The organism is Streptomyces sp. NPDC037410 (assembly GCF_055602235.1).
The window spans coordinates 1-201,847 of sequence record NZ_JBVJWR010000004.1; the positions used below are offsets into that span (position 1 = coordinate 1).

Annotated in this window: 183 protein-coding genes and 3 tRNA genes; 96 read left to right on the top strand and 90 right to left on the bottom strand. The window is 71.0% G+C overall.

Annotated features, from left to right (window positions below):
* The coding region (locus tag ACZ7HT_RS07550) for an FAD-dependent oxidoreductase (RefSeq protein ID WP_471162142.1) at positions 1-164 on the bottom strand (164 nt) is incomplete at its 3' end.
* A 135-nt stretch (positions 165-299) separates the two neighbouring features.
* On the opposite strand from ACZ7HT_RS07550, the gene ACZ7HT_RS07555 reads away from it, so the two are divergent.
* Together ACZ7HT_RS07555 and ACZ7HT_RS07560 are read left to right on the top strand one after the other, a co-directional pair.
* Positions 300-980, top strand: a complete 681-nt coding sequence (locus ACZ7HT_RS07555; RefSeq protein WP_471161147.1) for a FadR/GntR family transcriptional regulator — start codon at positions 300-302, stop codon at positions 978-980.
* Between the two features lie 149 nt (positions 981-1,129).
* Positions 1,130-2,368, top strand: coding sequence for a CynX/NimT family MFS transporter (locus ACZ7HT_RS07560; protein WP_471162144.1), 1,239 nt, complete (start codon positions 1,130-1,132; stop codon positions 2,366-2,368).
* A 14-nt stretch (positions 2,369-2,382) separates the two neighbouring features.
* On the opposite strand, the gene ACZ7HT_RS07565 is transcribed toward ACZ7HT_RS07560, so the two are convergent.
* Genes ACZ7HT_RS07565 through ACZ7HT_RS07580 form a run of 4 tightly spaced genes read right to left on the bottom strand, consistent with a single transcriptional unit; the run spans position 2,383 to position 5,870 of the window.
* Positions 2,383-3,102, bottom strand: a complete 720-nt coding sequence (locus ACZ7HT_RS07565) for an ABC transporter permease (protein WP_471161150.1) — start codon at positions 3,100-3,102, stop codon at positions 2,383-2,385.
* A gap of 16 nt (positions 3,103-3,118) precedes the next feature.
* Positions 3,119-4,030 carry an ABC transporter ATP-binding protein gene (locus ACZ7HT_RS07570; RefSeq protein ID WP_471161153.1) on the bottom strand — a complete coding sequence of 304 codons (912 nt, stop codon included), beginning with the start codon at positions 4,028-4,030 and terminating at the stop codon, positions 3,119-3,121.
* Complete coding sequence (locus ACZ7HT_RS07575) at positions 4,027-4,917, bottom strand: ABC transporter permease (RefSeq protein ID WP_471161156.1); 891 nt, start codon at positions 4,915-4,917, stop codon at positions 4,027-4,029. Before ACZ7HT_RS07575 ends, ACZ7HT_RS07570 begins: the two co-directional genes overlap by 4 nt.
* Entirely contained in the window at positions 4,914-5,870 is a 957-nt protein-coding gene (locus tag ACZ7HT_RS07580) for an ABC transporter ATP-binding protein (RefSeq protein WP_471162146.1), read from the bottom strand. The genes ACZ7HT_RS07575 and ACZ7HT_RS07580 overlap by 4 nt, the downstream gene beginning before the upstream one ends.
* Positions 5,871-6,132: 262 nt before the next feature.
* Here ACZ7HT_RS07580 and ACZ7HT_RS07585 point away from each other — a divergent pair, with 262 nt between their 5' ends.
* From ACZ7HT_RS07585 to ACZ7HT_RS07610, 6 genes are all read left to right on the top strand, one after another.
* Positions 6,133-6,978: a M24 family metallopeptidase gene (locus tag ACZ7HT_RS07585; RefSeq protein ID WP_471161159.1), complete on the top strand. Its 846-nt coding sequence runs from the start codon at positions 6,133-6,135 to the stop codon at positions 6,976-6,978.
* Positions 6,978-8,771: an SDR family oxidoreductase gene (locus ACZ7HT_RS07590; RefSeq protein WP_471161162.1), complete on the top strand. Its 1,794-nt coding sequence runs from the start codon at positions 6,978-6,980 to the stop codon at positions 8,769-8,771. The genes ACZ7HT_RS07585 and ACZ7HT_RS07590 overlap by 1 nt, the downstream gene beginning before the upstream one ends.
* 270 nt (positions 8,772-9,041) lie before the next feature.
* The gene (locus ACZ7HT_RS07595; protein WP_471161164.1) at positions 9,042-10,028 is read left to right on the top strand and encodes a MerR family transcriptional regulator; all 987 of its coding nucleotides are present in this window, start codon (positions 9,042-9,044) and stop codon (positions 10,026-10,028) included.
* A gap of 100 nt (positions 10,029-10,128) precedes the next feature.
* On the top strand, positions 10,129-10,671 hold the full coding sequence (locus tag ACZ7HT_RS07600; RefSeq protein ID WP_471161167.1) for an RNA 2'-phosphotransferase: 543 nt from the start codon (positions 10,129-10,131) through the stop codon (positions 10,669-10,671).
* A gap of 40 nt (positions 10,672-10,711) precedes the next feature.
* The gene (locus tag ACZ7HT_RS07605) at positions 10,712-11,164 is read left to right on the top strand and encodes a hypothetical protein (protein WP_471161169.1); all 453 of its coding nucleotides are present in this window, start codon (positions 10,712-10,714) and stop codon (positions 11,162-11,164) included.
* Positions 11,165-11,183: 19 nt separating this feature from the next.
* A complete protein-coding gene (locus ACZ7HT_RS07610; protein ID WP_471161172.1) occupies positions 11,184-12,086 on the top strand; it encodes an LLM class flavin-dependent oxidoreductase in 903 nt (300 codons plus the stop codon).
* 30 nt (positions 12,087-12,116) lie between these two features.
* Here the strand turns inward: ACZ7HT_RS07610 and ACZ7HT_RS07615 are convergent, their stop codons facing one another.
* Complete coding sequence (locus ACZ7HT_RS07615; RefSeq protein WP_471161174.1) at positions 12,117-12,695, bottom strand: DUF6083 domain-containing protein; 579 nt, start codon at positions 12,693-12,695, stop codon at positions 12,117-12,119.
* Between the two features lie 302 nt (positions 12,696-12,997).
* Here ACZ7HT_RS07615 and ACZ7HT_RS07620 point away from each other — a divergent pair, with 302 nt between their 5' ends.
* A complete protein-coding gene (locus ACZ7HT_RS07620) occupies positions 12,998-13,876 on the top strand; it encodes a Cof-type HAD-IIB family hydrolase (protein ID WP_471161178.1) in 879 nt (292 codons plus the stop codon).
* A 3-nt stretch (positions 13,877-13,879) separates the two neighbouring features.
* On the opposite strand, the gene ACZ7HT_RS07625 is transcribed toward ACZ7HT_RS07620, so the two are convergent.
* The 4 genes from ACZ7HT_RS07625 to ACZ7HT_RS07640 are packed head-to-tail and all read right to left on the bottom strand — an operon-like array spanning position 13,880 to position 21,763.
* A complete protein-coding gene (locus ACZ7HT_RS07625; protein ID WP_471161181.1) occupies positions 13,880-15,592 on the bottom strand; it encodes a GAF domain-containing sensor histidine kinase in 1,713 nt (570 codons plus the stop codon).
* A 37-nt stretch (positions 15,593-15,629) separates the two neighbouring features.
* On the bottom strand, positions 15,630-19,205 hold the full coding sequence (gene cydD / locus ACZ7HT_RS07630; protein WP_471161184.1) for a thiol reductant ABC exporter subunit CydD: 3,576 nt from the start codon (positions 19,203-19,205) through the stop codon (positions 15,630-15,632).
* Between the two features lie 29 nt (positions 19,206-19,234).
* On the bottom strand, positions 19,235-20,236 hold the full coding sequence (gene cydB / locus ACZ7HT_RS07635) for a cytochrome d ubiquinol oxidase subunit II (RefSeq protein ID WP_471161187.1): 1,002 nt from the start codon (positions 20,234-20,236) through the stop codon (positions 19,235-19,237).
* An 18-nt stretch (positions 20,237-20,254) separates the two neighbouring features.
* Positions 20,255-21,763 (bottom strand): cytochrome ubiquinol oxidase subunit I, encoded by a 1,509-nt coding sequence (locus ACZ7HT_RS07640; protein ID WP_471161189.1) that lies wholly within the window; start codon positions 21,761-21,763, stop codon positions 20,255-20,257.
* Positions 21,764-21,964: 201 nt separating this feature from the next.
* Between ACZ7HT_RS07640 and ACZ7HT_RS07645 the strand changes: the two genes are divergently transcribed.
* Entirely contained in the window at positions 21,965-22,345 is a 381-nt protein-coding gene (locus tag ACZ7HT_RS07645; protein ID WP_471161191.1) for a cyclophilin-like fold protein, read from the top strand.
* On the opposite strand, the gene hisC is transcribed toward ACZ7HT_RS07645, so the two are convergent.
* Entirely contained in the window at positions 22,346-23,443 is a 1,098-nt protein-coding gene (hisC, locus tag ACZ7HT_RS07650) for a histidinol-phosphate transaminase (RefSeq protein WP_471161194.1), read from the bottom strand.
* Positions 23,444-23,835: 392 nt separating this feature from the next.
* Between hisC and ACZ7HT_RS07655 the strand changes: the two genes are divergently transcribed.
* The 3 genes from ACZ7HT_RS07655 to ACZ7HT_RS07665 all read left to right on the top strand — a co-directional run bounded on the left by ACZ7HT_RS07655 (position 23,836) and on the right by ACZ7HT_RS07665 (position 27,730).
* Positions 23,836-24,942, top strand: a complete 1,107-nt coding sequence (locus ACZ7HT_RS07655; RefSeq protein WP_041130217.1) for a LacI family DNA-binding transcriptional regulator — start codon at positions 23,836-23,838, stop codon at positions 24,940-24,942.
* Positions 24,943-25,876: 934 nt separating this feature from the next.
* The gene (locus tag ACZ7HT_RS07660) at positions 25,877-26,941 is read left to right on the top strand and encodes a metallophosphoesterase (protein ID WP_471162148.1); all 1,065 of its coding nucleotides are present in this window, start codon (positions 25,877-25,879) and stop codon (positions 26,939-26,941) included.
* A gap of 162 nt (positions 26,942-27,103) precedes the next feature.
* Entirely contained in the window at positions 27,104-27,730 is a 627-nt protein-coding gene (locus tag ACZ7HT_RS07665) for a hypothetical protein (protein ID WP_471161198.1), read from the top strand.
* A 117-nt stretch (positions 27,731-27,847) separates the two neighbouring features.
* On the opposite strand, the gene thiC is transcribed toward ACZ7HT_RS07665, so the two are convergent.
* The gene (thiC, locus tag ACZ7HT_RS07670) at positions 27,848-29,644 is read right to left on the bottom strand and encodes a phosphomethylpyrimidine synthase ThiC (RefSeq protein ID WP_471161201.1); all 1,797 of its coding nucleotides are present in this window, start codon (positions 29,642-29,644) and stop codon (positions 27,848-27,850) included.
* Between the two features lie 200 nt (positions 29,645-29,844).
* Here thiC and ACZ7HT_RS07675 point away from each other — a divergent pair, with 200 nt between their 5' ends.
* Positions 29,845-31,230, top strand: coding sequence for a YibE/F family protein (locus ACZ7HT_RS07675; RefSeq protein ID WP_471161204.1), 1,386 nt, complete (start codon positions 29,845-29,847; stop codon positions 31,228-31,230).
* A gap of 85 nt (positions 31,231-31,315) precedes the next feature.
* Here the strand turns inward: ACZ7HT_RS07675 and ACZ7HT_RS07680 are convergent, their stop codons facing one another.
* The 4 genes from ACZ7HT_RS07680 to ACZ7HT_RS07695 all read right to left on the bottom strand — a co-directional run bounded on the left by ACZ7HT_RS07680 (position 31,316) and on the right by ACZ7HT_RS07695 (position 33,759).
* Positions 31,316-31,756: an SsgA family sporulation/cell division regulator gene (locus ACZ7HT_RS07680; RefSeq protein WP_116159950.1), complete on the bottom strand. Its 441-nt coding sequence runs from the start codon at positions 31,754-31,756 to the stop codon at positions 31,316-31,318.
* Positions 31,757-31,894: 138 nt separating this feature from the next.
* On the bottom strand, positions 31,895-32,659 hold the full coding sequence (locus tag ACZ7HT_RS07685) for an IclR family transcriptional regulator (RefSeq protein ID WP_471161208.1): 765 nt from the start codon (positions 32,657-32,659) through the stop codon (positions 31,895-31,897).
* Positions 32,660-32,911: 252 nt separating this feature from the next.
* On the bottom strand, positions 32,912-33,130 hold the full coding sequence (locus ACZ7HT_RS07690; protein WP_471161211.1) for a DUF5326 family protein: 219 nt from the start codon (positions 33,128-33,130) through the stop codon (positions 32,912-32,914).
* A 311-nt stretch (positions 33,131-33,441) separates the two neighbouring features.
* Complete coding sequence (locus tag ACZ7HT_RS07695) at positions 33,442-33,759, bottom strand: cupin domain-containing protein (RefSeq protein ID WP_030685701.1); 318 nt, start codon at positions 33,757-33,759, stop codon at positions 33,442-33,444.
* Between the two features lie 51 nt (positions 33,760-33,810).
* Here ACZ7HT_RS07695 and ACZ7HT_RS07700 point away from each other — a divergent pair, with 51 nt between their 5' ends.
* The 5 genes from ACZ7HT_RS07700 to ACZ7HT_RS07720 all read left to right on the top strand — a co-directional run bounded on the left by ACZ7HT_RS07700 (position 33,811) and on the right by ACZ7HT_RS07720 (position 37,454).
* A complete protein-coding gene (locus tag ACZ7HT_RS07700; RefSeq protein ID WP_359511526.1) occupies positions 33,811-34,188 on the top strand; it encodes a phage holin family protein in 378 nt (125 codons plus the stop codon).
* 9 nt (positions 34,189-34,197) lie between these two features.
* Positions 34,198-34,689 carry a low molecular weight protein-tyrosine-phosphatase gene (locus ACZ7HT_RS07705; RefSeq protein ID WP_471161216.1) on the top strand — a complete coding sequence of 164 codons (492 nt, stop codon included), beginning with the start codon at positions 34,198-34,200 and terminating at the stop codon, positions 34,687-34,689.
* The gene (locus tag ACZ7HT_RS07710) at positions 34,686-35,825 is read left to right on the top strand and encodes a cystathionine gamma-lyase (protein ID WP_471161219.1); all 1,140 of its coding nucleotides are present in this window, start codon (positions 34,686-34,688) and stop codon (positions 35,823-35,825) included. The genes ACZ7HT_RS07705 and ACZ7HT_RS07710 overlap by 4 nt, the downstream gene beginning before the upstream one ends.
* Before the next feature lie 217 nt (positions 35,826-36,042).
* Positions 36,043-36,939 carry a LysR family transcriptional regulator gene (locus ACZ7HT_RS07715; RefSeq protein WP_471161222.1) on the top strand — a complete coding sequence of 299 codons (897 nt, stop codon included), beginning with the start codon at positions 36,043-36,045 and terminating at the stop codon, positions 36,937-36,939.
* A gap of 35 nt (positions 36,940-36,974) precedes the next feature.
* Complete coding sequence (locus ACZ7HT_RS07720; RefSeq protein WP_116159956.1) at positions 36,975-37,454, top strand: NUDIX domain-containing protein; 480 nt, start codon at positions 36,975-36,977, stop codon at positions 37,452-37,454.
* Between the two features lie 46 nt (positions 37,455-37,500).
* Here ACZ7HT_RS07720 and ACZ7HT_RS07725 read toward each other — a convergent pair whose 3' ends face one another.
* Both ACZ7HT_RS07725 and ACZ7HT_RS07730 read right to left on the bottom strand, forming a co-directional pair.
* Positions 37,501-38,691: a globin domain-containing protein gene (locus ACZ7HT_RS07725; protein WP_471161226.1), complete on the bottom strand. Its 1,191-nt coding sequence runs from the start codon at positions 38,689-38,691 to the stop codon at positions 37,501-37,503.
* Positions 38,692-38,796: 105 nt separating this feature from the next.
* On the bottom strand, positions 38,797-39,459 hold the full coding sequence (locus ACZ7HT_RS07730) for an HAD family hydrolase (RefSeq protein WP_471161229.1): 663 nt from the start codon (positions 39,457-39,459) through the stop codon (positions 38,797-38,799).
* A gap of 47 nt (positions 39,460-39,506) precedes the next feature.
* Between ACZ7HT_RS07730 and ACZ7HT_RS07735 the strand changes: the two genes are divergently transcribed.
* The 3 genes from ACZ7HT_RS07735 (at position 39,507) to ACZ7HT_RS07745 (ending at position 41,423) form a co-directional block, all read left to right on the top strand.
* Positions 39,507-40,370 carry a GNAT family N-acetyltransferase gene (locus ACZ7HT_RS07735; protein ID WP_471161232.1) on the top strand — a complete coding sequence of 288 codons (864 nt, stop codon included), beginning with the start codon at positions 39,507-39,509 and terminating at the stop codon, positions 40,368-40,370.
* Positions 40,371-40,457: 87 nt separating this feature from the next.
* Positions 40,458-40,916, top strand: coding sequence for a MarR family winged helix-turn-helix transcriptional regulator (locus ACZ7HT_RS07740; RefSeq protein WP_471161235.1), 459 nt, complete (start codon positions 40,458-40,460; stop codon positions 40,914-40,916).
* Positions 40,917-40,970: 54 nt separating this feature from the next.
* Complete coding sequence (locus ACZ7HT_RS07745; RefSeq protein WP_471161238.1) at positions 40,971-41,423, top strand: GNAT family N-acetyltransferase; 453 nt, start codon at positions 40,971-40,973, stop codon at positions 41,421-41,423.
* Positions 41,424-41,486: 63 nt separating this feature from the next.
* Here the strand turns inward: ACZ7HT_RS07745 and ACZ7HT_RS07750 are convergent, their stop codons facing one another.
* From ACZ7HT_RS07750 to dnaB, 4 genes are all read right to left on the bottom strand, one after another.
* A complete protein-coding gene (locus tag ACZ7HT_RS07750) occupies positions 41,487-42,869 on the bottom strand; it encodes a serine hydrolase domain-containing protein (protein ID WP_471161241.1) in 1,383 nt (460 codons plus the stop codon).
* Positions 42,870-42,925: 56 nt separating this feature from the next.
* Positions 42,926-43,762 (bottom strand): alpha/beta fold hydrolase, encoded by an 837-nt coding sequence (locus ACZ7HT_RS07755; RefSeq protein WP_471161244.1) that lies wholly within the window; start codon positions 43,760-43,762, stop codon positions 42,926-42,928.
* A complete protein-coding gene (locus tag ACZ7HT_RS07760) occupies positions 43,759-44,352 on the bottom strand; it encodes a TetR/AcrR family transcriptional regulator (protein WP_471161248.1) in 594 nt (197 codons plus the stop codon). Before ACZ7HT_RS07760 ends, ACZ7HT_RS07755 begins: the two co-directional genes overlap by 4 nt.
* A gap of 62 nt (positions 44,353-44,414) precedes the next feature.
* A complete protein-coding gene (gene dnaB / locus ACZ7HT_RS07765; RefSeq protein ID WP_116159964.1) occupies positions 44,415-45,896 on the bottom strand; it encodes a replicative DNA helicase in 1,482 nt (493 codons plus the stop codon).
* A 424-nt stretch (positions 45,897-46,320) separates the two neighbouring features.
* On the opposite strand from dnaB, the gene ACZ7HT_RS07770 reads away from it, so the two are divergent.
* Complete coding sequence (locus tag ACZ7HT_RS07770) at positions 46,321-47,670, top strand: MATE family efflux transporter (protein ID WP_471161251.1); 1,350 nt, start codon at positions 46,321-46,323, stop codon at positions 47,668-47,670.
* A 119-nt stretch (positions 47,671-47,789) separates the two neighbouring features.
* Here ACZ7HT_RS07770 and rplI read toward each other — a convergent pair whose 3' ends face one another.
* The 4 genes from rplI to rpsF form a co-directional block, all read right to left on the bottom strand.
* Positions 47,790-48,236, bottom strand: coding sequence for a 50S ribosomal protein L9 (gene rplI, locus ACZ7HT_RS07775; RefSeq protein ID WP_053640001.1), 447 nt, complete (start codon positions 48,234-48,236; stop codon positions 47,790-47,792).
* Positions 48,237-48,254: 18 nt separating this feature from the next.
* Positions 48,255-48,491: a 30S ribosomal protein S18 gene (gene rpsR, locus ACZ7HT_RS07780; RefSeq protein ID WP_005315025.1), complete on the bottom strand. Its 237-nt coding sequence runs from the start codon at positions 48,489-48,491 to the stop codon at positions 48,255-48,257.
* Between the two features lie 58 nt (positions 48,492-48,549).
* Positions 48,550-49,143 carry a single-stranded DNA-binding protein gene (locus ACZ7HT_RS07785; RefSeq protein ID WP_471161255.1) on the bottom strand — a complete coding sequence of 198 codons (594 nt, stop codon included), beginning with the start codon at positions 49,141-49,143 and terminating at the stop codon, positions 48,550-48,552.
* A 74-nt stretch (positions 49,144-49,217) separates the two neighbouring features.
* Positions 49,218-49,508, bottom strand: a complete 291-nt coding sequence (rpsF, locus tag ACZ7HT_RS07790) for a 30S ribosomal protein S6 (RefSeq protein WP_007383258.1) — start codon at positions 49,506-49,508, stop codon at positions 49,218-49,220.
* 283 nt (positions 49,509-49,791) lie between these two features.
* On the opposite strand from rpsF, the gene ACZ7HT_RS07795 reads away from it, so the two are divergent.
* From ACZ7HT_RS07795 to ACZ7HT_RS07805, 3 genes are all read left to right on the top strand, one after another.
* Positions 49,792-50,106: a hypothetical protein gene (locus ACZ7HT_RS07795; RefSeq protein WP_116159967.1), complete on the top strand. Its 315-nt coding sequence runs from the start codon at positions 49,792-49,794 to the stop codon at positions 50,104-50,106.
* A gap of 164 nt (positions 50,107-50,270) precedes the next feature.
* On the top strand, positions 50,271-51,389 hold the full coding sequence (locus tag ACZ7HT_RS07800; RefSeq protein ID WP_351176427.1) for a lipid II:glycine glycyltransferase FemX: 1,119 nt from the start codon (positions 50,271-50,273) through the stop codon (positions 51,387-51,389).
* Positions 51,390-51,462: 73 nt separating this feature from the next.
* Positions 51,463-52,494, top strand: a complete 1,032-nt coding sequence (locus tag ACZ7HT_RS07805; protein WP_471161260.1) for an alanine racemase — start codon at positions 51,463-51,465, stop codon at positions 52,492-52,494.
* A gap of 68 nt (positions 52,495-52,562) precedes the next feature.
* Here ACZ7HT_RS07805 and ACZ7HT_RS07810 read toward each other — a convergent pair whose 3' ends face one another.
* Positions 52,563-54,068 (bottom strand): glycosyltransferase family 87 protein, encoded by a 1,506-nt coding sequence (locus ACZ7HT_RS07810; RefSeq protein ID WP_471161263.1) that lies wholly within the window; start codon positions 54,066-54,068, stop codon positions 52,563-52,565.
* A gap of 125 nt (positions 54,069-54,193) precedes the next feature.
* Positions 54,194-56,941: a transglycosylase domain-containing protein gene (locus tag ACZ7HT_RS07815; protein WP_471161266.1), complete on the bottom strand. Its 2,748-nt coding sequence runs from the start codon at positions 56,939-56,941 to the stop codon at positions 54,194-54,196.
* A 371-nt stretch (positions 56,942-57,312) separates the two neighbouring features.
* Between ACZ7HT_RS07815 and ACZ7HT_RS07820 the strand changes: the two genes are divergently transcribed.
* The 3 genes from ACZ7HT_RS07820 to ACZ7HT_RS07830 all read left to right on the top strand — a co-directional run bounded on the left by ACZ7HT_RS07820 (position 57,313) and on the right by ACZ7HT_RS07830 (position 60,459).
* Positions 57,313-57,993, top strand: coding sequence for a PadR family transcriptional regulator (locus tag ACZ7HT_RS07820; protein WP_116159971.1), 681 nt, complete (start codon positions 57,313-57,315; stop codon positions 57,991-57,993).
* A 48-nt stretch (positions 57,994-58,041) separates the two neighbouring features.
* Positions 58,042-59,124 (top strand): inositol-3-phosphate synthase, encoded by a 1,083-nt coding sequence (locus tag ACZ7HT_RS07825; protein ID WP_471161270.1) that lies wholly within the window; start codon positions 58,042-58,044, stop codon positions 59,122-59,124.
* A gap of 75 nt (positions 59,125-59,199) precedes the next feature.
* A complete protein-coding gene (locus ACZ7HT_RS07830; RefSeq protein WP_471161273.1) occupies positions 59,200-60,459 on the top strand; it encodes an MFS transporter in 1,260 nt (419 codons plus the stop codon).
* An 87-nt stretch (positions 60,460-60,546) separates the two neighbouring features.
* Here ACZ7HT_RS07830 and ACZ7HT_RS07835 read toward each other — a convergent pair whose 3' ends face one another.
* Positions 60,547-61,989, bottom strand: coding sequence for a CCA tRNA nucleotidyltransferase (locus tag ACZ7HT_RS07835; protein WP_471161276.1), 1,443 nt, complete (start codon positions 61,987-61,989; stop codon positions 60,547-60,549).
* 198 nt (positions 61,990-62,187) lie between these two features.
* On the opposite strand from ACZ7HT_RS07835, the gene ACZ7HT_RS07840 reads away from it, so the two are divergent.
* The 7 genes from ACZ7HT_RS07840 (at position 62,188) to trxA (ending at position 71,851) form a co-directional block, all read left to right on the top strand.
* Positions 62,188-64,551, top strand: coding sequence for a DUF6049 family protein (locus ACZ7HT_RS07840; protein WP_471161279.1), 2,364 nt, complete (start codon positions 62,188-62,190; stop codon positions 64,549-64,551).
* A 43-nt stretch (positions 64,552-64,594) separates the two neighbouring features.
* Positions 64,595-66,892 (top strand): murein biosynthesis integral membrane protein MurJ, encoded by a 2,298-nt coding sequence (gene murJ, locus ACZ7HT_RS07845; protein ID WP_471161282.1) that lies wholly within the window; start codon positions 64,595-64,597, stop codon positions 66,890-66,892.
* A gap of 118 nt (positions 66,893-67,010) precedes the next feature.
* Positions 67,011-68,702: a protein kinase family protein gene (locus ACZ7HT_RS07850; RefSeq protein ID WP_471161284.1), complete on the top strand. Its 1,692-nt coding sequence runs from the start codon at positions 67,011-67,013 to the stop codon at positions 68,700-68,702.
* A 25-nt stretch (positions 68,703-68,727) separates the two neighbouring features.
* Entirely contained in the window at positions 68,728-69,429 is a 702-nt protein-coding gene (sigM, locus tag ACZ7HT_RS07855; RefSeq protein ID WP_471161286.1) for an RNA polymerase sigma factor SigM, read from the top strand.
* A complete protein-coding gene (locus tag ACZ7HT_RS07860) occupies positions 69,426-70,364 on the top strand; it encodes an anti-sigma factor (protein ID WP_471161289.1) in 939 nt (312 codons plus the stop codon). Before sigM ends, ACZ7HT_RS07860 begins: the two co-directional genes overlap by 4 nt.
* Positions 70,365-70,499: 135 nt before the next feature.
* Positions 70,500-71,465: a thioredoxin-disulfide reductase gene (trxB, locus tag ACZ7HT_RS07865; protein WP_471161292.1), complete on the top strand. Its 966-nt coding sequence runs from the start codon at positions 70,500-70,502 to the stop codon at positions 71,463-71,465.
* 44 nt (positions 71,466-71,509) lie between these two features.
* On the top strand, positions 71,510-71,851 hold the full coding sequence (gene trxA / locus ACZ7HT_RS07870; protein WP_471161295.1) for a thioredoxin: 342 nt from the start codon (positions 71,510-71,512) through the stop codon (positions 71,849-71,851).
* A 71-nt stretch (positions 71,852-71,922) separates the two neighbouring features.
* On the opposite strand, the gene ACZ7HT_RS07875 is transcribed toward trxA, so the two are convergent.
* The 9 genes from ACZ7HT_RS07875 to rpmH form a co-directional block, all read right to left on the bottom strand.
* Positions 71,923-72,540, bottom strand: coding sequence for a GNAT family N-acetyltransferase (locus ACZ7HT_RS07875; protein WP_471161298.1), 618 nt, complete (start codon positions 72,538-72,540; stop codon positions 71,923-71,925).
* A gap of 155 nt (positions 72,541-72,695) precedes the next feature.
* Entirely contained in the window at positions 72,696-73,724 is a 1,029-nt protein-coding gene (locus ACZ7HT_RS07880) for a ParB/RepB/Spo0J family partition protein (protein ID WP_471161300.1), read from the bottom strand.
* Positions 73,721-74,797, bottom strand: coding sequence for a ParA family protein (locus tag ACZ7HT_RS07885; protein WP_471161303.1), 1,077 nt, complete (start codon positions 74,795-74,797; stop codon positions 73,721-73,723). The genes ACZ7HT_RS07880 and ACZ7HT_RS07885 overlap by 4 nt, the downstream gene beginning before the upstream one ends.
* Positions 74,798-75,033: 236 nt before the next feature.
* Positions 75,034-75,750, bottom strand: a complete 717-nt coding sequence (gene rsmG, locus ACZ7HT_RS07890; protein WP_471161305.1) for a 16S rRNA (guanine(527)-N(7))-methyltransferase RsmG — start codon at positions 75,748-75,750, stop codon at positions 75,034-75,036.
* A gap of 118 nt (positions 75,751-75,868) precedes the next feature.
* Positions 75,869-76,381 carry a Jag family protein gene (locus ACZ7HT_RS07895; protein ID WP_471161308.1) on the bottom strand — a complete coding sequence of 171 codons (513 nt, stop codon included), beginning with the start codon at positions 76,379-76,381 and terminating at the stop codon, positions 75,869-75,871.
* A gap of 29 nt (positions 76,382-76,410) precedes the next feature.
* Complete coding sequence (gene yidC / locus ACZ7HT_RS07900; protein ID WP_471161311.1) at positions 76,411-77,724, bottom strand: membrane protein insertase YidC; 1,314 nt, start codon at positions 77,722-77,724, stop codon at positions 76,411-76,413.
* A 3-nt stretch (positions 77,725-77,727) separates the two neighbouring features.
* Entirely contained in the window at positions 77,728-78,054 is a 327-nt protein-coding gene (gene yidD / locus ACZ7HT_RS07905) for a membrane protein insertion efficiency factor YidD (RefSeq protein WP_471161313.1), read from the bottom strand.
* Complete coding sequence (gene rnpA / locus ACZ7HT_RS07910) at positions 78,051-78,422, bottom strand: ribonuclease P protein component (protein ID WP_116159988.1); 372 nt, start codon at positions 78,420-78,422, stop codon at positions 78,051-78,053. Before rnpA ends, yidD begins: the two co-directional genes overlap by 4 nt.
* A 21-nt stretch (positions 78,423-78,443) precedes the next feature.
* Positions 78,444-78,581 carry a 50S ribosomal protein L34 gene (rpmH, locus tag ACZ7HT_RS07915; protein WP_060891143.1) on the bottom strand — a complete coding sequence of 46 codons (138 nt, stop codon included), beginning with the start codon at positions 78,579-78,581 and terminating at the stop codon, positions 78,444-78,446.
* A gap of 397 nt (positions 78,582-78,978) precedes the next feature.
* On the opposite strand from rpmH, the gene dnaA reads away from it, so the two are divergent.
* The 11 genes from dnaA to ACZ7HT_RS07970 all read left to right on the top strand — a co-directional run bounded on the left by dnaA (position 78,979) and on the right by ACZ7HT_RS07970 (position 93,250).
* Positions 78,979-80,760 carry a chromosomal replication initiator protein DnaA gene (gene dnaA / locus ACZ7HT_RS07920; protein ID WP_471161316.1) on the top strand — a complete coding sequence of 594 codons (1,782 nt, stop codon included), beginning with the start codon at positions 78,979-78,981 and terminating at the stop codon, positions 80,758-80,760.
* Positions 80,761-81,578: 818 nt separating this feature from the next.
* Positions 81,579-82,709 (top strand): DNA polymerase III subunit beta, encoded by a 1,131-nt coding sequence (gene dnaN, locus ACZ7HT_RS07925; protein WP_189804961.1) that lies wholly within the window; start codon positions 81,579-81,581, stop codon positions 82,707-82,709.
* Between the two features lie 212 nt (positions 82,710-82,921).
* Positions 82,922-83,800 carry a phosphogluconate dehydrogenase (NAD(+)-dependent, decarboxylating) gene (gene gnd / locus ACZ7HT_RS07930; protein WP_471161320.1) on the top strand — a complete coding sequence of 293 codons (879 nt, stop codon included), beginning with the start codon at positions 82,922-82,924 and terminating at the stop codon, positions 83,798-83,800.
* Positions 83,801-83,859: 59 nt separating this feature from the next.
* Positions 83,860-84,981: a DNA replication/repair protein RecF gene (gene recF, locus ACZ7HT_RS07935; protein ID WP_471161322.1), complete on the top strand. Its 1,122-nt coding sequence runs from the start codon at positions 83,860-83,862 to the stop codon at positions 84,979-84,981.
* On the top strand, positions 84,978-85,532 hold the full coding sequence (locus ACZ7HT_RS07940; RefSeq protein ID WP_382656110.1) for a DciA family protein: 555 nt from the start codon (positions 84,978-84,980) through the stop codon (positions 85,530-85,532). Before recF ends, ACZ7HT_RS07940 begins: the two co-directional genes overlap by 4 nt.
* A 391-nt stretch (positions 85,533-85,923) precedes the next feature.
* Complete coding sequence (gene gyrB / locus ACZ7HT_RS07945; protein ID WP_471161326.1) at positions 85,924-87,951, top strand: DNA topoisomerase (ATP-hydrolyzing) subunit B; 2,028 nt, start codon at positions 85,924-85,926, stop codon at positions 87,949-87,951.
* Positions 87,952-87,992: 41 nt separating this feature from the next.
* Positions 87,993-90,602 (top strand): DNA gyrase subunit A, encoded by a 2,610-nt coding sequence (gyrA, locus tag ACZ7HT_RS07950; protein WP_471161329.1) that lies wholly within the window; start codon positions 87,993-87,995, stop codon positions 90,600-90,602.
* 106 nt (positions 90,603-90,708) lie between these two features.
* Positions 90,709-91,284, top strand: coding sequence for a DUF3566 domain-containing protein (locus ACZ7HT_RS07955; RefSeq protein ID WP_471161332.1), 576 nt, complete (start codon positions 90,709-90,711; stop codon positions 91,282-91,284).
* Positions 91,285-91,385: 101 nt separating this feature from the next.
* A tRNA-Ile gene (locus ACZ7HT_RS07960) sits at positions 91,386-91,459 on the top strand.
* 159 nt (positions 91,460-91,618) lie between these two features.
* On the top strand, positions 91,619-91,753 hold the full coding sequence (locus ACZ7HT_RS07965) for a DLW-39 family protein (protein WP_003958712.1): 135 nt from the start codon (positions 91,619-91,621) through the stop codon (positions 91,751-91,753).
* A 138-nt stretch (positions 91,754-91,891) separates the two neighbouring features.
* A complete protein-coding gene (locus ACZ7HT_RS07970) occupies positions 91,892-93,250 on the top strand; it encodes a hypothetical protein (RefSeq protein ID WP_471161334.1) in 1,359 nt (452 codons plus the stop codon).
* 4 nt (positions 93,251-93,254) lie between these two features.
* Here the strand turns inward: ACZ7HT_RS07970 and ACZ7HT_RS07975 are convergent, their stop codons facing one another.
* Together ACZ7HT_RS07975 and ACZ7HT_RS07980 are read right to left on the bottom strand one after the other, a co-directional pair.
* The gene (locus ACZ7HT_RS07975) at positions 93,255-94,544 is read right to left on the bottom strand and encodes a serine/threonine-protein kinase (RefSeq protein ID WP_471161337.1); all 1,290 of its coding nucleotides are present in this window, start codon (positions 94,542-94,544) and stop codon (positions 93,255-93,257) included.
* Between the two features lie 64 nt (positions 94,545-94,608).
* Positions 94,609-95,157 carry a helix-turn-helix domain-containing protein gene (locus ACZ7HT_RS07980; RefSeq protein WP_471161340.1) on the bottom strand — a complete coding sequence of 183 codons (549 nt, stop codon included), beginning with the start codon at positions 95,155-95,157 and terminating at the stop codon, positions 94,609-94,611.
* A gap of 130 nt (positions 95,158-95,287) precedes the next feature.
* On the opposite strand from ACZ7HT_RS07980, the gene ACZ7HT_RS07985 reads away from it, so the two are divergent.
* A tRNA-Ala gene (locus ACZ7HT_RS07985) sits at positions 95,288-95,360 on the top strand.
* A gap of 276 nt (positions 95,361-95,636) precedes the next feature.
* The gene (locus ACZ7HT_RS07990; RefSeq protein ID WP_471161343.1) at positions 95,637-96,011 is read left to right on the top strand and encodes a DUF6344 domain-containing protein; all 375 of its coding nucleotides are present in this window, start codon (positions 95,637-95,639) and stop codon (positions 96,009-96,011) included.
* Positions 96,012-96,265: 254 nt separating this feature from the next.
* Here ACZ7HT_RS07990 and ACZ7HT_RS07995 read toward each other — a convergent pair whose 3' ends face one another.
* Positions 96,266-96,955: a DUF5324 family protein gene (locus ACZ7HT_RS07995; RefSeq protein ID WP_471161345.1), complete on the bottom strand. Its 690-nt coding sequence runs from the start codon at positions 96,953-96,955 to the stop codon at positions 96,266-96,268.
* 174 nt (positions 96,956-97,129) lie between these two features.
* Between ACZ7HT_RS07995 and ACZ7HT_RS08000 the strand changes: the two genes are divergently transcribed.
* Together ACZ7HT_RS08000 and ACZ7HT_RS08005 are read left to right on the top strand one after the other, a co-directional pair.
* On the top strand, positions 97,130-97,657 hold the full coding sequence (locus ACZ7HT_RS08000; protein WP_471161347.1) for a peptidylprolyl isomerase: 528 nt from the start codon (positions 97,130-97,132) through the stop codon (positions 97,655-97,657).
* Positions 97,658-97,678: 21 nt separating this feature from the next.
* Positions 97,679-98,542, top strand: coding sequence for a rhomboid family intramembrane serine protease (locus tag ACZ7HT_RS08005; protein ID WP_471161349.1), 864 nt, complete (start codon positions 97,679-97,681; stop codon positions 98,540-98,542).
* 328 nt (positions 98,543-98,870) lie between these two features.
* On the opposite strand, the gene crgA is transcribed toward ACZ7HT_RS08005, so the two are convergent.
* Complete coding sequence (crgA, locus tag ACZ7HT_RS08010) at positions 98,871-99,125, bottom strand: cell division protein CrgA (protein ID WP_056565215.1); 255 nt, start codon at positions 99,123-99,125, stop codon at positions 98,871-98,873.
* 140 nt (positions 99,126-99,265) lie between these two features.
* Here crgA and ACZ7HT_RS08015 point away from each other — a divergent pair, with 140 nt between their 5' ends.
* The 6 genes from ACZ7HT_RS08015 (at position 99,266) to ACZ7HT_RS08040 (ending at position 103,507) form a co-directional block, all read left to right on the top strand.
* On the top strand, positions 99,266-100,033 hold the full coding sequence (locus ACZ7HT_RS08015; RefSeq protein ID WP_471161352.1) for a DUF881 domain-containing protein: 768 nt from the start codon (positions 99,266-99,268) through the stop codon (positions 100,031-100,033).
* 15 nt (positions 100,034-100,048) lie between these two features.
* On the top strand, positions 100,049-100,720 hold the full coding sequence (locus ACZ7HT_RS08020; RefSeq protein WP_471161354.1) for a class E sortase: 672 nt from the start codon (positions 100,049-100,051) through the stop codon (positions 100,718-100,720).
* 64 nt (positions 100,721-100,784) lie between these two features.
* Positions 100,785-100,946, top strand: a complete 162-nt coding sequence (locus ACZ7HT_RS08025) for a hypothetical protein (protein WP_030206689.1) — start codon at positions 100,785-100,787, stop codon at positions 100,944-100,946.
* A complete protein-coding gene (locus ACZ7HT_RS08030) occupies positions 100,943-101,581 on the top strand; it encodes an aminodeoxychorismate/anthranilate synthase component II (protein WP_116160005.1) in 639 nt (212 codons plus the stop codon). The genes ACZ7HT_RS08025 and ACZ7HT_RS08030 overlap by 4 nt, the downstream gene beginning before the upstream one ends.
* Positions 101,578-102,780 (top strand): sortase domain-containing protein, encoded by a 1,203-nt coding sequence (locus ACZ7HT_RS08035; protein WP_471161358.1) that lies wholly within the window; start codon positions 101,578-101,580, stop codon positions 102,778-102,780. Before ACZ7HT_RS08030 ends, ACZ7HT_RS08035 begins: the two co-directional genes overlap by 4 nt.
* A 37-nt stretch (positions 102,781-102,817) precedes the next feature.
* Positions 102,818-103,507: a class E sortase gene (locus ACZ7HT_RS08040; RefSeq protein ID WP_471161361.1), complete on the top strand. Its 690-nt coding sequence runs from the start codon at positions 102,818-102,820 to the stop codon at positions 103,505-103,507.
* Between the two features lie 137 nt (positions 103,508-103,644).
* Here ACZ7HT_RS08040 and ACZ7HT_RS08045 read toward each other — a convergent pair whose 3' ends face one another.
* The 8 genes from ACZ7HT_RS08045 to ACZ7HT_RS08080 form a co-directional block, all read right to left on the bottom strand.
* A complete protein-coding gene (locus tag ACZ7HT_RS08045; RefSeq protein WP_471161364.1) occupies positions 103,645-104,697 on the bottom strand; it encodes a restriction endonuclease in 1,053 nt (350 codons plus the stop codon).
* A gap of 367 nt (positions 104,698-105,064) precedes the next feature.
* Positions 105,065-105,454, bottom strand: coding sequence for a hypothetical protein (locus ACZ7HT_RS08050; RefSeq protein ID WP_471161366.1), 390 nt, complete (start codon positions 105,452-105,454; stop codon positions 105,065-105,067).
* Positions 105,455-105,726: 272 nt separating this feature from the next.
* Complete coding sequence (gene pknB / locus ACZ7HT_RS08055; RefSeq protein WP_471161369.1) at positions 105,727-107,745, bottom strand: Stk1 family PASTA domain-containing Ser/Thr kinase; 2,019 nt, start codon at positions 107,743-107,745, stop codon at positions 105,727-105,729.
* Positions 107,746-107,901: 156 nt separating this feature from the next.
* Complete coding sequence (locus ACZ7HT_RS08060; RefSeq protein WP_471161371.1) at positions 107,902-109,368, bottom strand: peptidoglycan D,D-transpeptidase FtsI family protein; 1,467 nt, start codon at positions 109,366-109,368, stop codon at positions 107,902-107,904.
* The gene (locus ACZ7HT_RS08065) at positions 109,365-110,807 is read right to left on the bottom strand and encodes an FtsW/RodA/SpoVE family cell cycle protein (protein ID WP_471161374.1); all 1,443 of its coding nucleotides are present in this window, start codon (positions 110,805-110,807) and stop codon (positions 109,365-109,367) included. The genes ACZ7HT_RS08060 and ACZ7HT_RS08065 overlap by 4 nt, the downstream gene beginning before the upstream one ends.
* Before the next feature lie 26 nt (positions 110,808-110,833).
* A complete protein-coding gene (locus ACZ7HT_RS08070) occupies positions 110,834-112,324 on the bottom strand; it encodes a Stp1/IreP family PP2C-type Ser/Thr phosphatase (RefSeq protein WP_471161377.1) in 1,491 nt (496 codons plus the stop codon).
* A 171-nt stretch (positions 112,325-112,495) separates the two neighbouring features.
* A complete protein-coding gene (locus ACZ7HT_RS08075) occupies positions 112,496-113,014 on the bottom strand; it encodes an FHA domain-containing protein FhaB/FipA (RefSeq protein ID WP_376583487.1) in 519 nt (172 codons plus the stop codon).
* 10 nt (positions 113,015-113,024) lie between these two features.
* A complete protein-coding gene (locus tag ACZ7HT_RS08080) occupies positions 113,025-113,891 on the bottom strand; it encodes an FhaA domain-containing protein (protein ID WP_471161379.1) in 867 nt (288 codons plus the stop codon).
* Positions 113,892-114,322: 431 nt separating this feature from the next.
* On the opposite strand from ACZ7HT_RS08080, the gene ACZ7HT_RS08085 reads away from it, so the two are divergent.
* Positions 114,323-114,409 (top strand) — tRNA-Leu (locus ACZ7HT_RS08085).
* A 640-nt stretch (positions 114,410-115,049) separates the two neighbouring features.
* On the opposite strand, the gene ACZ7HT_RS08090 is transcribed toward ACZ7HT_RS08085, so the two are convergent.
* Together ACZ7HT_RS08090 and ACZ7HT_RS08095 are read right to left on the bottom strand one after the other, a co-directional pair.
* Positions 115,050-116,129 (bottom strand): hypothetical protein, encoded by a 1,080-nt coding sequence (locus ACZ7HT_RS08090; protein ID WP_471161382.1) that lies wholly within the window; start codon positions 116,127-116,129, stop codon positions 115,050-115,052.
* Positions 116,123-116,521, bottom strand: coding sequence for a hypothetical protein (locus tag ACZ7HT_RS08095; protein WP_471161385.1), 399 nt, complete (start codon positions 116,519-116,521; stop codon positions 116,123-116,125). Before ACZ7HT_RS08095 ends, ACZ7HT_RS08090 begins: the two co-directional genes overlap by 7 nt.
* On the opposite strand from ACZ7HT_RS08095, the gene ACZ7HT_RS08100 reads away from it, so the two are divergent.
* The 3 genes from ACZ7HT_RS08100 to ACZ7HT_RS08110 all read left to right on the top strand — a co-directional run bounded on the left by ACZ7HT_RS08100 (position 116,520) and on the right by ACZ7HT_RS08110 (position 119,290).
* Complete coding sequence (locus ACZ7HT_RS08100; protein ID WP_471161388.1) at positions 116,520-116,711, top strand: hypothetical protein; 192 nt, start codon at positions 116,520-116,522, stop codon at positions 116,709-116,711. The genes ACZ7HT_RS08095 and ACZ7HT_RS08100 overlap by 2 nt on opposite strands.
* Positions 116,712-116,815: 104 nt before the next feature.
* Positions 116,816-118,594: a sensor histidine kinase gene (locus ACZ7HT_RS08105; RefSeq protein ID WP_471162151.1), complete on the top strand. Its 1,779-nt coding sequence runs from the start codon at positions 116,816-116,818 to the stop codon at positions 118,592-118,594.
* Between the two features lie 36 nt (positions 118,595-118,630).
* Positions 118,631-119,290, top strand: a complete 660-nt coding sequence (locus ACZ7HT_RS08110; protein WP_471161391.1) for a response regulator transcription factor — start codon at positions 118,631-118,633, stop codon at positions 119,288-119,290.
* Positions 119,291-119,513: 223 nt separating this feature from the next.
* Here the strand turns inward: ACZ7HT_RS08110 and ACZ7HT_RS08115 are convergent, their stop codons facing one another.
* Positions 119,514-119,981: a MarR family winged helix-turn-helix transcriptional regulator gene (locus ACZ7HT_RS08115; RefSeq protein WP_471161394.1), complete on the bottom strand. Its 468-nt coding sequence runs from the start codon at positions 119,979-119,981 to the stop codon at positions 119,514-119,516.
* A gap of 103 nt (positions 119,982-120,084) precedes the next feature.
* On the opposite strand from ACZ7HT_RS08115, the gene ACZ7HT_RS08120 reads away from it, so the two are divergent.
* The 4 genes from ACZ7HT_RS08120 (at position 120,085) to ACZ7HT_RS08135 (ending at position 124,328) form a co-directional block, all read left to right on the top strand.
* Complete coding sequence (locus ACZ7HT_RS08120) at positions 120,085-121,143, top strand: ABC-2 transporter permease (protein ID WP_471161397.1); 1,059 nt, start codon at positions 120,085-120,087, stop codon at positions 121,141-121,143.
* 142 nt (positions 121,144-121,285) lie between these two features.
* Positions 121,286-122,746, top strand: a complete 1,461-nt coding sequence (locus tag ACZ7HT_RS08125; RefSeq protein ID WP_471161400.1) for a DUF2252 domain-containing protein — start codon at positions 121,286-121,288, stop codon at positions 122,744-122,746.
* A gap of 367 nt (positions 122,747-123,113) precedes the next feature.
* Complete coding sequence (locus ACZ7HT_RS08130; protein WP_471162154.1) at positions 123,114-123,929, top strand: hypothetical protein; 816 nt, start codon at positions 123,114-123,116, stop codon at positions 123,927-123,929.
* 54 nt (positions 123,930-123,983) lie between these two features.
* On the top strand, positions 123,984-124,328 hold the full coding sequence (locus ACZ7HT_RS08135; protein ID WP_471161403.1) for a rhodanese-like domain-containing protein: 345 nt from the start codon (positions 123,984-123,986) through the stop codon (positions 124,326-124,328).
* A gap of 14 nt (positions 124,329-124,342) precedes the next feature.
* On the opposite strand, the gene ACZ7HT_RS08140 is transcribed toward ACZ7HT_RS08135, so the two are convergent.
* From ACZ7HT_RS08140 to paaA, 6 genes are all read right to left on the bottom strand, one after another.
* Positions 124,343-125,476, bottom strand: coding sequence for an acyl-CoA dehydrogenase family protein (locus ACZ7HT_RS08140; protein ID WP_471161406.1), 1,134 nt, complete (start codon positions 125,474-125,476; stop codon positions 124,343-124,345).
* A gap of 110 nt (positions 125,477-125,586) precedes the next feature.
* Complete coding sequence (locus ACZ7HT_RS08145; RefSeq protein ID WP_471161408.1) at positions 125,587-126,675, bottom strand: 2Fe-2S iron-sulfur cluster-binding protein; 1,089 nt, start codon at positions 126,673-126,675, stop codon at positions 125,587-125,589.
* Positions 126,676-127,173: a 1,2-phenylacetyl-CoA epoxidase subunit PaaD gene (paaD, locus tag ACZ7HT_RS08150; protein ID WP_471161410.1), complete on the bottom strand. Its 498-nt coding sequence runs from the start codon at positions 127,171-127,173 to the stop codon at positions 126,676-126,678. It lies immediately after the preceding gene.
* Positions 127,167-127,895 carry a 1,2-phenylacetyl-CoA epoxidase subunit PaaC gene (paaC, locus tag ACZ7HT_RS08155; RefSeq protein ID WP_471161413.1) on the bottom strand — a complete coding sequence of 243 codons (729 nt, stop codon included), beginning with the start codon at positions 127,893-127,895 and terminating at the stop codon, positions 127,167-127,169. Before paaC ends, paaD begins: the two co-directional genes overlap by 7 nt.
* Positions 127,892-128,179 carry a 1,2-phenylacetyl-CoA epoxidase subunit PaaB gene (gene paaB, locus ACZ7HT_RS08160; RefSeq protein ID WP_116160023.1) on the bottom strand — a complete coding sequence of 96 codons (288 nt, stop codon included), beginning with the start codon at positions 128,177-128,179 and terminating at the stop codon, positions 127,892-127,894. Before paaB ends, paaC begins: the two co-directional genes overlap by 4 nt.
* The gene (paaA, locus tag ACZ7HT_RS08165) at positions 128,176-129,192 is read right to left on the bottom strand and encodes a 1,2-phenylacetyl-CoA epoxidase subunit PaaA (RefSeq protein ID WP_369145269.1); all 1,017 of its coding nucleotides are present in this window, start codon (positions 129,190-129,192) and stop codon (positions 128,176-128,178) included. The genes paaB and paaA overlap by 4 nt, the downstream gene beginning before the upstream one ends.
* Before the next feature lie 112 nt (positions 129,193-129,304).
* Here paaA and ACZ7HT_RS08170 point away from each other — a divergent pair, with 112 nt between their 5' ends.
* From ACZ7HT_RS08170 to ACZ7HT_RS08180, 3 genes are read left to right on the top strand one after another with little or no spacing between them, the layout of a single operon-like run.
* On the top strand, positions 129,305-130,192 hold the full coding sequence (locus ACZ7HT_RS08170; protein WP_471161417.1) for a DUF5819 family protein: 888 nt from the start codon (positions 129,305-129,307) through the stop codon (positions 130,190-130,192).
* On the top strand, positions 130,189-131,493 hold the full coding sequence (locus tag ACZ7HT_RS08175) for an HTTM domain-containing protein (RefSeq protein WP_471161420.1): 1,305 nt from the start codon (positions 130,189-130,191) through the stop codon (positions 131,491-131,493). The genes ACZ7HT_RS08170 and ACZ7HT_RS08175 overlap by 4 nt, the downstream gene beginning before the upstream one ends.
* Entirely contained in the window at positions 131,490-132,152 is a 663-nt protein-coding gene (locus ACZ7HT_RS08180; RefSeq protein ID WP_471161422.1) for a TrmH family RNA methyltransferase, read from the top strand. Before ACZ7HT_RS08175 ends, ACZ7HT_RS08180 begins: the two co-directional genes overlap by 4 nt.
* 42 nt (positions 132,153-132,194) lie before the next feature.
* Here ACZ7HT_RS08180 and paaN read toward each other — a convergent pair whose 3' ends face one another.
* Positions 132,195-133,892 (bottom strand): phenylacetic acid degradation protein PaaN, encoded by a 1,698-nt coding sequence (paaN, locus tag ACZ7HT_RS08185; RefSeq protein ID WP_471161425.1) that lies wholly within the window; start codon positions 133,890-133,892, stop codon positions 132,195-132,197.
* A 124-nt stretch (positions 133,893-134,016) separates the two neighbouring features.
* Here paaN and ACZ7HT_RS08190 point away from each other — a divergent pair, with 124 nt between their 5' ends.
* Both ACZ7HT_RS08190 and ACZ7HT_RS08195 read left to right on the top strand, forming a co-directional pair.
* Complete coding sequence (locus ACZ7HT_RS08190; RefSeq protein WP_471161428.1) at positions 134,017-135,600, top strand: 3-hydroxyacyl-CoA dehydrogenase; 1,584 nt, start codon at positions 134,017-134,019, stop codon at positions 135,598-135,600.
* On the top strand, positions 135,600-136,193 hold the full coding sequence (locus ACZ7HT_RS08195) for a TetR/AcrR family transcriptional regulator (protein WP_471161431.1): 594 nt from the start codon (positions 135,600-135,602) through the stop codon (positions 136,191-136,193). Before ACZ7HT_RS08190 ends, ACZ7HT_RS08195 begins: the two co-directional genes overlap by 1 nt.
* 96 nt (positions 136,194-136,289) lie before the next feature.
* Here ACZ7HT_RS08195 and ACZ7HT_RS08200 read toward each other — a convergent pair whose 3' ends face one another.
* A complete protein-coding gene (locus tag ACZ7HT_RS08200; RefSeq protein ID WP_471161434.1) occupies positions 136,290-136,829 on the bottom strand; it encodes an Lrp/AsnC family transcriptional regulator in 540 nt (179 codons plus the stop codon).
* A gap of 177 nt (positions 136,830-137,006) precedes the next feature.
* Here ACZ7HT_RS08200 and pdhA (ACZ7HT_RS08205) point away from each other — a divergent pair, with 177 nt between their 5' ends.
* The 7 genes from pdhA (ACZ7HT_RS08205) to ACZ7HT_RS08235 all read left to right on the top strand — a co-directional run bounded on the left by pdhA (ACZ7HT_RS08205) (position 137,007) and on the right by ACZ7HT_RS08235 (position 145,211).
* Entirely contained in the window at positions 137,007-138,167 is a 1,161-nt protein-coding gene (pdhA, locus tag ACZ7HT_RS08205) for a pyruvate dehydrogenase (acetyl-transferring) E1 component subunit alpha (RefSeq protein ID WP_471162157.1), read from the top strand.
* The gene (locus ACZ7HT_RS08210) at positions 138,167-139,213 is read left to right on the top strand and encodes an alpha-ketoacid dehydrogenase subunit beta (RefSeq protein ID WP_471161437.1); all 1,047 of its coding nucleotides are present in this window, start codon (positions 138,167-138,169) and stop codon (positions 139,211-139,213) included. Before pdhA (ACZ7HT_RS08205) ends, ACZ7HT_RS08210 begins: the two co-directional genes overlap by 1 nt.
* Complete coding sequence (locus ACZ7HT_RS08215) at positions 139,213-140,616, top strand: dihydrolipoamide acetyltransferase family protein (RefSeq protein WP_471161440.1); 1,404 nt, start codon at positions 139,213-139,215, stop codon at positions 140,614-140,616. Before ACZ7HT_RS08210 ends, ACZ7HT_RS08215 begins: the two co-directional genes overlap by 1 nt.
* A gap of 262 nt (positions 140,617-140,878) precedes the next feature.
* Positions 140,879-141,766, top strand: a complete 888-nt coding sequence (locus ACZ7HT_RS08220; protein ID WP_471161443.1) for an NTP transferase domain-containing protein — start codon at positions 140,879-140,881, stop codon at positions 141,764-141,766.
* Positions 141,767-141,777: 11 nt separating this feature from the next.
* The gene (locus ACZ7HT_RS08225) at positions 141,778-143,064 is read left to right on the top strand and encodes a molybdopterin molybdotransferase MoeA (protein WP_471161446.1); all 1,287 of its coding nucleotides are present in this window, start codon (positions 141,778-141,780) and stop codon (positions 143,062-143,064) included.
* Positions 143,061-144,146 (top strand): potassium channel family protein, encoded by a 1,086-nt coding sequence (locus ACZ7HT_RS08230; protein ID WP_471161449.1) that lies wholly within the window; start codon positions 143,061-143,063, stop codon positions 144,144-144,146. The genes ACZ7HT_RS08225 and ACZ7HT_RS08230 overlap by 4 nt, the downstream gene beginning before the upstream one ends.
* A 78-nt stretch (positions 144,147-144,224) precedes the next feature.
* Positions 144,225-145,211 (top strand): NAD(P)H-quinone oxidoreductase, encoded by a 987-nt coding sequence (locus ACZ7HT_RS08235; protein WP_471161451.1) that lies wholly within the window; start codon positions 144,225-144,227, stop codon positions 145,209-145,211.
* 193 nt (positions 145,212-145,404) lie between these two features.
* Here ACZ7HT_RS08235 and ACZ7HT_RS08240 read toward each other — a convergent pair whose 3' ends face one another.
* The 6 genes from ACZ7HT_RS08240 to ACZ7HT_RS08265 form a co-directional block, all read right to left on the bottom strand.
* Entirely contained in the window at positions 145,405-145,950 is a 546-nt protein-coding gene (locus ACZ7HT_RS08240) for a bacterial proteasome activator family protein (protein ID WP_471161454.1), read from the bottom strand.
* 97 nt (positions 145,951-146,047) lie between these two features.
* A complete protein-coding gene (locus tag ACZ7HT_RS08245; protein ID WP_471161456.1) occupies positions 146,048-148,912 on the bottom strand; it encodes an FtsX-like permease family protein in 2,865 nt (954 codons plus the stop codon).
* Positions 148,909-149,643 carry an ABC transporter ATP-binding protein gene (locus ACZ7HT_RS08250; protein WP_471161459.1) on the bottom strand — a complete coding sequence of 245 codons (735 nt, stop codon included), beginning with the start codon at positions 149,641-149,643 and terminating at the stop codon, positions 148,909-148,911. Before ACZ7HT_RS08250 ends, ACZ7HT_RS08245 begins: the two co-directional genes overlap by 4 nt.
* Positions 149,644-149,782: 139 nt before the next feature.
* Positions 149,783-150,484: a PadR family transcriptional regulator gene (locus ACZ7HT_RS08255; protein WP_471161461.1), complete on the bottom strand. Its 702-nt coding sequence runs from the start codon at positions 150,482-150,484 to the stop codon at positions 149,783-149,785.
* A gap of 85 nt (positions 150,485-150,569) precedes the next feature.
* A complete protein-coding gene (locus tag ACZ7HT_RS08260) occupies positions 150,570-151,568 on the bottom strand; it encodes a hypothetical protein (RefSeq protein WP_471161463.1) in 999 nt (332 codons plus the stop codon).
* Positions 151,569-151,693: 125 nt separating this feature from the next.
* Complete coding sequence (locus ACZ7HT_RS08265; protein ID WP_471161464.1) at positions 151,694-153,349, bottom strand: protein kinase domain-containing protein; 1,656 nt, start codon at positions 153,347-153,349, stop codon at positions 151,694-151,696.
* Positions 153,350-153,624: 275 nt separating this feature from the next.
* On the opposite strand from ACZ7HT_RS08265, the gene ACZ7HT_RS08270 reads away from it, so the two are divergent.
* Complete coding sequence (locus ACZ7HT_RS08270; protein WP_471161467.1) at positions 153,625-155,241, top strand: protein kinase domain-containing protein; 1,617 nt, start codon at positions 153,625-153,627, stop codon at positions 155,239-155,241.
* 20 nt (positions 155,242-155,261) lie between these two features.
* Here the strand turns inward: ACZ7HT_RS08270 and ACZ7HT_RS08275 are convergent, their stop codons facing one another.
* The 3 genes from ACZ7HT_RS08275 to ACZ7HT_RS08285 all read right to left on the bottom strand — a co-directional run bounded on the left by ACZ7HT_RS08275 (position 155,262) and on the right by ACZ7HT_RS08285 (position 157,485).
* Positions 155,262-156,278, bottom strand: a complete 1,017-nt coding sequence (locus tag ACZ7HT_RS08275; protein WP_471161470.1) for a phosphotransferase — start codon at positions 156,276-156,278, stop codon at positions 155,262-155,264.
* Positions 156,279-156,293: 15 nt separating this feature from the next.
* Complete coding sequence (locus tag ACZ7HT_RS08280; protein ID WP_471161473.1) at positions 156,294-156,731, bottom strand: pyridoxamine 5'-phosphate oxidase family protein; 438 nt, start codon at positions 156,729-156,731, stop codon at positions 156,294-156,296.
* 94 nt (positions 156,732-156,825) lie between these two features.
* Entirely contained in the window at positions 156,826-157,485 is a 660-nt protein-coding gene (locus ACZ7HT_RS08285) for a response regulator (RefSeq protein ID WP_471161476.1), read from the bottom strand.
* 339 nt (positions 157,486-157,824) lie between these two features.
* Here ACZ7HT_RS08285 and pdhA (ACZ7HT_RS08290) point away from each other — a divergent pair, with 339 nt between their 5' ends.
* The 6 genes from pdhA (ACZ7HT_RS08290) (at position 157,825) to ACZ7HT_RS08315 (ending at position 164,073) form a co-directional block, all read left to right on the top strand.
* A complete protein-coding gene (gene pdhA, locus ACZ7HT_RS08290; RefSeq protein WP_471161478.1) occupies positions 157,825-159,009 on the top strand; it encodes a pyruvate dehydrogenase (acetyl-transferring) E1 component subunit alpha in 1,185 nt (394 codons plus the stop codon).
* Positions 159,010-159,011: 2 nt separating this feature from the next.
* A complete protein-coding gene (locus ACZ7HT_RS08295) occupies positions 159,012-159,992 on the top strand; it encodes an alpha-ketoacid dehydrogenase subunit beta (protein ID WP_471161481.1) in 981 nt (326 codons plus the stop codon).
* A 10-nt stretch (positions 159,993-160,002) separates the two neighbouring features.
* A complete protein-coding gene (locus tag ACZ7HT_RS08300) occupies positions 160,003-161,412 on the top strand; it encodes a dihydrolipoamide acetyltransferase family protein (protein ID WP_471161484.1) in 1,410 nt (469 codons plus the stop codon).
* A gap of 100 nt (positions 161,413-161,512) precedes the next feature.
* A complete protein-coding gene (locus ACZ7HT_RS08305; RefSeq protein ID WP_471161487.1) occupies positions 161,513-162,037 on the top strand; it encodes a hypothetical protein in 525 nt (174 codons plus the stop codon).
* Between the two features lie 69 nt (positions 162,038-162,106).
* Positions 162,107-162,781, top strand: a complete 675-nt coding sequence (locus ACZ7HT_RS08310; protein ID WP_471161490.1) for a GntR family transcriptional regulator — start codon at positions 162,107-162,109, stop codon at positions 162,779-162,781.
* A complete protein-coding gene (locus tag ACZ7HT_RS08315; RefSeq protein ID WP_471161493.1) occupies positions 162,778-164,073 on the top strand; it encodes an MFS transporter in 1,296 nt (431 codons plus the stop codon). The genes ACZ7HT_RS08310 and ACZ7HT_RS08315 overlap by 4 nt, the downstream gene beginning before the upstream one ends.
* 55 nt (positions 164,074-164,128) lie before the next feature.
* Here the strand turns inward: ACZ7HT_RS08315 and ACZ7HT_RS08320 are convergent, their stop codons facing one another.
* On the bottom strand, positions 164,129-164,956 hold the full coding sequence (locus ACZ7HT_RS08320; RefSeq protein WP_471161496.1) for a maleylpyruvate isomerase family mycothiol-dependent enzyme: 828 nt from the start codon (positions 164,954-164,956) through the stop codon (positions 164,129-164,131).
* Positions 164,957-165,111: 155 nt separating this feature from the next.
* On the opposite strand from ACZ7HT_RS08320, the gene ACZ7HT_RS08325 reads away from it, so the two are divergent.
* Both ACZ7HT_RS08325 and ACZ7HT_RS08330 read left to right on the top strand, forming a co-directional pair.
* Positions 165,112-165,909, top strand: coding sequence for a carbon-nitrogen family hydrolase (locus ACZ7HT_RS08325; RefSeq protein ID WP_471161499.1), 798 nt, complete (start codon positions 165,112-165,114; stop codon positions 165,907-165,909).
* On the top strand, positions 165,909-167,159 hold the full coding sequence (locus ACZ7HT_RS08330) for an SMI1/KNR4 family protein (RefSeq protein WP_471161502.1): 1,251 nt from the start codon (positions 165,909-165,911) through the stop codon (positions 167,157-167,159). Before ACZ7HT_RS08325 ends, ACZ7HT_RS08330 begins: the two co-directional genes overlap by 1 nt.
* On the opposite strand, the gene ACZ7HT_RS08335 is transcribed toward ACZ7HT_RS08330, so the two are convergent.
* From ACZ7HT_RS08335 to ACZ7HT_RS08360, 6 genes are all read right to left on the bottom strand, one after another.
* Positions 167,146-167,361 carry a hypothetical protein gene (locus tag ACZ7HT_RS08335; RefSeq protein WP_471161504.1) on the bottom strand — a complete coding sequence of 72 codons (216 nt, stop codon included), beginning with the start codon at positions 167,359-167,361 and terminating at the stop codon, positions 167,146-167,148. The two genes, ACZ7HT_RS08330 and ACZ7HT_RS08335, sit on opposite strands and share 14 nt — an antisense overlap.
* Before the next feature lie 7 nt (positions 167,362-167,368).
* Positions 167,369-167,977 carry a hypothetical protein gene (locus ACZ7HT_RS08340; protein ID WP_471161507.1) on the bottom strand — a complete coding sequence of 203 codons (609 nt, stop codon included), beginning with the start codon at positions 167,975-167,977 and terminating at the stop codon, positions 167,369-167,371.
* Positions 167,978-168,044: 67 nt separating this feature from the next.
* Entirely contained in the window at positions 168,045-168,377 is a 333-nt protein-coding gene (locus tag ACZ7HT_RS08345; RefSeq protein WP_471161510.1) for a hypothetical protein, read from the bottom strand.
* 340 nt (positions 168,378-168,717) lie between these two features.
* On the bottom strand, positions 168,718-169,203 hold the full coding sequence (locus tag ACZ7HT_RS08350) for an LURP-one-related/scramblase family protein (protein WP_471161513.1): 486 nt from the start codon (positions 169,201-169,203) through the stop codon (positions 168,718-168,720).
* A gap of 30 nt (positions 169,204-169,233) precedes the next feature.
* On the bottom strand, positions 169,234-169,983 hold the full coding sequence (locus ACZ7HT_RS08355) for a bestrophin-like domain (protein WP_471161516.1): 750 nt from the start codon (positions 169,981-169,983) through the stop codon (positions 169,234-169,236).
* 2 nt (positions 169,984-169,985) lie between these two features.
* Positions 169,986-171,320, bottom strand: coding sequence for a hypothetical protein (locus tag ACZ7HT_RS08360; protein WP_471161519.1), 1,335 nt, complete (start codon positions 171,318-171,320; stop codon positions 169,986-169,988).
* A 220-nt stretch (positions 171,321-171,540) separates the two neighbouring features.
* Between ACZ7HT_RS08360 and ACZ7HT_RS08365 the strand changes: the two genes are divergently transcribed.
* On the top strand, positions 171,541-173,091 hold the full coding sequence (locus ACZ7HT_RS08365; protein WP_471161521.1) for a recombinase family protein: 1,551 nt from the start codon (positions 171,541-171,543) through the stop codon (positions 173,089-173,091).
* A gap of 53 nt (positions 173,092-173,144) precedes the next feature.
* Entirely contained in the window at positions 173,145-174,947 is a 1,803-nt protein-coding gene (locus ACZ7HT_RS08370; RefSeq protein WP_471161524.1) for an NHL domain-containing thioredoxin family protein, read from the top strand.
* A gap of 36 nt (positions 174,948-174,983) precedes the next feature.
* Here ACZ7HT_RS08370 and ACZ7HT_RS08375 read toward each other — a convergent pair whose 3' ends face one another.
* From ACZ7HT_RS08375 to ACZ7HT_RS08400, 6 genes are all read right to left on the bottom strand, one after another.
* Positions 174,984-175,307, bottom strand: coding sequence for a hypothetical protein (locus ACZ7HT_RS08375; RefSeq protein ID WP_471161526.1), 324 nt, complete (start codon positions 175,305-175,307; stop codon positions 174,984-174,986).
* A 54-nt stretch (positions 175,308-175,361) separates the two neighbouring features.
* Positions 175,362-176,669 carry a M18 family aminopeptidase gene (locus ACZ7HT_RS08380; protein ID WP_471161528.1) on the bottom strand — a complete coding sequence of 436 codons (1,308 nt, stop codon included), beginning with the start codon at positions 176,667-176,669 and terminating at the stop codon, positions 175,362-175,364.
* 229 nt (positions 176,670-176,898) lie between these two features.
* The gene (locus tag ACZ7HT_RS08385) at positions 176,899-178,728 is read right to left on the bottom strand and encodes an acyl-CoA dehydrogenase (protein WP_471161531.1); all 1,830 of its coding nucleotides are present in this window, start codon (positions 178,726-178,728) and stop codon (positions 176,899-176,901) included.
* 173 nt (positions 178,729-178,901) lie between these two features.
* Positions 178,902-179,474, bottom strand: coding sequence for a hypothetical protein (locus tag ACZ7HT_RS08390; protein ID WP_471161534.1), 573 nt, complete (start codon positions 179,472-179,474; stop codon positions 178,902-178,904).
* Positions 179,471-181,387, bottom strand: a complete 1,917-nt coding sequence (locus ACZ7HT_RS08395) for an alpha/beta hydrolase (RefSeq protein WP_471161536.1) — start codon at positions 181,385-181,387, stop codon at positions 179,471-179,473. Before ACZ7HT_RS08395 ends, ACZ7HT_RS08390 begins: the two co-directional genes overlap by 4 nt.
* A gap of 6 nt (positions 181,388-181,393) precedes the next feature.
* Positions 181,394-181,831: a hypothetical protein gene (locus tag ACZ7HT_RS08400; RefSeq protein ID WP_471161538.1), complete on the bottom strand. Its 438-nt coding sequence runs from the start codon at positions 181,829-181,831 to the stop codon at positions 181,394-181,396.
* A gap of 127 nt (positions 181,832-181,958) precedes the next feature.
* Here ACZ7HT_RS08400 and ACZ7HT_RS08405 point away from each other — a divergent pair, with 127 nt between their 5' ends.
* From ACZ7HT_RS08405 to ACZ7HT_RS08415, 3 genes are all read left to right on the top strand, one after another.
* Positions 181,959-182,501, top strand: coding sequence for an SseB family protein (locus ACZ7HT_RS08405; RefSeq protein ID WP_471161540.1), 543 nt, complete (start codon positions 181,959-181,961; stop codon positions 182,499-182,501).
* A 126-nt stretch (positions 182,502-182,627) separates the two neighbouring features.
* Complete coding sequence (locus ACZ7HT_RS08410; protein WP_471161543.1) at positions 182,628-183,590, top strand: pirin family protein; 963 nt, start codon at positions 182,628-182,630, stop codon at positions 183,588-183,590.
* 289 nt (positions 183,591-183,879) lie between these two features.
* On the top strand, positions 183,880-184,920 hold the full coding sequence (locus tag ACZ7HT_RS08415; protein ID WP_471161547.1) for an AI-2E family transporter: 1,041 nt from the start codon (positions 183,880-183,882) through the stop codon (positions 184,918-184,920).
* Positions 184,921-185,002: 82 nt separating this feature from the next.
* On the opposite strand, the gene ACZ7HT_RS08420 is transcribed toward ACZ7HT_RS08415, so the two are convergent.
* Both ACZ7HT_RS08420 and ACZ7HT_RS08425 read right to left on the bottom strand, forming a co-directional pair.
* Positions 185,003-185,818: an MBL fold metallo-hydrolase gene (locus ACZ7HT_RS08420; protein WP_471161550.1), complete on the bottom strand. Its 816-nt coding sequence runs from the start codon at positions 185,816-185,818 to the stop codon at positions 185,003-185,005.
* 119 nt (positions 185,819-185,937) lie between these two features.
* Entirely contained in the window at positions 185,938-188,061 is a 2,124-nt protein-coding gene (locus tag ACZ7HT_RS08425; protein ID WP_471161552.1) for a SpoIIE family protein phosphatase, read from the bottom strand.
* Positions 188,062-188,230: 169 nt separating this feature from the next.
* Here ACZ7HT_RS08425 and aspS point away from each other — a divergent pair, with 169 nt between their 5' ends.
* The gene (aspS, locus tag ACZ7HT_RS08430) at positions 188,231-190,051 is read left to right on the top strand and encodes an aspartate--tRNA ligase (RefSeq protein ID WP_471161554.1); all 1,821 of its coding nucleotides are present in this window, start codon (positions 188,231-188,233) and stop codon (positions 190,049-190,051) included.
* Positions 190,052-190,119: 68 nt separating this feature from the next.
* Here the strand turns inward: aspS and ACZ7HT_RS08435 are convergent, their stop codons facing one another.
* Genes ACZ7HT_RS08435 through ACZ7HT_RS08450 form a run of 4 tightly spaced genes read right to left on the bottom strand, consistent with a single transcriptional unit; the run spans position 190,120 to position 196,447 of the window.
* Positions 190,120-190,614 carry a barstar family protein gene (locus ACZ7HT_RS08435; RefSeq protein WP_471161556.1) on the bottom strand — a complete coding sequence of 165 codons (495 nt, stop codon included), beginning with the start codon at positions 190,612-190,614 and terminating at the stop codon, positions 190,120-190,122.
* Positions 190,602-195,239 (bottom strand): putative T7SS-secreted protein, encoded by a 4,638-nt coding sequence (locus ACZ7HT_RS08440; protein ID WP_471161558.1) that lies wholly within the window; start codon positions 195,237-195,239, stop codon positions 190,602-190,604. The genes ACZ7HT_RS08435 and ACZ7HT_RS08440 overlap by 13 nt, the downstream gene beginning before the upstream one ends.
* Positions 195,239-195,886: a hypothetical protein gene (locus ACZ7HT_RS08445; protein WP_471161560.1), complete on the bottom strand. Its 648-nt coding sequence runs from the start codon at positions 195,884-195,886 to the stop codon at positions 195,239-195,241. The genes ACZ7HT_RS08440 and ACZ7HT_RS08445 overlap by 1 nt, the downstream gene beginning before the upstream one ends.
* A 30-nt stretch (positions 195,887-195,916) precedes the next feature.
* Complete coding sequence (locus ACZ7HT_RS08450) at positions 195,917-196,447, bottom strand: SseB family protein (RefSeq protein WP_471161562.1); 531 nt, start codon at positions 196,445-196,447, stop codon at positions 195,917-195,919.
* Between the two features lie 268 nt (positions 196,448-196,715).
* Here ACZ7HT_RS08450 and ACZ7HT_RS08455 point away from each other — a divergent pair, with 268 nt between their 5' ends.
* The gene (locus tag ACZ7HT_RS08455) at positions 196,716-197,549 is read left to right on the top strand and encodes an SCO4651 family lipoprotein (RefSeq protein WP_471161564.1); all 834 of its coding nucleotides are present in this window, start codon (positions 196,716-196,718) and stop codon (positions 197,547-197,549) included.
* 391 nt (positions 197,550-197,940) lie between these two features.
* Positions 197,941-198,294 carry a DoxX family protein gene (locus ACZ7HT_RS08460; RefSeq protein WP_471161566.1) on the top strand — a complete coding sequence of 118 codons (354 nt, stop codon included), beginning with the start codon at positions 197,941-197,943 and terminating at the stop codon, positions 198,292-198,294.
* 90 nt (positions 198,295-198,384) lie between these two features.
* Here the strand turns inward: ACZ7HT_RS08460 and metG are convergent, their stop codons facing one another.
* The gene (gene metG, locus ACZ7HT_RS08465) at positions 198,385-199,992 is read right to left on the bottom strand and encodes a methionine--tRNA ligase (protein WP_471161568.1); all 1,608 of its coding nucleotides are present in this window, start codon (positions 199,990-199,992) and stop codon (positions 198,385-198,387) included.
* A 75-nt stretch (positions 199,993-200,067) separates the two neighbouring features.
* Between metG and ACZ7HT_RS08470 the strand changes: the two genes are divergently transcribed.
* Entirely contained in the window at positions 200,068-200,724 is a 657-nt protein-coding gene (locus ACZ7HT_RS08470; RefSeq protein ID WP_471161570.1) for a response regulator transcription factor, read from the top strand.
* On the top strand, positions 200,721-201,847 hold a 1,127-nt coding region (locus ACZ7HT_RS08475), incomplete at its 3' end, for a sensor histidine kinase (protein ID WP_471161572.1). The genes ACZ7HT_RS08470 and ACZ7HT_RS08475, both read left to right, overlap by 4 nt.

The window sequence follows — 201,847 nt, forward strand, 5'->3', positions numbered from 1 at the left end:
CGCAGCAGCGCCTTGGTGGGGATGCAGCCGACGTTCAGGCAGACACCGCCCCAGTACTTCTCCTCGACGACCGCGACCCGCTTGCCCAGCTGGGCGGCGCGGATGGCGGCGACGTAGCCGCCGGGGCCAGCTCCGAGTACGACGACGTCGAAGCGGTCTGACATGACTGACTCCCGAGGGTGGTGAGGGTGTTCGGCACACGTACGAGCCCACAGTAGTCCGGTCGCTGCGGCCCGGCGGGGGAGGCGAGGGAGGTCACTTGTAGGATGACTGGGCAACCGGGCGAATAGGGGATTTCGATGGCACTCAAGGCGGCGGGGCGGACCTCGCTGGTGGACTCCGTGGTGGAACAGCTGCGCACGCAGCTCACCGACGGGGAGTGGGCCGTCGGCGACCGCATCCCGACCGAGCACGAGCTCGCCCAGCAGCTCGGCGTCGGCCGCAACACCGTCCGCGAGGCCGTCCGGGTCCTCGTCCACGCGGGCCTCCTGGAGTCCCGGCAGGGCAACGGCACCTTCGTCAGGTCGACCGCCGACCCGGCCGCCGTGCTCCGCGGGGTCCGGCACGCGGGCGCGGCCGACGTCCTCGAACTGCGGATCGCCCTGGAGGCCGAGGCCGCCCGGCTCGCGGCCGCCCGGCGCGACGCCCACGACCTGCGGCGGCTGCGGGACGCCCTGACCACCCTGCGGGAGGAGGGCGACCGGGACGCGGACGCGGACCTCGCCTTCCACCTCGCGCTCGTCGGCGCGACGCACAACGCGGCCTTCGTCGAGGTGTACCGCTTCTTCTCCGCGCAGGTTCACGAGGTCCTCGTCGAGGCCCTCGGCGACCGGGAGATGCCCCCGGTCGACATCGACGCCCACGAGGCCCTGGCCGCCGCCGTCGAGGCCGGCGACCAGGACGCCGCGGAACACGAGGCCCGCGCACTGCTGCGGGCCCCGATGGAAGCGGTCACGTCCCTGACGGAGGAGAAGAAGTGAGCACGGGGACACGACCGGGTGCCGGATCCGGAGCGGGTACGGGTACTGATTTCAGCGCGGGTACGGGTAGGGGTTCAGGCGCGGGTACGCCCCCGGACGTTGGTACGGGTGCAGGCCCGGGCCTTGGTACGGGTACGGGCCCGGCGGCGCTGGGCTCGGGCACGGTCCGGGTCCGGCGGGCGGCCGAGGGGGCACGCACGCGCCGCGCCCTGTTCGCGCGTCCCGTCGTGCTCCTCGTCGGCATCGTGCTGGCCTCGCTCAACATGCGGGTCGCGCTGGCGAGCGTGGCGCCGCTCGTCGGCGAGATATCCGCCGCCTTCGGGCTCTCGTCGACCGCGAGCTCGCTCGTGACCTCGGTGCCGGTGCTCTTCCTCGGTCTCGGCGCCCTGGTCGCGCCCTGGCTCGGGCGCAGGTTCGGTGCCGAGCGCGTGCTGTTCGCGGCGCTGCTGCTGCTCGGCGTCGGCACCCTCGCGCGCGTCCTGCCGTCCGTGTACGCGCTGTACGGCGGCGGGATCCTGGTCGGCACCGCGATCGCCCTGCTCAACGTGCTGATGCCGGGTCTGATCAAGCGCGACTTCCCGGACCGGGCCGCCGCGATGACCTCGGTCTACACGGGCGCGATGATCGCCGGCGCCACGGTCGCCGCGGCCTCCGCGGTGCCGCTGGAGAAAGCCCTGGGCGGCGGCTGGGAGGCCTCCTTGGGCTTCTGGTCTCTGCTCGCCGCGGTCGCGGCCCTCGCCTGGCTCCCGCAGGTGCTGATCGCCCGTAACCGCCCGGGACACGGCGTACGGGCCGTCCCGGCCGGCGGCGCCCGCCCGGTGAGCGTCTGGCGCTCGGCGCTCGCCTGGCAGGTCACCCTCTTCATGGGGCTGCAATCGCTGTGGTCGTACGTGCTGATCGCCTGGATGCCGACGATCTTCACCGACCACGGGATGAGCCGCTCTGCGGCCGGTGTGGTCTTCGCCTTCAACAACCTGATCCAGGTCGCCGGCGCCTTCGTCGTGCCGCTGCTGGCCGGCCGGATGCGTAGCCAGCGCCCGCTGATCGTGCTGGTCACGACGCTGGTCGCGGCCGGTTACGCCGGGCTGATGGTGGCGCCCGTGGAGGGTGCCTGGCTCTGGTCGGCGGTCCTCGGTGTCGGTCAGGGCGGCGCCGTCGGCCTCGCCCTGACCCTGATCGTGCTGCGCTCCGGGGACGCGGTGACCGCGGCCGGGCTGTCCGGGATGGCCCAGACGGTCGGCTATCTGATGGCCGCCGCCGGGCCGCTCGCGGCCGGCGCCCTCCACCAGGCCACCGGCTCCTGGACCCTGCCGATCGCGCTGGTCCTCGCCGTCTGCGCGGCGGCCGCGGGCGTCGGACTGCTCGCCGCCCGGGACCGCACGGTCTGACGCCCGCGGGGCTTCTACTCCTCGCCGGCCAGCTTCAGCGTGCGCAGCTTGCGGCCGGCGAACCAGGTGGCGCCGAGGGTGACGGCGACGAGCAGCACCGTCGCCGTCGGCAGGGCCACATCGGACTTCACCAGGCCGTCGCCGGTGACGTTCTCGGCGAGCGCGAGCGCCCACTGCTGGACGCTGAGGGTGCGGGCGCCGGAGATCAGGGAGCCGAAGAGCGCCTCCCACACCAGGGCGTAGACGAGGCCGATGACCACGGCGTGCCGGCTGACCGTGCCGAGGAGCAGGAAGAGCGCGCTGTAGGCGATGGAGGCGACGAGCGCGGCGACCGTGTAGGCGACGGCGACCTGCTGCCCGTTCCCGTTCAGGATGAAGCCGGCGATCAGCGTCGGCACGGCCGAGAAGACCATGGTGACGGCTATGGCCACGATCAGCTTGGTGGTGATGATCGTCGACCGCTTCACCGGCTTGGAGAGCAGGTAGACGATGGAGCCGTCGTCGATCTCCGGGCCGATCGCACCGGTGCCGGCGATGACGCCGATCAGCGGGACCATCGTGGCGAGCGCGAAGCCGCCGAGGAGGTCGGACGCGACCTGGTCGTCCGCGCCGTTGAGCATGCGGACGGCCGCTGCGATGACCAGGAGCAGGGCGGGCAGGAGGAAGAGGATCGCCGCCCGGCGGCGGCCGAGGAGGGCCCGGTAGGTGAGCCGGGCGACCGTGGGGTCGTACATCGGGGTCGTGCTCCTTTCAGGCCGCGACGAGATACGAGAAGACGGATTCGAGGGACTCGTCGGAGGGCGAGACCGTGAGCAGCCGGATGCCGCGCTCCCGCGCGACCTTCGGCAGCAGCTCGGTGAACCGTCCGAAGTCGACGGCCTGGATCCGCAGTCCGCCGTCCACCGCGTCGACCTCGATGCCGGCCGTGGACGGGTCGGCGATCAGGGCGGCGGCGAGCGCCCGGTCGTCGCTGGAGCGGACGAGGTAGCGGTGCGGCCGGTCGGTCATCAGCCGGCGGATCTTGCGGAAGTCGCCGGAGGCGGCGTGCCGTCCGGCCACGATGACCTCGATGTGGGAGGCGAGCTGCTCGACCTCCTCCAGGATGTGCGAGGAGAACAGGACCGTGCGGCCGTCCGCGCCCATCCGCCGCAGCAGGTCCATCAGCTGCATGCGCTGGCGCGGGTCCATGCCGTTGAACGGCTCGTCGAGCAGCAGCACGGACGGCTCGTGGACGAGGGCCGAGGCCATCTTCACGCGCTGCCGCATGCCCTTGCTGTACGTGGCGATCTTCCGGTCCTGCGCGTACTCCATCTCGACGGTCGCCAGGGCCCGCTGGGCCTCCGCCGCGCCGAGGCCCTGGAGTTCGGCGTTGGCCACGACGAACTCGCGGCCGGTGAGGAAGTCGTACATCGCCTCCCGCTCGGGGACGACGCCGATGGAGCGGTAGACCGACTCGTTGCGCCAGACCGGCTGGCCGTCGAGGGTCACGCTGCCGGTGGACGGGTCGAGGAAGCCGCCCATCATGTTGATGAGGGTGGACTTCCCGGCGCCGTTGGGGCCGAGGAGGCCGGTGACGCCGGGGCCGATCGACATCGTGATGTCGTTGACCGCCACCACGTTTCCGAACCAGCGCGAGACGTGGTCGATGTGCAGGGTGCTCACAGTCCGACCTTTCGGTAGCGGCGCATCAGGATGCCGTAGCAGGCGGCTACGAGGCCGAGGACGACCAGCAGGTAGACCGTGCCGGTGCCTGTGCTGACCTGCATCTCGCCGGGGAAGGAGGCCGGAGCGCCGAGGAACGCGTTCTGCAGGCCGATGACGAGGGTGAGGGGGGAGAAGAGGCCGAGCCAGACGATGGAGCCGGTGTTCTCGGTGGCGTAGGAGATGCCCTGGAGGGTGGAGACCGCGCCGTACGAGATGGTGAGGACGGCGATCACGGCGGCGACGCCGAAGCCGCGGCGCGGGGTGAGCGCGGCCATGACCAGGCCGACGCCGGCGAACAGCACCGACAGGACGGCGACGGAGACGAGGCCCTGCCCGAACAGCTTGGCCTGCTCGGCGAAGTCCATCTTGGCCAGCATCGAGCCGATCCACATGATGACCAGCGGGGTGGCGGTGAGGACGAAGACCGCCGAGGCCATCGCCCCGTACTTGGCGAGCACGTAGTCGACCCGCTCGATGGGGCGCGAGAAGTACAGCGGGACCGTGCGGAACCTCAGGTCGCGGGAGACCGACTGGGGCGCCTGGGAGGCCAGGAAGACGGCGATGACGAGCTGGAGGTAGACCGCGTACTGGGTGTACTCCATGAAGAGCTTGTCCGCTTTGGTGTACACCGAGATCGCGACGATGATCAGCGCGGGCGCGCACATCACCGCGAAGAGCAGCATCGGCAGCACCTTCGACTTGGCGCTGCGGCCGAGGCCGTACGCCCCGCGCAGGGACTGCGAGAAGAGCGCGCGGCGCGCGTACGCCCGGCCGAGGCGCGGGCCGTCGTAGGACCGGTAGCCGATGTTGTGGATCTGGGTCGTTTCGGGGGCCTGGGAGCTCATCGAGCCGGCACCTCCTCCTGGTCCGTCGCCTTGAAGACCTCGGCGATGTGGTGGCGGCGCTGCTCCATGCGGACGAGCCCGAGACCGAGGCCGGCGACGGTGTCCCGCACGAGGTCGTACGTCTCCTCGCCGGGGGCCTCCAGGAGCAGGATGTGGCCGGCGCCCGGCAGGCCGTCCTCCACGCCCGCGTGGATCGTGACACCGGCGTCGGCGAGGGCCGCACGGAGCGCCGTCGTGCCGTCGGGGTGGGTGTCGGAGTCGGTGACCTCGACCGCGAGCGTCGTGGTGGTCCGGGTGAAGTCGCTGGTGGAGCTGGAGCGCAGCAGCTTTCCGCCGTCGATGACGACGACGTGGTCGCAGGTGCGCTCCAGCTCGCCCAGGAGGTGCGAGGTGACGAGGACGGAGATGCCGAAGTCGGTCCAGACCCGGCGGATCAGTCCGAGCATCTCGTCCCGGCCGACCGGGTCGAGGCCGTTGGTCGGCTCGTCGAGGAGGACCAGCTTCGGGTCGTGGACCAGCGCCTGGGCCAGCTTCACCCGCTGCTTCATGCCCGTCGAGTAGCCGCCTATCGGGCGGTAGCGCTCCTCGTACAGGCCGACGTGGCGCAGGGTGTCGGCGGTCCGCTCCCGGGCGGCGGTCGCGGGCAGCCCGGACATCCGCGCCATGTGGACGACGAACTCGGTGGCCGAGACGTCCGGCGGGAGGCAGTCGTGCTCGGGCATGTACCCCACGCGCTCGCGGATCTCCGGGCCGTGGGTCCGGACGTCGAGGCCCAGGACCTGGGCGCTTCCCTCCGTGGCGGGGGAGAGCCCGAGCAGGATCTTGATCATCGTGGACTTGCCGGCTCCGTTGGCACCCACCAGTCCGGTCACACCGGGCCCGATGTCCAGGGAGAGCCGGTCGAGAGCGGTCACCCGGGGGAACCGCTTGCTGAGGCTTTCGGTGGCGATCACAGTCACGCTTCGACGGTAGTGGCCTGCGCCACAGGAGTCGTCAGACCAACGGCTCGATCCTTCTCCCACTTCAGGAGTACAAGCCCATAAGGGCGTCACGACGAAAGTCTTTTTTCCCGGGCCGTCGGTCGGTCTTTCCCCGGACTTTTCCACAGGCCGCGGTCCGACCCCTTGACTCAGCCTCCGGGCATTGTCACATTCATCGGTGTCAAGTTACGGACGCGTAGCGCAGCCGGGCGCTCACACACGGACGGCGGGTGGCATGACCTCAGCAGTGACAGGCGAACTCTCCGCGGAGCTGCGGGGGTTCAGGGAAGTACAGCGGCTCTCCTACGAGTGCGCGGAAGCCGTCGCGGCCCAGCTCAAGCCGGGCGTGACCGAGCGCGAGGCCGCCCGGATGCAGCGGGAGTGGCTCTACGAGCGGGGTGTGAGGGACTGGTTCCACCGGCCCTTCGCCTGGTTCGGGGACCGCACGGCCTTCGTGGACTTCAAGGTCCCGCTGCAGTTCTTCCCCACGAACCGGCGCCTGGAGGCGGGGATGCCGTTCATCCTCGACATGGCCCCGGTCCACAAGGGCTACACGGCCGACATCGGCTACAGCGGCTGCCTGGGCCTCAACCCGCTGCACGACAAGCTGCTCGCCGACCTGGAGGCCCACCGCGAGCTGATCCTGCGCGAGGTGCGCGAGCGCCGGACGCTGCGCGAGATATACGAGGACGTGGACCGGCTCATGGTCCGCCAGGGGTACGCGAACAGGCACCGGGCCTATCCCTTCGGCGTCATCGCCCACAAGATCGACCGGGTGAGGGAGCGCCGCTGGGCGCCGACGCTCTTCGGCTTCGGCACCCAGTCGCTCAAGGGCCTCGCGAGTGACGCCGTGCACGGCCACCGGGACGGCTGGTCGCCGCTCTGGTCGCCGTACAAGTTCTCCGACCACCCGCCCATGCCAGGGCTCTGGGCGGTCGAACCGCACCTCGGATTCCGGGGGACGGGCGCCAAGTTCGAGGAGATCCTGGTCGTCACCGACTCCCGGGACCCCGAGCAGAGCGCTTTCTGGCTGGACGACGATCTGCCGCACGTGCGGCGCTGGAACGAGGGAGCGGTCTGATGGCGGGGCTGAACGGAGCGCGGGAGCGCTGGGTCCGGACGGGCGGGATCGAGCTGTGCGTCGCCGAGCTCGGCGACGCGGACCGGCCGACCGTGCTGCTCGTGCACGGGTACCCGGACTCCAAGGAGGTGTGGTCGGAGGTCGCCGGCCGGCTGGCCGAGGAGTTCCACGTGGTGCTCTACGACGTCCGGGGCCACGGCCGGTCGACGGCGCCGGCCCCGCTGCGCGGCGGCTTCACCCTGGAGAAGCTGACGGACGACTTCCTCGCGGTCGCCGACGCCGTCAGCCCGGACCGTCCGGTCCACCTCGTCGGCCACGACTGGGGCTCGGTGCAGTCCTGGGAGTTCGCGACCGTGCGGCGCACCGAGGGCAGGATCGCCTCCTTCACCTCGATGTCGGGGCCCTCGCTCGACCACTTCGGGCACTGGATCAAGCAGCGGATGACCCGGCCGACCCCGCGCCGGGTCGGCCAGCTCCTCGGCCAGGGCGCCAAGTCCTGGTACGTGTACATGCTGCACACGCCCGTGCTGCCGGAGCTCGCCTGGCGCGGGCCCCTCGGCAAGCGCTGGCCGAAGGTCCTGGAGCGGATGGAGAAGGTCCCCGCCGGGGAGTACCCGACGGCCTCCCTGCCGGACGACGCGGCGCACGGCGCCTGGCTCTACCGGGACAACGTCCGGGCCCGGCTCGGCAGGCCGCGACCCGACGCGTACGCGCACGCGCCCGTGCAGCTGATCACTCCGACGGGGGACGCCTTCCTCTCCGAGCGGCTCTACGACGACCTGGGCAGCTGGGTGCCGGACCTGACCCGGCGCACCCTGCCCGCCAAGCACTGGGTGCCGCGCACCCGTCCCGACCAGCTGTCCGCCTGGATCGCCGACTTCGTCCGGGCCAACGAGGACGCGGCGGTCAAGGCGCCGAAGCCCGTCGCGGAGGCCGCGGCGAAGGGCGGTGTGAAGCCGGAGTACGCGGAGCGGTTCGGCGGGCAGCTCGTCCTGGTCACCGGGGCGGCCAGCGGCATCGGGCGGGCCACCGCCTTCGCGTTCGCGGAGGCCGGCGCCCGGGTGGTGGCCGTGGACCGGGACACCGAGGGGGCGGCCCGCACGGCCGAGATGGCGCGCCTGATCGGCGCCCCCGAGGCCTGGGGGGAGACGGTCGACGTCGCCGACGAGCAGGCGATGGAGAAGCTGGCGGCGAAGGTGGCGGCCGAGTACGGCGTCGTCGACGTGCTGGTCAACAACGCGGGCATCGGGCTCACCGGCTCCTTCTTCGAGACCTCCGCGGAGGAGTGGAAGCGGGTCCTGGAAGTCAACCTGTGGGGCGTCATCCACGGCTGCCGCTTCTTCGGCGCGCAGATGACCGCGCGCGGCCAGGGCGGCCACATCGTCAACACGGCCTCGGCGGCGGCCTTCCAGCCCTCCCGGGCGCTGCCCGCGTACAGCACGTCGAAGGCGGCGGTGCTGATGCTCAGCGAGTGCCTGCGCGCCGAGCTGGCCGACCAGGGCATCGGGGTGTCCGCGATATGCCCCGGCATCGTCAACACCAACATCACGGCGACCGCGCGGTTCGCCGGGGTCACGGACGCGGCGGAGGAGAAGCGGCGGCAGCAGAAGGCCTCCCGGCTGTACGGCCTGCGGAACTACCCGCCGGAGAAGGTCGCGGACGCGATCCTGGGGGCGGTCCTGCACGACCGGGCCGTCGTCCCGGTGACCCCCGAGGCCCGGGGCGCCCGCTTCCTGTCCCGGCTCAGCCCGGGAGCCCTGCGGGCCCTGGCCCGCTGGCAGCCCCCGGCGTAACGGACGGGGCCGGTCCCGGCCCGGGACGGGCGGTCGTGCCGCCGTGACCCGGCTGGACTCGGACCGGTGGTCGTGGCCGCCATGACCCGGCCAGACCCGGACCGGTGGTCGTGGCCGCCATGACCCGGCCGGACCCGGACCGGTGGTCGCGCCGCTGTGACCCGACCGGACCTGGACCGGTGGTCGTGCCGCCGTGACCGGCAGGGTCGGGCCTGGACCGGCGGTCGTACGATCCCTCCCAGGAGGGGCCTCGCGGTGGCGGGGTGGAGCATGCGGTCGGTGGGAGCGGGTTTGTCCGAGCAGTCAGCACGGCCGGAGTACCGGATCGAGGATCTCGCCCATCACAGCGGGGCCACGGTCCGGACGATCCGCGCCTACCAGGACCGCGGCCTGCTGCCCCGTCCGGAGCGGCGGGGCAGGTCGAACGTGTACGGGGACGCGCACCTCGCGCGGCTCCGGCAGATCGCCGACCTCCTCGACCGCGGCTACACCCTGGCCTCGATCAAGGAACTCCTGGAGGCCTGGGACACCGGCCGGGGGCTCGGCGGGGTGCTCGGCCTGGTCGCGGAGGTCCACGGGCCGTGGACGGACGAGGAGTCGGACCGGATCTCCCGCGCGGACCTCGACTCCCGCTTCGGGGGCACGCCGGACGAGGAGGCCATCCGGGAGGCCGTCGAGCTCGGCGTCCTTGAGCGGCTGCCGGTCCGGGAGGGCCCGGAGGGCCCGGAGGGCCGGGAGGGCGAGGAGTTCCTCGTACCGAGTCCGCAAGAGCTGGCGGTGGCGGCCGAGTTGTACGCGGCGGGCGTCCCGCTGGCCGCGATCACCGGGCACCTGAGGGAACTTCGCGATCAGGTCGAGCACATCGCGTCCCGTTTCCTGGAGTTCACCACCGAGCATGTCTTCGCGCGGTATCTGGAGCACCGGCCGCCGACGGACGCGGACGCGGCCGAGGCGGCGACGATGGTGCGGCGGCTCAGGCCGCTCGCCCAGCAGACCGTGGACGCCGAACTGGCGCGGGCGATGCGCCTGTTGGCCACCCGCCACCTCCAGTTCCATCTGTCGCCGGAGCCGCCGCAGGCGAGGGACGACCAGCCGCGCCCGGTGTCGCTCCCGGCCGGGACGATACGGGCTGTTCAGAGCCTCGTCGGCGCGGAGGGCATCGAGGCCTTCATCGCGGCGGCCACGGAACGAGAGGTCAACAAAAGGACATTGGACGCACTTGCCGCAAGGCGGAGTAAATCCGATGAAGTTGAGTAAATGCCTTGACCTGACAGCCCCGTTGTCCACAGAATCGCCAACTTACTTGTGGATAACTCCACTTGCTTGTGGATCAAACCTGAACGGGGAAGAAATCGAGATGGATGAACGACGCACCGTGAAGGTGTCGAAGTACCTCTCCAAGCATCTGCGCCACCAGCCCGAGCACATCGGGCTCGTCCTCGACGCACACGGCTGGACCGAGATCGACGACCTGCTCCGGGCCGCCGCCGAGCACGGCTTCCGGATCACCCGCGCCGAGCTCGACCACGTCGTCGCGGCCAACGACAAGAAGCGCTTCGCGATCGAGGGCACCCGCATCCGTGCGAGCCAGGGCCACACCGTCACGGTCGACCTGGACCTGCCGGCCGCCGAACCGCCCGCGTACCTCTACCACGGCACGGTCGCGAACCGGCTCCCCGCGATCCGGACGGAGGGGCTGCGGCCCATGGCCCGCCACCACGTCCACCTCTCCCCCGACCGGGAGACGGCGACCCGGGTCGGCGCGCGCCGGGGACGGCCCGTCGTGCTGAGCGTCGACGCCGGAGCCATGCGGCGGGCCGGGCACGTCTTCCACGTCAGCGCCAACGGGGTCTGGCTGACCGACGCCGTCCCGCCGGAGTTCCTCCGCTTCCCCTCCTGAACCGGACGACCCCCACGGGCCGTGCGGCATGATCGCTCCCATGGCTCACCCGCACCTGCCCACCACCGAAGCAGCCGTCACCGCGATCCGCGAGATCGCCCGGGAGTTCCACCTGGAGATGACGGTCGACGACTCCATCGGCGCGGACCAGACGTCCCGGCGCACCTCCTCCGGCGCGTTCGTCGTCCTCGACCCGGACGGATCGCTGCCGCACGAGGCCTACGTCGAGCTGGGCGGCTCCCCCTCCGTCACCGTCCAGGTCTTCCCCGAGGACGACGCCAGGATCACCGTGGACGGGATCGAATTCGCGGACGTCCCCCGCGACGCGGTCCCCGCCTTCCTGCGCTCCGTCCACGGCGGGCTCGCCCATGTGAACGGCCGGTTCTTCCCGCCCGGCTGGTGGCTGATCGTCCCGCTGCCCGGCGACGAGACGTACAAGGAGCTGGTCACGGGAGTCACGCTCACCCCCTGGATGAGCGCCCGAGTCCGCTGACCGCCGTAGGCTCGGATCCATGACCCTGCGCCTGAGCACCGTGATCCTGCCCGTCGACCGCTGGCACGAGGGAGGTCGCCAGAAGTGGCGGCGCGCCGAGGAACTCGGGTTCCACGCCGCGTACACCTACGACCACCTCTCGTGGCGGAGCTTCCGCGACGGCCCGTGGTTCGGCGCGCTGCCCACGCTCACCGCGGCGGCGACGGCCACCGAGCGGCTCCGGCTCGGCACCCTCGTGACCTCGCCGAACTTCCGGCACCCGGTGACGCTCGCCAAGGAGCTGATCACGCTGGACGACGTCTCCGGCGGGCGGATCACGCTCGGCATCGGCGCCGGCGGCAACGGCTTCGACGCCACCGCGCTCGGGCAGGAGGCGTGGACGCCGAAGGAGCGGGCCGACCGGTTCGGCGAGTTCGTGACGCTGCTCGACCGGCTCCTCACCGAGGACGCGGTGACGGAGCGCGGCACGTTCTACTCGGCCGACGAGGCGCGGAACATCCCGGGCTGCGTCCAGCGCCCTCGGCTGCCGTTCGCGGTGGCGGCGACCGGGCCGCGCGGGCTGAGGCTGGCCGCGCGGTACGGGCAGGCGTGGGTGACGACCGGCGACCCGAAGCTGTACGAGGAGGGCACGCCCGAGCAGTCGGTGGCGGCCCTGCGCGGCCAGGTCGAGAAGCTCGCCAAGGCGTGCGCCGAGGCCGGGCGGGACGACGCCGAGCTGGACAAGATCCTGCTGACCGGCTTCACCCCGGACCGGGGCCGGCCGCTGGAGTCCGTCGACGCCTTCGTCGACTTCGCCGGGCGCCACCGGGAGCTCGGCTTCACCGAGATCGTGATCCACTGGCCGATCGCGGACTCCGACTTCGCCGCCGACCAGACCGTATTCGAGACCATCGCCACGGAGGCGCTCGCCCAGCTGGGCTGAGCGCGTCGACCCGCCCCGCGCAGGGGCGGGTCAGGCCGTGCGCCGGGCGTGGCTCCGCCACAGGGCGAGCATGACCGGAGAGTCGGCCGGTGCCGGGCGGGCCGGGCAGACGTCGAAGTGACTGACCCGGCATCCGTCGGACGGCATGGCCGATCCCAGGTTGACCGCGGTGCCGTCGCCCGCGACGCGCCAGCGTCTGCCCGGCGGGACGAGCCGGGCCGTCAGTTCCCCGGGCTCGATCATGACCCAGCGGCCGCGCACCGTGCGGTGCCACTCGGCGAGTGCCCCGCACCGGTCACAGGCCGCGAGCGACGCGGCCCGCGCTTCCGGCACCCCACTCCCGACGCCGTCCCGTACAGCGCTCCCGGGCCCGTCCCCGTCCCGTACGACGCTCCCCGAACGCGTCCGCTGGGCCACGACGCGGGCCCCCTGGGCCATGGCGTCGGTCAGGCCCGCCAGGACGTCGCCCACCAGCACCGGCTCGCGCGTGGGGTGCGCGGCTCCGGCCCGCTCGCACCGCGCGCAGAGGGCCATGCCGAGGCTCGCGACCCACGTCCCGCACGGGACACCGCAGGAGTCGCACTCCGCGCGTCGCCGGCCCGCGACCATGCCCGCCCTCCCCGGATACGCCGTCAGCTCCCGGGAATCTTCCCCGCCACGCCGGAAACGAACGGGGATTTACGGCCACGTCCTGACGCACCGGCGTGCGCCGCTCGGCCCGGGCGCTTCGGGCGACGGCGGTGGCCCGGCCGAAGTCCCTCTCGCGCGCCGATCTCGCGCACTACCCGCTCACCCACGTCGACGACCGCCGCGCCCACCGGGCCGTCACTGAACCCACCGCCCCGGCAGCCCGCGCACTCATCTGTGCAGCTCCTCGCACGCCCGTGCGCCCGGTGGGGAAGAATGGTGCGGTGACCTCTCCCCCTTCCCCTCGCCCTTCCGCCCCGGTGGCCCGGCTGATCGCCACCGACCTCGACGGCACCCTGCTGCGCGACGACAAGTCCGTGTCCCCGCGCACGGTCGCCGCACTCGCGGCGGCCGAGCAGGCCGGGATCGAGGTCTTCTTCGTCACCGGCCGCCCGGCCCGCTGGATGGACGTCGTCAGCGACCACGTCCACGGGCACGGGCTCGCGATCTGCGCCAACGGCGCCGCCGTCGTCGACCTCCACGCGGGAGGCACCTTCCTGGAGGTCCGTCCGCTGGAGCGGCCGGTCGCGCTCGACGTCGTCCGCGCGCTGCGCGCCGCCGCGCCGGGGACGTCCTTCGCCGTGGAGCTGACCACCGGCATCCACTACGAGCCGCTGTACCCGCCGTTCTTCCTCGACCCCGGCGCCACCGTCGCCACCGCCGAGAAGCTCCTCTTCGAGGAGACGCCCGGCTCGGCGGCCCCGGTGCTCAAGCTGCTCGCCCAGCACCCCGAGCTCGACCCCGACGTGTTCCTCGCGCTCGCGCGGGAGGCCGCGGGCGGCCTGGCCGCGTTCACCCGCTCCAGCCCGACCGCCCTCATCGAGATCAGCGCGCTCGGCGTCTCCAAGGCCTCCACCCTGGCCCTGTGCTGTGCCGAGCGCGGCATCGCGGCCGAGGAGGTCGTCGCCTTCGGCGACATGCCGAACGACATCGAGATGCTGAGCTGGGCCGGCCGCTCGTACGCGATGGGCAACGCCCACGCGGACGTCGTCACCGCCGCCTCGGGCCGGACGGTGAGCAACAACGAGGACGGCGTGGCCGTCGTCATCGAACAGCTCGTCGCCGAAGCGCTGGCCGCGACAGGGGCACAGGCACAGGCCTGACGGTCAGAGCGGCGCCTCCCACACCACCGTCGTTCCGCCGCCGTCCTCGCCGAGACCCGGGTCGCACCAGCTCGCGCCGCCCAGCGACTCGGCCCGGCGGGCCAGGTTGCGCAGGCCGCTGCGCCGCCCGCCCTCCGGGATGCCGATGCCGTCGTCGGCGACCGAGAGGCGCACCCCGGCGGAGCCGTCGGGCAGGGTGACCCCGGCGTCGACGACGACCTCGATGCGGCTCGCGTCCGCGTGCCGGAACGCGTTGGAGAGCGCTTCGCGCAGGGCGGCGATGAGGTTCTTGCCGGTGAGTTCCCCGACCGTCGAGTCGATCGCGCCGAGGAAGCGGTGCGCGGGCTTGAAGCCGAGCGGCACGGCCGCCATGTTGATCTCCCGCAGGACGCGGGTGCGCAGCCCCGACGGGGCCTCGGCGGGGCCCTGCTGGAGCGCGAAGATCGCCGTACGGATCTCCTGGATGGTCACGTCCAGCTCGTCCACGGCCTTGCCGACGCCCTCGCGCACGGCGGGAACGATCGACTTCCGCTGGGCGCTCTCCAGCATCATGCCGGTGGCGAAGAGCCGCTGGATGACCAGGTCGTGCAGGTCGCGGGCGATCCGGTCGCGGTCCTCGAAGACGGCGAGGCGCTCCCGGTCGCGCTGTGCGTCGGCCATCATCAGCGCGAGCGCGGCCTGCGAGGCGAACTGGGTGGCGAGCGTCCGCTCCGCCTCCGTGAACTGCCGGGCGCCGCGCGCCCGGGGCGTGGCGAGCGCGCCGAGGACCCGCCCGCCGGACTGCAGCGGAAGGATCATGCTCGGCCCGTACGAGGACGTCAGCCGGCTCAGCATGCGCGGGTCGGTCGAGGCGTCGGCCACGAAGACGGGTTCGCCGTCCAGGAGTTCCTTCACGACGGCGCTCTCGGGCGGGATCACCATGCCCAGCGACTTCACGGGCCGGGGCGAGGAGACGGCGACGATCTCCAGGCCGCCCTCCTCGGCGGGCAGCAGCACGATCCCCGCGTCGGCGTCCGCGAGCCGGCGGGCCTGCTCGGCGACGACCGTGAGCGCGTCGTCCGCGTCGCCGCCGGAGAGCAGCGCGGTGGTGACGGCGACCGAGCCGTCGATCCACCGTTCGCGCTGCCGGGCCGCCTCGTACAGGCGGGCGTTGCCGATCGCGATGCCGGCCTCGGTGGCGAGGACCCGGACCATGTGCACGTCGTAGTCGTTGAACTCGCCGCCGCCGTGCTTCTCCGCGAGGTAGAGGTTGCCGAAGATCTCGCCCTGGACCCGGATGGGGACGCCGAGGAAGCTCCGCATCGGCGGGTGTCCCGGCGGGAAGCCCGCCGAGCGGGGATCGGTGGACAGATCGGCGAGGCGGATGGTCTGCGGGTCGCGGATCAGCGCGCCGAGCAGTCCCGCGTGCCCGTCGGGTCGGTGGCCGATGCGGCGGGCCAGGTCCTCGCCGACGCCGAAGGTGACGAAGTCGGAAAGACCCTCGCCCTCCTCGTCGACGACGCCGATCGCCGCGTACCGGGCGTCGGCGAGTTCGGCGGCGGTCTCGCAGATCCGGTCGAGCGTGGAGTGGAGTTCGAGCCCGGTGCCGACCGAGCGCATGGCCTCCAGGAGCTGCGGCACGCGGGCGGTGAGCTCCGTGGACAGCCCCTGGAGGCTGCGGGTGGCCTGGGTGGCGGCTTCCAGGGGGTCCGATGGGTCGGACGCGGAGGCGGTCATGGGCTTGAGCCTAGTAAGTCCTATTTGGCGAGAAAAGTCAGCCGCTCGCCACCGCCGCCGTGAGCAGTCCGGTCTCCCGCTCCTGCTCCAGCATCCGGCGCAGCGGGCCGTCCGCCTCCGCGAGCTCGGCGTACGGGCCGCGCTGCACGGTCCGGCCCCCGTCGAGGACCACCACCTCGTCGACGGCGTCGAGTCCGTGCAGCCGGTGGGTGATGAGGACGGTGGTGCGGCCCTCGGTGGCCCGGAGCAGATCGTCGGTGAGCGCGTCGGCGGTGGCCAGGTCCAGGTGCTCGGCGGGTTCGTCGAGGACGAGGACCGGGAAGTCGGCGAGGAGGGCCCGGGCGAGCGCGAGCCGTTGCCGCTGGCCCCCGGAGAGCCGGGAGCCGTGCTCGCCGACGAGCGTGTCGAGTCCGGCGGGCAGTCCGTCGACCCAGTCGAGCAGCCGGGCCCGGCGCAGCGCCTCGCGCAGCTCCTCGTCGTCGGCACCGACCTTGGCGAGCCGCAGGTTCTCGCGGACGGAGCTGTCGAAGAGATGGGCGTCCTGGGCGCAGAGCCCGACGAGCCGCCGCACCGCGTCGCCGTCGAGCTCCCGGGCGGGCACGCCGCCGAGCCGGTACGTGCCGTGCTCCGCGTCCAGGAACCGCAGCAGCACCTGGGCGAGCGTGGTCTTGCCGGATCCCGACGCGCCGACGACGGCGACCCGGCGCCCGGCCTCCAGGGTGAGCCCGAACCCGTCGAGCGCGAGCCGCTCCTGCCCGGCGTGCCGGGCCGAGAGCCCGGCCAGCTCCAGCGGGAACGGGCTCGCCGGGGGAGCGGCGGGCGTCCGCGGTTCCTGTACGGGGACGGGGGCGTCGAGCACCTCGAAGACCCGCTCGGCGCTGCGCCGGACCCGCTGCCGGTACTGGACGGCGAGCGGAAGCCCGGTGACGGCCTCGAAGGCGGCGAGCGGCGTCAGGACGATCACGGCGAGGGCCACGCCGTCGAGCCGCCCGTCCCGTACGGCCTGGACGCCGACGAGCGCGGCGGCCGCGACCGTCAGGCCGCAGACGAGGGCCGAGAGTCCGGCGCCGAGCGCGGTGGCGGCGGCCTGCCGGGAGGCGATGGAGGTCAGGGCGCGGTCGGCGTCCCTGGCCCGCTCGATCCGGCCCCGGAGCGCACCGGCGACGGTCAGTTCGGCGCAGCCGCGCAGCAGATCGGCCACGGCGGTGGCGAGCGTGCCGCGCGCGGGGGCGAGCCGCCGCTCGGCCCGGCGGGCGAGGGCCCCGCCGGCGGCCGGCACGGCGACGCCCGCGACCAGCAGGCCGACGGCGAGGACGGCCCCGGCCTCGGGCAGCATCCAGGCGGTGAACCCGACGGAACCGACCCCCACGAGCAGCGCGGCGCCCACCGGGAGCAGCCAGCGCAGCCAGTAGTCCTGGAGCGCGTCGACGTCCTGCACGAGCCGCGCGAGGAGGTCACCGCGCCGGGTGCGGCCAAGGCCGGCCGGGGCGATCCGCTCAAGCCGCCGGTAGACGGAGACGCGCAGGTCGGCGAGCATCCGCAGGACGGCATCGTGCGAGACGAGCCGCTCGGCGTACCGGAAGGCGGCCCGCCCGATCCCGAAGGCGCGCGTGGCGGTGACGGCCATCATCAGATAGAGCACGGGCGGCTGCTCCGAAGCCCGGGAAATGAGCCACCCGGACACAGCCATGAGCCCCACAGCAGACCCGAGCGCCAGACTCCCGAGCAGCAGCGCGAGCGCAACCCGCCCCTTGAGAGCCCCGGCCATGCTCCGGACACGCCCGAGCACCGTCGCCCGGGTGGTGGGCAGGCGTTCCGCCAGGGGCGATGGGAGTCCCCCCTGCTCGATCGAAGCCGAGAGCTCGGGTGAGGGTGGGCACACGCCCGCACCCGCGTCGGACCCGGCGCCCCCAGGACCCCGGACGGTCACCCCCGGGGCCTCCGCACCGACAGGCCCCGCACCGACCCCGGCCCCACCCACCGTCACCACCCGGTCCGCGACGGCGAGCAGCGCCGGCCGATGCACGACCAGCAGCACCGTCCGCCCGGCGGCGAGCCGCCGCACCGCCTCCACGACCCCCGCCTCGGTGACACCGTCCAACGCCGCCGTCGGCTCGTCGAGCAGCAACAACGGCCGGTCCGCCAGAAGCGCCCGGGCCAGCGCGAGCCGCTGCCGCTGCCCCGCCGAAAGCCCCGCACCGTCCTCGCCGAGGACCGTGTCCAGCCCCCGCGGCAGCCCCGCGACGAACCCGTCCGCCCCCGCGTCCCGCAGGGCGTCCCGCACGGCCTCGTCGGAGGCGTCCGGCCGGGCGAGCCGTACGTTCTCGGCGACCGTCCCCGCGAAGAGGTACGGCCGCTGCGGCACCCAGGCGATCCGGGACCGCCACTCCTCCAGGTCCAGCGACCCGAGGTCGACGCCCCCGACCCGTACCGAACCGCCCTCCTCTGGAACGGCGAACCCGAGCACCACATCGAGCAGCGTCGACTTCCCGGCCCCGCTCGGACCGACCAGGGCCACCGTCTCGCCGGGCTCTACCGTCAGCGACATCGCGTCCAACGAGGGCTCCGACCGCCCCGCATGGCGCACGGTCACCCGGTCGAGCTCCAGCCGCACCGAGTCCGGCACGGACCCCGTACCGGCACCCCGCACCGGGGCTTCGAGCACCTCGAAGATCTCCTCCGCCGCCGCGAGCCCCTCCGCCGCCGCGTGGTACTGCGCCCCCACCTGCCGCAGCGGAAGGTACGCCTCGGGCGCCAGGATCAGGATGACGAGCCCCGTGTAGAGATCGAGCTCACCGTGGACGAGCCGCATGCCGATGGTCACGGCGACGAGCGCGACCGACAGGGTCGCGAGCAGCTCCAGGGCGAAGGAGGAGATGAAGGCGATCCTCAGCGTGCGCATCGTCGCGGCGCGGTACTCCGAGGTGATCGCCCGGATCGACTCGGCCTGGGCCTTCGCCCGGCCGAAGATCTTGAGGGTGGGAAGGCCGGACACCACGTCCAGGAAGTGCCCGGAGAGCCGCGAGAGCAGCTTCCACTGCCGGTCCGTCCGGGCCTGGGTGTACCAGCCGATGAGGATCATGAAGACCGGGATGAGCGGCAGCGTGACCACGATGATCGCCGCCGAGACCCAGTCCTCGGTGACGATCCGGGCAAGGACCGCCACCGGCACGACCACCGCGAGACCCAGCTGCGGCAGATAGCGGGCGAAGTAGTCGTCGAGGGCGTCCACGCCCCGGGTGGCGAGGGCGATCAGCGAACCGGCCTTCTGGCCGCTCAGCCACCCCGGCCCGAGCGCGGCCGCGCGGCCGAGGAGCCGGCCGCGCAGCTCGGACTTGACCGCCGCGCTCGCCCGGTGGGCGGCGCGCTCGGTCAGCCAGGAGACGAGCCCCCGCGCCACCGCCACTCCGGCGAGCAGCAGCAGAGCGGTGGTCAGACCGGAAACCGACTGGGCCTTCTGGAAGGCCCCCACCACGATCTCGGCGATGAGCATCGCCTGGGCGATGACCAGCGCCGCCCCGACGAGGCCGAGCACGACCACCGCGATGAGGAAGAGACGGGTGGCCCTGGCGTATCGGAGCAGACGCGGGTCGATCGGTTTCACGTGAAACATGCCCCTCTAGTGAGCGGTGAGCGTCGGCCCTAGTGGGCGTCGGCGATGTGCTGCGTACCGATGCGCTTGCGGAACACCCAGTAGGTCCAGCTCTGGTAGAGCAGCACCAGCGGGGTCGCGATGCCCGCGCACCAGGTCATGATCTTGAGCGTGTACGGGGTCGACGACGCGTTCGTCACGGTGAGGCTCCACTCGGGGTTGAGCGAAGACGGCATGACGTCCGGGAAGAGCGCCAGGAAGAGCATCGCCACGGCGGCGGCGACGGTCAGTCCCGACAGCGCGAACGACCAGCCCTCGCGCCCCACCCTGATGGCGGCGATGGCACCGACCAGCGCCATCACGGCGACCAGCATCGCCGCGAGGCTCCAGCTGTCGCCCGCGTGGACCTGGGTCCAGATCAGGAAGCCCAGCGCGAGCACCGCCGTGATCAGGCCCAGCTTGAACGCGAGCGCCCGCGCCCGCGTCCGGATGTCCCCCACCGTCTTGAGCGAGGCGAACACCGCGCCGTGGAAGGTGAAGAGGGTCAGCGTGACCAGGCCGCCGAGGAGCGCGTACGGGTTGAGCAGGTCCCAGACGTTGCCGACGTACTCCATGTCGCCGTCGATCTTCACGCCCCGGACGATGTTGCCGAAGGCCACGCCCCAGAGGAACGCGGGGATCAGCGAGGTCCAGAAGATCGCCTGCTCCCAGTTGCGCTGCCAGCTCTCCTCGGGCCGCTTGGCCCGGTACTCGAAGGCGACGCCCCGGACGATCAGGCAGACCAGGATGATCAGCAGCGGCAGGTAGAAGCCGGAGAACAGCGTCGCGTACCACTCGGGGAACGCGGCGAAGGTCGCGCCGCCAGCGGTGAGCAGCCACACCTCGTTGCCGTCCCAGACGGGTCCGATGGTGTTGATGAGGACCCGCTTCTCGGCCCGGTCGCGGGCGAGCAGCCTGGTCAGGATGCCGACCCCGAAGTCGAAGCCTTCGAGGAAGAAGTAGCCGGTCCAGAGGACGGCGATGATGACGAACCAGACGTCGTGGAGTTCCATGCCTCGTTCTCCTGAGCCTCAGTACGAGAAGGCCATGGGCCGGTCGGGGTCACGGGAGTCCCCGCCGATCTTGGTGGGCGGGTTGAGGTCGTCCTCGGTGAGCTCCGGCGGGCCCGCCTTGACGTACTTGACGAGGAGCTTGACCTCGATGACGGCGAGAATCGCGTAGAGCGCGGTGAAGACGATCATCGAGGTGAGGACCTCGCCCTGGGAGGTTCCGGGGGAGACCGCGTCACGGGTGCGCAGCACGCCGTAGACGACCCAGGGCTGACGGCCCATCTCGGTGAAGATCCAGCCCCAGGAGTTGGCGATCAGCGGGAACGCCATCGTCCAGAGGGCGATGATCCAGTACCACTTGCCCAGGCGGGGGTTGAGCGCCTTCCGCCTGAACAGGACCAGGTTCGGCACTTCGTCCTCACCGGTCCGCATCCCCGGGGCCAGCATGAACTTCTTCCGGGTCAGCCAGAGACCGACCACGCCGACGGCCAGCGAGGCCATGCCGAAGCCGATCATCCAGCGGAAGCCCCAGTAGGCGACGGGGATGTTGGGCCGGTAGTCGCCGGGCCCGAACTTCTCCTGCTCGGCCTTGTTGACGTCGTTGATGCCCGGGACGTACGAGCTGAAGTCGTCGTTCGCGAGGAAGGACAGCAGGCCCGGGATCTCTATGGCGACCGTGTTGTGGCCCTTCTCGACGTCGCCGTAGGCGAAGACCGAGAAGGGTGCGGGCGCCTCGCCGTCCCAGAGCGCCTCGGCGGCGGCCATCTTCATCGGCTGCTGCTTGAACATGACCTTGCCGAGCAGGTCGCCGCTGATGGCGGTGCCCATGCCGGCGATGATCAGGGTGATCAGGCCGAGCCGCAGCGAGGTCCGCATGATCGGGATGTGCTTCTTGCGGGCCAGGTGGAAGGCGGAGATGCCCACCATGAACGCGCCGCCGACCAGGAACGCCGCCGTCATCGTGTGGAAGAACTGGCTGAGCGCCGTGTTCTGGGTGAGCACGTGCCAGAAGTCGGTGAGCTCCGCCCGGCCGCGTTCCTTGTTGATGCGGTAGCCCACGGGGTGCTGCATCCAGGAGTTGGCCGCCAGGATGAAGTACGCGGAGAGGATCGTGCCGATCGACACCATCCAGATGCAGGCGAGGTGGATCTTCTTCGGCAGCTTGTCCCAGCCGAAGATCCACAGACCGATGAAGGTCGACTCGAAGAAGAAGGCGATGAGCGCCTCGAAGGCGAGCGGGGCACCGAAGATGTCGCCGACGAACCGGGAGTAATCGGACCAGTTCATGCCGAACTGGAACTCCTGCACGATTCCGGTGACCACACCCATGGCGATGTTGATCAGGAAGAGCTTGCCCCAGAACTTCGTCGCCCTGAGGTACTTCTCCTTCTCCGTGCGCACCCAGGCGGTCTGGAGCCCGGCCGTGAGCGCGGCGAGGGAGATCGTCAGGGGGACGAAGAGGAAGTGGTAGACGGTGGTGATGCCGAACTGCCAGCGCGCCAGAGTCTCTGGCGCCAGAGCTAGGTCCACGACGTCTTCTCCTTACATCGCGTGGTCACGTCGGCAGTTTGCCCCTTTAGTCCCACCTGTTTCGGGAGGAACGGGACACGCTTGTGAACGCGTTCACATTCACAAGCATTATGGCTCATACGAAATCCGTACCGTAGGGCGGGGTCCTGTACCGAAGGTCACATCTTCCCAAGGCCTTCAACATATTGTTGAATCCGGGCCATGACCCTTCGGATACGCATCTCCTGGCCGGCCGGACACACCACGGCCACTCTCGACGAAACCCCCACGAGCAAGGCGCTCGCGGGGGTTCTCCCGATCTCCTCCACCGCCCGGACCTGGGGCGAGGAGGTCTACTTCGACACTCCGGTCTCCGTCCCCGCCGAGGACGGCGCGCGTCAGGTCGTGGACCCGGGCACGGTGGCCTTCTGGACGGACGGCGACGCGCTCGCCCTCCCCTACGGGCCCACCCCGATCTCGCGCGGGGACGAGTGCCGGCTCGCGAGCCCCTGCAACCTGCTGGGCGCGCTCGACGGCGACCCGCGGATCCTGGCCACCGTCAGGGACGGCGACCCGATCCGCGTGGAGCTCGTCGGCGGCTGATCAGCCGTCCTTGCGGAAGCCCTCCGCCGCCTTCAGGAACAGGTCGTTGGCCTCGCACTCACCGATCGTGACGCGCACGCCCTCGCCCGCGAACGGCCGCACGATCACGCCGTGCCGCTCGCACTCCGCCGCGAAGTCCATGGTCCGCTCGCCGAGCCGCAGCCAGACGAAGTTCGCCTGGGCGTCCGGCACGGTCCAGCCCTGGGCCACGAGCCCCGCGTGGACCCGCTCGCGCTCCGCCACCAGCGAGCCGACGCGCCCGAGCAGTTCGTCCTCGGCGCGCAGCGAGGCCACCGCCGCGTCCTGCGCCAGCTGGCTCACGCCGAACGGCACCGCCGTCTTGCGCAGCGCCGCCGCCACCGGCTCGTGGGCGACCGCGAAGCCGACCCGCAGCCCCGCCAGGCCGTACGCCTTGGAGAAGGTGCGCAGCACGGCGACGTTGGGCCGGTCGCGGTAGAGCTCGATGCCGTCCGGGATCTCGCGGTCGCGGACGAACTCCTTGTACGCCTCGTCGAGCACGACCAGGACGTCGGAGGGCACCCGGTCCAGGAAGCGCTCCAGCTCCGCGCGGCGCACCGCGGTGCCCGTGGGGTTGTTGGGGTTGCAGACGAAGATCAGCCGGGTCCGGTCGGTGATCGCCTCGGCCATCGCGTCGAGGTCGTGCACCTCGCCCTCGGTCAGCGGCACCTGCACGGAGGTGGCCCCGCTGATCTGCGTGATGATCGGGTACGCCTCGAAGGAGCGCCAGGCGTAGATCACCTCGTCGCCCGGGCCCGAGGTGGCCTGGAGCAGCGACTGGGCGACGCCGACCGAGCCGGTGCCGGTGGCGATGTGGGAGACGGGCACGCCGAACCGGTTCGCCAGCTCCTCCGTCAGGCCGGAGCAGGCCATGTCGGGGTAGCGGTTGAAGTTCGCGGCGGCGGCGAGGGTGCTCTCCATGACCCCCGGCAGCGGCGGGTAGGGGTTCTCGTTGGAGGACAGCTTGAAGGCCACGGGACCGCCCGCGGCGGCCGGCTTGCCCGGCTTGTAGGTGGGGACGCCGTCCAGCTCGGCGCGCAGCTTGGGGCTGCCGGTGCTCGTCCCGCTGGTCTCGCTCACAGTGTGGCCTCCTCGACCGTACGTACCGCCAATACTCCTCACCTTAAGAGGATTCGCCCCCGCTGCGAATGGGTTGTGGACAACAGGAGGAACACGCTGTGGATACGGCCCCCGCTCCCGGCCCGGCCGAGGGGGAGCGCGCGGGCGGGTGGCGTGCGCCGGTGGCGGGCGCCGTGGCGCGCATCCCCCGTAGAGGTGAGTTGAGACCTCTTCGAGACCTCGCCCCCTCGCCAGGCCTACGCCGTTCGATGACCATAGATCACACGCGAACGGCCCTAACTACCTTTGATTCACTACCCTTTGACCCTTCTCGATCATGCAGAAACGTGCCTGTCAACGCCTGCATATGCGGCCGTCCCGACGACCCCTCATCGCCCTACTATCGGCTCGCCATGACAGCAGCAGGGAAGCACCAGGTGAGCCGGGCACAGACCCGGGGAAGCCGGCAGGGCCGGGCAGGCATCCGGGACGTGGCCGCCGCCGCCGGGGTCTCCATCACGACTGTCTCCGACGCGCTCAACGGCAAGGGCCGACTCCCGGACGCCACCCGCCGCCACGTCCGCGAGGTCGCCGACAGGCTGGGCTACCGCCCATCCGCGGCGGCCCGCACGCTCCGTACCGGCAAGTCGGGACTCATCGGCCTGACCGTGACCACGTACGGGGATGAACCTTTCACCTTCACCGAATTCGCGTACTTCGCGGAGATGGCCAGAGCAGCCACATCGGCGGCACTCGCCCGGGGCTACGCCCTGGTCATCCTCCCCGCCACCTCCCGCCATGACGTCTGGTCGAACGTCGCCCTCGACGGCACCGTCGTCATCGACCCCTCCGACCACGACCCGGTCGTCACCGAACTGGTCCGCCAGGGCCTGCCCGTCGTCTCCGACGGACGCCCCGCCGGCACCCTTCCGGTCACCGCCTGGGTCGACAACGACCACGAAGCCGCCGTCCTCGACCTGCTCGACCACCTCGCCGACGCCGGCGCCCGCCGGATCGGCCTCCTCACCGGAACCACCACCGACACGTACACCCGCCTGTCCACCACCGCGTACCTCAACTGGTGCGAGCGGGTGGGCCAGGACCCCGTCTACGAGGCCTATCCGGCGCACGACCCGTGCGCGGGCGCCGTCGCGGCCGACCGGCTGCTCGCCCGCCCGGACCGGCCCGACGCCGTGTACGGCCTCTTCGACCCCAACGGAACCGACCTCCTCGCGGCCGCCCGCCGCTACGGACTGCGCGTCCCGGACGACCTGCTGCTGGTCTGCTGCAGCGAGTCGACCGTCTACGCCACCACCGAACCGCCCATCACGACCCTCTCGCTCAAACCGCGCCGGATCGGCACGGCCGTCGTCCAGCTCCTCATCGACGCCATCGAGGGGATCGACACCGACGGACCGGTCGAGCAGGTGATACCGACCGAACTGATCGTCCGCACCTCCTCGCAGCGGCGTTCGCCCCGCACCACGGTCAGCCCGCCGCGCTCACCCGCCAAGGACTGAACCGCCTCCGTCCGACCCGCCGTCCCCGTCCCTGCCCGAGGGCAGGGACGGCGAAACCGGTCACCGCACCTGCTTCGACCCTGGACCGGACCTTCTCAATTCGGGCGAAACAACCGGTGAACCCGGAGTGGACCCGGATTCACCACCCTGGTGCGTCACACGGAAGGGCCCTCATTCCTATGATGGGCGGACGACACCGCGGACCACTCCGACCAGGCCGGTCCGCGATGTGCAGGGCGTCGCGACGGTGGTGGAGGGGTCGATGACTCAGGGGGCCGGGCAGGAGCCCGTGGTGCGCACGGCGACATTGCGCGACTTCCGCGTACCTCCGTACGCCCGCGTGCCCGTACAGGGCCACGCCGCCGAACCGCCGAGGGGCGAGCACGCCCCCGACGAACACGTCCCACCCACGGAGCTCCGCTCCCCCACCGAACACTTGGCCCCCGCCACCGACCCGGCACCGGCCGAGCACCCGGTCCTGGCGGCACCGCCGGCAAGGGCCGAGCACCCGGTCCTCGCCGCGCCCCTGGCACGTGCCGAGCACACCGCCCCCGTCGCACAGCCGGCATCGACCGAGCACCCGGCACCCGCCGAGCACCTCCCGCCGGTCGCCCCTTCGCCGGTCGAGGCCGTCCCGATGCCGGCACCACCGACCGAGGCCGCGCCGCTCCAGGCACCGCCGCTCCAGACACCGCCACTCACGGCCGCCCCGACCGCAGCCCTCGCGGCCGAGTCCTTCCCGGCAGCGCCCCCCGCCGCGCCGCAGGCATCCGCGCCCCCCGCCCCGCCGCAGGCCCCCGCCGCCGCCCCGCAGGCACCGGCACCCGCGCCCGCCGCCGCACCGCTCCGGGCCGCCGCGCCCCAGGCACCGGCACCCGCATCCCCCGCCGCGCCCCAGGCCCCCGCGCCCGCCCCGCCGCAGGCCCCCGCTCCCATGCCCGCCGACCCGACGATCCTCCTGGGTCAGCGGCTCGCACCCGGGTACACCACCGCCACGACCGGGTCCTCGATCGTCTCCGTCGCCACCGGGCATCCCGGCAACGCCTTCCCCGAGGGGGAGCCGCCCGAGGGGTACACCCCGACCGAGCGCGACCTCCCGGTCATCAAGCGCGGCGACACCGTCCAGGTCCCCGTCACCCCCGAGCCGGCCCCCGCCCCGGAGCCCGCGAACGGCGACGGACCCGGCCCGCTGTACGTCGTCGGCGACGTCCACGGCTACCTCGACGAGCTCCTCGCCGCCCTCCGCGCCCAGGGCCTCATCGACGAGAACGGCGGCTGGGCCGCGGGCAACGCCCGGCTCTGGTTCCTCGGCGACTTCACCGACCGCGGCCCCGACGGCATCGGCGTCATCGACCTCGTCATGCGCCTCTCCGCCGAGGCCGCCGCGGCAGGCGGCTACTGCAAGGCCCTCATGGGCAACCACGAGCTGCTGCTGATCGGCGCCAAGCGCTTCGGCGACACCCCCGTCAACTCCGGCGCGGGCACCGCCACCTTCCAGGCCGCCTGGCTGCTCAACGGCGGCCAGAAGCACGACATGGACCGGCTCCAGGACGTCCACCTCCAGTGGATGTCCCGGCTCGACGCCGTGGTGAGCGAGGACGACCACCTCCTCCTGCACTCGGACACCACCGCGTACCTGGAGTACGGCCAGACGATCGCGGACGTCAACGACACGGTCCACGAGATCCTCACCCGGAACGACGCCGACGAGGTTTGGGACCTCTTCCGGAAGTTCACCAGGCGCTTCGCGTTCCGCGACGAGGGCGGCCCGCAGGCCGTCCAGGAGCTGCTCTCCACGTACGGCGGCAGCCGGATCGTGCACGGCCACAGCCCCATCCCGTACCTCCTCGGCCAGGTCGGCACGGAGGACGGCGAGGACAGTTCGGGCCCGGTCGTCGACGGACCGCACGTGTACGCGGACGGTCTCGCGATCGCCATGGACGGCGGAGTGACCATGGCCGGAAAGCTACTGGTCGTCCAACTCCCGCTGAACGGCTGACGCATAACCCTGCGCATCCGGGGAAGTCGATTTCCGGAAACACCCTGTCAGGCTGTGGCGTCACCGCAATACCATCGGGTCATCCGTAGCAGGCTCTCCTCCGTTTCCGCCCAGCCGAGCTTTTCCGACGGCTGATCCTGGCGGCCCACGGAGCATCGGGGGATGCACATGAACGTGGCTCCGCACCTGCTGACCGAGGACCGCGCCGAGTACGAGCGGCTCCTCGACGACGCACTGAGCACCGCCCACGCACGTCCGGAACTCGCCGGAGCAGGAACGAGGCTGACGATCGCCCAGCTGCGTGCCATGACGCTGAACGCGACAGCGCTCGTCACCACCGCCGCGGCGAGCGAGTACGACCACTTCGTGAAGGTCCGCGAGCAGAACCGTGCCGCCTTCGGGGCCCGTACCCCCCGGGCGGAACCCGGCACGGGCGCCGGTGTCGTCGCCATCGTCACCGTGATGGTGCCCGTCCTCGCGGGCACGGCCGCCGCGATATTCCTGCTGGTCGGAGGCGTTCTGCACGCCCTCGCCCCGAGCGTGGTGTTCGGCGGGACGCTGCTGACGGCAGGGCTCGTCTTCGCCGCCCTGGCCGCGGCCGGCCTGCTCTCCGCGGGCGTCGGGCTCCTCGTGACCGCCCTCCGCAACGCACCCGCGGAGGCCCCGCCCCTCGACGACGAACTCACCCGCGCCCGCGAGGCCTGGCGCCACGCCCTCCTGGAACGGGGCATCGTTCCCTTCCTCCGCGACGCCCTCGCCGCCGCGGCACCCCCGGAAGCACTCGGCTAGGCCGCACGCCGCCGCGGGCACCCCCGGACGCGCTCGGCTAGGCAGCCTGCGGCCGCGGCACCCCCGGACGCGCTCGGCCAGGCCGCACGCTCCGGGGGACACCCCGACGTCAGGGGATCAGTCCGCCAGCGGCAGGTAGAGCCGGTTGCCCTGCGCGGCGAACTCGGCCGACTTGGCCAGCATCCCCGCCCGGGCCTCTTCCTCGCCGGCCTGCGGGTCCTCGCCGCCGAACTGCTCGGTGATGCTCCGGCTGATCTTCATCGAGCAGAACTTCGGACCGCACATCGAGCAGAAGTGCGCGGTCTTCGCGGGCTCGGCCGGCAGCGTCTCGTCGTGGAACTCGCGGGCCGTGACGGGGTCCATGGCCAGGTTGAACTGGTCCTCCCAGCGGAACTCGAACCGCGCGTCCGAGAGCGCGTCGTCCCACTCCTGCGCGCCCGGGTGCCCCTTGGCGAGGTCCGCCGCGTGCGCCGCGATCTTGTACGTGATGACGCCCGTCTTCACGTCGTCCTTGTTCGGCAGGCCCAGGTGCTCCTTGGGCGTGACGTAGCAGAGCATCGCCGTGCCCCACCAGGCGATCATCGCCGCGCCGATGCCCGAGGTGATGTGGTCGTACGCGGGCGCGACGTCCGTGGTCAGCGGGCCGAGCGTGTAGAACGGCGCCTCCTCGCAGATCTCCTGCTGGAGGTCGATGTTCTCCTTGATCTTGTGCATCGGGACGTGCCCCGGGCCCTCGATCATCGTCTGCACGTCGTGCCGCTTGGCGATCGTGTTCAGCTCGCCGAGCGTGCGCAGCTCCGCGAACTGTGCCTCGTCGTTGGCGTCCGCGATCGAGCCGGGACGCAGGCCGTCGCCGAGCGAGTACGTGACGTCGTACGCCGCGAGGATCTCGCAGAGCTCCTCGAAGTTCGTGTAGAGGAAGTTCTCCTGGTGGTGCGCGAGGCACCAGGCGGCCATGATCGAGCCGCCGCGCGAGACGATGCCGGTCTTGCGGCGCGCGGTGAGCGGCACGTACGGCAGGAGCACGCCGGCGTGCACGGTCATGTAGTCGACGCCCTGCTCGGCCTGCTCGATGACCGTGTCCTTGTAGATCTCCCAGGTCAGCTCCTCGGCCTTGCCGTCGACCTTCTCCAGGGCCTGGTAGAGCGGCACGGTGCCGATCGGCACGGGGGAGTTGCGCAGCACCCACTCGCGGGTGGTGTGGATGTTGCGGCCGGTGGACAGGTCCATGACCGTGTCGGCGCCCCACTTGGTCGCCCAGGTCATCTTCTCCACCTCCTCCTCGATGGAGGAGGTGACGGCGGAGTTGCCGATGTTGGCGTTGACCTTCACCAGGAACCGCTTGCCGATGATCATCGGCTCGCTCTCCGGGTGGTTCACGTTCGCCGGCAGCACGGCGCGGCCCGCGGCGATCTCCTCCCGTACGACCTCGGGGGAGACGTTCTCGCGGATCGCGACGTACTCCATCTCCGGGGTGATCTCGCCCCGGCGGGCGTACGCGAGCTGGGTCACGGCCTGGCCGGTGCGGCCGCGGCGCGGCAGCCGGGGGCGGCCGGGGAACACGGCGTCGAGGTTCTTCAGCCCGCCGCCGCGCGGCGAGGTGTGCTTGATGCCGTCGTCCTCGGGGCGGACCGGGCGGCCCGCGTACTCCTCGGTGTCGCCGCGCGCGATGATCCAGTTCTCGCGCAGCGGCGGAAGGCCCCGCCGGACATCGGTGTCGATGGCGGGGTCGGTGTACGGGCCGGACGTGTCGTACAGCGTCACGTCCTTGCCGTTGGTGAGGTGCACCTGGCGGACGGACACCCGGAGGTCGGGGCGCGAGCCCTGGACGTACCCCTTGTGCCAGCCCGGCGTGCGCTCGCCCTGGCCGTCGTTCTGGTCGGAGGCAGGCGTGCGTGCATCCTGAATGGTCATGAGACCGATCTCCCTACGCCGGCATTACCCGGTAACAGGTTCGGCGGTCGGCGCAGCCTCCTCCCGTACGTGCGTACGGTGATCAGCGCCCTCTCAGCCCGGTGCTCCGAGCTCCCGCGTGTGCAAAGGTGCCACCCACGCTAGCGTCCTCCCGGGCGTGCTGAACAGTGGGCCCCCGCCGTTCTTGCGATGATCGGCCGGTGACCTCCCCCCAGCAGACCCCTCAGCAGACCCCCCGGCCACAGGGCTACGCCCCCGATCCAGGACACGCACCAGGACATGGCCATGGACACGGCGGCGAGCACGGTCATGGGCACGGCGGCGGGCACGGCCACAGTCACAGCCACGGGCCAGCCGCCCCCGTCTCGCGGCATCTGCGCAAGGTCATCGCCGCGGTCCTGATCCCCTTCGCCGCCGCCGTCGTCGTCGGGCTCGCGGTCCTGTGGCCGGGCGGCGCCCCGGCGCACGAGCGCACAGGCGTCGGCTTCGACCGGCAGACCCAGCAGGGCGAGGTCGTCTCCGTCGAGCACGTCGACTGCAAGGACGTGAACGCCTCCCAGGTCTCGCCGACCGGCGACAAGGCGGCCAAGGCCCCCGGCGGGGAATGCGAGAAGGCGACGGTCGAGGTCACCACCGGCCCGGACAAGGGGCGCAGGTTCGTCGAGATCGTCCAGCCGGACGCACCGCGTCAACTGGACGAGGGGCAGGGCGTGGTGGTGGCGTACGCCCCCGACGCCCCGCGTGACCTGCAGTATTCGGTGGTCGATGTGAACCGCAAGGTGCCGATGGCGCTGCTCGCCGGCATCTTCGCCGTCGCGGTCGTGGTGGTCGGCCGGATGCGCGGTCTCATGGCGCTCGTCGCACTCGCCGTGAGCTTCCTCGTACTGACGTACTTCATCCTGCCGGCGATCCTGGAGGGGTCGAACCCGCTGGTCGTGGCGGTGGTCGGGTCGAGCGCGATCATGCTGCTCGCGCTCTACATGTGCCACGGCCTCTCGGCCCGCACCTCGGTCGCCGTGCTCGGCACGCTGATCTCGCTGCTGCTGATCGGTCTGCTGGGCTCGCTCTTCATCGGCTGGACCTCGCTCAGCGGCAACACCGACGACTACACCGGACTGATCCACGGCCTGTACCCGGAGATCGACATGTCCGGTCTGCTGCTCGCCGGGATCATCATCGGCTCGCTCGGCGTGCTCGACGACGTGACGGTGACCCAGACCTCGGCGGTCTGGGAGCTGCACCAGGCCGATCCGGGCATGGGGCCGCGCGGCCTGTACCGGGCCGGGATCCGGATCGGCCGCGACCACATCGCCTCGGTCGTCAACACGCTGGTGCTCGCCTACGCGGGTGCCGCCCTGCCGCTGCTGCTGCTCTTCTCCATCGCCCAGAGCAGCATGGGGACGGTGGCCAACAGCGAGCTGGTCGCCGAGGAGATCGTCCGGACCCTGGTCGGGTCGATCGGTCTGGTGGCGTCCGTTCCGGTCACCACGGCGCTCGCGGCCCTGGTCGTCTCCGCCGACCGGCCGGCGTCCGGGGGCGGGACGCCGACGGTGGTACGGGGAGGGCGGCGCCGTCGCGCCAAGTGAGGCGTGCGTACGGAGGGTTCGGGCCGGCCCGGCTCGGGGAGAGGGTCCGGCTCGGAGAGGGCGTCCGGCGCGGGACGTACGTTCCTCAGGCGGGGCCGGCGTTCTCCTCGGCCAGAATCCGGCCGAGCGCGGCCTCCAGATGGTCCTCGAAGTCGCCGAGCGTCCGCTCCTGGCCGAGCGGAACCAGCTTGTCCGTGCGGTCGAGGAATGCCACCAGGGGCGGCGCGCTGGCCCGGAACAGCGCGCGATCACCGCCCACCTGGAGTCTGATGGAGACGTCCGAGAGCCCCTCGGGCTCCGTCGGGGCGATGTGCACGTCGCCGTCCCCGCTCGGCCGGTTGATCCCGTCGAGCAGCAGCTCCCTTCCGAAGGCCCAGGTCACAGGCGCGTCTCCGGGAAGGTGGAAGGTCATCCGCACCGCGTAGGGATCCCGGGTCTCATATCGGAGTTCGACCGGGATCCTGAAGGAGAGCTCCTCGGAGACGAGGAAGCTCATCAGTACCTCGGCCTGAACCGACTCTCGCATCATGTACCCCGCAGTAGATGAAGCAGTTGTGTAAACACGGCTGCTGAAAGCTGTGACCGAAACGGCCAGGAATGATCCCCTGTGGCCCTCTTGACGCAATCGTGCTGTACGCGTTAGCAGATCACAAGGAGTGATTTTTCAGATACTGATAGAGAACGCGAGGGAACTGAAGAGCCTCCCGATCTCCGTGCGTAGTCGCTCGACTGCTGGGAGCAACCGTTCTTCCTGGTGGAGGGGGAGGGAAATCGCCATTGCGCCCGCCGCGGAGCCCGCGGTGATGGGGATCGCGGCACAGACCGTGCCGAGCGCATATTCCTGACGCTCTACCAGGGGTTCCATTCGCCCCAAACCGCCCAAACGCTCCAAAAGGACACGGCGATTACGCACCGTGTACGGAGTGATGGCTTCCACCGGGTGGCGGTCGAGGTGGTCTTGACGGGATTTCTGATCGAGTTGACTCAGCAGGCACTGCCCGATCGCATGGGCGTGCGCGGTCTCACGGAAATCGGCCCATTCCTCCACCGCGGGATTGGAAGGGGTGTCGGAGACGGCGACGAGCTCGATCTCCCCCTCGCGGTAGAGGGCGAAGTAGATGGGTACGCCGATCTCGTCCCGCCAGCGGGCCAGGGAGTCTTCGATCTTGATGCGACGATTCTGCACATCTCCGCCGCCGGCCAGTCGGACGGCGGCGTCGCCAAGGACGAACACACCCTTGTCGCGGACCAGATAGCCCTCGTGCGTCAGGGTGCGGAGCAGGTGGTACGTGGTGGGGAGCGGAAGGCCCGTCTCGCGGGCGAGCTGTTTGGCCGGGGCGCCCTCCGCATGGGAGGCCACCGCCTCCAGGAGTCTCAGCGCCCGCTGCACCGAGCCGATCAAAGTAGGCGCAGCCGTCTGCGTAGCCATGGCCAAAGGTCACCCCCAGGCGTGACGACGGATGCAGTGCACCCGCCCGCGGGGGCCGCCCCCGCGCGCCCGCCGGGCCTGGGAAACCGCTGGTCAGTACCGAGGTCTACACCTGTAGTCCCCCACGCGGCGGAGAGATTCCACTCTAGTGGCAGCCCCGGGACCGACACCCGGATTAGACCGGCGGGTTCCCTCGCCCGGGCTAATGCCCTCCGTCGCGCTCAACCGATGAGTAGCTTGTGCTACCGGTCGCTACCAGTCCTGCCGCGAGCGGGCGGAGGAGCTGAACTTCCTCACGACGTAGATCAGTCCAGCGACGAGGGCCGCGAAGAGCAGCACCTTGAAGAGCAGACCGACCACGAAGGCCAGGACGCTGGTGATCAGCCCGCCGAAGACGAGCAGGGCGAGAAGGGGTATGGCGACCCACTTCACCCACCAGGGCATCCCCGCGAGAATCTCCTGTACGGCCATCGTCCCTACCTCGCTCTCGAAGAACCGCCCGGCGCACTCCGCGCCGAACACCCCCAAGGCTAGGGGCGGGACACAGCCCGTGGGGGCCCCGCGGCCCCCGCTCTCCCCTGATCCGCCCCCTAGGGGGTCGGCCCGCGCAGCCCTGAGTCCAGGTCGGCCCGCGGTCCGGCTCGGCCCTCGGTCCCGCCCGGCCATCGGTCTCACGCAGCCCTCGGTCCCGCGCAGCCCTCTGGCGGTCCTCGGTCCTCCGGCGGTCCTCGGTCCCCCGGCGGTTCTCGGTCCTCCGGCGGTCCTCAGCTCTCCAGCGGCCCTCAGCTCTCCGGCGGGGAGAAGACCACCATGACCCGCAGGTCCTCGCTGATGTGGTGGAAGCGGTGCTCCACCCCGGCCGGCACGTAGACCACGCTGCCGCGTGCCACCTGGGTCGTCTCCGTCCCGACCGTGATCGCCGCCCGGCCGCTGACCACGAAGTACACCTCGTCCTGGCCGTGCGGCTGCTGCGGGTCGAGCTCCCCGGCGTCGAGCGCGTACAGGCCCACCGACATGTTCCGCTCGCGCAGGAACTGGAGGTACGCGCCCTTGTTGGCGGCGCGCTCCGCCTCCAGTTCATCCAGCCGGAATGCCTTCATCGCCTGCTCGCCCCTGCCGTAAGCCCGATCATGTCTGCCACGATCAGACACATGAAGAATTTCGTAGTCAAGACGCTCGCGAACGCGGGCGCGCTGGGAGTCGCCATCTGGCTGCTCCAGGACATCACCCTGACCGGTGAGAGCACCGGGAAGAAGGCCTGGACCCTCATTCTCGTGGCCCTCGTCTTCGGCCTGGTGAACTTCCTGGTCAAGCCGATCGTCAAGCTGCTGACACTTCCCCTCTTCATCCTGACGCTCGGCCTGATCACCCTCGTGGTCAACGCCCTGATGCTGCTCCTCACGTCCTGGCTGGCCGAGCAGTTCGACCTCAGCTTCCACGTGGAGGGCTTCTGGACCGCCGTCCTGGGCGGTCTGATCATCTCCGTCGTCTCGTGGGCGCTGAACATCGTGCTCCCCGACGGCGACTGAGTGGGGACCATGGCCTACCGCGTCTGCTTCGTCTGCACGGGCAACATCTGCCGCTCGCCGATGGCCGAGCACGTCTTCCGCCGCCGGGTGGAGGAGGCCGGCCTCGGCGAGCTGGTGGAGATCGACAGCGCGGGCACCGGAGGCTGGCACGAGGGCGACACGGCCGACCCGCGCGCGGTCGCCGTGCTCGACGAGAACGGATACACCTCGGCGCACACCGCCCGGCGGTTCCGGTCCTCGTGGTTCCCCGCCCTCGACCTGGTGATCGCCCTGGACGAAGGGCATCTGCGGGAGCTCCGGGAGCTCGCCCGCACCCCCGACGAGGCGGCGAGGATCCGGCTCCTGCGCTCCTACGACCCGGCCGCCGGCGCCGGACTCGACGTCCCCGACCCCTATGCCGGGGGCCGCGAGGAGTTCGAGGAGTGCCTGGTGATGGTGGAGGCCGCGAGCGAGGGACTGCTCGCGGCCGTACGCGCGGAACTGGAGGAACGGACACCGTGAACGACGACGAACTCGGCGACGGCACCCGGGCGGTACGGGCCGGGCTGCCCGAGCCGGTGAAGTACGAGCCGACCCTGCCGGGGCCGGTCTTCGCGGCCCACTTCCACCTGCCGGGCGAGCCGACCGGCCCGTACACCTACGGCCGCGACGAGAACCCGACCTGGACCCATCTGGAGCGGGCGATCGGCGATCTCGAGGCGCCGGGGGAGGAGGACGTGGAGACGCTGGTCTTCGCGTCCGGCATGGCCGCGATCTCGGCCGTCCTGTTCTCCCAGCTGAAGGCCGGCGACACGGTCGTGATGCCGGCCGACGGCTACCAGGCCCTGCCTCTCGTGCACGAGCAGCTGCGGGCGTACGGCGTCGAGGTCCGCACCGCGCCGACCGGCGGCGACGCCCAGCTGTCCGTCCTGGACGGGGCGAAGCTGCTGTGGATCGAGACCCCGTCCAACCCCGGTCTCGACGTGTGCGACATCCGCCGTCTGGTGCGGGAGGCCCACGCGGCCGGGGCCCTCGTCGCCGTCGACAACACCCTCGCCACCCCCCTCGGCCAGCGCCCGCTCGACCTGGGTGCGGACTTCTCCGTCGCCAGCGACACCAAGGGCATGACCGGGCACGGCGACATCCTGCTCGGCCATGTGAGCTGCCGGGATCCCCAGCGGGCGGCGGAGGTACGGCGCTGGCGCAAGATCGTCGGCGCCATCCCCGGTCCCATGGAGGCCTGGCTCGCCCACCGCTCGCTCGCCACGCTCCAGCTGCGGATCGACCGCCAGTGCTCCACCGCCCTCGCGCTGGCGCGGACGCTCGCCGAGCGCGCGGACGTCACCGGGCTGCGCTACCCCGGACTGCCCGGCGACCCCTCGCACGCGGTGGCCGCCCGGCAGATGCGGCGCTTCGGCCCGGTGGTCTCCTTCGAGCTGGCGGACCGGAAGCGGGCCGAGCGGTTCCTCGAGGAGCTGCGGCTCGTCGACGACGCCACCAGTTTCGGCGGCGTGCGCTCCACAGCGGAGCGGCGCGGGCGCTGGGGCGGGGACGCGGTCACGGAGGGCTTCATCCGCTTCTCGGTCGGAGCCGAGGACCCGGAGGACCTGATCGCCGATGTGCTGCGCGCCCTCGACGAGGCCGGGAGCGCGGGCTGACCGCACGGACGAGGGCGCTCCGAACCTCCCCCCTCGTGGCTCGGAACGCCCTCGGTTCCACGCGCGGAGACCGCCTGAACAAGGCTAGTTGACTGTGCGTCAGTGTCCAATCACGGTAGCGACAGCGGCCTATCGACTTATTTATAGTTGGACGGTCCTGAGGCGCAGTCAGCCGACCGCCTGAGTCGAACGGCCGCACGGCCGGGAGGGGGCGGACATGGATCTGGCCCTGCTGCGCACGTTCGTCACGGTGCACCGGGCCGGCTCCTTCACCCGCGCCGCCGCGCTCCTAGGCCTCTCCCAGCCCGCCGTCACCGGCCAGATCCGGACACTGGAACGGCAGCTGGGGCGACCACTGTTCCTCAGACAGGCGCGCGGAGTCACCCCGACCACCATCGGCGACGAACTCGCGCACCGTGCCGCGCCCCATCTGGACGCCCTCGTGGAGATCGCCGAGACCGGCCTCGACGAGCGGAGCGGGGTCCGCACCCTCCATCTCGCCGGCCCCCCGGAGTTCACCGCGCTCCGCGCTCTGCCCGCCCTCACCGCCCTGGTCGGCGAGGGGCTCGCCGTCCGGGCCTCCTTCCTCGGCAACACGGAGGAGATCCTCGACGGGCTCGCCGCCGGCCACCACGATCTGGCCATCGCGACCGCCCGCCCGCGCGGCGGCCTGCTCGTCTCCACTCCGCTCTGCGACGAGGAGCACGTCCTGGTCGCGGCCCCGCGCTGGGCCGCCCGGCTCTCCCCCGAGGTGCTCCTGAGCAGGGGCGGGGTGCTCCTGGAGCAGCTGCCGGTGGTCGAGGTCCACGAGTCGCTGCCCTTCGTCTCCCGCTACTGGGCGAGTGTCTTCGAGACCAAACCGGCGGCGACCGCCACCGTCATCGCCCCCGACCTGCGGGCCGTGCGGGACTCCGCCGCGGCCGGCGCCGGGCTCGCCGTCCTGCCGCGCTATCTGTGCGAGGAGGCCCTACGGCTGGGGCGCCTCGTGGCGCTGCTCGATCCCCCGGTCCCTCCGCTCCGGACCTACTTCCTGGTCGCCCGTACGGGGACGCTCGGCCTGTCGCCCCTCGCCCGGGCTCATGAGGAGCTGCTGCGCGCGGCCGGGGACTGGTGAGTTTCAGGACACCGCGGACGGGCCATTTTCTTCCCATGACCGAACGGCCCGTGATCAAGCGCACCGCACGCGCCATCCTGCTCGACGGGGACGACCTGATCCTCATCAAGCGGACCAAGCCCGGGATGGATCCCTACTGGCTCACGCCCGGCGGCGGCGTGGAGCCCACCGACGCCACCGTCGTCGAGGCCCTGCACCGCGAGGTGCTCGAAGAGCTCGGCGCCAAGATCACCGATGTGGTGCCCTGCTTCGTCGACACCGTCGAGCACATCGTCGACGGCGGGGTCTCCGGGGTGAAGGTCCAGCACTTCTTCGTGTGCCGGCTCGGCTCCATGGACCCATCCCTGCGGCACGGCCCCGAGATCGAGGAACCGGTCGGCGAGTACGAGATCGTCCGGGTGCCCTTCAGCCGGGTCGGCATCGCCGCCGTACACCTCGTCCCGCTCTCCTTGCGCCACTACCTCGACGGCAACATCGAGGGCGTCCGCGCGATGCACGCCCCCGACCTGGGCTGACTCGCCGCGGCTAGGGCCTGTCCGGCCCTGATCCGCCGGACAGGCCCTAGCCCGCCGCGGCGGTGAGCTCCGCGAGGAAGTCGTGGCGGATGCGGTCCGAGGGCACCCCCGCTCCGCGCAGGGCGTCGACCCCCTGCCGGACCATGTCGAGCGGGCCCGAGAGATAGGCGTCCCGTTCGTTCCACGGGCCGTAGCGGCAGACGGCGTCCGGGAGCCTCCCCTGTTCCCCGGTGACGGGGTGGACGGAGAGCCACGGGAAGGTCTTCTGGAGCCGCATCATCGTGTCGATGTCGTAGAGGTCGTGGCCGCTGCGCGCCCCGTAGAAGACGTCGACCGGGCGCCGGTCCCCGTGCTCGGCGACGTCCTCGACGAGCGCCTTGATCGGCGCTATCCCGGTGCCGCCGCCCATGCAGAGCAGGCCGGTGTCCGTGGAGTGGTCGACCGTCATGGAGCCGGCCGGCGGGCCGAGCCGCAGCACGTCCCCGGGGCGGGCCCGGTGGACCAGCGCGTTGGACACCCAGCCGGCCGGGACGGCCTTGACGTGCAGGGAGAGCAGTCCGTCCGGCCGGGGTGCCGAGGCGAAGGAGTAGTGGCGCCAGATCCTGGGCCACCACGGGGTCTCCAGCGTCGTGTACTGCCCGGCGAGGAAGGGGTACGGCTGGTCGGGCCTGAGCGTGACGACGGCGATGTCCGGCGTACGCAGATCGTGCGAGACCACCTCGGCCTGCCACCAGGCGGGCGCGGTCCGCTCGTCGTACGAGGCCGCGTCGATCATGATCTGGGAGATCGTCGTGTACGTGCGGACCCAGGCCGCCTCGGTCTCCTCGTCCCAGCTCTTCTCCGCGTACCGCACGAGAGCGCCGATGAGAGCCTCGCCGACGGCCGGATAGTGGGCCGCCTGGGTTCCGTACTTCCGGTGCCCCCTACCGAGGTTCTCCAGGTACGCGGTGAGGACCGGGGCGTCGTCCAGGTGCTCGGCCGCCGTGAGGAGCGCCTTCAGGAGGCGGTCCCGCTGGGTGTCCATGGCCGCGGGGAACATCTCGCGCAGCCCGGGGTGCCGGGTGAAGAGCAGTGCGTAGAAGTACGAGGTCACCCGGTCGGCGACCGGTGCGATCTCCGCCAGGGTGCGTCGGACGAGGACCGCGTCGGCGGAAGGTCCCTGGGGTATCGGGGGTTCCTTCCCGTCCGCCGCCGGGGAGTCCCGCTCGTCCGTCGTGGTGGTCGGAGCATCCATCATGTGCCTCGCCTCGTGCTGGCCGGCTTCCGTGACCGCAGCATGGCTCTTCCGACCGGCACTTCGGACCGAAAGTGGCGTTCTCGGGCCATAGGCCCGGGTTTCTGGCTAGGCTGCGCTGTTTCGGACCAGCGCGTAGGCCTCGCGCAGGTCCCCTCCGGAGTAGCTGTGGCGGGAGAGTCGGGCGAGATGGCGGTCCGCGTTCACGGCCACGGTCTCCGGCACGATCGCGAAGAGCTCCGCGTCGGACGTCGAGTCCCCGTACGCGACACAGTCGACCAGGTCCACCCCGTACCCCGCGCAGAGCTCCCTCGCGATCCGTACCTTCGCGTGCGCGTTGAGAATGTTCGGCCGGTGGATCGGCTCGGTGAAGGGCACCGCCGGCCAGAGCGAGCCGTGCGTGGAGTCGACGCCCCAGTCGAGAAGCCGCTCGACGAAGAAGTCGGGAGAGAGGGAGATGACCGCGCAACGGTCTCCCCGCGCCCGGATGTCCGCCCAGACGTCGCGGATGCCCGCCAGCCAGGGTGCCCCTTCGAAGGCCGCCGCGACCTGCTCGGGGGTGAGCGCGGACCACAGCTCACGGGCCTGGACGGCGAACTCGTCCGGCGTGAGTCCCCGAAGGAACCCCTCCTCCAGAGCGGCGATCTCGTCCACCAGGTCCAGCTGCCGGGAGATCTCCACCGCGGCGGCCGACCCCCTGATCAAGGTGCCGTCGAGGTCGAAGAGGTGCAGGCGTCGTGTTCGCGGGCTTCGGGGTTTCACGTGAAACACCGTAAAGCGGTGGACGAAAGATCACCGTGTCGTTCAGCCTGAAAGGCATGCCGATTTCCCCCGCCCCCCTCGCACAGCTCCCGATCCGACAGCTCACCCGGGCGGATCTCCTCTCCTGCGCCGACCTCTCCGAGAACCGGGGATGGCTCCGCGAGGAGCACAAGTGGGGCCTGCTGCTCACCGCCGGCACCGGCTACGGCATCGACGACCCCGACGGCCCCGGCCTCGCCGCCGGCTGCGTGGTCACCTCGTACGGCCCGGGACTCGCCGCGATCGGCATGGTGCTCGTCGCCGAGCGGTACGCACGCCAGGGCGTGGGGCGCCGGCTCATGCGGCACGTCCTGGCGGAGGCCGGTGACACCCCGCTCACGCTGTACGCCACGGCGAACGGGCAGCCCCTCTACGAGCAGCTCGGCTTCACGGAGACGGGCCGCGCCGAGATGGTGTGCGGACACTTCACCTTCACCGCGCCCGCCCCGGACGTTCCGGTCCGCCCGGCGACGGCCGAGGACCTCCCGGCGGTCCTGCGCCTGGACCACGAGGTCTTCGGCCTCGACCGCACCCCCGTCATCGCCAGGCTCCCCGCGTTCGCGGACCACCTCAGGGTCGCGGAAGAGGACGGCGAGATCACCGGCTTCGCGGCCGCCTGGCCCAATATGGACACCCATGTCGTCGGCCCCCTGATCGCCCGGGACCCCGGCACGGCGAAGGCCCTGGTCGCCTCCCTGGCCGCCGCCACCGACCGGCCGCTGCGCACGGACATCGATGTGCGGCACACCTCCCTGCTGAGCTGGGTGAAGGAGAACGGCATCGACACGATCGCCACGACGTCGGTGATGATCCGCTCCCTGCCCGACCTCCCCGGCGACTGGCGCCGCCGCTTCGCTCCCCTGACGGTCGCCGCCGGATAGGTTACTTGCAGACGCGCATTATTGCGCCGCTTCGTCTACTCTGGATCGAGAGCCACACCGGCGCCGAGGAGAAACCGAGGAGAGCACATGACCGCGACGGACCCCGCCCTCACCGCGCTCGCCCAGCGCTGGTGCGCCCTCTCCCTGCTGCACGGCAGGATCGAGTCCCACATCGAGCGCGCCCTGGAGTCCCGTCACGGTCTGAGCGTGCGGGAGTACTCGCTGCTCGACGTCCTCAGCCGTCAGCACAGCGGCCCCGGCGGCCACCTCCAGATGAAGCAGGTCGCCGACGCCGTCGTCCTCAGCCAGAGCGCGACCACCCGGCTCGTCACCCGGCTCGAGGACCGCGGTCTCCTCACGCGGTACCTCTGCACCACCGACCGGCGCGGCATCTACACCGACGTCACCGAGGCCGGCCAGAAGCTCCTGGAAGAGGCCCGTCCCACCAACGACAGCGCGCTGCGCGAGGCCCTCGACGAAGCCGCGAAGAACCCGGAGCTGGCTCCCCTGGTCCGGGTCGTGGAGGGCGTGGGCGCGCCCGTGTGAGCCGGAACGCCGGGGCGGGAGACCGTCGCCCGTCCCGCCGCTACGCTGCCGAACATGAGCGATCTTGAGATACGTCCCGCCACCGCGGAGGACCTCCCGGCCATCGTCGCGATGCTCGCCGACGACCCCCTGGGCGCGCAGCGCGAGTCCCCCGACGACCTGGCCCCGTACCTGATCGCCTTCGAGCGCCTCGCGAACGACCCGAACCAGCACGTCGTCGTGGCCGTCCGCGAGGACGAGGTCGTCGGCACCCTCCAGCTGACGGTCATCCCGGGACTCTCCCGCCGGGGCACCACCCGCTCGATCATCGAGGGCGTCCGCGTCCACGCCGACGAGCGCGGCAGCGGCCTCGGGACACAGCTCATCGAATGGGCCGTCGCCGAGTCCGGGCGCCAGGGCTGCCGGCTCGTCCAGCTGACCTCCGACGTCACCCGCACCGATGCCCACCGCTTCTACGAGCGCCTGGGCTTCGAGGCCTCCCACATGGGCTTCAAGAAGGCCCTCTGAGGCTGCGTTTCACGTGAAACCGCACGGTGGCACGGTTTCACGTGAAACAGCGCCCCACGGCGCTCAGAGACCGCGCCAGCCAGCCTCGTCCACACCGCCCGGAACCGCGTCCCCCGGTGCGTACGGCTCCCGCGTGAAGACGAACGAGCCGAGGTCGAGATGGCTCACGCTGCCGTCGGCGCGCTTCACCGCCCTGAGCGTCTCCCCCGCGTAGTAGCCGTTCAGACCGACCCAGCCGCCCTCGGGCAGCGCCCGGAAGCGGGCCCGCCGCCCGGCGCCCCGCAGCGGTTCGAGCACCACGCTCCGCTCGGGACCGAGCCGGAGCCCGTAGGCGTACGTGCCCCAGTACCAGGGCCCCGTGAGGGACAGCAGCTCCTCGTCGACCTCGGCCTCGGGAAGGGGCCGCCACGGCTCCGGGAGCCTCGGCTCCGCCTCCGCCACGATCCGCACGAGATCGGCGGCCACGAGCGCTGCCAGCGGGCCCGAGGTGGCGTTGGAGAGGGCGATCCCGGCGAGGCCGTCCTCCACGCTCACCCACACGCAGGCGACGAAGCCCGGGAGGGAACCGGTGTGGCCGATCAGGGTGCGGCCGTCCTTGCGCAGCAGCTGGAGACCGAGCCCGTAGCTCCCTTCCCAGTCGCCTTCCCCGGCGGGGGCGGCCGGGGAACGCATCTCCTCCACGGTCGCCGTGGCGAGCACCCGCTCGTCCCCCGCCGCGAGGAAGGCGGCGAACCGGGCGAGGTCGGCGGCCGTCGACCAGAGCTGCCCGGCCGGTGCCATCAGGCCGAGGTCCTCGGACGGCTCGGGCATCATGACGTCGGCCCAGGGATGCACCGCCCAGCCACCCGCGTGCGGGGCGACGGGATCGAGCGTCGTCCGGCTCATCCCAAGGGGCTCCAGGATCTCGCGCCGCAGCGCCTCCTCCCAGGACACCCCCCGGACCGCCTCGACCAGTGAACCGAGCAGCGTGTAGCCGGGGTTGGAGTAGTGGTGCCGACGCCCCGGCGACTGGAGGAGGGGCTGCTCCCCCAGGACGTCGGAGAGCTCGGGCCTCAGCGTGGCGGAGGACCGCTCCCACCACGCGCCGGGCGTCTCGGCCGCGAGTCCTCCCGTGTGGCCCAGCAGTTGAGCGATCGTCACCTCACCGGCGCCCGTTCCCTTCAGGTAGCGCTCCAGCGGGTCGTCGAGCCCGAGCAGGCCCTCGTCCCGGAGCCGCATCACCAGGACGGCGGTGAACACCTTGGTGATCGAGCCGATCCTGAACTGGGTGTCGGCGTCCGGTGCGTGGCCGTCCACACAGCTGCGCGAGCCGCTCCAGACCAACGCGCCGTCACGGACCACCGCCCCGACGAAGGACGGCGTCCGCCCTTCGGTCTGGGCGACCGCGACACGGTGCAGCAGAGCGCGCTCGGTGCTGGGCAGCAGGGCTTCGGAAGATGTCGTCATAGGCCCCATCCAACGCCATCCAGGCCGGTTGGCTTCCCCGCTACAGGGTCTGGAGTTCAGGCGCGGAAAGCCTTCCGCAGGTGTTCCCCGAACTCGGCGGGATGCGTGGTCAGTCCCGTGTGCCCGCCGGGGAAGTGCCGGAGTTCCGTGCCGAGACGCTCGGCCAGGAACGCGGCCGGACGATAGGGCAGCTCACCGCGCGAGTCCTCGCCGCATGCGAGCACGAGCCGGTCCGCCAGCGCATCGAGCCGCTGGAGGTCCGGCGCGTAGGACATGAAGCCGGGCACGATCCGCCCGACGAAGTACGGCAGGTTCGCCATCGTCTGCTCCGCCCGCGCCGCTGCCCGGGGCGGAAGCTTGATCTCTGCCTGGGGCTCCGTGGCGTCGCCGTCCTTCTTCAGCCCCGCGGCGAACACGGCCATCGCCGGCATGAGCCCCTGCGTGCGAAAGGTCTCCTTCACCCTCGCGATGAGCTCGCGATGTTCGGCGGCGTCCGGAAGGACCTCCACCAGCGGCGGCTCGTGCGCCACGACGCGGGCGATCCGCTCGGGACGGGTGGCGAGCAGGTGGACCGCGACGATCGCGCCCGAGCTGGCGCCGAACACCCGGGCGGGCTCACCGGGCGACAGCAGTTCAAGGATGCGGAACGCGTCGTCGGCGTGCTCGGCCACGCACTGCTCGGCCTCGGGGTCGTCCAGCGTGCTCCGGGACATGCCGCGCGGGTCGTAGGTCGCCACGGTGTATGCGGCGGCCAGGTCGTCGGCGATGTCGTCGAAGGAGGCCGCGCCGCCCGTCCCGCCGGGGATCAGCAGCAGGAGCGGGCCTTCGCCGCGCACTTCGTAGTGCAGGGTCGCACCGTTCACGCGCAGGCTGCCGGTGGTCCGGGCGGTCATGAGGAAGCTCCTTCTCGTGACGGGGGCCAGTGCTCCAGGAGGGCATGCAGGGCGTCGAGGGCGCGGATCCAGGACTGCTCCGGCGAGCGCTCGAGCCCGAATCCGCCTGCCGCTTCCAGGGCGACGAACCCGTGGAACGTGCTGCGCAGCAGCCGGACCGCGTCGGTCAGGTCCGGCTCGGCCAGTCCGTAGCCGCGCAGCATGCCGTAGGTCAGCTCGACCGCGCGCCGTGGTCCGGGCGCCCTCGCGGCAAGCTCGGGATCGATCTGGATCGGGGTCTGCGTCGCCATGTAGCGGCCCGGATGCCGGTGGGCGTACTCCCGCCAGGCGTTCGCGAAGGCGACCAACGCGTCCTTGCCCGCTCGCCCGGCGGTCGCCTCCGCGATACGGACGGTCTTCTCGTCCGCCGCGAGGAGCGCGATCCGACCGCGCAGATCCTCCAGGTTGCGGACGTGCGTGTAGAGGCTCGCGTCCTTCACTCCCAGCCGACGCGCCACCTGCGACATGGTCACCCGGTCGAGCCCGGCCTCGTCCGCCAGCTCGGCGCCCGCGATCGTCACCCACTCTGCCGTCAGCCCGGCCCGCGCCATGCACCCTCCCCGATCCTAGGACCCCTAGTTTTAACCTAGGGGTCCTAGGAAGGCAATCGGGATCAGGTCTGGGCCATGTCCACGAAGCGTGAGTAGTGGCCCTGGAAGGCCACCGTGATGGTGGCCGTCGGGCCGTTACGGTGCTTGCCCACGATGATGTCCGCCTCGCCCGCGCGCGGTGACTCCTTCTCGTAGGCGTCCTCGCGGTGCAGCAGGATGACCATGTCGGCGTCCTGCTCGATCGAGCCGGACTCACGGAGGTCGGAGACCATCGGCTTCTTGTCGGTGCGCTGCTCGGGACCACGGTTCAGCTGGGAGAGCGCGATCACCGGCAGTTCCAGCTCCTTGGCGAGGAGCTTCAGGTTTCGCGACATGTCGGAGACCTCTTGCTGACGGCTCTCCTGCCGCTTGGAACCACCCGACTGCATGAGCTGCAGATAGTCGATGATGACGAGCTTGAGGCCGTTGCGCTGCTTGAGCCGGCGGCACTTCGCGCGGATCTCCATCATCGACAGGTTCGGGGAGTCGTCGATGTACAGCGGGGCCTGCGAGACGTCCGGCATCCGGCGGGCGAGACGCGTCCAGTCCTCGTCGGTCATCGTGCCGGAGCGCATGTGGTGGAGCGCCACCCGGGCCTCGGCCGAGAGCAGGCGCATCGCGATCTCGTTGCGGCCCATTTCGAGGGAGAAGATGACGCTGGGCAGGTTGTGCTTGATGGACGCCGCCCGGGCGAAGTCCAGGGCGAGCGTCGACTTACCCATGGCGGGACGGGCCGCGATGATGATCATCTGGCCGGGGTGCAGACCGTTGGTGAGCGAGTCGAGGTCGGTGAAGCCGGTGGGCACACCGGTCATCTCGCCGCTGCGGGAGCCGATCGCCTCGATCTCGTCGAGCGCCCCCTCCATGATGTCGCCGAGCGGCAGGTAGTCCTCGGTGGTGCGCTGCTCGGTGACCGCGTAGATCTCGGCCTGGGCCGAGTTCACGATCTCGTCGACGTCCCCGTCGGCCGCGTAGCCCATCTGCGTGATCTTGGTGCCCGCCTCCACGAGCCGGCGCAGGACCGCGCGCTCGTGGACGATCTCCGCGTAGTACGAGGCGTTGGCCGCGGTCGGGACCGACTGGACCAGGGTGTGGAGGTAGGAGGCGCCGCCGACGCGGGTGATCTCACCGCGCTTGGTGAGCTCGGCGCCGACCGTGATCGGGTCGGCCGGCTCACCCTTGGCGTAGAGGTCGAGGATCGCCGCGTACACGGTCTCGTGGGCGGGCTTGTAGAAGTCGTTGCCCTTGATGATCTCCACGACGTCCGCGATGGCGTCCTTGGAGAGCAGCATGCCGCCGAGGACGGACTGCTCGGCGTCGAGGTCCTGCGGGGGAACGCGCTCGAAGCCGGAGAGGCCGCCGTCCCAGGGCCCCTCGGAGCCCCGCTCGTGCTGGTCGTCGCGGCCACGGCCCCGGCCGCGCCCTTCACCTCGGGTACGGGTGGGCAGCCGGTCGCTCGGTCCGCTGTCGGCCCAGGGGTCGTCCATGGGCTCGGGAACGCTCACCAAGCCACCTCCTCCCGTCCGCTCCGCGGACCTCGCCGTGCCACTCTTTCTTACGCCACAGCCTTGATCAACGAGTGGCTTTGCGACCGCTTCTGGCGCGTCGGGCGCCGGTCCACGGTAGGGCCGCGGGGAGCGTCAGCCAATCTGGTTATCCACAGGCCCTGTGGGTGAAGGGCCAGATGCTGTGGAGAACTCCCCGGATCCTGTGCACGGAGCGGGGGACAGCCATGTGGACAAACTCATAACACCCCTCACCTCACCCCACTGACCTGCACGTTTCCCATCCACGGGCTGTGGGGGAGAAAAAGTTCTGCCCCCGGGCCAAGATCAGAACAAACGGCCCACACCCGAAGCCCCGCACCAGCGGAAAGTAAGGACCACTAACCCATTGCATCTCTTACCTGTGGAAGATTAGGTTGAGCGCATGACTGAGCCCACGACTCAGGCCCCCGTGACCTCCAAGGCCGTCCGTCGACAGCACGACCGCGAGATCGTCTCCCTCGCCCTGCCGGCCTTCGGCGCCCTCGTCGCCGAGCCGCTGTTCCTCATGGTCGACAGTGCCATCGTCGGCCACCTCGGCACACCTCAGCTCGCGGGCCTCGCGATCGCCGCGGCGCTGCTCTCCACCGCCGTCAGCGTCTTCGTCTTCCTCGCCTACGCCACCACGGCCGCCGTCGCCCGGCGCGTGGGCGCGGGCGACCTCCCGGCCGCCATCCGGCAGGGCATGGACGGCATCTGGCTCGCGCTCCTCCTCGGCGCCGCCGTCGTCGCGCTGACCCTGCCCACCGCGCCCTGGCTCGTCGGCCTCTTCGGCGGCTCGGACACCGCCTCCCCGTACGCCGTCACCTACCTCAGGATCTCCAGCCTCGGCATCCCCGCCATGCTGGTGGTCCTGGCCGCCATCGGCGTCCTGCGCGGCCTCCAGGACACCCGTACGCCGCTCTACGTGGCCATCGCCGGCTTCGCGGCCAACGGCGCGCTCAACGCCGGCCTGGTCTACGGCGCGGGCCTGGGCATCGCCGGCTCCGCCTGGGGCACGGTCATCGCCCAGTACGGCATGGCCACCGCCTACCTCGTCGTGGTCGTACGCGGCGCCCGGCGGCACGGAGCCTCCCTCCACCCCGATCCGGCCGGCATACGCGCCTCCGCCCAGGCCGGCGTCCCCCTCCTGGTCCGTACGCTCTCGCTGCGCGCCGTCCTGATGATCGCCACGGCCGTCGCCGCCCGCCTCGGGGACGCCGAGGTCGCCGCCCACCAGATCATCCTGTCCCTGTGGAGCCTGATGGCCTTCGCGCTCGACGCGATCGCCATCGCCGGCCAGGCCATCATCGGCCGCTACCTCGGTGCGGACGACGCCGACGGGGCGCGACAGGTCTGCCGCCGCATGGTCCAGTGGGGCGTCGTCTCCGGGGTGGTGCTCGGCGCGCTGCTCATCCTCGCCCGCCCCCTGTTCATCCCGCTCTTCACCAGCGACGCCTCCGTGCAGGACACCCTGCTCCCGGCCCTGCTCGTGGTCGCGGTCTCCCAGCCGATCTCCGGGGTCGTCTTCGTCCTCGACGGGGTCCTGATGGGCGCCGGGGACGGCCCCTACCTGGCCTGGGCGATGCTGCTCACGCTCGCCGTCTTCGCCCCGTTGGCGCTCCTGGTCCCGGCGCTCGGCGGCGGGCTGACGGCGCTCTGGTGGGCGATGACCCTGATGATGACGGTCCGGATGGGAACCCTCTGGTACCGCATGCGCTCCGACCGCTGGATCGTCACGGGCGCCACGCGCTGAGATACCCGCTGTTTCACGTGAAACAGCGGAAGGGAACAGCACGAAGGAACAGCGAAAGGGCCGCACCCCGAGGGGTGCGGCCCTTCCTCACTGCTGAGCGCAGACTGCCAAGGGCAGCGTTACGCGGCGACGACCTCGACGCCGAGCTTCGCGGCAACCTCGGGGTGCAGACGCACGGACACCTGGTGCGAGCCCAGGGTCTTGATCGGCGAACCGAGCTCGACGCGACGCTTGTCGACGTCGGGGCCACCCGCGGTCTTGATCGCCGAGGCGATGTCGGCCGGGGTCACGGAGCCGAAGAGACGGCCGGCGTCGCCGGAGCGAACGGCCAGGCGCACCTTCGTGCCCTCGAGCTGGGCCTTGATCTCGTTGGCCTGCTCGATGGTCGCGATCTCGTGGATCTTGCGGGCGCGGCGGATCTGCGCCACGTCCTTCTCGCCACCCTTGGTCCAGCGGATCGCGAAACCACGCGGGACCAGGTAGTTGCGAGCGTAGCCGTCCTTGACGTCGACGACGTCGCCAGCGGCACCGAGGCCGGAGACCTCGTGGGTCAGGATGATCTTCATTAGTCGGTCACCCTTTCCTTATCGCGCGGTGGACGTGTAGGGCAGCAGCGCCATCTCACGGCTGTTCTTGACGGCCGTGGCGACGTCACGCTGGTGCTGCGTGCAGTTGCCGGTCACGCGGCGGGCACGGATCTTGCCGCGGTCGGAAATGAACTTCCGCAGCATGTTCGTGTCCTTGTAGTCCACGTACGCGGTCTTGTCCTTGCAGAAAGCGCAGACCTTCTTCTTAGGCTTGCGCACAGGCGGCTTCGCCATGGTGTTTCTCCTGTGTGATCAAGAAGTGGGGGTACGAGCTGCTTCGAGGGCGTGTGCCCTAGAAGGGAGGCTCGTCCGAGTAGCCGCCGCCGCTGGAGTTTCCACCCCAGCCGCCACCGCCGCCCTGCTGGCCGCCGCCGGAGGGGCTGCCGGTCGCCCACGGGTCGTCGGCGGGAGCACCGCCGCCACCCTGCTGGCCACCGCCGCCGGAGTTTCCACCCCAGCCGCCACCGCCACCGCCGCCGCCCTGCTGGGCGCCGCCGCCGTATCCACCCTGGCCGCCGCGACCGGTGGTCTTGGTGACCTTGGCCGTGGCGTTCTTGAGGCTGGGGCCGACTTCCTCGACGTCCAGCTCGTAGACCGTGCGCTTGACGCCCTCACGGTCCTCGTAGGACCGCTGCTTCAGCCGGCCCTGCACGACGACGCGCATGCCTCGCTGGAGCGACTCGGCGACGTTCTCCGCCGCCTGACGCCAGACCGAGCAGGTCAGGAACAGGCTCTCGCCGTCCTTCCACTCATTGGTCTGACGGTCGAAGGTGCGGGGGGTGGACGCGATACGGAACTTCGCGACCGCCGCACCGGACGGGGTGAAGCGCAGCTCGGGGTCGTCGACAAGATTGCCGACGACCGTGATGACGGTCTCGCCTGCCATGGGGGAACCTCTCGGCGGGTTTGCTTCTGGCTGCTTTGCTGCTACTCGAACCCGATGACCTCTGAGCTAGAAGCTCAGTGGGTCTCGGGACGGAGGACCTTGGTCCGGAGGACCGACTCGTTCAGGTTGAGCTGGCGGTCGAGCTCCTTGACGACCGCAGGCTCGGCCTGCAGGTCGATGACCGAGTAGATGCCCTCGGGCTTCTTCTTGATCTCGTACGAGAGACGACGACGGCCCCAGGTGTCGACCTTCTCGACCTTTCCGTTGCCCTCACGGACGACGGAGAGGAAGTTCTCGATCAGGGGGGCGACAGCGCGCTCCTCCAGATCGGGGTCGAGGATGACCATCACCTCGTAGTGACGCATGTGGAACCCACCTCCTTTGGACTCAGCGGCCACGGTCGTTCCGTGGCAGGAGGGTCGTGATGCGTGAGCGACGGTACCCACCGCCACTGACAGTCCCCTCGCGGGCGAGGAGCGCTGTCGGGGATCCCGGAGGGACCTGGGCAGACACCGGCGCAGCTGTACAGAGTACCCGCACATCGGCTTGCGGTTGAAATTCTCCGGGGAGGGGACGCAATCTGTACACAACGGATGTCGGCGGCGCTACGATGCGCCGCCTTCCCGCAGGCACGCCAGGAGGTGCCCCATGGCACAGGCAATGCGACCCGACCCCGGCCACTCCCTCTTCGCGACTGACGGCAAACCCCACCCGCTCCAGGACACGCTGATGGCTGTCACGCTGGTGATGGGGATCATCTCGTTCACCACCGCGCAGTTCTACAACCTGCACCTGCTGAGTTCCTGGACGGGCCTGATCGGCATCCTGACCGGCGCGTACGGGCAGTTCATCTCGGTGACGACCCGCGAGCGCTTCCTGCTGATCCTCGGGCTGGGCGCATCGGCCTTCGGCTTCTACCTCGGAATGGCGCACGGCGGCCTCTTCGGCGGCGTCATCAGCTAGGAGCGGCGACACGTCGGGCACACACCCGGCGGCACGTCGGGCACACACCCGGCGGCACGTCGGGCACACACACCCATTCGGGGCGCTCCAAGGTCACAGTAGGCTTCGGCGCGAGAGCCGGAGCCCCTGACCGATGGGGACACACCTGCCGAGGAGCGCCCCGCATGAGCCTGACCCTGAGGACCATCAGCCGTGAGCAGCATCTGGCATTCATCCAGAGCCAGCCCGCGGCGAGCCACTGCCAGGTCCCGGCGTGGGCTGATGTGAAGACCGAGTGGCGCTCGGAGAACCTCGGCTGGTTCGACAAGTCCGGCGAGCTCGTCGGCGCCGGTCTGGTGCTCTACCGCCAGCTCCCGAAGATCAAGCGCTACCTGGCCTATCTGCCCGAGGGCCCGGTCATCAACTGGTACGCGCCCAACCTCGACGACTGGCTGCAGCCGATGCTGGCGCACCTCAAGCACCAGGGCGCCTTCTCGGTGAAGATGGGCCCGCCGGTGGTCATCCGCCGCTGGGACTCGACCGCCATCAAGGCCGGCATCCAGGACCCGGACGTCAAGCGCCTCAAGGACATCGAGGCCACCCACATCGAGCCGCGCGCCTTCGAGGTCGCGGACCGGCTGCGGAAGATGGGCTGGCAGCAGGGCGAGGACGGCGGCGCCGGCTTCGGCGACGTGCAGCCCCGCTACGTCTTCCAGGTCCCGCTCGCCAACCGCTCGCTCGACGACGTCCTCAAGGGCTTCAACCAGCTGTGGCGCCGCAACATCAAGAAGGCCGAGAAGGCCGGCGTCGAGGTCGTCCAGGGCGGCTACGAGGACCTGGCCGAGTGGCAGCGGCTGTACGAGATCACGGCCGTCCGCGACCACTTCCGGCCGCGCCCGCTCTCGTACTTCCAGCGCATGTGGACCGTCCTCAACAACGAGGACCCCAACCGCATGCGGCTCTACTTCGCCCGTCACAACGGGGTGAACCTCTCCGCGGCGACCATGCTCGTCGTCGGCGGGCACGTCTGGTACTCCTACGGCGCCTCCGACAACATCGGCCGCGAGGTCCGGCCCTCGAACGCGATGCAGTGGCGGATGCTGCGCGACGCGTACGCCATGGGCGCGACCGTCTACGACCTCCGGGGCATCTCGGACTCGCTCGACGAGACCGACCACCTCTTCGGCCTCATCCAGTTCAAGGTGGGCACGGGCGGCGAGGCCGTCGAGTACGTCGGCGAGTGGGACTTCCCGCTGAACAAGCTGCTGCACAAGGCGCTCGACATCTACATGTCGCGCCGCTGACCGTTCCGTAGGCTTCACAGCCTCGTACACACCTCCGACACACCGCTGCCATCAGAAAGGTTCCGGGCCGGCCATGGCGCTCTCCCTCTACGTCGACACCGCTCGCTGGCGGGCGCACCAGAAGACCGTCATCGACCAGTTCCCCGGTCTCATTCCGGTGTGCAAGGGCAACGGGTACGGCTTCGGACACGAGCGGCTCGCGGACGAGGCGGCCCGGTTCGGCGCCGACATCCTCGCCGTGGGCACCACGTACGAAGCCGCGAAGATCAAGGACTGGTTCGGTGGCGACCTGCTGGTCCTCACCCCCTTCCGCCGGGGTGAGGAACCGGTTCCGCTGCCCGACCGGGTGATCCGTTCGGTGTCGTCCGTGGACGGCGTCCACGCCCTGGTGGGCGCCCGGGTCGTGATCGAGTGCATGAGCTCGATGAAGCGGCACGGCGTGCGCGAGGAGGAGCTCCAGCAGCTCCACGCCGCCATCGAGGACGTCCGCCTGGAGGGCTTCGCCCTGCACCTGCCGCTCGACCGCCCGGACGGCACGGACGCGGTCGAGGAGGTCATCGCCTGGATGGACCGGCTGCGGGCCGCCCGGCTGCCGCTGCACACCATGTTCGTGAGCCACCTGCGGGCCGAGGAGCAGGCCCGGCTCCAGCAGCAGTTCCCGCAGACCCGCTTCCGCGCCCGGATCGGCACCCGGCTGTGGCTGGGCGACCACGAGGCCACGGAGTACCGGGGCGCCGTCCTGGACGTGACCCGGGTCGCCAAGGGCGACCGCTTCGGCTACCGCCAGCAGAAGGCCGCCTCGGACGGCTGGCTGGTCGTCGTCGCCGGCGGCACCTCCCACGGCGTGGGCCTGGAGGCCCCGAAGGCGATGCACGGCGTCATGCCCCGCGCCAAGGGCGTCGCCCGGGCGGGCCTCGCCACCGTGAACCGGAACCTCTCGCCCTTCGTCTGGGCCGGGAAGCAGCGCTGGTTCGCCGAGCCGCCGCACATGCAGGTGTCGATCCTGTTCGTGCCGGCCGACGCCCAGGAGCCCCGGGTCGGCGACGAGCTCGTGGCGCATCTGCGCCACACCACGACGCAGTTCGACCGCATCGTCGAGCGCTGAGCGGAGCGGAACACAGCCGAAACGCATCACCCCCGGGAGCCCTGCTCCCGGGGGTGATGCGTTTCCGTCTACTCGGGGGCGCCCCACGGGTCGTCCGTGGCGCCCCAGCGCACCCGCTGCGCCTCCTCCACGGCCGGGGCGGCGTGCCGGGCCGGATGGGCCGCCCTGCCCGCCACGACGACGTCCTCAGCGCCGTCCAGGACGCCGCCCGAGGGGTCGTCCGCGCCGTCCTGCCGGACCGGGTCCTTCTCGGGCGCCAGGATGTCGCGTACGACCATCGCGCACAGGTACAGCGTGCCGAGCAGGTGCAGGACGATCGCGAACTGGTAGCCGTCGACCGGGAGGCCCTGCTTGTTGCCGCTGCCCGTGTAGGCCAGGTACATCCAGACGCCGACGAAGTACATGACCTCGCAGGCCTGCCAGACCAGGAAGTCGCGCCAGCGCGGCCGGGCGAGCGCGGCCAGCGGGACCAGCCACAGGACGTACTGCGGTGAGTAGACCTTGTTCGTCAGCACGAACGCGGCGACGACCAGGAAGGCCAGCTGCACGAAGCGCGGCCTGCGCGGCGCCGTGAACGCCAGGTACGCGAGCCCCGCCACCGCCACCGCCATCAGCAGCAGCGCGTACAGATTGGCCCGGCCCGGGGTGATCAGGTCACCCGTCCGCTGGGTCACGAGCAGCCAGATCGAGCCGAAGTCGACGTTCCGGTCGCGGCTGAAGAGGTAGAACTGCTTCCACCCCTCCGGCGCGAGCAGCATCACGGGCACGTTCACGACCAGCCAGGAGCCCAGGAAGCCGAGCACCGCGGTCCCGTACGCCCGCCACTTCCCGGCCCGCCAGCAGAGCAGCAGCAGCGGACAGAGGAGCAGTATCGGGTAGAACTTGGCGGCGGTGGCCAGCCCGAGCAGGATCCCGAACGCCAGCGGCCGGCTCCGCGACCACATCAGGACGGCGGCGGCGGTCAGCGCGACGGCCAGTATGTCCCAGTTGATCGTGGCGGTGAGCGCGACCGAGGGCGCGAGGGCGACCAGCAGACCGTCCCAGGGGCGCAGCCGGTGCGTCCGGGCCACACAGACCGCCAGGACGGCCGCGCACACCATCAGCAGGCCCGCGTTGACCAGCCAGTACGACTGCTCCTGCTGGTTCAGTTCACCGCCGCCCGGCGTCAGCCAGGCGGCGACCTCCATGAAGAGCCCGGTCAGGACGGGGTACTCCAGAAACGGTATGTCGCCGCCCAGCCGGTCGAAGTAGGGGACCAGGCCGTCCGCGAAGCCCCGCCCGGCGAACAGGTGCGGGATGTCCGAGTAGCAGGCGTGGGTGTACTGGGAGGTCGTGCCCCGGAACCAGGCCCAGTTGTAGCAGGGCAGCTTCTGCACCATGCCGAGGGCGAACATGCCGATGGCCACGAGCGCGATCACCCGCACCGGCGTCAGCTGCCCGGTGGCGGCCGCCGCCCGGCGCCCGTAGGGGCCGCCGATCAGCTCGCTGCCCGCTGCGGCCACCTCGTCCCGGTGGGTGGGGATGACCGTCTGCGAGCGGTCCCGCGGCGCGCTCGACTTCTGGAGGCTCGGCATGGGGGACATCCTGCCGTACCGATCCGGGAAAACGCGGAGGGCCGCCGCGTCCGCTCCGTACGGAAGGTACGGAGCGGACGCGACGGCCCTCAGGACGCGCCTGGTTCTCCCTCAGGAGGGAGGGATCAGGGGAAGGTTCCGCCGGGTTTGCCGTTTCCTCCGCCACCACTGGAGCTGTCCGTCGGCGAATCGGTCGGCGTCGGATCGGTGGCGGGTGGTGTGGTCGTGGGCTGCCCGGTGTTGCCGCCCGCACCGCCCGGGTTGTTGCAGTTCCAGTCGAAGACGTCACAGGTCGACTTGCCCGGCTTCGGCGTCCTAGTCGGCTTCCCGGGGGGAGTCGTCGTCGGCGTGGCCGGGGGAGTCGTCGTCGGCGTCGCCGACTCGGTGGGCGTCTCGGTGGCCGTCGGCGTCGGCGTCGGGCTCTGCGCGCCACCGCCGAAGACGGGCTTGGCGCCCTCCAGCTTCTCCGGCTTCGGGAAGTCCTCGACCGGCATGTCCGCCACGGCGTCCGTCATGTACTCGCGCCAGATCCGCGAGGGGAACGACGAACCGTGGATCGTCGGCTGGTCACCCGTGCCGTACATCTTCTCGAACTTACGACCCTGCTTCGAGTCGTCGTCGTCGAAGCGGTACATGTCGATCGCCGTCGCCAGCTGCTTCGTGTAACCCACGAACCAGGCCGACATGTTGTCGTCGGTCGTACCGGTCTTGCCGGCGACCGCGCGACCCGGGATGCGCGCCTTGCGGCCGGTACCCCGGTCGTCGTCGACGACGGAACGCAGCACGTCGGTGACGTTGTTGGCGATGGCGGGGCTGAAGGCCCTCGTGGGCTTGGCCTCGTGCTTGTTGACGACGACGCCGTCCCGCTTGACCGTCTCGACGGAGTACGGGTCGTTCTGCTCACCCTCGTTGGCGAAGGTGGAGTACGCGCCGGCCATGCGGATGGCGCTCGGGCTGGAGACACCGAGGGAGAACGAGGGCACGTCGGCCTTGACCAGGGACTCCTCGCGGAGACCGGCCTTCATGGCCGCGTCGCGCACCTTGTCGATACCGACGTCCATGCCGAGCTGCACGTACGGCGAGTTGGCCGACTTGATCATGGCGTAGCGCAGGGAGACGGGGCCGTAGCTGGCGTTCTCGTCGTTGCTCTGCTTCCACTCCTTGCCCGTGTCGTCGAGCCAGATGTCCCCGTTGTACTTCCGGATCGTCAGGTCGTCCTTGCCGTTGTACAGGCTCTTGTCCGGGTCGACGATCGTGCGCTCGGACGCGTCCTGAACCGGCTCGCCGTCCTTGTCCCGGACGCCGTCCTTCATCGCGGCGGCGAGCACGAAGGGCTTGAACGTCGAACCGACCTGGGCACCGGTGCTGTCGGCGTTGCTGTTGAAGTGCTTGGTGGCGTCGGCGCCGCCGTAGATGGCGACGATCTTCCCGGTCGCCGTGTCGACCGAAGCGCCGCCGAACTGGACGTGCGTGTCCGTCGTCGGGCGCTTCTTCGGGTCGATGTTCTCCTTGATGACGTTCTTGATCGTGGCTTCCATCTTGTCCACCTTCTTCTTCTCGAAGGTGGTGTAGATCTCGTAGCCGCCGCGCTGCAGCTGCTGCTCGGTGATCCCGAACTGGTTGCGCATGTTCCCGTTGGCGGTGGAGACCAGGTAGCCGATCTGACCGCTCAGGTTGGCGCTCTTCTTGGGCTTCTCCACCTTGGGGAAGGTGGTGTACTTCGCCCGCTCCGCAGCCGAGAGGTGGTTGTCCTTCACCATCTCGTCGAGGATCCAGCTCCACCGCTTGGTGGCCCGCTTGGTGTTCGCCTCGGCCGTGGCGTTGGGATCGATGTCGGGGTAGCCGGCGGGGTCGTAGTACGTCGCGCCCTTCAGCACCGCGGCGAGCAGCGCCGACTCGCTGGCGTTGAGCTTGCCGACGTCCTTGTTGAAGTAGGCCCGGGCCGCCGCCTGGATACCGTACGCACCACGCCCGTAGTACGAGGTGTTCAGGTAGCCGGCCATGATCTGGTCCTTGCCGACCTCGTTGCCCACCTTCATGGAGATGAAGAGTTCCTTCACCTTCCGGGTGATGGTCTGCGACTGGTCGTCCAGGCGGTTGTTCTTCACGTACTGCTGGGTGATCGTCGAACCACCCTGGGTCTCGCCGCCCTTGGCCATGTTCCACACGGCGCGGGCGATACCCATGGGGTCGACACCGGAGTCATCCCAGAAGGTCTTGTTCTCCGCCGAGATCACGGCGTTCTGCATCGACTTCGGAATCTCGTCGAACGGGACGATCTGGCGGTTCGTGCCACTGCCCGTCGCGACCATCCGGGTCTTGTCGGCCCAGTAGTAGATGTTGTTCTGCGACCTCGCGGTGTCGGCCTCCTTGGGGACCTCCACCCGCGAGTACGCGATCGTCGCAACACCCATCAGGCTCGCGACGAAGAACAGGAACGTACCCGTCACGAGCTTCCACGACGGCATCCAGCGACGCCAGCCGTACTTTCCGTAACGCGGGTAGTCGATGATCCGCTTCTTGCCCGGCGGGCGCCCGCCGGAGCCCCGGCCCGGACCACTGCCTCGGCCACCGCCGCCACCGCCACCGCGCCGTCCTCCACCGGGACCGCCGGGGCCACCGGGGCCGGAATCGGCTCCCCGGCGGCGGCTGCCGCGCTGGGCGGCCCGCCGTGCCTCGGCGCGCCCTCCGTAGGGACGCTGCTCCTCTCCATAGGAGGAAGGAGGTCCGTACGAGGCCGAAGGGGCCCCCGTACCGACGTCATGGGCCGGGGCCGACCTGCGGCCCATCGGCTGCTGGGCAGCGCGCCGTGCCGCCGCGCGACCGCCCGTCGGCGGCTGCTGCGGCGGCATTTTGCGACGATGCTCGCTCATCGAACGACTACTCCTCGGGCAGGCGCGTACGCCTGGAAGCGGCAGTTGAGTTCCGGTCCCCCCGAAATGCGCACGTGAGAACCCCATCGGAGGTCCCCCCGTGGCGCAGCCGGTCACCCGCAGCACTGACGCCCCAGGGCATCGCTCGGTTCCCGGTGGTCTGCATGCCGCACAGACTACGCACGGCCAAATCCCTCCTAGAGCCGGACTTCATCCCAAATCAGGCAAGTCGAACGCTGTGAATTGACGATGTGACGCCGGTCACGGTGGGTCCGCTTGTCGAGACAGAGAGGCCGTTCTATCGTGCTGATGTATCGAGTCGATACATCAGCACGGCATAAGGGCCCCGAAGGCGGAGGAGGAGGCGACGGATGAGCAGACGCTCCGGCATCCTCGAATTCGCCGTTCTCGGCCTGCTGCGCGAGGCCCCCATGCACGGGTACGAGCTGCGGAAGCGCCTCAACACCTCGCTGGGCGTCTTCCGGGCCTTCAGCTACGGAACGCTGTACCCCTGCCTCAAGACGCTGGTCGCCAACGGCTGGTTGATCGAGGAGCCGGGCAGCGCCCCCGAGGAGGCCCTCGCCGCTTCACTCGCCGGACGCCGGGCCAAGATCGTCTACCGGTTGACCCCGGCAGGTAAGGAGCACTTCGAGGAGCTCCTCTCCCACACCGGCCCCGACGCCTGGGAGGACGAGCACTTCGCGGCGCGCTTCGCCTTCTTCGGGCAGACCGAGCGCGAGGTGCGGATGCGCGTGCTCGAGGGCCGCCGCAGCCGGCTGGAGGAGCGCCTGGAGAAGATGCGCGCCTCCCTCGTCCGGACCCGGGAGCGCCTGGACGACTACACGCTTGAGCTGCAGCGCCACGGCATGGAGTCCGTGGAGCGCGAAGTGCGCTGGCTGAACGAGCTCATCGAGAGCGAGCGGGCGGGACGGGATCAGCGATCCGGCCCCGACGCCCCCGCTCTGCACGACAACGATTCTGGAGAGACGGGCGGCCTGCCCCGGCACGGGGGCAGTACCCGGCCGGATCCGTCCGACGACACCGCCAAGTGAAACCCTGCGCACAGCAGGGCTTCCACGATCACACAGGGAGCAACCGGAATGGGTTCGGTTCGCGTAGCCATCGTCGGCGTGGGCAACTGCGCCGCCTCGCTGGTGCAGGGCGTCGAGTACTACAAGGACGCCGACCCGGCGACCAAGGTCCCCGGCCTCATGCACGTCCAGTTCGGCGAGTACCACGTCGGTGACGTCGAGTTCGTCGCCGCCTTCGACGTCGACGCGAAGAAGGTCGGCCTCGACCTCTCCGACGCCATCGGCGCCAGCGAGAACAACACCATCAAGATCTGCGACGTCCCGAACAAGGGCGTCACGGTCCAGCGCGGTCACACGCTCGACGGTCTCGGCAAGTACTACCGCCTGACCATCGAGGAGTCCGCCGAGGAGCCCGTCGACGTCGTCCAGATCCTCAAGGACCGCCAGGTCGACGTCCTCGTCTGCTACCTGCCCGTCGGCTCCGAGGCCGCGGCGAAGTTCTACGCCCAGTGCGCCATCGACGCCAAGGTCGCCTTCGTCAACGCCCTCCCGGTCTTCATCGCCGGCACCAAGGAGTGGGCGGACAAGTTCACCGAGGCCGGTGTCCCGATCGTCGGCGACGACATCAAGTCGCAGGTCGGCGCGACCATCACGCACCGCGTGATGGCGAAGCTGTTCGAGGACCGCGGTGTCCGCCTTGAGCGCACGATGCAGCTCAACGTCGGCGGCAACATGGACTTCAAGAACATGCTGGAGCGCGACCGCCTGGAGTCCAAGAAGATCTCCAAGACGCAGGCCGTCACCTCGCAGATCCCGGACCGCGAGCTGGGCGAGAAGAACGTCCACATCGGCCCCTCGGACTACGTGGCCTGGCTGGACGACCGCAAGTGGGCGTACGTCCGCCTCGAGGGCCGCGCCTTCGGCGACGTCCCGCTGAACCTGGAGTACAAGCTCGAGGTCTGGGACTCCCCGAACTCCGCGGGTGTCATCATCGACGCCCTGCGCGCCGCGAAGATCGCCAAGGACCGGGGCATCGGCGGCCCGATCCTCTCCGCGTCCTCGTACTTCATGAAGTCCCCGCCGGTGCAGTACTTCGACGACGAGGCCTTCGCCAACGTCGAGAAGTTCATCAAGGGTGAGGTCGAGCGCTAAAGCTCTTCACGCTTGTCGATCGAGGGTCCCCGAGGCACTGCCCGGGGGCCCTCTTCGTATGTGAGTCTTGCTGCCATGTCCGTCGTACGTGATCTGCGCGTACTCCTGCGCCTGCGGAACTTCCGCCGCCTGCTCGCCGTCCGGCTGCTCTCCCAGTGCGCCGACGGCGTCTACCAGGTGGCCCTGGCCACGTACGTCGTCTTCTCCCCCGAGAAACAGACCTCGCCCGGCGCGATCGCCTCCGCCATGGCGGTGCTCCTGCTCCCGTACTCGCTCGTCGGGCCCTTCGCCGGAGTGCTCCTCGACCGCTGGCAGCGGCGCCAGGTCTTCCTGTACGGGAACCTCCTGCGCGCCCTCCTCGCCGGCGGGACCGCAGCGCTCGTCCTCGCCTCCGTACCGGACTGGCTCTTCTACGCCTCCGCCCTCTCCGTCACCGCCGTCAACCGCTTCGTCCTGGCAGGGCTGTCGGCCTCCCTGCCGCGCGTCGTCGACGAGGAGCGGCTCGTCATCGCGAACTCCCTCTCGCCCACCGCCGGCACCCTCGCCGCGACCGTCGGCGGCGGTCTCGCGTTCGGTGTCCGGCTCCTCGCGGACAACTCCGACGCGGCCGTCGTGGCCTTCGGCGCCGTCCTCTATCTCTGCGCCGCCCTCACCTCGCTGCGGATGTCCCGGGAACTCCTCGGCCCCGATGCCGACCTCGTCCCGCAGTCCCTCGCCTCGGCCCTGAAGTCGACGGCCCGGGGCCTCGTCGCGGGACTGCGACACCTCGGCGAGCGGCGCCCCGCCGCCCGGGCGCTCACCGTGGTGGCCTTCATGCGCTTCTGCTACGGCGCCCTGCTCGTCGCCGTGCTCATGCTCTCCCGGTACGCATGGAGCTCCACGGACTCCGAGGGCCTCGGCCTGCTCGGGATCGCCGTCGCCGCGTCGGGCGCCGGATTCTTCGCCGCCGCCGTCGTCTCCCCCTGGGCGATCGGGCGGTTCGGGCCCTTCGGCTGGATGACCGTGTGCACGGCCGCGGCGGCCGTGCTGGTGCCGGTGCTCTGCCTGCCCTTCACCCCGGCCCCCTTCCTCGTCGCCGCCTTCGTCCTCGGGCTCATCACCCAGGGGGCGAAGATCGCGACGGACACGGTGGTCCAGACGGCCGTGGACGACTCCTACCGAGGGAGGGTCTTCTCGCTCTACGACGTGCTGTTCAACGTCGCCTTCGTGGGTGCGGCAGGCGTGGCGGCCCTGATGCTGCCACCCGACGGCCGCTCGCCCCTTCTCGTCGTACTGGTCGCCCTGATCTACGCGGCGCTCGCCGTGGCCCTGCGCCGGGAACGCCGGACGGGGTGACGTTTCACGTGAAACACCACCCCGTCTCCGAGTCGGTCGGGGCCGTGTTTCACGTGAAACATCGGCCCTTCCGGGCGCCGTCCCGGCTCAGTCGCGCGCTGCCCACCACTCCTTGAGCGCGGCGACGGCCTGGTCGTGCTCCATCGGACCGTTCTCCAGCCGGAGCTCAAGAAGGAACTTGTACGCCTGACCGATGGCCGGCCCGGGCCCGATGCCCAGGATCTCCTGGATCTGGTTGCCGTCGAGATCGGGACGGATCGAGTCCAGCTCCTCCTGCTCCTGGAGCTGGGCGATCCGCGTCTCAAGACCGTCGTAGGTCCGGGAGAGCGCTGCCGCCTTGCGCTTGTTGCGCGTGGTGCAGTCCGAGCGGGTCAGCTTGTGCAGGCGCGAGAGCAGCGGCCCTCCGTCGCGGACGTAGCGACGCACGGCCGAGTCGGTCCACTCGCCGCTCCCGTAGCCGTGGAAGCGCAGGTGCAGCTCCACGAGACGCGAGACGTCCTTGATCATCTCGTTGGAGTACTTGAGCGCGGTCATGCGCTTCTTGGTCATCTTCGCGCCGACCACCTCGTGGTGGTGGAAGGAGACCCGGCCGTCCTTCTCGAAGCGGCGGGTGCGCGGCTTGCCGATGTCGTGGAGCAGGGCGGCGAGCCTCAGCACCAGATCGGGTCCGTCCTCCTCCAGGTCGATCGCCTGCTCGAGGACGATCAGGGAGTGCTCGTAGACGTCCTTGTGCCGGTGGTGCTCGTCGCTCTCCAGCCGCAGGGCGGGAAGCTCGGGCATCACGTGCTCGGCGAGACCCGTGTCCACGAGGAGCCCGAGGCCCTTGCGGGGGTGAGCCGAGAGCAGCAGCTTGTTGAGCTCCTCACGGACGCGCTCGGCGGAGACGATCTCGATCCGGCCCGACATCTCCTTCATGGCCGTCACGACCTCGGGGGCGACCTCGAAGTCCAGCTGTGCGGCGAACCGCGCGGCCCGCATCATGCGCAGGGGGTCGTCGGAGAAGGACTCCTCCGGCGTACCCGGTGTGCGCAGCACCCGGGCGGCCAGGTCCTCAAGACCGCCGTACGGGTCGATGAACTCCTTCTCGGGGAGCGCCACGGCCATGGCGTTGACGGTGAAGTCACGCCGGACGAGGTCCTCGTCGATGGAGTCGCCGTAGGAGACCTCGGGCTTCCGGGAGGTCCGGTCGTACGCCTCGGAGCGGTACGTGGTGACCTCGACCTGGTAGCCCGCCTTCTGGCAACCGACGGTGCCGAAGGCGATGCCGACCTCCCACACCGCGTCGGCCCACGGGCGGACGATCTTCAGTACGTCCTCGGGGCGGGCGTCGGTGGTGAAGTCCAGGTCGTTGCCGAGCCGGCCGAGCAACGCGTCCCGCACCGAGCCGCCGACCAGCGCGAGGCTGAACCCGGCGTCCTGGAAACGGCGGGCGAGGTCGTCGGCGACGGGGGACACACGCAGCAGTTCACTGACCGCGCGGCGTTGCACCTGGCTCAGTGCAGTCGGGGTGTCTTCGTTGGCGTTCGGCACAACAGAAAAGGGTACGTGCCCCGGCTCACCCTGACGTCCCCGTTTATCGCCCGGGCGCCCGGCACGGACCGGTCGAAGATCGCCTGGAGCAGTCCCCGGCACTTGCCCCCAGCGTGCCTCGTTACCATGCCTGGACACAGCAACCGGGAACCACCGATTCCTGTGTCACCACAGACAACGACGAGGACGGGCGAACGCGTGGCCGAGGCGGCAGACATCCAGGGAACCAGTCCCTCACCTGCCCGCCGATGGCTGCGGCGCACGATCACCGTCGCCTTCGGCGCGCCGCTCCTCGCCGGCCTGCTCCAGGGCCCGGTCACCGCCGCCCCGGCGACCGCCACCGAGGACGTCGGCGGCTCCAGGACCGTCGATGTGGCACTCGACACGCTCGCCCCGAGCGCTCCGGTCGAGGGCGACACCGTCACGATCACCGGCACGGTGACCAACCGCGGCAAGAAGGCCGTCACCGACGCGACCGTGAACCTGCGCGTCGGACCGAGGATGACGAGCCGCAGCGAGATCGAGCAGGTCGCGGGGCGTACCGGCTTCCGGAACGACAGCGACCCCGCTCCCCTCGACGGCGCCCCCAAGGTCAAGATCCCCCGGCTCGGCGCCGGCCTCAGCAGCGACTTCTCGATGTCCGTCCCCGTCTCCGAGCTCGGGCTCGACGAGGAGGGCGTCTACCAGCTGGGCGTCTCCCTCACCGGGCAGACCTCCGACCGGCAGTACGACCGGGTGCTCGGCATCGAGCGGACCTTCCTGCCGTACCAGCCCGAGGCCGCCGAGAAGAAGACCCAGCTCACCTACCTCTGGCCGCTGATCGCCTCGGCGCACGTCTCCGCGCAGACGGCCACGGACGACCAGCAGACCCCGGTCTTCCAGGACGACGACCTGGCGGACGAGCTGCGTCCGGGCGGTCGCCTGGACCAGCTGGTCTCGCTGGGCAAGGACCTTCCGGTCACCTGGGTGGTCGACCCGGACCTCCTGGCCTCCGTCGACGCCATGGCGAACGGCTACCGCGTCAAGGACGGCGACCGGGACGTCCCCGGCAGGAACCAGGCTCTCGCCGAGCGGTGGCTGGACGCGCTGGAGAAGGCGGTCCAGGGCAACAAGGTCGTCGCCCTGCCCTTCGCCGACCCCGACCTGGCCTCGCTCGCCCACCGGGGCAAGGACGTCCCCGGCTCCCTCGGACACCTCCAGTCGGCGACCTCCCTGGCCGGCATGACGGTCGAGACCGTCCTCCACGTGCAGGCGTCCACCGACTTCGCCTGGCCCGTCGACGGAGCCGTCGACCCCGCCATCGCGGCCGTCGCCACCTCCGCCGGCGCCGACAAGGTGATCGCCCGCAGCGACAGCGTCCGCGACGACCTTCCCTACACCGCCACGGCCGCCCGCCCCCTCGGCAACGGCAGCACCACGGCCGTGGTGAGCGACGCGCTCCTGTCCACCGCCTTCGAAGGGGACATGGTCCGCGCCGAGAACTCCACGCTCGCGGTCCAGGAGTTCCTCGCCCAGTCCCTCGCGGTCACCCTGGAGCAGCCGGAGGACCAGCGGAGCATCGTGGTCGCCCCGCAGCGGATGCCGACCACGGCCCAGGCCCAGGCCATGGCGACCGCCCTGGAGGGCCTCTCCGGGCGGCGCTGGACCCAGCCGAGCGACCTCCTCGCGGCCGCCGCCGCCAAGCCGGACCCGGACGCCTCCACCACGGTGCCGAGCAGCTCCCGCTACCCGAAGAAGCTGCGGGACCACGAGCTCCCGGTCCAGGCCTTCCGTGACATGAAGTCCACGCGGGACGAGCTGGACGACTTCAAGGTCGTCCTGACCCAGCCGGAACGCGTCGTGACGCCGTTCGGCAACGCGATCGACCGCGAGATGTCGACCTCCTGGCGCGGTGAGGCCCGGGCGGCCGCGATCTACCGGAACAGCGTCCTGGACTACCTCCAGAGCCTCACCAAGGGCGTCCAGCTCGTCGACAAGTCGGACCTCACGCTCTCCGGCCGCAGCGCGACGATCCCCGTGACCGTCCAGAACAAGCTGCTCCAGGACGTGGACCATCTGGTGCTGCGCCTCACCTCCGCCAACAAGAACCGGCTCGAGCTGGACGGCGACGGCTACCAAGAGCTCCCGGTGAAGGTCGGCGGCGGACACAGCCAGTCGGTGAAGTTCACCGCCTCGGCGAACGTCAACGGCCAGGTGCCGATGACGGCCCAGCTCTACACGCAGGACGGCACCCCGTACGGGCAGCCGATGAACTTCACCGTGAAGGTCTCCGAGATCACTCCCACGGTGATGCTCGTGATCGCCGGCGGTGTGCTCCTGCTCGTCCTCGCCGGTGTCCGCATGTACAGCCAGCGCAAGCGGGTGGCCGCCCGGAACGCCGAGGCCGAGGCGGCGGAGGCGGCGGAGACCGCCGGGGACGACGCCGACTCCGAGCCCGGCCAGGACGGGCCCGGCGAGGAGGAAGCCCGCGGGGACGAACCCGGGCAGCCGAGTGACCTGACACCGGACACCGGGCCCGAAAGCGGCGACCCGTCGGGCCCGGGTGAGAAAGTGGACCGTTGAGCGATGTCGTGGCCGGTCGGCCGGGGACGATGAGGTGGGGCAGATGAACGCGCCGTACGACGGTGACCGCGGCCAGGGCGCGGGCGGCCCGGCGCCGTCCGGTGGGACGCCCGTGGCGCCTCCCGGTGCCGGCCACCCGCCGGTGCCGCCCCCGCACCAGGGCGCCCCTGCCCCGCAGGGACAGGACCCCTACGCGCAGAACCCGCAGGGACAGGACCCCTACGCGCAGGAGCGCCAGGGGCAGGCTCCGTATGCGCAGGACCGTCAGGGCGAGGACCCTTACGCCCAGGACCCGTACGTCCAGGACGCCTACGCCCACGACCCGTACCGGGCGCAGGACATGTCCGCGCAGGACCCGGTGACCGAGGCGCTCTACGACCGCGCCGCGCACCCGCCGCCCCCGCCCGGCACCTACCAGGACCCGCACGCGCTGTACCAGCAGCCCGCCGCGCCGCAGCACGCCCCCGACCCGCGGGTGTGGGCGCAGACCCCGGCGCCCGAGCCGGACGGCCCCTCGCGCCACCTGCCGTACGGCGACGACGCGCGCTCGGTCCAGTTCACCGGGGTCGACGACCTGGTGACCCGGGCCGGCGAGGAGACGCCCGAGCCGGACGCGTTCGCGCACCTCTACCGGGACCAGCAGGCGCCCGGCCAGGTGCCCCAGCCCGCCCCGGAGCCGGACCCGCTGCCCGCGCCCGCCCCGAAGAAGTCCGGCCGTGCCTCCGGGCTGCTCAAGTCGAGCGCGGTGATGGCGGCCGGCACCCTGGTGTCCCGGCTGACCGGCTTCGTCCGCAGCCTGGTGATCACCGGCGCGCTCGGCGCGGCCCTGCTCGGTGACACCTTCACGATCGCCTACACCCTGCCGACGATGATCTACATCCTCACCGTCGGCGGTGGCCTCAACTCGGTCTTCGTCCCCCAGCTCGTGCGCTCGATGAAGAACGACGAGGACGGCGGCGAGGCCTACGCCAACCGCCTGCTCACCCTGGTCATGGTGGCGCTCGGCCTCATCGTGGCCCTGGCCGTCTTCGCGGCGCCGCTGCTGATCCGGCTGATGTCGAACACCATCGCCGACGACGCCGCGGCCAACAGCGTGGCCGTGACCTTCGCCCGCTACTGCCTGCCCACGATCTTCTTCATGGGCGTGCACGTGGTGATGGGCCAGATCCTCAACGCGCGGGGCAAGTTCGGCGCGATGATGTGGACCCCGGTCCTCAACAACATCGTCATGATCGTCACCTTCGGCCTGTTCATCTGGGTCTACGGCACCTCCGCCGAGTCCCACATGGGCGTGCAGACCATCCCGGACGAGGGCATCCGCCTCCTCGGCATCGGCACCCTGCTCGGCCTCGTGGTCCAGGCGCTCGCGATGATCCCGTACCTGCGCGAGACGGGCTTCCGCTTCCGTCCCCGCTTCGACTGGAAGGGCCACGGGCTCGGCAAGACGGTCAAGCTGGCCAAGTGGACCGTGCTCTTCGTCCTCGCCAACCAGGCGGGCGTCCTGGTCGTCACCCAGCTCGCCACCGCCGCCGGTGAGGAGTCCGGGAGGAACGGTGCCGGCTTCCTCGCCTACTCCAACGCCCAGCTGATCTGGGGCATGCCGCAGGCCATCATCACGGTCTCCGTCATGGCCGCGCTGCTGCCGCGGATCTCCCGCGCCGCCCACGACGACGACCCCGGCGCCGTCCGGGACGACATCTCGCAGGGCCTGCGGAACTCGGCCGTCGCGATCGTCCCGGTCGCCTTCGCCTTCCTGGCGCTCGGCGTCCCGATGTGCACCCTGCTCTACGCCTCCAGCGGCATCGAGGCCGCCCAGGGCATGGGCTTCATCCTGATGGCCTTCGGCCTCGGCCTGATCCCGTACTCCGTCCAGTACGTCGTGCTCCGCGGCTTCTACGCCTACGAGGACACCCGGACGCCGTTCTACAACACGGTGATCGTCGCCGCCGTCAACGCGGCCGCCTCGGCGGTCTGTTACGTCGTCCTGCCCGCCCAGTGGGCGGTCGTCGGCATGGCTGCCTCGTACGGGCTCGCCTACGCCGTCGGTGTCGGCATCGCCTGGCGCCGGCTCAGCAAGCGCCTCGGGGGCGACCTGGACGGCACCCACGTGCTGCGGACCTACGCGCGGCTCTGCATGGCCTCCGTGCCCGCCGCGATCGTCGCCGGCGCCGTCGGGTTCGGCCTGCTGAAGCTGCTCGGCGAGGGCGCCCTCGGCTCGCTCGTCGCCCTCGCGGTCGGCGGGGCGGTGCTCCTCGGCGTCTTCTTCGTCGCGGCGAAGCGCATGCGGATCGCGGAGCTGAACGCCCTGGTCGGCATGGTCCGCGGACGCCTGGGACGCTGAACGGGGCGGTCCCGCACAACCATCGGCGGGGGCCGTGTGTCGTGCATAGGGCCGGACTGTGGGCACAATTGGCTTGGCTGTTGGATGTGGCACAACGGATGGGGAGGCAGGAACGACGGTGGCGGAACGTAGCACGGCTGCCGTCGACGTGGCCGACAACAGCGGTGACGACCCGCTGACCGCCAAGGCGGACACGGCCGCGACCGACGGGGTGGCGGAAGAGCAGAAGACGGCGGAGAAGACCGCTGAGGCCACGGAGAACAAGACGGTCGAACGACAGGGCGGCGAGCAGCCCTCCATCGCGGCGCCCGAACTGCACAGCGGCCACAAGCTGGCCAGACGCTACCGGCTGGAGGAGTGCGTCACCCGTCTGGACGGGTTCAGCAGCTGGCGTGCCGTCGACGAGAAGCTGCGCCGCGCGGTCGGGGTCCACCTGCTGCCGGCCGACCACCCCCGAGCCCGGTCGGTGCTTGCCGCGGCCCGCTCCTCGGCCCTCCTCGGCGACCCCCGGTTCGTCCAGGTCCTCGACGCCGTCGAGGAGAACGACCTCGTGTACGTCGTGCACGAGTGGCTGCCGGACTCCACCGAGCTGACCGCGCTGCTCGCGGCCGGCCCCCTGGAGCCGCACGACGCCTATCAGCTCGTCAGCCAGGTCTCCCAGGCCATGGCCGCCGCGCACCGCGAGGGCCTCGCCCACCTCCGGCTCACGCCGAGCGCCGTCCTGCGCAGCTCCACCGGCCAGTACCGGATCCGCGGCCTGGCCGTGAACGCCGCCCTGCGCGGCATCACCGCCGAGCGTCCGCAGCGCACCGACACCGAGGCCATCGGCGCCCTGCTGTACGCCGCGCTCACCCAGCGCTGGCCGTACGACAGCGACGCCTACGGGCTCTCCGGGCTTCCCAAGGGCGTCGGACTGCTGCCGCCGGACCAGGTCCGTGCCGGCGTCCACCGTGGCCTCTCCGAGATCGCCATGCGCGCGCTCGCCAACGACGGGGCAACCGCCTCGCGTCAGGAGCCGCCCTGCACCACTCCGGACGAGCTGGCCAAGGCCGTGGCGGCGATGCCCCGCGTCAAGCCGCCGGAGCCCGCGTTCACCGCGCCGCCCGAGTACCAGCACACGACCTACCAGCAGGGCACCTACGGACGCCCCCAGCCGCGTCCCCCGGTCACCCAGCCGGTCGTCGTCCCGCCGGCCCCGCTGGAGAGCCGTACGGGCAAGGCGCTGAAGTGGGCCGTCTCGGCACTGCTGATCGCCGCGCTCGGCCTCGGCAGCTGGCAGATCGCGAACCGGCTGCTCGCACCGGAGTCCAAGGACGAGACGCCGATAGTGCACCCCTCGGTCGACGAGAAGCCCGCGCCGCCGAAGCCGATCGCCATCTCGTCCGCCCAGGACTTCGACCCGCCCCCCGGGGGCAACGGCGAGGAGTACCCGGAGTCCGTGCCGAACGTCTACGACGGCGATCCGAGCACCTTCTGGCACACCAAGAACTACACCACCGCGAACTTCGGCAACCTGAAGACCGGCGTCGGGATCGTGCTGGACCTGGGCTCGTCCCAGAAGGTCAGGGAGGTCGACCTGTCGCTCGTGGGACGCACCTCGGTGGAGATCCGCACGGCGCCCGACGGAACCTCCTCGGTGCCGTCCACGGCCGACGGGTTCACCACCCAGGCATCCGACGCCGGCAGCGATCTGAAGCTGAAGCTCACCAAGCCGGTCACGACCCGCTACGTTCTGGTCTGGCTGACGGAGCTGCCCCTCACCGAGGGCGAGTTCCGCGGCCAGCTGACCGAAGTCAAGGTCATGGGCTGACGACCACAGGGGAGGGGGCTCACCGTTGGACCGTCCGATAGACGCAGTGGACGACCGGGAACTCCTGGCACGTCATGTCGCCGGGGACCCCGATGCCTTCGGTGAGCTCGTGCGGCGTCATCGCGACCGGCTGTGGGCGGTGGCGCTGCGGACGCTGGGGGACCGCGAGGAGGCCGCTGACGCCGTCCAGGACGCTCTGATCTCCGCCTTCCGGGCCGCCCACACCTTCCGCGGCCAGTCGGCCGTCACGACCTGGCTCCACCGCATCACGGTGAACGCCTGCATCGACCGTGCCCGCAAGACCGCCTCTCGCAAGACCTCGTCCGTCGACGACACCGACCGCTTCGAGCAGCTCCTCGAACCCCACGAGTCCGCCGAGGCTCCCGCCGAGCGCCAGGACCTCCACCGGGAGCTGCTGGCCGCGCTCGCCACCCTTCCTCCGGACCAGCGGGCCGCCCTCGTCCTGGTCGACATGCAGGGATACCCCGTCGCCGAGGCGGCCCGTATCCTCGGCGTCCCCACCGGGACCGTGAAGAGCCGCTGCGCACGCGGACGGGCACGCCTCCTTCCGATGGTCACTCATCTGCGCGCCGACACCGTGGGTAACGAGGCCGCCGAAGGGGGAAGGAACCGGACGCCGGGGACATCCGTCCCACCGGTGCCGGGGCCGACGGATACCGGACCGACAGATCCAGCTGCTGTGAAGGGCGGAGGTGGGCGCACGTGACTTCCACGGCCGGCAGGGCCGACACCACACAGCACCCGGACGTCTCGGAGATCTCCGATCTGACCGAGGGGCTGCTCCCGCCGTCCCGCTCGGCAGCCGTACGGCGGCATCTGGACGGCTGCGCCCTCTGCGCGGACGTGCGGTCCTCCCTGGAGGAGATCAGGGGCCTCCTCGGGACCCTGCCGGGGCCGCCCCGCATGCCCGCCGAGATCGCCGGGCGGATCGACGCCGCCCTGGCGGCCGAAGCCCTCCTCAACGCGACCTCCCCGGAACACGACACCCCTGTTTCACGTGAAACGTCGCGCTCTGCGGCCGAGACCGCCCCTCCCGCATCGCCCTCCCCTGCCGCGGACCGCCCCGCCGGACGCCCCCGGGCCGCCACCGGCCCCGGACGCCCCGGAAAGCCCCGCCGCCGCCGGATCGCGCTGCTCTCCACGATCGGTGCCGCCTTCGGAGCCGTGGTCCTCGGAACGAGCCTGTATCTCAGCCAGACGGGCAACCTGACCGCCGGCAGCGCGGAGCAGGGAGCCAAGAAGGCAGACGCCGTCGCCAGCGCCCCCCTCAGCCCCTTCTCCGGTGCACCCGTCGAGGACCGCGTCCATGCCCTCCTCAGCGAGAAGCCCGCACCCAAGACCCCCCAGGGAGTCGGGCCCGAATCCCTGTCCGCCCAGACCGGTGGTGAGACGCCCCAACGCAGCAAGGACGCCACCGTTCCCGGCTGTGTCCTGGCCGGCACCGGCCGCAGCGACGGGGTGCTCGGCTACGAGCGCGGCGAGTACCAGGGAACAGCCGCCTATCTGCTCGTCCTGACGGATCCGGCGGACAGCACCCGCGTCCAGGCCTACGTGCTCGACGCCTCCTGTGCCGACCGGCCGACGGAAAGTGGAAGCCCGGCCGCCGATCTGCTGCTCAGCCGAACGTACCCGCGCTCCTGACCTCTCTCCCCGCACGAGCTTGTGCCGCGCGGCAATCTCGGGAATGCACGCCCCTTAGGATCCGTTGGGTGGGGTGAGAGCGACGACAAGCGCCCCCGTAGGCAGTGGCAGTCTGCAGAGACGAGGAAGAAACCCGTGAGCGACGTCCGTAACGTGATCATCATCGGCTCCGGTCCCGCGGGTTACACCGCCGCGCTCTACACGGCCCGAGCGTCGCTGAACCCCCTGGTCTTCGAGGGTGCCGTCACCGCTGGTGGCGCCCTCATGAACACCACCGAGGTCGAGAACTTCCCCGGCTTCCGTGACGGGATCATGGGCCCGGACCTGATGGACAACATGCGGGCCCAGGCCGAGCGCTTCGGCGCCGAGCTGGTCCCCGACGACGTCATCGCCGTGGACCTGACCGGTGAGATCAAGACCGTCACCGACACCGCCGGCACCGTGCACCGCGCGAAGGCCGTGATCGTCACCACCGGCTCCCAGCACCGCAAGCTCGGCCTCCCCAACGAGGACGCGCTCTCCGGCCGCGGTGTCTCCTGGTGCGCCACCTGCGACGGGTTCTTCTTCAAGGACCAGGACATCGCCGTCGTCGGCGGCGGCGACACCGCGATCGAGGAGGCCACCTTCCTCTCGCGCTTCGCCAAGTCCGTCACGATCGTCCACCGCCGGGACACCCTGCGCGCCTCCAAGGCCATGCAGGAGCGCGCCTTCGCCGACCCGAAGATCTCGTTCGCCTGGGACAGCGAGGTCGCCGAGATCCACGGCGAGCAGAAGCTCAGCGGTCTGACCCTGCGCGACACGAAGACCGGCGAGACCCGCGAGCTCCCCGTCACCGGCCTCTTCATCGCCGTCGGCCACGACCCGCGCACCGAGCTCTTCAAGGGCCAGCTGGACCTGGACGACGAGGGCTACCTCAAGGTCGCCGCGCCGTCGACGCGCACGAACCTCACAGGTGTCTTCGGCGCCGGTGACGTCGTCGACCACACCTACCGCCAGGCCATCACGGCCGCCGGTACCGGTTGCTCCGCCGCGCTCGACGCCGAGCGCTTCCTGGCCGCCCTCGCCGACAGCGAGAAGCTGGCCGAGACCCCCGCGGTCTGACCCCCGTCTTTCCTCACGACAACCCCGCGAATAAGGAGGCCGCCGTGGCCGGCGCCCTGAAGAACGTGACCGACGCAAACTTCGACGAGGTCGTCCTCAACAGCGACAAGCCCGTCCTGGTGGACTTCTGGGCTGCCTGGTGCGGCCCGTGCCGTCAGATCGCCCCGTCGCTGGAGGCCATCGCCAAGGAGCAGGACGCCGTCGAGATCGTGAAGCTCAACATCGACGAGAACCCGGCCACGGCTGCCAAGTACGGCGTCATGTCCATCCCGACGCTCAACGTCTACCAGGGCGGCGAGGTCGTGAAGACCATCGTCGGCGCCAAGCCGAAGGCCGCCATCCTGCGCGACCTGGACCCCTTCATCGGCGACGCGTCCAAGGCCTGACACCCGCCGCTTGTTTCACGTGAAACGGCCCGTCCCCGTCAGGGGGCGGGCCGTTTCCCATGTCTCCGGAGCTACAGGGGCCGCAGGATGGGCTCCTTCTGCACGGCGCCGAGCAGGCGGTCCAGGGCCATTTCGACGTCCTCCTTCCAGGAGAGCGTCGTCCTGAGCTCCAGCCTCAGCCGGGGGAAGGCATGGTGCGGGCGGACGGTCTTGAAGCCCACCGCGAGGAGATGCTCGGCCGGCAGCACACAGGCCGGCTCCTTCCACCGGGCGTCCCCGAACGCCTCGATCGCCTTGAAGCCCCGCCGCATCACGTCCTTGGCCACGGTCTGCACCATCACCCGCCCCAGGCCCTGCCCCTGATACCCCGGCATGATCCACGCCGTCATCAACTGGACGGAGTCCGCCGCCACGGGGCTCGTCGGGAAGGCCGTCGAACGCGGCACATAGGCCGGGGGAGCGTAGAGGACGTAACCGACCGGCACCTCGTCGACATAGACCACCCGGCCGCAGGAACCCCACTCCAGGAGAACGGCCGAGATCCAGGCCTCCTTCTCCAGCTCCGGGCGGCCCGCCTTCACCGCCGCCTCGCCGCTGACCGGGTCGAGCTCCCAGAACACACAGGAGCGACACCGCTTGGGCAGATCCGGAAGGTTGTCCAGCGTGAGCGGTACGAGCCGACGCCCCACGGCAGCTCCTCGTTTCCCTTGCCATCGAGCACGGATACGCCTCTCGGAATCGTATCGATCGGGCGATCGGGGCGATACCGCTCACAGGCAAAGGGCGGGCCGTGTTCCGGTGAAGACCGGAGCACGGCCCGCCCTCGGCGGCCTCGGCGAGGAGGTCAGCCCTCGGCGTTCCTGCGGTCCATGACCCGCCCCTCGCCGGGGGCCAGGGTCGTGAGGATCCGCTCCAGATCGTCCATCGAGGCGAACTCGACGACGATCTTGCCCTTCTTCTGCCCCAGGTCGACCTTCACCCGCGTCTCGAAGCGGTCCGAGAGCCGGGAGGCGAGGTCCGTGAGCGCGGGCGAGACCCGGGCACCGGCACGCGGGCCCTTCGGCTTGACCGCCGACGCCGGCTCCTCGGAGCCCATGAGGCTCACGATCTCCTCGACGCTCCGCACCGAGAGGCCTTCGGAGACGATCCGGTACGCCAGCTTGTCCTGGGCGTCCGGGTCCTCCACGCCGAGCAGGGCCCGCGCATGGCCGGCGGAGAGCACTCCGGCGGCGACCCGGCGCTGCACCGGAAGGGAGAGCCGCAGCAGACGCAGCGTGTTGGAGATCTGCGGGCGGGACCGCCCGATCCGCTCCGCGAGCTGGTCGTGCGTGCAGCCGAAGTCCTTCAGCAGCTGCTCGTAGGCGTGGGCCTCCTCGATCGCGTTCAGCTGGGCCCGGTGGAGGTTCTCCAGGAGCGCGTCCAGGAGCATCTTCTCGTCGTCGGTGTCCCGGACGATCGCCGGAATCCGCTCCAGACCGGCCGTCGTCGAAGCCCGCAGACGACGCTCGCCCATGACGAGCTCGTAGCGGTCGGCCTCGATCTTGCGCACGACCACGGGCTGGAGCAGACCGACCTCCTTGATGGAGGTGACGAGCTCCGCCAGCGCGTCCTCGTCGAAGACCTCACGGGGCTGGTGCCGGTTGGGGACGATCGCGTCGATCGGCAGCTCGGTGAAGTAGGCGCCGACCGGAGGCTCCGGCAGAGCCACCGGCGCCGGTTCGTTCCACGCCGGGCTCGACTCCGGGGCCTGCGGGCTCTGCGGCAGCGTCGCCAGCTTCGCGGCGGCCACGCCTCGCTCCACCTGCCGTTCCTGGGGAGCAGCGGGGATCAGCGCACCGAGTCCACGCCCCAACCCCCTACGTCGCTCACTCACTGGATCCCCTCCGACATGCTGCGCTGGTTGTTCTGGTGCCCGACATGGGCGTGCTGCGGGTCGTAGTGCACGGCGACCCCCCGCAGGGCGATCTCACGGGCCGCTTCGAGATACGACAGGGCGCCGCTGGAGCCCGGGTCGTAGGTGAGGACCGTCTGGCCGTAGCTCGGCGCCTCCGAGATGCGGACGGACCGCGGAATGCTGGTCCGCAGCACCTCCTCGGCGAAGTGGGTGCGCACCTCGTCGGCGACCTGGGAGGCGAGCCTCGTCCTGCCGTCGTACATGGTGAGCAGAATCGTCGAGACGTGGAGTGCCGGGTTGAGGTGCCCTCGCACCAGCTCGACGTTCCGCAGGAGCTGCCCGAGCCCCTCCAGCGCGTAGTACTCGCACTGGATCGGGATCAGGACCTCCGCGCCCGCCACCATGGCGTTGACCGTGAGGAGGCCGAGCGAGGGCGGGCAGTCGATCAGGATGTAGTCCAGCGGCTGCTCATAGGCCTGGATCGCACGCTGCAGGCGGCTCTCACGCGCCACCAGGGACACCAGCTCGATCTCCGCACCGGCGAGATCGATGGTGGCGGGGGCGCAGAACAGGCCCTCGACGTCCTTGACCGGCTGCACCACACCGGAGAGCGGCTTGCTGTCCACCAGGACGTCGTAGATCGAAGGGACCTCGGCGTGGTGGTCGATGCCGAGCGCCGTGGAGGCGTTGCCCTGCGGGTCCAGGTCGATGACCAGGACACGAGCGCCGTGCAGCGCCAGGGAGGCGGCAAGGTTGACCGTCGTGGTCGTCTTGCCGACGCCGCCCTTCTGGTTGGCGACCACCATGACGCGCGTCTGGGCCGGGCGGGGAAGTCCCTCACCGGCACGACCCAGCGCCTCTACTGCCAGCTGGGCAGCACGACCGATGGGGGTGTCGTCCATCGGGGGCGGTGTTTCACGTGAAACATCCTCCCCCACCGATTCGGTTCGGGGACCGGGGACCGGATCGGTCATCGGTCCCGCGATGTTGGCGTCGGACCGCAAGGATTCACTCTCCTCGGCTTCAGGCTCGCGATGAGGAGAGCCTGCCATGCTTTCGGGGTCGTGAACCAGCGAGGTAGGTGGTTCTGTGGGTGAATCCACCTCTGTGGACAACTCCGTAACCCTCACGGGTGGCTTCACGCGGGGTCTACGGTCCCGGGGCGTGGCAGCCGCGCGACCGCGGCTGATGATCCCCTGCAGCAGGGAGCGACGTTTCACGTGAAACACGATGCCTCTGCCGCCCGGCCGGGACCGTTCGACACTCCGAAATGGTACGTATGGGACGCTCAGCGGCGCCGGCGGGTCTTGCTCGTCCGTGCGGCCTTGGCCCGCTTGGCCGCGAACCGCACACCGCCGGGGCTCTCCCCGACCTCCACCCGCACGACCGTGGAGAGCGGATCGACGATGCCCTCGCCCACCTGGAGCACCGAGGCCTCCACCACACCGAGCCGGGAGAGCGCGGCGCGAGCACCGTCGATCTCCTCCTGTGCCGTGTCGCCCTTGAGCGCCAGCATCTCTCCGTACGGTCGCAGCAGGGGAACGCCCCAGCCGGCCAGCCGGTCGAGGGGGGCCACCGCGCGGGCGGTCACCACGTGCACCGGCGTGATCTTGCCAAGCATCTCCTCCGCACGCCCCCTGACCACGGTGACGTGGTCGAGGCCGAGCAGCTCGACGACCTCCTGGAGGAAGTTCGTCCGGCGCAGGAGCGGCTCCAGGAGCGTGATCTTCAGATCGGGCCGGACCAGGGCCAGGGGGATACCCGGCAGCCCGGCGCCCGAGCCCACGTCGCAGACGGTCACACCCTCGGGGACGACCTCCGAGAGGACGGCGCAGTTCAGCAGGTGACGCTCCCAGAGACGCGGGACCTCGCGCGGGCCGATCAGGCCGCGCTTCACACCCGCGTCCGCGAGCAGCTCCGCGTACCGCACGGCCTCCGGGAAGTACTCACCGAAGACTGTCCGCGCCTGCTCCGGCGCCTCGGGGAGCTCCGCTGCCTCCGTCACGGGAACCGTCCTTCCGTACCGCACGCCTCGCGTGCGCGCGCACTGTGGTGGCTGAGTATCAAGGCTGACAAAGATCGGCCCCGCCTGCGAGCAGACGGGGCCGAGACTACGTGAGGGGTCAGGCCGGGAGCACGACGACGAAGCGCTGCGGCTCCTCGCCCTCGGACTCGCTGCGCAGACCGGCGGCGGCGATCGCGTCGTGCACGACCTTGCGCTCGAACGGCGTCATCGGGTCCAGCTTGACCGGCTGGCCGGTGGACTTCACCTCGGTGGCGGCCTTGGCGCCCAGCTCGGCGAGCTCGGCGCGCTTCTTGGCCCGGAAGCCGGCGATGTCGAGCATCAGGCGGCTGCGGTCACCGGTCTCGCGGTGCACGGCGAGACGGGTCAGCTCCTGGAGGGCCTCCAGGACCTCGCCGTCGCGGCCCACGAGCTTCTGCAGGTCGCGGCTGCTGGAGTCGCTGATGATCGAGACCGCGGCCCGGTCCGCCTCGACGTCCATGTCGATGTCGCCGTCGAGGTCGGCGATGTCGAGCAGGCCCTCGAGGTAGTCGGCCGCGATCTCACCCTCCTGCTCCAGGCGGGTCAGGGTGTCGCCACCCTCGGCGGCGGCGGAGGTGGTGCCTTCCGTCACGGATGGACTCCTTCTTGCTTCGTGGAGGCTTACTTCTTGGAGGACGGGTGCTTGGGCCGCTGCTGGCCCTTGCGCTGCCCCTGGCCGGACTTGCCCTGTCGGGAGCCACCGGAGTTGGCACGGCTGCCGCGCTGAGGCTGGTCGCCCTGCGCCTCGCCCTTGGCCTCGGTCGCGGCCGGACCCTCGGGCTTCTTCTCGAGCGAGGTGGTCGCCTCTTCGGCGGCCTGCTCGGAGCCTTCCTCGGAGTCCTTCGCCGCGGGGTGCGGGGCTGCGGCGGCCTGGCGCTGGGCCTTGGTCTGGCGCTTGGGCTGCTGACGCCTGGCGGCGGCGCCCTCCGCCTCGGCCACGATCGTGTCGCTCTTGATCACGGTGCCGTCCGCCTGGGCGGCGAAGCCGGCCTTGGACAGGCCCACGAAGAAGCGGCGCTCGTTCTCGTTGCGGTCGCCGCCCTTGGCGACGATGACCTTGACGATGTTCTTCCGCCGACGGCCCTTGACCTCACCGCTGTGCGTGACGCTCTTCAGCAGGCGCTGGAGGTAGGCGTCCTGGGCCTTGCTGCCCGGGGTCGGGTTCTGGTTGATCACGTACATCTGCTGGCCCATGGTCCACACGTTGGTGGTCAGCCAGTAGACGAGGACACCGACGGGGAAGTTGATGCCCATGCCGGCGAAGATCAGCGGGAAGATGTACATGAGCATCTTCTGCTGCTGCATGTACGGGGTCTTCACCGAGAGGTCGACGTTCTTCATCATCAGCTGGCGCTGGGTGAAGAACTGCGAGGCCGACATCATGACGATCATGATCGCGGTGACGATCCGGACGTCGGTCAGCGAGGCACCGAGGGCCTCGACCTTCTCGGCGCTGTCCGTGAACTTCGCGGCCAGCGGCGCACCGAAGATGTGGGCCTGACGGGCGCTGGCGAGCAGGTCCTGGTTGATGACACCGATCGTCTGACCGTTGGCGATGCTGGAGAGCACGCGGTACAGGGCGAAGAAGAACGGCGACTGCGCCAGGATGGGAAGGCACGAGGAGAGCGGGTTGGTGCCCGTCTCCTTGTACAGCTTCATCATCTCTTCGGACTGACGCTGCTTGTCGCTCTTGTAGCGCTCCTGGATCGCCTTCATCTTCGGCTGGAGCGCCTGCATGTTCCGCGTCGACTTGATCTGCTTCACGAAAAGCGGGATCAGGCAGATACGGATCAGCACCACCAGGGACACGATGGACAGTCCCCAGGCCCAGCCCGTGTCGGGGCCGAAGATCGCCCCGTACATCGAATGGAACTGGACGATCACCCAGGAGACGGGTGTGGTGATGAAGCTGAACAGACTGGCAATCGTGTCCACTAATCAGGCTCCTTGAGCATTGGGCGAGGTCTCGGCGGCCGGGCTCGTCTCGGCGGGGGACCCGCCCTTGTCGCCGCGCAGCGCGTTCCGCAGCATCTCGTGCCAGCGGGGGTGCCTGCGCGGGGGGACGTGATCCACGCCGCCGGGCGACCACGGGTTGCACCGCAGGATGCGCCAGGCGGTCAGGGCCGTGCCCTTGATCGCGCCATGCCGGTCGATGGCCGTGAATCCGTAGTGGGAACACGACGGGTAGTACCGGCAGACGGGGCCCAGAAGAGGGCTGATCGTCCACTGGTACAGCTTGATGAGAGCCAGCAGCGGGTACTTCATCGCGCGCCCCCTCCCAGCAGCCGCTGGAGAGCGGCGTCCAGGTCTCGGGCCAGCTGTGCGTGGTCGGCGTCGCCGGCTCCGGGCAACGCCCGTACGACCACCAGGCTACCGGGGGGCAGCGCGGCAATGCGGTCGCGGACGAGATGGCGCAGGCGTCGCTTCACCTGGTTGCGTACCACCGCACCGCCAACGGCCTTGCTCACGACGAAACCCGCACGCGTCGGGGGAGCGCTCTCCCCAGGCGCGTGCGGGTCCGTTGCACCGCTGCGTAGGTGGACGACGAGGAGCGGGCGACCAGCCCGGCGACCTCGGCGTACCGCGGTTGCGAAGTCCTCGCGCCGCCTCAGCCGATTCTCGGTAGGCAGCACGTCATGACCTGATTAAGAGAATCAGGCGGACAGGCTCGAGCGACCCTTGGAACGGCGGTTCGCCAGGATGGCGCGGCCGGCGCGGGTACGCATGCGCAGGCGGAAGCCGTGGGTCTTCGCGCGACGACGGTTGTTCGGCTGGAAGGTGCGCTTGCTCACTCGGGGGCTCCAGAAATGATTCGTAGATGGCGGGACATCGCCTGGCTGTCACCGTGCGCCCACGAGTAGCTCGCAATACGCCCGAGTGCACCGCTACACGATCACTGACCGTGATCTTTGCCCATCGGAGGCAGGCGGCAGCAGCCATCGACAACTCGACCTGGGTACGGTACGCGCGGCTACGCCATCCGGTCAAACCGACTTGTCGCCACCTCCCATTGTGCACAGGCTGTGGACAACAACTTGAACCACGTCATCCGCCCCGACTACCGTGGACGGCCTCCACAATCTTTTTCCGTTCTGTCCTCACCTGTCCCGGGCGGACCCGTCCTCACGGACTCCGCCCCACCGTCCCCGAGAACCACACCATCGTGGGACCTGCGAGAAAGCGTGCCCTGTGGCTGACGTACCTGCCGATCTTGCCGCAGTGTGGCCACGCGTCCTCGAGCAGCTCCTCGCCGAGGGCCAGCAGGGCATCGAGCCCAAGGACAAGCAGTGGATCGAGCGCTGCCAGCCGCTCGCCCTGGTCGCCGACACCGCTCTGCTCGCCGTGCCCAACGAGTGGGGGAAGCGGGTCCTGGAGGGCCGGCTCGCCCCGCTGATCAGCGAGACGCTGAGCCGTGAGTGCGGCCGGCCGATCCGGATCGCGATCACCGTCGACGACTCCGTCGGCGAGCCGACGCCGCCGGCACCCCCGGTGCAGCAGCCCCGCTACGACGAGCGCGCGCAGCCCGAGCCGTACGAGAAGTACGACGGCTACGGCCACCGGCCGATGCCCGACGACGGGCTGCCCACCGCACGCCCCGCCTATCCGGACTACCAGCAGCAGCGGCCCGAGCCCGGTGCCTGGCCGCGCACCCAGGAGGACCTCTCCTGGCAGCAGCCGCGGCTCGGCGGCTACCAGGAGCGCGCCCCGTACACCGGTCCGAGCGGCCCGTCGGGTCCTGATCAGTCCCGGCCGAGCCGTTACGACGAGCCCGCCCGCGGATACGAGCAGCGGCCCGAGCGGGCCGAGCTGCCCGACCCGCAGAACCACGGTCCCCGTCCCGGTCCCCGCCCCGGCGGCCCGGTCCCCGGTCCCGGCGGGGTGCCGGGCGGCGGTCCCGGCTCCTCCTCCGGGCAGGGCGCGGGCGCCCCGGGCGAGCAGCACGCGCGGCTGAACCCCAAGTACCTCTTCGACACCTTCGTCATCGGTTCCTCGAACCGGTTCGCGCACGCGGCCGCCGTCGCGGTCGCCGAGGCGCCGGCGAAGGCGTACAACCCGCTCTTCATCTACGGGGAGTCGGGCCTCGGCAAGACCCACCTGCTGCACGCGATCGGACACTACGCGCGGAGCCTCTACCCGGGCACGCGCGTGCGGTACGTGAGCTCCGAGGAGTTCACCAACGAGTTCATCAACTCGATCCGCGACGGCAAGGGCGACGCGTTCCGCAAGCGCTACCGCGATGTGGACATCCTGCTGGTCGACGACATCCAGTTCCTGGCGAGCAAGGAGTCGACGCAGGAGGAGTTCTTCCACACCTTCAACACGCTCCACAACGCCAACAAGCAGATCGTGCTGTCCTCGGACCGGCCGCCCAAGCAGCTGGTGACCCTGGAGGACCGGCTCCGCAACCGCTTCGAGTGGGGCCTCACCACCGATGTGCAGCCGCCGGAGCTGGAGACGCGCATCGCGATCCTCCGCAAGAAGGCGGTGCAGGAGCAGCTCAACGCCCCGCCGGAGGTACTGGAGTTCATCGCCTCCCGGATCTCGCGGAACATCCGTGAGCTGGAGGGCGCGCTGATCCGGGTGACGGCCTTCGCGAGCCTCAACCGGCAGCCGGTGGACCTCGGACTGACCGAGATCGTCCTCAAGGACCTGATCCCCGGGGGCGAGGACAGCTCGCCGGAGATCACCGCTCCCGCGATCATGGCGGCCACGGCCGACTACTTCGGTCTGACGGTGGAGGACCTCTGTGGATCCTCGCGCAGCCGCGTCCTGGTGACGGCCCGGCAGATCGCCATGTACCTGTGCCGTGAGCTGACGGACCTGTCGCTGCCGAAGATCGGCGCGCAGTTCGGCGGCCGCGACCACACGACGGTGATGCACGCGGACCGGAAGATCCGTGCCCTGATGGCGGAGCGGCGCTCCATCTACAACCAGGTCACCGAGCTCACCAACCGCATCAAGAACGGCTGAGCCGGCCGCTGAGACCCCTCCGAAGGGCGCTCCGGGACACCTCCCGGGGCGCCCTTCGGCGTTCCCGGCTCTCCCCGGCCGTCCCCCACCGCCCCTGCCGTGTTCGATTACTCCGTTCCGGTGGCAGGTTCTCCACAGATTGGGGGATGATCTCCCGTCCACAGGGTGGGGACTGTCGAGTTATCCGGAACGTGTCCACAGGCAGGCCTGGTGACAGACCATCACCCCAGGTCAGACCCTTGTGGAATTGTTGGCAAACGATCTCCACAGCCTGTGGATGAATCTTTCGTCCACAGGGGGCCCGGAAGGTTGTCCACCGGCTGCCCACAGGGAGGGGTCGGTTGCCCACAGCTTCTCCACACCGCTGTCCACTGTTCGGCAACGAAACACCCCCGCTCACCGGCCCGAGTGAAAGCCGTCACACCAAGGGAGACGTTTGGGCTGTGGGGAACCTGGGGAAAGCTGGGGACAGCGCTGGGGAGAACTCCCCATGGCCTGTGTACCGGCTGTGCAGAACTTTCGGGTGTCCACAGAACACCCCAGTTGTCCACCGGTTCCACCCACAGGCTCGGTGGACAAAAAACTGGGCCTGACCTGCGAAAACGACGTTATCCACCGTTTCCACAGGCCCTACTACTACTCCCACATAGAGTTAGCCCGGAATTCGCTTCGAAGTGGGACCTGTGCACAACTCGGCGCCGGAGCCTCGACGCGCTCTCGTCTCGACTTGACCCCGAGCAGCACCGAGTGTCTGCGGCGTACGTCAGACTGGTTCCCGCAGTCGACGAAGAGCCAGCAACAAGCAGGAGGCGGTTCCGGTGAAGATCCGGGTGGAGCGCGACGTACTTGCCGAGGCGGTGGCCTGGGTGGCCCGCAGCCTCCCGGCCCGTCCGCCGGCGCCCGTGCTCGCGGGCCTTCTCCTGAAGGCCGAGGACGGCGCCCTGAGCTTCTCGAGCTTCGACTACGAGGTCTCGGCGCGGGTCTCGGTCGAGGCCGAGGTGGAGGAGGACGGCACCGTCCTCGTCTCCGGCCGCCTGCTCGCCGACATCTGCCGCGCCCTCCCCAACCGTCCGGTGGAGATCTCCACAGACGGTGTACGGGCGACCGTGGTCTGCGGCTCCTCCCGCTTCACCCTCCACACCCTGCCTGTGGAGGAGTACCCGGCGCTTCCCGAGATGCCCACCGCGACCGGCACCGTCCCCGGTGAGGTCTTCGCCTCCGCCGCCGCGCAGGTGGCCATCGCCGCCGGCCGTGACGACACGCTGCCCGTCCTCACCGGTGTGCGCATCGAGATCGAGGGCGACACGGTCACCCTGGCCTCCACCGACCGCTACCGCTTCGCGGTCCGCGAGTTCCTGTGGAAGCCGGAGTCCCCGGACGCCTCCGCGGTCGCCCTGGTGCCCGCGAAGACCCTCCTGGACACCGCCAAGGCGCTCACCAGCGGCGACACGGTGACCCTGGCGCTCTCGGGCTCCGGCAAGGGCGAGGGCCTCATCGGCTTCGAGGGCGCGGGCCGCCGCACCACCACCCGCCTCCTGGAGGGCGACCTCCCGAAGTACCGGACGCTCTTCCCGACCGAGTTCAACTCGATCGCGGTGATCGAGACCGCCCCCTTCGTGGAGGCCGTGAAGCGTGTGGCCCTGGTGGCCGAGCGCAACACCCCGGTCCGGCTCAGCTTCGAGCAGGGCGTGCTGATCCTGGAGGCCGGCTCCAGCGACGACGCACAGGCTGTGGAGCGTGTGGACGCCCAGCTGGACGGCGACGACATCTCGATCGCCTTCAACCCGACCTTCCTTCTCGACGGCCTGAGCGCGATCGACTCCCCGGTCGCCCAGCTCTCCTTCACGACCTCCACGAAGCCGGCGCTGCTGAGCGGCAAGCCCGCGCTCGACGCCGAGGCGGACGAGGCCTACAAGTACCTGATCATGCCGGTGCGGCTGAGCGGCTGAGACCCTCTGCCGGGGGTCCGGGGGTCGTCCCCCGGGTATCGCAGTATGCCGGTCCGACTGTCCGGTTGATCTCGTTCCGGGGGTCCGGGGACCGCCCCCGGGAGGACACGGCCGGGGGCATCGCCTGAGCGGCTGACCCCACAGGTGTGCACCGGGGTCCGGGCGTAGGCTCGGACCCGGGTAAACCGCACACGACGCTTAAGGAATCTCTGATGGAGCTCGGTCTCGTCGGTCTCGGCAAGATGGGCGGCAACATGCGCGAGCGCATCCGCCGCGCAGGCCACACCGTCATCGGATACGACCGCAACCCGGACCTCGCCGATGTCCACAGCCTCGAAGAGCTTGTGGGCAAGCTCAAGGGTCCGCGCGTCGTGTGGGTCATGGTTCCGGCCGGTGCCGCGACCCAGTCCACCATCGACGAGCTGGCGCAGCTGCTCTCCCCCGGCGACATCGTCGTGGACGGCGGGAACTCGCGCTGGACGGACGACGAGAAGCACGCCGAGGAGCTCGCCGCCAAGGGCATCGGCTTCGTCGACTGCGGCGTCTCCGGCGGCGTCTGGGGCCTGGAGAACGGCTACGCGCTGATGTACGGCGGCTCCGCCGAGGACGTGGCGAAGGTCCAGCCGATCTTCGACGCCCTCAAGCCCGAGGGCGAGTTCGGCTCGGTCCACGCGGGCAAGGTCGGCGCCGGCCACTTCGCGAAGATGGTCCACAACGGCATCGAGTACGCGATGATGCAGGCCTACGCCGAGGGCTGGGAGCTCCTGGAGAAGGTCGACTCCGTCACCGACGTGCGCGAGGTCTACCGCTCCTGGCAGGAGGGCACGGTCATCCGTTCCTGGCTGCTGGACCTCGCGGTGAACGCGCTGGACGAGGACGAGCACCTGGACCAGCTGCGGGGCTACGCGTCGGACTCCGGCGAGGGCCGGTGGACGGTCGAGGCCGCCATCGACAACGCCGTCCCGCTCCCGGCGATCACCGCTTCGCTGTTCGCGCGGTTCGCCTCCCGTCAGGACGACTCCCCGCAGATGAAGATGATCGCCGCGCTGCGCAACCAGTTCGGCGGCCACGCGGTCGAGACGAAGAAGTAATCCACAGGCTGTGCACCCCGCGGTGCGCAGCCGCCGGGGGAAGAAGGTCGGCGCCCACCATGCACGTCACGCATCTCTCGCTGGCCGACTTCCGCTCCTACGCCCGGGTCGAGGTCCCGCTCGACCCGGGCGTCACCGCTTTCGTGGGAGCGAACGGCCAGGGCAAGACCAATCTGGTCGAGGCCGTCGGCTATCTCGCGACCCTCGGCAGCCACCGCGTCGCCTCCGACGCCCCGCTCGTCCGGATGGGAGCGGAGCGCGCGGTCATCCGCGCCGCCGTCACCCAGGGCGAGCGCTCCCAGCTGATCGAGCTCGAACTCAACCCGGGCCGCGCCAACCGCGCCCGTATCAACAGGTCCTCGCAGGTCAAACCGCGTGACGTGCTCGGAATCGTACGGACCGTGCTGTTCGCCCCCGAGGACCTCGCCCTGATCAAGGGCGACCCCGGCGAACGCCGGCGCTTCCTCGACGAGCTGATCACGGCGCGCACGCCGCGCATGGCGGGCGTGCGCTCCGACTACGAGCGCGTCCTCAAACAGCGCAACACGCTCCTGAAGTCGGCGGCGATGGCCCGGCGGCACGGCGGCCGCGGCATGGACCTCTCCACCCTGGACGTGTGGGACCAGCACCTGGCCAGGGCCGGCGCCGAGCTGCTCGCCCAGCGACTGGACCTCATCCACACCCTTCAGCCGCTCGCCGACAAGGCGTACGAGCAGCTCGCGCCCGGCGGCGGACCGGTCCTCCTGGAGTACCGCCCCTCCGCGCCGGGCTCCGGGCACACCCGCGAGGAGCTGTACGAGCAGCTGCTCGCCGCCCTCGCCGAGGTCCGCAAGCAGGAGATCGAGCGGGGCGTCACGCTCGTCGGACCCCACCGGGACGAGCTGCTCCTCAAGCTCGGCGACCTCCCCGCGAAGGGGTACGCGAGCCACGGCGAGTCCTGGTCGTACGCGCTGGCGCTCCGCCTGGCCTCGTACGACCTGCTGCGGTCCGAGGGCAACGAGCCGGTCCTCGTCCTCGACGACGTCTTCGCCGAACTGGACGCGCGGCGGCGCGAGCGGCTCGCGGAACTGGTGGCCCCGGGCGAGCAGGTGCTCGTCACGGCGGCGGTCGACGACGACGTGCCGGGCGTGCTGGCGGGCACGCGGTACGCGGTGTCCGGCGGGACGGTGGAGCGGGTATGAGCGAGCAGAATTCCCCACAGCCTGTGGACAGGCCGGCGCCGCCCGAGCCGTCGGGCGTGGATCTCGCCCGGGTCGCGCTGCGCGCGGCGAAGGAGCAGGCGAAGGCGCGGGGTGCGGCGGCGGCGCAGAAGAAGCAGGCCCGGCGCGGCGGCGGGCTGCGCTCGGGCGCGCGCGCCGACGGACGCGATCCGATGGCGCTCGGCGCCGCGATCAACCGGTTGATCACCGAGCGGGGCTGGGAGACCCCGGCGGCGGTCGGCGGGGTCATGGGCCGCTGGCCGCAGATCGTCGGCGAGGACCTCGCGAAGCACTGCGTACCGGTGAAGTTCGACGACGAGCCGGATGCGCGGGTGCTGACGGTGCAGTGCGACTCGACCGCGTGGGCGACGCAGCTGCGGCTGTTGGCGCCGAGGCTGGTCGCGCGGCTCAACGAGGACCTGGGGCACGGGACGGTGCGGGTCATCAAGGTGCTCGGGCCGGGGGCGCCTCGGCGGGGGTACGGGCCGCTGCGGGCGCCGGGGTCCGTGGGGCCCGGGGACACCTACGGGTAGTACGGGGTCGCTCCTCGGGGTGCGGGTCCAAGCTGTCGGGCGCCGCGCGGGTGGCGTCGTGCCCACCCTCCCCCAGACTCCGTCCGGGGGGACCCCCACGCCCTGCGGAACGATTGCCCACAACGCGCGGCGGAACCCCTGCCCGCAGCCCGGCGGAGCGGCTGCCCACTGGCCGTCACCGGTCGAAGCGCTAGGTGGCCGTCTACGGCCTCTGGAGCCCCTATCCGGATATGGGGAGTCGTCTCGCTCCCGCTCAGGGCGGCACATGCGCATTCAGGTACCGGCAAACCCCCATGAGTGTCGGCGCTACCGGTAGACTGGGAGACAATCCCGCCACCCTGCGGAACATGTCGAACGACGCAGCCGCTCCCGTATGCCCGGAGAACGGCCTGTGCTGTGCCAGAAAGGGCGCTTCGTGGCCGATTCCGGCAACCCCAACGAGAACAAGCAGTACACCGCCAGCAACATCCAGGTCCTCGAAGGACTGGATGCCGTGCGCAAGCGCCCTGGCATGTACATCGGCTCGACCGGCGAGCGCGGACTGCACCACATGGTGCAGGAGGTCGTCGACAACTCGGTCGACGAAGCCCTGGCCGGCCATGCCGACACCATCGACGTGACGATCCTGCCCGACGGCGGCGTCCGCGTCGTCGACAACGGCCGTGGCATCCCGGTCGGCATCGTGGAGTCCGAGGGCAAGCCGGCCGTCGAGGTCGTGCTGACCGTGCTCCACGCGGGCGGCAAGTTCGGCGGTGGCGGCTACGCCGTCTCCGGCGGTCTGCACGGTGTCGGCGTGTCCGTCGTGAACGCCCTGTCGACCAAGGTCTCCGTCGAGATCTGGACGGACGGCCACCGCTGGACGCAGGACTACAAGATGGGCGCCGCGACGGCCCCGCTCGACCAGCACGAGGCGACGGACCGTACCGGCACATCGGTGACCTTCTGGGCCGACCCGGACATCTTCGAGACCACCGAGTACTCCTTCGAGACGCTCGCGCGCCGCTTCCAGGAGATGGCCTTCCTCAACAAGGGCCTCACCCTGACGCTGACGGACGAGCGCGAGTCGGCGAAGGCCACGGTCGGCGCGGACGACCCCGAGGCGGAGGCCGCCGAGCCCGCCGCGCGCACGGTGAAGTACCACTACGAGGGCGGCATCGTCGACTTCGTGACGTACCTCAACTCGCGCAAGGGCGAGCTGGTGCACCCCACCGTGATCGACCTGGAGGCCGAGGACAAGGAGAAGTCCCTGTCCCTCGAGGTCGCGATGCAGTGGAACAGCGGCTACAGCGAGGGCGTCTACTCCTTCGCCAACATCATCCACACCCACGAGGGCGGCACGCACGAGGAGGGCTTCCGCGCTGCGCTGACCTCGCTGATCAACAAGTACGCGCGCGACAAGAAGCTGCTCCGCGAGAAGGACGACAACCTCACGGGCGACGACATCCGCGAGGGTCTGACGGCGATCATCTCGGTCAAGCTGAGCGAGCCGCAGTTCGAGGGCCAGACCAAGACCAAGCTGGGCAACACGGAGGTCAAGACCTTCGTCCAGAAGGCGGTCTACGAGCACCTCAACGACTGGCTGGACCGCAACCCGGTCGAGGCCGCGGACATCATCCGCAAGTCGATCCAGGCCGCCACCGCGCGCGTGGCCGCGCGCAAGGCGCGTGACCTGACCCGCCGCAAGGGTCTCCTGGAGTCGGCCTCGCTGCCGGGCAAGCTCTCCGACTGCCAGTCGAACGACCCGTCCAAGTGCGAGATCTTCATCGTCGAGGGCGACTCCGCCGGCGGCTCGGCCAAGTCCGGCCGGAACCCGATGTACCAGGCCATCCTGCCGATCCGCGGCAAGATCCTGAACGTCGAGAAGGCCCGGATCGACAAGATCCTGCAGAACACCGAGGTCCAGGCGCTGATCTCCGCCTTCGGCACCGGTGTGCACGAGGACTTCGACATCGAGAAGCTCCGCTATCACAAGATCATCCTGATGGCGGACGCCGACGTCGACGGCCAGCACATCAACACCCTGCTGCTGACCTTCCTCTTCCGCTTCATGCGGCCGCTGGTCGAGGCCGGTCACGTCTACCTCTCCCGCCCGCCGCTCTACAAGATCAAGTGGGGCCGGGACGACTTCGAGTACGCGTACTCGGACCGCGAGCGGGACGCGCTCGTCGAGCTGGGCAAGCAGAACGGCAAGCGGATCAAGGAAGACTCGATCCAGCGCTTCAAGGGTCTCGGCGAGATGAACGCCGAGGAGCTGCGCGTCACCACCATGGACGTCGAGCACCGCGTGCTCGGCCAGGTCACCCTGGACGACGCCGCCCAGGCCGACGACCTGTTCTCGGTGCTCATGGGCGAAGACGTCGAGGCACGGCGCTCGTTCATCCAGCGCAACGCCAAGGACGTTCGCTTCCTCGACATCTGAGTCGGTCTCAGCTGACCGTACGAAAGGACTGACGACCAGCAATGGCCGACGAAAACACTCCTGGTACCACCGAAGAGCAGGAGCCTGTGGTGCGGATCGAGCCCGTCGGGCTCGAGACCGAGATGCAGCGCTCGTACCTCGACTACGCGATGTCCGTCATCGTGTCCCGCGCGCTGCCCGACGTACGGGACGGCCTCAAGCCGGTCCACCGTCGCGTGCTGTACGCGATGTACGACGGCGGCTACCGGCCCGAGAAGGGCTTCTACAAGTGCGCCCGCGTCGTCGGCGACGTCATGGGTACGTACCACCCGCACGGCGACTCCTCGATCTACGACGCGCTCGTCCGCCTCGCCCAGCCCTGGTCGATGCGCATGCCGCTCGTCGACTCCAACGGCAACTTCGGCTCCCCGGGCAACGACCCGGCCGCCGCCATGCGCTACACCGAGTGCAAGATGGCGCCGCTGTCGATGGAGATGCTCCGCGACATCGACGAGGAGACCGTCGACTTCACGGACAACTACGACGGCCGCAACCAGGAGCCGACGGTCCTCCCGGCCCGGTTCCCGAACCTGCTGGTCAACGGCTCCGCCGGCATCGCCGTCGGCATGGCCACCAACATCCCGCCGCACAACCTGCGCGAGGTCGCGGCCGGCGCCCAGTGGGCGCTCGAGCACCCCGAGGCCAGCCACGAGGAGCTCCTCGACGCGCTGATCGAGCGGATCAAGGGCCCCGACTTCCCCACCGGCGCGCTCGTCGTCGGCCGCAAGGGCATCGAGGAGGCGTACCGCACCGGCCGTGGCTCGATCACGATGCGCGCGGTCGTCGAGGTCGAGGAGATCCAGAACCGCCAGTGCCTGGTGGTCACGGAGCTGCCCTACCAGACCAACCCGGACAACCTCGCGCAGAAGATCGCCGACCTGGTCAAGGACGGCAAGATCGGCGGCATCGCCGACGTCCGCGACGAGACCTCGTCCCGCACCGGCCAGCGCCTCGTCATCGTGCTCAAGCGCGACGCCGTCGCCAAGGTCGTCCTGAACAACCTGTACAAGCACACCGACCTGCAGACGAACTTCGGCGCGAACATGCTGGCGCTCGTCGACGGCGTGCCGCGCACCCTCTCGCTCGACGCGTTCATCCGCCACTGGGTGACGCACCAGATCGAGGTCATCGTCCGCCGGACCCGCTTCCGGCTGCGCAAGGCCGAGGAGCGCGCCCACATCCTGCGCGGCCTCCTCAAGGCCCTCGACGCGATCGACGAGGTCATCGCGCTCATCCGCCGCAGCGAGACCGTCGAGGTCGCCCGTACGGGCCTGATGGACCTGCTCACGATCGACGAGATCCAGGCCAACGCGATCCTGGAGATGCAGCTCCGCCGGCTCGCCGCCCTGGAGCGCCAGAAGATCGTCGCCGAGCACGACGAGCTCCAGGCGAAGATCAACGAGTACAACGCGATCCTGGCCTCCCCGGAGCGCCAGCGGGCGATCGTCAGCGAGGAACTGGCCGCGCTCGTCGAGAAGTTCGGCGACGACCGCCGCTCCAAGCTCGTGCCCTTCGACGGTGACATGTCCATCGAGGACCTGATCGCCGAGGAGGACATCGTCGTCACCATCACGCGCGGCGGCTATGTGAAGCGGACGAAGACCGAGGACTACCGCTCGCAGAAGCGCGGCGGCAAGGGCGTGCGCGGCACGAAGCTGAAGCAGGACGACATCGTCGACCACTTCTTCGTGTCCACCACCCACCACTGGCTGCTGTTCTTCACGAACAAGGGCCGGGTCTACCGGGCCAAGGCGTACGAGCTGCCGGACGCCGGCCGGGACGCCCGCGGCCAGCACGTGGCCAACCTGCTGGCCTTCCAGCCGGACGAGCAGATCGCCCAGATCCTGGCGATCCGCGACTACGAGGCAGCGCCGTACCTGGTGCTCGCCACCAAGGCCGGCCTGGTGAAGAAGACCGCGCTGAAGGACTACGACTCGCCGCGTTCGGGCGGTGTCATCGCGATCAACCTCCGGGAGACCGCGGCCGGCGCCGACGACGAGCTGATCGGCGCCGAGCTGGTCTCGGCCGAGGACGATCTGCTCCTGGTCAGCAAGAAGGCGCAGTCGATCCGCTTCACCGCCACGGACGACGCGCTGCGTCCGATGGGACGCGCCACTTCGGGCGTCAAGGGGATGAGTTTCCGCGAAGACGACGAGCTGCTCTCGATGAATGTCGTCCGGCCCGGTACTTTCGTCTTCACCGCGACCGACGGCGGGTACGCGAAGCGCACCCCCGTCGACGAGTACCGCGTCCAGGGCCGTGGCGGCCTCGGCATCAAGGCCGCCAAGATCGTGGAGGACCGCGGCTCGCTCGTGGGCGCGCTGGTGGTCGAGGAGACCGATGAGATCCTCGCCATCACGCTGTCCGGCGGTGTGATTCGTACGCGAGTCAATGAGGTCAGGGAGACCGGCCGTGACACCATGGGCGTCCAGCTGATCAACCTGGGCAAGCGCGATGCCGTCGTCGGCATCGCACGGAACGCCGAGGCGGGCAGCGAGGACGAGGACGTCGATGATGTCGAGGGCGCCGAGGGCGTCGTCGAGTCGGCGGAGTCGATCGAGGCCGAGGCGGCCGAGGGCACGGAGCCCACGGCCGGGGAGCACGAGGAGTAAGAGCGTGAGTGGAGCCACGGGCGCCGGATCGGCGGCTGCCGGAGCTTCTGCCGGTGCTGGAGCGAACGGCGCCCGTGGCCCCGCCACGGACTCCCAGGGGGTTGCGGTGACGGACACTCGGGGGCAGCAGCCCTCGTACGAGACGTACAACGGGCCGCTGCCCGGCGAGCGCCCCCAGGGGCAGCCGGGAGGGCCCTACCACCCGCCGCAGGCGTACGGCACGCCTGCGGGCGGTACGCCCACGGGCGGTACGCAGGGCGGGCAGACCGGCGCCGTGCGCCGGCCGCGCACCGGGGCGCGCACGACGCCCAGGACGCGCAAGGCGCGGCTGCGGGTGGCCAAGGCCGACCCGTGGTCGGTGATGAAGGTGAGCTTCCTGCTCTCCATCGCGCTGGGCGTCTGCACGGTCGTGGCCGCGGCGGTGCTGTGGATGGTCATGGACGCCATGGGCGTCTTCTCGACGGTCGGCGGCACGATCAGCGAGGCCACGGGCTCGAACGAGTCCAACGGCTTCGACCTGCAGTCGTTCCTGTCGCTGCCGCGGGTCCTGCTGTTCACCTCGGTGATCGCCGTGATCGACGTGGTCCTGATGACCGCCCTCGCGACGCTGGGCGCCTTCATCTACAACCTGTCGGCCGGTTTCGTGGGCGGGGTCGAGCTGACGCTGGCCGAGGACGAGTAGTCCGCGTGGGGCCGGCCTTCACTATCGATTTTGGGACTGGCCCCCACGTGCGCTAATGTTCAGGAGTCAGCGCGGCGGGAACAAGAACCGCAGAGCGCGGCGGGGCTATAGCTCAGTTGGTTAGAGCGCATCCCTGATAAGGATGAGGCCACAGGTTCAAATCCTGTTAGCCCCACAGATCAGATCGACCCGGATGGTACTCCATCCGGGTCGATCTTTTTGTGTGAGGTTTGAAGCAGGGGTGCGAAGCCCGCACAGGTCACCGATCGGTATCGGTCGATGTGTAGAGTGGGCGTCAGAAGTCTCCTACGTCAACGAAAGACGAGGTCGCGCGGTGAAGAAGCTTCTCCTGGTCGCACTGGCCGCCATCGGCGGGCTCCTCGTGTACCGCCAGATCCAGGCGGATCGCGCCGAGCAGGATCTGTGGACGGAGGCGACCGACTCCGTGCCCGCAGGTTCCGGTGTCTGAGAGACACACATTCTGTGGGTGAAGCCCCGGCCGCGTGAGCGGACCGGGGCTTTGCCGTACCCGACCCACGTGAGTTCACTGGCGCAAAAGTTTTGGTTGCTCAAGCAAAGTTGTCGTGCGGACGAACGGGAGAGACGCGTGGGCACGCAGGCCGGGAGGCGGACCGGGATCGGCCGGAGGACGGGAGCCCTGATCGCGGCGGCCGCGGCGGTGGGCGCGGTGACGGCCCTGCCCGCCCAGGCCCTGCCCGCCCAGGCCCTGCCCGCCCAGGCCGTGCCCGCCCAGGCCGTGCCCGCCCAGGCCCCGGCGGCCGAGGGGACCTCCGTACCGCCGTACGGCTTCGACGGCTCGGCCCAGCGGATCCAGGGCGCCGCCTCCAGCCTCGACGCCAAGGCCCTGAGGACCGGCCAGACCTACCGGGACACCCTCAAGAAGAACGGCAAGGTCTACTACCGGGTCGACCTCGACACGAAGCGGAACAGCTACGTCTCCGTCGTCGCCGTCCCCAGGCCCGGCGGCAAGGTCGAGTACGGCGACGGCTTCAAGGTCAGCATCCAGGACAACTCCGGAACCGACTGCGGCTCCCAGGACGTCGACTTCGGCTCCGGGCAGTACGCCAGGCCGCTCGCCGCCTACGCCCGCCGGATCGTCGACCCGGACACCTCCAGCTGCCAGAAGCAGGGCGCCTACTACGTCCTCGTCGAGCGGGAGTCGGCGGCGGCCTCCAGCCCGGACGACTGGGAGCTCGAGCTCCGGTACGTGACCGAGCCGCTCCTCAAGCAGGCCGGCCCCACCGCGCTCCCCGAGGCCTGGGCGTCCGCCACGCCCGCGCCGCCGGCCGGAGGCCAGCAGAGGCGGCAGGGCGGCGCCGGGATCCACGAGGCCGTCTCGCTGCGGGAGGGCGAGTGGCGGGCCGACATCCGGCCCGGCCAGACGCTCTTCTACCGGGTGCCCGTGGACTGGGGACAGCAGCTCTTCGCCAGCGCCGAACTCGGCAGCGGCACCGAGGGCGACCTCGTGAGCAACGCGCTCGCCCTCTCGCTCGACAACCCGGCCCTCGGCTTCGTCGACATGAACACGGTCAGCTATGACGGCAAGCCCGCGACGCTGGCGCTCGACCCCCTGCGGCCGGTCGCCCACGAGAACCGCACCTCGTACCAGGAGGCCACCAGCGGCATGCGGTTCGCCGGCTGGTACTACCTGTCGGCGACGCTGAACCCGGAGATGGCCGCCGAGTACGGGGACAAGCCGGTGCCCCTGACGCTCCGGGTGAACGTCGAGGGCACCCCGAAGGAGGCTCCCCGGTACGACGCGGACCCCGGGATCTTCTCGGTGACGGCGGACGACCGGGAGGCCGCGGCGAACGGCGCCACCGGGGCGGACGCCACGCGGGACGGCACCATGCAGGTCGTCGCGGCGGCCGGGATCGGCACCGGGGCCGTGCTGCTCCTCGGGCTCGGGGCCTGGACCCTGCTGGCCCGGCGGCGGGCGGCCTGAGCCCTCAGATCTGCGTGAGGGCCCAGAAACCGACCGCGAACGACACCAGCGCGAGCAGCAGCACCGGGACCGCCACCTTCGGGGGCGGTCCCGGCCGGCGTACGGGGGCCGGCGGCACGGGGGCGGTCTGCGTGACCGGGGGAGGCAGGTGGAAGCTGCCCGTCGCGGAGGGCCCGGCCAGCGGCGGGGCCGGGGGGACCTGGGCGGTGGGCTGGTAGGGCTGATACGGCTGATGCGTCGGCTGTGGGGGCTGCTGGTACGGCTGCTGTGGCTGCTGTACGACCGGCTGGGCGGGCTGTACGGGCTGCGCGACCGGATGTACGGGTGGTGCCGGCTGTACGGGCCTCTCCTGGGCCGGTACGGGCGCGGGCGCGGCCGTCGCGGGTGCCGTGGGTGCCGTGGGCGCCGCGGGTGCCGTGGGGCCTTCCGGGCCGAAGCCTGCCGGGAGCGGGCCGAGTTGGTCGGCGATCTCGACCGGCACCTCGCCGGGGCCCGGCTCGGGCAGCAGCTCGACGGCGGCGCTCAGCGCCTTCCGTACCCCCGTGGCCGTCCGGAACCGCGCCTGCGGATCGGGCTGGAGCAGACCCGCGAGCACCTGCCACAAAGGCTCAGGAATGCCCTCAGGGGCGCCCGGAGTGCCGTACGCGCGGAAATGCTCGACCAGGGCCTGGGAGTCCGGCCTGCTGCCCTTGAGCAGATAGAGGGCGACCAGGCCCACGGCGAAGAGGTCGGCGGTGAAGTCCGGCTCGGCGCCGAGGAGCTGCTCGGGCGCGAAGTAACCGGGTGTCCCCACCACGTAGTTGGTCTCCGTGAGGCGCGGTTCGCCCTTGCGCATGGAGATGCCGAAGTCGGAGAGCCGCAGATGCGGCCGCCCGCCGCCGGTGACCTCCATCAGGATGTTCGCGGGCTTGATGTCCCGGTGCACGACCCCCTCGGCGTGCACCGTGGCCAGGCCCGAGAGCAGCTGGTCGAGCAGGGTGCAGACGAAGCGGGGCGGCAGCGGGCCGTGGTTCCCGATGACATGGGCCAGCGAGCCGCCGGCCACCAGGTCCATCGTGAAGAGGACCTTGTCGTCGTCGGCGGCCCAGCTGGCCGGGGCGAGGACGTGCGGATGCTCGATCCGCAGCGCCTGCTCGCGGACGAAGCGGAGCAGCGTGTGCGCGTCGCTCTGCAGGAGCACCTTGGCCGCCACATAGCGGCGGCGCCGGTGGTCCCAGGCGCGCCACACGGCGCCCGCCCCGCCGCGCCCGATCGGGTCGACCAGCTCGTACCGACCAGCGAAGACCTCACCCATCGTGCTGCGCCCGCTCCCCGTCCGCGTCGTCTCGGCACGGTGCCGGCCGTCTGCCGGCCCCGCGTCAGTTCTGGTGCGACTCGTAGTGGGCGACCGCGTCGGCGGTGCGCCCGGCGCCGTACACCCGGAGGAACTCTGCCAGTTCCGGGTGGGCGGGGGCGAGCGAGTCGGCGGCGTCGATGATGTCGCCGGCGGCCGCCACGGAGCGCAGCAGCGACTGGATCTCGCGGACCACGCGGCGCACGGTCGGCGCGCCGGAACCGGTGCTGGTCGGGCTCGTGCCGGTGAGGACGGAGCCGCCCTGCGACTTCTTGATCTCGTCCATGCGGTCGGTGGCCTCGGCGGCGCTGACGCTGCCGTCGGCGACCTGTCCCGCGAGCTCCTGGAGGGCCTGGACGCGCTGGACGACGGCCGGGTTGCCGATCTTGGCCCGCTGGCCGCTCATCAGCTGGGACAGCATGGGCGCGGAGAGCCCGAGCACGGCCGCGAGCCTGGCCTGATTGAGCCCGAGATCGTCGATCAGGCGACGGAAGAGCGCCCCCAGCGGCTCTCCGTACCAACTGCGCTGAAGCTCTCTGGCTCTTGCCGTGGCTTCCTGCTGCGCTGCGTCCATTACTTACTCCCCATCCCTTAGGTTCGCCACTGCGAACCTCGATCAGCATCTTACGGAGAGTGGTCGCTGACCGGGAGTCCCAATCCTTTTGCCGGACATGGGGGGTGACCCGGTACGCTGTCCTCGTTCCGGGGCCTTAGCTCAGTTGGTAGAGCGCTGTCTTTGCATGGCAGATGTCAGGGGTTCGACTCCCCTAGGCTCCACTCGGACAGACCCCCCTGACCTGCGGCAGCGCAGGACAGGGGGGTCTTTCGCGTTCCGTGCGGGGTACGGGGGAGGGCGTACGGGGCCGGGCCGGGGCGCCGTGGCGCTGGGTGACCGGGGGCGGCGGTGGTCCGTCCGGGTGGTGTTCATCGGAAGAACTGCGCGGCGGCGGCGCTGCTCCGTGGAAATCGGGCGCGCATCCACATCATGAGGAAAGTACGTAAAGCGCGCAAACCGAAATGAACCATCCGGGAACGTCACGAAAGTGAGGGGCCATGGCCACCGCCAAGGTCAAGCAGTTCTGGACCGCCTGCATCTCCGTCCTCTTCGCCCTCCTCGCCTCCGTCGGCCTGGCGAACACCGCCGCCGCGGCCGGGCAGCCCGCCGTCACGCAGCCCGAGGAGCCGGCCGCCCCCGCCGCCGTCCCCGCCGCGCCTGCCGTGGAGCGCGGCCTGGCCGCCGTACCGGCACAGCGGGCGCACCGGTGGCCGCTCGCCGGGGACCGCTCCCTGCCGCCCACCATCAAGCAGCGCATCGGCGCCGAGGCCCACGGTTCCTCGCCCTCCGCGCGGCAGCGGTCCTCGTCGACCGCCGCCGTCGAGACCGACGCGGCCGCGCTGGCCGAGCCGGCGCTCGCCGCGGCGGCGTAGGGCGCGGGGAGATCCCCTCCCCACGCCCTCACACGCAGGACCTGGCAGAACCCAGCAGGACCCAGCGGAACCCGCAGCAGGACCGGCGGAACCCGCGACAGGACCAGCGGAACCGCAGCAGGACCGGCGGAACCCGCGACAGGACCAGCGGAACCGCAGCAGGACCAGCGGAACCCGCAGCAGGAACCAGCAGGACCGCAGCGGAACCCCAGCAGGACCCAGCAGGACCCCGGCAGGGGCCCCGTGGGGCTCGGTCAGCGGCGTTCGTCGCGTTCGGCGGCCGTGGCATCCGAATCGGTGTCCGCCTCCGTGTCGAGGGAGGCCCCACTGCCGTCCACGGACGACAGCGAGGAGTCCTCGTCCCCCATCTCGGTGGGCGCGGGAGGTTCGACCAGCCAGTCGGGATTGGCCTGCCTGTCCCACCACTTCCAGGCGGCGAAGGCGCCGCCGGCCAGAAGGCCGAGGACGACCAGTGCCTTGGCCAGGCGTCCGGCCCTGGCCCGACGCTCGTGCTTCTTCATGATCTTCTTGATGTCCTTCGGTGTCACCTGACCGCGCAGCGCGGCCCAGGCGGCAGTGGAACGCGACCCGGCCTCGTCGAGGACCGGACCGGTCGCGGCGACCGCGCTCTCGACGCGCGGGACGGTGTAGTCGGCCGCCTGACGGGCGGCCTGGCGGGTCTTGACCGCCGCACGCTGTGCGGCCGCGTCGACCCGCGGCGGTACATGCGGTGCGACATACGAGTCGTACTGCGCGCGAGCCTGCGTACGGGCCGCGGACGCGGCCTTCGAGACCTTCGGCGCGAGCACCACGCGCGCTTCGTGTGCGTAGTGCGCGGCCTGGTCCTTGGCCGTGCCGGCGTACGGCGCCACCACTTCCGCGGCGTGCAGGACGCTCTCCTTCGCCGAACCTGTCGCGGCGCGCACGCTCTCCATGCGGGTCACGGGAATCCTCCTCCTCGCGGTGGCGATGTCGGTTTTTCACCTTTCCATCCTTTTCGGCATCATGCCCGCCGGAGCGGCCTCCGGCATGCGGGGCTGGCATCCGGGGCATGCGAGGATCGGACACGCCAGAGACAGACGTGACATGACGCGACACGACGTGGACGGAAGGCGACCGTGGCCGAGCAGCTGTACGCGACCCTCAAGACGAGCCTGGGCGACATCGAGGTGCGGCTGATGCCGTTCCACGCCCCGAAGACGGTCCGGAACTTCGTCGAACTCGCCTCCGGCGAGCGCGAGTGGACGCACCCCGCCACCGGCACGGTCTCCTCGGACCCGCTCTACGACGGAACGTCCTTCCACCGGGTCATCAAGGGCTTCATGATCCAGGGTGGCGACCCGCTGGGGAACGGCACGGGCGGACCGGGCTACGAGTTCGCCGACGAGTTCCACCCGGAGCTCTTCTTCGACCGTCCCTACCTGCTGGCCATGGCCAACGCGGGACCGGGCACCAACGGCTCGCAGTTCTTCGTCACCGTCGGCGCCGCGACCTGGCTGAACCGCAAGCACACCATCTTCGGCGAGGTCGTGGACATGGAGAGCCGGAAGGTCGTGGACGCGATCGCGGCCACCCCGACCGACCCGCACACCGAGCGTCCGCTCCAGGACGTGATCGTCGAGTCCGTGGTGATCGAGAAGCGCTGAGGCGGAAGGGACGGGACTCCCATGGACACGCAGCCCGGTCTGCTGCGCTGCTACCGCCACCCGGAGGCCGAGACCGGCATCCGCTGCGTCCGCTGCGAGCGGCCCATCTGCACGCAGTGCATGATCTCCGCCTCCGTCGGCTTCCAGTGCCCCGAGTGCGTGCGGGGCGGCTCCGGGACGGGTCACGCCGCCGACGCCAACCGGCCCCGGACGCTCGCCGGCGGCCGGGTGGCGGCGGACGGGCGCCTGGTCACCAAGATCTTCATGGCGATCAACCTGGCGCTGTTCATCGCCGTCCAGGTGGCGGGCGACCGGCTCATCGACGACCTGGCGCTGATCGGCGGCGCGTACCTCCCCAGCGGTGAGCTGGTCGGGGTCGCGGACGGCGAGTGGTACCGCCTGCTGACCTCCGCCTTCCTCCACCAGGAGATCCCGCACTTCCTCTTCAACATGCTGGGCCTGTGGATGATCGGCGGGATCGTCGAGCCCGAGCTGGGGCGGATCCGGTACACGGCCCTCTGCCTGCTCTCGGGGCTCTCCGGCTCCGCGCTCGCCTATCTGCTCTCCCCGCAGAACCAGTTCTCGCTCGGCGCCTCCGGCATCGTCTACGGCCTGCTCGGCGCCTGGATCGTGCTGGCCCGGCGCAGGCGGCAGGACATGCGGCCGGCGCTGCTGTTCGTGGCGCTGAACCTGCTCATCACGTTCACCCGTCCGGGGATCTCCTGGCAGGCGCACGTGGGTGGTCTGGTGACCGGCGTCCTGCTGACGTACGCGATGGTGCACGCGCCCCGCGCCCGGCGGGACCTCGTGCAGTACGGGGCCTGCGCGGTGGTCCTGCTGATCGACCTGGGGATCGTGCTCGCCCGTTCGGCCGCGCTCACCTGAGCACAGGGGCCTGTGGAAGAGCTCCTCTGTGAGCTTTCCCCAGAGTTATCCACAGTGCGTGGCGGATCCTCCCCGCTCTCTGGGGAAAGACGACGCCCCTCGCCTCTGACCTGGAGTTTCTCCAGGGGAGGCGAGGGGCGTCGTGTGTTCCGCCGAAGGTGATTCCGGTCATACCGGCGTCAACCTCGCGCCGAGTTATCCACAGATCTTCGTAAGTTATCCAGTGCTGTGCACAACGCTGTGGATAAGCTCGGGGGAGAACTTGACGAGCGGCCGTCGCGACCGCTACATCACCCGCGCTCCGGCTGCTTCCGCCGCTACTGCGCCGCTACTTCCACTGCGTGGAGACGCCGAAGCCGGCCGCGATGAAGCCGAAGCCCACCACGATGTTCCAGTTCCGGATCGACTCGACCGGCATGGAGCCGTCCGTGACGTAGAAGACCACGATCCACACCAGACCGATGGCGAACAGCGCCAGCATCACGGGCGCCACCCAGCTGCGGTTGGTCAGCTTGATATTGGTGGCCTGCTTGGCGGGCGGAGGCGTGAAGTCGGCCTTCTTGCGGATCCGTGACTTCGGCACGAGGGACTCTCCTGTCGATGCGCTGCGTGACCGCGCAGGGAACTGTGGCTGGCGCCGGGATGTGACGAAGGAGGACGACTGCGTCCCCCAGGCGTCCGTTAGCGTAGTGGTTCCGCGGCACCGAAGGGGATCAGGGTACGTTGAGCAATTCCGCCGACACTCCCGAAGGGCCGGGCCGCACCACGAGGTGGCGCCCCGTCCGAGTGCTCACCCTTGCCGTTTTCGCCCTCGCCGGACTGATCTTCGTCACGAGCTTCAACACCGCCAAGGGCACCAATCTCCGGACGGACGCCTCGCTCCTGCGGCTCTCCGACCTCATCGAGGAACGCAGCCACAAGAACGCCGGCCTCGACGAGACCACCGCCGCCCTCCGCACCCGCGTCGACTCCCTCGCCGCCCGCGACGACGGCTCCACGCGCGCGCAGGACGAGAAACTCGACGCCCTCGAAGCCAAGGCCGGCACCACCGAGGTCTCGGGATCCGGCCTCACCGTCACCCTCGACGACGCCCCGCCGAACGCCCAGGCCGCCCCCGGCTACCCCGAACCGCAGGCCAACGACCTGGTCATCCACCAGCAGGACCTCCAGGCCGTCGTCAACGCCCTGTGGAACGGCGGCGCCGAAGGCATCCGCGTCATGGACCAGCGGCTCATCTCCACCAGCGCCGTCCGCTGCGTCGGCAACACCCTGATCCTCCAGGGCCGCGTCTACTCGCCGCCCTACAAGATCACCGCCGTCGGTGACCGCGGAAAGCTGAACAAGGCGCTCGCCGACTCCCCCGCGCTCCAGAACTACCAGCTGTACGTCAAGGCGTACGGACTCGGCTGGAAAGTCGACGAGCACAAGGCGATGACTCTTCCCGGGTACTCGGGCACAGTGGACCTCCACTACGCGAAGCCGGTGAGCTGACGGCGGGAGGGCCGCTTGCGTCTCGTCGTCAGGACCCTCAGCGAAGTCTGCATCACCGCCGGCGCCCTCGTCGTCCTCTTCGTCGCGTACCTCCTCTACTGGACCGGCGTCCAGGCCGACAGCGCGAGCGCCGCCCAGATCGACACCCTCCAGCGCGAGTGGGCCGACACGCCCGTCGCCGCCGCACCGGCACCCGCGCGCGTACCGGCGCCGTACGCCACCGGCAAGGGCATCGCCGTCATGTACGTCCCCCGGCTCGGCCGCGACTGGAAATGGCCCGTCCTCGAAGGCACCGGACCCGACATCCTGAGACAGGGCCTCGGGCACTACGCCCGCACCGCCCCGCTCGGCGGCACCGGGAACTTCGCCGTCGCCGGCCACCGCAGGACCCACGGCGACCCCTTCAAGGACTTCCCGCGGCTGCGCCCCGGCGACGCGGTCGTCCTCACCGACGGGACGACCTGGTTCACCTACCGGATCGACCGGGGCCCGTACCGGACCGTCCCTGCCGACACCGCCGTCGTCGACCCCGTCCCCAGGAAGTCCGGCTTCGAGGGGCCCGGCCGCTACCTCACCCTCACCACCTGCGACCCCGAGTGGGGCAGCAGCCACCGGCTGATCGTCTGGGCGCACCTCGACGCCACCCGCCCGGTGACCGACGGCCGTCCACAGGCTTTGGACAGCTGACCCCCCACGGCCCCCTCGCCCCGTACTCTGGTCCCCGTAACGAACGGAAGGGGCGGTCGACGTCATGTACGGCTGGATCTGGCGGCATCTGCCGGGCAACGCGTGGGTACGGGCGCTGATCTCGATCGTGCTGGTCCTCGCGATCGTCTACGTCCTCTTCCAGTACGTGTTCCCCTGGGCGGAGCCGCTGCTTCCGTTCAACGATGTGACGGTGGACGGCCAGTGAGCGCGCGAATTCTCGTCGTCGACAACTACGACAGCTTCGTCTTCAACCTCGTTCAGTACCTCTACCAGCTCGGCGCCGAGTGCGAAGTCCTCCGCAACGACGAGGTGGAGCTCTCGCACGCGCAGGACGGCTTCGACGGCGTGCTCCTGTCGCCCGGGCCCGGCGCGCCCGAGCAGGCCGGAGTCTGCATCGACATGGTGCGCCACTGCGCCGACACCGGCGTGCCCGTTTTCGGCGTCTGCCTCGGCATGCAGTCGATGGCCGTCGCGTACGGCGGCGTCGTCGACCGCGCGCCCGAGCTGCTGCACGGCAAGACCTCCCTCGTCACGCACGGGGGCCAGGGCGTCTTCGCCGGACTGCCCTCGCCGTTCACCGCGACCCGCTACCACTCGCTGGCCGCCGAGCCCGCCGCCCTGCCGGCCGAGCTCGAGGTCACCGCGCGGACCGAGGACGGCATCATCATGGGGCTGCGCCACCGTGAACTCCCCGTCGAGGGCGTGCAGTTCCACCCCGAGTCGGTCCTCACCGAGCACGGGCACCTGATGCTGGCCAACTGGCTGGAGCAGTGCGGCGACAAGGGGGCGGTCGGCCGGTCGGCGGGGCTCGCTCCGGTGGTGGGCAAGGCCGTCGCGTGACGGCGGGCTCGCCGTGGTTCCGCCCGGCGAACGGACCGGAGCCGGAGCCGGAGCCGATACCCGGGGACGCGTACGAGCCTTACGCAGCGGCCGAGCAGTACGTCCCCGCTGAGCAGTACGTCCCTGCCGACTCCTACGTGCCCGCCGAGCCGTACGCGTACGAGAAGCCGGCGGCCCACGGGGACGTGGCCCAGGACAGCCCCTACGAGCCCCTGTACGGGCCTACGGGGCCGGAGGAGCCCCGGCCTGCCCCGCCGGACGAGACGATGCCCCTGCGGGCCGTGGAGGACCCCTCCGAGCCGCCGTCCCCAGGACCGGGGCGGGCCGAGCGCCGGCGCGCCGCCAAGGGCGGTCGCGGCAGGAACCGGGGCGCGGCCCCCGCGGCTCCCGCTCCCGCTTCCGACGGGCGTCCCCTCTCCCGCGTCGAGGCCCGCCGGGCCGCCCGCGCCGCCAAGGAGAGCGTCGGCGTCGTCGCCAGCCGGGTCGTCGGAGAACTCTTCATCACCTTCGGCGTCGTCATGCTCCTCTTCGTCACCTACCAGCTGTGGTGGACGAACGTCCGCGCCGGCCAGGAGACCGACAAGGCCAAGGCGCAGATCGAGGACACCTGGGCCAGGGGCGGCGACGACAAGAACGAGCCCGGCGCCTTCGAGCCCGGCAAGGGCTTCGCCATCATGTACATCCCCAAGCTGGACGTCGTCGTCCCCATCGCCGAGGGCACCAGCAAGACCGACGTCCTCGACAAGGGCATGGTCGGCCACTACGGCGAGGGCAAGCTCAAGACGGCCATGCCGGCCGACAAGCAGGGCAACTTCGCGGGGGGGGGGGGGGGGGGAGCCCCCCCCCCCCCCCCCCCCCCCCCCCCCCCCCCCCCCCCCCCCCCCCCCCCCCCCCCCAACACCCACGGCGAACCGTTCCGGTACATCAACCAGCTGAAGCCCGGCGACCCGATCGTCGTCGAGACGCAGAGCGCGTACTACACGTACACGATGAGCAGCATCCTGCCGCAGACATCTCCCTCCAACGTCTCGGTGATCGAACCCGTACCGAAGCAGTCCGGCTTCAAGGGCCCCGGCCGGTACATCACCCTGACCACCTGCACGCCGGAGTTCACCAGCACGTACCGCATGATCGTGTGGGGCAAGCTGGTCGACGAACGCCCGCGCAGCAAGGGAAAGCCGGAAGCGCTCGTAGGCTGAGACCCCACACCTCCGGACGGGACGACGGGACGACCTAGTGGCACGCGCGCGCAACCGGATCGCCGGGATCATCAGCCTCTTCGGCGAACTCCTCATCACGGCGGGCGTGGTGCTCGGCCTCTTCGTCGTCTACTCCCTGTGGTGGACGAACGTCCTCGCCGACCGCGCCGCCGACAAGGACGGCGCCCAGGTTCGCGACCACTGGGCGGCCGACGGGGCCGCCGGCGCCCCCGGCGCGCTGGACACCAAGGACGGCATCGGCTTCCTCCACGTACCCGCCATGGACAACGGCGAGGTCCTGGTGAAGCGGGGCACCGGCACCGACGTCCTCAACCACGGCGTCGCCGGCTACTACACCGACCCGGTCAAGTCCGCGCTGCCGCAGGACAAGCAGGGCAACTTCACGCTCGCCGCGCACCGGGACGGGCACGGCGCCAAGTTCCACAACATCCACAAGTTGAAGACCGGGGACGCGATCGTCTTCGAGACCAAGGACACCTGGTACGTCTACAAGGTCTACAAGACCCTGCCCGAGACGACGAAGTACAACGTGGACGTCCTCCAGCCCGTCCCGAAGGAATCCGGCAAGACCAAGCCCGGCCGCTACATCACGCTGACCACCTGCACCCCCATGTACACCTCGGACTACCGCTACATCGTCTGGGGCGAGCTGACGCGCACGGAGAAGGTCGACCGCGACCGGACCCCTCCGGCGGAGCTGCGGTGAACACTGACTCGCCGGGAGCGAGTCAGTCAGCGAGAGAGCTCTCTTAAGGAGCTCTGTCGTCGTAACATGGCCGGGGCCCGAAGCCGCAACTTCGTCTTGCGACTTCGGGCCTTCTCGCTGCCTGTGGACAACTCTCCTTACCGGAGGACCGCCAGGGGTACTCCCGCACTCCACTTCTCCAGAGCGGCGCGGTCCACGACGGTCACGCCGTACTCGTCGGCGATGGCACGGGCGTCGGGCGTGAAGGCGGTGGTAGCGACGAAGAGCGCCACGTCCGCTTGGTGCTGGACGAAGGACGCTCCGAGGAACTTCTGCAGCTCACCGCTCCACACGGGCCGGTAGGGGGCGAAGCTCTTGCACTGCACGACGACGCTGCGGCCGTCGGCGGCCAGCGCGGTGACGTCCACCCCTCGATCTCCCCGCCCGCTGTGGACGACGGCGTCGGTGCACCCGTCGCGGCGGAGCAGGGCGGCGACGTGGTGCTCGAACGCGCGCCAGTCCATGCCGTCGATGGACGCCATGATTCCGGTGTAGGGGCGGGGGCCCTGCACGCGTTCGAGGTGCCGGAGTCGGAACTCGTGGTCGCTGAGCCGCTGCCCGATCCTTTGGACGTCTTCCCTGAGCGTGATCAGCTCCCGGCGGTGCTCGCCCGACGCCTCGATGAGGGCGTTGAACATGGGGACGACGGTCTGGCCGAGGATGTGAGTGATGCGCTGGTCGATCTGCTCATAGGGGGACAGGGTGCCCTCCTCGGCAGGGATGTTTGCCACAGGCTGGGGTCGGGCTGTGTACTCCGCGTCCAGGAGGTACGTACGCACCTGACGTGCGACGTCGCTGTCGCGCAGCAGCATCGCGACGTTGAGCACCGCGCGGCGGGGGTAGATGGTGAGGCTCCTGCGGGCCTGTGGATGACTTCCGAGCGAGAGTGACATGTTGTCACTCTCGAATCGCCGCAGGTCCGCGCCACGAAGGACAGCCAAGCCGTTGCTCTCCAGCTCCTGCTTGTGTCGCTTGACCAGCTGCCGGATGACCTCCGCGGTGACGCTGAAGTACGTCGCCACCATCGCCGTCGTCACATGCATGCCGTCAGGCAGCAGCGACAGCGACTTCACCTTGTCGAGTACCTCGGTCCGTGCGCCGACGCCCTCGCGCATGGCCCTCGACTCCAGCAGTACTAGTTCGTTGATCACGCTTCTGCCCCTTCCTCGGGAACGTCAGGGCAGGCATGGTCCCCACCCCATCTCTCCAACGAGTAAGGACATATGAAGACACGACCGGATTTCGGCAGCTTGTACCAGCGGCGTCGCCGGCTGCTACACCGACCCACGCACGCAGAAGGTCGACCGCGACCGGACCCCTCCGGCGGAACTGAGGCAGGGGTGCCTGGGTTCTGTGGCTTCCTGGATGAGATGGACCGCCAGACCAGTCCAGGCCTGGCGGTCTACGTGATCTACGAAGGCCTCTCCGCCCACAAGATGCCCCTGGTGCACAAAAGCTGCTTGCGCACCCTGCACTGACCTCGGTAGGTCGGTGATTGTGGAGTGCTTTAGCTTCCAGTCAGCAGTGTGTAGCCGCGGGGCTTATGCCGCCGGCCGTTACTCCGTTGTAAGTAATGTGCCCCGACACGCTTATGCAGTTATTGGGGGCGTAAACGCTGACAGGGCCAGCGTACTGCGAGAAGAAGCCGATATCGGTATCTGAGTCGAGGATATCGCACCGGCTGGCAGGTGAAGTCTGAGCGCACTTCTCGATGAGCACGCCCATGTCCTTACTGACGCCGTACCCGCCAGCTGCCGTAGCCACCAGTGAGGCGCAGTTCGTTCCGTTGGAGTAGTAGAGGTAGATGTTGCCGTAAAGAGTTCCGCCGGTGGTTTTCACGGGGTAGGTATCGATCAGTGAACCGGAACAGCCATATCCAGCGGCGCTGGCTGATGGTGCGATCGCCAAGGACCCCCCTAGGATCGCTGAAACCGCTGCGAAAACAGTGAACAATCGCTTTATCTTGTCAAGCTTCTTGATTGCGAGAGTAGATATGGCTCGATGATCATAGGGGGTTGTTCCCCGAGGAGCAATGAGAGGAGGTTCGCTATCCCGTCTCCGCTCTATCTGTAACTCTACTTCTGGCCTAATAAGTCAATAATTTTCTCTTTTTGGAGGGCTTGCGAAGAGGCCCCGGCATCCTCCTGGATGCCGGGGCCTCTTCGCGGTGTGGGCGGGCGTCAGCCGAAGAAGCCGCCGCCGGGGTTGCCGTTGTTGTTGTCCCCGCCGCCTCCGCCACCCAGGGTGGTGACGGTGATGGGCTGGTTCGTGGGGACCTGCGAACCCTCCGGCGGGTTCGTGCCGAGGACCATGGCGTCCTCCTTGTCGGAGCCCTGCTGGACGACCGTCAGACCCATGCCCTGGAGCAGGTCCCGGACCTCCTTGAACTTCTTGCCGGTGAGGCCCGTGGGGATCGTGACCATCTGCTGCTGCGGGCCCTTGGAGACCTTCAGCGTGATCTGGACGTCCTTCGGCTGGTTCGACGGGCCCTGGGGGGTCTGGTCGACGACCGTGCCCGCGGGCTGGTCCGAGTCGACGTCCTCCTTGGACACGTTCGTGAAGCCGATCTGGTTGAGCTGCTGGAGGGCCTGCTCGTAGGTGCGGGTCTTGACGTTGGGAAGCTCCGACAGCTCCTTCTTCGCGACCGTGATCGTGATCTCGGAGTTCTTCTCCGCCTTGGTGCCGCCGTCCGGGTTCTGCTTCAGAACCGTGCCGGGGTCCTCCGCGGACTCCTCCTCCTCGACCTTGACCTTGAAGCCGCTGTCCTTGAGGCGCTGCTCGGCCCGGTCCTGGGACTGCTCGACGACGTCCGGGACCTCGACGAGCGGGGCGCCCTCGGAGACGTACACCTGGATCGTGCCGTCGACGTCCATCTTCGCGGTCTCGGACGCGGCCGGATCCTGGCGGCAGATGGTGTCCTTGGGCTGGTCGCAGCGCTCGGTGCCGGCCTGCTGGACCTTCACCTGGACGTTGCGCGCGCGGTCCTGTGCGTCCTGCATCGTCTTGCCGACCAGCTGCGGGACCGTGACCTTCTGCGGGCCATCCTTCTTGTCCATGATCGCGACGCCGATGAAGATCGCGCCGATGAGCACCAGGACGCCCGCGAGCGCCAGCAGGATCGTCGAGGTGTTTGACTTCTTCTGGCCACCGCCGCGACGGCGGTCCGGGCGGTCGTCATAGCCGTAGCCGCCGTCGTCCGGGTTCACCGGCGGCAGCATCGACGTCTGGCCGGCCGGGTCGGCCTGGCGCAGCGCGGTGGTCGGCTGGTCCTCCGGCGGATAGCCGCCGTAGCCCCCGCCGTACGCGGGCGCGCCCGCCATGCCCATCCCCATGCCCATCGCGGCGGCGGCCGCGACCGGCTGACCGTCGAGGCAGGCCTCGATGTCCGCGCGCATCTCGTCGGCGGACTGGTAGCGGTAGTCGGGGTCCTTGACCAGCGCCTTCAGGACGATGGCGTCCATCTCGGGCGTGATCTCGGGGTCGAAGTTGCTCGGCGGCTGCGGCTCCTCGCGGACGTGCTGGTACGCGACCGCGACCGGGGAGTCGCCGATGAACGGGGGACGGACGGTGAGCAGCTCGTAGAGCAGGCAGCCCGTGGAGTACAGGTCGGAGCGGGCGTCGACCTGCTCGCCCTTGGCCTGCTCGGGGGAGAGGTACTGGGCCGTGCCGATCACCGCGGCGGTCTGCGTCATGGTCATGCCCGCGTCGCCCATGGCGCGCGCGATGCCGAAGTCCATGACCTTGACCTGGCCGGTGCGCGTCAGCATGACGTTCGCCGGCTTGATGTCACGGTGCACGATGCCGGCGCGGTGCGAGTACTCCAGCGCCTGGAGGATGCCGACCGTCATCTCGAGGGTGCGCTCGGGCAGCAGCTTGCGCCCGGAGTGCAGCAGCTCACGCAGGGTCGACCCGTCGACGTACTCCATCACGATGTACGGGATGGAGACCTGGTCGACGTAGTCCTCGCCGGTGTCGTACACCGCGACGATCGCCGGGTGGTTCAGCGAGGCGGCGGACTGTGCCTCACGGCGGAACCGGGCCTGGAAGGACGGATCGCGGGCGAGGTCGGCCCGCAGCGTCTTCACGGCGACGGTGCGGCCGAGCCGGGTGTCCTGGGCGAGGTACACCTCGGCCATGCCACCACGGCCGAGCACCGGGCCCAGCTCGTACCGGCCGCCGAGGCGACGCGGCTCTTCCATAGCTAATCCAGCCCTCTCCGTCTGTCCCGACCGCACCCATGGGTGGTCCGGCGGTGTGTGCTGTTCGCGCATACGCTACCGGCCCCGGGGAGGGGTTCCGCCCGGGGCCGGTAGCTGATACCTGACCGGTACCTGGCTCGTACGGGGTCCAGGGGGTCAGCCCCGGGTCTTGAGGACCGCCTTCATCACGGCCTTGGCGATCGGGGCGGCGAGACCGCCACCGCTGATGTCCTCGCGGTCGGTGCCTTCGGAGTCCTCGACGACGACGGCGACCGCGACCGGGGAGCCCTCGGAGGTCTTCGCGTACGAGATGAACCAGGCGTACGGACGCTTGGCGTTCTTCTCGCCGTGCTGGGCCGTACCCGTCTTGCCGCCGACCTTCACGCCGTCCATGTGCAGGTCGGCGTTGCCGCCGGTGCCCTTGGTGACGACGTTCTCCATCATCTGCTGGAGCTTCTGGGCGGTCTCCGGCGAGACCGGGCGGCTCATCTCCTCGGGGTCGGTCTGCTTGATGATGTCGAGGTTCGGGGCGCGCAGCTGGTCGATCATGTACGGCTTCATCAGCTTGCCGTCGTTGGCGATCGCCGCTGTGACCATCGCCATCTGCAGCGGGGTCGTCGCGGTGTTGAACTGGCCGATCGAGGAGAGCGCGTTGCCGCCGCGGTCGGAGTTCTTGTCGAAGACGGAGGCGGAGGAGCGGACCGGGGTGAACTGCTCGGCGTTGAAGCCGAACTTCTCGGCCATCTCGACCATCTTGTCGCGGCCGACGTCGTCGCCGAGCTTCGCGAAGACCGAGTTGCAGGAGACCCGCAGCGCCTCGTTCAGGCTTGCGTTGGCACAGCCGCCGGAGTGGTTCTTCATCGGCTTGGTGGAGAGCGGGATCTTCCAGCCCTCGGGGGTGTCGGTCGCCGCGTTGATGTCGGTGACCTTGCCGTTCTCGAGCGCGGCGGCGGCGGTGACGACCTTGAAGACGGAGCCGGGGGGGTAGATCTCGCGGATGGCGCGGTTCTGCTTCGGCTTGTTCTTGTCGTTCTCCAGCGCGACCCAGGCCTTCTCGTCCTTGCCGGAGTAGCCGGCGAAGGACGAGGGGTCGTACGAGGGCGTGGACGCCAGTGCCAGGATCTTGCCGGTCTTCGGCTCGATGGCGACGACGGCGCCGGTCTTGCTGCCGAGCCCCTCGTAGGCGGCCTTCTGGGCGGCGCCGCTGAGGGTGGTGACGACGTCGCCGCCCTTCTTCTTCTCGCCGGTGAACATGGCGAGGGTGCGGTCGAAGAAGAGCCGGTCGTCGCTGCCGGTGAGGATGCCGTCCTCGATCTTCTCGATCTGGTTGGCGTCGTAGGCCTGCGAGGCGTACCCGGTGACCGGGGCCCACATGGGGCCGTCGACGTAGGTCCGCTTGTACTTGTAGAACTTGTCGCCCGAGTCGACGGAACCCGTGATGGGCTTGCCGTCCACGATGATGTTGCCGCGCTCGTTCGAGTACCGGGCGATCTGGACGCGCCGGTTCTTGGGGTTCGTGTTCAACTCCTCGGCGCGGACGGCCTGGAGCCAGTTGTCCCGCAGGAGCAGGGCGAGGATGAGCAGGCCGCAGAAGATCGCGACCCGGCGCAGCGGCTTGTTCACGGACGGACCACCTGGGTCATCTCGGCATCGGGGTTCGGGGCGGGGGCGGGCGCGGGGCGGCGCGCGGTGTCGCTGATCCGGATCAGGATGCCGATCAGGGCCCAGTTGGCGATGACGGAGGATCCGCCGTACGCGAGGAACGGCATCGTCATACCGGTGAGCGGGATGAGGCCCATCACACCGCCGGCGACGACGAAGACCTGCAGCGCGAACGCGCCGGACAGGCCCATCGCCAGCAGCTTGCCGAAGGGGTCGCGGGCCGCGAGGGCGGTGCGGACACCGCGCTCGATGATCAGGCCGTAGAAGAGCAGGAAGACCATCACGCCGGTCAGACCGAGCTCCTCGCCGACCGTGGCGAAGATGAAGTCGGAGTTCGCGGCGAACTGGACCAGGTCCGAATTGCCCTGGCCGAGACCGGTGCCGAGGATGCCGCCGGAACCGAAGGACATCAGCACCTGCGTCATCTGGTCGCAGGCGTACGCCATGTTGGAGCCGGCGGGCGCCGTCTTCAGGCACTCGAAGGGGTCGAGCCAGGCCTGGACACGCGACTGCACGTGACTCGCCGTCGAGCCGACGACCACGGCACCCGCGGAGGACATCAGCAGACCCATGACGACCCAGCTGGTCCGCTCCGTCGCCACGTACAGCATGATCACGAACATGCCGAAGAACAGGAGCGACGTACCGAGGTCGTTCTCGAAGACCAGGATGAGGAGGCTGATCGCCCAGATCGTCAGGATCGGGCCCAGGTCACGGCCACGCGGCAGGTAGAGCCCCATGAAACGGCGGCTGGCCAGGGCCAGCGCGTCCCGCTTCACCATCAGGTAGCCGGAGAAGAAGATCGCCAGGACGAGCTTGGCGAACTCACCGGGCTGGATCGAGAAGCCTCCGACGCGGATCCAGATCTTGGCGCCGAAGACGTCCGCGCCGAGGCCCGGGACGAGCGGCAGCAGCAGCAGGACGAGGGCCGCGACCATGGAGATGTACGTGTAGCGCTGGAGGACGCGGTGGTCCTTGAGCAGCAGCAGCACGCCCACGAACATGGCGACGCCGATCGCCGAGTACATCATCTGGTTCGGCGCGGACTCGCTGAACGCGCCGTACGTGCGCTTCGCCAGCGAGATCAGCCTCGGCGACTGGTCAAGACGCCAGATCAGCACCAGACCCATGCCGTTCAGCAAGGTGGCCAACGGCAGCAGCAGCGGGTCCGCGTACGGGGCCCACTTGCGGACCACGAGGTGTGCGACGCCCGCGAGCAGGGCCAGGCCGAGGCCGTACCCGGCCATTCCGGCCGGGACCTTGCCGTCGATGGCCAGGCCCACGTTGAGGTACGCGAACACCGGGATGACGACGGCGAACGCGAGCAGCGCCAGCTCGGTGTTGCGGCGGCTCGGCGCCTCGATCGCGCCGATGGTGGTCGTGTTGGTGACAACGCTCATGGTGGTGAAAGGCCCCCTACGGGTGCTTACTGCTTGCCGCAGTTCGAGGCCAGCTTCTGTTCCTCCGCGGTGAGGGTGGGACCCGGGGACGGAGCGGCTGTGGTGGGCTTGGAGTCAGGGGCGGCGGTGCCGGGCTTCTGCGTGGCCGGCGGCTTGCTCGCCTGGTCGGCGGCCTTCTCGGCCGCGGCGTGCCGCTGCTCGGCCTTCTTGCACGCCGAGGCCTGCACGGCCAGCTCCGAGATCTTCGTCTCGGCCTTGCCGAGGCTGCCGCCCGCGATCGTGTCCTCGACCTGCTTCCGCTGGTAGGCGGGGAGGTACTTGAGTTCGATCTCGGGGTGGTCCTTCTCGACCTTCGAGAGCGACACCCACGCCAGGTCCTGGCTGATGCCCTGGTACAGCGCCACGTGCTGGTCCTTGGCGCCCACGTAGTACTGCGTCTGCGTCCAGCGCCAGCCCCCGTAGAGGCCGCCGCCGGCGATCCCGAGGACGAGGACGAGGAAGAAGGAGCGCTTCAGCCACTTGCGGCCGGTGCGCGGCTTGACGAAGTCCTCGTCCGTGTACGAGTCGAAGGAGCCCTGCGGGGGCATGCCGCCGTACCCGTGGTCGTCGCCGCTGCCGGGCGGGCCGAAGCCTCCCGCGGGCGGCTGCTGGTGCGGCGCGGGGCGGCCGAGGCCCGAGGCGCGGCCGGCCGGGGTCTGCATCGCCCCGCCGTCGTTCAGCTGGGCCTGGTTCTCGGCGACGGCGCCCACGATGACCGGGGTGTCGCTGAGGTGACCGGCGAGGGTGTCGCCGCCGTCGACGTCGAGGACGTCGGCGACGATCACCGTGATGTTGTCGGGGCCGCCGCCGCGCAGCGCGAGCTGGATCAGCTCCTGCACGGTCTCCTGCGGGCCCTGGTAGCTGGCGAGGGTGTCCTCGAGGGTCTGGTGCGAGACCACGCCGGACAGGCCGTCGGAGCAGATCAGGTACCGGTCGCCGGCCCGGACCTCGCGGATGGAGAGGTCGGGTTCGACGTGGTCGCCGCTGCCCAGCGCGCGCATGAGGAGCGAGCGCTGCGGGTGGGTGGTGGCCTCTTCCTCGGTGATCCGGCCCTCGTCGACGAGGCGCTGGACCCAGGTGTGGTCCTGGGTGATCTGGGTGAGGAAGCCGTCGCGGAGCAGGTAGGCGCGGGAGTCCCCGACGTGCACGAGCCCGAGCCGCTGGCCGGTCCACAGCAGGGCCGTGAGCGTGGTGCCCATGCCCTCCAGCTGCGGGTCCTCCTCGACCATCATCCGCAGCTGGTCGTTGGCGCGCTGCACCGCCGTACCGAGCGAGGTGAGGATGTCCGAGCCGGGGACGTCGTCGTCGAGCGTGACGAGCGTGGAGATCACCTCGGAGGAGGCGACCTCGCCGGCGGCCTGGCCGCCCATGCCGTCGGCGATGGCGAGCAGCCGGGGCCCGGCGTAACCCGAGTCCTCGTTGCCCTCGCGGATCATGCCCTTGTGCGAGCCCGCGGCGAATCGAAGGGAGAGAGTCATGCCCACCTGCCCTGTCGACGCTGCATCGGGGTACAGCCGGTCTCGACCCACACTGCCCACCCTCCGGTCGCTCCGGTCACGCCGGTCGATCCATTCGCTCCGGTCGGGAGCGCGGCACGTCCTGTGGCGGGGACCGTCCCGGCTCGCTCGCTCCGCTCGCTCATTTTCGTACTACTTCCGCAGCTCGATGACGGTCTTGCCGATGCGGATCGGCGCGCCCAGCGGAATCGGTGTGGCGGTGGTGAGGCGGGACCGGTCGAGGTACGTGCCGTTCGTGGACCCGAGATCCTCGACGATCCACTGGCCGTCCCGGTCCGGGTAGATCCGGGCGTGGCGGCTGGAGGCGTAGTCGTCGTCGAGCACGATCGTCGAGTCGTGCGCCCGGCCCAGCGTGATCGTCTGGCCCTGGAGGGCGACGGTCGTGCCGGTGAGGGTGCCCTCGGAGACGACCAGCTTGGTCGGGGCGCCACGGCGCTGGCGACCGCCCGCGCTCTGCTGGCCGCGCTGCTGCGGAGGCGCGGCGGCCTGCCGCGCGTTCTGCTGGGGTCGCGCCTCCTGGCGCCGCGAACCGCGCTGGGTGACCCGCGTACCGAACAGGTCGCTTCGGATGACCTGGACGGCCACGATGACGAACAGCCACAGAACGGCCAGGAAACCCAACCGCATGACCGTCAGGGTCAGCTCTGACATTGCCCCCGCTTCACCCTTCGGCTTGCCGGTAAACGATGGTGGTGCTGCCCACGACGATCCGCGAGCCGTCGCGGAGCGTAGCGCGGGTGGTGTGCTGCCCGTCCACCACGATGCCGTTGGTGGATCCCAGATCCTGGATCGTCGAGGGCGTTCCGGTCCGGATCTCGCAGTGCCGGCGGGAGACGCCGGGATCGTCGATCCTCACGTCCGCGTCGGTGCTGCGGCCGAGGACCAGGGTCGGGCGGGAGATCTGGTGGCGGGTGCCGTTGATCTCGATCCAGCGGCGCACCGCGGAGCCCGCTCCGGCGTGGGTGCCGGGGCCGGGCATGGTTCCGGGGCCGCCCGCCGGGCGTCCGGCGGGAGCCGTCGGCCGGTGGCCGGGCGCGCCGGGAGGCGGAGCGGCGGGCATGGGCGGGGCGCCGGCCGGGGGGTACCCGTAACCGCCGCGACCCTGGCCCGGGCCCTGCTGCTGGTGGGGCTGCTGCGGCTGCGGCTGTGACGTACTCGACGCCAGAGTGCGGCTGCGGACGCGGTACAGGCCGGTGTCGAGATCCTCGGCCTTCTCCAGGTGGACCTTGATCGGGCCCATGAAGGTGTACCGCTGCTGCTTCGCGTAGTCCCTGACCAGGCCGGCGAGCTCGTCGCCGAGCTGGCCCGAGTAGGGGCTGAGACGCTCGTAGTCCGGCGTGCTCAGCTCCACGATGAAGTCGTTGGGGACGACCGTCCGCTCACGGTTCCAGATCGTCGCGTTGTTGTCGCACTCGCGCTGGAGCGCGCCGGCGATCTCGACGGGCTGGACCTCGGACTTGAAGACCTTGGCGAAGGTGCCGTTGACCAGACCTTCGAGCCGCTGCTCGAAACGCTTCAGGACTCCCATGGGGCACCTCCTCCGTCGTTGTCGCCCTGGTACTGCTTACTGATCGTATCCACGCGTCGGGAAATCGGCTGGTTCCCCTTCTCTGCCCTGTGGACGAGTGTCACCTCTCACAGGCTTCCCCCATGGATCGTAGAGGCGGCCTGTGGACAGTGTCCCGCACCCGGCTGTCGAACCGGGGAGCGGTCCGGGGTCTGTGCGGGACGGCGGTGCGGTCCATCCCCTTCGTCCCCCTCCTCCACTCTTCTCCCCCCTCGTTCCTCCGGTGCCTCTCGCTCCCTCCTCCCCCGCTTCCCCTCCCTCCACCCCCTCACCTTGGACTGCGCGAGCGGGGCCGAAACAACGGATGTGAATCCACGGTCTCCGACGTGCTAATCTTCAGATGTCGCCAGGCGCTCCCACCGAAAGGTGAGAGAGTCCGGAGCACACCCAATGCGCGGGTGGCGGAATAGGCAGACGCGCTGGATTCAGGTTCCAGTGCCCGCAAGGGCGTGGGGGTTCAACTCCCCCCTCGCGCACCAGTCGAGAAGGTCGGCATCGTTCACACGATGCCGACCTTCTCGCTTTTCCCGATGGTCCTGCGCGCCGTACGGACCGCCGAGTGTGACGTACGACGCTTCCGGCCCCCGAGGGCCGCGGGCCGGGCTCGTGGCCCTCGGGGCCCGTCCGGAGACGCGGCGGCCGCCAGACGGCCTCGCCCGGTTCCACGTACATTCCGACATGCCGGCGGAACGGCAGCCGGGCGACTCGGCGGCGGCGTCCAGGCGCGAGGCGCCGCGGAGGCGGCGCGTGACGGGCGAGGTGATGCGCAGCTCGGTCGAGGTGGACGGGGCCGAAGTCGTAGTCCAGCGCACCTCGCGGATTCCCGTATTCGAATACCGGTAGATTCCTGAACTCGTCACCTATGCAAGGCTGTTCACTTCCATCGGAAGTGTTGTCGCCCGCAGGGGCCGCCGGGCGGCCGGGCCGTCGGGTTGCCGGGTCGACGGGTCGCTCTCGACGAGAGACGAGGTCGGCCCTTCGGCGGGGGTTTTCGCGCGGTGTCCTGAGTGGCCGCGACGGCGGGGACTGGGTGCCGGGTCTTCTTTGCCTGGAATGCGCGAATGTGCGGTGCCGCCCGGGGCTGCACCGCACATTCGGAAGGTTCTGGGTCGGACCTGTCTAGCGGCCCAGCGTCGCGTCGACCTGTGCCATGACGCGCTGGGTGTAGCCCTTCGCCTCGGAGGCCACCTTCGGGTTCTCCTTCAGGAGGCGCTGCTGCCAATCCGATTCGACCTTGTGCATCGTTTCCGAGACCCCGAAGGAATTCCGGCACGTGACGTCCGCCTTGGCCGTCTCGATGGCCTCGGCCGACTTTCCGGCGCTGGCGGCCCAGCGCGGATCGTCGTTCGCCGCCCAGGGATCCTTGTAATCGAATCCCTTGGACTTCATGCAGGTCGACCACTTCGAGAATGCCGTGAGGGTCCGCGGGTCCGTGAGCATGTTGTCCCAGGCCTGGCGCTCCAGCTTGGTGATGGCGTCCTCGGAGGTGTCCAGGGCGTCGGGCGTACGGGTGCGCCCGACGAGCGCCTGGTCGGTCTCTCCGGCGCAGCCCGCCGCGGGAACCGCCTTGCCCTTCAGGGTGGGGGCCGCCGCCGCGCGCGGCGCGTTGCCGGACCGGCCGCCGGGGCCGTACAGGGCCAGCTCGGTCTCGGGGGTCAGCTCCTGGTCGACGACGAGGGCGCGGGCGGTCCGCATCCCGGCCTGCGCGTCGGCGGGCCAGCCGTAGCCGTAGGCCGACACCTTCGCGAGGTCGTGGTCGCCGTACCGGACGTCCATGCCGTTCTTCGGCCCGCCGTGGGCGGCGGGGGCCGCCTCCGCGAAGGACTGCGGCGTGGCGAACGGGGCCGCGACGCCGAACCGGTCGAGACAGGCCGCCGCCTTCCTGGCCTTCGCCGCGGTCAGCAGCGCGCGGTTCACCTCGTTGCCGTTCACCTGGTACGCGCGGATCGGCAGCGTCCACGTGGACGGGTCGCCGTCCTGCGGGGCGACGGCCGGCGTGCTCCACCGTTCCGCCGCCGGGACCGAGGCCACGTTCGCCTGCGCCGCGGTCGGTACGGCGTCGGTGTCGTCGAAGGAGTCGATCGTGGCGACCGTGGCGCCGCTCAGGGCCACCACGGCGAGCGCGGCGACGGTCGGCTTGAACGCCCGCTTCCGGCGCGCGGAAGACGACCGCTCGGTGAAGTCCTTGTCGTTCAGCATCCCGAGCCCATCCATTCGAACGAAGCGTTCTCGTTGTAGGTGTTCACCAGGTTCTTGTAGTTGTCCGCGGGGATGTCGTCGTAGATGCCCTTGAAGTAGCTGTTGAAGTGGACACGGGCGATGCAGGCCCGCCCGTAGTCCTTGTGGTTGTGGGCCGATGCGGCGTTGTTCTTCACACCCTGATTGCTGCCGGCGCCACGGTTCGGACAGAAGAGGAACTTCAAGTAGCCGGGGGTGCCGTCATCCGCTCCGAAGTTCTCCTCGCTGTATCCGAACTTCGTCCACGAGCCGTTGAAGTTGGAGTTGTAGAACAGCTGGAACTTGAAGGTGTACGCGTCGGCGCAGTCGTTGGGGGAGACGTTCCAGTCGTTCGCCTGGGCGGGACTCGACATGAGTGCCGACGCGCAGGCGATCCCTATGACCGCGGCAACCGATCGCTTTTTCAAACTGAGCAAGATTCCCCCCATTGACGGTGAATCGCCCCCTCTTCGTGTCGAGTGGGCGCAGGCACGAGCATCAATCTTTGATTCCCTATGCATCGATCACCAGAAAGAAATCAGTCAACCCACCGGTGCGCGGTGACCGGAAAACGATCATGAGTGGGTGCGACTTTGGTCGTCGGCGGTCGCGACGAAAGAGAGGCGATCGGGCGGGGGTCCGCTGCCTAGGGTGCGAGCGTGGACGAGATGGCGAAGTCGGGGAGTCGGGGCGCGGGTCTGATCGGGGCCCGGGTCGCCGAGGGGTGGGCCTGGTTCCTGGTGCCGGGGCAGTGGTCGGGGCGCAGGACCACCGGGGAGGTGGCGCTCGCCGTGGTCGTGGCGCTGCTCGCCGCCGGGACCGAGGACATCCTGGGCGGCGAGGGATGGCGCCTGGCCGCGGTCGCCGCCGGTGCCGCCGCGCTGTCGCTGGTGCGGCGAAGACTCCCGGCGAGCACGCTCGTCCTCGCCGCCGGGCTCACGCCCTTCGTGCCCGGTCTCGGGCCGCTGCTGCTGCTCGTCGGCTGGTCGTCCGGACGGTACATCGTGGGCGCGGGGCACGCCTTGGCCGCGTACATCGCCGCCTTCGTCCTGAACGTCGGGGGCACGCTCCTGGTGTCCTGGGACCGGCAGCGGCTGCTCACCGTCGCCTTCATGGCGACCCTCTACTACCTGAGCACCACGCTGGCCCCCGGGCTCGCCCACCGCTACTGGACCCAGCGGCGGACCCTGCTGCACGCGCTCCAGGAGCGCAACGCGCAACTGCTGCGCGAGCGGAACATGGTGGTCTGGCAGGCCAGACTCCGCGAGCGGCAGCGGATCGCCCAGGACATGCACGACAGCCTCGGGCACCAGCTGGCGCTGATCGCCGTCCACACGGGGGCCCTCGAAGTGGACCGTGAACTGGGCGCGCGGCAGCGCGAGGTGGTCGCCGTCCTGCGGAACGCCTCGGTGACCGCCATGCAGGAACTGCGGGAGGTCGTCGGGATACTCCGGGACGGAGTCGCGGTGGAGGACGGCGCGCCGGCCGCGCCCGCGCCGACCGGGGACGAGACGGGGCGGGCCGCGCGCGGGACCGCCGGCATCGAGGGGCTCGTGGCGGCGGCCCGGGCGGCGGGCACCTCGGTCGGGCTGCGGCGGCTCGGGGAGGAGAGACCACTCGCACCGGCCGCCGACCACGCCGCGTACAGGATCGTGCAGGAGGCCCTGACCAACGCCTACAAGTACGCGCCGGGGGCGTCGATCGGCGTCGAACTGCGCTACGAGCCGGACACGTTCGTGGTGGAGATCCTCAACGCGCCGCCGTCGGGCGGTCCCCCGGAGGACGTGGTCAGCGGCGGCCAGGGGCTGACCGGACTCGCCGAGCGGGCCCGGCTGGTGGGCGGCATGTGCCATGCGGGCCCGGCCGACGACGGCGGGTTCCGGGTGGCCGGGATGCTGCCGTACGGGGCGGCGCCGGTCGCCGAGGCCGCGCCTTTGGTCGATGCGGCCGACGACTTCCGACAGCAGACCACGAAGCCGCTGGCGGGCGATGGTCGTCCGGTCGCGGTCGGACCGGCCGACTGGACGTTCACGGAGCGGGAGCTGGCCATGGCGGTGCGCGGGGGCAGGGGCAGGAGCACGGGCGGGGCGATCGCCATCGGCTGCGGGATCGCGTTCGCCGCGGTCGTCCTGCTGGTGGTGGCGGGGGGCTTCGCCCTCTACTTCCTCATGGGCTCGCTGAAGGACGGAATGATCGACCCCGTGCAGTACGAGGCGGTGAAGGTCGGGATGACCGAGAAGGAGGTCAGGGACCAGCTGCCCTCGGGCGACACCATAGCCACGGCAGGGCTTGAGGGCACCGGGCCCGCCCGGCCGGAGGGCGCGACCTGCCTGGTGCTGATGTCCTCGGACATGGGCGACACCGACGGCGAAGAGCCCGTTTTCCGGTTCTGCTTCAAGGACGGCAAGCTGATCGAGAAGAAGTCGTACACGGTCGAGCAGCGTTAGCGCTGCACGGCCCGTACCGGGCGCGGGGGAGAAGCAGTGGCAGGGCAGCCCATCAGGGTCGTGATCGCCGACGACGAGCCTCTGATCAGGGCCGGGATCCGGATGATCCTCATCTCCGACCCGGAGATCGAGGTCGTCGCGGAGGCCGGCAACGGGCGGGAGGCGGTCGAGGCCGCCCGGGCGCACGCCGCGGACGTGGTGCTCCTCGACATCCAGATGCCGGTGCTCGACGGCCTCTCCGCCCTGCCCGAGCTGCGCCGGGCCGCGCCCGCGGCCCGGGTGATCGTCCTGACGACCTTCGGGGAGCGGGAGAACGTGCTGCGGACCCTGGAGCACGGGGGTGCCGGGTTCCTGCTCAAGGACACGGCGCCCGCCGAGCTGATCCGGGCGGTGCGGGCGGCCGCGGCGGGCGACGCGTATCTGTCGCCGGCCGCGACCCGGCACGTCGTGGAGCGGCTGGCCATGGGCCGCGAGGTGGCGCGCGCCGAGGAGGCGCGGGCACGGGTGGCGGCGCTCAGCGAGAAGGAGCGGGACGTCCTGGCACTGCTCGGCGAAGGACTCTCCAACGCGGACGCCGGGAAGCGGCTGCACATGAGCGAGGGCACGGTGAAGACGTACGTGAGCCGGATCCTGGCCAAGCTGGCCTGCGAGAACCGGGTACAGGCGGCGCTGCTCGCCCGGGACGCGGGGCTGTAGGGCGGCCGCCCGGGGGCCGGCCGAGTCTCGGGGCCGTGGTACCAGCCGCTCGCGGGCGGGGTCAGGTCTGCGGGGTGTAGGGCCAGCCGCTCGCGGGCGGGGTCAGGTCTGCGGGGTGTAGGGCCAGTCGCTCGCGGGCGGGGTCAGGTCTCGGGGCGCAGGGCCTGCCGTCTGGGGTCCGGGGCAGGTCAGGGGTGTGGGGCCGGCGGCCTGCGGGCCGGGGTCAGGTCTCGGGGGTGTGGGGGTAGGGGCTCGTGGTCGCGGCGTTGTAGCGCAGCAGGTACGCGGCGAAGCGGGCGAGGTCCTCGGCCGACCAGTCCTCCAGGCGCTCCTCGAAGGCGGCCATGCGGCTCGTCTGGGCCGCGGCGAGGACCTTCGTGCCGGCCTCGGTGGGGTGCAGCACCTGCACCCGGTGGTCGTCGGGGGCGGGGCGGCGCTCGACGAAGCCGAGCTTCTCCAGGCCGGCGACTTGACGGCTCACCGTCGACTTGTCCAGGAGGTAGTGGGCCGCGAGGTCGGTGGCCCGGCAGCCGCGCTGCTCCTCGATGTGGGCGAGGAGCGTGTACGAGACGAGCGGGAGCTCGGGGTGGACCCGGGCCGCCGCGGCACGGGCACGGCGCGCGAAGGCCGTCAGCTCGCGCTGGATGACGTCCACCGACGCCTCGCGGGGTGGCTCTGCTCCGCCGGTCATGGTGGGCTCCCTGCTGTCGTTCGGGCGCGGGGTGCACCGCGTCCGCCTTCGGTTGTATAGTACAACGGTTCATTAGTTGTAAAAGCCAACCATGGAGGTCTCGGTGTCCGCAGGACCGAACACCAGCGGTGCGGTACGGCATGTCCTCGGGCACCTGCTCACCCCCCTGTTGATGTGCGTCGGCATGGCTCTCGCCTACCTCGGCGCCTTCCACGCGCCCGAACCCCACGACCTGCGCGTCGACATCATCGGCTCCGGCCCCACCACGCAGGTCCTCGCACAGACGCTCCACGACAAGGGCGCCGGCGCCCTCGACGTCCGTACCGTCGCCGACCGGGGCACCGCCGTCTCCGCACTGCGCGAACAGCGCAGCTTCGGCGCGTACGTCCCCGGCGAGAAGCCCGAACTGCTCGTCGCCTCGGCCTCCTCCGACACCAGCGCCATGGCCGTCGAGAAGGTGTTCACCAAGGTCGCCGCCGCGCAGGACGCGCCGCTCAAGGTCACCGACATCGCCCCCACCGCCTCCGGCGACCCCACCGGCCAGGGCGTCTTCTTCCTGCTCGTCGCCCTCAGCATCGGCGCCTACGCCTCGGTCGCCGTCATCGGCGGCGCCGGAGCCGTCCTGCCCCTGCGGCTCAGGGCCCTCCTCGCCGCCGGCATGTCGCTCGTCGTCAGCCTCATCGGCACCCTCTTCGCCGGGCCGGTCTTCCACCTCGTCGACCAGGGCCTCGGCGGCGTGTGGGCGATGTCCTGGCTGTACGCGGCGGGCATCCTCGCCGTCGGCGTCGGCCTGCACACCTTCCTGCGCCGCTGGACCACGCTCGGCGTGATGGTCCTCTTCGTCATGCTCAACTTCACGAGCTCCGGCGGCATCTACCGGCCCGAGCTCCAGCCCGGCTTCTTCGGCGCGCTGCACGCCTTCTGGAACGGCGCGGGCTTCGTCGAGGGCGTACGCGGCCACGTCTACTTCGACGGCCACGGGCTCGGCGGGAACGTCCTCGTCCTCGCCCTCTGGCTCCTCGCCGGCGTCGCGCTGCTCGCCCTCGCCGGACTCACGGAGGCGCGGCGGAGGAAGACGGGCGCCGACGCCGGCGCAGCTGCCCAGGTCAGGGCCGAGGCCCAGGACGTGGAGGAGGAGCTGGAGGAGGCCGTCGCGGTCTGACGACGGGGCCTGAGGGCGAGGCCCGGAGACAGTTGTCCACAGGCTCGGGGGTGGGTTGTCCACAGGGGGAGACGGTCGATCGGGAACGGCGGTACGGTCGGGGCCGGATGATGTTGGACATCGCATCGGGGGAGGGCGTCCCATGGACGAGATCCGGGCCGTCGTGCCAGGACAGCGGGGTACGGACGGAACGCAGGACGGGGCGCGCGTCCCGCACGTGGCGGGGTTCGCGCGCCGCATAGCGCCCGGCACCGGGGTCTCCCCCAGGGACCGCGGCAAGCAGCTCCGCGAGCGAGTGCCCCGCTCCTCGCACGACCGGCCGGCCCTCGCCGCCGACCGCCCCGACGCCGTGCGCGCCGTCGAGGAGTCGAACCGGGGCCGGGTCCCCGAGCTCGCGCCGATACGGGTCGGCAGGATGGCGGCGAGCCCCTTCGCGTTCCTGCGCGGCTCCGCCGGGCTGATGGCCGAGGACCTCGTCGGGACACCCGTCACCGGGATCGCCGCCCAGATATGCGGCGACGCGCACGCCGCCAACTTCGGCCTCTACGGCGACGCGCGCGGCCGGCTCGTCATGGACCTCAACGACTTCGACGAGACCGTCGTCGGCCCCTGGGAATGGGACCTCAAGCGGCTCGCCACCTCCCTCGTCCTCGCCGGGCGGGAAGTGGGGGCGAGCGAGGACCTGTGCCGGGCCGCCGCGTTCGACACCGTCGGCGCGTACCGGCGCACCATGCGCCTGCTCGCCCGGCTGCCCGCACTCGACGCCTGGAACGCCATCGCCGACGAGGAACTCGTCTCCCACACCGACGCCCGCGACCTCCTCGGCACCTTGGAGCGGGTCTCCGCCAAGGCCCGCAACAACACGAGTGCCCGGTTCGCGGCCCGGTCGACCGAAGCCGTGGCGGACGCCGAGGGAGGCGGCCGCAGGTTCGTGGACGCTCCCCCGGTGCTGCGCAGGGTCCCGGACGCCGAGGCGGCCGCGGTCGCCGACGCCCTCGGCGCGTACCTGGACACCGTGTCCGAGGACAGACTGCCGCTCCTCGCCCGGTACGCCGTCCACGACGTGGCCTTCCGGGTGGTCGGCACCGGGAGCGTCGGCACCCGCTCCTACGTGGTGCTGCTACTCGACCACCGGGGCGAGCCGCTGGTGCTCCAGGTGAAGGAGGCCCGGCCGTCGGCCCTGCTGCCGCATCTGCCGGCCGCCGGGTTCACCGTGCCGGACGCCGGCCACGAGGGGCGGCGCGTGGTGCTCGGACAGAAGCGCATGCAGGTCGTGAGCGACATCCTGCTGGGGTGGACCACGGTCGAGGGGCGCCCGTTCCAGGTGCGCCAGTTCCGCAACCGCAAGGGCAGCGTGGATCCCGCCGCCCTCACCGAGGACCAGCTCGACGACTACGGGCGGATGACGGGCGCCCTGCTCGCCCGCGCGCACGCCCACAGCGCCGACCCGCGCCTGATATCCGGCTACTGCGGCAAGAACGAGGAGCTCGACGAGGCCGTCGCCTCCTTCGCCGTCACCTACGCGGACCGCACCACCGCGGACCACGCCGACCTGCTCTCGGCGGTCCGCACGGGGCGCGTGGCGGCGGAACTGGGCGTCTGACGTCTGTCCGACGTCTGGCTGACGTCTGAAGGGGGAATCGGGGGGCGGGGAGGGAGGGGGAGGGAGGGGGGGGAGCCCCCCCCCGGAGGACCGTAGGCTGGACGGGACGAGGCGGAACGAGGACTTGGCGGGCGTGGACGTGAGCGTGGACCAGGGTGTGAACGAGGGACCCGGGGACGACCGGTCCGAGGCCGAGCAGCCCGTGGACGAGCGGTCCGGGTCTGGGGACCCGCAGGTCGGGGCCGAGCAGGGCACGGAGCCCCTGCCTGGGGACCAGTCGTCTGGGGACCCGCAGATCGCGGACCAGCAGCCCGGGGACCAGTCGTCTGGGGAACCGCAGGTCGGGGCCGAGCAGGGCCCGGACCCGCTGCCCGGGGACTCGCAGGTCGTCGGCGCGCAGTCCGAGGAGGAGCGGCCTGAGGCTCGGTTGGAGCGGGCTGTGCGGGTGGCTGAGCAGGCGTTGATCGAGTTCGAGATCGCCGTCGAGACCTTCCGGGTCGAGGTGGAGAACTTCTCGCGGCTGCACCACCAGAAGCTCGGGCCGATGTACGCGCGGCTCGACGAGCTCGACGCGCGGATCGCCGAGGCACGGGCCGCGCGTACCGGGGATCCCGAGGATCTGCGGCGGGCGCAGGAGGCGCGCGCGGCGGTGCTGCCGATGCCGGGTGTGGACGAGCTGTTCAACGACTGGATCGACACCGACGGCCTCTCCCCCGAGGCCGCCGCGATGCTCACCGACCGGCCCGTGCAGTCGCCGAAGCGGGTCCGGCCCGGTGAGGAGGCCCGCAGGCTCTACCGCGAGCTGGCCCGTAAGGCCCACCCCGACCTGGCGCGCGAGGAGGACGAGCGGAAGCGGCGCGAGGCGTTCATCACGCGCGTGAACGCCGCCTATGCCCGGGGCGACGAGGCGCTGCTGCGGGAGCTGTCCGCGGAGTGGGAGGCCGGACCGGTGCCGGCTGAGGAGCGGCTCAGCGAGAGCGAGGAGCTGTACGCGCGCCTGGAGTGGCTGGCCGAGCGCAAGGACATGCTGTCGGCGGTGGCGCGCGAGCTGGAGGAGAGCGCGATCGGCGCGATGCTGCGGATGGCGCCGGACGACCCGGACCAGCTGCTCGAGGAGATCGCCGAGCAGCTGCTCGCGCAGGTCTCCGAGCGGGAGAGCGAGCTGGCGGGTCTGGTGCAGTAGGTTTTCCGTGCGCCCGGTCCTTCGGGCGGCTGACGACGAGAGAAGGCTTGTCCCATGAATTTCTCCCCGCTGCCCTCGGTGGACGCGGCTTCCGTGCCGGCCGATGCCCTGGTGCTGGACGTCAGGGAGGACGACGAGTGGGCGGCCGGTCACGTCGAGGGCGCGCTGCACGTGCCGATGAGCGATTTCGTGGCCCGCTTCGGTGAGGTGACGGAGGCCGTGGCCGAGCGCGGTCGCGCCTATGTGATGTGCCGGGTGGGCGGCCGTTCGGCGCAGGTCACCCAGTACCTGGTGCAGCAGGGCTTCGACGCGGTGAACGTCGACGGCGGGATGCAGGCCTGGGACGGTGCCGGGCGCCCGATGGTGACGGACGGCGGAAGCCCGGCTTTCGTTCTCTGAGCAGTACCGGGGCCTCAGCCGAGGGGGTGGGCGGCCAGCAGGTCGCCTAGGGCCTCCTCGTGGGCCGCGGCGGGGCCGAGGGACAGTTCGAGGTGTTTGGCCCAGGCGTGGTAGCGGTGCAGCGGGTAGTCGGTGTCGGCGCCGAAGCCGCCGTGCAGGTGCTGCGCGGTCTGCACCACGCGACGTACCCCTTCGGAGGCCCAGATCTTCGCGACGGCGATGTCCCCCGCGGCGGGGAGCGGTCCGTCGGCTCCGCTGGAGAGGCGCCAGGCGGCCTGCCAGAGGGTGGCCTCCATGGCGCGCAGGTCGATGTAGCGGTCGGCGGCCTGGACGGCGACGGCCTGGAAGGTGGCCACGGGGTGGCCGAACTGTTCGCGTTTTCCGGTGTACTGGCTCGTCATGGCGAGGACGGTCTCGCCGAGGCCGAGGGCGAGCGCGCAGGTCCCGGTGGTGAGGAGGGCGCGCAGTCGCTCCCAGGCGCCGTCGGCGTCGATGACGTCCGCTTCGTCGAGGCGCACCTCGTCCAGGTGGAGTTCGGCGAGGAGTTCGCCGTTGGTGGAGTACTGGGCGGTCAGGCCGAGGCCGTCGTGGGCGCGGGGCAGCAGGGCGAGGACGGTGCCGCCCTCCGCCGTGTGCGCGGGTACGGCGATGAGGTCGGCGCTGTGGGCCCAGGGGACGGCGGTCTGGAGGCCGTCGAGGATCCAGCCGGTCTGGTCGCGGCGGGCGGTGACGGCGCGGTCGGCGGGTTCGTGGCCGGTGCGTCCGTGGGAGGCGGCGGTGAGGACGAGTTCGCCGCGGGCGATACGGGGGAGGAGTCCGGCGGCCGTACGGGGGTGGGCGTACCGCTCGACGGTCAGGGCGACGGCGCTGGTCTCCAGGAGCGGGACGCGGGCGAGGGCGCGGGCGGATTCGCGCAGGACGAGGCAGAGGGCGACGGGGTCGAGGCCGGCGCCGCCGTGCTCGGGGGCCAGGGTGAGGCCGAGGAGGTCGGCGGCGGCGAGGCGTGCCCAGAGGGGCCGGTCGAGGTCCTCGGCCACGGCGCCCGGGGTGAGGGCGGGGCTGGGGACCGCGTCGGGCGTGACGTCCTTGAAGACCGCCTTGGCCGCTTCGACGGCCGCCTGCTGCTCTTCGGTGAAGGTGAAGTCCACGATGCTGCCTTCCCGTTGCCAGGAGCGTGCTCTTCTGACGGATCGTCAAGATAGAACAGGTTCTAGGGGAAGGGAATGGCGGCGCCGCACCTCGTCGGCGCCACCACGTGTCAGCGGTCGAAGTCCAACTCCACGTCCGGGGTGGCCGGGTGGGACTGGCAGGCCAGGACGTATCCGGCGTCCGTCTCCTCCGGCTCCAGGGCGAAGTTGCGGTCCATCCGCACCTCTCCGCCGACGACGAAGGCACGGCAGGTGCCGCACACTCCGCCCTTGCAGGCGTACGGGGCGTCCGCGCGGGCGCGGAGCACGGTGTCGAGCAGCGTCTCGCCGCGCTCGACGGGCCAGGTGCCGGACCGGCCGTGCAGGGTGGCCGTCAGGGTGGCGTGCGCCGGGGCGTCGGCCGCGGGGGCCGGGGCGGGCGCGGAGCCGTCGTCGACGTGGAAGATCTCCTGGTGGATCCTGCCCCGGTCGACGCCCAGGCCGCGCAGGGCCTGCTCGGCGCCCTGGACGAGTCCGAAGGGGCCGCAGAGGAACCAGCCGTCGATCGTGTCGACCGGCAGCAGCGCGGGCAGCAGCCCGGCGAGCCGCTCGCGGTCGAGGCGGCCGGAGGGCAGACCCGCCTGCTGCTCCTCCCGGGAGAGGACCGTGACCAGCTGGAAGCGCTCGGGGTAGCGGTCCTTGAGGTCGGCGACCTCGTCGAGGAACATCGTGGACGCGGCGGTGCGGTCGCTGCGGATCAGGCAGAACCGGGCCTCCGGCTCGCGGGCGAGCAGGGTGGCCGCCATCGACAGGACCGGGGTGATGCCGCTGCCGCCGACGACGGCGGCGAAGTGGCCGGGCCGCGGGGTGAGCGAGAAGCGGCCCATCGGCTCCATGACCTCGACGAGGTCGCCGACGGCCAGCTCCTTGAGGGCGTACGTGGAGAACGAGCCGCCGTCGACGAGCCGGATGCCGACGCGCAGGACGGGGTCCTCGCCGACCGGGGCGGCGGGGGCGCAGATCGAGTAGGTGCGCCGGATCTCCTCGCCCTCCTCGCCGGTGCGGCGCAGGGCGAGGTGCTGGCCGGGGAGGTGCCGGTAGGACTCGTGGAGCTCGGGCGGGACCGTGAAGGTGACGGCCACGGAGTCGTCCGTGAGGCGGTCGACCTCGCTCACCCGGAGCTGATGGAACCCGGCCCGTGCGGCGGCTGAGGACTCCATCTACAACTCCTTGAAGTGGTCGAACGGTTCGCGGCAGGCGGTGCAGCGGCGCAGGGCCTTGCACGCGGTGGAGGAGAAGCGGCTCAGCAGCTCGGTGTCGGTGGATCCGCAGTGCGGGCAGCGGATCGCCAGGGTGAGCGGCACGGGGCCGCCGGCGGGTCCCTGGGGGCGCGGTGGGGCGATGCCGAACTCGGTGAGCTTGCGCCGCCCTTCCTCGCTGATGTCGTCGGTGGACCAGGCCGGGGCGAGGACGGTGACGACGGTGACGTCCGGCACGCCGTGCTCGTGGAGGGCCTGCTCGATGTCGGAGGCCATGGCCTCGATGGCGGGGCAGCCCGTGTAGGTGGGGGTGAGGGAGACCTCGACCCGGCCGGGGCCGAGGACGTGCACGCCCCGCATGACGCCGAGTTCCTCCAGGGTGAGGACGGGCAGCTCGGGATCGGGGACGGAGCCGGCGATGCGGCTCAGTTCCTCCTCCAGGGCCGTCATCGTCACCATGTCGCCCCCGGGTGGCTGCGGTGCAGGTGCTGCATCTCGGCGAGCATCCGTCCGAAGGACTCGGTGTGGAGGCCCTGGCGTCCCGCGCCGGCGCTCCACGCGCCGGTGCGCGGCCCGGAGGGCACGGTGAGGGTGGCCCGGCCGAGGACGGCGGTGACGGAGTCCAGCCAGGCGGTCTCCAGGGCCGGGAGGTCGAGGTCGAGGCCGTCGACGGGCTGGAACATCTCGCCGGTGTACCGCCAGAGGGCGTCGCAGGCCCGCTGCATCCGCTCGTGGCTCTCGGTGGTGCCGTCGCCGAGGCGCAGGGTCCAGTGCTCGGCGTGGTCCTGGTGGTAGGCGACCTCCTTGACGGCCTTGGCCGCGAGGCCGGCGAAGGGGCCGTCGCCGGAGGCCAGCTGCCCGTACAGGAGTCGCTGGTAGGTGGAGAAGTAGAGCTGGCGGGCGATGGTGTGGGCGAAGTCGCCGTTGGGCTGCTCGACGAGCTGGCTGTTGCGGAAGGCGCGCTCCTCGCGGAGGTAGGCCAGTTCGTCCTCGTCGCCGACGAGGGAGAGCAGGACCCGGGCCTGGCCGAGGAGGTCGAGGGCGATGTTGGCCAGGGCGACCTCCTCCTCCAGGACGGGGGCGGAGCCGGCCCACTCCCCCAGGCGGTGGGAGAGCACGAGGGCGTCGTCGCCGAGGGCGAGCGCCGCGGCGGCGGTGCGGGTGTCGGTGGTGCCGGTCACAGGTGCTTCACCCCCTCGGGGATCTCGTAGAAGGTCGGGTGGCGGTAGGGCTTGTCCGCGGCCGGCTCGAAGAAGGGGTCCTTCTCGTCGGGCGAGGAGGCGGTGATGGCGGTGGAGGGGACGACCCAGATCGACACCCCTTCGGACCTGCGGGTGTACAGGTCGCGGGCGTTGCGCAGGGCCATCTCCGCGTCGGGTGCGTGGAGACTGCCCGCGTGGGTGTGGGACAGTCCGCGGCGGGAGCGCACGAACACCTCCCACAGCGGCCAGCTGTCGCTCGTCATGCCTGTGCCTCCCCGTGCTTTCCGGTGTGCTTCTCCGCGTAGGCCGCCGCCGCTTCTCTGACCCAGGCGCCGTCCTCGTGGGCCTGGCGTCGCTTGCTCAGCCGCTGGTCGTTGCAGGGGCCGTTGCCCTTGAGGACGTCCCAGAACTCGGTCCAGTCGATCGGGCCGAAGTCGTAGTGCCCGCGCTCCTCGTTCCACCGGATGTCGGGGTCGGGGAGGGTGAGGCCGAGGGCCTCGGCCTGCGGGACGGCGATGTCGACGAAGCGCTGGCGCAGTTCGTCGTTGGAGTGGCGCTTGATCTTCCAGGCCATCGCCTGCGCGGTGTGGGTCGATTCGTCGTCCGGCGGGCCGAACATCATCAGGGACGGCCACCACCAGCGGTCCACCGCGTCCTGCGCCATGGCGTGCTGGGCCTCGGTGCCGTTCGACAGGGCGAGCAGGGCCTCGTACCCCTGGCGCTGGTGGAAGGACTCCTCCTTGCAGACCCGGACCATCGCGCGGGCGTACGGGCCGTAGGAGCAGCGGCAGAGGGGGACCTGGTTGGTGATGGCGGCGCCGTCCACGAGCCAGCCGATCGCGCCGACGTCGGCCCAGGTCAGCGTGGGGTAGTTGAAGATCGAGGAGTACTTCTGGCGGCCGGAGTGGAGCTTGTCGAGGAGCTCGTCGCGGCTGGTGCCGAGGGTCTCCGCCGCGCTGTACAGGTACAGGCCGTGGCCGGCCTCGTCCTGCACCTTGGCCATGAGGATCGCCTTGCGCCGCAGTGAGGGCGCGCGGGTGATCCAGTTCGCCTCGGGCTGCATGCCGATGATCTCGGAGTGGGCGTGCTGCGCGATCTGCCGGACGAGGGAGGCGCGGTAGGCCTCGGGCATCCAGTCGCGCGGCTCGATCCGCTCGTCGGCGGCGACGGCGGCGTCGAACACGGCCTCGTAGGCGGCCTGCTCGGCCGCCGCGGCCGTGTCCGACACGCCGGGCACGCCCGTGGTCCCTGCCGTCCCTGCCGTCACTGCGGTCATCAGACCCCCTACCGACCGATCGTTCGGTTGAATGACTTCAATGGTGGGTCGGCGGCCCGTATGGTGTCAACCCTGTGGATAACCGAGGTGGGTCGATCGGGATCGGGGCGGGATGGACGCGTACGTCGAAAAGGACGCGGTCGAGGTGAGTGGCGAGGGGCTCAGACCCCCCGAGGAACCGCCGGTCACAGCCGCCGAGGACTCGCCAGCCGCCCCTGCTGAGGACCCCTCCGGCGCCCCTGCCGAAGACCCGTCGGTCACCCCCGCCGAGGACTCGCCGGTAGCCCACGGCTCGCCGTCCGCGAGCAAGGTCGACGGGGTCGGGATCATGGCCCTGTCGATGCCCTACCAGGTCGTCGTCGCCGTGGCGCTCGCCGTCGTCGCCGTGTTCACCTGCGTGCACCTGGCGATGGTGTTCCTGCACGTGGCGCCGGCCAACACGCTGACCAAGCGGCACGGCGAGGCCGTCGGCGACTGGATCTATCCCGAGTTCGAGCAGAACTGGAAGCTCTTCGCGCCCAATCCGCTCCAGACGAACCTCTCCGTCGAGGTCCGCGCCGAGCTCACCCCCGGCGCCGACGGCGGACGCCGCACCACCGCCTGGATCGACCTCACCGCCCAGGACATCGAGGCCATCCGCCACAACCCGATGCCCAGCCACGCCCAGCAGAACCAGCTCCGCAGGGCCGTGGACTTCCTCCTGAACACGCACACCGACGACAACCGCCCCAACGGAATGCGCGGCACCCTCTCGGAGCAGTACGTGCGCCGGCTCGCGATGCTCAGGCTCGACGCCCTCGAAGGCCCCGCCGGCGGGTCCCTCGGTCCCGACGTGCGGCGCATCCAGCTCCGCACCGTCTCCCGGACCGTCCCCGCCGCCCGGTGGAGCACCGAGAAGACGCGGACCACCCCCTCCTACCGCGACTTCCCGTGGTGGACGATCACCCAGGCCGACCGGTCGACCGGCACCGGCACGAGCCGCACGGAGGCGGGCCGATGAGCGAGTCCCCCGCCACGATGACCCGCGCCACGCCCGCGCGTGCCCGCGAACCCTTCGACCGCCGGCTCGCCCGCGGCGTGCAGGCCGTCACGGGCCGCACCCTCGCCCCGTACCAGAGCGCGATCGTACGGATCGGCTTCTCGCTGACCTGGCTGCTGTTCCTGCTGCGCGAGCTGCCGTACCGGCACCAGCTGTACGGGCCCGACGGCCCCTGGTCCTGGGAGCTGGCGCAGCGGCTGATCGCCGACAACCGGGCCTTCACCGTGCTCATGTGGTCGGACGGCCGGCTCTGGTTCGAGATCGTCTACGGGCTCGCGGTGCTGTCCGCGGCGCTGCTCCTGGTGGGCTGGCGGACCCGGGCCGTGTCCGTGGTCTTCATGGTCGGCGTGCTCTCGCTGCTGAACCGGTCCGTCTTCGTCGGCGACGGCGGCGACAACGTCCTGCACATCGTCGCGATCTACCTCGTCTTCACCCGCTGCGGCCGGGTCTGGTCCCTCGACGCCCGGCGGGCGGCCCGCGAGGAGCGCGCGGCCCGCGCCGGGGAGCCGCCGCGCCGCGATGTCGTCGGACCGCTGCTGTGGGTCGTGCTCGGCGGCTTCCTCCTCGCCGCCACCTGGTTCAGCGACGTCTCCGGCGAGTGGTGGGTGCCGCTGCTGCTGTGGGTGCTGTGGCTCGGGAACGGGCTGTGGTGGCTGGTCTGCCGGCTCGCGCCCGGAGAGCCGCGCACCGCGCTCGACGCCCTCGCCAACCTCGCGCACAACGCCGTCCTCGTCGTGATCATGGCCGAGGTCTGTCTGATCTACTCCACGGCCGGCTGGTACAAGATCCAGGGATCGCGCTGGCAGGAGGGGACAGCGCTGTACTACCCGCTGCACCTGGACTACTTCTCGCCCTGGCCGTTCCTCTCCGAGCTGCTCGGCTCCAGCGGGGTCATGGTGATGCTGCTGAGCTACGGCACGGTGATCGTGCAGGTCGCGTTCCCCTTCACGCTCTTCAACCGCAAGGTCAAGAACGTCCTGCTCGTCGTGATGATGGCCGAGCACGCCGGGATCGCGGTGCTCCTCGGGCTTCCGGTCTTCTCGCTGGCGATGATCTCCGCCGACGCCGTGTTCCTGCCGACGGCGTTCCTGGTGTGGCTGGGCACCCGGGTGGTCCGGGGCAGGGACCGGCTGCTCAAGCGGGCCCCCGACAAGAGCGCCGACGGGACCTCCGACGCGACCTCCGCCGGGACCTCCGACGAGACGCTGCCCGAGCAGCGCCGTACGGGTGAGGAGCACGGTCCCCGTACCCTCGTCGGGTGAGCACCACGGAAGAACAGCCCGAGCCGGTCCAGTACGACGAGGGGTTCGGCCCCGAGATCGGCGTCGGGCCGCACCCGGAGCCGTGGCCGCGGGACGAGCGGTACGACCCCGAGCTGCTCGCCGGCGGCGACCGGCGCAATGTCGTCGACGGCTACCGGTACTGGACGCGCGAGGCGGTCGTCGCCGACCTGGACACGCGGCGGCACGACTTCCACGTGGCGGTGGAGAACTGGGGCCACGACTTCAACATCGGCTCGGTCGTACGGACCGCCAACGCCTTCCTGGCGAAGGAGGTCCACATCGTGGGCCGCCGCCGCTGGAACCGGCGCGGCGCCATGGTCACCGACCGCTACCAGCACGTCCGGCACCACCCGGACACCGAGTCGCTGACCTCGTGGGCGGCGGCCGAGGGCATCCCGGTCATCGGGATCGACAACCTGCCGGGCTCCGTCCCGCTGGAGCGGACCGTGCTGCCCCGCCGCTGCGTGCTGCTCTTCGGGCAGGAGGGCCCGGGGCTCACCGAGGAGGCCCGCGCCCACGTGGAGATGGTCTGCTCGATCGCGCAGTTCGGTTCGACCCGCTCGATCAACGCGGGCGCGGCCGCCGCGATCGCCATGCACGCCTGGGTGCAGCGGTACGCGGAGATCGAGGCGCCCTGAGGGTGGTGCGGAGGCCCGGTGGGCCCCCGCACCCCCGCTGGATCAGGCCTGGCGGCGGACCTCCACCACCCGGAAGCGGTTGGAGACGAAGGCGCCGTCGCACAGCGCGGCGTTCGCCGCCGGGTTGCCGCCGGAGCCGTGGAAGTCGGAGAACGCGGCCGTCTGGTTCACGTACACCCCGCCCGTGAGGTTCAGCGAGAGCTGGGCCGACTCCTCGAGGCAGACCTCCTCCACCGCGCGCTCGGTGTCCGCCGAGGTCGTGTAGGCGCCGACCGTCATGGCGCCCTTCTCGCGGACCGTGCGGCGCAGCAGCTCCAGGGCGTCGGCGGTGGAGTCCACCGAGACCGCGAAGGAGACCGGGCCGAAGCACTCCGAGAAGTACGCGGCCTGGGCGTCCGGCTTGGAGCCGTCCAGCTTCACGATGACCGGCGTCCGGACGACGGCGTCCGGGTACTCCGGGTTGGCCACCTCGCGGGAGGCGAGCGCGACCTCGCCGAGCCCGGCGGCGGCCTCAAGGCGCGCCTTCACGTCCGGGTTGACCAGGGCGCCGAGCAGACCGTTGGCCCGGGCGTCGTCGCCGAGCAGGCCGCCGACCGCCGCCGCGAGGTCGGCGACGACCTCGTCGTACGACTTGGGGCCCTGGTCGGTGGTGATGCCGTCGCGGGGGATCAGCAGGTTCTGCGGGGTGGTGCACATCTGGCCGCTGTACAGGGACAGCGAGAAGGCCAGGTTGGCCAGCATGCCCTTGTAGTCGTCGGTGGAGTCGACGACGACCGTGTTGACGCCGGCCTTCTCGGTGTAGACCTGGGCCTGCCGGGCGTTGTCCTCCAGCCAGTCGCCGAAGGCGGTGGAGCCGGTGTAGTCGATGATCCGGATCTCGGGGCGGACGGCCAGGGTCTTGGCGATGCCCTCGCCGGGGCGCTCGACGGCGAGCGTGACCAGGTTCGGGTCGAAGCCGGCCTCGGCGAGCACCTCGCGCGCGACCTGCACCGTGAGCGCGAGCGGCAGGACGGCGCGCGGGTGCGGCTTGACCACGACCGGGTTGCCGGTGGCGAGGGAGGCGAACAGGCCCGGGTAGCCGTTCCAGGTGGGGAAGGTGTTGCAGCCGATGACCAGGGCGATGCCGCGGCCGACCGGGGTGAACTCCTTGCTGAGCTCCAGGGGGTCGCGCTTGCCCTGCGGCTTGGACCAGCCGGCCCGCCCGGCGGGCGTGCGGGTCTGCTCCTCGTACGCGTACGCCACGGCCTCCAGGCCGCGGTCCTGGGCGTGCGGGCCGCCGGCCTGGAACGCCATCATGAACGCCTGGCCGCTGGTGTGCATGACGGCGTGGGCGAACTCGTGGGTCCGGGCGGAGATCCGGGCGAGGATCTCCAGGCAGACCAGGGCGCGGGTCTCGGCGCCGGCGTCCCGCCAGGCGCCCATGCCGGCGCGCATCGCGGGGAGCAGTACGTCGAGGTCGGCGTGCGGGTACTCGATGCCGAGCGACGGGCCGTACGGCGAGGTCTCGCCGCCGGTCCAGCCGTCCGTGCCGGGCTGGTCGAGGTCGAAGCGGGTGTTCAGCGTGGACTGGTGGGCGGCGAGGCCCGCCGCGGCGTCGAGCGAGCCGTCCGCGCCGTACGCCTTGGGGTGCTCGGGGTACGGCGACCAGTAGGCGCGCGTGCGGATCGTGGAGAGCGCCTGGTCGAGAGTGGACCGGTGCTTCTCGGCCAGACGGTCGGTGGTCAGCTGAGCGGTGGCCATCGATGGACCAACTCCTCGTCGAGCTGGGCAGGGAGACGCGTACGGAGTTAGAGTAACCGAACGATCGGTCGGGACAAGGGGGTCCGCCGATCCTGTGGAAAACCCATCGGGGAGGATCACTCCTATGAGTGCCGACGTGACCGTCAGGGGGAGCGACGACGTGACCACCAGTGAGACCGCCGCCGAAGGACAGGACCGGACCGCCGCCATCGGACCGGACCGCACCGTCGCCGTCGTCGGCACCGGCACCATGGGCCAGGGCATCGCCCAGGTCGCACTGGTCGCCGGCCACGCCGTGCGCCTGTACGACAGCGCCCCCGGCCGCGCCGCGGAGGCCGTCGCCGCCCTCACCGCCCGCCTGGACCGGCTCGTGGAGAAGGGCCGCCTCGACGCCGCGGCCCGCGAGGCCGCCGTCGGCCGGCTGCACGCGGCCGAGGAGCCCGCCGAGCTCGCGGACGCCGCCCTCGTGATCGAGGCGATCGTCGAGGACCTCACGGTCAAGCAGCGGCTCTTCGCCGGCCTGGAGAAGATCGTCGGCGACGACACCGTCCTCGCCACGAACACCTCCTCCCTCTCCGTCACCGCCATCGCGGGAGGACTGCGGCTGCCCGGCCGCTTCGTCGGACTGCACTTCTTCAACCCGGCGCCGCTGCTCCCCCTCGTCGAGGTCGTCAGCGGCTTCGCCACCGACCAGGACGTCGCCACGCGCGCGTACGACACGGTCAAGGGCTGGGGCAAGACGCCGGTGCGCTGCGCGGACACCCCCGGCTTCATCGTGAACCGGGTCGCCCGCCCCTTCTACGCCGAGGCGCTCCGGGTGTACGAGGAGGGTGCGGCCGACCCCGCCACCATCGACGCCGCCCTGCGCGAGTGCGGCGGCTTCCGCATGGGCCCGTTCGAGCTGACCGACCTCATCGGCCAGGACGTGAACGAGGCCGTCACCCGGTCGGTGTGGGAGTCCTTCTACCAGGACCCGAAGTTCACCCCCTCGCTCGCGCAGCGCCGGCTCGTCGAGTCGGGGCGGCTCGGCCGCAAGTCGGGGCACGGCTGGTTCTCGTACGCGGAGGGGGCGGAGCGGCCCGAACCGCACACCGCGCCGCCGGCCGAGGCGCCCGAGCGGGTCGCCGTACGCGGCGACCTGGGGCCCGCCGAGCCGCTGATCGGGCTCTTCGAGGAGGCCGGGATCACGGTCCGGCGCAAGGGCGGCAACGGGTACGTCCTGCTGCCCGGCGGCGCCCGGCTCTGCCTCGCCGACGGCGAGACCGCCTTCGAGTACACCACCGACGAGATCATCTACTTCGACCTCGCGCTGGACTACGCGCGCGCGACCCGCATCGTGCTGTCCACCGGCGAGCACACCTCGGCCGAGTCCCTCGCCGAGGCCGTGGGCCTCTTCCAGGCACTCGGCAAGCAGGTGTCCGTCATCGGCGACGTGCCCGGCATGATCGTCGCCCGTACGGTCGCGATGCTCGCGGACCTCGCGGCCGACGCGGTCGACCGGGGCGTCGCCACCGCCGAGGACGTCGACACGGCCATGCGGCTCGGGGTCAACTACCCCGCCGGCCCGCTGGAGTGGGCCGGGAACGTGGGCCACGCGCGCGTACGCGATCTGCTCTCCGCCCTGCACGAGTGCTACCCGACGGGGCGGTACGCGCCCAGCCTGGCCACCGCCCGCCTGGGATACGCCGAGGAAGGGCGGGACTCCTGATGACCACGGCGAAGCGCGACACGTACACGCCCGAGACGCTGCTCACGGTGGCGGTGGGGGTCTTCAACGAGCGCGGCTACGACGGCACGTCCATGGAGCACCTGTCCAAGGCGGCCGGGATCTCGAAGTCCTCGATCTACCACCACGTGGCCGGCAAGGAGGAGCTGCTGCGGCGCGCGGTCAGCCGGGCGCTCGACGGGCTCTTCGCGATCCTCGACGAGCCGGGCGCCGGCCGCGGCAAGGCCGTCGAGCGGGTCGAGTACGTCACGCGCCGCACGGTCGAGGTGCTGATCGCGGAGCTGCCGTACGTGACGCTGCTGCTGCGGGTGCGCGGGAACACCGCCACCGAGCGGTGGGCGATGGAGCGGCGCCGCGAGTTCGACCACAGGGTGGCCGATCTGCTGAAGGCCGCCGCCGCCGAGGGCGACCTGCGGGCCGATGTGGACATCCGGCTCGCGACCCGGCTCCTCTTCGGCATGATCAACTCGCTGGTGGAGTGGTACCGGCCGCACCCGGACGCGACGGCGGAGCGCGAGCAGCTCGCCGAGACCGTCGTCCACCTGGCCTTCGACGGGCTGCGCACGGCCCGCTGAGGCCTCGTACGGGCCTTCCCTGTGCCGTCCCCGCTGAATCCCCGCCGAATCCCTCGTACGAGCCCTCTCTGGTCCCCCGTACGGCCCAGTGAGGGCTCAGCGGCCCGGGTCGCGGTGGTCGGGGTCCAGGTCCGTCTCCTCGAAGACCAGCAGCGTCCGCGTGGAGAGCACCTCGGGGATCGACTGGAGCTTGGTGAGCACCAGCTCGCGCAGGGTCCGGTTGTCGGGGGTGTGGACGAGCAGCAGGACGTCGAAATCGCCGCTGACCAGGGCGATGTGCGCGGCTCCCGGCAGGGACTGGAGCTGCTCGCGCACGGTCCGCCACGAGTTCTGGACGATCTTGAGCGTGATGTAGGCGGAGGCGCCGTGCCCCGCCCTTTCGTGGTTCACGCGCGCGCTGAAGCCGCGGATCACCCCGTCGTCGATGAGCCGGTTGATGCGCGCGTACGCGTTGGCACGGGAGACGTGCACCCGCTCGGCCACGGAGCGGATCGATGCGCGGCCGTCCGTCTGCAGGATCCGCAGGATGTCGCGGTCGATGGCGTCCAGGGGGCGCGCGGGAATGCCGGGGAGTCCCGCGGCCGGTCCCGGGGCGACGACCTGCTCCCAGTCCTCGGCCATTTGTTCATCCGCCATGTGCCCCCGCCTCTCTCCGGTGGACGTCCTGCCTTTATCCCAGGCTGTGGAGAACCGTTTGTCCACAGGCTGGAGGTGCCTGTAGCCAAAATGCCTCCACGACCGAACAATCGGTAGGTGAGGCGCGCCACACTCGCGCCACCCGCCTTCGGGTCTTATGCCCGCTCCCACGAGGAGGTGGACTCGTTGCAACAGCGCAGTTCGACAGTCCAAGAGCCGCCCGGTGCCGTTCCCGCCTACCGGCCGACCCCGCCGCCGGCCTGGCAGCCGCGCACCGACCCCGCCCCGCTGCTGCCGGAGGCCGAGCCGCTGCGCGTGCTCGGCACGGACGCCGTGGCCGACGCCGACCCCGCGCTGCTGCTCCGGCTCTACGCGGAGCTGGTCCGCGGCCGCCGGTACAACACGCAGGCCACCGCCCTCACCAAGCAGGGCCGCCTCGCCGTCTACCCCTCCACCACCGGCCAGGAGGCGTGCGAGATCGCCGCCGCCCTCGCCCTGGAGGAGCGGGACTGGCTCTTCCCCTCGTACCGCGACACCCTCGCGGCCGTCGCCCGGGGCCTCGACCCCGTCCAGGCGCTGACCCTGCTGCGCGGCGACTGGCACACCGGGTGGGACCCGCGCGAGCACCGCATAGCGCCGCTCTGCACGCCCCTCGCCACCCAGCTCCCGCACGCCGTGGGCCTCGCCCACGCCGCCCGCCTCAAGGGCGACGACGTCGTCGCCCTCGCCATGGTCGGCGACGGCGGCACCAGCGAGGGCGACTTCCACGAGGCGCTGAACTTCGCCGCCGTCTGGCAGGCCCCCGTGGTCTTCCTCGTCCAGAACAACGGCTTCGCGATCTCCGTACCGCTCGCCAAGCAGACCGCCGCCCCCTCCCTCGCCCACAAGGCCGTCGGGTACGGGATGCCGGGCCGGCTCGTCGACGGCAACGACGCGGTCGCCGTCCACCAGGTGCTCACCGAGGCCGTGGCCCGCGCGCGGCGCGGCGGCGGACCCACCCTCGTCGAGGCGGTCACCTACCGGATCGACGCCCACACCAACGCCGACGACGCGACCCGCTACCGCACGGCCGGCGAGGTCGAGGCCTGGCGGGCGCACGACCCGGTCCTCCTCATGGAACGGGAACTGACCGAGCGCGGCCTGCTCGACGAGGACGGCAGACGTGCGGCGGCCGAGGCCGCCGAGACGATGGCGGCGGAACTGCGCGAACGGATGAACGCCGACCCGGTGCTCGACCCGATGGAGCTCTTCTCCCACGTCTACGCGGAGCAGACGACGCAGCTGCGCGAACAGGCGGCGCAGCTGCGCGCCGAGCTCGAAGCCGAGGGTGAGGCGTGATGACGACCGCGACGACCGGCCCCGCGGCCGCCAAGGCCGGCGGGAACGCCGCGAAGCCGAAGCCCGCCACGATGGCGCAGGCGCTCCAGCGCGCCATGCGCGACGCGATGGCCGAGGACCCGACCGTCCATGTGATGGGCGAGGACGTCGGCACCCTCGGCGGCGTCTTCCGGGTCACCGACGGGCTCGCCAAGGAGTTCGGCGAGGACCGGTGCACGGACACCCCGCTGGCCGAGGCGGGCATCCTCGGCGCGGCCGTCGGCATGGCCATGTACGGCCTGCGGCCGGTCGTGGAGATGCAGTTCGACGCGTTCGCCTACCCGGCGTTCGAGCAGCTGATCTCCCACGTGGCGAGGATGCGCAACCGCACCCGCGGCGCGATGCCGATGCCGATCGTCATCCGCGTCCCGTACGGCGGCGGGATCGGCGGCGTCGAGCACCACAGCGACTCCTCCGAGGCCTACTACACGGCCACGCCGGGCCTGCACGTCGTCACCCCGGCCACCGTCGAGGACGCCTACGGGCTGCTGCGCGCGGCCATCGCCTCCGACGACCCGGTGGTCTTCCTGGAGCCCAAGCGGCTCTACTGGTCCAAGTCCGACTGGTCCCCCGAGGCGCCCGCGCCCGTCGAGCCGATCGGCAAGGCCGTCGTGCGCCGCCGGGGCACCGGGGCCACCCTGATCACCTACGGCCCCTCGCTGCCGGTCTGCCTGGAGGCGGCCGAGGCCGCGCAGGCCGAGGGCTGGGACCTGGAGGTCGTCGACCTGCGCTCGCTCGTGCCGTTCGACGACGAGACCGTCTGCGCCTCCGTGCGGCGCACCGGCCGGGCCGTCGTCGTCCACGAGTCGACCGGCTTCGGCGGCCCCGGCGCGGAGATCGCCGCGCGCGTGACCGAGCGCTGCTTCCACCACCTGGAGGCGCCGGTGCTGCGGGTCGCGGGCTTCGACATCCCGTACCCGCCGCCGATGCTGGAACGACACCACCTGCCGGGCGTGGACCGGGTCCTGGACGCGGTGGCGCGACTGCAGTGGGAGGCGGGGAGCTGATGGCACAGGTCCTGGAGTTCAAGCTGCCCGACCTCGGTGAGGGGCTCACCGAGGCCGAGATCGTGCGCTGGCTGGTCGCCGTCGGCGACGTCGTCGCCATCGACCAGCCGGTCGTCGAGGTCGAGACGGCCAAGGCCATGGTCGAGGTGCCCTGCCCGTACGGCGGTGTCGTCACCGCCCGGTTCGGCGAGGAGGGCACCGAACTGCCCGTCGGCGCCCCGCTCCTGACGGTCGCCGTCGGCGGCACGGGCGCGCCGGAGGAGCTCGCGGAGGCCGCTCCGGGAGCGGGCCGGGCCGACGCCGGTGCGGCCGTCTCCTCGGAGTACTCGGGCAATGTGCTCGTCGGCTACGGCACGGCCGGGCCCGCCGCCCGCCGCCGCCGGGTGCGGCACGCGAACCCGGCGGCCGCTGCAGCCCAGGCGCCGGTCGCCGCGCCGGCTCCGGTGGCGGCTCCTGCTCCCGTGGCCGCTCCGACGCCGGTCGCCGCTCCGGTGGCCGCTCCGGTGGCCGCCGGGCCCGTGGGTCCCGTGCCGGTCATCTCGCCGCTCGTGCGGAAGCTGGCCCGTGACCGGGGCCTCGACCTGCGGGAGGTGCACGGATCCGGGCCCGAGGGGCTGATCCTGCGGGCCGACGTGGAGCTGGCCCTCGCGGCCCTGGAGCAGCCGGTCGCCACCCCGGCGCCCGCCCCTGCCCCTGCGGTGGGTCGCGTCGCGGCCGGTGAGCGGGTCCCGCTGCGCGGGGTCCGCGGGGCGGTCGCGGACAAGCTGTCCCGCAGCCGTACGGAGATCCCCGACGCGACCTGCTGGGTCGACGCCGACGCGACCGAGCTCATGGCGGCACGGTCCGCGATGAACGCGGCCGGCGGGCCGAAGATCTCGCTGCTCGCGCTCCTCGCGCGCATCTGCGTCCACGCCCTGGCCCGGTTCCCCGAGCTCAACTCCACGGTGGACACCGCCGCCAGGGAGATCGTCCGGCTGCCGTCCGTGCACCTCGGCTTCGCCGCCCAGACCCCGCGCGGGCTCGTCGTGCCCGTGGTCAAGGACGCGGGGACCAGGACGGCCGAGTCGCTGACGGAGGAGTTCGCCCGGCTGACGGAGGCGGCCCGGCAGGGTGCGATCACCCCGGCCGATCTGACCGGCGGCACGTTCACCCTGAACAACTACGGGGTGTTCGGGGTCGACGGCTCCACGCCGATCATCAACCACCCCGAGGCCGCCATGCTCGGCGTCGGCCGGATCATCCCCAAGCCCTGGGTCCACCAGGGCGAACTGGCCGTCCGTCAGGTGGTGCAGCTGTCGTTCACCTTCGACCACCGCGTCTGCGACGGCGGCACGGCGGGCGGCTTCCTGCGGTACGTGGCGGACTGCGTCGAGCAGCCTGCGGTCCTGCTCCGCACGGTCTGACGCGTCACGGCCGCGCCGGACGCCTGCCGGACGTCCGCGCCGGACGCCTGCGCCGGACATCCGTGCCGGACGTCCGTGCCGGACATCCGCACCGGACGCCAGCGCCAAACGCCCGCGCCAAACGCCCGCGCCGGACTTCCGCACCGGACGACCGCACCGGACCCCCACCCGGTGCGGCCGTCCGCCGGCGCCGCCGACGGGTCCGTCTCAGCAAGGGAGACGGGCCCGTCGGTCGTGTCCCCCCGCGGCCCATACTGCTGGGGTGACCACCGCATACGACGCCGTCGTGCTCGCCGGGGGAGCCGCTCGGCGCCTCGGCGGCTCCGACAAGCCCGGGGTACGGATCGGGGGCCGGACCCTCCTCGACCGGGTGCTCGCGGCCTGCTCCGACGCCGCCCGGACCGTGGTCGTCGCCGCACCCCGCCCGACCGCCCGCCCCGTCCGCTGGACCAGGGAGGACCCGCCCGGCGGCGGGCCGCTGGCCGCGCTCGACGCCGGCGTACGGGAGACCGGCGCCGACGTCCTCCTCGTCCTCTCCGCCGACCTGCCCTTCCTGGACGGGGCCACCGTCCGGCGCCTCCTCGACGCGTTCGACGCGGCCCCCGCGGCCGAGGCCGCGCTCCTCACCGACGCCGGCGGCCGGGACCAGCCGCTCGTCGCCGCGTACCGCCGCACCCCGCTCCTGCGTGAACTGGCTCTCATCGCCGGCCGGCGCGGCACCCTCGCCGGAGGTCCGCTGCGTCTCCTCACCGGGGGACTGAGCCTCACCCGGGTCGCCGCGGGCCCCCTCGCCTCCTTCGACTGCGACACCTGGGACGACATCGCCACGGCCCGGGCGCGCATCAGGGAGCATGGGACCGTGCTGGATGAATGGATCACCGCAGTCAAAGACGAACTGGGCATCGAACTGGACGTCGACACCGGCGTGCTGCTCGACCTCGCCCGTGACGCCGCCCACGGCGTGGCCCGCCCCGCCGCGCCCCTGACCACCTTCCTGGTCGGTTACGCGGCCGCCCGCGCGGGAGGCGAGGGCGGGGCCGAGGCCGTCGCCGAGGCCGCCCGCAAGGCCGCGGCGCTCGCTCAGCGCTGGGCCGCCGAACAGGACGGCGAGCAGCCCGCCGAGCAGCCCTCCGAACGAGCCACCGAGTAGGACGAGGCCGGATGAAGCCGAAGGAGCCCGTCCCCGTGGCCCCCGCCGCCACCGGCCCCCGGGCCGAGCCGCCGCACCGGGCCACCGCCTGGCCCGAGGCCCGGGCCGCCGCCGCCCGCGCGGGGACCGCCGCGCGGGCCGGCCGCGAGCCGCGGCGCCTCCCGCTCGGGCAGGCACTCGGCCAGGTCCTCGCCGAGCCGCTCCGCGCCCTCACCGACCTGCCCTCGTTCGACACCTCCGCCATGGACGGCTGGGCGGTCGCGGGCCAGGGCCCCTGGACCGTCCGCGCGGACACCTCCGTCCTCGCCGGTCACGCGCCCGCCGCCGCGCTGGCCGACGGCGAGGCCATACGGATCGCCACCGGCGCCCCCGTACCGCCCGGGACCACCGCCGTCATCCGTACCGAGCACTCCCGCACCGAGGGGCTGCTGCTGCACGGCCTGCGGGACGTCGTCCCCCGACAGGACATCCGGCCCCGGGGCCAGGAGTGCCGGTCCGGCGACGAACTGCTCCCCGCGGGCACCGCCGTGACCCCGGTCGTCCTGGGCCTCGCCGCCGCTGCCGGATACGACGAGCTTCCCGTGCCGCCCCGCCCCCGGGTGGAGGTCCTCGTCCTCGGCGACGAGCTGCTCACGGCCGGTCTCCCCCACGAGGGGCTCATCCGTGACGCCCTCGGCCCGATGCTCGGCCCCTGGCTGGCGGCACTCGGCGCCGAGGTGCTCGGCACCCGGCGGATCGGCGACGACGCCGAGGAGCTGTACGCGGCCGTCACGGGCTCCGCCGCCGACCTGGTCGTCACGACCGGAGGCACCGCCGCCGGGCCCGTCGACCACCTCCACCGGGTGCTCGACAAGGCCAGCGCGACGCTCCTGGTCGACGGGGTGAAGGTCCGCCCCGGTCACCCGATGCTCCTCGCGGCCCTGGGCGGCGGCCGCCACCTCGTCGGCCTCCCCGGCAACCCGCTCGCCGCCGTCTCCGGCCTCCTCACGCTCGCCGAGCCGCTCCTCGCCGCCCTGGCCGGCACCGCACCCACCGGAGGCCGGGGCCGTGCGCCCGTCCTCGACGAGGTGCACGGGCACCCCCACGACACCCGGCTCGTCCCCGTCGTCCGCCGGGGCGACCACCTCGTTCCGCTGCACTACAACGGGCCGGCCATGCTCCGGGGCATCGCCGTCGCGGACGGCATGGCCGTCGTCCCGCCCGGCGGCGCCCGGTCCGGCCAGGAGCTGGACGTCCTCGACCTCCCCTGGCCGCCGACGTCGGGCGCCGTACCGGCCCAAGGAGCGTGTTTCACGTGAAACTTCCCAGCCGTGACGTGATGGCACGCAACGCGGAGGAGCGGGTCTCGGGTCCCCGGGTCCAGCTCCCCCGCAGGGTCGTCGAGCGGCCGCTGCGGCAGGTCGGCAAGCGGCTGCTCATGGCGCTGGGCGTGCTGGCCGTGACGGTGCTCATCGTCTACGCCGACCGTGGCGGCTACCACGACAACGCCGACGAGAAGCTCGACTTCCTGGACTGCGCCTACTACGCGACGGTGACGCTCTCCACCACCGGATACGGCGACATCGTCCCGTACAGCGACTCGGCGCGGCTCGCCAACATCCTGCTGGTCACGCCGCTGCGCGTGCTGTTCCTGATCATCCTGGTCGGCACCACTCTCGAGGTCCTCACCGAGCGGACCCGGGAGGAGTTCCGGCTGAACCGCTGGAGGTCCACCTTGCGCGACCACACCGTCATCGTCGGGTTCGGGACGAAGGGGCGGTCCGCGATCCAGACGCTCTGCGCGACCGGGCTCCGCAAGGAGCAGATCGTCATCGTCGACCCCTCCACCAAGGTGATCGAGACGGCGAACGCGGACGGGTTCGTCGGTGTCATCGGCGACGCGACCCGCAGCGACGTGCTGCTCCGCGCCGAGGTACAGCGGGCCCGGCAGATCGTCATCGCCACCCAGCGCGACGACACGGCGGTCCTGGTCACCCTCACGGCACGCCAGCTCAACAAGGGCGCGAAGATCGTCGCCGCGGTCCGCGAGGAGGAGAACGCGCCGCTGCTCCGCCAGTCCGGCGCGGACGCGGTCATCACCAGCGCCAGCGCCGCGGGCCGTCTGCTCGGCCTCTCCGTGCTCAGCCCCAGCGCCGGCACCGTGATGGAGGACCTCATCCAGCAGGGCTCGGGCCTCGACCTCGTGGAGCGGCCGGTGACCAAGAGAGAGGTCGGCAAGAGCGTGCGGGAGACCGGTGACCTGGTGGTCAGCGTGCTCCGCGGCCACCGGCTGCTCGGTTACGACGACCCCGCGGCCAGCCCGCTCCAGCTCATGGACCGGGTGATCACCATCGTGCGCGCCACGCCGGTGACCCCGCTGTCCACGCCGCCGGAGGACTGAGCCGGCCGACTGAGCCGGCGGCCTGGGCAGGCGCACTGCGCCCGAGGACCGACCCGCCGGACGAGTAGCCTCGCCGCCATGTATGCGATCACGATTCCGGAACCCGGCGGTCCCGAGGCGCTCGTCTGGGCCGAGGTGCCCGATCCCGTACCCGGCGAGGGCGAGGTCCTCGTCGAGGTGGTGGCCAGCGCGGTCAACCGCGCCGATCTGCTCCAGCGCCAGGGCTTCTACGACCCGCCGCCGGGCAGCTCCCCGTACCCCGGTCTGGAGTGCGCGGGCCGGATCGTCGCGCTCGGCCCGGGGGTCTCGGGCTGGGCCGTCGGCGACGAGGTGTGCGCGCTGCTCTCCGGCGGCGGTTACGCGGAGAAGGTCGCGGTCCCGGCCGGCCAGCTCCTGCCGGTGCCCGAGGGCGTCGACCTGGCCACGGCCGCGGCGCTCCCCGAGGTCGCGTGCACCGTCTGGTCCAACATCTTCATGATCGCCCACCTGCGGCCCGGCGAGACGCTGCTCGTGCACGGCGGCGCGAGCGGTATCGGCACGATGGCGATCCAGCTGGCGAAGGCGGTCGGCGCGCGGGTCGCGGTCACCGCGGGAGGCCCCGAGAAGCTGGCGCGCTGCGCCGAGCTCGGTGCGGACATCCTCATCGACTACCGCGAGCAGGACTTCGTCGAGGAGCTGGCGAAGGCGACGGACGGGGCGGGCGCGGACGTCATCCTGGACATCGTGGGCGCGAAGTACCTGGAGCGGAACGTGAAGGCGCTGGCCGTGAACGGCCGACTGGTCGTCATCGGCCTCCAGGGCGGGGTGAAGGGCGAGCTGAACCTCGGGGCGCTGCTCGCGAAGCGCGCCGCCGTCATGGCGACCACGCTGCGGGCTCGTCCGGCGGAGGAGAAGGCGGCGATCGTCGCGGCCGTACGGGAGCACGTCTGGCCGCTGATCGGCGCGGGAACGGTCCGGCCGGTCGTCGACCGCACCGTCCCGATGCCGGAGGCCGCCGAGGGCCACCGGGCCCTTGAGGACGGCCGCCACGTCGGCAAGGTACTGCTGCTCACCCCGAGCGCCTGACGGCCGACGAGCGACCGGGGTACCGGAGCCCGGAGCCGTCGGCGGTCGGCGGCATCGGCGACCGGCACCGTCGGCACCGGCGCGTGACCCCGCCGCGCCCGGCACCGCCGGTGCCTGACACCGGCGCCCGTGGCGCGGAGAAGGGCCCCGCACACCAGGTGTGCGGGGCCCTTCTCCGGAGGGCGGGCGCTGCCTACAGGTACGGGCCCGAGCGGACCGCGTGGCCGTGGCCCTGGTCGTCGTCATCGTCGTGCGACGCGCCCGGAGGCAGGGCGCGGCGCATCTGCTCCAGCTGGGCGCGGGCCGCCATCTGCTGGGCGAACAGCGCCGTCTGGATGCCGTGGAACAGGCCCTCGAGCCAGCCCACCAGCTGCGCCTGCGCGATGCGCAGCTCCGCCTCGGAGGGGATCGCCTCGTCCGTGAACGGCAGGGAGAGCCGCTCCAGTTCCTCGACCAGTTCGGGCGCGAGCCCGTCCTCCAGCTCCTTCACGGAGCTGGCGTGGATGTCCTTGAGCCTGACCCGGCTCGCCTCGTCCAGAGGGGCCGCCCGTACTTCCTCCAGGAGCTGCTTGATCATGCTGCCGATCCGCATGACCTTCGCCGGCTGCTCGACCATTTCCGTCACCGGGACCTCGCGGGGTTCGTCGTCGCCCTGAGTGCCGCCGAGCGCCGTCCCGTCCTGTCCCACGATGAGGACCTGGGGGCTCTCCTGCGACCTGTCATTCCTCGGCATCTCCATGCCGCCATTCTCTCGTACGCACGCTTCCTCACAGGGTGTGCCCCTGTACGCGGGTGATCCACCCTCGTGCAGGGGCACAGGACGGGAACGAAGACCGTCAGGTCGCCGCACGCCGGGCCAGTGCGCCGCGCGAGCGGGTCACCAGGGCGGCGAGGATCGCGGCGCCGAGCGGGACGGCGACGAGCAGTCCGGCCAGCGTCTCCCAGGGGATGACGATCGGCACGTCGGGCGGGGTCAGGTCGCCGCTCCAGCCCTCGGCGAGGTTCTGCTCGTAGTAGCGGAGCTGATCGCGCTCCTCGGTGAGCCGGAGTCCGACGGCGGGCAGCAGCCCGGCGGCCGAGCCCAGGAGCACGCCCATCGCGGCGACGACTCCGCACTGGAATCCGCTGAGCGTACGGCGGACCCGGGGCGGGGCGCCGACGGCGGCGAGCGTCTTCAGGTCGGCCTCGGCGTCGGCCTGGGCGAGTCCGGTGGCGATGCCGGCGGCGCCGATGGTGACCAGGCCCGCGAAGACGGCCAGCGCGAGCAGGACGATGCCGTACTCGTTGACGAACCCTTCCTCCAGGTGGAATTCGACGTTGCCGCCGAGCTTGGCGAGGTCGCTGTCGAGCTTCTGGCGCTGCTCGGAGTCCGGGAGCCGCTCGGTGCTGACGTACACGCCGAGCGGGGCCGTGGAGAGGCCGGCGGCCTTGGCGGTGGCCGGGGTCATGAGGGCCTGGAGGCCGTAGGACTTCTTGTCGCCGGGCACCAGGTAGGCGGGCAGGGTGCTGACCTTGCCGGGGCTGGGGCGGCCCTCCTGGGAGGCCTTGTCGGCGGCGGGGATGTCGGTGATCTGCTTGATCCCGATGGTGCCCTTCCGGTCGACCAGGGTGCGGTTGAAGGCGACGATCCTGCCGTCGGCGAGGGCCTTCTCGGTCGCCGGGTCGTCGACGCCGAGGACCTTGAGCAGACTGGCGTCACCGACGAGCAGGCCGCCGTCGGAGACGTACATCCCGCTGCTCGCGGACTCCTTGCACCGCCAGTCCTCGGTGACCAGCTTCCGCCGCTGCTCGGGCGTGTACTTCTCGGCGGGGTCGCCGCCGCCCGGGACGGACGCGTACAGCGGGCACTCGTTCGCCCGCGGGACGACGACCTCGTAGCGGCCGCAGCCGCCGCCGCTGTCCCAGGCCGCGCAGCCGGGCTTGCCGACCGAGACGCGCGCGACGTCGGCGCGGACGTCGACGGGGAAGTTGCGCTGGACGGCATCGCGGACGGCGGGGACGTCCCGGCCGCCCTCCTCCTGGACGAAGGCGGAGGCGACGCCGTACGGCAGGGTGGCCTCGTAGCCCGCCCTGTTCTCGGCCTCGCGGCTGGCCATGTACGTGGAGACGGCGACCGTGCCCGCGACGGCGGCGAGGACGGCGGCGACGGCGGGTGCCGTTCGGCCCCGGTTGCGGACGGCGTCCCGCAGCGCGAGGCGCGGGGAGAGCGGCAGCCAGCGGCCGGTCCGCCCGAACAGGCCCACCAGGGCCGGCGTCATGGCGACGACGCCGAGCTCGGCGAGGGCGGAGCCGGCCGCCACGAGGACGACCTGCTGGGAGACCATCGAGCCGAAGAGGGCGACCGCGCCGCCGATGAGGAGGGCCGCCAGGCCGACCACGGGCAGCACGCGGCTGCTGCGACGGATCCCGCGCCGGCCGGTGAGCGAGGCGAGGACGGTCTGCCGGGAGGCGGTGAAGGCCGGGACGACCGCGGCGAGCAGACCGGTCAGGACGGCGAGCAGGGCGATGCCGAGCAGTTCGAGCGGCCGGATGTCGAAGGCCCCGAAGCGCTGGCTCATGGCGTCCTCGAGGACCGGCTCGAGCACGAGCGTCAGGATCAGCGCGAGGACGATGCCGGTGACGGCGGCCGCGACGCCGATGACCAGGCCGCCGCTGAGCACGATCGCGCGGATGTGGCTGCGGGCACCGCCGTTGGCCCCGACGAGACCGAGCTGGCGGCGCGAGCGACGGGCGCCGACCGCGAAGGCGGGACCGGCGAGCAGGCAGATCTCCAGCATCGCCAGGCCGACGACGGTGGCGAGGGAGGCCAGGTCTGCGGCGGAGGCGCCCGAACTGGCCTCGTAACCGCCGAAGCCTTCCTTCTGGTTGAGCGGCACCTCGGACCTGGCGGGCGGATCGAGCACCACGGCGCGCGAGACGACGGCGACGCCCTTGGTGTTGATCTCCTTCACGGTGTTCCACGTGAAACCACCGGACGAGCGCACCAGGTACGAGACGGAGAGGTCGGGCGCGGGCAGACCGGCCTTCTCGACCGCCTTAGCGTACGGGGCGAGGAAGGCGCCGGGCAGCGCGTTGACCTGGTCCGTGGTCAGGGAGTCGGGAAGTTCGTAGGAGCCGACGATCCGGTACGGGCGATCGAAATTGCGGGCGGAAAGGGTCGCGCCGATCGACAGACCACTGGTCTCCAGGAAGTGCGAGGTCGCCATGACCTCGTCGTTCTTCTCCGGGAAACGCCCTTCCAGGAGCGTCATGATGCCGCGGGCGACCGGATCGGACGCCTTGAGCTCACGGACGTCGGCCCCGAGCAGACCGTGAGCCGTCGTCAGCTTGGCCGAACCGGAGCCGTCCGTCAGGACGGTGGAGCCCGCCGGGATGGTCTTCGTGACGTCCGTCGGGCCGCTCGGCCACGGCTCGTCCTTGTAGTCCTTGACCGTCGTGTGCATCTCGCCGGCCGGGTCCTGGAAGATCGGGACACCGCTGACCTGGGCGTCGCTGAAGCGCGCGTCGGCCGCGCCGATCGTCCGCTCCAGCTTCTCGGCGGGGGAGAGCTGGGAGCTGCGGTAGGTCAGATCGAGGGCGCTGACGCCCAGGATGGGCAGCGCGATCATCGCGAGGACGAGAGCGCTGCGGCCCTTGGAACGCCAGGCGTCGCGGCGGGCGATGCGGATCGCGGCCCGCCAGGAGTGGAACCAGGTCTTCACGCCTCAGCCACCTGGCCCGAGAGGAGGGAGTCGGCCTCGCTGCGCACGGTCTGGTCGACGATCGCGCCGTCCCGCAGGAACACGACCCGGTCGGCCCAGGCGGCGAACCGCGGCTCGTGGGTGACGAGGACACCGGCGGCGCCCGCATCGCAGCGGGAGCGGAGCAGGGCGAGGACGGACTCGCCGGTCTCGGAGTCGAGGGCGCCGGTCGGCTCGTCGGCGAGGACGAGACGGCGGTCGCCGACGAGGGCGCGGGCGATGGCCACGCGCTGCTGCTGGCCGCCGGACATCTCGTCGGGGAAGCGGTCGGCGAGGTGGCCGAGGCCCATCTCCTCCAGGGCGGCGACGGCCTCGACGCGCGCCTTGCGGGCGGAGGTCCCGTCCAGCTCGCGGGGCAGGGCGACGTTCTCGGCGGCGGTCAGAGCCGGGATGAGGTTGTAGTCCTGGAAGACGTACCCGATGCTGCGGCGGCGCAGGGCCGCGAGCTCCTTGACGGTCGCCGCGGTGATGTCGGTGTCCTCGACGATGACCCGGCCCGAGCTGGGGGTGTCCAGGCCGCCGGCGATGGTGAGCAGCGTGGACTTGCCGGAGCCCGACGGGCCCATGACGGCGACGAGTTCGCCGGGGTACACCGCGAGGTCGATGCCGCGCAGGGCGTGCACCTCGGTGGCGCCCGCGCCGTGGACGCGGGTCAGGTTCTGCAGTTGCAGCACGGGTTGCTGTGTCGACATGGAGGGGTCCCCCCGTTGGTCGTACGCGACGGTCGGGCCGCGTACGGGAGCGTGCGGTGGAAGGGTGGTGCGTCAGCGGTACGGGCGGGGCGCGAGGGTGCGGTCGACGCGCCCCGGGCGTACCGGAGGTCGAAGTGCGTTACGACGCCGGGGCGCCCGGGGCGGCCGGGACTGCTGGGACTGCCGGGGCGGTCGGAGTCACGGCCCAGCTCGCGGAGGTCCCCGAAGCCGGGGTCTCCGAAGCCGGGGTCTCCGAAGCCGCAGTAGTCGTAGCCGCCGTAGCCGTAGCCGTAGCCGTAGCCGACAGCCGGATCAGCCGGGATTCGCAGTGGTCCAGCCAGCGGGCCTCCGCCTCGGTCTGGAAGATCAGCTGCTCCAGGACGAGCAGCCAGGCCACGTCGTCCCGCTCCCGGGCCCCGCCGCCCTCGACGGCCAGCAGGGCCTGGGCCTTGAGCCGGGTGTAGTCCTGCATCGCCTTCACGGTGTGCCGGCGCTGGGACTGGATGACGTTCCGGATGTCGACGCCGGGCGCGCCCACGGCCATGGCGAGCTTGATGGCCAGCTCGTCGCGCGCGGGGCTGGTGCGGTCCACCGGCTTCTCGAACCAGGTCCTGAGCTCGGCGCGACCGCTCTCGGTGATCGTGTAGAGCGTGTGCCCGGCCGCGTCCTCGCCGCCCTGGGCGACCATGCCGTCGCGCTCAAGACGGTTGAGGGTCGTGTAGACCTGGCCGACGTTGAGCGGCCAGGTGGAGCCGGTGCGGGACTCGAACTCCGTACGGAGCTGGGAGCCGTAGCGAGGGCCGCGTTCGAGGAGGGCGAGGAGCCCGTGGCGGATCGACATACTCAGTATGTATACCGGGTATGCCGCGCCGGACAACCGTCCTGAGGGGGACCGGCGAGGTCCGACTCAAGGGGGACCCGGTGGGTCAGCGGCGGCGCATCCGGAGCCCGAGGAAGCCGATGCCGAGCCCCATCAGGGCCAACCCCACGCCCAGGGTGAGGACGGGAATCCGCTGGTCACCGAGGGTGGACGAGGCCTCGGCCGAGAGGTCGGGCGCCGCGGCGGGCACGCTGGCGGGCGCGGCCTCGGGCGGCAGCGGGTCCCCCTCGCGTACCGATTCGCCGGTCTCCTCGGCGGCCTGGTGCTCGCGCGGAGTTGTAGCGGTTTCGGTACGAGAGGGGCCGGGCGACGGCGTCTTGGTGGCCGACGCGGTGGTCGACGGGGTGGCCGACGCGGTGGTCGACGGGGTGGCGGACTCGGGGCGTCCGGGGTGGGGCCGGCCCTCCCCGGCGGGCCGCCCCGCGAGGGAGGCGGAGGCGCCGGGGGTGGGGGCGTCGGAGGGCCCGGCGCTCGGCGCGGCCGTGGAGGACGGCGCCCCGGTGCCGGTGGGCGCGGGCGCCGGGGAGGCGGGCGCGGTGCCGCTCGGCGGCGCCGACGGCGAGGCCGGCGAGGAGCCCGAAGGGGAGGGGGAGTCCGGCGGTTCGGTCGACGGGGGCGAGGCGGAGGGCGGGGTGGCCGCCGGCGTGGGGACGCCCAGCGCCAGTGCCGTCCCGCGCCGCAACGACGAGGCGTCGGGGGCCTCCGCCGTCCCGCGCCGCAACGACGAGGCGTCGGGGGCCTCCGCCGTCCCGCGCCGCAACGACGAGGCGTCGGGGGCCTCCGCCGTCCCGCGTCGGAAGGACGAGGTGCCCGGGGCCTCCGCCGTCCCGCGTCGGAAGGACGAGGTGCCCGGGGCCTCCGCCGCCCCTCGCCGCAACGACGAGGCGTCGGGGGCCTCCGCCGTCCCGCGTTGCCGGAACGAGGATCCGGGGGCCTCCGCCGCGTACGTGAAGGGCGTGGCGTACAGGGCGCAGGCGCAGGTGAACACGCAGGTGAGCGCGGGGCGGAGAGCCCGCGCGCGTGCCCTGCGGAGTACTGGAGTCACCGGGTGACCCCCCTCCCGTACCGAGCCGCCGAGATGGTCGACTCAGCGTAAACACGCCGGAACATTTCCGGCATCCGGGACGGGTGCAGGGGGTGTACGGCGAAGGAACGGGGAGGGAGCCGTGACTACTGCGGCGGATTGCCCGTCGAGATCTTGAGGGTGAACTCGGCGTCCTCGTTCGTGATGTCCTCGCCGGCCGGCGGGTACTGCTCCAGGACCGTGCCCTCGCCGTACGTGGACTCGTCCACCGGGGTCTGGGTCATGATCTTCCACCCGGCCGCGCGGACGCAGTCCTTCACCGACTGGATGTTCTTGTAGGTGAAGTTCGGGACCTCGAACTTGGACGGGTCGTCCTGCGACTCCGAAGGCTGCGTGCACTTCTTCATGTCGATGGTCTTGGTCAGGTCGGGGCCCTTGTGGCCGGGCGCCGCCGTCTGGCTCTGCTCCGTGCCGCCCGTGCCGCCCGCCTGCGGGTCCTGGGGGTCGTCCTTCATGTTGAGCACGGCCACCAGGCCGCCGATCGCGAGCAGCGCGACGGCGATCGCGCCGACGATGACCGGGGTGTTCCGGCGGGAGCCGGAGCCGCCGGCCGCGACAGGCGCGGGCGCCGGCATGGACATGGGCGCCGGGGCGGGCGTCGGGGCGTACGGCGAGGGGGCCGGGGTCTGGTACATCGGCGCGGGCGTCGGCGCCTGCTGCGGGTAGCCGTACGCCGGAGCGGGCGCGGGCGCCGGGGTCGCGGGGCCGTACGGGCCGGGCTGCGGCGTCGGCGGCAGGTAGGGCTGCTGTACGCCGTGCTGGGCCGGCGGCGGGGTCTGGCCGACGGGCGGGAAGACGGCCGAGCCGACGCCCGCGCCGCTGCTGACAGGACCGCCCTGGACGATCACGGGCGCACCGGTCTGGCCGGCCGAGAGGACCCGCAGGCACTCGTCGCGCATCGCCGCCGCGTTCGGGAACCGCTCGTTCGGGTTCTTCCGCAGCGCGCGGGCCACGAGCGCGTCCATCGCCGGGGTCACCGAGCGGTTGACGGAGGACGGGGCGACCGGCTCCTCCTGCACGTGCGCGTAGGCGATGGCGAGCGGCGAGTCGGCGTCGAAGGGGAGGCGGCCCGTCAGCAGCTGGAAGAGCATGATCCCGACCGAATAAAGGTCGGAGCGGGCGTCCACCGCGCGGCCGAGGGCCTGCTCGGGGGAGAGGTACTGGGGGGTGCCGACGACCATGCCGGTCTGCGTCATCGAGGTGACGCCGGACTGCATGGCCCGCGCGATGCCGAAGTCCATGACCTTGACGACGCCGCGCTTGGTCGTCATCACGTTGCCCGGCTTGATGTCACGGTGGACCAGGCCCATCTCGTGGCTGACCTCCAGGGCGGCCAGCACGTCGGCCGTGACCTTCAGCGCCTTGTCCGCGGGCATCGCTCCGTACTGCTGGACGTCCGCGGCGAGGACCGAGCCGAGCGGCTGCCCCTCCACGTACTCCATGACGATGTACGGCATGACGGCGCCGTCGAGGGTGTCCTCGCCGGTGTCGAAGACCGAGACGATGTTGGTGTGCGACAGCTTCGCGACGGCCTGCGCCTCGCGCCGGAACCGCTCGCGGAAGGACTGCTCGCGGCCGAGCTCCGTGTGCAGCGTCTTGATGGCGACCTGCCGGTCGAGGGCGCTGTCGTACGCCAGGTACACCGACGCCATGCCGCCCTCGCCGAGAAGGTCGCGCAGCTGGTACCGGCCGCCCGCGACCGAACCGCCCGCATAGCGGCCCTGTGCGCCGTCCTGGCTCATCTGTGCTTCCCCCTACGCGCGCGTGGCGGCGTTGATCCGGAATTTCCTGGCGCAAGTCTGCCGCAGGGCAGTGACACGTCAAGCCACGCCCCGGTTCGGTACCCGTTCCGTGACCCTCCGCACAGGAAGCGTTTCCGCACGGTCGGGGGAAACCGTCGAATTTGCACAGGTGTACGTCGAGGGGGTTGGATGGCCCGTCCATCTCGGACCGTGGTGTCGTACGGAGCCTGTAGCGTGACGACTGGACACGGCACGACAGACGACGGCGAGGACTGATGGCACCCGAATCCGGAGCAGGTAACGGTGTGCCGGACGCGTCGGCGGAATCGTGGGGCGAGGGCGGTGTCGTCGGCGACGGCCGCTACCGCCTGACGCACCGTCTGGGCCGGGGCGGCATGGCGGAGGTCTTCGCCGCCGAGGACGTGCGGCTCGGCCGCACGGTGGCCGTCAAGCTGCTGCGCGCCGATCTCGCCGAGGACCCGGTCTCCAAGGCCCGGTTCACGCGCGAGGCGCAGTCCGTCGCCGGGCTCAACCACCACGCCATCGTCGCCGTGTACGACTCCGGCGAGGACCTGGTGGCCGGCCGCCCCGTGCCGTACATCGTGATGGAGCTGGTCGAGGGCCGCACCATCCGCGACCTGCTGCTCAGCGCCGAGGCGCCCGGTCCCGAGCAGGCGCTCATCATCGTCTCCGGGGTCCTGGAGGCGCTGGCCTATTCGCACCAGCACGGCATCGTGCACCGCGACATCAAGCCGGCGAACGTGATCATCACGAACACCGGTGCGGTGAAGGTCATGGACTTCGGCATCGCGCGCGCCCTGCACGGCGCGCAGTCGACGATGACCCAGACCGGCATGGTCATGGGCACCCCGCAGTACCTCTCCCCCGAGCAGGCCCTCGGCAAGACCGTCGACCACCGCTCCGACCTGTACGCGACGGGCTGCCTGCTCTACGAACTCCTCGCGCTGCGTCCCCCGTTCACCGGCGAGACCCCGCTGTCCGTCGTGTACCAGCACGTCCAGGACGCGCCGATCCCGCCGTCCGATGTGACGGGGTCCGTGCCGCCGGAGCTCGACGGCCTGGTGATGCGTTCGCTCGCGAAGGACCCGGACGACCGGTTCCAGAGCGCCGAGGAGATGCGGGGGCTCATCCAGTACGCCCTCCAGATGCTCCATGAGCAGGGTGCTTACACCGGCGCGTGGAACACCGGGCCGGTCGAGATGTACGAGGGCGGGCACACCCCGGTCGGCGGCATGGCCGCGACGACCGCGATGGGCCACCCGATGCACGGCGAGACCGCGCAGAGCCCGATCCTTCCCCCGATGAACCCGCACGACGGCGGGTACAACGGCTACGACGGCGGTACGGGCGGCACCGGCGGCTACGGCCAGGACGGGTACGGCTCCCGGAACGGCGGCAACGGTGGCCGGGGCAAGGTCTGGCTGTTCGCCGCGCTCGCGCTGATCGCGGTCGTCGCGGGTGTCGTGTACGCGGTCAACGCGGCGAACGACAACGGCGGCAAGGTGGGGCCGACGACGAGCGTCAGCAACTCGCCGTCGACGGCCTCCGAAGAGCCCACCGCCACCGAGGAGCCCACCCAGGAGCCCACCGAGGACACGGGTACGACGACCGGCGGCGAGACGCAGCAGCCGTCGTACCCGCCGACGACGGAGGCGCCGACCGAGCCCACGGGCGAGCCGACGACCGAGCCGCCGACGAAGCCGACGACCGCGCCGCCGACCAAGCCCACGGACACGCCGACGGAGCCGACGGGCGAGCCGACGACCGAGCCCCCGACGGAGCCGACCGGCCAGCCGACCGACGACTCCTCCGGTGGCAACGGCAACCCGGACACCCCGCCGCCGGGCGGCGGGGGCGCCACGACCGGCTGACCCGGCTCCTTCGGGGAGCCTCAGCCGGCGAAGGCGTCGCGGACCGCCGCGTACTCACGCGTCCACCACACCGCCAGGGCCGACACTGCGGGGAACTGCGGGTCGGCCCTCCGGTCGTGCAGCTGGTAGCGCCAGCGCAGGGTCCAGAAGTCGTTCAGCCGCTCCCACCACACCCGGTGCGCCGCCGCCGCCAGCTCGGCGCGGTCGGCGCCCGTCGCCCGCCGGTACGCGCGCGCGTACGCCCGTACCTTCTCCAGGGCCAGCTCTCCCTCCGGCCGTACGAAGAAGATCGCGGCGGCCCTGACCGCCTCCTCGGCCCTGGGGCGGACCCCGAGCCGGTCCCAGTCGACGATCGCGGCCGGCTCCGCGCCCCGGTAGAGCAGGTTCAGCGGGTGGAAGTCGCCGTGCACCCAGCCGGCGGCCGAGGCGGGCGGCGGCCGGTGGTGGGCGTGCTGGGCGAGGAGCCTGCGGCGCTCCCTGAGGCGGTGCTCGGCGAGCGCGTCGAAACTGTCGCGGGGGCGGTGCGCGCGGGCGAGGCGGAGCAGCTCGTCGATGGCCCGGAAGGTGTCCTCGGGGCGGGCGCTCTCGTGGTCGCCGCCGGGCGGTGGGGACTCCATGACCTGCTCCAGGCAGGTGTGGACGCGGCCGAGGAGGGTGCCGAGGCGGCGGGAGCAGCCGGTGGACAGCTGGGCGCCGTCGCGGTGGCGGCCGTCGACCCAGGGGTGCAGGGCGTAGCAGTGGCCGCCGACGAGCGCGACCGTGCGGCCCCGGCTGTCGGGGAGCGGTGGCGCGACGGGCAGGCCGAGGGCGTGCAGGCGCTGGGTGGCCCGGTGCTGGCGCGTGATGGTGGCGCGGTCGGAGGTGGGGGCGTCCAGGTGCTGCTTGAGGAAGTACGCGCCGCGGGTGGTGGAGAGCCGGTAGCCGCGGTTGAGTAAGCCCTCGGTCACGGGGACGCAGGAGAGGGGCTCGCCGACGTCCGTGTAGCGGCGCAGGAGGGGGCGGATCGGCGGAGCGTGGGGTACAGATGAGCGCGGCACTCCGCAGATGTTAGATCACGCTGCGTGGTGGAGGGGTCGCTCGTCGGGGTTCCCGCTGTAGTCGAGTTCGTGGACCGTCACGAACTGCGGCTCGATCCGCATGAACACCGGGGTGAACGGCTCCCCGTCCACCCGTACGGGCTCGGGGCCGAACGCCGCCAGCTCCTCCGGCGTCGGCTCGACGATCTCCGCCGTGCCCGTGAACTGCACGGACCAGATCAGCTCGGCGCCGGACTCGGAGTTGTCCGCGCCGTACGCGACGACGCTGCCGTTGCAGGCGCGGTGGTAGCCGAGGCCCCGGTGCATCCGGAGCAGGACGCGGCCGTCGACCACGATGTGGCGGGCGGGGGCGACGAACGGCATGGCCCGCATGCTCGTCGCCACCCGGCCGTACGAGACGCGGCTGAGCAACTCGATGGCGCGGATCTCGTCGCGGATCTCGTCGGAGGACATGGTCTCCACTCTCCGCCACCGGCACCGTGCCGGAAAAGGGGCCCCTGCCCCGGTTCGACGGGGACGTAGGTCCCGAAAAACCCGGTCCAGGGCCTCAGCGCCGTTCGGCCTGCATCCTGGCCACGTACGCCGCCGCCTGCGAGCGGCGCTCCATGCCCAGCTTCGACAGCAGGCTGGAGACGTAGTTCTTGATGGTCTTCTCCGCGAGGTGGAGCCGCTCGCCGATGACCCGGTTGGTCAGGCCCTCGCCGATCAGGTCCAGGATCTTGCGCTCCTGTTCCGTCAGGTTGGCGAGCCTGTCGTCGCCCTTCGGGTTGTTGCCGTCGCGCAGCCGCTCCAGGACCCGGGCGGTGGCCACCGGGTCGAGCAGCGACCTGCCGGCCGCCACGTCCCGCACCGCGTTGAGGAGCTCGTTGCCCCGGATGGCCTTGAGGACGTACCCCGAGGCCCCGGCCATGATCGCGTCGAAGAGCGCCTCGTCGTCCGCGAACGAGGTCAGCATCAGGCATTTGATCGACTCGTCCTGGGAGCGGATCTCCCGGCAGACCTCGACCCCGCTTCCGTCGGGCAGCCGGACGTCGAGCACGGCGACGTCGGGGCGCGTCGCGGGGATCCTGACCAGCGCGTCCGCCGCCGTCCCGGCCTCGCCGACCACCTCGATGTCCTCCTCGACGGAGAGCAGCTCGTGGACGCCACGCCGCACGACTTCATGGTCGTCCAGCAGAAATACCGTGATTTTTCCTTGTTCGCGCACGCGGTCAGTCTCACATATTGGGTCTTCCGGCGCCCGGGGTGCGCGGGATAACGTGCCGGGTGTTCCGACGGCGTCGTCGGGCCGCTGTCCATGCTCTGACCAGGGATGAGTCCCCCCTTTTCTCGATTTACTTGGAAATCCAAGCAAAATCGCAGGTCAAGTGGGGTTTCGCGGGAATGCCGCGTAATGGGTAACGTGCCTATGACGGCGCACGCCGGGGCACCTTTCACGCCCGACTCCGGCCGCGTCGCACCCACCCCGTGCGAAGGTACGGACAAGGCGGAGCCGCACTGGCCTCACCGGCGAACCCGGGGGCCGGACCGACGGAGGAGCACGCACGTGACCGTGGAGAGCACTGCCGCGCGCAAGACGACGCGACGCAGCAGCGGCACCAAGCGCACCGCAAGCGCGAGCACGAGCACCACCAAGAAGGCAACGGCCGCCACGGCCTCGGAGCCCGAGCTCGTTCAGCTGCTGACGCCCGAAGGGGAGCGCGTCCAGCACCCCGAGTACGACATCGACCTGAGTGCCGAGGAACTGCGCGGTCTGTACCGCGACATGGTCCTCACCCGGCGCTTCGACGCCGAGGCGACCGCCCTGCAGCGCCAGGGCGAGCTGGGCCTGTGGGCCTCGCTGCTCGGCCAGGAGGCCGCCCAGATCGGTTCGGGCCGGGCCCTGCGCGATGACGACTACGTCTTCCCGACCTACCGCGAGCACGGCGTCGCCTGGTGCCGCGGGGTCGACCCGACGAACCTGCTGGGCATGTTCCGCGGTGTGAACAACGGCGGCTGGGACCCCAACAGCAACAACTTCCACCTGTACACGATCGTCCTCGGCTCGCAGACCCTGCACGCCACCGGCTACGCCATGGGCATCGCCAAGGACGGCGCGGACTCCGCCGTGCTCGCGTACTTCGGTGACGGCGCCTCCAGCCAGGGCGACGTCAACGAGTCGTTCGTCTTCTCCGCGGTCTACAACGCCCCGGTCGTGTTCTTCTGCCAGAACAACCAGTGGGCCATTTCCGAGCCCATCGAGAAGCAGACGCGCGTCCCGCTCTACCAGCGCGCCCTCGGCTTCGGCTTCCCCGGCGTCCGCGTCGACGGCAACGACGTCCTCGCCTGCCTGGCCGTGACCCGGTCGGCCCTGGAGCGCGCCCGCCGCGGCGAGGGCCCGACGCTCATCGAGGCGTTCACCTACCGCATGGCCGCCCACACCACCTCCGACGACCCGACCCGCTACCGCCGCGACGCGGAGCGCGAGGCCTGGGAGGCCAAGGACCCGATCCTGCGGCTCAAGGCGTACCTGGAGAACGAGGGCCACGCCGACGCGGCCTTCTTCGAGGAGCTGGAGGCGGAGAGCGAGACCCTCGGCAAGCACGTCCGCGAGGTCGTCCGCGCCATGCCCGTCCCGGACCACATGGCGATGTTCGACAACGTGTACGCGGACGGGCACGCGCTCGTCGACGAGGAGCGCGCGCAGTACGCCGCCTACCAGGCGTCCTTCGAGGGCGGAGAGGCCGAGTAATCATGGCTGTTCAGAAGCTTCCCCTGGCCAAGGCGCTCAACGAGTCGCTGCGCAAGGCCCTGGAGACCGACCCCAAGGTCGTCATCATGGGCCTGGACGTCGGCAAGCTCGGCGGTGTCTTCCGGATCACCGACGGCCTGCAGAAGGACTTCGGCGAGGACCGCGTCGTCGACACCCCGCTCGCCGAGTCCGGCATCGTCGGCACCGCGATCGGCCTCGCGCTGCGCGGCTACCGGCCCGTCGTAGAGATCCAGTTCGACGGCTTCGTCTTCCCCGCGTACGACCAGATCGTCACGCAGCTGGCCAAGATGCGGGCCCGCTCGCTCGGCGCCGTGAAGATGCCGGTCGTCATCCGCATCCCGTACGGCGGTGGCATCGGCGCCGTCGAGCACCACTCCGAGTCCCCCGAGTCGCTTTTCGCGCACGTCGCGGGCCTCAAGGTCGTCACCCCGGCGAACTCCTCCGACGCCTACTGGATGCTCCAGCAGGCCATCCAGAGCGACGACCCGGTCATCTTCTTCGAGCCCAAGCGCCGCTACTGGGACAAGGGCGAGGTCGACACCGAGGCCATCCCCGGCGAGTTGCACAAGGCCCGGGTCGCCCGCGAGGGCAAGGACCTCACCCTCGTCGCCTACGGCCCGATGGTGAAGACCTGCCTGGAGGCGGCCGCGGCCGCCGCCGAGGAGGGCAAGTCGATCGAGGTCGTGGACCTGCGCTCGATCTCCCCGCTCGACTTCGACACCATCCAGGCCTCGGTCGAGAAGACCCGCCGCCTGGTCGTCGTCCACGAGGCGCCGGTGTTCTTCGGCTCCGGCGCGGAGATCGCCGCCCGGATCACCGAGCGCTGCTTCTACCACCTGGAAGCCCCCGTCCTGCGGGTCGGCGGCTACCACGCGCCGTACCCGCCGGCGCGCCTGGAGGAGGAGTACCTGCCGGGCCTGGACCGCGTGCTCGACGCCGTCGACCGCTCGCTGGCGTACTGAGGAGAGCACGATGACGATCCGCGAATTCAAGATGCCCGACGTGGGCGAGGGCCTCACCGAGGCCGAGATCCTCAAGTGGTACGTCCAGCCCGGTGACACCGTCACCGACGGGCAGGTCGTGATCGAGGTCGAGACGGCCAAGGCCGCCGTCGAGCTTCCGATCCCCTTCGACGGGACGGTCCACGAGCTTCTCTTCCCCGAGGGCACCACGGTCGACGTCGGCCAGGTCATCATCTCGGTGAACGTCGGCGGCGGTGCCGAGCCCGAGGCGCCGGCCGCCCCGGCCGTGGCTGCCGCCCCCGCGCAGGAGACGGCCCCCGCCCCGGCCGCCGAGGCCGAGCCGGAGGGCCGCCAGCCGGTCCTCGTCGGCTACGGCGTGGCCGCGTCCTCCACCAAGCGGCGCGCCCGCAAGACGACGGCGGCCGAGCCGGTCTCCGTACCGGCGGCCCCGGCGGCCCCGGTGGTCCCGGAGCAGCTGAACGGCCACGGTCCCGAGGCCGGCCGCCCGCTGGCCAAGCCGCCGGTGCGCAAGCTGGCCAAGGACCTCGGTGTCGACCTGGCGACGGTCACCCCGACCGGCCCGGACGGGATCATCACCCGCGAGGACGTCCACGCGGCGGCGGCTCCGGCCGTCGAGGCCCCGGCGCCCGTGGCCGCTCCGGCCCCGGCCGCCGCGCCCGCCCCGGTGGCGGCCCAGGCGCCCGCCGTGGCGTCGGACGCCCGGGAGACCCGTATCCCCATCAAGGGCGTACGGAAGGCCACGGCGGCGGCGATGGTCGGGTCGGCCTTCACCGCCCCGCACGTCACCGAGTTCGTGACCTTCGACATCACGCGCACGATGAAGCTGGTCGAGGAGCTCAAGTCCGACAAGGACATGGCGGGCCTGCGGGTCAACCCGCTCCTCCTCATCGCCAAGGCCGTCCTGGTCGCGGCCAAGCGCAACCCGGACATCAACGCGGCCTGGGACGAGGCGGCGCAGGAGATCGTCCTCAAGCACTTCGTGAACCTGGGCATCGCCGCGGCCACCCCGCGCGGTCTGATCGTGCCGAACATCAAGGACGCGCACGCCCAGACGCTGCCCGAGCTCTCGAAGTCCCTGAGCGAGCTCGTCGCCACCGCCCGCGAGGGCAAGACGACCCCGGCGGCGATGCAGGGCGGCACCTTCACCATCACCAACGTCGGCGTCTTCGGCGTCGACACCGGTACGCCGATCCTCAACCCGGGCGAGTCCGCGATCCTCGCGGTCGGTGCGATCAAGCTCCAGCCGTGGGTCCACAAGGGCAAGGTGAAGCCGCGCCAGGTCACCACGCTGGCCCTCTCCTTCGACCACCGCCTGGTCGACGGCGAGCTCGGCTCCAAGTTCCTCGCGGACGTCGCCGCGATCCTGGAGAACCCGAAGAGGCTCATCACCTGGGCGTGACGTCCGAGTTGCGCTGTTTCACGTGAAACACCCGGCCGGGGATGACATCACTCCCGGCCGGGTGTTCCCTTGTACCGGACACCACGAGCGAGGGGGGATCGTGACGGAGTTTCTGGGGCCTCTGGAGCTGGTAGGGGACCGGTGGGTGATCGGTGATCCCAAGCGTCAGGGAGGCATGTGCCTGGTCCTGACGGAGCCGGGTCTGGAGCATTGCGCGAACGGCGTGGCCGAGCCGCTCGAGGTCGTGCCCTGGTCCCGGGTCATGGAGCTGGGCATCCGCACGACCTACCGGGCCTGGATGGCCACGCGCGGCGGGACGGCGCTCGCATGGGCCTCCCAGTCGAACGCCATCGACATGGGTCGCGACGCCTGTTCCGTGCACGCCCTCGTGCGGCATCCGTACGAGGACTGGTTCGCGCGCTACAGCCACCACCAGCGCGCCTACACGGGTGCGCACGTCTACCTGGTGGAGGAGCTCATCCGGGCGGTCTCCCAGGCGAAACAACTGCACCGGCTGGGCGATCCGCGGTGGCTCGGCGCGGTCGTCGAGCAGGTGGCGCCCCTGCCGCAGCGACGGTCCTCGGTGCGGGCGATACGCGAGATCGTCGAGGACGCCCGCGTCTGAAACCCGCAGCCCCTTCCACATCGTGGACGGGGCTGCCTGTTGCACCCCTCTCGTATCTATGCTGTGCGCATGCCATCAGCGCCAGCCGGCCCCGCCACCCTGCCCACCAAGCAGCCCCCCGCCGCCGACCGTGTCTACATGCACGTCAAGCAGGCCGTACTCGACCGGCGTTACGAGGGAGGCACCCTCCTCACCGAGGGCGAACTCGCCCAGGCCGTCGGGGTGTCCAGGACGCCCGTCCGCGAGGCGCTGCTCAAGCTGGAGATGGAAGGGCTGCTCAAGCTCTACCCGAAGAAGGGCGCCCTCGTCCTCGCCGTCTCCGCGCAGGAGATCGCCGACGTCGTCGAGACCCGGCTGCTCGTCGAGGAGTTCGCCGTCCACCGCGCCGTGCCCGCGCCCCCCGCGCTCGTCGCCCGCCTCGAAGAACTCCTGGAGGAGCAGAAGCGGCGCGCCGAAGCAGGCGACCTCGCCGAGGTCGCCGTCACCGACCGCTGCTTCCACGCCGAGATCGTCCGGCACGCCGGCAACCAGATCCTCTCCCGCCTCTACGACCAGCTCCGCGACCGCCAGCTGCGCATGGGCGTCGCCGTGATGCAGTCCCAGCCCGACCGCGTCGCCAAGAACATCGCCGAACACGCCGAGATCCTCGACCGCATCAAGGCCGGCGACGTCGAAGGCGCCGCGCACTGCGTCCGCCAGCACCTCAGCTGGGTCAAGGTCCTCGTCCGGGGTGAGGCCCGATGAGCCCGGTCAGCCTCCCCGACGATCCGCCCGGCGGCCGCCGCGCCGCCCTCGTCTGGGGCGTCGGCGTCGCCGTCTACTTCGTCGCCGTCATCTTCCGTACGTCCCTGGGCGTCGCCGGACTCGACGCCGCCGAGCGCTTCGACGTCAACGCCTCGGCGCTCTCCACCTTCTCCATCCTCCAGCTGCTCGTCTACGCGGGCATGCAGATACCCGTCGGCCTCATGGTCGACCGCCTCGGCACCAAGAAGGTCCTGGCCCTCGGCGTCGTCCTCTTCACCCTCGGCCAGCTGGGCTTCGCGCTCTCCCCCTCGTACGGCACCGCGCTCGCCTCCCGCGCCCTCCTCGGCTGCGGCGACGCCATGACCTTCATCAGCGTCCTGCGGCTCGGCAGCCGCTGGTTCCCCGCCCGCCGCGGCCCGCTCATCGGCCAGGTCGCCGCCTTCTTCGGCATGGCCGGCAACCTCGTCTCCACCGTCTTCATCGCCCGCGCCCTGCACGGCCTCGGCTGGACGACCACCTTCGTCGGCAGCTCCCTCGCCGGCGTCGTCGTCCTCGTCCTGCTGCTGCTCTTCCTCAAGGACCACCCCGAGGGGTACGAGCCGGAGCCGGCCCGGCACGCGGGCGCCGCCTTCGTCCGCCGCCAGATCGCCGAGTCCTGGCGCGAGCCCGGCACCCGGCTCGGCATGTGGGTGCACTTCACCACCCAGTTCCCCGCCATGGTGTTCCTGCTGCTCTGGGGCATGCCGTTCCTCGTCCAGGCGCAGGGCCTCTCCCGGTCCACCGCCGGGACGCTGCTCACCCTGGTCGTCCTGTCGAACATGGTCGTCGGCCTCGCGTACGGGCAGATCGTCGCCCGCCACCACGAGGCCCGCGCCCCGCTCGTCCTCGGTACGGTCGCGGCCACCGCCCTGCTGTGGGGGACGACCCTCGCGTACCCCGGCGACCACGCGCCGATGTGGCTGCTCGTCACCCTCTGCCTGGTCCTCGGCGCCTGCGGACCCGCCTCGATGATCGGCTTCGACTTCGCCCGCCCCGCCAACCCGCCCGAGCGCCAGGGCACCGCCTCCGGCATCGTCAACATGGGCGGATTCATCGCCTCGATGACGACGCTGCTCGCCGTCGGCGTGCTGCTCGACGCGACCGGCGACGACTACCGCATCGCGTTCTCGTCGGTCTTCGTCCTGGAGGCCCTCGGCGTCGTCCAGATCCTGCGCCTCAAGGCCCGCACCCACCGCAGGGAACGGGAACGGCTCGTCGCCAGCCGCGTGGAGGCCGTGCACGTACCCGTATAGAGAGCGCCGGGATCTGTCGGGACGTCACCGCGCCCCGTACAGAGAGCGCCGCGATCTACCGCGGCGTCACCGCGAAGTTGTCCAGGATCGCCGCCGCCAGCTCCGCGTCGCCCTCGGTCTTGACCCGGTCGGCCACCTCGGCCGGCCGGACCCGGCCACAGGCGAGACGCACGAACGTCTCCCAGTCCGTCGTCAGCGTCACCGCGGGCCCGAGCGACGGCGCCCCGTCGATCGAACCGCGGCCCTCCGCGTCCACCCGTACCGTCCGCAGGAACTCCACCGGACCCGTCACGTCGAGCACCACCGCCGAGGACGCGGGCGCCCCGGCGTCCTTCGCGACCACGTCCGGCAGCGCCTCCAGGAGCACGTCCCGCGCCACCAGCGCACCCGCCGAGTCCAGGTTCCCCGGCGCACCGAGCGCCGCCCGCAGGTCCTGCTCGTGCACCCACACGTCGAAGGCACGGTCCCGGTAGGCCAGTTCGAGGGACTGCTCGGCGCCGAGGGGAGCGCGGATCAGATGCTCGGGGGAGCGGTTCTCGTTGCGGAGCTGACGGGCCCGCCGGATCAGGATGTACTCCAGCTCCGAGGTCATCTCCGGGGAGGTGTGGTGCCGGCGCACATCGACCTGGACCTCCATGTAGCGCGCGAAGTCACTGCGCACGTGGTACAGATCGCGCGGCAGGGAGTGGATGGGCCGCGGGTCGCCGAGCATCTCCGTCTCCATGCCGATCACATGGGAGACGATGTCCCGCACCGACCAGCCGACGCACGGCGTCGGCCGGTTCCATTCGCCTTCCACGAGGGGCTGCACCAGCTCGGCTATCGCCTCGATGGAGTGGGTCCAGGCGTCGGCGTAGTTCTGGAGGCTGGGATGGACGGTCACGGGACCCCTCGGCGGTTCTTCGGTGCGCGGGCTGAAAACACGACTGGATGGGAGGCTCGGACGCTAAGTTACGCTGCCCGAAGGCACCCCGGCAGTGCTTTCGTGTGACGATCGTAGGCCGGTGTTGACGGCTCGAATGCCAGGACGGTGGTAGTGTGCGCGCCTCGCTGATCCAGATCGCGGTAGACCCGGACGAACCGGTCGAAGCCCGTCGCGCCCGAGCGGCGCAGCTCGTACGGGAGGAATCCGGCCACGCGGACCTCGTCGTCCTCCCGGAGCTGTGGACCGTCGGCGCCTTCGCGTCCGACCTCTTCGCCTCCGAGTCCGAACCCCTGAACGGCCCCACCCACCGCGCCATGGCCGCGGCCGCCCGCGACGCCGGGGTCTGGCTGCACGCCGGCTCCTTCGTCGAGGCGGAGGGCGGCGCCCTGTACAACACCTCGCTCGTCCTCTCCCCCGACGGCGAACTCGTCGCCTCCTACCGGAAGATCCACCGCTTCGGCTTCGACAAGGGCGAGGCCGTTCTCATGGCCGCCGGCGAGGACCTCGTCACCGTCGACCTGCCGCACCTCACCGTCGGCGTCGGCACCTGCTACGACCTGCGCTTCCCCGAGCTCTTCCGCGGCCTCGTCGACGCGGGCGCCCAGGCCTTCGTCGTCCCGGCCGGCTGGCCCGCGCGCCGCCGCGCCCACTGGACCCTCCTCGCGCGGGCCCGGGCCGTCGAGAACCAGGCGTACGTCCTCGCCTGCGGCACCGCCGGGACCCACGCGGGCGTGGAGCAGGCCGGGCACTCGATCGTCGTCGACCCCTGGGGCGAGACCCTCGCAGAGGCCGGCCCGGACGAGGAGATCCTGCGGGTCGTCCTCGACCCGGAGAAGGTCCGCACGACCCGGGAGGAGTTCCCGGCGCTCAAGGACCGGGTGCTGGGGATCGCGGCGCCGAGGCGGGCCTGATGCCCCACGAGGGCGAGGACCACCTGAAGTCCCGCCAGGGCGAGGACGACCTGAAGTCCCGCCAGGGCGAGGCGGCCGCCGACACCGCGGCCGCTGACGTCAAGGCCGTCGACGCCGCGGCCACCGCCCTCGCCGCCTTCGCCGAGCTCTTCGGGCCGCCGCCGGAGGGGCCCGCGACGCCCGTCGACTGGGACGCGGTCGAGGAGTGGCTCGGCCTGCGCCTGCCCGCCGACTACAAGGCCGTGGCAGGCGCCTACGGCCCGCTCGACATCGGCGAACGGCTCTGGCTGCACACCCCGTTCACGAGCGACGCACGCCTCTTCGACTACGGCCGCTTCGTCGAGGACGGCCGCCGGGACGCCCCCGGCGTCCTCCCCTTCGGCGCCACCCGCATGGCCGACACCCTCAACTGGGACACCACCGCCTCCGACGACCCGGACCAGTGGCCCGTCGTCGTCCACGTGCAGGACCTCGCGAACGCCGGCAAGGACCCCTGGCTCCGCCCCGGCACCACCCTCCTGCCGACCCTGGCCGGTTTCGTCGGCGACGGCCTGCGCCCGCACATCGCCCGCAGCGGCCGTGCGGGCGGCGAACTGTCCCCCTGGACCCCGCCGGCCCGGCGCCCCGAACCGACCCCCGAGCAGCGCGCCGCACTCGCCGCCGGGACCGGCCTCGCCACCCTCGCCGCCCTGATCCCGCCGCCCGCCGCACCCCACCTCGGCGAGCGGAGCTGGGAGTGGCTGTACGAGCGCCTCGGCACCCGCCTCCCCACCGAGTACGTCCGCCTGATGGCGACGTACGGCGGCGGCGAGTGGTGCCAGTGGCTCCGCTTCAGCACCCCGCTGGGCACCGGGAGGTACGACCTGGCGGGCACGGAGGAGTGGTACGGCGACGCCTACCGGGGCCTGCGCGCCGACTACCCCGAGTACCACCCGCTGGCCGTCTGGCCCGAACCGGGCGGCTTCCTGCCCTTCGCCGACTCCATCGACGGCGACCAGCTGTGCTGGCTCACCGAGGGCGACACCCCCGACGACTGGCCCCTGATCGTCATCCCGCGCCACGCCGACCAGGGCCCGCCGCTCACCGGCACCCTCACCGAGACCCTCCTCGCCTGGCTGCGCGGCGAACTCCGCACGGAAGGCCTCCCCCGCCTCGTACGCCCCCACGAGGACCCCCTGGACGTCATCGACTTCACGCCCTACGGCCCGAAGGACGACGGCCCGGGAACCGACCAGTTCAGGCCGTCCTGAGCTCCGCCGCGTCCGGCAGCAGCGCGGACAGCTCCCCCGCCCCGTTGGCGAGACCGGCGTCCCGGAGCCGCGCCGCCGCCGGCTCCATGGCCGCCGGGACCGGCTGTCCGGTCGCCGGCTGGGCGAGGACGAAGACGTCGTCGTCGCTCAGCCGGAAGCGGGATCGGGTCACGTCGAAGGACGGCATCTCACGCTCATTCATCAGGTGGTCAGTACCGGGACTCGGTCCAGAAGTGGGTCACGCGAGAGAGGCCCGCCTTCACCGCGCCGAGCTGCGTCAGGGTGGAGCGGTCGACGCCGGCGAAGACCAGGGTGAGGGACAGGTCCCCGCCCCCGGCGCGCCCGTCGACCCGCACGGAGAGCCGACGGCCCTTGCCGCGCCCGGTCTCGCGGACGGTGACCGTGACGCCGGGGTCCTCGTCGTCGGCGGCGCGGGTCAGGACGTAGCCGTGCTTGTCGAGGGCGGTGAGCCGGTAGTGGTCGCCCGCGTACCGCAGGGCCAGGGCGCGCTGCTCCAGGGTGGCGCCGAAACGGTTCCGCTCCACGTACACGACGCGGTCGCCGACCCGGAGGGTGGACCGGTTCAGGCCGGGCAGCTTCATCCCCTCGACGTGCGTCCCGCGCGCCTCGAAGGAGGCTGTCGGCAGCCGTCCGCCGCGTACCTCCGAGACGAGCGACTCCGGAGAGGTACGGGGGAGGGGGCAGGTCAGTGTGATCTCGCCGAACTCCGGCGAGACCCCCTTCCAGCCGGCCCGGTAGTCGTGCCGGTTCCCCTCCTTCCACGCCTGGAGCTCGAAGGGGGTCACCTGGATGTGCATCTCTCTCAAACTCCCGCTCGGTCGACTTCTGGTCGAAGGCTCAGTCGAAGGGGCTCAGCCGAAGGGCTCAGTCGAAGGGATTCAGCGCGCTGCCGAGCTTCTTCGCGCCGTCCTTGAGGCCGTTCCCGATGTCGGACGCCGTGTCGCCGGCCCAGTCCCCGGCGGCCTCCAGCCCCTTCCCGATCGCCTCATGGTTGTCCCAGATCATCGCGCCCGTGTACGCGACGCCGGTGCCGACGGCGAGTCCGAGCGTGACCGGGTTCGGGGCCACGGTCAGCGCCGTCAGCGAGGCGTTGAAGCCCGTCCCGGTGAGGTCCGTGGCGAACTTCGCCGGATCCGCCTTGATCATGTCCGTGTCGTACGTGGCGAGGTTGGCCACGCCGTACGCGGTGGCCGCCACACCGCCGACGACACCCGCCCCGCGCAGCCAGCCCGCCGCCTTGGCGGCGTTGGCGAGGCCGTCGTTCTGCGCGACTTCAGCAGGTTGGCCTCGGCGGCGGTCGGGCCGGGCCTCCGCCGCCTCCGCCGTCGAGCTGGTTCAACCGCATGCCGACGGCGCCCTGTTCAGGCGCGGAGGTCCGTATACCGGCCCATTCCTCGTCAAAGCCCATAGCCCAACGCCCCCATGAAACGAATGCTCGTGCCTTTGCAGGTGCATCGCATGGTTGCGTGGTGACGCGCGGGACGCAAGGTCCGGGAGCGGCCGCTGACGAGGATGATTCGACCCCCCACTCCTACTCCTACTCCTCCCGCTCCGTCATCCGGATGACGCACACGGCGACCGCGATCTGCAGCGCCGCGTCCGCGTCCTCGCGGACCACGTTCACCGCGTACGTCTCACGGACGTGGAACCACTGCCGGGAGATGTGGGCCAGGAGCTCACCCTCGTACTCGACGATGAACTCCCGGTCCAGGATCCGGCCGCTGACGTCCAGTCCGGTGCCGTCGACGAGCGTCACCCGGTAGTGGTTGCGCAGCAGCGAGAGCCGCTTGCGGCGCACCGTCGCGAGCGGCCGCTCGTCCCGCTCGATCGTCATCGCGTCCCGGAGGCTGAACATCTTCTGCCGCAGGGTCACGAGGACCTGCCCGTCGGGGTCCTTCAGCTCCAGGGTGTCGCGCAGCCGCAGGGCCTTGCCGTCGACGAGGAAGGCGTGGCGGCCCTGCTCGTCCTCGATCCAGTAGTCGTCGCCGATCGCGAACATCTTGTCCCGTACGAGATATTTCACGCCGTATGCCTTCCCCGTCCGTCCGTCCTCTCACCCGAAGTACCGGGTGAACGCGTCCGGCGACGCGCCGAACACCCCCCCGAACGGCGCGTCCAGCTGATGGATCACCAGCACGGTGAACGCGATGAACCCGGAAAGCCCCATCACCATCACCACATGGGTCGTACTCCTCTTGATCCCGAAGAGGAACATGAACGCCAGCGTCAGCGCACCGCCGATCAGCAGGCCCGCCCACAGCACGGGGGAGAGCCGCTCCTGCGCCGCCGCCTCCCGGCCCCGCCGCGCGTCGTCGACGTAGCCGATCTGCGCCAGGATCTCCTGGGCCGCGATCTGCTCCGGCACCCGGTCGGCATCGGTCGCCGCGCCGGCCCGCCGCAGCCGGTCGAGCAGCGCCCAGCCGGACGGGCCGAGCGGCTCGCGTTCGGCCATCAGCGGCCACTCGACGTCGACGACATGGTGGGCGTACGTCTCGGCCGCGTCGCGCAGCGGCTGCCGGTGCGCGGCGGGGAGGGCGTCCGCGAGCAGGTACGTCTGGTGCAGGGCGCTCGCCTCGACCTGCACGTTGTCGTCGGCGGAGGAGCGGGTGTCCCAGACGGAGACCAGGCAGAGGCCGAGCACGATGGCGTAGAGGACCGACACCATCATGGCGATGTACTCGGCGACGTCCTCGCGCGACTCCTCGTCCTCGCCGACCGGGAACAGCCTGGTCTTGGCGAAGACGGCGACGGCGGCGACGACCGAGACGCAGCTGACGACGAGGAGCGTTTCGGACAGGCCCACGGTCAGTTCCCCCGGTTGCCGAGCAGGGCGGCCGCGAGGGCCGCCGGGATCAGAAGCAGCAGCAGCATCGCGACGACCCCGAACTCATGAGCCTCCCGGGCCCGCCGCCGCAACCGCCCGAAGAGCCCTTCGTTGTCGGGCACGGCCTGGAAGCGCGGCGTCTGGGGCCGGGGCGGGGTGGGAGGCCCGGGAACGGTCTCACGACCGACGGGAGGGGCGGTCCTCGGGGTGGAGCGGGGTGGGGAGGGGGGTGAGGAGGAGGGGGCGGCCGGGGGAGCGAGACCTGAGGGGGCGGAAGCTCCCGGGGCGGTCCCGGGGGACGCCCCGGCGGACGTCCCGCCGGTCCCGGCGGCGGCCCCGGTCCCAGCAGCAGCCCCAGCGACCCCGGAAGCCCCGGGGGCTCCTACCGCCCCAGCACCCCCGGCAGCCCCCACTGCCCCAGCAGCCCCCACCGCCCCACGGACCCCAGCCACACCACCGGCCCCCACGGAAGCCCCAGCCCCAGCCCCCACCGAAGCCCCAACCGCTCCACTCCCCCCACTCCCCGCACTCCCACCCCTCCCCCCACCGGCCCCCGCCACCCGGGGCGCAGCAACAGTGAAGACGGCGGAGGAACGCGCGGTGAGCGTGGGCGCGGGAACGCGGTCGCCCCCGGCGTCATAGGTCGGGACCCGGTCGCTGCCGGTGGCGAGCCCGGTGCTGCGGTGGGCGCCCGGCGGGAGCCGGACGGTGGCCGTGCAGCGGGCGGAGGCGCCGGGGACGAGCAGGGCGATGCCGGCCCGGCCACAGTCCACGGCCCCGAGCCGGAGGGCGGTGTCGGCGACGCGTACGGCGTGCAGGGCCAGGTTGCCCGGATTGCTCACGACGTACGTGATGACGGCGCGCCCGCCCGCGACGGAGACGCGCTCGGTGAGCGTCAGGCCCCCGGCGACACCGGAGTACCCGGAGCGGGCGGTGGCACCGATGGTCCGCCCGAGGGAGGGGATGTCTCCCTGGGTCCGCGCGGCGGCGAGGTGCGCCCCGGGCAGCGCGCGGAAACGGGCCACGCACTCGACCTCGCCGAGCGCGGCGAGCGGCTGCCGAGGGCACCGCACGGCCCCGGCGGGCACACCGGGGTCGACGACCCGTACCCCGTACAGGTGGGCCTCACCCCGGTTGACCAGCCGGTACCGCTTCACGACCTGAGCCCCGACCCGTACCGCCGGCGGCCGCACCGCACTGTTGGCGCGCCCGTTCACGGTCACGGTCATCCGCAGCGCCCCGTCTCCGGCTCCCCCGGCCTGGGCGACGGCTCCGGGCAGCAGGAGCAGCACCGCCATCAACAGGCCACCGCTCACCCGGAGGAGGTAATAGTCCGATGATCTGCCCGCACGCGTCATGCGCCCCATGCCACCGCCCGCCCCCGCCCCACCCCCACCCAGGACACGCCCCGGCCCCCCACCCGGCCCCCACTTTCCACCCGTACGGCATCATCCCCATATCTCAGGAAAACTGGTTTTGTCCCCTGTTCCAGGAAGAAGTACGACAGAGGGCCGATTCCTTCACCACGCTGGGCGCATGCATCAAGAGACGATCTGCGACCTGTACCTGCGCGTGTCCCTCGACCGGGACGGCAAGACCGCGATCGAACGCCAGGAGGCCGACTGCCGTGCCTGGGCCGAGCGCAACGGACTGACCGTCCGCAAGGTCCACACGGACAGAGGCCGTTCCGGCTACAAGACCGTGGAGCGCAAGGGCTTCGAGGCCGCGCTGGCGGCCGTTACCGCAGGTGTCGTCGGCACGCTGATCGTCTGGAAACTCGACCGCCTGTCCCGCAAGGGCATCGGCCAGGTGGGCAAAGTGCTGGACGGCATCGAGAAGGCCGGCGGGCGTCTCGTATCGGTCGTGGACGGTCTCGACACGTCGAACCGTTCGGCGAGCAAGGCCGTCGCCCTGCTCGCCGAGCTCGCCAGGTCCGAGTCGACGAACCTCGGCACGCGTGTCGGTCATGCCAAGCGCTACCTGCGCGGCAAGGGCCGGTGGATCGGCGGACAGCCACCGTACGGGCTGCTCATCGACCCCAAGACCAAGAAGCTTGTCCACGACCCGCAGTACGCCGTCTACGCCCGTCTGATCGCGGATGAAGCACTCGCCGGCACGTCGCTGGTCAAGATCGCCCGACTCCTCAACGAGTACGAGATCCTGGCGCCCAGGGGTGGGCAGTGGAACGCGGCCAGCATCATGCAGCTCCTGCGGTCCCCGGCGTTCGCCGGTCTGATGCCTGAGACCGAGACGGTGGAGACGGGCGACGGCGAGCGGAAGTACACGGGGAGGGTCTTTCCTTACCGCGATCCCGAGACCCTCGACACCGTCGGGATCGGAGAAGGGATCATCACCGTCGGTGAGCGTGAGCAGATCATCCGCACGCTGGAATCCAGAACGTTCGTGCACGCAGGGAAGCGGCGGGCGGACTCTGACGGGACCGCACTTCTCACGGGGCTCATCCACTGCGCGGTTCCCGGCTGTGGTCGTCGGATGCACCGTGTCGGTGGCAGCTATCAGTGCATGGCGCGCCGTGCGGGCAATCAGTGCGTCGGGGCGTCGGCGCTGGCTGCGACCGTCGACTCCTACGTGACCAGACAGTTCCTCACAAAGATTCCGGCGCTGGATTCCGGTGATCCACTGCTCGTCACCATCGCAGACCGTCGGGCCCACCGCGCAGACCCGGAGACCTTCGCGAAGCGCGATGCGCTCACTGCCGAGATCCAGGATCAGGAAGCCCGTTTGGCAGACCTGGAGGACGCACGCTACGTCCGTGGGGAGTTCGATGGCGCCGGTGCCATCGAGCGCTACAACAGGCTTTCGGCGCACTTGAGAGGGCACGTCGAGGAGCTTCGGAGCCGTCTCCACAGGCTCCCCATGCCCGCCGTGGACGTTTCACCGATGTGTGACGCGGGCGCCCTGCGTGACGCGTGGGAGAACGCGACGAACGAAGACCGGCGCGATCGGTTGTCGCTCGCGATCGACCGGGTCGAGGTGAGCAAGGGAGCACGAGGGCAGCGCATCGTCCCGGAACAGCGCATCCGGATCCGCTGGGCGAAGGCGGTGGACACGGGCGCCGCACGGTAGGCGCTCCATACCGGCGTGACCTCGCGTTCACGGGCGGATGGCAAGCTTGAACCATGAACGATGCCGCCCCGGCGCCCACCCCCGCGCCCCGCCGCCGTGCCCGTGTCCGTGCCCCCGAGCTGATCGGCAAGGGCGGCTGGCTCAACACCGGAGGCAAGGAACTCAGCCTCGCCGATCTCCGAGGCAAGTGCGTTGTAGTTGATTTTTGGACATTTTGCTGCGTGAACTGCCTGCACGTCCTAGACGAGCTGCGGGACCTGGAGGAGAAGCACCGCGACACGCTCGTGATCGTCGGGGTGCACTCGCCGAAGTTCGTGCACGAGGCCGAGCATCAGGCCGTCGTCGATGCCGTCGAGCGGTACGAGGTGCATCACCCCGTGCTCGACGACCCGGAGCTCGCGACCTGGAAGCAGTACGCCGTGCGGGCCTGGCCGACGCTCGTCGTGATCGACCCCGAGGGGTACGTCGTCGCCCAGCACGCCGGTGAGGGGCACGCCAACGCGATCCGGACGCTCGTCGAGGAGCTGGAGGCCGAGCACGAGGCCAAGGGGACGCTGCGGCGCGGCGACGGGCCGTACGTGGCGCCCGAGCCCGTCGCCACCGACCTGCGCTTTCCCGGGAAGGCCGTCACCCTCGGAAACGGGAACTTCCTCGTCTCCGACACCACCCGGCACCAGCTCGTCGAGCTCGCCGAGGACGGGGAGAGCGTGGTGCGGCGGATCGGTGAGGGGGTCTTCCGGGAGCCACAGGGGCTCGCCCTGCTCCCCGACGGCAAGGTCGTCGTCGCCGACACCGTGAACCACGCCCTGCGCACGTACGACCCGGAGACCGGGGCCATCGAGCTCGTCGCCGGCACCGGGAAGCAGTGGTGGCAGGGGTCCCCGACCTCCGGCCCGGCGCTCGACGTCGACCTGTCCTCGCCGTGGGACGTCGCCTGGTGGCAGGGCAAGGTGTGGATCGCCATGGCCGGTGTCCACCAGATCTGGACGTACGACCCCGCCACCCAGACCGTCGAGGTCGCCGCCGGGACCACCAACGAGGGGCTCGTCGACGGGCCCGCCGCCGAGGCCTGGTTCGCGCAGCCGTCCGGGCTCGCGGCCGCCGAGGACCGGCTGTGGATCGCCGACTCCGAGACCAGCGCCCTGCGGTACATCGACACCGAAGGCATCGTCCACACCGCCGTCGGTACCGGGCTCTTCGACTTCGGGCACCGCGACGGCGCCGCCGACCAGGCGCTCTTCCAGCACCCGCTCGGCGTGACCGCCCTGCCCGACGGCTCGGTCGCCGTCTCCGACACGTACAACCACGCCCTGCGCCGCTTCGACCCCGCCACCGGCGAGGTCACCACCCTCGCCACCGATCTGCGCGAGCCCAGCGACGCGGTCCTCGTCGGCGGCGACATCGTGGTCGTCGAGTCCGCCCGGCACCGGCTGACCCGGCTGCGGCTGCCCGAGGAGGCCGTCCAGGTCGAGTCCGCCGCCTACCGGACCCAGCGCGAGGCCACCGAGGTCGCCCCCGGCCGGCTCCGGCTCGACGTCGTCTTCCAGGCCCCGACCGGGCAGAAGCTGGACGAGCGGTACGGTCCCTCGACCCGCCTCCTCGTCTCCTCCACCCCGCCGGAGCTGCTGCTCGGCGGCGGGGGGACCGGCACTGATCTCTTCCGGGAGCTGGACCTCGACCCGGAGATCACCGAGGGCGTCCTGCACGTCTCCGCGATGGCCGCGTCCTGCGACGACGACCCCGCCAACGAGTACCCGGCCTGCCACGTCCACCAGCAGGACTGGGGCGTCCCGGTGAAGGTCACGGCCGACGGCGTCGCCCGCCTGCCGCTGATCCTCGCCGGTATGGACGGGTAGAGGGATAGAGGGATAGAGGGATAGACAGTCAGGCAGTCAGCGGACTGTTCCCTGGTTCCTGGACGGGCGCCCCGCGGCCCCGTCCAGGCACCCCTCCACCCACGCCGCCGGATCGTGCACGGCCCGCTCGCCGCCCATCCCCTGACGCTCCATGCCGGCGCACTCGCCCTCGCGCAGGGGGCGCCACTTCACGATCCGGACGGCCTGGAGGTATCCGCCCTCGTAGGCGATGTCCGTGCCCCACGGGGGCTCTCCGTCGTACCGCGCGATCACCGCTCCACCCGCCGCCGTGGCGAGCACGACGGCGGTGGTGACGGCGACGGCGAACCTGCCCCGCGAGGGGCCCTCATGACGATGCATGAGGACGACCCTGCCCGGCGGGGCCTTTCGCGGATGTTTCGGTGAAGCGGAGGCTCAGCCCTCCAGGAACGCCACCAGTGCGTTCGCGAGGAGGTACGGGTCGTCCGCGCCGCAGAGTTCGCGGGCGCTGTGCATCGAGAGGATCGCGACGCCGATGTCGACCGTCGAGATGCCGTGCCGGGCGGCCGTGATCGGGCCGATCGTGGTGCCGCAGGGCATGTCGTTGCTGGAGACGAAGGACTGCCAGGGCACCCCCGCCTTCTCGCAGGCGGCGGCGAAGACCGCGCGGCCGCTGCCGTCGGTGGCGTACCGCTGGTTGACGTTCACCTTGAGGATGGGGCCGCCGTTGACGCGCGGGTGGTGCGTCGGGTCGTGGCGGTCGGCGTAGTTGGGGTGGACGGCGTGGCCGGTGTCGGAGGAGAGGCAGACGGTGCCGGCGAAGGCGCGGGCCCGGTCCTCGTAGGAGCCTCCGCGGGCGTAGACCGAGCGCTCCAGGACGTTGCCGAGGAGGGGTCCCTGGGCGCCGGTGTCGGCCTCGGAGCCGTTCTCCTCGTGGTCGAAGGCGGCGAGGACCGGGATGTACGGGAGGTCGTCGCGGCCCGCGAGGGAGGCGAGCGCGGCGGTGGCGGCGTGCACGGAGAGCAGGTTGTCCATGCGGGGGCCGGCCAGGAGTTCCCGGTCGCGGCCGAGGTACGCGGGCGCGTCGACGGCGTGCACCATGAGGTCCCAGCCGGTGACGTCCTCGGCGTCGACGCCGGCCTCGGCGGCGACGAACTCGATCAGGTCGCCCTCGTGGACCTGGCCGATGCCCCAGATGGGCTGCATGTGGCGCTGGCGGTCGAGCTTGAGGCCGTCGTTGACCTGGCGGTCGAGGTGGATCGCGAGCTGCGGGACGCGCAGCAGCGGCCGGTCGACGTTGACGAGGTGGTGGCTGCCGTCGCGGAGGGTGAGGCGGCCGGCGAGGCCGAGGTCGCGGTCGAGCCAGGTGTTGAGCAGGGTCCCGCCGTAGATCTCGACGGCGACCTGGCGCCAGCCCTGCGCGCCCATGTCGGGCTGCGGCTTGACGCGCAGGTTGGGGGAGTCGGTGTGGGCGCCGACGATCCGGTACGGGGTGTGGGCGGCGGCGCCCTCCGGCACGTACCAGGCGATGATCGCGCCGCCGCGGATCACGTACTTCCCGCCGCTCGTCCCGTCCCAGGCCGCGGTCTCCTCGACGCGGCGGAAGCCGGCCTTCTCCAGGCGTGAGGCCGCGCTCGCCACCGCGTGGTACGGCGAGGGGGAGGCCGTCAGGAAGGCCATCAGGTCGTCGGTGTGGCCGCGGTCGAAGGGGCCGGCGGTGGGACGGGAAGCTGCGCTGCTCATGGGGTCACCTTACGCAGAGACCGGATTTCGAAGACGAGACCCGGGAAAGAGGGGGGGACAGCGCCCGTCTCCGTCCGGGCAGTTCGTACGGCCTCCGTCCAGGAGCCGTGGCAGTGCGTACGGCCCGCCCCCCGGTCGGGCCGTACGCGCCGCCGCCCCGTCGTGGCAGAGCAGGAACGGCCCGCCCCCCTCCCCGGGGACGGGCCGTTCTCTCAGGACGTGGCGCGTCTTAGAACGCGGCCTCGTCCAGGTCCATGAGCGAGCCGTCGATGGCCTCGGCCAGGGCGCGCTCGGCGGAGACGCCGGGCAGGATGTTGGCGGCGAAGAACTTCGCGGCCGCGATCTTGCCCTGGTAGAACGCGACGTCCTTGCCCGTGGCGCCCTCGGCCAGCTTCTCGGCGGCGACGGCCGCGCCCTTGAGGAGCAGGTAGCCGACGACGACGTCGCCGGAGGCGAGCAGCAGGCGGGTGGTGTTGAGGCCGACCTTGTAGATGTTCTTGACGTCCTCGCCGGTGGCGGTGAGGTCGGTGATCATCTTGCCGACGATGCCCTCCAGGTCGACGGCCGCCTTGGCGAGCGCGTCGCGGGCGCCGGCCAGCTCCTCGCCGCCGGTGCCGACCGCGAGGAACTTCTTGATCTCCTCGGACAGCGCGTTCAGGGCGGCGCCCTGGTCGCGGACGATCTTGCGGAAGAAGAAGTCCTGGCCCTGGATGGCCGTGGTGCCCTCGTAGAGGGTGTCGATCTTGGCGTCGCGGATGTACTGCTCGATCGGGTACTCCTGCAGGAAGCCGGAGCCGCCGAAGGTCTGGAGCGACTGCGCGAGCTGCTCGTAGCCCTTCTCGGAGCCGTAGCCCTTCACGATCGGGAGCAGCAGGTCGTTCAGGCCGTGCAGGGCCTTCGCGTCCTCGCCGGCCGCTTCCTTGACCGCGATCGAGTCCTGCACGGAGGCCGTGTAGAGGACGAGGGAGCGCATGCCCTCGGCGTACGCCTTCTGCGTCATCAGCGAGCGGCGGACGTCGGGGTGGTGCGTGATGGTGACCTTGGGCGCGGCCTTGTCCATGAAGTTGGCCAGGTCGGTGCCCTGGACGCGCTCCTTGGCGTACTCCAGGGCGTTGAGGTAGCCCGTGGAGAGGGTGGAGATCGCCTTCGTGCCGACCATCATGCGGGCGAACTCGATGATGAGGAACATCTGGCGGATGCCGTCGTGCTTGTCGCCGATCAGCCAGCCCTTGGCGGGGTGCTGGTCGCCGAAGGTCATCTCGCACGTGTTGGAGGCCTTGAGGCCCATCTTGTGCTCGACGTTCGTGGCGTAGGCGCCGTTGCGCGCGCCCAGCTCGCCGGTCTCCCAGTCGAACTCGTACTTCGGGACGAGGAAGAGGCTCAGGCCCTTGGTGCCGGGTCCCGCACCCTCGGGGCGGGCGAGGACGTAGTGGAGGATGTTCTCCTCCATGTCGTGCTCACCGGAGGTGATGAAGCGCTTGACGCCCTCGATGTGCCAGGAGCCGTCCTCCTGCTGGATGGCCTTGGTGCGGCCGGCGCCGACGTCCGAGCCCGCGTCGGGCTCGGTGAGGACCATGGTGGAGCCCCAGCGCTTCTCGACGGCGATCTGGGCGACCTTCTTCTGCGCCTCGTTGCCCTCGTTGTAGAGGATGCCGGCGAAGGCCGGGCCGGAGGAGTACATCCAGATGGCCGGGTTCGAGCCGAGGAGCAGCTCCGCGTAGGCCCAGATCAGGGAGCGGGGGGAGACGGTGCCGCCGATCTCCTCCGGGATGCCCAGGCGCCAGTACTCGGACTCCATGAAGGCGTTGTACGACTTCTTGAAGGTGGCCGGGACCGGGGCGGTGTTGGTCTCCGGGTCGAAGACCGGCGGGTTGCGGTCGGCGTCGGCGAAGGACTCCGCGAGCTCGTTCTCGGCGAGGCGGCGGATCTCGTCGAGGATGCTCTTGGCGGTCTCGACGTCCATCTCCTCGAACGGCCCGGTGCCGTACACCTTGTCGCGGCCGAGCACCTCGAAGAGGTTGAACTCGATGTCGCGGAGATTCGACTTGTAGTGCCCCATGGCGACGGCTCCGTAAAGGCTCGGGGAGGCGGATGTCCTCGTAGACGTACTACCGGTGAGTAGCTCACGCTCACTACGATGATGCTACCCACCGGTAATAACGGCAACCCCAATCCGGGACAGAAGTCTGTGACGCGCCCCTCAGTCGCCCTCGGTGGCTCCTTCGTAAACCCTCAGTCACCCACCTCGTACGCGGGGTCCACGTAGCACGGCGAGGTCACCGAGACCGAGAGGCTGTCGCGGGAGGCCTTCTCCCACTTCGAGGCGTCCTTGTACGTCGAGGGGAGCAGCAGCTCGATCGTCGCCGTGTGGTGCTCCTTCTCGTGCTCGACGTCCAGCTGGAGCTGTTCGGCCTCGGACTTCGCCGGCTCGAAGCGCTGGACCTTCCAGCCCTTGGCCGGCAGGTCCCGGTGCAGGCGCTCCATGGCCTGCTTCAGGGCGTCGGCGGTCGGCGCGTACATCGACCAGAAGTGGCGGACCCGGAAGCCGTGGTCCACGCCGTCGCAGGGCGCGGCGTCGGGGGCGCCGTTGTTCGCCTCGCGCAGTCCGGCCGCGTCGAAGATCGCGCTGGACTGGACGCGGACCAGGTCCTTGGCCTCGGCGACCGTCTTGTGCTGCGGCTCGTAGGGCAGGCCGCCGCGGCCGTCGTTGCTCATGGTGCTGCATCCCGTCAGGAGGAGGAGAACGGCGGCCGCGGCGGCGAGCGTGCCGCCGCGCGCCGGGGAGGGACTGGTGGGGAGGGTCACTGGGTGGTCACTTCCTTGTACCGGCCGGTGACGACACGGGCCTGGTTGTTCAGGCTCTCGGTGCCGTTGTCCCAGTAGCCGCTGTGGCCGCGGGAGCCGTCCGTCGCCACGATGTGCGCGCCGAAGTCGGGGTTGGTGGGGGTCAGGGGCTTCACGACGCTCATGCCGTCGCCGTCGAGCCACGAGGGCAGGATGTCGATGTCGACCTTCTTCGGCGCGTGGCCCCAGCCGCCGAGGTCCGGCACCGGGTCGCTGGTGACGAAGGGGATGTTGAAGCCGCCGTACTTGTCGTCGGTGAGTTCGCCGAGCGGGCCGGGCAGGTGCAGGCCCTTGAGGTACGGGTCGCTGTCCGCCTCCGCCGCGTAGACGTGGCCCTTGGGCACGTCCAGGTCGGTGGCGCTGCCCACCTGCATGCCGGGGCTGCCCGCCACGAAGATGTCGTCGGCGTGCAGCGTCCCCTGGCGGGCGGCGGAGCCGACGACCGTGGAGCCGTAGCTGTGGCCGGTGACCGTCAGGTGCGTCGCGTCGCCCTGGTGGGTGGCGCGCAGGCCGTCCACGAAGTTGTTCAGCTTGGGGGCGCCGTCGTCCGCGTAGTGGCTGAAGGGGGCGTCCTTGACGATGTTCTGCGGGGCGTCGTAGCCGAGCCAGGTGATCGTGGACACGCTCTGCCCGCCGGCCAGGTTGTCGCTGGCCCGCCAGAGGGTCTCCATGCGCTTGATGTCGCCGCCGATGCCCTCCAGGTTGGACGTGGTGCCGGGGACGTACATCGCGGTGTGCGTGGCGGTGTCCGGATTCCCGTTGGCGACGATCGCGTGCCCGTTGCCCTGGGTGTCGAAGCCGAGGAGGTACGCCTCGGGCAGCGGTTTCTCGCCGGGCTTCTCGGACTTCCCGCTGCGGTCGAAGCGGTCCTGGATGGCGTTCATGCCCTTCAGGTCCGCCTCCAGCTCCTTCTTCCGGTCGCCGTACTTGTCGTTCCACTCGCGCCACTCGGGGTTCTTGATGACCGCCGGGTACTGGCCGCTGGGGTTCTGGATGTACTCCAGCGGCTGCTTCGGGATGGCGTTGAGGTCGAGCTGGGTCTGGGCGCGGGTCTCCGCGAGGACCATCCGGTTGGCGTCGTCGCGGACGGCGGAGGGTATGCCGTCCAGGGCGCCGACGGAGGCCGGGTAGAGCGTCGCGTACTCGTCGCGCTGCTCCTGGGTGAGGCCGTTCCACCAGTCGGCGTTCTCCTTGGGGGACTTGCCGTGGGGGATCTTGTCGTCGTCGGCGTACTTGCCCGCGGCGTCCTGCATCGCCTTGGTGTCCTTGGCGGCGTCCGCGAGGGTCTCGTCGCTGACGGTGAGGCCGGGCTCGGCCTTGAGCTTGCGCAGGACGCCGGCGTAGCGGCCGTCGATCTCGGTGGCCTCCCGGACGGCGTCGCCTATGCGCTGGGCGATGTCCTCGGCCTTGCCCTTGTTGGCGTCGGCGCTGCCGATGCCCTCGGCCTTGCCGGGGAGGTAGGGGAAGGGGGCGCCGTCGTGCGCGGTGTTGTCGCCGGGGAGGAGGACGGACGACTGGGTCGGGTAGGTCACCGTCCCGTCGGCGTTCACGGTGAACTTCAGGTTCTCCGCGTCCTCGAGCGCCTGCTTCAGCTTCTTCTGCGGGGCGGCGAGTTCGGCCGCGAGCCCGTTGAGCGCCGTACGGATCAGGCCGCACTCGGTGTGCAGGTACTGGTAGTTGCGGGAGAGCTGCTGGACGTCGCCGCCCGCCTTGGTCGCCGCCTCGCCCTTCTGGGTGTCGTGGATCTTGGCGAACATGCCGTTGTCCACGCGGTCCTTGTCCGCGTTGGCGCGGGAGCTGACCTTGCCCCAGCCGTCGGCGGCGTCGGTGTACTCGTTCAGCTTCACGTCGCGCAGTTGCTGCCAGGTGGGCATGCGGGATCAGCCCTCCTTCTTCTGGCCGGGCTGGTCGGAGGAGCCGGACTGTCGGGCGCCCTCGGCGGCCACCTTCTGCCGGGTGTCCTCCTCGCGCTCGCCGAAGTCGCGTCCGGCGGCCTTGAGGGCGCCTTCGAGCCGGCCGCACTCGTCGCGGACGGCGGAGACGCGGGTCTTCCAGGTGGCGAGGATCTCGGTGAGCGCCGCGGAGGAGTCGAAGCCGGCGGTGGCGCCGCTGACGCCCTCGTTGGCCGTGTCCAGGTCGGTGACCGAGGTCGAGGTGGAGGTCCGCAGCTCGCCCGCGGTGTTCCCGGCGCTGTGCCAGGGGCCGACGTCGGCCTTGAGGTCGCCGCCGCCTCCCCCGTCGGGGGCGGGCAGCCCCGCGAGGCTCATCGCCGCGGGTTGTTCTCCGATGATTTCCTGCCATTTGGCGTTGAGCGCCATCTGTCACCCCCGTGGTGGCCGGATTGCTTCCGCGAACCTAGCAAGAGTGGGGGTGCGGTGCGAAGAGACGTGCGAGAGGCACCCATGCGCCTGCCCCCGCGGCCCGCCGGTCGATAGTCTGGGCCGCATGTACGGCTACGACCAGAATCCGGGTGCCCAGCAGCAGTACGCGCCCCCGCCCCAGCAGGGGCAGTACGCGCCGCCGCAGGCCGGGATGCAGGGCGGGATGCAGGCCGGTATGCAAGGGGGAATGCAGGGCGGGATGCAGGGTGGTTACGCCCAGCAGCAGCCCCCGCTGTACCCGGAGCCCTCGCCGCCCTCCCTCGCGGACGCCGTGCGCGCCTTCACGACCGGCACCCTGGCCCCCGAGGACTTCCAGCAGATCTTCGCGACCTCGAAGGTCTACTGCCCGCGCGGCGACAACCCGGGCTTCCTGGCCCTGCACAACACCCAGCAGCCGGTGATCCCGATGTTCACCTCGCTCAAGGAGCTGCGGCGGTACGCGGGCAAGGAGTCGAAGTACTTCGTGATCACCGGCGCCGAGGTGATCGACCTGCTGCCGACGGGCTACGGCTTCGTGCTCGACATGGAGGGCGACCACCGCATGGTCTTCGACGCGAAGGCCGTGGAGCAGATGGTCGACTACGCGATGCGGCGGATGTACGGCTGACGGACGCTGGACGTACGTGGAGACGCCCGGGAGGAATTCCTCCCGGGCGTTTCGCGTTCCTGGTGGCAGAAAGTTCAGCGTTCAACTAAAGTGGACGTTACAAGGTCGCACCTAGGAGGTCCGGTCATGCCCGCTGTGACTGTCGAGAACCCGCTCACCCTGCCGCGCGTCGCCGCCCCCGCCGACGCCGTCTCCCGCCCCGTGCTCGCCGTCACCACGGCCCCCTCGGGCTTCGAGGGCGAGGGATTCCCGGTGCGCCGCGCGTTCGCCGGGATCAACTACCAGTACCTCGACCCGTTCATCATGATGGACCAGATGGGTGAGGTGGAGTACGCGCCCGGAGAGCCCAAGGGCACGCCCTGGCACCCCCACCGCGGCTTCGAGACCGTCACCTACATCATCGACGGGACCTTCGACCACCAGGACTCCAACGGCGGCGGCGGCACCATCACCAACGGCGACACCCAGTGGATGACCGCCGGCTCCGGCCTCCTCCACATCGAGGCCCCGCCGGAGTCCCTCGTCGTCAGCGGCGGCCTCTTCCACGGCCTCCAGCTGTGGGTGAACCTGCCCGCGAGCGACAAGATGATGGCCCCCCGCTACCAGGACATCCGCGGCCGCCAGGTCCAGCTCCTCACCTCCCCCGACGGCGGCGCGCTGCTCCGCGTCATCGCCGGCGAGCTCGACGGCCACGAGGGCCCCGGCATCACCCACACCCCGATCACGATGATCCACGCCACCCTGCGCCCCGGCGCCGAGATCGACCTGCCCTGGCGCGAGGACTTCAACGGCCTCGCGTACGTGCTCGCCGGCCGCGGCACCGTCGGCACCGACCGGCGGCCCATCCACACCGGGCAGACCGCCGTCTTCGGCAAGGGCGGCGCGCTCACCGTCCGCGCCGACGAGAAGCAGGACGGCAACACCCCCGACCTGGAGGTCGTGCTCCTCGGCGGGCAGCCGATCCGCGAGCCCATGGCCCACTACGGCCCGTTCGTCATGAACACCCAGGCCGAACTCCGCCAGGCCTTCGAGGACTTCCAGGCGGGCCGCCTCGGCACGATCCCGGCGGTCCACGGGATGGGCGAGTAGCCCGCGACCGGCCGTGACGGGGCGGGGCGAGTAGTGCCCGGCCGGTCACGGCGGGCCAGGGCGAGTGGTTCTCGGCTGGTCGTGTCGGGCAGGGGCGAGTGGTCCTCGCCCGGTCGTGTCCGGCCGGAGCGAGTGGTCCGCGACACCGGTCATGGCGGGCCGGGGCGAGTAGTGCCCGACCGGCCGTGACGGGCCGGGGCGAGTGGTCCGTACCGGCGAATGACGGGCCGTCACCCGGACGGCCCGTCAGGGCGCGACGACACGCCGACGGGCATGATCCGGTGGACGGGTGCAGACGCAGACACCGCTCCTCCCCGAACCCGTCCGCCGGTTCGCCGCCTGGTGCGTCGTCCTGCTGCTCGCCGCCGGGGTCGCCGCCGTCTTCATCTGGCTCTGCGTCGAATTCAAGACGGCCGTCACCCCCGTCCTCCTCGCCATCCTCGGCACCGCCCTCCTCGGGCCGCTCTACCGGCGCCTGCTGCGGATGAAGGTCCGCAAGGGCCTCGCCGCCGCGCTCACCGTCGTCGCCGTCCTCGTCGTCGTCGGCGGCGCCACGTACATCGTCGTCGTCGCCCTCATCGACACCGGCGACCAGATCCTCGCCTCGCTCCGGCAGGCCGCCTCCGACATCGCCGACCACCTCGGCGCGGCCGGCACCTCCCTCGACGACCTCGCCAAGAACGCCGAGAGACTCCTCAGGGAGTTCGGCGGCACCGCCGCGTCCGGCGTCATCAGCGGGCTCAGCGTCGTCGGACAGATGCTCGCCACCGCCGTCCTCGCGCTCCTCCTGATCTTCTTCTTCCTCAAGGACTCCGACCGGGCCGCCGGCGCCCTGCGCTCCCTCGCCCCCCGCGCCACCGGCGACCTCGTCGAGGCCATGGCGCGCCGCGCCTTCGAGGCCGTCGAGGGCTTCATGCGCGGCACCACCGTCGTCGCCCTCGTCGACGCCGTCCTCATCGGCATCGGCCTGGTCGTCCTGGACGTGCCCGGCGCGGTGGGCCTCGCCGCGCTCGTCTTCGTCACCGCCTACATCCCGTACCTCGGCGCCTTCCTCTCCGGCGCGATCGCCGTCCTCGTCGCCCTCGCCGACCGCGGCTTCGTCATCGCGCTGTGGGTGCTCGGCGTCGTCCTCGCCGTCCAGGTCATCGAGGGGAACGTCCTCCAGCCCCTCGTCCAGAGCAGGACGGTCCAGATGCACCCGGCCGTCGTCATGCTCGCGATCACCGCCGGCGCGTCCGTCGCGGGCATCCTCGGCATGCTCCTCGCCGTCCCGCTGACGGCCGCGGCGACGGGAATCCTGGGGGAGCTGAGGACGCGGTACGGGGCGTAGGGCCTGTCCGGCGTCGAGTCAGGCCGGGGCCCGCTCAGGCCGATGCCCGCTCAGGCCGGCGCCCGTTCAGGCCGGCGTCCGCTCAGGCCGGCGTCAGGCCACCGCGCTCGAACGAGGCCAGGAGCTGCTCAAGGGCCGCCTGGTCGGGACCCACGAACGGGTCCGCGTCCGGCGCGGCGGCGATCGTCTCCAGCATCCGGTCCGTCATCCGCACGGCCGGCGGCAGATGCGTGCACAGCACGATCTCCGGATTCATCGCCCGCAGCGGCTCGATCCAGGCCCGGTACTTCCCCCGGTCCACCAGCTGCACCCACGGGCTGTCGATCGTCGCCCACAGCAGCTGCGCCCGCCGCAGCTCCTCCGGCTTGAGATCGCTCGCGTGCCCGCTCTCGGCGAGCTCGGCGCTCGGCATCGGCCCGCCGAAGCAGTCCGAGCTGAAGCAGATCCGGGTCCGCTCGTCGTAGAAGCCGACGGTCGCCGGGTTGTCGAAGAGCGGCGGCCGGAAGGCGTGCAGCGTCCGGTCCCCGACGTCGAGGGACTGGCCCGGATTGAGGAAGTACACCCGGTCCATGGGCAGCGCCCGCTCGGTCGACATGATGCCGGCGCCGATGAAGGTCGTGACCACGCGCGCGCGTGGGGCGGCGTCGAGCAGGTCGAAGATCCCGCCGGTGTGGTCCCGGTCGGGGTGCGTCAGCCAGATCCAGCGCACATCGGCCGGCTCCACGACCCCGCCGAGCGCGGCGACGAAGTCACGGTCCTCGACCGAGAGCCCGGTATCGACGACCACGGGCTCGGCGGCGCTGAGGACGTAGGCGTTGACGGGAAGGTGCCCGATCCCCGGCACGTCGAGACTGTCGGCGATCACCGTGGTGTCACTGCCGACCTTGTGGATATCCATGACGCACTCCGTGGTCCCCCACGCGACCGCATGGGACCAGTCTGCGCCGCACCCCTCCACCCCGCACGAGGGGACGCACGCGGGCACGGTGCCCACCGCCGCGTAGGCACAACGGGCGGCTAGCGGCAGCAGCCCTCCCCCGACTCCGGCTCGTTCAGCTCGAACCAGATCGCCTTTCCCTCGCCCCGCGGATCCACCCCCCACGCGTCCGCCAGCATCTCCATCAGGACGAGACCGCGCCCGCTGGACGCCATCTCCCCCGGGTGCCGCTTGTGCGGCAGTTCGTCGCTGCCGTCGGAGACCTCCACCCGCAGCCGCCGCGCCTTCTCGCCGCACGCGACCTCCGCGACCAGGAGCGCGTCGCCGTCCGTGTGGACGAGGACGTTCGTGACCATCTCGGAGACCATCAGGACCGCCGCGTCGAGCTGGTCCTGGTCCGACCAGTCGTGCAGCAGCTGCCGGACCTGCTCGCGGGCCTCGGCGATCCGTTCCGGTTCGGCCTGGGCGATGGACATCAGGGTGCGGCGCGGTGCCTCCCGGACGGTGCCGGCGGGCCGGCGGGACAGCAGGAGTACCGCGATGTCGTCCTCCCGGCGGTCGGCGAGCGGCCCCGTCGTGTGGTGCGAGCCGGGCCCGTGGACGGCCTCCACGAGCGCGTCGGCGAGCCGCTCCAGGTCGTCGCCGTCATGGGACTCCAGGAGCTCCCGTACGCGCTCCCAGCCGCTGTCCAGGTCGTGCCCGCCGGTCTCCAGGAGGCCGTCGGTGCAGATCATGAGGGTCTCGCCGGGCTCCAGGGTGAGCCGGGTGGTGGGGTAGTCGGTGTCGGGGTCGATGCCGAGCGGCAGCCCCCCGGCGGTGGGCCGGAGCAGAACCGTTCCGTCGTTCATCCGTACCGCCGGATCCGGATGCCCCGCGCGCGCGATGTCGACGACCCCCGTCTCCAGGTCGACCTCCAGGTAGAGGCAGGTCGCGAAACGCGGACCGCCGCCGTTCCCGTCCCCGTCGTCGCCGTCCGTGATCCCGTACAGGAAGCGGGACGCGCGCGCGAGGACCGCGTCGGGGCGGTGGCCCTCGGAGGCGTACGCGCGCAGGGCGATCCGCAGCTGCCCCATGAGCCCGGCCGCCCGCACGTCGTGCCCCTGCACGTCCCCGATGACGAGCGCGATCCGGCCGGTGCCGGGCCCGCCGGTGCGGGAGGAGCCGCCGGGCAGCCGGATCATGTCGTACCAGTCGCCGCCGACCTGGAGCCCGCCGCCGGTCGGCACGTACCGCGCGGCGACCTGGATGCCGGGGATGCCGGGCCCGAGGACCGGCATCATCGTCCGCTGGAGCCCGAGCGACAGCTCCCGCTCGGACTCGGCCACGCCCGCGCGTGCGAGGGCCTGCGCGAGCATCCGCGCGACCGTCGTCAGCACGGACCGCTCGTCGGGCGTGAACGCCACCGGGTGCTTGAAGGCCGCCATCCAGGCGCCCATCGTCCGCCCGGCGACGACGAGCGGCACGAAGGCCCAGGACCGGCGCCCGAACCGCTGGGCGAGCGGCCAGGTCATGGGAAACCGCCGTAGGTACTCCTCCGGCGTCGGCAGGTAGATCGCCCGCCCGGTCCGTGCGACCTCCGCCGCCGGATAGTCGGTGTCCAGCGACATCGACGTGAACGGCCCCTCGTCGCCCTCGCTGTGCCCGTGGTGCCCGATCACGGTCAGCCGCTCGCCCGCCACGCCGAAGACGGCGAGCCCGTCCGGCGAGAAACCGGGCATGGACAGCGAGGCCGCCACCCGCAGCACCTCGGCCGTCGACCGCGCCTCGGCGAGCGCCCGCCCCGCGTCGAGCAGGAAGGCCTCGCGGGAGCGGCGCCAGTCGCCGGTGATGGGGGTACGGGCGGCGGTGCCCGGCTGCTGCTCGGCGACCTCCTGGAGCGTGCCGACCAGCTGGTAGTCGTTGCCGTCGATCAGCGGCTTCGACCTGCTCCGTACGGTACGGATCACCCGTCCGTGCTCGTCCATGATCCGCAGCCGGGCCTCCGCGAGGGTGCCCTCGGCGACGGCCAGGTTGACCACCCCGTCGATCTCGTTCCAGTCGACCGGATGAAAACGCGACCGCACCGCCGCCTCGGTGAGCCGCACGGGCTCGGCGGGCAGCCCGAGCAGCCGGGCGGCCTCGGCGTCGAGCGAGACGATCCCGGACGCGTTGTCCCAGCGCCACAGGCCGGTCGCGATCGCGGCCAGGACGTCCTCGGTGCGCATTGCCCCACTTTATGAATATCGGACAGCAGGTCGCCACCGACACTATTCGAAATGCGATCTTGGACCGGCCGGTACTCTGGGTGGGTCTGCCCTCGTGTCCTGTGACATCTGTGACAGGGGCCACAAGGCAGCCGCCGACCCCAAGATCCCGAAGACTGGATGAACGACGATGCATCGGTACAGGTCCCACACCTGCGGCGAGCTCCGCGCCTCTGACGTCGGCACCGACGTCCGGCTGAGCGGCTGGCTGCACAATCGGCGCGACCTGGGCGGCATCCTCTTCATCGATCTGCGCGACCACTACGGCATCACGCAGCTCGTCGCCCGGCCCGGCACCCCCGCCGCAGAGGTTCTCGACAAGCTGACGAAGGAGACCGTCGTCCGCGTGGACGGCAAGGTCGTCTCCCGCGGCGCGGAGAACGTCAACCCCGAGCTGCCGACCGGCGAGATCGAGATCGAGGCCGCCGAGGTCGAGGTCCTGGGCGCCGCCAAGCAGATCCCCTTCACCATCAACACCGACGACGGTGTCAACGAGGAGCGGCGCCTGGAGTACCGCTTCCTCGACCTGCGCCGCGAGCGCATGCACCGCAACATCATGCTGCGCTCCGCCGTCATCGCCTCCATCCGCTCCAAGATGGTGGCCCTCGGCTTCAACGAGATGGCGACCCCGATCCTCGCCGCGACCTCCCCCGAGGGCGCCCGCGACTTCGTCGTCCCGTCCCGCCTGAACCCGGGCAAGTTCTACGCGCTGCCGCAGGCGCCGCAGCAGTTCAAGCAGCTGCTGATGATCTCCGGCTTCGACCGGTACTTCCAGATCGCGCCCTGCTTCCGCGACGAGGACGCCCGCGCCGACCGTTCGCCGGGCGAGTTCTACCAGCTCGACGTCGAGATGAGCTTCGTCGAGCAGGAGGACGTCTTCCAGCCGATCGAGAAGCTCATGACGGAGCTCTTCGAGGAGTTCGGCGGCGGCCGCCACGTCACCTCCCCCTTCCCGCGCATCCCGTTCCGCGAGTCGATGCTGAAGTACGGCAACGACAAGCCGGACCTGCGCACGGCCCTCGAACTCGTCGACATCTCGGACGTCTTCGAGAACTCCGAGTTCAAGGCCTTCGCCGGCAAGCACGTCCGCGCGCTCGCCGTCCCGAACACCGGCGACCAGCCGCGCAAGTTCTTCGACTCCCTCGGCGACTTCGCGGTCTCCCTCGGCGCGAAGGGCCTGGCCTGGGTCCGCGTGGGCGAGGAGAACGCCCTCACCGGCCCCATCGCCAAGTTCCTCACCGAGGAGAACGTCAAGGTCCTCACCGAGCGCCTCGGCCTGGCCCCCGGCCACGCGATCTTCTTCGGCGCGGGCGAGTTCGACGAGGTCTCCAAGATCATGGGCCCGGTCCGGGTCGAGGCCGCCAAGCGTGCCGGCCAGTTCGAGGAGAACGTCTTCCGCTTCGCGTGGATCGTCGACTTCCCGATGTACGAGCGGGACGAGGAGACCGGCAAGATCGACTTCTCGCACAACCCGTTCTCCATGCCGCAGGGCGGCCTCGAGGCCCTGGAGACCCAGGACCCGCTGGACGTCCTCGGCTGGCAGTACGACATCGTCTGCAACGGCATCGAGCTCTCCTCCGGCGCCATCCGGAACCACGAGCCCGAGATCATGTTCAAGGCCTTCGAGATCGCGGGCTACTCCCGCGAGACCGTCGAGTCCGAGTTCGCCGGCATGCTCCGCGCCTTCGAGTACGGCGCCCCGCCGCACGGTGGCATCGCCCCGGGCGTCGACCGCATCGTCATGCTGCTCGCCGACGAGCCCAACATCCGCGAGACGATCGCCTTCCCGCTGAACGGCAACGCCCAGGACCTCCTGATGGGCGCCCCGACGGAACTCGACGAGTCCCGCCTGCGCGAACTGAACATCCAGCTCCGCAAGCCGGTCGAGAAGAAGACCGCCACGGAGGACCGCCCGGTGACGGAGTCGGTCCACCCGGAGGCGGGCCGCTGAGCCTCACGGCTGACGCCTGAACGAAGGGGCCCGGAATCCTGTCCGATTCCGGGCCCCTTCGCATCCCGCTAGATTTCGGACGGCTCCTCAAAATCCCGAAAGAAATCTGAGAAGGCGGCCACCGAGTCCTTGTCGCACGACAGGACGATGGAAAGTTTGCTGAGCGTAACTCCCTCGGGGCGCTTCACATAAGACCATCCCTGACCGGAGCGCCACAGAGACGTGAGGAGAACCTTGCGGGCGGTCTCATCCTCAGACAGTGCGTGTTCGGCAGATTCGATGATCAATACATGATGATCTGAAGAAAGCCACTGAAGGTCGCGAAGGCAGTCGCGGAATGCGTTCCAGTTCCATCCGAAGTATTCCGGGAACTTCATCTTCTCCTGGAAAGTCTGGAAAGTCGACACCTCGTCAGTCATCTCTCGCCCCTGCAGGTGGGCCACATACACAATGCCAGACGTGGGCAAGAGCTCGCTCAGGGGTACACCAGAGCTCGGCGTGACGATGTGCAGCCAGGGGGCGATGTGGATAGCAGGTGACTCTTCAATCATTATTCCGCCCATCTGGGACTTTCTCCGACGATATACGTCTGGTAGTGGGTCGGAGTGTAGTAGGAAGACCCATCGCTGCCGAACACCCAGCGCTCTCCGCCTGGTTCCGGGTTCTCCGGCGACGGATAGGTGCCGTATTCCTGATAGGTGATCGGTTTTCCTGAGGGTTCATGAGTGGGGAGTTGATACGCATTTTTGCGTCCGTCGTTTTCGAAATGCTCTGTCCACCACTTCGGGCCGTAGAATCCTGGCCCACCTCCCCAGCCCATATTGTACTTATTCATGTCATGGAGGACTTCCATTGCCTCCTTGGGGATGGTGTCGGGAACCCACCCGTGAATCTTGCTGACGTCTCCCAGGGTGGCTCCCGGGGTGAAATCCTCGCAGGGCGTCAGCCCTAGTGGATCGCCCCACGTATGCGGATTGGGAACGTATGATGCCGGGTTCGGGTCCGGGACAAGGCCCAGAGGGTCCTGGCTGAGATAACGGGCCGATTCTGGGGCGTAGTAGCGGAAGTAGTTGTAGTGGAGCCCCGACTCCGGGTCGAAGTACTGGCCCGGGAAGCGGAGTGGAGTGTATGCCGTGGCGTCGCGGTTCCACGTTGTCGTGCCCCAGAGGGTCGTGCGGGTGCGCCAGGCCAAGTTGCCCGATTCGTCGACGAGTTCCGTCGGCGTACCGATCAGGTCGGTGACGATGGCGAAGAAGCGTTCGTCCGTGGACTCCGCGTCCGTGCGGCGTTCCGTCTGGGCCAGGGGGCGCAGGCCCGCGTGGTCCCAGGTGACGGTGACGTCGGCTGTCGTCTGTTCGCAGAGGGTCGTGCCGTCCCACGTGAAGTGGACCGTTTCGACAGGGGACTGCTTCGATATCCGGCGGCCCAGAGGGTCGTACGCGTACCGCCACACCGTGCCGTCCGGTGTCGTCACCGAGGTCAGGCGGTCTTCCGCGTCCCAGGCATAGCGCCAGGTGTCCGGCTTTCGCGACAGGCGGGTGCGTCGACGGGCCGTGACCCGGCCCTGGGCGTCGTGTTCGTAGTGGACCGATCCGGCCCCGGTGAGGCGGGTGCCGGTGTACGTGCGCCGGCCCGTCGCGTCGTGATGGGCGTGTGCGGCCGGCCAGTCCGCCTCCGTCTGGTTGCCGGCCTCGTCGTAGGCGTACCGCTCCGTCCAGCGGTCCGCACGTACCGCCGTGACGCGGCCGGCGCCGTCCAGGTCGAAGCGGCTGGTGCCCGAGAGCCCGTCCGTGACGGAGACCAGGCCGCCGTCCGGGCGATAGTCGTACGCGCGATGCTGGAGACGACTTCCGCGTGAGGTGACCTCCTGGGCCGTCAGGCGGCTCAGCTCGTCGAACGACGACGTCAGAGACACGAAGTCCGAGACCGTGCGGTCCACTTCACGGCCCAGAGCGTCGAAGGAGAAGACGATCTCGCGACCGGAAGCCGTGAGACGAGTCCTTCGGCCCGCCGCGTCGTACGACCACCTGCTGACCGACCCGCCGGGCGTCGTTCTCCCCACCCGGCGGCCCGCCTCGTCGTACGCGTACGTCAGCGTTCGGCCGTTGACCGTCTCCGACTTCAGGCGACCGTAGCGGTCCCGGAGGCGTATCAACGTCGCGTCCGGACCGGTTGCCGACGCCAGTTCGTCGAAGAGGTCGTACTCGTAGGCAGTTACCGAGCCCTCCGCGTCCTTGCGGACGGTCTGGCCCAGTTCGTTGCGCGTGAAGCGAACGCCCTGCCCGAGCCCGTTCGTGCGGGAAGCCAGACGTCCCGCCGCGTCGTACGCGTACCCCAGCGTCCGGTCGTCGAAGTCCGTCTCAGCGACCAGCCGGCCCGCCGGGTCGTACGTGTAGTCCCAGGTCAGGCCCTGTGGCGCGGTCACCCGGGTCAGGCGCAGGTCCGCGTCGTGGGCGAACTCGTAGCGGGCTCCGTCCGGACCCGTGCGGGAGGTCAGTAGGTCGAAGTCGGTGTACGTGAAGCGGGTCGTGCCGCCCAGCGCGTCCGTGTGGCTGAGGCAGTTGCCCTCGCCGTCGTATGTCCAGGACTCCACCGTGCCGTCGGGTGCGGTCCGCTGCGCAAGGCGGCCTTCGACCGTCCACTCCAGTCGTGTGACCGCGCCCAGGGCATCCGTCACCGCGACCGTACGGCCGAAGGCATCGTGTGTGTAGCGCGTCGTGGCGCCCAGGGGGTCGGTGATCTCGGCGGGGAGCCCCCGGCCGTCCAGGACCAGGCGCGTCACGGCGCCGAGCGGGTCCGTCACCGTCGTCAGCCGGCCCGACTCGTCGTACGCGAACTCCGTCCGGGCACCCGAAGGAGCCGTCACCGACGTGCGGTTGCCGCGTTCGTCGAAGGTCTGACGGGTGACGTTTCCGTCGGTGCCGGTGATGCGGATCGGGAATCCGCGGTCGTCGTACTCCGCCCGTGCCTGGCGGCCGTCCGGGCGCTCCATCGCCGTCGGCCGGCCGTGTTCGTCGTACGTGGTGCGGCTGACGTGGCCCAGCGGGTCCGTCCGGGACAGGAGGCGGTTTCGGCGGTCGTACGTGAAGCGGGTGACCGCGCCCAGCGGGTCGATCTCGGCGACGACCTTGGAACGCTCGTCGACGACGAATCTCTTCGTGTGTCCCAGGCCGTTGGTGATCGACGTCGTCCTGAGGCCGGTCCCGGGGTCGGGGTCTCCCCAGGTGAACCGGGATTCGACGTGCCCGTTGGTCCCGGACTGGTAGGTGCAGCGGTCCTGGTCGTCGTAGACGTAGTCGAAGCGGCTTCCGTTGGTGTCGGTCCACGAGGTGATGCGGCCGTGCTCGTCGCAGCCGAAGCGGAGGGGACGGCCGGAGGAGTTCACGACCTCGGTCAGGTGGCCGTCGGTGTAGCCGTAGCGGAGGATCTCCTGGTCGGAGCCGTCCGCCGCCGCTCCCGCGAGGTGGAGGGCGGTCACGCGGCCTTCGCTCGTCGTGAGCTTCAGGTGGTAGCCGCCGTGGTGGACGATCGCCGTCGGGGCACCTGTCCCGTCGTACTCGAACATGATCCAGCGGCCGTTGCGGTCGTCGATCTGCGCCAGGAGTGCGAGCTCCTCGCCGTGGTCGGCGAAGTGCCGGACCGTGCCGGTGTCGGGGTCGGTGACGGTGTAGCCGTCCTGGACCCGGTCCAGGGGCCACGGGCGGCCGTGCGTGGGCATGACCGGGACGCCGGGGGCCGGGTGCGGATAGGCGAGCAGGCTGCCCTCGTCGCAGCTGAAGATCACGCCTTCGGAGTCGATCTCAAGGCGCTGGTCGACCGTCGACGACCACGTCGGGCCGAACCAGCGGCCGGAGCGGCGCGAGGAGTCGAAGGTGCGCAGGAAGACGAGGGGCAGCGAGCCGGGGAGGGCGATGTCCCTCTGCGGCAGCAGGACACGGCCGGACGCCATGTCCACCGGGTCGCCGTCGCACACGTTCTCGCGGCATGTGTTGCTCTGGTTGTCCGGGTTCTCCTCGTGCTCCCCGCGTGCTCCGCGCGGCCTCTCACCCTCCGGCAGGTGCTTCGCGCCGTCCTTCAGCGCGGCGCGCACGCCCCCGCGCAGCAGCCCGCCGCCCTTCGTGCCGATCATCTCCGGCAGCATGCGGCCGAAGAACTCCGACGGGTCGCCCTTCAACGCCTCCCAGGTGGCCCGCAGCGCCCGGTCCGGGTTGGCCGCCGTGGACACCAGGCCGGCGAGCGTCATGTTGACGCCCTTGTAGTAGTCCGCCGGGTGGGTCAGGTTGTACGGGTCGGTCGGGTTCAGCGAGCGTACGAAGTCGACCAGGCCGGCCGTGCCCTTGGCGATGCCACCGCCGAAGTGGGCCAGCTCGATGCCGGCGCCCAGCTCGTAGTCCATCAACTCGGCCTTGACCCGCTCGCGGCCCGTCGGTGCCTTGGGCGCGTGGGCGAGGGCGGCGCCGACCGCCGTCTTCGCGGCCTCCGCGGCCTCGTCGCGTGCCTTCCGCGCGTCGTCCAGGATCTCCTGGGCGCGCTGCCGCTTGGCCGTGCCGGGGTCGGTGAAATCCCCGGGGTCGGGCAGCGGGTCGTCGCTGTCGCTTGCCGCCTTGTACGCGGCGAGCTTCTTCTCGTACGTCTCGGTGGCGGCCTTCGAGTCGGCGTCGCCCTCCTTGTACAGGGCTATCGCCTCCCGCGCCCTGCCCTGCGCGCCCACGATCGCCTGGGAGTACGTCTCCAGCACCTTGGCCGCGTTCTCCATGGCGTCGGCGGCGTGCAGCCAGTCGGTCGGCAGGGTCTCGAACGCCGCCCGGAACCCGTCGGCCGCCGCGCCCTTCCAGTGACCGGAGTCCAGCTGCTTCATTCCGCCGCCGACCAGGTCGAACGCCTTCTGGAAGTCCCGGAGGTTCCGCACGGTCCCGGCGATCTTCTCCGGCTTGCCGTGGATCAGTTCGTCCGCCTGCTCCGTCTGCCCGAGCTGCTGCTCCCCGATCTCCGCGCCGAGGGAGGAGGCGGTCCTGTCACCCCAGTCCTCGACCGAGTCCGCCCAGTCGTGCGCGCCCGTCTTGTCCAGGAGCTGACCGGTCTTGTCGGTCGCGAAGTCGATGCCCTCGCCGACGAGTTCCTTGCCCCGGTCGATGCCGTCGCCGATCTTGTCGATCCCCTTGTCGACCAGACCACCCCAGTCCACCATCAGCGGTCATCCCCCCAACGCGGCTGTTCGGCCTGCTCGATGGTCGCCCTGTCCGGGGAGAGACCGGCCTTGACCTCCTCGTCCATGCGTCGGCGCAGCTCCGGGTCCACCAGACCGGAACGCTCCAGCGAGTCCAGCCCCGCGTCCGAGACGTCGTAGCCGGTGTTCCTCCACTTCTGCTTGACCTCTTCCTGGGCCTTGCTGAACGACTCGGCGCTTCCGCCGGCGTTGTCCCAGGTGTGCTGGTCGCGGATGGTCTCCCAGCTCATCTTCTCGACCTCGTCCTCGGACAGGTGCGGGTTGCCGTTGAGGGAGTTCACGCCGACCTTGATCGAGTTCTTGAGGTACTGCTCGTACTCCGCGAACGAGCCGGCGGAGAGGCCGACCCCGATGGCGAACCGGTTCCCGCGCAGGGTCAGCGCGCGGACGCCCCACTCCCACCGCTCGCAGAACGTCCGGAACTCCGAGGTCAGGCCCCCGTGCCCCAGCTCCATGCCGGACAGGGCGAGGTCGGAGAAGCCCCGGCCCGCCGACGCCTCCCCGATCATCCCGAGATCCTTCAGCTCGGCATGCGCCAGGTCGATGCCCTTCGCTATCGCCGCCAGTGCCTCCGGCGGTATCGCGAGATGAGGTTCGTCGCCGCTCATCGTGTCCCCGTTCCCCCGAGATCGGGCTCGTCACCGCTCACCGTGTCCGCGTGTCCCCGTGTCCCCGAGATCCACCGCCACCCCGTCCGGGACGATCCCCGCCACCGGCGGAAACAGCGTCCCGTCCGTGCTGCCCGCGTCCAGTGCGACCCCGCCCGGACCCGGCAGCATCGGCACCATCACGTCGAGCAGCCGCGCGCCGAGAATCGTCCGGTACGACCACTCCCGCGCGGCCTCACCCCGTGCGACGGCGAACCGGGCCAGCGACTCCTCGTCCGAGAACGCGCAGATCCAGCGGACTCCGTTGAAGTCGGCGGTCCAGAGGCTCTCGTGGTCGTCGAACGGCACCAGGACGGCCGTACGCCGGAATTCACCGAGCAACCGCGCAAACTCCCGGCGTGCCACGGCCGCTTCGTCGACGGCCTCCGTCGTGGGTGCGACGGGCGCGGACGGGATCACCTCTGGCGCGTCCGCCAACTCCGCCAACCTGGAGAACTGTTGAGGCCTCAGTGTGTTGTCGTCCCCGGTCTCATCCACGCGCGCATGCTGCCATGCGGTCATTCACACCAGCAACGAAAAAAGGTCCGATTCGGCCGCGCCGGCCGACAGCCCGGCCGGGCGCGAACCCCTGGTGCGCTGGCTGTTGGGCCGCAGAGCGGGTGATCGGCGGCCTCGCTGGACCTTGCGCAGGTCGGGGCGTCTTTGTCAGGTCGGCGGGCGTCCTGTCGCACGATGGCCGGTTCCCCGTATTTGGGTGGGCGCTTGTCAGAGCTCCTGACTAGAGTCCGCCCTCGAAAGAAGGAAGCACGGGGGGCAAGGGGTGGGGAACATGAAGATGTACAAGGCGGCGGGGACGGCCGGTCTGGCCGCTCTGGTGGCGGCGGGCACGCTGACGGGCTGTGGGACCCAGACGGCGGGGGAGGCCGTCGACCAGGTCGGAACGGCGCTCGCCGCGCTGAGCAGGACGACGTCCAAGGCCGACAGGCTGGGCTCGGCCGATGTGGTGTCCACGGTCAGCATGCCCGGCATTCCGGACGTCGCGATGGAGGGGACGTTCTCCTGGGGCGACGGCATGGCCTTCGACGTCGAGATGGACGCGGCCAAGGCCGGCATGAGTGCGCTCGTCAAGGACGGGACCGTCCGGATGCTTTTCGTCGACAAGTCCTACTACTACGAGGTCGACCCTCAGCGGCCCGGCAGCCCCCTGGCGGGTAAGCACTGGATGCGGATCGACGCCGACGCCATCCTGGGGAAGGCCGGCGCGAACATGGCCAACGGAGGGAACCCCGTCGCCGGACTCCGTTTCATCGGCGCCTCCGACGACGTGACCGAAGTCGGCGAGGAGACCCTCCTCGGCAGGAAGGCCACCCACTACGCCGGCACCATCGACAAGGACGATCTCGGCCGGGCCCGGAAGCTCCTCGATTCGACCGACAAGAACACTCTGATGAAGTCGATGACGGGCGGCGCCACGTCGATCTCCATCGACATCTGGGTCGATGACCAGGACCTTCCGGTCCGCATCCGGGAGACGATCGGCACGATGACCGTGTCGATGGACTTCAAGTCCTTCGACAAGGCGAAGAAGATCACCGCTCCCCCGGCCTCGGACACGGCCGACATGACCGAGAAGGTCAAGGCCGCGAACAGCGGCAAGAGCTGACCGCCCCCCCCGCGAAGGCTCGGCGATGTCTGTGTGGAACGCCTCGGTTCCGGCGACGAGTGCGTACCCCCGCCCGGGAAGCAGCAGGGCTCCGGCCCGGTCGGGGGTGAGGAGGAGGACTCGCGGAGCGAGGCCGGCGAGGTCGGCCTCCGCGGGCCGTAGGCCGACGGCGGGAGCGTCGCGGGAGACGAGGCGCGGAACCCGGTCCGTGGGGCGGGGCGGTGGGCTCGGCTGGGGTCCTCATCAGACCGGCCTGACGGCGCCGGCGCTCGCAGAGCGTTTCCGGCCGAGAAGAAAAGTTTCCCGCGGCTGTCACACACTCCTCCCCGCCTCCGTCAGTGCAGTGTCCGGCTCGGTCGAGGCGGACAACGGGAAGGCCTAAGGAGCCGAGATGTTCGCCGAGATGTCCACCACCGCCATCGTCGTCACCGCCGTCGCCGCGTTCATGGCGGGCTTCTCCGGGGCCTCGATCTTCGCCAAGGCCAAGTTCGTCGTCGAGCCGCTCGCCGAGTACGGCGTGCCGCGGTCCTGGTGGAACCTGCTCGGGGCCGCCAAGGTCGCCGGGGCCGTCGGGCTCATCGTCGGGTTCTACGTCCCGGTCATCGGGACCCTCGCCGCCATCGGGCTCATCCTGTACTTCGCCGGGGCCGTGATCACCGTCCTGCGGGCCCGCGCCTACGGGCACGCCCCCTTCCCGCTCATCTACATGGCGCCCGCCGTCGCCGCCCTGGTCCTGACCTGGTGACGACCCGTACGGAAACGTACGGAACCGTATGGGAAAGGCCGCCGGCCCGGGTTTCTACCGGGACGGCGGCCTTCTTCGTGCGCGTGCGCGTCAGTCCTTCTTCGGGTCCTCCAGGCGCGGGAACAGCACCGCGCCCTTCGTCACCGTCGCGCCCGCCGGGAGCTGCCCCCACGTCGCCGAGGACTGGACCGGCTGCCCGGCCAGGGCGCCCAGGGACGCCTCGGCGCCCAGGGACTCCCAGAGGGCCTGCGAGGTCTCCGGCATGATCGGGTTCAGGAGGACGGCGACGGCGCGGAGCGACTCCGCGGCCGTGTAGAGGATGGTCGCCAGGCGGGCCCGGCCCTCCTCCGACTCGTCCTTGGCCACCTTCCACGGCTCCTGCTCCGTGATGTAGCCGTTGACCTGCTTCACGAAGTCGAAGATCGCCAGGATGCCGCCCTGGAAGTCCACCTCTTCGCCGATCTTCGCGTCGGCCGTCGCGACGGCCTTCGCCAGGCCCTCGTGGATCGCCTTCTCCGCGTCGCCGTCGGCCGTCGACGCCGGCAGCTCGCCGCCGAAGTACTTGCCGACCATCGCCGCGACACGGGACGCGAGGTTGCCGTAGTCGTTCGCCAGCTCGGACGTGTAGCGGGCGGTGAAGTCCTCCCACGAGAACGAGCCGTCACTGCCGAACGCGATCGCGCGCAGGAAGTACCAGCGGTACGCGTCCACGCCGAAGTGCGAGGTCAGGTCCTGCGGCTTGATGCCGGTCAGGTTCGACTTCGACATCTTCTCGCCGCCGACCATCAGCCAGCCGTTGGCCGCGACCTTGCCCGGCACCGGGAGGCCCTGCGCCATCAGCATCGCCGGCCAGATCACCGCGTGGAAGCGCAGGATGTCCTTGCCGACCAGGTGCACGTTCGCCGGGAACGTCTCGTCGAACTTCGCCGGGTTCTCGTTGTAGCCGACGGCCGTCGCGTAGTTCAGGAGCGCGTCGACCCACACGTAGATGACGTGCTTCTCGTCCCACGGGATCGGGATGCCCCAGTCGAACGTCGAACGCGAGATCGACAGGTCCTGCAGGCCCTGCTTGACGAAGTTCACGACCTCGTTGCGGGCCGACTCCGGCTGGATGAAGTCCGGGTTCGCCTCGTAGAACTCCAGGAGCTTCGGGCCGTACTCGCTCAGCTTGAAGAAGTAGTTCTCCTCCTTGAGGATCTCCACCGGCTTCTTGTGGATCGGGCACAGCTTCGTGCCGTCCTCGGCCTCGATGAGATCGCCCGGGAGCTTGTACTCCTCACAGCCCACGCAGTACGGGCCCTCGTACCCGCCCTTGTAGATCTCGTCCTTGTCGTACAGGTCCTGCACGAACTCCTGGACGCGGTCGGTGTGACGCTTCTGCGTGGTGCGGATGAAGTCGTCGTTCGCGATGTTCAGGTGCTCCCAGAGGGGCTTCCACGCCTCCTCGACGAGCTTGTCGCACCAGGCCTGGGGCGTGACGTTGTTCGCCTCGGCCGTGCGCATGATCTTCTGACCGTGCTCGTCCGTGCCGGTGAGGAACCACACCTTCTCGCCGCGCTGACGGTGCCAGCGCGTGAGCACGTCGCCTGCGACGGTCGTGTAGGCGTGGCCCAGGTGAGGAGCGTCGTTGACGTAGTAGATGGGGGTCGTGACGTAGAACGCCTTCGCCCCCTGCTTCTCGGATCCAGTGGCCGCCATGGTCGAAATCCTAACGGTCGTCCGTAGATCCACTCACCTCCATATGCGTGGGGACGTGGAGGGAGGATGGGCGGCATGCGTGTACTCGTAGCCGAGGACGAGCGCGACCTCGCCGCGCTCCTCGCCACCGGCCTGCGGCGGGCCGGGTTCGCCGTCGACACCGTCCACGCCGGGGACGAGGCCCTGGACCGGCTCGGACTGTACGCGTACGACGTACTCGTCCTCGACCGTGACCTCCCCCGCGTCCACGGCGACGACGTCGCCCGGCGGCTCGTCGCCGCCGGGGTGCCCACCCGGATCCTCATGCTCACCGCCTCCTCCGCCGTCGAGGACCGCGTCGACGGGCTCGACCTCGGCGCCGACGACTACCTCGGCAAGCCCTTCGACTTCCCCGAGCTCGTCTCCCGCGTCCGCGCCCTCCGGCGCCGCTCCGCCCGGCCCGCGCTGCCGGCCCTCCTCGTCCGCGACGGCCTCGTCATGGACACCGTCCGGCGGACCGCCGTCCGCGACGGGCGGGACCTCGACCTGTCCCCGAAGGAGTTCTCCGTCCTCCAGCTGCTCCTGGAGGCCGACGGCGCCGTCGTCTCCGCCGAGGAGCTCCTCGAACGCGCCTGGGACGCCCACGCCGACCCCTTCACCGGCGCCGTACGCGTCTGCATGAGCAAGCTCAGGGGGAAGCTCGGGGAGCCCGGCCTCATCCGGACCGTGCAGGGCGTGGGGTACGCGCTGTGAGCCGCCCGGGGCTCCTCGGGGCCGGGTCCACCATCCGTACCCGCATCGCGCTCGTCTACGGGGGTGTCTTCCTCGTCCTCGGGGCCGTCCTGCTGCTCGTGGTGAACCTGCTGGTCAGAGCCGGTACGGACGCCGACGCCGACGCGATCGTCGCGCAGGCGGACGGCGCCGGGACCGCCTTCGCCGAGGCCTACCGGATCGGCGACGACATCCGCCGGGCCGCCGCCGAGCAGATGCTCATGTGGTCCTCGCTGGCCCTCCTCGTCATGACCTGCGGCGCCGTCGTCGTCGGCTGGTGGACCGCCGGGCGGGTCCTGCGGCCCGTCCACGACATGACCGCCCGGGCCCGGCGGCTCTCCGGTCTCGCGGAGAGGCTCGACGTGCGCGGGCCCGACGACGAGCTCAAGGAGCTCGGCGACACGATCGACGCGCTGCTCGGGCGCCTGGAGACCGCCTTCGACAGCCAGCGCCGGTTCATCGCCAACGCCTCCCACGAGCTGCGCACCCCGCTCGCCACCCAGCGCGCCGCGATCCAGATCGGGCTCGACGACGACTGCGAGGTCCGGCAGGTCCTCCTCGACGCCAACCGGCGCAGCGAGCGCCTCATCGACGGGCTGCTGCTCCTCGCGCGGAGCGAGCGGGGGCTCGCGGAGCGGGAGGACGTGCGGCTCGGGGACGTCGTCGCCGAGGAGTACGCGCACGCGTGCGTGGTCGCCGACGGCGGTGTCGTACGGGGGAGCCGGGTGCTGCTCGGGCAGCTCGTGCGGAACCTCGTCGCGAACGCGGTCGCGTACAACGTGCCGGGGGGTGACGTGGCCGTACGCGTCGCGGACGGGGTCCTGACCGTCGTCAACACCGGGCCCGTCGTCCCGGAGGGCGACCTCGACGGGCTCTTCGAACCCTTCCGGCGGGGGGAGGGGCGGGACCGGACGGGGCCCGGCGCGGGGCTCGGTCTTTCCATCGTGCGGTCGATCGCCGTGGCGCACGGGGGTGCCGTGCGGGCGGTGGCGCGGGGCGCGGGGGAGGGCGGCGGGCTCGGGGGGGGGGGGGGGGGGGGGGGGGGGGGGGAGGCGCCCCCCCCCCCCCCCCCCCCCCCCCCCCCCCCCCACCGCCGCCGAACGAC

What these genes read in the sequence shown, in the direction of transcription:
- ACZ7HT_RS07685 (WP_471161208.1), bottom strand. Translation starts at nt 32,659, where the DNA reads ATGGCTACGCAGACGGCTGCGCCTACTTTGATCGGCTCGGTGCAGCGG.
- ACZ7HT_RS08125 (WP_471161400.1), top strand. Translation starts at nt 121,286, where the DNA reads ATGGACGAGATCCGGGCCGTCGTGCCAGGACAGCGGGGTACGGACGGA.
- ACZ7HT_RS08075 (WP_376583487.1), bottom strand. Translation starts at nt 113,014, where the DNA reads ATGTCAGAGCTGACCCTGACGGTCATGCGGTTGGGTTTCCTGGCCGTT.
- ACZ7HT_RS08280 (WP_471161473.1), bottom strand. Translation starts at nt 156,731, where the DNA reads ATGTCCTCCGACGAGATCCGCGACGAGATCCGCGCCATCGAGTTGCTC.
- paaN (WP_471161425.1), bottom strand. Translation starts at nt 133,892, where the DNA reads ATGGCCACCGCTCAGCTGACCACCGACCGTCTGGCCGAGAAGCACCGG.
- ACZ7HT_RS07940 (WP_382656110.1), top strand. Translation starts at nt 84,978, where the DNA reads ATGAGCGAGCAGAATTCCCCACAGCCTGTGGACAGGCCGGCGCCGCCC.
- ACZ7HT_RS07585 (WP_471161159.1), top strand. Translation starts at nt 6,133, where the DNA reads ATGACCTCAGCAGTGACAGGCGAACTCTCCGCGGAGCTGCGGGGGTTC.
- rpsF (WP_007383258.1), bottom strand. Translation starts at nt 49,508, where the DNA reads ATGCGTCACTACGAGGTGATGGTCATCCTCGACCCCGATCTGGAGGAG.
- ACZ7HT_RS08300 (WP_471161484.1), top strand. Translation starts at nt 160,003, where the DNA reads ATGACGATCCGCGAATTCAAGATGCCCGACGTGGGCGAGGGCCTCACC.
- ACZ7HT_RS08190 (WP_471161428.1), top strand. Translation starts at nt 134,017, where the DNA reads ATGAGTGCCGACGTGACCGTCAGGGGGAGCGACGACGTGACCACCAGT.
- ACZ7HT_RS08145 (WP_471161408.1), bottom strand. Translation starts at nt 126,675, where the DNA reads ATGGAGTCCTCAGCCGCCGCACGGGCCGGGTTCCATCAGCTCCGGGTG.
- ACZ7HT_RS08175 (WP_471161420.1), top strand. Translation starts at nt 130,189, where the DNA reads ATGAGCGAGTCCCCCGCCACGATGACCCGCGCCACGCCCGCGCGTGCC.
- ACZ7HT_RS07750 (WP_471161241.1), bottom strand. Translation starts at nt 42,869, where the DNA reads ATGACGACATCTTCCGAAGCCCTGCTGCCCAGCACCGAGCGCGCTCTG.
- ACZ7HT_RS08455 (WP_471161564.1), top strand. Translation starts at nt 196,716, where the DNA reads ATGAAGATGTACAAGGCGGCGGGGACGGCCGGTCTGGCCGCTCTGGTG.
- ACZ7HT_RS07555 (WP_471161147.1), top strand. Translation starts at nt 300, where the DNA reads ATGGCACTCAAGGCGGCGGGGCGGACCTCGCTGGTGGACTCCGTGGTG.
- ACZ7HT_RS07830 (WP_471161273.1), top strand. Translation starts at nt 59,200, where the DNA reads ATGTCCGTCGTACGTGATCTGCGCGTACTCCTGCGCCTGCGGAACTTC.
- gnd (WP_471161320.1), top strand. Translation starts at nt 82,922, where the DNA reads ATGGAGCTCGGTCTCGTCGGTCTCGGCAAGATGGGCGGCAACATGCGC.
- ACZ7HT_RS08410 (WP_471161543.1), top strand. Translation starts at nt 182,628, where the DNA reads ATGCCCGCTGTGACTGTCGAGAACCCGCTCACCCTGCCGCGCGTCGCC.
- ACZ7HT_RS07770 (WP_471161251.1), top strand. Translation starts at nt 46,321, where the DNA reads ATGACTGAGCCCACGACTCAGGCCCCCGTGACCTCCAAGGCCGTCCGT.
- ACZ7HT_RS07820 (WP_116159971.1), top strand. Translation starts at nt 57,313, where the DNA reads ATGAGCAGACGCTCCGGCATCCTCGAATTCGCCGTTCTCGGCCTGCTG.
- ACZ7HT_RS08080 (WP_471161379.1), bottom strand. Translation starts at nt 113,891, where the DNA reads ATGGGAGTCCTGAAGCGTTTCGAGCAGCGGCTCGAAGGTCTGGTCAAC.
- ACZ7HT_RS07700 (WP_359511526.1), top strand. Translation starts at nt 33,811, where the DNA reads ATGAAGAATTTCGTAGTCAAGACGCTCGCGAACGCGGGCGCGCTGGGA.
- ACZ7HT_RS08330 (WP_471161502.1), top strand. Translation starts at nt 165,909, where the DNA reads ATGCCCCACGAGGGCGAGGACCACCTGAAGTCCCGCCAGGGCGAGGAC.
- ACZ7HT_RS07575 (WP_471161156.1), bottom strand. Translation starts at nt 4,917, where the DNA reads ATGAGCTCCCAGGCCCCCGAAACGACCCAGATCCACAACATCGGCTAC.
- ACZ7HT_RS08375 (WP_471161526.1), bottom strand. Translation starts at nt 175,307, where the DNA reads ATGCATCGTCATGAGGGCCCCTCGCGGGGCAGGTTCGCCGTCGCCGTC.
- thiC (WP_471161201.1), bottom strand. Translation starts at nt 29,644, where the DNA reads ATGACCATTCAGGATGCACGCACGCCTGCCTCCGACCAGAACGACGGC.
- ACZ7HT_RS08340 (WP_471161507.1), bottom strand. Translation starts at nt 167,977, where the DNA reads ATGCACATCCAGGTGACCCCCTTCGAGCTCCAGGCGTGGAAGGAGGGG.
- paaD (WP_471161410.1), bottom strand. Translation starts at nt 127,173, where the DNA reads ATGGTGACGATGACGGCCCTGGAGGAGGAACTGAGCCGCATCGCCGGC.
- ACZ7HT_RS07805 (WP_471161260.1), top strand. Translation starts at nt 51,463, where the DNA reads ATGGCGCTCTCCCTCTACGTCGACACCGCTCGCTGGCGGGCGCACCAG.
- ACZ7HT_RS08420 (WP_471161550.1), bottom strand. Translation starts at nt 185,818, where the DNA reads ATGGATATCCACAAGGTCGGCAGTGACACCACGGTGATCGCCGACAGT.
- ACZ7HT_RS07755 (WP_471161244.1), bottom strand. Translation starts at nt 43,762, where the DNA reads ATGACCGCCCGGACCACCGGCAGCCTGCGCGTGAACGGTGCGACCCTG.
- ACZ7HT_RS08105 (WP_471162151.1), top strand. Translation starts at nt 116,816, where the DNA reads ATGGCGAAGTCGGGGAGTCGGGGCGCGGGTCTGATCGGGGCCCGGGTC.
- ACZ7HT_RS08170 (WP_471161417.1), top strand. Translation starts at nt 129,305, where the DNA reads ATGGACGCGTACGTCGAAAAGGACGCGGTCGAGGTGAGTGGCGAGGGG.
- cydB (WP_471161187.1), bottom strand. Translation starts at nt 20,236, where the DNA reads ATGGAACTCCACGACGTCTGGTTCGTCATCATCGCCGTCCTCTGGACC.
- ACZ7HT_RS08090 (WP_471161382.1), bottom strand. Translation starts at nt 116,129, where the DNA reads ATGCTGAACGACAAGGACTTCACCGAGCGGTCGTCTTCCGCGCGCCGG.
- paaB (WP_116160023.1), bottom strand. Translation starts at nt 128,179, where the DNA reads ATGACGAGCGACAGCTGGCCGCTGTGGGAGGTGTTCGTGCGCTCCCGC.
- ACZ7HT_RS08115 (WP_471161394.1), bottom strand. Translation starts at nt 119,981, where the DNA reads ATGACCGGCGGAGCAGAGCCACCCCGCGAGGCGTCGGTGGACGTCATC.
- rpsR (WP_005315025.1), bottom strand. Translation starts at nt 48,491, where the DNA reads ATGGCGAAGCCGCCTGTGCGCAAGCCTAAGAAGAAGGTCTGCGCTTTC.
- ACZ7HT_RS08005 (WP_471161349.1), top strand. Translation starts at nt 97,679, where the DNA reads ATGGACACGCAGCCCGGTCTGCTGCGCTGCTACCGCCACCCGGAGGCC.
- ACZ7HT_RS07680 (WP_116159950.1), bottom strand. Translation starts at nt 31,756, where the DNA reads ATGCGAGAGTCGGTTCAGGCCGAGGTACTGATGAGCTTCCTCGTCTCC.
- ACZ7HT_RS07815 (WP_471161266.1), bottom strand. Translation starts at nt 56,941, where the DNA reads ATGAGCGAGCATCGTCGCAAAATGCCGCCGCAGCAGCCGCCGACGGGC.
- ACZ7HT_RS07795 (WP_116159967.1), top strand. Translation starts at nt 49,792, where the DNA reads ATGGCACAGGCAATGCGACCCGACCCCGGCCACTCCCTCTTCGCGACT.
- ACZ7HT_RS08100 (WP_471161388.1), top strand. Translation starts at nt 116,520, where the DNA reads ATGAGTGCCGACGCGCAGGCGATCCCTATGACCGCGGCAACCGATCGC.
- ACZ7HT_RS08195 (WP_471161431.1), top strand. Translation starts at nt 135,600, where the DNA reads ATGACCACGGCGAAGCGCGACACGTACACGCCCGAGACGCTGCTCACG.
- ACZ7HT_RS08250 (WP_471161459.1), bottom strand. Translation starts at nt 149,643, where the DNA reads ATGTCGACACAGCAACCCGTGCTGCAACTGCAGAACCTGACCCGCGTC.
- ACZ7HT_RS07720 (WP_116159956.1), top strand. Translation starts at nt 36,975, where the DNA reads ATGACCGAACGGCCCGTGATCAAGCGCACCGCACGCGCCATCCTGCTC.
- ACZ7HT_RS07705 (WP_471161216.1), top strand. Translation starts at nt 34,198, where the DNA reads ATGGCCTACCGCGTCTGCTTCGTCTGCACGGGCAACATCTGCCGCTCG.
- ACZ7HT_RS08025 (WP_030206689.1), top strand. Translation starts at nt 100,785, where the DNA reads ATGTACGGCTGGATCTGGCGGCATCTGCCGGGCAACGCGTGGGTACGG.
- yidD (WP_471161313.1), bottom strand. Translation starts at nt 78,054, where the DNA reads ATGAAGTACCCGCTGCTGGCTCTCATCAAGCTGTACCAGTGGACGATC.
- ACZ7HT_RS07745 (WP_471161238.1), top strand. Translation starts at nt 40,971, where the DNA reads ATGAGCGATCTTGAGATACGTCCCGCCACCGCGGAGGACCTCCCGGCC.
- ACZ7HT_RS08440 (WP_471161558.1), bottom strand. Translation starts at nt 195,239, where the DNA reads ATGGTGGACTGGGGTGGTCTGGTCGACAAGGGGATCGACAAGATCGGC.
- ACZ7HT_RS08365 (WP_471161521.1), top strand. Translation starts at nt 171,541, where the DNA reads ATGCATCAAGAGACGATCTGCGACCTGTACCTGCGCGTGTCCCTCGAC.
- ACZ7HT_RS07600 (WP_471161167.1), top strand. Translation starts at nt 10,129, where the DNA reads ATGGATGAACGACGCACCGTGAAGGTGTCGAAGTACCTCTCCAAGCAT.
- ACZ7HT_RS07975 (WP_471161337.1), bottom strand. Translation starts at nt 94,544, where the DNA reads ATGGGTGAGGTCTTCGCTGGTCGGTACGAGCTGGTCGACCCGATCGGG.
- aspS (WP_471161554.1), top strand. Translation starts at nt 188,231, where the DNA reads ATGCATCGGTACAGGTCCCACACCTGCGGCGAGCTCCGCGCCTCTGAC.
- ACZ7HT_RS07715 (WP_471161222.1), top strand. Translation starts at nt 36,043, where the DNA reads ATGGATCTGGCCCTGCTGCGCACGTTCGTCACGGTGCACCGGGCCGGC.
- ACZ7HT_RS08435 (WP_471161556.1), bottom strand. Translation starts at nt 190,614, where the DNA reads ATGGGCGGAATAATGATTGAAGAGTCACCTGCTATCCACATCGCCCCC.
- ACZ7HT_RS07590 (WP_471161162.1), top strand. Translation starts at nt 6,978, where the DNA reads ATGGCGGGGCTGAACGGAGCGCGGGAGCGCTGGGTCCGGACGGGCGGG.
- ACZ7HT_RS07595 (WP_471161164.1), top strand. Translation starts at nt 9,042, where the DNA reads ATGCGGTCGGTGGGAGCGGGTTTGTCCGAGCAGTCAGCACGGCCGGAG.
- ACZ7HT_RS08255 (WP_471161461.1), bottom strand. Translation starts at nt 150,484, where the DNA reads ATGTCGATCCGCCACGGGCTCCTCGCCCTCCTCGAACGCGGCCCTCGC.
- murJ (WP_471161282.1), top strand. Translation starts at nt 64,595, where the DNA reads ATGAACGCGCCGTACGACGGTGACCGCGGCCAGGGCGCGGGCGGCCCG.
- ACZ7HT_RS07810 (WP_471161263.1), bottom strand. Translation starts at nt 54,068, where the DNA reads ATGCCGAGCCTCCAGAAGTCGAGCGCGCCGCGGGACCGCTCGCAGACG.
- ACZ7HT_RS07695 (WP_030685701.1), bottom strand. Translation starts at nt 33,759, where the DNA reads ATGAAGGCATTCCGGCTGGATGAACTGGAGGCGGAGCGCGCCGCCAAC.
- ACZ7HT_RS08380 (WP_471161528.1), bottom strand. Translation starts at nt 176,669, where the DNA reads ATGAGCAGCGCAGCTTCCCGTCCCACCGCCGGCCCCTTCGACCGCGGC.
- ACZ7HT_RS08310 (WP_471161490.1), top strand. Translation starts at nt 162,107, where the DNA reads ATGCCATCAGCGCCAGCCGGCCCCGCCACCCTGCCCACCAAGCAGCCC.
- ACZ7HT_RS07735 (WP_471161232.1), top strand. Translation starts at nt 39,507, where the DNA reads ATGCCGATTTCCCCCGCCCCCCTCGCACAGCTCCCGATCCGACAGCTC.
- pknB (WP_471161369.1), bottom strand. Translation starts at nt 107,745, where the DNA reads ATGGAAGAGCCGCGTCGCCTCGGCGGCCGGTACGAGCTGGGCCCGGTG.
- ACZ7HT_RS07625 (WP_471161181.1), bottom strand. Translation starts at nt 15,592, where the DNA reads ATGACCGCCTCCGCGTCCGACCCATCGGACCCCCTGGAAGCCGCCACC.
- ACZ7HT_RS08450 (WP_471161562.1), bottom strand. Translation starts at nt 196,447, where the DNA reads ATGACCGCATGGCAGCATGCGCGCGTGGATGAGACCGGGGACGACAAC.
- ACZ7HT_RS08135 (WP_471161403.1), top strand. Translation starts at nt 123,984, where the DNA reads ATGAATTTCTCCCCGCTGCCCTCGGTGGACGCGGCTTCCGTGCCGGCC.
- ACZ7HT_RS08335 (WP_471161504.1), bottom strand. Translation starts at nt 167,361, where the DNA reads ATGAATGAGCGTGAGATGCCGTCCTTCGACGTGACCCGATCCCGCTTC.
- ACZ7HT_RS08210 (WP_471161437.1), top strand. Translation starts at nt 138,167, where the DNA reads ATGACGACCGCGACGACCGGCCCCGCGGCCGCCAAGGCCGGCGGGAAC.
- ACZ7HT_RS07990 (WP_471161343.1), top strand. Translation starts at nt 95,637, where the DNA reads ATGGCCACCGCCAAGGTCAAGCAGTTCTGGACCGCCTGCATCTCCGTC.
- ACZ7HT_RS07610 (WP_471161172.1), top strand. Translation starts at nt 11,184, where the DNA reads ATGACCCTGCGCCTGAGCACCGTGATCCTGCCCGTCGACCGCTGGCAC.
- ACZ7HT_RS08265 (WP_471161464.1), bottom strand. Translation starts at nt 153,349, where the DNA reads ATGAGCCAGGACGGCGCACAGGGCCGCTATGCGGGCGGTTCGGTCGCG.
- ACZ7HT_RS08315 (WP_471161493.1), top strand. Translation starts at nt 162,778, where the DNA reads ATGAGCCCGGTCAGCCTCCCCGACGATCCGCCCGGCGGCCGCCGCGCC.
- ACZ7HT_RS08460 (WP_471161566.1), top strand. Translation starts at nt 197,941, where the DNA reads ATGTTCGCCGAGATGTCCACCACCGCCATCGTCGTCACCGCCGTCGCC.
- ACZ7HT_RS08445 (WP_471161560.1), bottom strand. Translation starts at nt 195,886, where the DNA reads ATGAGCGGCGACGAACCTCATCTCGCGATACCGCCGGAGGCACTGGCG.
- ACZ7HT_RS07980 (WP_471161340.1), bottom strand. Translation starts at nt 95,157, where the DNA reads ATGGACGCAGCGCAGCAGGAAGCCACGGCAAGAGCCAGAGAGCTTCAG.
- ACZ7HT_RS08215 (WP_471161440.1), top strand. Translation starts at nt 139,213, where the DNA reads ATGGCACAGGTCCTGGAGTTCAAGCTGCCCGACCTCGGTGAGGGGCTC.
- ACZ7HT_RS07825 (WP_471161270.1), top strand. Translation starts at nt 58,042, where the DNA reads ATGGGTTCGGTTCGCGTAGCCATCGTCGGCGTGGGCAACTGCGCCGCC.
- ACZ7HT_RS08425 (WP_471161552.1), bottom strand. Translation starts at nt 188,061, where the DNA reads ATGCGCACCGAGGACGTCCTGGCCGCGATCGCGACCGGCCTGTGGCGC.
- recF (WP_471161322.1), top strand. Translation starts at nt 83,860, where the DNA reads ATGCACGTCACGCATCTCTCGCTGGCCGACTTCCGCTCCTACGCCCGG.
- ACZ7HT_RS07665 (WP_471161198.1), top strand. Translation starts at nt 27,104, where the DNA reads ATGCACATGAACGTGGCTCCGCACCTGCTGACCGAGGACCGCGCCGAG.
- ACZ7HT_RS08395 (WP_471161536.1), bottom strand. Translation starts at nt 181,387, where the DNA reads ATGCCCACCTGGCAGCAACTGCGCGACGTGAAGCTGAACGAGTACACC.
- ACZ7HT_RS07690 (WP_471161211.1), bottom strand. Translation starts at nt 33,130, where the DNA reads ATGGCCGTACAGGAGATTCTCGCGGGGATGCCCTGGTGGGTGAAGTGG.
- ACZ7HT_RS08095 (WP_471161385.1), bottom strand. Translation starts at nt 116,521, where the DNA reads ATGTCGAGTCCCGCCCAGGCGAACGACTGGAACGTCTCCCCCAACGAC.
- ACZ7HT_RS08225 (WP_471161446.1), top strand. Translation starts at nt 141,778, where the DNA reads ATGAAGCCGAAGGAGCCCGTCCCCGTGGCCCCCGCCGCCACCGGCCCC.
- ACZ7HT_RS07760 (WP_471161248.1), bottom strand. Translation starts at nt 44,352, where the DNA reads ATGGCGCGGGCCGGGCTGACGGCAGAGTGGGTGACGATCGCGGGCGCC.
- ACZ7HT_RS08070 (WP_471161377.1), bottom strand. Translation starts at nt 112,324, where the DNA reads ATGACTCTCTCCCTTCGATTCGCCGCGGGCTCGCACAAGGGCATGATC.
- ACZ7HT_RS07655 (WP_041130217.1), top strand. Translation starts at nt 23,836, where the DNA reads ATGACAGCAGCAGGGAAGCACCAGGTGAGCCGGGCACAGACCCGGGGA.
- ACZ7HT_RS07615 (WP_471161174.1), bottom strand. Translation starts at nt 12,695, where the DNA reads ATGGTCGCGGGCCGGCGACGCGCGGAGTGCGACTCCTGCGGTGTCCCG.
- ACZ7HT_RS07660 (WP_471162148.1), top strand. Translation starts at nt 25,877, where the DNA reads ATGCCCGCCGACCCGACGATCCTCCTGGGTCAGCGGCTCGCACCCGGG.
- paaA (WP_369145269.1), bottom strand. Translation starts at nt 129,192, where the DNA reads ATGACCGCAGTGACGGCAGGGACGGCAGGGACCACGGGCGTGCCCGGC.
- ACZ7HT_RS07565 (WP_471161150.1), bottom strand. Translation starts at nt 3,102, where the DNA reads ATGTACGACCCCACGGTCGCCCGGCTCACCTACCGGGCCCTCCTCGGC.
- ACZ7HT_RS07800 (WP_351176427.1), top strand. Translation starts at nt 50,271, where the DNA reads ATGAGCCTGACCCTGAGGACCATCAGCCGTGAGCAGCATCTGGCATTC.
- metG (WP_471161568.1), bottom strand. Translation starts at nt 199,992, where the DNA reads ATGGCGGCCACTGGATCCGAGAAGCAGGGGGCGAAGGCGTTCTACGTC.
- ACZ7HT_RS08295 (WP_471161481.1), top strand. Translation starts at nt 159,012, where the DNA reads ATGGCTGTTCAGAAGCTTCCCCTGGCCAAGGCGCTCAACGAGTCGCTG.
- ACZ7HT_RS08200 (WP_471161434.1), bottom strand. Translation starts at nt 136,829, where the DNA reads ATGGCGGATGAACAAATGGCCGAGGACTGGGAGCAGGTCGTCGCCCCG.
- ACZ7HT_RS07785 (WP_471161255.1), bottom strand. Translation starts at nt 49,143, where the DNA reads ATGGCAGGCGAGACCGTCATCACGGTCGTCGGCAATCTTGTCGACGAC.
- ACZ7HT_RS08385 (WP_471161531.1), bottom strand. Translation starts at nt 178,728, where the DNA reads ATGGGGCACTACAAGTCGAATCTCCGCGACATCGAGTTCAACCTCTTC.
- ACZ7HT_RS07740 (WP_471161235.1), top strand. Translation starts at nt 40,458, where the DNA reads ATGACCGCGACGGACCCCGCCCTCACCGCGCTCGCCCAGCGCTGGTGC.
- rplI (WP_053640001.1), bottom strand. Translation starts at nt 48,236, where the DNA reads ATGAAGATCATCCTGACCCACGAGGTCTCCGGCCTCGGTGCCGCTGGC.
- ACZ7HT_RS07645 (WP_471161191.1), top strand. Translation starts at nt 21,965, where the DNA reads ATGACCCTTCGGATACGCATCTCCTGGCCGGCCGGACACACCACGGCC.
- ACZ7HT_RS08270 (WP_471161467.1), top strand. Translation starts at nt 153,625, where the DNA reads ATGGCACCCGAATCCGGAGCAGGTAACGGTGTGCCGGACGCGTCGGCG.
- ACZ7HT_RS07885 (WP_471161303.1), bottom strand. Translation starts at nt 74,797, where the DNA reads ATGGCAGGCTCTCCTCATCGCGAGCCTGAAGCCGAGGAGAGTGAATCC.
- ACZ7HT_RS08240 (WP_471161454.1), bottom strand. Translation starts at nt 145,950, where the DNA reads ATGGAGATGCCGAGGAATGACAGGTCGCAGGAGAGCCCCCAGGTCCTC.
- ACZ7HT_RS08400 (WP_471161538.1), bottom strand. Translation starts at nt 181,831, where the DNA reads ATGGCGCTCAACGCCAAATGGCAGGAAATCATCGGAGAACAACCCGCG.
- ACZ7HT_RS08235 (WP_471161451.1), top strand. Translation starts at nt 144,225, where the DNA reads ATGTATGCGATCACGATTCCGGAACCCGGCGGTCCCGAGGCGCTCGTC.
- ACZ7HT_RS08065 (WP_471161374.1), bottom strand. Translation starts at nt 110,807, where the DNA reads ATGAGCGTTGTCACCAACACGACCACCATCGGCGCGATCGAGGCGCCG.
- gyrA (WP_471161329.1), top strand. Translation starts at nt 87,993, where the DNA reads ATGGCCGACGAAAACACTCCTGGTACCACCGAAGAGCAGGAGCCTGTG.
- ACZ7HT_RS08470 (WP_471161570.1), top strand. Translation starts at nt 200,068, where the DNA reads ATGCGTGTACTCGTAGCCGAGGACGAGCGCGACCTCGCCGCGCTCCTC.
- ACZ7HT_RS07605 (WP_471161169.1), top strand. Translation starts at nt 10,712, where the DNA reads ATGGCTCACCCGCACCTGCCCACCACCGAAGCAGCCGTCACCGCGATC.
- ACZ7HT_RS08405 (WP_471161540.1), top strand. Translation starts at nt 181,959, where the DNA reads ATGTACGGCTACGACCAGAATCCGGGTGCCCAGCAGCAGTACGCGCCC.
- ACZ7HT_RS08370 (WP_471161524.1), top strand. Translation starts at nt 173,145, where the DNA reads ATGAACGATGCCGCCCCGGCGCCCACCCCCGCGCCCCGCCGCCGTGCC.
- cydD (WP_471161184.1), bottom strand. Translation starts at nt 19,205, where the DNA reads ATGTTTCACGTGAAACCGATCGACCCGCGTCTGCTCCGATACGCCAGG.
- ACZ7HT_RS07725 (WP_471161226.1), bottom strand. Translation starts at nt 38,691, where the DNA reads ATGATGGATGCTCCGACCACCACGACGGACGAGCGGGACTCCCCGGCG.